The 208,461-nt window shown below is 66.4% G+C and carries 197 protein-coding genes, 4 tRNA genes and 1 pseudogene; 127 read left to right on the forward strand and 75 right to left on the reverse strand.

The annotated features are described in order from the left end of the window. On the forward strand, positions 1-1,761 hold a 1,761-nt coding region (locus Q0D93_RS04180), incomplete at its 5' end, for an SEC-C metal-binding domain-containing protein (protein ID WP_294391696.1). Positions 1,762-2,131: 370 nt separating this feature from the next. Here Q0D93_RS04180 and Q0D93_RS04185 read toward each other — a convergent pair. Next, the gene (locus Q0D93_RS04185; protein ID WP_294391697.1) at positions 2,132-2,410 is read right to left on the reverse strand and encodes an XrtV sorting system accessory protein; all 279 of its coding nucleotides are present in this window, start codon (positions 2,408-2,410) and stop codon (positions 2,132-2,134) included. A 167-nt stretch (positions 2,411-2,577) separates the two neighbouring features. Between Q0D93_RS04185 and Q0D93_RS04190 the strand changes: the two genes are divergently transcribed. Further along, positions 2,578-3,861 carry an amino acid permease gene (locus Q0D93_RS04190; RefSeq protein WP_294391698.1) on the forward strand — a complete coding sequence of 428 codons (1,284 nt, stop codon included), beginning with the start codon at positions 2,578-2,580 and terminating at the stop codon, positions 3,859-3,861. A gap of 41 nt (positions 3,862-3,902) precedes the next feature. Here the strand turns inward: Q0D93_RS04190 and mfd are convergent, their stop codons facing one another. Continuing rightward, on the reverse strand, positions 3,903-7,364 hold the full coding sequence (gene mfd / locus Q0D93_RS04195) for a transcription-repair coupling factor (RefSeq protein WP_294391699.1): 3,462 nt from the start codon (positions 7,362-7,364) through the stop codon (positions 3,903-3,905). A 124-nt stretch (positions 7,365-7,488) separates the two neighbouring features. Continuing rightward, on the reverse strand, positions 7,489-7,755 hold the full coding sequence (locus tag Q0D93_RS04200) for a succinate dehydrogenase assembly factor 2 (protein ID WP_294391700.1): 267 nt from the start codon (positions 7,753-7,755) through the stop codon (positions 7,489-7,491). 76 nt (positions 7,756-7,831) lie between these two features. Here Q0D93_RS04200 and recG point away from each other — a divergent pair, with 76 nt between their 5' ends. Beyond that, positions 7,832-9,895, forward strand: a complete 2,064-nt coding sequence (gene recG / locus Q0D93_RS04205) for an ATP-dependent DNA helicase RecG (RefSeq protein ID WP_294391701.1) — start codon at positions 7,832-7,834, stop codon at positions 9,893-9,895. A gap of 22 nt (positions 9,896-9,917) precedes the next feature. Here recG and Q0D93_RS04210 read toward each other — a convergent pair whose 3' ends face one another. The 3 genes from Q0D93_RS04210 to tyrS are packed head-to-tail and all read right to left on the reverse strand — an operon-like array spanning position 9,918 to position 13,340. Beyond that, complete coding sequence (locus Q0D93_RS04210; protein WP_294391702.1) at positions 9,918-11,195, reverse strand: hypothetical protein; 1,278 nt, start codon at positions 11,193-11,195, stop codon at positions 9,918-9,920. A gap of 28 nt (positions 11,196-11,223) precedes the next feature. Then, on the reverse strand, positions 11,224-12,114 hold the full coding sequence (locus Q0D93_RS04215; RefSeq protein WP_294391703.1) for a bestrophin family protein: 891 nt from the start codon (positions 12,112-12,114) through the stop codon (positions 11,224-11,226). Then, complete coding sequence (tyrS, locus tag Q0D93_RS04220) at positions 12,111-13,340, reverse strand: tyrosine--tRNA ligase (protein WP_294391878.1); 1,230 nt, start codon at positions 13,338-13,340, stop codon at positions 12,111-12,113. Before tyrS ends, Q0D93_RS04215 begins: the two co-directional genes overlap by 4 nt. Positions 13,341-13,439: 99 nt before the next feature. Between tyrS and Q0D93_RS04225 the strand changes: the two genes are divergently transcribed. Both Q0D93_RS04225 and Q0D93_RS04230 read left to right on the forward strand, forming a co-directional pair. Continuing rightward, positions 13,440-14,906 (forward strand): hypothetical protein, encoded by a 1,467-nt coding sequence (locus Q0D93_RS04225; protein ID WP_294391704.1) that lies wholly within the window; start codon positions 13,440-13,442, stop codon positions 14,904-14,906. Further along, positions 14,906-16,009, forward strand: a complete 1,104-nt coding sequence (locus Q0D93_RS04230; RefSeq protein ID WP_294391705.1) for an anhydro-N-acetylmuramic acid kinase — start codon at positions 14,906-14,908, stop codon at positions 16,007-16,009. The genes Q0D93_RS04225 and Q0D93_RS04230 overlap by 1 nt, the downstream gene beginning before the upstream one ends. Positions 16,010-16,122: 113 nt before the next feature. Here the strand turns inward: Q0D93_RS04230 and Q0D93_RS04235 are convergent, their stop codons facing one another. The 4 genes from Q0D93_RS04235 to Q0D93_RS04250 all read right to left on the reverse strand — a co-directional run bounded on the left by Q0D93_RS04235 (position 16,123) and on the right by Q0D93_RS04250 (position 21,371). Beyond that, positions 16,123-16,791 (reverse strand): hypothetical protein, encoded by a 669-nt coding sequence (locus tag Q0D93_RS04235; RefSeq protein WP_294391706.1) that lies wholly within the window; start codon positions 16,789-16,791, stop codon positions 16,123-16,125. Positions 16,792-16,925: 134 nt separating this feature from the next. Further along, entirely contained in the window at positions 16,926-18,962 is a 2,037-nt protein-coding gene (gene rpoD / locus Q0D93_RS04240; protein ID WP_294391707.1) for an RNA polymerase sigma factor RpoD, read from the reverse strand. A gap of 16 nt (positions 18,963-18,978) precedes the next feature. Next, positions 18,979-20,856, reverse strand: a complete 1,878-nt coding sequence (gene dnaG, locus Q0D93_RS04245) for a DNA primase (protein ID WP_294391708.1) — start codon at positions 20,854-20,856, stop codon at positions 18,979-18,981. Positions 20,857-20,915: 59 nt separating this feature from the next. Further along, a complete protein-coding gene (locus Q0D93_RS04250) occupies positions 20,916-21,371 on the reverse strand; it encodes a GatB/YqeY domain-containing protein (protein WP_294391879.1) in 456 nt (151 codons plus the stop codon). 138 nt (positions 21,372-21,509) lie between these two features. Between Q0D93_RS04250 and carA the strand changes: the two genes are divergently transcribed. Then, entirely contained in the window at positions 21,510-22,682 is a 1,173-nt protein-coding gene (carA, locus tag Q0D93_RS04255; protein ID WP_294391709.1) for a glutamine-hydrolyzing carbamoyl-phosphate synthase small subunit, read from the forward strand. Positions 22,683-22,798: 116 nt separating this feature from the next. On the opposite strand, the gene Q0D93_RS04260 is transcribed toward carA, so the two are convergent. Continuing rightward, entirely contained in the window at positions 22,799-23,167 is a 369-nt protein-coding gene (locus tag Q0D93_RS04260) for a DUF559 domain-containing protein (RefSeq protein ID WP_294391710.1), read from the reverse strand. Positions 23,168-23,209: 42 nt separating this feature from the next. On the opposite strand from Q0D93_RS04260, the gene carB reads away from it, so the two are divergent. The 3 genes from carB to Q0D93_RS04275 all read left to right on the forward strand — a co-directional run bounded on the left by carB (position 23,210) and on the right by Q0D93_RS04275 (position 27,747). Then, positions 23,210-26,530, forward strand: coding sequence for a carbamoyl-phosphate synthase large subunit (gene carB / locus Q0D93_RS04265; RefSeq protein ID WP_294391711.1), 3,321 nt, complete (start codon positions 23,210-23,212; stop codon positions 26,528-26,530). Between the two features lie 91 nt (positions 26,531-26,621). Continuing rightward, entirely contained in the window at positions 26,622-27,098 is a 477-nt protein-coding gene (gene greA / locus Q0D93_RS04270) for a transcription elongation factor GreA (protein ID WP_294391712.1), read from the forward strand. A 22-nt stretch (positions 27,099-27,120) separates the two neighbouring features. After that, positions 27,121-27,747 carry a rhomboid family intramembrane serine protease gene (locus Q0D93_RS04275; protein ID WP_294391713.1) on the forward strand — a complete coding sequence of 209 codons (627 nt, stop codon included), beginning with the start codon at positions 27,121-27,123 and terminating at the stop codon, positions 27,745-27,747. A 22-nt stretch (positions 27,748-27,769) separates the two neighbouring features. On the opposite strand, the gene Q0D93_RS04280 is transcribed toward Q0D93_RS04275, so the two are convergent. The 6 genes from Q0D93_RS04280 to Q0D93_RS04305 form a co-directional block, all read right to left on the reverse strand. Next, complete coding sequence (locus Q0D93_RS04280; protein ID WP_294391714.1) at positions 27,770-28,489, reverse strand: RNA methyltransferase; 720 nt, start codon at positions 28,487-28,489, stop codon at positions 27,770-27,772. 45 nt (positions 28,490-28,534) lie between these two features. Continuing rightward, on the reverse strand, positions 28,535-28,993 hold the full coding sequence (gene nrdR / locus Q0D93_RS04285; protein ID WP_294391715.1) for a transcriptional regulator NrdR: 459 nt from the start codon (positions 28,991-28,993) through the stop codon (positions 28,535-28,537). A gap of 7 nt (positions 28,994-29,000) precedes the next feature. After that, a complete protein-coding gene (gene glyA / locus Q0D93_RS04290) occupies positions 29,001-30,308 on the reverse strand; it encodes a serine hydroxymethyltransferase (RefSeq protein WP_294391716.1) in 1,308 nt (435 codons plus the stop codon). A gap of 126 nt (positions 30,309-30,434) precedes the next feature. Continuing rightward, on the reverse strand, positions 30,435-31,649 hold the full coding sequence (hemA, locus tag Q0D93_RS04295; RefSeq protein ID WP_294391717.1) for a 5-aminolevulinate synthase: 1,215 nt from the start codon (positions 31,647-31,649) through the stop codon (positions 30,435-30,437). Between the two features lie 105 nt (positions 31,650-31,754). Then, positions 31,755-32,552, reverse strand: coding sequence for a glutamate racemase (murI, locus tag Q0D93_RS04300; RefSeq protein ID WP_294391718.1), 798 nt, complete (start codon positions 32,550-32,552; stop codon positions 31,755-31,757). Continuing rightward, positions 32,549-34,198, reverse strand: a complete 1,650-nt coding sequence (locus Q0D93_RS04305) for a thiamine pyrophosphate-binding protein (protein WP_294391880.1) — start codon at positions 34,196-34,198, stop codon at positions 32,549-32,551. The genes murI and Q0D93_RS04305 overlap by 4 nt, the downstream gene beginning before the upstream one ends. A 93-nt stretch (positions 34,199-34,291) precedes the next feature. Here Q0D93_RS04305 and Q0D93_RS04310 point away from each other — a divergent pair, with 93 nt between their 5' ends. From Q0D93_RS04310 to Q0D93_RS04325, 4 genes are read left to right on the forward strand one after another with little or no spacing between them, the layout of a single operon-like run. Further along, a complete protein-coding gene (locus Q0D93_RS04310) occupies positions 34,292-35,002 on the forward strand; it encodes a CoA transferase subunit A (RefSeq protein WP_294391719.1) in 711 nt (236 codons plus the stop codon). Then, a complete protein-coding gene (locus tag Q0D93_RS04315; protein ID WP_294391720.1) occupies positions 34,999-35,898 on the forward strand; it encodes an HAD family acid phosphatase in 900 nt (299 codons plus the stop codon). The genes Q0D93_RS04310 and Q0D93_RS04315 overlap by 4 nt, the downstream gene beginning before the upstream one ends. Further along, positions 35,898-36,533, forward strand: a complete 636-nt coding sequence (locus tag Q0D93_RS04320) for a 3-oxoacid CoA-transferase subunit B (protein ID WP_294391721.1) — start codon at positions 35,898-35,900, stop codon at positions 36,531-36,533. Before Q0D93_RS04315 ends, Q0D93_RS04320 begins: the two co-directional genes overlap by 1 nt. A gap of 36 nt (positions 36,534-36,569) precedes the next feature. Continuing rightward, the gene (locus Q0D93_RS04325) at positions 36,570-37,910 is read left to right on the forward strand and encodes a serine hydrolase domain-containing protein (RefSeq protein WP_294391722.1); all 1,341 of its coding nucleotides are present in this window, start codon (positions 36,570-36,572) and stop codon (positions 37,908-37,910) included. Here Q0D93_RS04325 and Q0D93_RS04330 read toward each other — a convergent pair. Both Q0D93_RS04330 and Q0D93_RS04335 read right to left on the reverse strand, forming a co-directional pair. Further along, complete coding sequence (locus Q0D93_RS04330) at positions 37,897-39,231, reverse strand: GGDEF domain-containing protein (protein WP_294391723.1); 1,335 nt, start codon at positions 39,229-39,231, stop codon at positions 37,897-37,899. The genes Q0D93_RS04325 and Q0D93_RS04330 overlap by 14 nt on opposite strands. Before the next feature lie 166 nt (positions 39,232-39,397). Next, on the reverse strand, positions 39,398-39,961 hold the full coding sequence (locus Q0D93_RS04335; protein WP_294391724.1) for a DUF882 domain-containing protein: 564 nt from the start codon (positions 39,959-39,961) through the stop codon (positions 39,398-39,400). A 188-nt stretch (positions 39,962-40,149) separates the two neighbouring features. Between Q0D93_RS04335 and Q0D93_RS04340 the strand changes: the two genes are divergently transcribed. The 21 genes from Q0D93_RS04340 to Q0D93_RS04440 all read left to right on the forward strand — a co-directional run bounded on the left by Q0D93_RS04340 (position 40,150) and on the right by Q0D93_RS04440 (position 61,255). Then, positions 40,150-41,043 carry a L,D-transpeptidase family protein gene (locus Q0D93_RS04340; RefSeq protein WP_294391725.1) on the forward strand — a complete coding sequence of 298 codons (894 nt, stop codon included), beginning with the start codon at positions 40,150-40,152 and terminating at the stop codon, positions 41,041-41,043. Continuing rightward, the gene (locus tag Q0D93_RS04345; RefSeq protein WP_294391726.1) at positions 41,040-41,627 is read left to right on the forward strand and encodes a M23 family metallopeptidase; all 588 of its coding nucleotides are present in this window, start codon (positions 41,040-41,042) and stop codon (positions 41,625-41,627) included. Before Q0D93_RS04340 ends, Q0D93_RS04345 begins: the two co-directional genes overlap by 4 nt. Before the next feature lie 51 nt (positions 41,628-41,678). Next, positions 41,679-42,242 carry an elongation factor P gene (efp, locus tag Q0D93_RS04350; protein ID WP_294391727.1) on the forward strand — a complete coding sequence of 188 codons (564 nt, stop codon included), beginning with the start codon at positions 41,679-41,681 and terminating at the stop codon, positions 42,240-42,242. A gap of 156 nt (positions 42,243-42,398) precedes the next feature. Continuing rightward, the gene (locus tag Q0D93_RS04355; RefSeq protein ID WP_294391728.1) at positions 42,399-43,214 is read left to right on the forward strand and encodes an inositol monophosphatase family protein; all 816 of its coding nucleotides are present in this window, start codon (positions 42,399-42,401) and stop codon (positions 43,212-43,214) included. 135 nt (positions 43,215-43,349) lie between these two features. After that, positions 43,350-45,668 (forward strand): TonB-dependent receptor, encoded by a 2,319-nt coding sequence (locus Q0D93_RS04360; RefSeq protein ID WP_294391729.1) that lies wholly within the window; start codon positions 43,350-43,352, stop codon positions 45,666-45,668. A 204-nt stretch (positions 45,669-45,872) separates the two neighbouring features. Then, positions 45,873-46,250, forward strand: coding sequence for an NADH-quinone oxidoreductase subunit A (ndhC, locus tag Q0D93_RS04365; RefSeq protein ID WP_294391730.1), 378 nt, complete (start codon positions 45,873-45,875; stop codon positions 46,248-46,250). Further along, complete coding sequence (locus tag Q0D93_RS04370; protein ID WP_294391731.1) at positions 46,241-46,792, forward strand: NADH-quinone oxidoreductase subunit B; 552 nt, start codon at positions 46,241-46,243, stop codon at positions 46,790-46,792. Before ndhC ends, Q0D93_RS04370 begins: the two co-directional genes overlap by 10 nt. Continuing rightward, positions 46,792-47,454: an NADH-quinone oxidoreductase subunit C gene (locus tag Q0D93_RS04375; RefSeq protein ID WP_294391732.1), complete on the forward strand. Its 663-nt coding sequence runs from the start codon at positions 46,792-46,794 to the stop codon at positions 47,452-47,454. The genes Q0D93_RS04370 and Q0D93_RS04375 overlap by 1 nt, the downstream gene beginning before the upstream one ends. 74 nt (positions 47,455-47,528) lie before the next feature. After that, complete coding sequence (locus Q0D93_RS04380) at positions 47,529-48,746, forward strand: NADH-quinone oxidoreductase subunit D (protein WP_294391881.1); 1,218 nt, start codon at positions 47,529-47,531, stop codon at positions 48,744-48,746. Continuing rightward, the gene (nuoE, locus tag Q0D93_RS04385) at positions 48,746-49,384 is read left to right on the forward strand and encodes an NADH-quinone oxidoreductase subunit NuoE (protein ID WP_294391733.1); all 639 of its coding nucleotides are present in this window, start codon (positions 48,746-48,748) and stop codon (positions 49,382-49,384) included. Before Q0D93_RS04380 ends, nuoE begins: the two co-directional genes overlap by 1 nt. Continuing rightward, positions 49,384-49,533, forward strand: a complete 150-nt coding sequence (locus Q0D93_RS04390) for a hypothetical protein (RefSeq protein ID WP_294391734.1) — start codon at positions 49,384-49,386, stop codon at positions 49,531-49,533. Before nuoE ends, Q0D93_RS04390 begins: the two co-directional genes overlap by 1 nt. Further along, positions 49,530-50,834 carry an NADH-quinone oxidoreductase subunit NuoF gene (gene nuoF, locus Q0D93_RS04395; RefSeq protein WP_294391735.1) on the forward strand — a complete coding sequence of 435 codons (1,305 nt, stop codon included), beginning with the start codon at positions 49,530-49,532 and terminating at the stop codon, positions 50,832-50,834. Before Q0D93_RS04390 ends, nuoF begins: the two co-directional genes overlap by 4 nt. 5 nt (positions 50,835-50,839) lie before the next feature. After that, a complete protein-coding gene (gene nuoG / locus Q0D93_RS04400; protein WP_294391736.1) occupies positions 50,840-52,843 on the forward strand; it encodes an NADH-quinone oxidoreductase subunit NuoG in 2,004 nt (667 codons plus the stop codon). Then, positions 52,840-53,883, forward strand: coding sequence for an NADH-quinone oxidoreductase subunit NuoH (nuoH, locus tag Q0D93_RS04405; RefSeq protein ID WP_294391737.1), 1,044 nt, complete (start codon positions 52,840-52,842; stop codon positions 53,881-53,883). The genes nuoG and nuoH overlap by 4 nt, the downstream gene beginning before the upstream one ends. A 4-nt stretch (positions 53,884-53,887) precedes the next feature. Next, entirely contained in the window at positions 53,888-54,373 is a 486-nt protein-coding gene (nuoI, locus tag Q0D93_RS04410) for an NADH-quinone oxidoreductase subunit NuoI (protein WP_294391738.1), read from the forward strand. Between the two features lie 36 nt (positions 54,374-54,409). Continuing rightward, on the forward strand, positions 54,410-55,018 hold the full coding sequence (locus tag Q0D93_RS04415; protein ID WP_294391739.1) for an NADH-quinone oxidoreductase subunit J: 609 nt from the start codon (positions 54,410-54,412) through the stop codon (positions 55,016-55,018). Beyond that, positions 55,015-55,320: an NADH-quinone oxidoreductase subunit NuoK gene (gene nuoK, locus Q0D93_RS04420; protein WP_294391740.1), complete on the forward strand. Its 306-nt coding sequence runs from the start codon at positions 55,015-55,017 to the stop codon at positions 55,318-55,320. Before Q0D93_RS04415 ends, nuoK begins: the two co-directional genes overlap by 4 nt. 6 nt (positions 55,321-55,326) lie before the next feature. Then, the gene (gene nuoL, locus Q0D93_RS04425) at positions 55,327-57,462 is read left to right on the forward strand and encodes an NADH-quinone oxidoreductase subunit L (RefSeq protein WP_294391741.1); all 2,136 of its coding nucleotides are present in this window, start codon (positions 55,327-55,329) and stop codon (positions 57,460-57,462) included. 1 nt (position 57,463) lies between these two features. Next, the gene (locus Q0D93_RS04430; protein ID WP_294391742.1) at positions 57,464-59,002 is read left to right on the forward strand and encodes an NADH-quinone oxidoreductase subunit M; all 1,539 of its coding nucleotides are present in this window, start codon (positions 57,464-57,466) and stop codon (positions 59,000-59,002) included. Further along, on the forward strand, positions 59,002-60,438 hold the full coding sequence (gene nuoN / locus Q0D93_RS04435; RefSeq protein WP_294391743.1) for an NADH-quinone oxidoreductase subunit NuoN: 1,437 nt from the start codon (positions 59,002-59,004) through the stop codon (positions 60,436-60,438). Before Q0D93_RS04430 ends, nuoN begins: the two co-directional genes overlap by 1 nt. 118 nt (positions 60,439-60,556) lie before the next feature. Beyond that, positions 60,557-61,255 carry a biotin--[acetyl-CoA-carboxylase] ligase gene (locus Q0D93_RS04440; RefSeq protein ID WP_294391744.1) on the forward strand — a complete coding sequence of 233 codons (699 nt, stop codon included), beginning with the start codon at positions 60,557-60,559 and terminating at the stop codon, positions 61,253-61,255. Positions 61,256-62,095: 840 nt separating this feature from the next. Here Q0D93_RS04440 and trmFO read toward each other — a convergent pair. Further along, complete coding sequence (trmFO, locus tag Q0D93_RS04445) at positions 62,096-63,400, reverse strand: methylenetetrahydrofolate--tRNA-(uracil(54)-C(5))-methyltransferase (FADH(2)-oxidizing) TrmFO (protein WP_294391745.1); 1,305 nt, start codon at positions 63,398-63,400, stop codon at positions 62,096-62,098. A 40-nt stretch (positions 63,401-63,440) separates the two neighbouring features. Here trmFO and Q0D93_RS04450 point away from each other — a divergent pair, with 40 nt between their 5' ends. The 11 genes from Q0D93_RS04450 to Q0D93_RS04500 all read left to right on the forward strand — a co-directional run bounded on the left by Q0D93_RS04450 (position 63,441) and on the right by Q0D93_RS04500 (position 78,747). Further along, a complete protein-coding gene (locus tag Q0D93_RS04450) occupies positions 63,441-63,905 on the forward strand; it encodes a DUF488 domain-containing protein (RefSeq protein ID WP_294391882.1) in 465 nt (154 codons plus the stop codon). 69 nt (positions 63,906-63,974) lie between these two features. Next, positions 63,975-64,484, forward strand: coding sequence for a hypothetical protein (locus tag Q0D93_RS04455; RefSeq protein WP_294391746.1), 510 nt, complete (start codon positions 63,975-63,977; stop codon positions 64,482-64,484). A gap of 111 nt (positions 64,485-64,595) precedes the next feature. After that, the gene (ahcY, locus tag Q0D93_RS04460) at positions 64,596-66,005 is read left to right on the forward strand and encodes an adenosylhomocysteinase (RefSeq protein ID WP_294391747.1); all 1,410 of its coding nucleotides are present in this window, start codon (positions 64,596-64,598) and stop codon (positions 66,003-66,005) included. A 50-nt stretch (positions 66,006-66,055) separates the two neighbouring features. Next, complete coding sequence (locus Q0D93_RS04465; RefSeq protein WP_294391748.1) at positions 66,056-68,431, forward strand: PAS domain-containing sensor histidine kinase; 2,376 nt, start codon at positions 66,056-66,058, stop codon at positions 68,429-68,431. Next, entirely contained in the window at positions 68,428-68,895 is a 468-nt protein-coding gene (gene tsaE / locus Q0D93_RS04470) for a tRNA (adenosine(37)-N6)-threonylcarbamoyltransferase complex ATPase subunit type 1 TsaE (RefSeq protein WP_294391749.1), read from the forward strand. The genes Q0D93_RS04465 and tsaE overlap by 4 nt, the downstream gene beginning before the upstream one ends. Beyond that, complete coding sequence (locus tag Q0D93_RS04475) at positions 68,892-69,839, forward strand: phosphotransferase (protein ID WP_294391883.1); 948 nt, start codon at positions 68,892-68,894, stop codon at positions 69,837-69,839. The genes tsaE and Q0D93_RS04475 overlap by 4 nt, the downstream gene beginning before the upstream one ends. Continuing rightward, positions 69,836-70,549, forward strand: a complete 714-nt coding sequence (locus tag Q0D93_RS04480; RefSeq protein WP_294391750.1) for a nucleotidyltransferase family protein — start codon at positions 69,836-69,838, stop codon at positions 70,547-70,549. The genes Q0D93_RS04475 and Q0D93_RS04480 overlap by 4 nt, the downstream gene beginning before the upstream one ends. A 2-nt stretch (positions 70,550-70,551) precedes the next feature. Continuing rightward, positions 70,552-73,521 (forward strand): double-strand break repair protein AddB, encoded by a 2,970-nt coding sequence (addB, locus tag Q0D93_RS04485; protein WP_294391751.1) that lies wholly within the window; start codon positions 70,552-70,554, stop codon positions 73,519-73,521. Further along, positions 73,518-76,976: a double-strand break repair helicase AddA gene (gene addA, locus Q0D93_RS04490; RefSeq protein WP_294391752.1), complete on the forward strand. Its 3,459-nt coding sequence runs from the start codon at positions 73,518-73,520 to the stop codon at positions 76,974-76,976. The genes addB and addA overlap by 4 nt, the downstream gene beginning before the upstream one ends. A 52-nt stretch (positions 76,977-77,028) precedes the next feature. After that, positions 77,029-77,349, forward strand: coding sequence for a thioredoxin TrxA (gene trxA / locus Q0D93_RS04495; protein ID WP_294391753.1), 321 nt, complete (start codon positions 77,029-77,031; stop codon positions 77,347-77,349). 135 nt (positions 77,350-77,484) lie between these two features. Further along, entirely contained in the window at positions 77,485-78,747 is a 1,263-nt protein-coding gene (locus tag Q0D93_RS04500) for a L,D-transpeptidase family protein (protein ID WP_294391754.1), read from the forward strand. Between the two features lie 60 nt (positions 78,748-78,807). Here Q0D93_RS04500 and Q0D93_RS04505 read toward each other — a convergent pair whose 3' ends face one another. Further along, a complete protein-coding gene (locus Q0D93_RS04505) occupies positions 78,808-79,032 on the reverse strand; it encodes a hypothetical protein (protein WP_294391755.1) in 225 nt (74 codons plus the stop codon). An 85-nt stretch (positions 79,033-79,117) separates the two neighbouring features. Beyond that, positions 79,118-79,795 (reverse strand): lipoyl(octanoyl) transferase LipB, encoded by a 678-nt coding sequence (lipB, locus tag Q0D93_RS04510; RefSeq protein ID WP_294391884.1) that lies wholly within the window; start codon positions 79,793-79,795, stop codon positions 79,118-79,120. 87 nt (positions 79,796-79,882) lie between these two features. On the opposite strand from lipB, the gene Q0D93_RS04515 reads away from it, so the two are divergent. Then, positions 79,883-80,701: a hypothetical protein gene (locus Q0D93_RS04515; protein ID WP_294391756.1), complete on the forward strand. Its 819-nt coding sequence runs from the start codon at positions 79,883-79,885 to the stop codon at positions 80,699-80,701. Here Q0D93_RS04515 and Q0D93_RS04520 read toward each other — a convergent pair. Together Q0D93_RS04520 and hemF are read right to left on the reverse strand one after the other, a co-directional pair. Beyond that, a complete protein-coding gene (locus Q0D93_RS04520; RefSeq protein WP_294391757.1) occupies positions 80,671-81,261 on the reverse strand; it encodes a GNAT family N-acetyltransferase in 591 nt (196 codons plus the stop codon). The two genes, Q0D93_RS04515 and Q0D93_RS04520, sit on opposite strands and share 31 nt — an antisense overlap. Before the next feature lies 1 nt (position 81,262). Continuing rightward, positions 81,263-82,111: an oxygen-dependent coproporphyrinogen oxidase gene (gene hemF / locus Q0D93_RS04525; RefSeq protein WP_294391758.1), complete on the reverse strand. Its 849-nt coding sequence runs from the start codon at positions 82,109-82,111 to the stop codon at positions 81,263-81,265. A gap of 181 nt (positions 82,112-82,292) precedes the next feature. Between hemF and petA the strand changes: the two genes are divergently transcribed. The 5 genes from petA to Q0D93_RS04550 are packed head-to-tail and all read left to right on the forward strand — an operon-like array spanning position 82,293 to position 85,572. Further along, on the forward strand, positions 82,293-82,886 hold the full coding sequence (gene petA, locus Q0D93_RS04530; protein WP_294391759.1) for a ubiquinol-cytochrome c reductase iron-sulfur subunit: 594 nt from the start codon (positions 82,293-82,295) through the stop codon (positions 82,884-82,886). 11 nt (positions 82,887-82,897) lie between these two features. Further along, positions 82,898-84,187, forward strand: a complete 1,290-nt coding sequence (locus Q0D93_RS04535; protein ID WP_294391760.1) for a cytochrome b/b6 — start codon at positions 82,898-82,900, stop codon at positions 84,185-84,187. A gap of 25 nt (positions 84,188-84,212) precedes the next feature. Continuing rightward, positions 84,213-85,055, forward strand: a complete 843-nt coding sequence (locus tag Q0D93_RS04540) for a cytochrome c1 (RefSeq protein WP_294391761.1) — start codon at positions 84,213-84,215, stop codon at positions 85,053-85,055. Positions 85,056-85,103: 48 nt separating this feature from the next. Further along, a complete protein-coding gene (locus tag Q0D93_RS04545; RefSeq protein WP_294391762.1) occupies positions 85,104-85,262 on the forward strand; it encodes a hypothetical protein in 159 nt (52 codons plus the stop codon). A 16-nt stretch (positions 85,263-85,278) separates the two neighbouring features. Further along, a complete protein-coding gene (locus tag Q0D93_RS04550) occupies positions 85,279-85,572 on the forward strand; it encodes a DUF1244 domain-containing protein (RefSeq protein WP_294391763.1) in 294 nt (97 codons plus the stop codon). 22 nt (positions 85,573-85,594) lie between these two features. On the opposite strand, the gene Q0D93_RS04555 is transcribed toward Q0D93_RS04550, so the two are convergent. Next, a complete protein-coding gene (locus Q0D93_RS04555) occupies positions 85,595-85,792 on the reverse strand; it encodes a hypothetical protein (RefSeq protein ID WP_294391764.1) in 198 nt (65 codons plus the stop codon). Positions 85,793-85,951: 159 nt separating this feature from the next. On the opposite strand from Q0D93_RS04555, the gene mutS reads away from it, so the two are divergent. Genes mutS through Q0D93_RS04570 form a run of 3 tightly spaced genes read left to right on the forward strand, consistent with a single transcriptional unit; the run spans position 85,952 to position 91,673 of the window. After that, positions 85,952-88,537 (forward strand): DNA mismatch repair protein MutS, encoded by a 2,586-nt coding sequence (gene mutS, locus Q0D93_RS04560; protein WP_294391885.1) that lies wholly within the window; start codon positions 85,952-85,954, stop codon positions 88,535-88,537. Positions 88,538-88,564: 27 nt separating this feature from the next. After that, a complete protein-coding gene (locus Q0D93_RS04565) occupies positions 88,565-88,855 on the forward strand; it encodes a hypothetical protein (RefSeq protein ID WP_294391765.1) in 291 nt (96 codons plus the stop codon). Between the two features lie 49 nt (positions 88,856-88,904). Continuing rightward, on the forward strand, positions 88,905-91,673 hold the full coding sequence (locus Q0D93_RS04570; protein WP_294391766.1) for a [protein-PII] uridylyltransferase: 2,769 nt from the start codon (positions 88,905-88,907) through the stop codon (positions 91,671-91,673). 16 nt (positions 91,674-91,689) lie between these two features. On the opposite strand, the gene Q0D93_RS04575 is transcribed toward Q0D93_RS04570, so the two are convergent. The 3 genes from Q0D93_RS04575 to Q0D93_RS04585 are packed head-to-tail and all read right to left on the reverse strand — an operon-like array spanning position 91,690 to position 94,174. After that, entirely contained in the window at positions 91,690-92,022 is a 333-nt protein-coding gene (locus Q0D93_RS04575) for a 2Fe-2S iron-sulfur cluster-binding protein (RefSeq protein ID WP_294391767.1), read from the reverse strand. Beyond that, a complete protein-coding gene (locus tag Q0D93_RS04580; protein ID WP_294391886.1) occupies positions 92,019-93,134 on the reverse strand; it encodes a cysteine desulfurase family protein in 1,116 nt (371 codons plus the stop codon). Before Q0D93_RS04580 ends, Q0D93_RS04575 begins: the two co-directional genes overlap by 4 nt. Beyond that, complete coding sequence (locus tag Q0D93_RS04585; protein ID WP_294391768.1) at positions 93,131-94,174, reverse strand: aminotransferase class V-fold PLP-dependent enzyme; 1,044 nt, start codon at positions 94,172-94,174, stop codon at positions 93,131-93,133. The genes Q0D93_RS04580 and Q0D93_RS04585 overlap by 4 nt, the downstream gene beginning before the upstream one ends. Before the next feature lie 104 nt (positions 94,175-94,278). Here Q0D93_RS04585 and Q0D93_RS04590 point away from each other — a divergent pair, with 104 nt between their 5' ends. The 3 genes from Q0D93_RS04590 (at position 94,279) to Q0D93_RS04600 (ending at position 97,571) form a co-directional block, all read left to right on the forward strand. Beyond that, complete coding sequence (locus tag Q0D93_RS04590) at positions 94,279-94,920, forward strand: alpha/beta hydrolase (protein WP_294391769.1); 642 nt, start codon at positions 94,279-94,281, stop codon at positions 94,918-94,920. Between the two features lie 106 nt (positions 94,921-95,026). Continuing rightward, positions 95,027-96,484 carry a pyruvate kinase gene (gene pyk / locus Q0D93_RS04595; RefSeq protein WP_294391770.1) on the forward strand — a complete coding sequence of 486 codons (1,458 nt, stop codon included), beginning with the start codon at positions 95,027-95,029 and terminating at the stop codon, positions 96,482-96,484. Positions 96,485-96,599: 115 nt separating this feature from the next. Further along, complete coding sequence (locus Q0D93_RS04600) at positions 96,600-97,571, forward strand: glycosyltransferase 61 family protein (protein WP_294391771.1); 972 nt, start codon at positions 96,600-96,602, stop codon at positions 97,569-97,571. A 100-nt stretch (positions 97,572-97,671) separates the two neighbouring features. On the opposite strand, the gene ykgO is transcribed toward Q0D93_RS04600, so the two are convergent. Further along, the gene (ykgO, locus tag Q0D93_RS04605; RefSeq protein WP_003046794.1) at positions 97,672-97,797 is read right to left on the reverse strand and encodes a type B 50S ribosomal protein L36; all 126 of its coding nucleotides are present in this window, start codon (positions 97,795-97,797) and stop codon (positions 97,672-97,674) included. A 150-nt stretch (positions 97,798-97,947) separates the two neighbouring features. On the opposite strand from ykgO, the gene Q0D93_RS04610 reads away from it, so the two are divergent. The 4 genes from Q0D93_RS04610 to Q0D93_RS04625 all read left to right on the forward strand — a co-directional run bounded on the left by Q0D93_RS04610 (position 97,948) and on the right by Q0D93_RS04625 (position 102,846). Next, on the forward strand, positions 97,948-98,532 hold the full coding sequence (locus tag Q0D93_RS04610; protein WP_294391772.1) for a DUF4136 domain-containing protein: 585 nt from the start codon (positions 97,948-97,950) through the stop codon (positions 98,530-98,532). Next, positions 98,529-99,653, forward strand: coding sequence for a M14-type cytosolic carboxypeptidase (locus tag Q0D93_RS04615; protein ID WP_294391773.1), 1,125 nt, complete (start codon positions 98,529-98,531; stop codon positions 99,651-99,653). Before Q0D93_RS04610 ends, Q0D93_RS04615 begins: the two co-directional genes overlap by 4 nt. A 19-nt stretch (positions 99,654-99,672) precedes the next feature. Continuing rightward, entirely contained in the window at positions 99,673-101,463 is a 1,791-nt protein-coding gene (locus Q0D93_RS04620; RefSeq protein ID WP_294391774.1) for a DUF885 family protein, read from the forward strand. Between the two features lie 117 nt (positions 101,464-101,580). After that, entirely contained in the window at positions 101,581-102,846 is a 1,266-nt protein-coding gene (locus Q0D93_RS04625) for a hypothetical protein (protein WP_294391775.1), read from the forward strand. Positions 102,847-102,883: 37 nt separating this feature from the next. Here Q0D93_RS04625 and Q0D93_RS04630 read toward each other — a convergent pair whose 3' ends face one another. Next, entirely contained in the window at positions 102,884-103,363 is a 480-nt protein-coding gene (locus Q0D93_RS04630; protein WP_294391776.1) for an Lrp/AsnC family transcriptional regulator, read from the reverse strand. 118 nt (positions 103,364-103,481) lie between these two features. Between Q0D93_RS04630 and Q0D93_RS04635 the strand changes: the two genes are divergently transcribed. Beyond that, positions 103,482-103,557 (forward strand) — tRNA-Ile (locus tag Q0D93_RS04635). A gap of 262 nt (positions 103,558-103,819) precedes the next feature. Here Q0D93_RS04635 and Q0D93_RS04640 read toward each other — a convergent pair. Both Q0D93_RS04640 and Q0D93_RS04645 read right to left on the reverse strand, forming a co-directional pair. Then, positions 103,820-105,256, reverse strand: a complete 1,437-nt coding sequence (locus Q0D93_RS04640; protein WP_294391777.1) for a DEAD/DEAH box helicase — start codon at positions 105,254-105,256, stop codon at positions 103,820-103,822. Between the two features lie 97 nt (positions 105,257-105,353). Then, positions 105,354-105,782 (reverse strand): hypothetical protein, encoded by a 429-nt coding sequence (locus Q0D93_RS04645; RefSeq protein WP_294391778.1) that lies wholly within the window; start codon positions 105,780-105,782, stop codon positions 105,354-105,356. A gap of 98 nt (positions 105,783-105,880) precedes the next feature. Here Q0D93_RS04645 and Q0D93_RS04650 point away from each other — a divergent pair, with 98 nt between their 5' ends. Continuing rightward, on the forward strand, positions 105,881-107,314 hold the full coding sequence (locus Q0D93_RS04650) for an FAD-binding oxidoreductase (RefSeq protein WP_294391779.1): 1,434 nt from the start codon (positions 105,881-105,883) through the stop codon (positions 107,312-107,314). Between the two features lie 78 nt (positions 107,315-107,392). Then, the gene (locus Q0D93_RS04655) at positions 107,393-108,175 is read left to right on the forward strand and encodes a SapC family protein (RefSeq protein WP_294391780.1); all 783 of its coding nucleotides are present in this window, start codon (positions 107,393-107,395) and stop codon (positions 108,173-108,175) included. A 174-nt stretch (positions 108,176-108,349) separates the two neighbouring features. Here Q0D93_RS04655 and Q0D93_RS04660 read toward each other — a convergent pair whose 3' ends face one another. After that, positions 108,350-109,216, reverse strand: a complete 867-nt coding sequence (locus Q0D93_RS04660) for an N-formylglutamate amidohydrolase (protein WP_294391781.1) — start codon at positions 109,214-109,216, stop codon at positions 108,350-108,352. A gap of 143 nt (positions 109,217-109,359) precedes the next feature. Between Q0D93_RS04660 and cpdR the strand changes: the two genes are divergently transcribed. From cpdR to Q0D93_RS04700, 8 genes are all read left to right on the forward strand, one after another. Next, the gene (gene cpdR / locus Q0D93_RS04665) at positions 109,360-109,734 is read left to right on the forward strand and encodes a cell cycle two-component system response regulator CpdR (protein WP_294391782.1); all 375 of its coding nucleotides are present in this window, start codon (positions 109,360-109,362) and stop codon (positions 109,732-109,734) included. 74 nt (positions 109,735-109,808) lie between these two features. Further along, positions 109,809-109,883: transfer RNA gene (locus Q0D93_RS04670), tRNA-Val, on the forward strand. A 269-nt stretch (positions 109,884-110,152) separates the two neighbouring features. Then, positions 110,153-111,652 (forward strand): MmgE/PrpD family protein, encoded by a 1,500-nt coding sequence (locus Q0D93_RS04675; protein WP_294391783.1) that lies wholly within the window; start codon positions 110,153-110,155, stop codon positions 111,650-111,652. A gap of 20 nt (positions 111,653-111,672) precedes the next feature. Next, positions 111,673-112,818: a 2-methylcitrate synthase gene (prpC, locus tag Q0D93_RS04680; protein ID WP_294391784.1), complete on the forward strand. Its 1,146-nt coding sequence runs from the start codon at positions 111,673-111,675 to the stop codon at positions 112,816-112,818. 8 nt (positions 112,819-112,826) lie between these two features. Further along, positions 112,827-113,747, forward strand: coding sequence for a methylisocitrate lyase (gene prpB, locus Q0D93_RS04685; RefSeq protein WP_294391785.1), 921 nt, complete (start codon positions 112,827-112,829; stop codon positions 113,745-113,747). 32 nt (positions 113,748-113,779) lie between these two features. Continuing rightward, entirely contained in the window at positions 113,780-114,439 is a 660-nt protein-coding gene (locus Q0D93_RS04690) for an epoxyqueuosine reductase QueH (RefSeq protein WP_294391786.1), read from the forward strand. 50 nt (positions 114,440-114,489) lie between these two features. Next, positions 114,490-115,086 (forward strand): NADPH-dependent FMN reductase, encoded by a 597-nt coding sequence (locus tag Q0D93_RS04695; protein ID WP_294391787.1) that lies wholly within the window; start codon positions 114,490-114,492, stop codon positions 115,084-115,086. 95 nt (positions 115,087-115,181) lie between these two features. After that, a complete protein-coding gene (locus Q0D93_RS04700) occupies positions 115,182-115,652 on the forward strand; it encodes a DUF4126 domain-containing protein (protein ID WP_294391788.1) in 471 nt (156 codons plus the stop codon). Here Q0D93_RS04700 and cysN read toward each other — a convergent pair. Together cysN and cysD are read right to left on the reverse strand one after the other, a co-directional pair. Next, positions 115,634-117,550: a sulfate adenylyltransferase subunit CysN gene (cysN, locus tag Q0D93_RS04705; RefSeq protein ID WP_294391789.1), complete on the reverse strand. Its 1,917-nt coding sequence runs from the start codon at positions 117,548-117,550 to the stop codon at positions 115,634-115,636. The two genes, Q0D93_RS04700 and cysN, sit on opposite strands and share 19 nt — an antisense overlap. Then, entirely contained in the window at positions 117,550-118,455 is a 906-nt protein-coding gene (cysD, locus tag Q0D93_RS04710; RefSeq protein WP_294391790.1) for a sulfate adenylyltransferase subunit CysD, read from the reverse strand. The genes cysN and cysD overlap by 1 nt, the downstream gene beginning before the upstream one ends. 85 nt (positions 118,456-118,540) lie before the next feature. Between cysD and cysQ the strand changes: the two genes are divergently transcribed. Together cysQ and Q0D93_RS04720 are read left to right on the forward strand one after the other, a co-directional pair. After that, positions 118,541-119,368: a 3'(2'),5'-bisphosphate nucleotidase CysQ gene (gene cysQ, locus Q0D93_RS04715; RefSeq protein WP_294391791.1), complete on the forward strand. Its 828-nt coding sequence runs from the start codon at positions 118,541-118,543 to the stop codon at positions 119,366-119,368. A gap of 142 nt (positions 119,369-119,510) precedes the next feature. Beyond that, entirely contained in the window at positions 119,511-121,676 is a 2,166-nt protein-coding gene (locus Q0D93_RS04720) for a histidine kinase dimerization/phosphoacceptor domain -containing protein (RefSeq protein WP_294391792.1), read from the forward strand. Between the two features lie 125 nt (positions 121,677-121,801). Here the strand turns inward: Q0D93_RS04720 and Q0D93_RS04725 are convergent, their stop codons facing one another. Genes Q0D93_RS04725 through ald form a run of 3 tightly spaced genes read right to left on the reverse strand, consistent with a single transcriptional unit; the run spans position 121,802 to position 123,712 of the window. Then, positions 121,802-122,332: a biliverdin-producing heme oxygenase gene (locus tag Q0D93_RS04725; RefSeq protein WP_294391793.1), complete on the reverse strand. Its 531-nt coding sequence runs from the start codon at positions 122,330-122,332 to the stop codon at positions 121,802-121,804. A gap of 22 nt (positions 122,333-122,354) precedes the next feature. Continuing rightward, positions 122,355-122,567 (reverse strand): DUF3072 domain-containing protein, encoded by a 213-nt coding sequence (locus Q0D93_RS04730; protein WP_294391794.1) that lies wholly within the window; start codon positions 122,565-122,567, stop codon positions 122,355-122,357. 50 nt (positions 122,568-122,617) lie between these two features. Next, positions 122,618-123,712 carry an alanine dehydrogenase gene (gene ald, locus Q0D93_RS04735; protein ID WP_294391795.1) on the reverse strand — a complete coding sequence of 365 codons (1,095 nt, stop codon included), beginning with the start codon at positions 123,710-123,712 and terminating at the stop codon, positions 122,618-122,620. A gap of 130 nt (positions 123,713-123,842) precedes the next feature. On the opposite strand from ald, the gene Q0D93_RS04740 reads away from it, so the two are divergent. The 5 genes from Q0D93_RS04740 to Q0D93_RS04760 all read left to right on the forward strand — a co-directional run bounded on the left by Q0D93_RS04740 (position 123,843) and on the right by Q0D93_RS04760 (position 128,060). Then, positions 123,843-124,313, forward strand: coding sequence for an Lrp/AsnC family transcriptional regulator (locus tag Q0D93_RS04740; protein WP_294391796.1), 471 nt, complete (start codon positions 123,843-123,845; stop codon positions 124,311-124,313). Between the two features lie 162 nt (positions 124,314-124,475). Further along, entirely contained in the window at positions 124,476-126,374 is a 1,899-nt protein-coding gene (locus Q0D93_RS04745; RefSeq protein ID WP_294391797.1) for a potassium transporter Kup, read from the forward strand. 3 nt (positions 126,375-126,377) lie between these two features. Further along, positions 126,378-127,007 carry an NTP transferase domain-containing protein gene (locus Q0D93_RS04750; RefSeq protein ID WP_294391798.1) on the forward strand — a complete coding sequence of 210 codons (630 nt, stop codon included), beginning with the start codon at positions 126,378-126,380 and terminating at the stop codon, positions 127,005-127,007. A gap of 11 nt (positions 127,008-127,018) precedes the next feature. Then, positions 127,019-127,552 (forward strand): PRC-barrel domain-containing protein, encoded by a 534-nt coding sequence (locus tag Q0D93_RS04755; protein ID WP_294391799.1) that lies wholly within the window; start codon positions 127,019-127,021, stop codon positions 127,550-127,552. Beyond that, complete coding sequence (locus Q0D93_RS04760; protein ID WP_294391800.1) at positions 127,542-128,060, forward strand: 2'-5' RNA ligase family protein; 519 nt, start codon at positions 127,542-127,544, stop codon at positions 128,058-128,060. The genes Q0D93_RS04755 and Q0D93_RS04760 overlap by 11 nt, the downstream gene beginning before the upstream one ends. Here Q0D93_RS04760 and Q0D93_RS04765 read toward each other — a convergent pair whose 3' ends face one another. Continuing rightward, on the reverse strand, positions 128,061-128,468 hold the full coding sequence (locus Q0D93_RS04765; protein WP_294391801.1) for a DUF3775 domain-containing protein: 408 nt from the start codon (positions 128,466-128,468) through the stop codon (positions 128,061-128,063). It lies immediately after the preceding gene. A 176-nt stretch (positions 128,469-128,644) separates the two neighbouring features. On the opposite strand from Q0D93_RS04765, the gene Q0D93_RS04770 reads away from it, so the two are divergent. Next, positions 128,645-128,721: transfer RNA gene (locus tag Q0D93_RS04770), tRNA-Met, on the forward strand. A gap of 188 nt (positions 128,722-128,909) precedes the next feature. Here the strand turns inward: Q0D93_RS04770 and Q0D93_RS04775 are convergent. Together Q0D93_RS04775 and Q0D93_RS04780 are read right to left on the reverse strand one after the other, a co-directional pair. Next, on the reverse strand, positions 128,910-131,471 hold the full coding sequence (locus Q0D93_RS04775) for an HWE histidine kinase domain-containing protein (RefSeq protein WP_294391802.1): 2,562 nt from the start codon (positions 131,469-131,471) through the stop codon (positions 128,910-128,912). A gap of 100 nt (positions 131,472-131,571) precedes the next feature. Next, complete coding sequence (locus Q0D93_RS04780; protein WP_294391803.1) at positions 131,572-132,198, reverse strand: hypothetical protein; 627 nt, start codon at positions 132,196-132,198, stop codon at positions 131,572-131,574. 408 nt (positions 132,199-132,606) lie between these two features. On the opposite strand from Q0D93_RS04780, the pseudogene Q0D93_RS04785 reads away from it, so the two are divergent. The 3 genes and pseudogenes from Q0D93_RS04785 (at position 132,607) to Q0D93_RS04795 (ending at position 134,225) form a co-directional block, all read left to right on the forward strand. After that, positions 132,607-132,952: pseudogene (locus Q0D93_RS04785) on the forward strand (low affinity iron permease family protein). 79 nt (positions 132,953-133,031) lie between these two features. Continuing rightward, positions 133,032-134,018: a thioredoxin-disulfide reductase gene (gene trxB / locus Q0D93_RS04790; protein WP_294391804.1), complete on the forward strand. Its 987-nt coding sequence runs from the start codon at positions 133,032-133,034 to the stop codon at positions 134,016-134,018. Between the two features lie 9 nt (positions 134,019-134,027). Continuing rightward, complete coding sequence (locus Q0D93_RS04795; protein WP_294391805.1) at positions 134,028-134,225, forward strand: hypothetical protein; 198 nt, start codon at positions 134,028-134,030, stop codon at positions 134,223-134,225. A gap of 205 nt (positions 134,226-134,430) precedes the next feature. Here Q0D93_RS04795 and Q0D93_RS04800 read toward each other — a convergent pair whose 3' ends face one another. From Q0D93_RS04800 to Q0D93_RS04815, 4 genes are all read right to left on the reverse strand, one after another. Further along, positions 134,431-135,804, reverse strand: a complete 1,374-nt coding sequence (locus Q0D93_RS04800; protein WP_294391806.1) for a class II 3-deoxy-7-phosphoheptulonate synthase — start codon at positions 135,802-135,804, stop codon at positions 134,431-134,433. Between the two features lie 73 nt (positions 135,805-135,877). Then, positions 135,878-137,005 (reverse strand): UDP-N-acetylglucosamine 2-epimerase (non-hydrolyzing), encoded by a 1,128-nt coding sequence (gene wecB, locus Q0D93_RS04805; protein WP_294391807.1) that lies wholly within the window; start codon positions 137,003-137,005, stop codon positions 135,878-135,880. Positions 137,006-137,031: 26 nt separating this feature from the next. Continuing rightward, entirely contained in the window at positions 137,032-138,492 is a 1,461-nt protein-coding gene (cysS, locus tag Q0D93_RS04810; RefSeq protein WP_294391808.1) for a cysteine--tRNA ligase, read from the reverse strand. A 145-nt stretch (positions 138,493-138,637) separates the two neighbouring features. Further along, positions 138,638-138,862, reverse strand: coding sequence for a hypothetical protein (locus Q0D93_RS04815; RefSeq protein ID WP_294391809.1), 225 nt, complete (start codon positions 138,860-138,862; stop codon positions 138,638-138,640). A gap of 244 nt (positions 138,863-139,106) precedes the next feature. Between Q0D93_RS04815 and Q0D93_RS04820 the strand changes: the two genes are divergently transcribed. Next, on the forward strand, positions 139,107-141,389 hold the full coding sequence (locus tag Q0D93_RS04820) for a glycosyltransferase family 4 protein (RefSeq protein WP_294391810.1): 2,283 nt from the start codon (positions 139,107-139,109) through the stop codon (positions 141,387-141,389). A 135-nt stretch (positions 141,390-141,524) separates the two neighbouring features. Continuing rightward, positions 141,525-142,805: a glycoside hydrolase family 130 protein gene (locus Q0D93_RS04825; RefSeq protein WP_294391811.1), complete on the forward strand. Its 1,281-nt coding sequence runs from the start codon at positions 141,525-141,527 to the stop codon at positions 142,803-142,805. Between the two features lie 15 nt (positions 142,806-142,820). On the opposite strand, the gene Q0D93_RS04830 is transcribed toward Q0D93_RS04825, so the two are convergent. Together Q0D93_RS04830 and Q0D93_RS04835 are read right to left on the reverse strand one after the other, a co-directional pair. Continuing rightward, positions 142,821-143,051, reverse strand: coding sequence for a hypothetical protein (locus tag Q0D93_RS04830; protein ID WP_294391812.1), 231 nt, complete (start codon positions 143,049-143,051; stop codon positions 142,821-142,823). A gap of 180 nt (positions 143,052-143,231) precedes the next feature. Continuing rightward, positions 143,232-143,666 (reverse strand): nuclear transport factor 2 family protein, encoded by a 435-nt coding sequence (locus Q0D93_RS04835; RefSeq protein WP_294391813.1) that lies wholly within the window; start codon positions 143,664-143,666, stop codon positions 143,232-143,234. A 173-nt stretch (positions 143,667-143,839) separates the two neighbouring features. Here Q0D93_RS04835 and ettA point away from each other — a divergent pair, with 173 nt between their 5' ends. Further along, positions 143,840-145,519 (forward strand): energy-dependent translational throttle protein EttA, encoded by a 1,680-nt coding sequence (gene ettA, locus Q0D93_RS04840; protein WP_294391814.1) that lies wholly within the window; start codon positions 143,840-143,842, stop codon positions 145,517-145,519. Between the two features lie 84 nt (positions 145,520-145,603). Beyond that, the gene (locus tag Q0D93_RS04845; RefSeq protein WP_294391815.1) at positions 145,604-146,029 is read left to right on the forward strand and encodes a ribose-phosphate pyrophosphokinase; all 426 of its coding nucleotides are present in this window, start codon (positions 145,604-145,606) and stop codon (positions 146,027-146,029) included. Here the strand turns inward: Q0D93_RS04845 and Q0D93_RS04850 are convergent. Both Q0D93_RS04850 and Q0D93_RS04855 read right to left on the reverse strand, forming a co-directional pair. Beyond that, a complete protein-coding gene (locus Q0D93_RS04850; RefSeq protein ID WP_294391816.1) occupies positions 146,026-147,201 on the reverse strand; it encodes an NAD(P)/FAD-dependent oxidoreductase in 1,176 nt (391 codons plus the stop codon). The genes Q0D93_RS04845 and Q0D93_RS04850 overlap by 4 nt on opposite strands. Before the next feature lie 27 nt (positions 147,202-147,228). Then, on the reverse strand, positions 147,229-147,858 hold the full coding sequence (locus Q0D93_RS04855; protein ID WP_294391817.1) for a YitT family protein: 630 nt from the start codon (positions 147,856-147,858) through the stop codon (positions 147,229-147,231). A gap of 91 nt (positions 147,859-147,949) precedes the next feature. Here Q0D93_RS04855 and Q0D93_RS04860 point away from each other — a divergent pair, with 91 nt between their 5' ends. Together Q0D93_RS04860 and Q0D93_RS04865 are read left to right on the forward strand one after the other, a co-directional pair. After that, positions 147,950-148,396: a GFA family protein gene (locus Q0D93_RS04860; protein WP_294391818.1), complete on the forward strand. Its 447-nt coding sequence runs from the start codon at positions 147,950-147,952 to the stop codon at positions 148,394-148,396. Next, complete coding sequence (locus Q0D93_RS04865) at positions 148,377-149,147, forward strand: alpha/beta fold hydrolase (RefSeq protein ID WP_294391819.1); 771 nt, start codon at positions 148,377-148,379, stop codon at positions 149,145-149,147. The genes Q0D93_RS04860 and Q0D93_RS04865 overlap by 20 nt, the downstream gene beginning before the upstream one ends. An 81-nt stretch (positions 149,148-149,228) precedes the next feature. Here Q0D93_RS04865 and Q0D93_RS04870 read toward each other — a convergent pair whose 3' ends face one another. Next, positions 149,229-151,508 (reverse strand): hypothetical protein, encoded by a 2,280-nt coding sequence (locus Q0D93_RS04870; RefSeq protein WP_294391820.1) that lies wholly within the window; start codon positions 151,506-151,508, stop codon positions 149,229-149,231. Positions 151,509-151,607: 99 nt separating this feature from the next. Here Q0D93_RS04870 and Q0D93_RS04875 point away from each other — a divergent pair, with 99 nt between their 5' ends. Continuing rightward, positions 151,608-152,765, forward strand: coding sequence for a hypothetical protein (locus Q0D93_RS04875; protein WP_294391821.1), 1,158 nt, complete (start codon positions 151,608-151,610; stop codon positions 152,763-152,765). A gap of 52 nt (positions 152,766-152,817) precedes the next feature. Here Q0D93_RS04875 and Q0D93_RS04880 read toward each other — a convergent pair whose 3' ends face one another. The 6 genes from Q0D93_RS04880 to Q0D93_RS04905 all read right to left on the reverse strand — a co-directional run bounded on the left by Q0D93_RS04880 (position 152,818) and on the right by Q0D93_RS04905 (position 158,228). Beyond that, on the reverse strand, positions 152,818-153,279 hold the full coding sequence (locus tag Q0D93_RS04880; RefSeq protein ID WP_366510245.1) for a DUF6628 family protein: 462 nt from the start codon (positions 153,277-153,279) through the stop codon (positions 152,818-152,820). A gap of 71 nt (positions 153,280-153,350) precedes the next feature. After that, entirely contained in the window at positions 153,351-154,670 is a 1,320-nt protein-coding gene (locus tag Q0D93_RS04885; RefSeq protein WP_294391822.1) for a folylpolyglutamate synthase/dihydrofolate synthase family protein, read from the reverse strand. Between the two features lie 36 nt (positions 154,671-154,706). Continuing rightward, on the reverse strand, positions 154,707-155,561 hold the full coding sequence (gene accD, locus Q0D93_RS04890; protein ID WP_294391823.1) for an acetyl-CoA carboxylase, carboxyltransferase subunit beta: 855 nt from the start codon (positions 155,559-155,561) through the stop codon (positions 154,707-154,709). Then, entirely contained in the window at positions 155,558-156,370 is an 813-nt protein-coding gene (gene trpA, locus Q0D93_RS04895) for a tryptophan synthase subunit alpha (protein ID WP_294391824.1), read from the reverse strand. The genes accD and trpA overlap by 4 nt, the downstream gene beginning before the upstream one ends. Continuing rightward, positions 156,367-157,599 carry a tryptophan synthase subunit beta gene (trpB, locus tag Q0D93_RS04900; protein WP_294391825.1) on the reverse strand — a complete coding sequence of 411 codons (1,233 nt, stop codon included), beginning with the start codon at positions 157,597-157,599 and terminating at the stop codon, positions 156,367-156,369. The genes trpA and trpB overlap by 4 nt, the downstream gene beginning before the upstream one ends. Next, positions 157,596-158,228 carry a phosphoribosylanthranilate isomerase gene (locus tag Q0D93_RS04905; protein ID WP_294391826.1) on the reverse strand — a complete coding sequence of 211 codons (633 nt, stop codon included), beginning with the start codon at positions 158,226-158,228 and terminating at the stop codon, positions 157,596-157,598. Before Q0D93_RS04905 ends, trpB begins: the two co-directional genes overlap by 4 nt. Before the next feature lie 97 nt (positions 158,229-158,325). Between Q0D93_RS04905 and Q0D93_RS04910 the strand changes: the two genes are divergently transcribed. Genes Q0D93_RS04910 through Q0D93_RS04925 form a run of 4 tightly spaced genes read left to right on the forward strand, consistent with a single transcriptional unit; the run spans position 158,326 to position 161,369 of the window. Continuing rightward, a complete protein-coding gene (locus tag Q0D93_RS04910) occupies positions 158,326-158,847 on the forward strand; it encodes a CvpA family protein (protein ID WP_294391827.1) in 522 nt (173 codons plus the stop codon). 1 nt (position 158,848) lies between these two features. Further along, the gene (locus Q0D93_RS04915) at positions 158,849-159,286 is read left to right on the forward strand and encodes an iron-sulfur cluster assembly scaffold protein (protein WP_294391828.1); all 438 of its coding nucleotides are present in this window, start codon (positions 158,849-158,851) and stop codon (positions 159,284-159,286) included. After that, the gene (locus Q0D93_RS04920) at positions 159,283-161,043 is read left to right on the forward strand and encodes a cation:proton antiporter (RefSeq protein ID WP_294391829.1); all 1,761 of its coding nucleotides are present in this window, start codon (positions 159,283-159,285) and stop codon (positions 161,041-161,043) included. The genes Q0D93_RS04915 and Q0D93_RS04920 overlap by 4 nt, the downstream gene beginning before the upstream one ends. Beyond that, positions 161,040-161,369, forward strand: a complete 330-nt coding sequence (locus Q0D93_RS04925) for a DUF423 domain-containing protein (RefSeq protein ID WP_294391830.1) — start codon at positions 161,040-161,042, stop codon at positions 161,367-161,369. The genes Q0D93_RS04920 and Q0D93_RS04925 overlap by 4 nt, the downstream gene beginning before the upstream one ends. On the opposite strand, the gene aroB is transcribed toward Q0D93_RS04925, so the two are convergent. After that, the gene (gene aroB / locus Q0D93_RS04930) at positions 161,358-162,476 is read right to left on the reverse strand and encodes a 3-dehydroquinate synthase (RefSeq protein WP_294391831.1); all 1,119 of its coding nucleotides are present in this window, start codon (positions 162,474-162,476) and stop codon (positions 161,358-161,360) included. The two genes, Q0D93_RS04925 and aroB, sit on opposite strands and share 12 nt — an antisense overlap. Then, on the reverse strand, positions 162,473-163,015 hold the full coding sequence (locus tag Q0D93_RS04935; RefSeq protein ID WP_294391832.1) for a shikimate kinase: 543 nt from the start codon (positions 163,013-163,015) through the stop codon (positions 162,473-162,475). Before Q0D93_RS04935 ends, aroB begins: the two co-directional genes overlap by 4 nt. A gap of 80 nt (positions 163,016-163,095) precedes the next feature. On the opposite strand from Q0D93_RS04935, the gene Q0D93_RS04940 reads away from it, so the two are divergent. The 4 genes from Q0D93_RS04940 to Q0D93_RS04955 are packed head-to-tail and all read left to right on the forward strand — an operon-like array spanning position 163,096 to position 166,992. After that, entirely contained in the window at positions 163,096-163,230 is a 135-nt protein-coding gene (locus tag Q0D93_RS04940; protein WP_294391833.1) for a hypothetical protein, read from the forward strand. Continuing rightward, positions 163,214-165,070 carry a hypothetical protein gene (locus tag Q0D93_RS04945; protein ID WP_294391834.1) on the forward strand — a complete coding sequence of 619 codons (1,857 nt, stop codon included), beginning with the start codon at positions 163,214-163,216 and terminating at the stop codon, positions 165,068-165,070. The genes Q0D93_RS04940 and Q0D93_RS04945 overlap by 17 nt, the downstream gene beginning before the upstream one ends. Continuing rightward, on the forward strand, positions 165,067-165,990 hold the full coding sequence (locus Q0D93_RS04950) for a tyrosine recombinase (RefSeq protein ID WP_294391835.1): 924 nt from the start codon (positions 165,067-165,069) through the stop codon (positions 165,988-165,990). The genes Q0D93_RS04945 and Q0D93_RS04950 overlap by 4 nt, the downstream gene beginning before the upstream one ends. A gap of 54 nt (positions 165,991-166,044) precedes the next feature. After that, positions 166,045-166,992, forward strand: coding sequence for an acetyl-CoA carboxylase carboxyltransferase subunit alpha (locus tag Q0D93_RS04955; RefSeq protein ID WP_294391836.1), 948 nt, complete (start codon positions 166,045-166,047; stop codon positions 166,990-166,992). 130 nt (positions 166,993-167,122) lie between these two features. Here the strand turns inward: Q0D93_RS04955 and Q0D93_RS04960 are convergent, their stop codons facing one another. Together Q0D93_RS04960 and Q0D93_RS14855 are read right to left on the reverse strand one after the other, a co-directional pair. Next, the gene (locus tag Q0D93_RS04960) at positions 167,123-167,296 is read right to left on the reverse strand and encodes a Flp family type IVb pilin (protein WP_294391837.1); all 174 of its coding nucleotides are present in this window, start codon (positions 167,294-167,296) and stop codon (positions 167,123-167,125) included. 121 nt (positions 167,297-167,417) lie between these two features. Further along, positions 167,418-167,591 carry a Flp family type IVb pilin gene (locus Q0D93_RS14855; protein ID WP_366510247.1) on the reverse strand — a complete coding sequence of 58 codons (174 nt, stop codon included), beginning with the start codon at positions 167,589-167,591 and terminating at the stop codon, positions 167,418-167,420. A 65-nt stretch (positions 167,592-167,656) separates the two neighbouring features. On the opposite strand from Q0D93_RS14855, the gene Q0D93_RS04965 reads away from it, so the two are divergent. Beyond that, positions 167,657-168,064 carry a (deoxy)nucleoside triphosphate pyrophosphohydrolase gene (locus Q0D93_RS04965; protein ID WP_294391838.1) on the forward strand — a complete coding sequence of 136 codons (408 nt, stop codon included), beginning with the start codon at positions 167,657-167,659 and terminating at the stop codon, positions 168,062-168,064. Here Q0D93_RS04965 and Q0D93_RS04970 read toward each other — a convergent pair. Further along, the gene (locus Q0D93_RS04970; RefSeq protein WP_294391839.1) at positions 168,056-168,919 is read right to left on the reverse strand and encodes a methyltransferase domain-containing protein; all 864 of its coding nucleotides are present in this window, start codon (positions 168,917-168,919) and stop codon (positions 168,056-168,058) included. The genes Q0D93_RS04965 and Q0D93_RS04970 overlap by 9 nt on opposite strands. 44 nt (positions 168,920-168,963) lie before the next feature. Between Q0D93_RS04970 and Q0D93_RS04975 the strand changes: the two genes are divergently transcribed. The 8 genes from Q0D93_RS04975 to Q0D93_RS05010 all read left to right on the forward strand — a co-directional run bounded on the left by Q0D93_RS04975 (position 168,964) and on the right by Q0D93_RS05010 (position 175,281). Then, positions 168,964-169,719, forward strand: a complete 756-nt coding sequence (locus Q0D93_RS04975; RefSeq protein ID WP_294391840.1) for a ComF family protein — start codon at positions 168,964-168,966, stop codon at positions 169,717-169,719. A 42-nt stretch (positions 169,720-169,761) separates the two neighbouring features. Further along, on the forward strand, positions 169,762-170,019 hold the full coding sequence (gene grxC / locus Q0D93_RS04980; protein ID WP_294391841.1) for a glutaredoxin 3: 258 nt from the start codon (positions 169,762-169,764) through the stop codon (positions 170,017-170,019). Further along, positions 170,019-170,849: a carbon-nitrogen hydrolase family protein gene (locus Q0D93_RS04985; RefSeq protein WP_294391842.1), complete on the forward strand. Its 831-nt coding sequence runs from the start codon at positions 170,019-170,021 to the stop codon at positions 170,847-170,849. Before grxC ends, Q0D93_RS04985 begins: the two co-directional genes overlap by 1 nt. Continuing rightward, positions 170,846-171,298 (forward strand): DUF1178 family protein, encoded by a 453-nt coding sequence (locus Q0D93_RS04990; protein ID WP_294391843.1) that lies wholly within the window; start codon positions 170,846-170,848, stop codon positions 171,296-171,298. Before Q0D93_RS04985 ends, Q0D93_RS04990 begins: the two co-directional genes overlap by 4 nt. Positions 171,299-171,309: 11 nt before the next feature. Next, positions 171,310-172,182 carry an NAD(P)-dependent oxidoreductase gene (locus tag Q0D93_RS04995; RefSeq protein ID WP_294391844.1) on the forward strand — a complete coding sequence of 291 codons (873 nt, stop codon included), beginning with the start codon at positions 171,310-171,312 and terminating at the stop codon, positions 172,180-172,182. Between the two features lie 41 nt (positions 172,183-172,223). Further along, positions 172,224-172,859, forward strand: coding sequence for an isochorismatase family cysteine hydrolase (locus tag Q0D93_RS05000; RefSeq protein WP_294391845.1), 636 nt, complete (start codon positions 172,224-172,226; stop codon positions 172,857-172,859). Positions 172,860-172,943: 84 nt separating this feature from the next. After that, on the forward strand, positions 172,944-174,290 hold the full coding sequence (gene gorA / locus Q0D93_RS05005; protein ID WP_294391846.1) for a glutathione-disulfide reductase: 1,347 nt from the start codon (positions 172,944-172,946) through the stop codon (positions 174,288-174,290). Positions 174,291-174,351: 61 nt separating this feature from the next. Further along, positions 174,352-175,281: a tyrosine recombinase XerC gene (locus Q0D93_RS05010; protein WP_294391847.1), complete on the forward strand. Its 930-nt coding sequence runs from the start codon at positions 174,352-174,354 to the stop codon at positions 175,279-175,281. Between the two features lie 49 nt (positions 175,282-175,330). On the opposite strand, the gene cysK is transcribed toward Q0D93_RS05010, so the two are convergent. The 4 genes from cysK to Q0D93_RS05030 form a co-directional block, all read right to left on the reverse strand. Beyond that, positions 175,331-176,245, reverse strand: a complete 915-nt coding sequence (gene cysK / locus Q0D93_RS05015) for a cysteine synthase A (RefSeq protein ID WP_294391848.1) — start codon at positions 176,243-176,245, stop codon at positions 175,331-175,333. Beyond that, positions 176,242-177,519: an MFS transporter gene (locus Q0D93_RS05020; RefSeq protein ID WP_294391849.1), complete on the reverse strand. Its 1,278-nt coding sequence runs from the start codon at positions 177,517-177,519 to the stop codon at positions 176,242-176,244. The genes cysK and Q0D93_RS05020 overlap by 4 nt, the downstream gene beginning before the upstream one ends. A 132-nt stretch (positions 177,520-177,651) precedes the next feature. Further along, positions 177,652-178,476: an alpha/beta hydrolase gene (locus Q0D93_RS05025; protein WP_294391850.1), complete on the reverse strand. Its 825-nt coding sequence runs from the start codon at positions 178,474-178,476 to the stop codon at positions 177,652-177,654. A gap of 59 nt (positions 178,477-178,535) precedes the next feature. Next, positions 178,536-179,912: an MFS transporter gene (locus Q0D93_RS05030; RefSeq protein WP_294391851.1), complete on the reverse strand. Its 1,377-nt coding sequence runs from the start codon at positions 179,910-179,912 to the stop codon at positions 178,536-178,538. Between the two features lie 139 nt (positions 179,913-180,051). Here Q0D93_RS05030 and Q0D93_RS05035 point away from each other — a divergent pair, with 139 nt between their 5' ends. Continuing rightward, positions 180,052-181,080 carry an aspartate-semialdehyde dehydrogenase gene (locus Q0D93_RS05035; protein WP_294391852.1) on the forward strand — a complete coding sequence of 343 codons (1,029 nt, stop codon included), beginning with the start codon at positions 180,052-180,054 and terminating at the stop codon, positions 181,078-181,080. Between the two features lie 139 nt (positions 181,081-181,219). Continuing rightward, positions 181,220-181,480, forward strand: coding sequence for a hypothetical protein (locus Q0D93_RS05040; RefSeq protein ID WP_294391888.1), 261 nt, complete (start codon positions 181,220-181,222; stop codon positions 181,478-181,480). 16 nt (positions 181,481-181,496) lie between these two features. On the opposite strand, the gene Q0D93_RS05045 is transcribed toward Q0D93_RS05040, so the two are convergent. Beyond that, the gene (locus Q0D93_RS05045) at positions 181,497-182,873 is read right to left on the reverse strand and encodes a M20/M25/M40 family metallo-hydrolase (protein WP_294391853.1); all 1,377 of its coding nucleotides are present in this window, start codon (positions 182,871-182,873) and stop codon (positions 181,497-181,499) included. A 262-nt stretch (positions 182,874-183,135) separates the two neighbouring features. Between Q0D93_RS05045 and lipA the strand changes: the two genes are divergently transcribed. Continuing rightward, positions 183,136-184,068, forward strand: coding sequence for a lipoyl synthase (gene lipA, locus Q0D93_RS05050; RefSeq protein ID WP_294391854.1), 933 nt, complete (start codon positions 183,136-183,138; stop codon positions 184,066-184,068). Further along, positions 184,055-184,546: a type II toxin-antitoxin system RatA family toxin gene (locus Q0D93_RS05055; RefSeq protein ID WP_294391855.1), complete on the forward strand. Its 492-nt coding sequence runs from the start codon at positions 184,055-184,057 to the stop codon at positions 184,544-184,546. The genes lipA and Q0D93_RS05055 overlap by 14 nt, the downstream gene beginning before the upstream one ends. Here Q0D93_RS05055 and Q0D93_RS05060 read toward each other — a convergent pair. From Q0D93_RS05060 to Q0D93_RS05080, 5 genes are all read right to left on the reverse strand, one after another. Continuing rightward, positions 184,477-184,974, reverse strand: coding sequence for a CinA family protein (locus tag Q0D93_RS05060; protein WP_294391889.1), 498 nt, complete (start codon positions 184,972-184,974; stop codon positions 184,477-184,479). The genes Q0D93_RS05055 and Q0D93_RS05060 overlap by 70 nt on opposite strands. A gap of 28 nt (positions 184,975-185,002) precedes the next feature. Further along, positions 185,003-185,542, reverse strand: a complete 540-nt coding sequence (locus tag Q0D93_RS05065) for a hypothetical protein (protein ID WP_294391856.1) — start codon at positions 185,540-185,542, stop codon at positions 185,003-185,005. After that, positions 185,539-186,696 carry a bifunctional 2-C-methyl-D-erythritol 4-phosphate cytidylyltransferase/2-C-methyl-D-erythritol 2,4-cyclodiphosphate synthase gene (locus Q0D93_RS05070; protein WP_294391857.1) on the reverse strand — a complete coding sequence of 386 codons (1,158 nt, stop codon included), beginning with the start codon at positions 186,694-186,696 and terminating at the stop codon, positions 185,539-185,541. The genes Q0D93_RS05065 and Q0D93_RS05070 overlap by 4 nt, the downstream gene beginning before the upstream one ends. Positions 186,697-186,716: 20 nt before the next feature. After that, complete coding sequence (locus tag Q0D93_RS05075; RefSeq protein WP_294391858.1) at positions 186,717-187,643, reverse strand: hydrogen peroxide-inducible genes activator; 927 nt, start codon at positions 187,641-187,643, stop codon at positions 186,717-186,719. Positions 187,644-187,724: 81 nt separating this feature from the next. Next, a complete protein-coding gene (locus tag Q0D93_RS05080) occupies positions 187,725-189,500 on the reverse strand; it encodes a cation:proton antiporter (RefSeq protein WP_294391859.1) in 1,776 nt (591 codons plus the stop codon). A gap of 125 nt (positions 189,501-189,625) precedes the next feature. Here Q0D93_RS05080 and ybaL point away from each other — a divergent pair, with 125 nt between their 5' ends. After that, the gene (ybaL, locus tag Q0D93_RS05085) at positions 189,626-191,254 is read left to right on the forward strand and encodes a YbaL family putative K(+) efflux transporter (RefSeq protein ID WP_294391860.1); all 1,629 of its coding nucleotides are present in this window, start codon (positions 189,626-189,628) and stop codon (positions 191,252-191,254) included. Positions 191,255-191,358: 104 nt separating this feature from the next. On the opposite strand, the gene Q0D93_RS05090 is transcribed toward ybaL, so the two are convergent. Continuing rightward, positions 191,359-192,579 carry an NADP-dependent isocitrate dehydrogenase gene (locus tag Q0D93_RS05090; RefSeq protein ID WP_294391861.1) on the reverse strand — a complete coding sequence of 407 codons (1,221 nt, stop codon included), beginning with the start codon at positions 192,577-192,579 and terminating at the stop codon, positions 191,359-191,361. Positions 192,580-192,692: 113 nt separating this feature from the next. On the opposite strand from Q0D93_RS05090, the gene Q0D93_RS05095 reads away from it, so the two are divergent. From Q0D93_RS05095 to rpmE, 14 genes are all read left to right on the forward strand, one after another. Then, entirely contained in the window at positions 192,693-193,427 is a 735-nt protein-coding gene (locus tag Q0D93_RS05095; protein WP_294391862.1) for a phosphatidylserine decarboxylase, read from the forward strand. After that, entirely contained in the window at positions 193,424-194,242 is an 819-nt protein-coding gene (locus Q0D93_RS05100) for a phosphatidylcholine/phosphatidylserine synthase (protein WP_294391863.1), read from the forward strand. The genes Q0D93_RS05095 and Q0D93_RS05100 overlap by 4 nt, the downstream gene beginning before the upstream one ends. A 440-nt stretch (positions 194,243-194,682) precedes the next feature. Continuing rightward, complete coding sequence (rpsB, locus tag Q0D93_RS05105; protein ID WP_294391864.1) at positions 194,683-195,435, forward strand: 30S ribosomal protein S2; 753 nt, start codon at positions 194,683-194,685, stop codon at positions 195,433-195,435. Between the two features lie 90 nt (positions 195,436-195,525). Continuing rightward, positions 195,526-196,449: a translation elongation factor Ts gene (gene tsf / locus Q0D93_RS05110; RefSeq protein WP_294391865.1), complete on the forward strand. Its 924-nt coding sequence runs from the start codon at positions 195,526-195,528 to the stop codon at positions 196,447-196,449. 103 nt (positions 196,450-196,552) lie between these two features. Beyond that, on the forward strand, positions 196,553-197,278 hold the full coding sequence (pyrH, locus tag Q0D93_RS05115; protein WP_294391866.1) for a UMP kinase: 726 nt from the start codon (positions 196,553-196,555) through the stop codon (positions 197,276-197,278). 3 nt (positions 197,279-197,281) lie between these two features. After that, positions 197,282-197,839, forward strand: coding sequence for a ribosome recycling factor (frr, locus tag Q0D93_RS05120; protein WP_294391867.1), 558 nt, complete (start codon positions 197,282-197,284; stop codon positions 197,837-197,839). Then, positions 197,836-198,567: a polyprenyl diphosphate synthase gene (uppS, locus tag Q0D93_RS05125; RefSeq protein WP_294391868.1), complete on the forward strand. Its 732-nt coding sequence runs from the start codon at positions 197,836-197,838 to the stop codon at positions 198,565-198,567. The genes frr and uppS overlap by 4 nt, the downstream gene beginning before the upstream one ends. Next, positions 198,554-199,348, forward strand: coding sequence for a phosphatidate cytidylyltransferase (locus Q0D93_RS05130; protein ID WP_294391869.1), 795 nt, complete (start codon positions 198,554-198,556; stop codon positions 199,346-199,348). Before uppS ends, Q0D93_RS05130 begins: the two co-directional genes overlap by 14 nt. 2 nt (positions 199,349-199,350) lie before the next feature. Then, positions 199,351-200,517 (forward strand): 1-deoxy-D-xylulose-5-phosphate reductoisomerase, encoded by a 1,167-nt coding sequence (locus Q0D93_RS05135; RefSeq protein ID WP_294391870.1) that lies wholly within the window; start codon positions 199,351-199,353, stop codon positions 200,515-200,517. After that, the gene (rseP, locus tag Q0D93_RS05140) at positions 200,514-201,644 is read left to right on the forward strand and encodes an RIP metalloprotease RseP (protein WP_294391871.1); all 1,131 of its coding nucleotides are present in this window, start codon (positions 200,514-200,516) and stop codon (positions 201,642-201,644) included. The genes Q0D93_RS05135 and rseP overlap by 4 nt, the downstream gene beginning before the upstream one ends. A gap of 109 nt (positions 201,645-201,753) precedes the next feature. Further along, positions 201,754-204,420: an outer membrane protein assembly factor BamA gene (gene bamA, locus Q0D93_RS05145; protein ID WP_294391890.1), complete on the forward strand. Its 2,667-nt coding sequence runs from the start codon at positions 201,754-201,756 to the stop codon at positions 204,418-204,420. Then, complete coding sequence (locus Q0D93_RS05150) at positions 204,420-205,019, forward strand: OmpH family outer membrane protein (RefSeq protein WP_294391872.1); 600 nt, start codon at positions 204,420-204,422, stop codon at positions 205,017-205,019. Before bamA ends, Q0D93_RS05150 begins: the two co-directional genes overlap by 1 nt. Next, the gene (fabZ, locus tag Q0D93_RS05155) at positions 205,019-205,498 is read left to right on the forward strand and encodes a 3-hydroxyacyl-ACP dehydratase FabZ (RefSeq protein WP_294391873.1); all 480 of its coding nucleotides are present in this window, start codon (positions 205,019-205,021) and stop codon (positions 205,496-205,498) included. The genes Q0D93_RS05150 and fabZ overlap by 1 nt, the downstream gene beginning before the upstream one ends. Before the next feature lie 83 nt (positions 205,499-205,581). Beyond that, the gene (rpmE, locus tag Q0D93_RS05160) at positions 205,582-205,812 is read left to right on the forward strand and encodes a 50S ribosomal protein L31 (protein WP_294391874.1); all 231 of its coding nucleotides are present in this window, start codon (positions 205,582-205,584) and stop codon (positions 205,810-205,812) included. Positions 205,813-205,839: 27 nt separating this feature from the next. On the opposite strand, the gene Q0D93_RS05165 is transcribed toward rpmE, so the two are convergent. Continuing rightward, positions 205,840-206,769, reverse strand: a complete 930-nt coding sequence (locus tag Q0D93_RS05165) for an XdhC family protein (RefSeq protein WP_294391875.1) — start codon at positions 206,767-206,769, stop codon at positions 205,840-205,842. Positions 206,770-206,855: 86 nt separating this feature from the next. Between Q0D93_RS05165 and Q0D93_RS05170 the strand changes: the two genes are divergently transcribed. Then, positions 206,856-207,236: a teicoplanin resistance protein VanZ gene (locus Q0D93_RS05170; protein ID WP_294391876.1), complete on the forward strand. Its 381-nt coding sequence runs from the start codon at positions 206,856-206,858 to the stop codon at positions 207,234-207,236. Here Q0D93_RS05170 and Q0D93_RS05175 read toward each other — a convergent pair. Both Q0D93_RS05175 and Q0D93_RS05180 read right to left on the reverse strand, forming a co-directional pair. Beyond that, the gene (locus Q0D93_RS05175; protein ID WP_294391877.1) at positions 207,172-208,362 is read right to left on the reverse strand and encodes a hypothetical protein; all 1,191 of its coding nucleotides are present in this window, start codon (positions 208,360-208,362) and stop codon (positions 207,172-207,174) included. The two genes, Q0D93_RS05170 and Q0D93_RS05175, sit on opposite strands and share 65 nt — an antisense overlap. Before the next feature lie 14 nt (positions 208,363-208,376). Continuing rightward, a tRNA-Ser gene (locus tag Q0D93_RS05180) sits at positions 208,377-208,460 on the reverse strand. Position 208,461: the final 1 nt, after the last annotated feature.

Raw genomic sequence — 208,461 nt, forward strand, 5'->3', positions numbered from 1 at the left:
CGCATGATGGACGGCCGCCGCTGGTCCGACGGCCTGCACCAGGCTGTGGAGGCCAAGGAAGGCGTGAATATCGAGCCTGAGAACCAGACGCTCGCCTCCATAACCTTCCAGAACTATTTCCGCATGTATCCTAAGCTGTCGGGCATGACCGGCACGGCCTCCACCGAGGCGCACGAATTCTACCAGATCTACAAGATGAACGTGGTCACCATCCCGACCCACGTTCCCGTCCAGCGCAAGGACGATGTGGACGAATTCTACAAGAATATGGGCGACAAGTTCGCGGCCATCACCCGCGCCGTCCGCGATGCGCAGGAGCGTGGCCAGCCGGTGCTGGTCGGCACCGTGTCGATCGAGAAGTCCGAACTCCTGTCCGAATATTTCACGCGCGAAGGGATCGCCCACAGCGTGCTGAACGCGCGCTATCACGAGCAGGAGGCCACGATCGTCGCTCAGGCCGGACGCCTGAACGCGGTCACGATCGCCACCAACATGGCGGGCCGCGGCACGGACATCCAGCTGGGCGGCAATCTGGAACTGCGTCTTGCCGCCGAGCATCCCGAACTCCAGCCGGGTACGCCGGAACATGACGCGGCCGCGGCGCGCATCCGGGCCGAAATCACGGCGGAGAAGGAGCAGGTGCTGGCCAGCGGCGGCCTGTTCGTGCTCGGCACCGAACGGCATGAAAGCCGCCGGATCGACAATCAGCTGCGCGGCCGTTCGGGCCGCCAGGGCGATCCGGGGCTCAGCCGCTTCTACCTCAGCCTGGATGACGACCTGCTGCGCATCTTCGGCCCGCAGACCATGTTCTCCAAGATGGTCAATTCCAACCTGGAGGAAGGCGAGGCGATCGTCAGCCCCTGGATTGCGAAGGCCATCCAGACCGCGCAGCGCAAGGTGGAGGCGCGCAATTACGACATCCGCAAGCAGGTGGTCGAATATGACGACGTCATGAACGACCAGCGCAAGGTGGTGTACGAACAGCGCTCCGACATCATGGACGCGGCCAGCGTGGACGATGTGGTGGCCGACATGCGCTCGGAAACGGTGAATGCGATCATCGCCGATGCCTGCCCGCCGGGTTCCTATCCCGAGCAGTGGGACGTGGAGGGGCTGAAGGCCCGCGCGACCGACATCCTCGGCACGGAACCCCCCGTGGCAGACTGGCTGAGGGAGGAGATGGTCGAGCCCGAACTGCTGGGCGAGCGCCTTTCCGCCATGATCGACGCCAACACGACCGAACGGGTTGCGGAGATCGGCGAGGAAAGCTGGGCCGGGATCGAGAAGAATGTCCTGCTCCAGACCCTGGACCATCACTGGAAGGAGCATCTGGCGACCTTGGATGCGCTGCGTCAGGTCATCCACCTGCGTGCTTATGCGCAGAAGACGCCGATCAACGAATATAAGCAGGAGGCGTTCGCTTTGTTCGAGCGTATGCTGGGTGCGATCCGCGAGGATGTGACCCGCACGCTCGGCAACATCCGCTTCAACTTCCCGGCGCAGCCCGAAATGCCGAGCATGCCGGACATCTTCACCACCACCCACATCGATCCGCTGACCGGCCGCGACGACACGTTCGACCGCGATGCGTCGTCCCTCGGCCTGGTGACGACGCGCTTGCCACCGTTACAGATGCCGCAACCCGATCTGCCGATGCCGGAAGGAGCGACGGGGGACGACTGGGAAAGCCGCATCAGCCGCAATGCGCCGTGCCCCTGCGGATCGGGCCGTAAGTACAAGCACTGCCACGGCCAGCTGTAACGGGCAGATCGGCCGGGAGCGGTGACTGTGCCGCTCCTGATGGCGGGCGGTTGACGGCTCCGCTGACGTCGAAGCCTGTCCGTGCTCCCGCAAAGGCGGGAGCCCAGGAGTTCCGAGCGGCGCCCTTGCGGCCGCTGCGCTCGCGGCCTCCGCGGGAGCACGGCTTAAGCCAGGCTGGTCGATCGCTATAGCCTAGTCAGGCGAGCATAATGGCTCACACCACGCGGTTGACCTACGCCACCATCACCAGATGGCATCGCCACTGCTCGGCTGGCTATTCCTGCGCCAGCCGTCTCCGCCTTGTGTCATCCTGAAAGCACGGAAGCCGCCGCTGCTCTGCAGACGGGGCGGCCTGAACTCGCTTCCTTGGTCAGGTGCGCTTGAACGGCTTCAGCGCGTACCAGACGTACCCGACTGTTGCCGCCAGGATGGCGATGGCCAAAGCGTGGAACAGGTAATCCGGTGCACCATTCTCGCCATGCTTGACAGCTTCGTTGCCGACATAATTGGCGAGCGCGCAGCCCACGGAGGCGGCAAGATATTGCCATATCGAATCCTGCGGCTCGCCCGCGCCGGACGAACGCTGCAAGAACAGCACGATCAGGCCGGCAAAAATTGCAACCGTCACCCAGTCGTACACTGTTTCCACGCGCTTATTCCTCCCTGTTGCGGGCGCGTGCTTGCCATACAAGCGGGCGTTCATCAATCGCCCAACAGGTTCTGCGTTGCCTTCGCCACCTGCTTCGGCAACCTTTGTCGGAATAGGGGGGGCAGCATATGGCCGGAACGACGACAGGAATGGCTGCGGAAGAGGCCATGCGTGACCAGGGGCTGACGCGCGGCGTCGGGTTGTGGAGCTTCACCGGCAGCATCGTCAACGGCGTGGTCGGCGCGGGCATCTTCGGACTGCCGGCGGCGATGGCGGCGGCGGCGGGCGGCCTCGCGCCCCTCGCCTACCTCGCCGTGGCGGTGGTGATGGGCGCGGTCGTGATCTGCTTCGCCGAAGCCGGTAGCCGGGTGCCCACCAGCGGCGGCGCGTATGGCACGGTGGAAGCCGCGTTCGGCAAGGGCGCGGGCTTTCTCACCGGCATGTATATGTGGCTGGCAAGCGTACTGGCCTGCGGTGGCATCGCCGCGGCCTTGTGCGATGCGCTCGCGATCCTGGTCCCGGCACTGTCCGGCATCAGTCCAAGGCTGGCGATCCTGGCCGTGATCTTCGTCCTGATCCCGTGGGTCAACGTGCGCAGCACCGGGCTGGCGGCGGCGGTGATCGCGTGGGGCACGCTGATCAAGCTGGTGCCTCTGGCCGTGTTCGTGCTGGTGGGCGGTGCCGTCCTGCTCGCGGGTCACGATGCTCCGGTCGCGACCGAAGCGGGGCAAGGCGGCCACTTCGCTGAAGCGATGATCCTGGCCCTGTTCGCTTTTTGCGGAATGGAGACGCCGCTCGGTGCCAGCGGAGAAGTGTCCGATCCGGTGCGCACAGTGCCGCGCGCGACCATCCTGGCGATGCTGTTCGTGCTGGTCCTGTATGTGGCGATCCAGATGGTGGCGCAGGGGCTGCTTGGGCCCGCACTCGGCGGTTCGGCGGAACCGTTGGCGGACGGGATGCGGCGGATCAGCCCGGCGCTCGGCCTCGTCCTGCTGGCGGGCGGTATCCTGTCGCGCTTCGTCTGGATCGGCAGCGACATTCTGGGCGCGCCGCGCGTGCTGTTTGCCTTCGCCCGCGATGGAATGCTGCCGGCCGCCCTGGGGCGCACGCATCCGCGCTTTGCGACGCCGCATGTCGCGATCTGGGTCCATTCGCTGATCGCGGTCGTGCTGGCAGCGACCGGCACCTTCACCCGGCTCGCTATCCTATCCACCCTGGCGACCGCGGGCTTGTATTTCCTGGCCTGTGCCGCCGCGCTCGCGCTCCGGCGGCGCGACGTGGCCATCCTCGGCCAGCCCCTGACGTTCCGTGTCCTGCCGGTCGCCGCAGCGTTGGGCATGGTGAGCATGGTGGTGCTGATCGCCATCGCCAAGTGGGCGGAGATTGCCGGCTTCGTGGCCGTGACGATCAGCAGCCTGGCGCTGTACGCGGTCATGCGGCCCCGGCGCTGACGGGCGGCACGGCCCCCGCCGTCAGCCTTGCCGCATCGGGACTAGCCGACGATCTTGGCCAGCCCCTTGGACAATTGCAGCGCGCCGTTCAACTGAGCCGCCGCGTCGGGCCAGTTGCGTTGGATCACCAGCTTGCTGTCCGGCCGCAGCTTGGCCGTGCCCTTCAGCCGATCGACATAGGCCAACAATCCCGGCAGATCGGGGAAATTATCCTCGAAGAAGGTGACCAGCGCGCCCTTCGGCCCAACGTCCAGCTTGGCGACGCAGGCTTTCTTGGCGTTCAGCTTGGTCTCGATCACCTTCAGCAGGTTGGCCGTGGGTTCGGGCAGGGGGCCGAACCGGTCGATCAGTTCGGCCGCGAACCCTTCGATCTGCTGCTTGTCCTCCAGCTCGTTCATGCGGCGGTAGAGGCCCATGCGCAGATCGAGATCGGGGACATATTCGTCCGGGATCATGATCGGCGCGTCGACCGAGATTTGCGGCGAGAATTCGCGATTGCGCGCGGCCTCCGCCAGGCCGCCCGCCTTGGCCTCGATGATCGCATCCTCCAGCATCGACTGGTAAAGTTCGAAGCCCACTTCCTTGATGTGGCCCGATTGCTCGTCGCCCAGCAGGTTGCCCGCGCCGCGGATGTCGAGATCGTGGCTTGCCAGCTGGAAGCCCGCACCAAGCGTGTCGAGGTTCTGCAGAATGTGCAGCCTTTTTTCCGCCGTCTCGGTGATCAGCCGGTTGGGCGGGGTGGTGAGATAGGCATAGGCGCGCGTCTTGGACCGGCCGACGCGTCCCCGGATCTGGTACAATTGCGCCAACCCGAAGCGGTCCGCGCGATGCACGATCATCGTATTGGCGGAGGGGATGTCGAGCCCGCTTTCGATGATGGTGGTGGACACCAGCACCTCGAACTTCTTGTCGTAGAAGGCGCTCATCCGCTCTTCCACCTCGCTCGCAGCCATTTGTCCGTGGGCGACCACGTAGCGGACCTCCGGCACTTCCTTGCGCAGGAACTCCTCGATGTCAGGCAAATCGGCGACGCGCGGCGCCACGAAGAAGCTCTGCCCGCCGCGATAATGTTCGCGCAACAGGGCCTCACGGATGACGACCGGGTCCCACGGCGCCACATAGGTGCGTACCGCCAGACGATCGACCGGCGGCGTCTGGATCACCGACAATTCGCGCAGGCCCGACATCGCCATCTGCAGCGTGCGCGGGATCGGCGTGGCGGTCAGCGTCAGGACGTGCACGTCCGCCTTCAGGCTCTTCAGCCGTTCCTTGTGGGTGACGCCGAAACGCTGTTCCTCGTCGACGATGACCAGCCCCAGCCGCTTGAAGTCGATCCCCTTGGCGAGGATGGCGTGAGTGCCCACCACGATGTCGATCGTGCCGGCGGCCATGCCTTCCTTGGTGCGCTTGACCTCGGCGGTGGTGACCAGGCGGGACAGGCGGCCGACTTCCAGCGGGAAACCCCGCATCCGTTCCACGAAGTTGGTATAATGTTGACGGGCGAGCAGGGTAGTGGGGCAGACCACCGCCACCTGCATTCCCGCCATCGCCGCGACGAACGCCGCGCGCAACGCCACCTCGGTCTTGCCGAATCCGACATCACCCACGACCAGCCGGTCCATCGGCCTTCCGGCGGAGAGGTCGCCCAGCGCATCGTCGATCGCGCGATCCTGGTCGTCCGTCTCCTGGTACGGGAAGCGATCGGCGAAGGCGGCGTAGGCCGTATCGCTCTGCGCCACCTCGGCCGCGCGCAGAGCACGCTGCGCGGCGGTGGCGATCAGCTCACCCGCAATCTCGCGGATGCGCTCCTTCATGGTGGCCTTGCGCCGCTGCCACGCCTCGCCGCCGAGACGATCGAGGCTCGCCCCTTCCTCGCTGCCATAGCGGGTCAGGACTTCCAGATTCTCCACCGGCACGTAGAGTTTGTCGCCGCCGGCATATTCCACCGCGACGCAATCATGCGCCACCTTGCTGACCGGCACCTGGGTCAGCCCGCCATATTTGCCGATGCCGTGGTCGCGATGGACCACCAGGTCACCAGGCGAGAGCGTCGCCAGTTCGTTGAGGAACGCGTCGGTCGACTTGCGCCGCCGCTGCCGCCGCACCAGCCGGTCGCCCAGCATGTCCTGCTCGGTCAACAACGCCACGTCAGGCGTGGTGAAGCCATGGTCGAGCGGCAGCACCGTCAGCGCGGTGGTGCCCGGCCGGAATGCGTTGCCCAGCGCATCCTGCCAGTCGTCGGCCAGCATCGCGCCATCCAGCCCATGGTCGTTGAGCAGCCCCGCCAGCCGCTCGCGCGCGCCCGCCGAATAGCTCGCCAGCACGACCTTGCGCTTCGTCCGGCCGAGTTCGCGGACATGCGCCACCACCGCCTCGTAGACGTTGGCGTTCTGCGTGCGTTCGGGCGTGAAATCGCGCGGGCCGTCCACGCCGAAGTCGATCACACGATCGCTCTCGGGCTCGTGGAATGGTGTGGTCAGGTGGATCGGGCGATCACGCACCGCTTCCTGCCATTCCCGCTCGGTCAGGTAGAGCGCGCTCGGCTCCAGCGGGCGGTAGCTGCCGGGATCCTTGGTCTGGGCGCGCTTGCGATTCTCGTAATAATCGGTGGTGGATTCGAAGCGCGATGCCGCCGCGCCGTCCGCGCCCGAATCGCGAACGATCAGATCATCGTCGGAGAGATGGTCGAACAGGGTCGCCAGCCGCTCTTCCAGCAAGGGCAGCCAATGCTCCATCCCGGCCAGGCGACGCCCCTCGGACAGCGCCTGATACAGCGGGTCGCCGGTGGCGGTGGCGCCGAACTTCTCGCGATAGCGGCTGCGGAATCGCTTGATGCCGTCCGCATCCAGCAGCGCCTCGGACGCGGGCAGCAGGGTGAAGCCGGCCATCGTGGCGGTGGTGCGCTGATCCTCCGGGTTGAACTGACGGACGGTCTCGATCTCGTCCCCGAAGAAGTCGAGCCGCAGCGCCAGGCTCTCGCCGGCGGGAAACAGGTCCACCAGCCCGCCGCGCACCGCATATTCGCCCGCCTCGTGGACGGTGTCGGACCGCATATAGCCGTTGGCGTGCAGCAGCTCCGCCAGCGCATCGCGGTCGATCCGCTCGCCCGGTGCCAGCGTGGCGGACAGCTGGCGGACGCGGAACGGGGTCAAGGTACGCTGGGTGGCGGCGTTGACGGTGGTGATCAGCAGCTGCGGCGTGTCGCGCTTGCGCTGGAGCGCGTGCAATGCGGCCAGCCGTTCGGAGGTGGAGCGCAGGGATGGCGAGGCGCGATCATAGGCCAGCACGTCCCAGGCGGGGAAGGTGATCACCTCCAGCTCGGGCGCGAAGTAGCGGGCATTGTCCGCCAGCGCGCGCATCGCGGTTTCGTCGGGCGCGATGAATACCGCGCGGCCCTTCGCCGCACGCGCCAAATCCGCCATCAGCCATGGCAGGAAGCCCGCGGGCGCACCCGCCAGTGTCAGTTGCTCGCCCGTGTTCAGAATGCGTTGAAGGTCAGCCATTCACTCGATCATCGTCGCCCTGCGGAGGCAGGGACCTGTCGCGTTCACCGCAGCCACGCCGCCGACGCCAGCGGAGACTGACACCGGCGATATGGCCCCTGCCTCCGCAAGGGCGCGGACACCGTCACTTCTCGATCGGCACGTAATCCAGCACGCACAGGCGATCCATCATCGGGCCTGCCCAACGATCCGGCACCGGGATGGTGCCGATCGCCCAGCCCATGATGTCGACATCCTGTTCTTCCAGAAACGCTTCGAACCAGTCGATCTGCCCGTCGTCCCATTCGGGCGAGAAACGGTCGAAGAAGCCGCCCACCATCAGGTCGGCCTCCTTGGTGCCACGATGCCACGCGCGGAAGCGGAGGCGCTTGAGGCGGATGTCGCGGTCCATGTTTCTCCAACGGCAAATGATCGGCCACCGCTTGGCGGCGCCGGGATCGAGGGGCTAAGGCTGGTCTCATCTAGCCATGCGACCCGACATTCTCAATCCGCTGTTCGCCGAGGTTCAGGCGCTGAAAGGCGTCGGCCCGCAACTTGCCAAGCCGCTGGCCCGGCTGGGCCTGGACAAGGCGGTCGACCTGCTGTTCCATCTTCCCACCGGTTGGATCGACCGCAAGGCGGTGACCGCGCTGGACGAGGCCGACGTCGGCCGTGTCGTGACCGTGACGGTGACACCGACAGAATATCGCATGTCAGGTAGCGCACGGGCACCCGGGCGCGTCATCGCCCGCGATGCGGCCGGCAACATGGTGGCGTTGGTCTTCTTCGGCGGCAGTTCCGGTTGGGCGAAGAAGCAATTGCCGCTGAACGAGCCCAAGGCGGTGTCGGGCAAGCTCGACCGCTACGACCAGTGGCTCCAGATCGTGCATCCCGACGTGATGACTGCGGAGGAGGCGCAGGCACTGCCGCCGCGCGAGTCAGTCTACGCCTTGTCGGAAGGGCTGACCGGCAAGCGGCTCGGCGCGCTGGTGGCCCAGGCGCTGGAGCGCGCGCCCGCCTTGCCGGAATGGATCGAGCCGAGCCTGCTCGCCAAACGTCAATGGCCAAGCTGGCGCGAGGCGCTCGGGCGTGTCCACGCCGACCCGGCCGACGCCAAGGCGCGCGAGCGGCTGGCCTATGACGAATTGTTCGCCAACCAGCTGGCGCTGATGCTGGTCCGCCAGTCGTCGCGCAGCCGGCGGGGCGTGCCGCTGCACGGCGACGGGCGGCTCCGCGCCGCGCTGAAATTGCCCTACAGCCCGACCGGCGCCCAATCGCGCGCCATCGCAGAGATCGAAGGCGACATGGCGCAGTCCGCCCCGATGCTGCGGCTGCTGCAGGGCGATGTCGGCGCGGGCAAGACCCTGGTGGCGCTGATGGCGCTGCTGGTCGCGGTGGAGGCGGGATCGCAGGGCGCGTTGCTGGCCCCAACCGAGATATTGGCCCGCCAGCATTTCGAGAACCTCTCACGACTGCTGGCGGGGGTGCCGATCAACCTCGCCATCCTCACCGGCCGCGACAAGGGAAGGGGGCGCGAGGCGACCCTGATGGGGTTGGCCGACGGATCGATCGACATCCTGATCGGCACGCATGCCATCTTTCAGGAGACGGTCGCCTATAAGCGGCTCGGATTGGCGGTGGTGGACGAGCAGCACCGCTTCGGCGTGGCGCAACGCATGCTGCTGACCCAGAAGGCCGAGCAGCCGCCGCATGTGCTGGCGATGACCGCCACGCCGATCCCGCGCACCCTGACGCTCAGCCATTATGGCGAGATGGATTCGTCGCGGCTGGACGAATTGCCGCCCGGCCGCCAGCCGATCGAGACGCGCGTCATCTCCGACGATCGCCTGGTGGAGGTGGTGGAGGGCGTGGCCCGCCACCTCGCCAGCGGCAACCAGGCCTATTGGGTCTGCCCCCTGGTCGAGGAAAGCGAGACCAGCGACCTTGCCGCCGCGGAGGAGCGGGCGGCGGCGCTGAAGGCGCGGCTGGGCGATGCGGTCGGGCTGGTTCATGGCCGGATGAAGGGGCCGGAGAAGGATGCGGTCATGGCCGCCTTCCAGCGCGGCGACCTGAAGCTGCTGGTCGCGACGACGGTGATCGAGGTCGGCGTCGATGTTCCAAACGCGACCCTGATGGTGATCGAACATGCCGATCGCTTCGGCCTGGCCCAGCTACACCAGTTGCGCGGCAGGGTCGGGCGGGGCGAGGGGCGATCGATCTGCCTGCTGCTGCGCACCGCCGGCCAGCTTGGCGAAACCGCGCGCGCCCGCTTGGCACTCTTGCGCGACACCAATGACGGTTTCCGTATTGCGGAAGAGGATCTGCGGCTGCGCGGCGCCGGCGAGATATTGGGCACCCGCCAGTCGGGCGAGGCCGCGTTCAAGCTGGCCACGCCCGAGCATACCGGCGCGCTGATCGACACGGCGACGCAGGATGCCCGCTTGCTGGTGGACCGGGACGGCGGTCTGTCCGGCCAACGCGGCGCGGCCGCCCGCACCGCCCTCTATCTGTTCCAACGCGACGCGGCGGTGTCTCTGATCCGATCTGGGTGAGGCTGCGGTTCTACTGTTCGGATCAGGGCAGCAGGTCGGCCGGCACGGTCGGTTCGGATATGACCCGCTCCATCGCTTTCCACCGCATCGCGGCAGTGGGGCCTGCACGTTCGACATGAGCCCGCACCATGTCCTGGCCCAAGCCATAGTTGATCACGTAGCTGCGATATTTCTCCGTGAAGCTGAGCGACTGCGCCGCCCGCTCCGGGCTGACCAACTGGTATCGCTGGAGCAACGCGAGTGCCTCGGTGCGGTCGATCCTGCCGTCGAGATAGTCGGCGGCGATCGTCATCCGCGCGCCGGCCAGTGCCTTCAGCGCGTCCAGCAAGCGGTCATAGCGGGCCGCCTCCGCCGGGTTCAGGGCGGCCAGCGGGTAGAGCGTCCTAGCCTCGAACCGCGCCTTTTCGGGCCCAGGAAAAGCCAGCTCGATCCCGTAATTGGCCGAACCTTCCGCGATCAGCGATTGCGGGCTGAACAGCGGGTAGACGGTGAACTCGATCCAGCCGCGCCCTTTCGCCAATTTCTGCTCCAGCAGCATGTTGAGCGCGTGGTGTCCGGGATAGCCTTCATGGCAGCCGAGATCGACCGCGCGGTCGATCCGCACCGGCAGGTCCGTGTTGACCTGGATCAGGCTGGTGGCATTGCCCTTGTACCAATTGTAGCCGCTCCACGGCTGCTTGGTCACGAATTGCAGTTCAAACCGCTCGTCTTTGGGCAGGGCGATGTGGGCCAAGGTGCGGGCGCGGCAGCCGGCGATCGCCGCGCGCATCACGGGGTCGAGCCTGTCGGCGGCGACGACGAAGCGGTTCTGATAGGCATCGACCCGCTGCCACAGCGGACCCGGTCCGGGCACCAGCGCCTCGGCCCGCGCCAGCACGGGATCATAGGCCGACAGCGGCTTCAAGGTCGGGCGCACGCTGAACAGGCCCTGCGCCTCGTCCGCGAACGGCAGGCGCGTGCCCGTCATCATCGTAAGGCGGGTGCGGGCTGCCGTGACCTGCCCGATCAGAAAGGTCCGCCGCCGCCGTGAGTCCGCATCCAGGCTAGCGAGGTCGATCGCGGTCAGCGCGGCCGCAAGTGCCTCTGCCTCATGGCTGAGCGCCGCCACGTCGCGCGGGTGCGCCTTGGCCGCCTCCGCCAGTGCCGCCGGCCCGTAATAGGCATCCACATAGCCCGGCTCGCGCTCGCCCGCCTCCAGCGACAGCGTGACGTAGCGCAGCGCGAGATCGTCGAGCGGTGCCGCGACGGAAGGGCTGGCCGACGCGAAGGCAGCGGCAGTGAGCAGAAGGAAGCGGCGCATGACCCCGTTTAGGCCCGGATCGCCGCGCCTACCAGAGGACGCCGCCCACCGGGGGCAGGGGGTCGGGTGACGGATCGCCGATATTCTCCAGGAGGTCGATCTCGATCGTTCGGCACATTGCCGCCAGCGGCAGGTCGTGCACCGTGTTGGCGAACGGATCGACCAGATCGTCCCCGATGCGCAGCGCCGCCACAAACATGATGCCCGCCAGCGTGGACCCGACCGGCGTCGCCCAGCCGAGCGTTTCCACCAGGCCGATCGGCAGCAGAATGCAGAGCAGGCGCGTGAACAGCTCCGGAAGAAAACGATACTGGTTCGGAAGCGGCGTGTTCTTCAGCCGCTCCATCCCGCCCTGCGCATCGGTGATGGCCGACAGGACGCGCTCGAACTCCGCCTGCTGGATGGTGTCTATCCAGCCCGCCTCCTGCGCATCCGCGATACGGCGCGCGCTGCCGTCCAGCAGCCCGTTGGGGCTGTTGGACCGCGACAGGCTAGGCGCCGCCTCGCCCGAGGAGAGGAAGCGGTGGACGTCATGGTCGGGCTTGTGCCCGCGCAGCCGGCAGCGAAGCGCATGGGCATAGGCGATCTGGCGCAGCACCAGCGTCCGGCGCAGGTCGCGCTTCTCCGCCTCGTCCCCGCGCAGCAATGCGGTGCACAGGCGGGCCAGGCTGCGCGAATTGTTGATCAGCGATCCCCACAGGATGCGGCCCTCCCACCATCTTTGGTATGCGGAATTGCTGCGAAACCCCAGGAAAAGCGCCAGGGCCGACCCGAACAGGGTCAGCGGCAGCCCCGGCGCGCGGAACGGCAGGACGTACCAGATGATCGTGACGATCACATCCCACACGAACAGGATGCTCATCGGGCGCCAGATCTCCGTCGCGATCTGGCGGACATTGGGGACGACGTGCAGGATCATCGGCTGAGCAGCCCGTGCTTCTTCTTGCCGAGGCTGATCTTCACCGGATCGTCCTGATCCAGCACGATCTCATAACTGGCGTCGCGGATCGGAAGGTCGTTCAACCGCACCGCCCCTTCGTCGATCTTGCGCTTGGCCTCGCCGTTGGAGCTGACGAAGCCGAGCACGGTCAGGGCCGTGACAAGGCCGATCGTACCCTCGCTCACCCGCACGCGCGGCAGGCCCTCGCCGGCGCCGCCCTGCGCGAACGTCTGTTCGGCGGTGGTCTGCGCGTCCAGGGCGGCCGGTGCGCCGCGACACATGCGCGTCGCTTCGGTCGCCAGCACGATCTTGGCCTGGTTGATCTCGGCCCCTTGCAGCGCCTCCAGCCGGCGGATCTCGTCCAGCGGCAGGTCGGTGAACAGGCGCAGGAAACGGCCCACGTCCTGATCGTGGGTGTTCCGCCAGAATTGCCAGTAATCGTAATGCGGCAACTGGTCCTCGTGCAGCCACACCGCGCCCGCCATCGTCTTGCCCATCTTGCCGCCATCGGCGGTGGTGATGAGCGGGGTGGTCACGCCATAGACCTCCGTCCCGTCCATCCGGCGGGCCAGTTCGATCCCGTTGACGATGTTGCCCCACTGGTCCGACCCACCCATTTGCAGCCGGCAGGCGGCCCGGCGCGACAGCTCCAGGAAGTCATAGGCCTGGAGGATCATGTAGTTGAATTCCAGGAAGCTCAGCGATTGCTCCCTATCCAGGCGCAGCTTCACGCTGTCGAAGCTCAGCATCCGGTTGACGGAGAAATGCTGGCCCACGTCGCGCAGGAACGGGATATATTCCAGCTGATCGAGCCATTCGGCATTGTCGACCATGATCGCGTCGCTCAGCCCGTCGCCGAAAGTCAGGAAGCGTTCAAAGATGCGGCGGATCGCGGCAACGTTTGCTTTGATTCCATCCTCGCCCAAGAGCTTGCGCGCTTCGTCCTTGAAGCTGGGGTCGCCGATCTTGCCGGTGCCGCCGCCCATAACGACGATCGGCTTGTGCCCGCTCTGTTGCAGGCGGCGGAGCAGCATGATCTGCACCAGCGACCCGACGTGGAGGGACGGCGCGGTCGGATCGAAGCCGATATAGCCCGGCACCACCTGCTTCACCGCCAGCGCGTCCAGCGCGGGGGCGTCGGTTACCTGATGGATGTAGCCCCGCTCGTCGAGCAGGCGGAGGAGGTCGGACTGATAGCTGGCCATGTCGGCGGTGCGCCTAGCATGCGATCCGCCGCCCGTCATCCGCGACGCGCCCGCCCGGTCGGGCTTGTGACCCGACGGGTGGGGGCGCATAGCGGCGCCATGTCGCTGGATCTTGATCGCCGGGCATTGCTGCATGCCATGATGCTCGCCGGCCTGTCCGCCGGCATTCCGGCGCTTGCCAGGGCGCAGGGCGGGGCGGGCGAGCCGACGCTGCGCTGGGTCGTGACGACGCGCGACCAGCCGTGGAAGGATGTGGAGGGCGCCATTCTGCGCCAGGCCCAGCCGGGCGAGACCGGCGACGTCACGCTGGACGCGGGAAAGCAGCACCAGATCATGGCCGGCTTCGGCGGCTGCTTCAACGAAATGGGCTGGGATGCGCTGCTGCTGTTGTCGGATGACGGGCGCGAGGAGGTGATGGCCGAGCTGTTCGGTCCGGACGGGGCGCGCTTCACGCTCTGCCGGATGCCGATCGGCGCCAACGATTTCGCGCGCGGATGGTATTCGTATGACGAAACGCCCGACGATCTGGCGTTGCGCACCTTCTCGGTCGCGCGGGACGATACCGGGCTGGTTCCCTTCATCCGCGCCGCGCGCAAGCACCAGCCGGACCTGAAACTCTGGGCCTCGCCGTGGAGCCCGCCCAGTTGGATGAAGCGCAACGGCCATTATGCGATGGCGCACAGCCAGCCCGGCATGCCCGACAACGGCCTGCCGCAGGGCGCGGAGGGCCGGGAAGGGGCGGACTGGTTCATCCAGGAGCCCGAATATCTTGACGCTTATGCCCGCTATTTCGGCAAGTTCGTGGACGCCTACAAGGCGCGTGGCATTCCCATTGGGATGGTCATGCCGCAGAACGAGTTCAACTCGGCCCAGCCTTTCCCCTCCTGCTGCTGGACACCGCGGGGTCTCGCCCGCTTCCTGCCCTATCTCGGCAAGGAGATGGCGGCGCGCGATGTAGACATATTCTTCGGCACGCTGGAGCGGCCCGACCCGCGCCTGCTTGAGGAGGTGCTGGCCGACCCGCAGGCCGGGCCCGCCATCAATGGGGTGGGCGTGCAATGGGCGGGCAAGGGGGCGGTGGACGCGATCCATCGGGCCCATCCCACGCTGCCTATCTACCAGAGCGAGCAGGAGTGCGGCGACGGCCGCAACGACTGGCGCTATGCCCGCTACAGCTGGTCGCTGATGAAGCAGTATCTCCGCAACGGCACGACCGGTTACCAATATTGGAACCTGGCGCTGGAAACGGGAGGAGCGAGCCATTGGGGCTGGCGGCAGAACTCACTGCTGACGGTGGATGCCGCCACCCACAGCGCCACCTGGAACCCGGATTATTGGGTAATGAAACATCTCAGCCACTTCGTCAGTCCCGGCATGGCGCGTATCGAGGCGACCAGCATCACCGGATATGACGACGTGCTGGCCTTTGCGGGTGACGGGCGGGCGGTGGCGATCGCCAACAATCCCCTGGCCGAACCCATGCCGCTGAAGCTGATGCTGGGGCGCCAGATGGTGGAGCTGACCTTGCCGCCGGACTCGTTCAACTCGGTGGAGGTGGCGGCCTGATGCTGGCGGTGGGGTTGATGTCGGGCACGTCGCTCGACGGGATCGATGCGGCTCTGATCGACAGCGATGGCGCGGATCGGGTCCGGGCGGTGGCCTTCCATGGCCTGGACTATGACGACAGGACGCGATCGCGCCTGGCCGAGGCTGCACGCGTGGCGCTCGGCATGGAGCGACCGGGACCGGCGCCCGCGATCGACGACGCCGCACGATTGCTGACCGACCTTCATGCAGACGTGGTCCATGCCCTGCTGGCCAAGGCCGGGGTGGCGGCGGGCGACGTGGCGGTATGCGGGTTCCACGGACAGACCGTGGCGCACCGGCCCGATCGGGGATGGACATGGCAGATCGGCGACGGCCAGCGGCTGGCCGACGCCATCGGGATCGACGTGGTGGCGGACTTCCGCAGTGCCGACGTGGCGGCCGGCGGGCAGGGCGCGCCCCTGCTTCCCGTCTACCACCAGGCGCTGACCGCCGCCCTCCCCAAGCCGGCGGCGGTGCTGAACCTGGGCGGGGTCGGCAATCTCACCTGGATCGGCGCGGATGGCGCCCTGATCGCATTCGACACCGGACCGGCCAACGGCCTGATCGACGACTGGATGGGATTGGTCAGCGGCGCGCGCTTCGATGCGGGCGGCACGCTCGCGGGGCAAGGGCAGGTGGCGCTGGACGTGCTCGACACCATGCTCGACAATCCCTGGTTCGATGCGCCTCCGCCCAAGTCGCTCGACCGGGCGGACTTCACAATCGCGCCTGCCCGTGGCCTGTCGCCGGCGGACGGCGCGGCGACGCTCACCCGCTTCACGGCTGATACGGTGGCGCTGGCGCTCGGCCTGGTGGGGCGACCGCAACGGCTGATCGTCGCCGGCGGCGGGCGGCATAATCCGACGCTGATGCGGATGATCGGGGATACCTGCGGTCTGACGCCGGAGCCGATCGAGACATTGGGCTGGAACGGCGACGCCACGGAGGCGGAGGGCTTCGCCTACATGGCGCTGCGGACGCTGGACGGCCGGGCGATCAGCTTCCCCGGCACCACCGGCGTGGCGGAAGCGATGACCGGCGGCACCCTTTACCGCGCCGCCAAGGACACTGCTCGCCGTTAGGATCCGTTCGGATCAGGCTGCGGCAACGCCCTTGCCGCCGCAGCAGCATAAGCGAGGTTCGACGTCGACCGGATTGGCTTGCATCCGTCGACTCCGGTCGCTGTCGTGCGCGATCAGCCCTGACCGCGCGCGGCGGCCCGCGCCTCCAGCACGTCCCACAGGCCGCGATGCTGCACGAGCAGCTGGCGCGCGCCGAAGCTCAGGGTGCGATCCAGCCGGGGTTGCGGCGTCAGGCTCGCCAGAATCTCGATCGTCTCGCTTTCGTCGGGGAACAGCATGTCGGGCGCCTCGATCCCGATCCGTGCCGCCGCCGTATCCAGCACCGCGCGAATGGCCTCCCAGTCGAACATCAGGGCCACGGTGGCGCCCAGCGCGCAGCCGAACCGATCGGAGGAGGCGATCACCTCCATCGCATGGCGCTGATCCATAATCGCGGCGGCGGTTTCCGCCTCGCCCGGCGTGCTGGGCGCCGGGCCCGCGGAGACGATCAGTTGCGCCAGGAATTGCCGCTCGGCGGCAAAGGCGATGGCGGTCTGCTTGAACCAACGCTCCGCCTCCGGCAGCACGTTGCGCTCGGCGGCGGTCTCGATCAGGCCGGGCTGGGGTCCGTGCAGCATCGCCAGCAGGTGGAGCACGTCGGCCAGGTTGCGGTTGGCCAGCGGATCGGCATTCAGTTCGTAGCTGTGCGTATAGGGGTGGCTTGCGCTACCCTCGGCGGCGGCCAGTGCAACCAGCAACTCCCCGAACTCGATGGGGGCTGTTTGCAATATGGCGACGGACATCTACGCTGCTCCCGAAAATGCCGTGGCGACACAGCTTTCTACTGAGCCAAAGGGCATATCGGGAACGCGTAAAGATCCGGTTACTTTTACGGTTACGCTAGCCCGGCCGCGATGAACCAGCCGGGCTGGATGCCTTACTGATCGAGGAAGCTGCGCATCTTGCGGCTGCGCGACGGGTGCTTCAGCTTGCGCAGTGCCTTGGCCTCGATCTGGCGGATGCGCTCGCGCGTCACGCTGAACTGCTGGCCCACTTCCTCCAGCGTATGGTCGGTGTTCATGCCGATGCCGAAGCGCATGCGCAGCACGCGCTCCTCACGCGGGGTGAGGCTGGCAAGGACGCGGGTGACCGTTTCCTTGAGGTTCGCCTGGATCGCGGCATCTACCGGGATGACCGCATTCTTGTCCTCGATGAAGTCGCCCAGGTGGCTGTCTTCCTCGTCGCCGATCGGCGTTTCGAGGCTGATCGGCTCCTTGGCGATCTTCATCACCTTGCGCACCTTCTCCAACGGCATGGAGAGGCGTTCGGCCAATTCCTCCGGCGTCGGCTCGCGGCCGGTTTCGTGCAGGAACTGGCGACTGGTGCGGACCAGCTTGTTGATCGTCTCGATCATATGGACCGGGATGCGGATGGTGCGCGCCTGGTCCGCGATCGAGCGGGTGATCGCCTGCCGGATCCACCACGTCGCATAGGTCGAGAATTTGTAGCCGCGACGATATTCAAACTTATCGACTGCCTTCATCAGGCCGATATTGCCTTCTTGGATCAGGTCCAGGAACTGCAGGCCGCGATTGGTGTACTTCTTGGCGATCGAGATGACGAGGCGCAGGTTGGCCTCCACCATCTCCTTCTTGGCGATGCGCGCCTCGCGTTCGCCCTTTTGCACCATGTTGACGATGCGCCGGAATTCGGTCAGCGCCATGCCGGTCGCCTGAGCGATCTCGCTCACCTCGGCACGAATGCGCTCGGCCGGGCGGGCTTCCTCCGTCGCGAATGCGGTCCACTTGCGGTCGATCCCGGCGACGGACTGAACCCAGCCCTCCTCGGTTTCATGGCCGACATAGCGATCCAGAAAGTCCTTGCGCGGCACCTTGTGGCGCTCGGCCAAGCGCAGGATCTGCCCGCCCAGCGCGGTCAGGCGGCGGTTGTAGGAATAAAGCTGGTCGACCAGATGCTCGATCTTGGCGCCGTGGAACTTCACGCTTTCCACTTCCGCGGTCAGCTGCTCGCGCAGGTCCTGATACTTGGTTTCTTCCGCAGCCGGGAAGTTGTTGCCCAGGCCCTGCGCCGCGACCCGCTTCGCCTGCAGCTTGGAAAATGCCTGGTAGAGGTCGGTGATGGTGGCGAACTTCTCCAAAGCCTGCGGCTTCAGCTGTTCTTCCATCTGCGCTAGGCTGAGGGTGTTATCCTCTTCCTCGTCGTCCGACGGACGGGGCGCGCGCCGCTCCACCATGGAATCCTCGTCATCCTCGGACGGGGTTTCCTCCGGCTCTTCCTCTTCCTTGAAGGACGGACCGGTCGACTTCTCGCTGATCTCGTCGCCCTCGTCCTCGGCGCCTTCCACCTGCTCGGCGGTCGGGCCCTTGGACACCATGGCGTCGAGATCCAGGATCTCGCGCAGCTGCATCGTGCCTTCGTTCAGCTGGGTCGACCAGTCGATGATGGCGTTGAACGTGATCGGGCTTTCGCACAGCCCCTGGATCATCGTGTCGCGACCCGCCTCGATCCGCTTGGCGATGGCGATCTCGCCCTCGCGCGACAGCAATTCCACCGCACCCATTTCGCGCAGGTACATGCGGACGGGATCGTCGGTGCGATCCACGGTTTCCTTCTTGGGCGTGGCGGTGAAGGTGGCGACCGCCTCGTCGCTGCCGTCCAGCCCCTCGTCGGAGGATTCCTCCTCCTGCGGCGGGCTGTCGCCATCCTCGCCGGCTTCCTCGTTTTCGACGACGTTGACGCCCATCTCGTTGAGGGCGGACATGACGTCCTCGATCTGCTCGGACGACATCTGATCCTGCGGCAGCGCCTCGTTCAGTTCGTCATAGGTGATGTAGCCGCGCTTCTTCGCGCGCGCGATCAGCTTCTTGAGCGATGCCTCGTTGAGGTCGAGCAGTGGTGCATCGCCGCCATCGACCTTTTCGCCAGCATCCGCCGTCATGCCGTTCTTCGCCATGCTACCTCTTATACCCTCAATCTTGCTGGCCCAGGCCGAATGCATGCTCCAGCAGGCGCGCCTGCTGTTCACGAATATCGGCCCGCTCCGATTCGACGCGCCCGTAGCGATCTTCGTTGCCGTTCGCCACCGCGCCCTGCGCCTCTGCGTTCAACATCGCCAGCTGCTCGCCCAGCTCCCGCTCGGCGCACAGCATGTCGATCAATGCCCCCAGCTGTTCCGCGGCCAGCGATCCGTCCGTTCCGATAAACGGGAAACGCAGCCGCTGCTGTAGGTTGAACTGCAAAACTTCAGGCAACAACGCAGTTTCCAATATGGAGGGAATTGCGTCGCTATCAAGAGCCGGGTGGCGCCACGCGGCATCCATCAGCGCCCGCCGCCAGCGATCGAGCTTTTCGTCCGCGATCGGCAGGCCGCCCAGCTGATCCATATGGTCCGCGATCAGCCCCGGCTGACGCGACAAACCATAGAGCAGCCCCTCGACATAGGCGTCGCGCAGGTCACGCGGCTTCTCGGTCGCGCCGGCGCGCAGCACGGCGCTGGCGATGGTGCGCCGCTCGGCCTTGTTCCACCCGAAATCCTCGAAGAACAGGCTGGTCAGCGAGCGGCGATATTCCTCCGCCACAAGCTTGTCGCCGCAACTCGCCGCCAGTTCGTTCAGCGCCTGGCGCAGGCCGGCGCGTGCCTCCGGCCGGTCCATGTCGGCGGCCTCGCGCGCTTCCTGGTAGAGCAGCACGTCCAGCGGCACCGGATCGGCGATCGCGGCCTCGAATGCATCTGCCCCGCCGTCGCGCACCAGATCGTCGGGATCCTTGCCGGCGGGTAGCATGGCGAAGCGCAGGGTCTTGCCGGGACGCAGGATGGGGAGGGCGCGATGGGCGGCGCGCAGGCTCGCCTTGCGCCCGGCCGCGTCGCCGTCGAAGCACAGGACCGGCGCATCCGTGAGGGTCCACAGCCGCGCCATCTGCGCCTCGGTCAGGGCGGTGCCGAGCGGGGCCATCGCCTCGCCGATCCCCGCCTGATCCAGCGCGATCACGTCCATATAGCCTTCGACCACGATTGCCCGTCCGCTCTTGCGCGCGAGCGGGCCGGCGCGGTCGAGGTTGAACAGGGTGCGGCCCTTGTCGAACAAAGGCGTGTCCGGCGAGTTCAGATATTTGGGCTCGCCCTGGTCCAGGATGCGCCCGCCAAAGGCGATGGTCCGCCCGCGCGCGTCGCGGATCGGGATCATCAGGCGGCCCCGGAACCGGTCATAGGCGCGGCCACCATCGTCCGGCTTGATCAGCAGCCCGGCCTCGACCAGTTCCGCTTCCTTGACGGGGTCCAGCGCGGGGGCAAGCCGGTTGCGGCCATCCGGCGCGAAGCCGATGCCGAACGTCTCGCGGGCGTGCGCGCCGATGCCGCGCTTGTCGAGATAGGTGCGCGCCGCCGCGCCCTCGATCCCGTCCAGCTGCTTGCGAAACCAGGCCGCCGCCGCTTCGCTCACGCCGACCAGCCCGCTGGCCCGCTCCGCCCGCGCGCGTGCGGCGGGATCGGGCGCGGGCAGCTCCAACCCGGCCGCCTGGGCCAGATCCTTGACCGCATCCATGAAGGGCAGGCCCTTGGCTTCCGTCAGGAAACGGATCGCGTCGCCATGCGCCCCACAGCCGAAGCAATGGTAGAACGCCTTCTCGTCATTGACGTAGAAGCTGGGCGTCTTCTCATTGTGGAAGGGGCAGCAGCCCTTATACTCGCGACCCGCTTTCTGAAGCTTGACCGACTTGCCGATCAGTCCGGACAGCGATGTGCGGTTACGCAGTTCGTCGATGAATGCGGGCGACAGCAACCCGCCGCCACCACCGGGGCGACGCGGTTGTCCGCTGTCGGTTCGAGATGCCTGAGCGGCAGACGCCATGGCCGGATTTTAACTAGCATCAATCCGGCCCGGCGGGAAGGGAAAAGGACCGGGGCGGTTCAGCAGGCCAGCCGCGCCTTCACCAGCGCGCTGGCCTTGCTCATGTCCATGGCGCCGGCATGGCGTTCCTTCACCGCCGCCATCACGCGCCCCATGTCCTTGACCGATGCGGCGCCGAGTTCGGTTGCGATCGCGTCGATCGCGGCCTTGGCCTCGTCCTCGCTCATCTGCGCGGGGAGGAAGCGTTCGATCACCGCCACTTCGACCTGCTCCGCGTCGGCCAGTTCCGGACGGCCGCCCTTCTGGTAGAGGTCGATCGATTCGCGGCGCTGCTTGATCATCTTTTGCAGCACTTCGGTGACCAGCACGTCGTCGTCGGGCGTGGTGGCGGCGGTGCGCAGTTCGATGTCGCGATTCTTGATCGCCGCCTGGATCAGGCGCGTCGCGTTCACCGTGGGCTTGTCGCCGGCCTTCATCGCGGCGACCTGCGCCGTCTTCACATCGTCTCGGATCATCATATGTCTCGGATTAATCGGAAACCCCGACCTTAGCGGGGCACGGCTCGACTTGGTAGAGTTGACCACCCCGCCGATGCGGTTTAGCGGGCGGCGCTTAGCGACATCGCCACATGCCACAAGGAGTGCCTGCCCATCATGGCCGACGCCACGCCATCACGCGCGCCGGAAGGAGCCACGGGCGTTCTCGTCCTTGGCGATGGTTCGGTTATCTGGGGCCGCGGCTTCGGGGCCGAAGGGGCCGCCGTCGGCGAGGTGTGCTTCAACACCGCCATGACCGGCTATCAGGAGGTCATGACCGATCCGTCCTATGCCGGGCAGATCGTTACCTTCACCTTCCCCCATATCGGCAATGTCGGCGCGAACCCGGAGGATGTGGAGGCGATCAACCCCCACGCCTTGGGCTGCATCGTGCGCGAGGATGTGACCGATCCGTCCAACTTCCGCTCGACCCAGCGGTTCGACGGCTGGTTGCGCAACAATGGCCGCATCGGCCTGGCGGGTGTGGACACGCGCGCGCTGACCCGCGCCATCCGCTTGGGCGGCGCGCCCAACGGCGTGATCGCGCACAATGCCAAGGGCGAGTTCGACCTTGATGCGCTTGTGGCGCAGGCACGCGACTGGCCGGGCCTGGAAGGCATGGATCTCGCCAGGCAGGTGTCCTCGACCCAGAGCTACCGCTGGGACGACGGGCTGTGGACGCTGGGGCAGGGCTATGCGACCCATGCCGCCAATCCCGATGGACCGCATGTCGTCGCGATCGATTTCGGGCTCAAGCGCAACATCCTGCGCAACCTGGTGGCGGCGGGCGCGCGGGTGACGGTGGTGCCGGCAACCGCCACCATTGATGATGTGATGGCGCACACGCCCGACGGCGTGTTCCTCTCCAACGGCCCTGGCGATCCCGCCGCGACCGGCCAATATGCGGTGCCTGTCATCCGCGAATTGCTGGAAATCGGTACGCCGATCTTCGGCATCTGCCTTGGCCACCAATTGCTGGGTCTGGCGGTCGGCGCCAAGACCGCGAAGATGCACCAGGGTCATCGCGGTGCCAACCACCCGGTCAAGCGGTCGGACGACGGCCGGGTCGAGATCACCAGCATGAACCACGGCTTCGCGGTGCTGACCGAAACCCTGCCCGACACGGTCGAGCCGACCCACTTCTCCTTGTTCGACGGCAGCCTCGCCGGCCTGCGCCTCAAGGACAAGCCCGCTTTTTCCGTGCAATACCACCCGGAGGCGAGCCCCGGCCCACAGGACAGCCATTACCTGTTCGAGCAGTTCGTGAACCAGTTGCGGAGCGCCTCGTGAAAGCTCCCTCTCCTCAGCGGGGAGAGGGCTGGGGTGAGGGGGAGCGAGGCGCAGGCGAGCGTGCAATCTCGAAGGCAGGGTGCCCTCACCCAACCCTCTCCCAAATGGGAGAGGGCTCAAGCGCGAGCGTTCAGGATCGCGCCCCTGATCTCCTCCAGAACGCCGTCGATGTTCTCGACTACATCGTTGTTCCAAAAGCGGATTACGACGTAGCCATGTGCCTCGATGATACGGGTGCGTTCCACGTCCGTCACGCTGGCGGAGTGTTGGCCACCATCCAGCTCGATCGCCAGCCGCGCCGAACGGCAGGCGAAGTCGGCGATGTAGAACCCGATCGGAAGCTGGCGCACGAACTTGGCGCCTTCGATCTGCCGATTGCGCAGCCGCTGCCACAGCATCGCTTCGACATTGGTTGCTTCGTTCCGCAGCATGCGCGCGAAAGACGTCAATCGTTTCTCCGTCACCGCCGGATCACCCTCACCCAACCCTCTCCCTCAAGGGAGAGGGCTACAGGTATTCGATAAATCATGCCCAAGCGCACCGACATCTCCTCTATCCTCATCATCGGCGCGGGTCCGATCGTTATCGGTCAGGCTTGCGAGTTCGACTATTCGGGGACGCAGGCCTGCAAGGCGCTGCGCGAGGAGGGCTATCGCATCATCCTCGTCAATTCGAACCCGGCGACGATCATGACCGATCCGGACATGGCCGACGCGACCTATATCGAGCCGATCACGCCCGAGGTGGTCGCCCGCATCATCGAGAAGGAGCGGCCCGACGCCGTCCTGCCGACCATGGGTGGCCAGACCGCGCTCAACACCGCGCTCGCCTTGTTCCGCGACGGTACGCTGGAGAAATACGGCGTCCAGATGATCGGCGCGGATGCGGACGCGATCGACAAGGCGGAGGATCGCCAGCGTTTCCGCGACGCGATGGACAAGATCGGGCTGGAAAGCCCGCGCAGCCGCATCGCCCACACGGTGGAAGAAGCCCTGGATGCGCTGGAGTTCGTGCAGCTCCCCTCCATTATCCGCCCCAGCTTCACCATGGGCGGGCAGGGCGGCGGCATTGCCTACAACCGGCAGGAATTCATCGAGATCGTGACATCGGGCCTTGATCTCTCTCCGACGACCGAGGTGCTGGTCGAGGAAAGCGTCCTCGGCTGGAAGGAATATGAGATGGAGGTCGTGCGGGATCGCAACGACAATTGCATCATCATCTGCTCGATCGAGAATGTCGATCCGATGGGCATCCATACCGGTGACTCCATCACCGTCGCGCCAGCCTTGACGCTGACCGACAAGGAATATCAGATCATGCGCAACGCGAGTATCGCGGTGCTGCGTGAAATCGGCGTGGAAACAGGGGGTTCCAACGTCCAGTTCGCGGTCAATCCGAAGGACGGCCGCCTGGTCGTGATCGAGATGAACCCGCGCGTCAGCCGCTCCTCGGCGCTGGCATCCAAGGCAACCGGCTTTCCGATCGCCAAGGTCGCGGCCAAGCTGGCGGTCGGCTACACGCTGGACGAGATCGACAATGACATCACCGGCGCGACGCCCGCCTCGTTCGAGCCAACGATCGACTATGTCGTCACCAAGATTCCGCGTTTCGCGTTCGAGAAGTTCAAGGGCGCGTCCGACCACCTGACCACTGCCATGAAGTCGGTGGGTGAGGTGATGGCGATCGGCCGCAACATCCACGAAAGCCTGCAAAAGGCGTTGCGTGGCCTCGAAACCGGTCTGTCCGGCCTGAACGTGGTCGATCGCCTGAAGGGCGCGCCGCGCGCCGAGATCGAGGCGGCCTTGGCCGAGCCCACGCCCGACCGGCTGCTGATCGCCGCCCAGGCGCTGCGTGAAGGTTTCCTGGTCGAGGATGTGTGCCGCATCGCCAAGTACGACCCCTGGTTCATCGAGCGGCTGGACGAGATCGTGGCCGCCGAGGAGCAGGTGTGCCGCGACGGCCTGCCCAACGATGCCGCGGGCATGCGCAAGCTGAAGGCGATGGGCTTTTCGGACAAGAAGCTGGGCTGGCTGGCGCTCAACTCCGTGCACTTGGCCGGGATGCGGCGGGCGCAGGCGCGGGGCGGCGGTATCGTCCATGACGCGATCGCCGGCATGACCGGGGGCGTCACCGAAGCGGAAGTGCGCGCGCACCGCCACAAACTGGGCGTGCGTCCCGTTTTCAAGCGGATCGACACCTGCGCGGCCGAGTTCGAGGCCAAGACGCCCTACATGTACTCGACCTACGAGGCCCCGGCCTTCGGCGAACCGGAGAATGAGGCGCAGCCGTCCGACAAGCGCAAGATCGTCATCCTCGGCGGTGGTCCCAACCGGATCGGGCAGGGGATCGAGTTCGATTATTGCTGCTGCCACGCATGCTTCGCGCTGAGCGATGCCGGGTTCGAGACGATCATGGTCAACTGCAACCCGGAAACGGTCAGCACCGACTATGACACGTCCGACCGCCTCTATTTCGAGCCGGTGACGGCCGAGGACGTGCTGGAAATCCTGCATGTCGAGCAGCAGTCGGGCGAGCTGGTCGGCGTGATCGTCCAGTTCGGCGGCCAGACCCCACTCAAACTCGCGCAGGAGTTGGAGCAGGCGGGCATCCCGATCCTCGGCACCTCGCCCGACGCCATCGACCTGGCCGAGGATCGCGAGCGTTTCGCGGACTTGGTGGCGAAGCTCGACCTGAAGCAGCCGGCCAACGGCATCGCCCGCAGCCGGGCGGAGGCGCTCGCGGTGGCGGAGCGGATCGGCTACCCCGTGCTGACCCGCCCGTCATATGTGCTGGGCGGCCGTGCGATGGAGGTGGTCGACAGCCCCGCACAGCTGGAACATTATATCGAGACGGCGGTGCAGGTGTCCGGCGATAGCCCCGTGCTGATCGACCGCTATCTCCGCGATGCGGTGGAAGTGGATGTGGACGCCTTGTCCGACGGCCAGGACGTGGTGGTTGCGGGCGTGATGCAGCATATCGAGGAAGCCGGCGTCCATTCCGGCGACAGCGCCTGCACCTTGCCGCCCTACAGCCTGCCGGCCGAGATCGTGGCCGAAATCGAGCGTCAGACCGACTCGCTCGCCCGCGCGCTCAAGGTCAGGGGGCTGATGAACGTCCAATATGCGGTCAAGGACGGCGAGGTCTATCTGATCGAGGTCAACCCCCGCGCCAGCCGCACCGTGCCGTTCGTCGCCAAGGCGGTGGGGGCACCCGTTGCGAAGATCGCTGCGCGGGTGATGGCGGGCGAGATGCTGGCCGACCTTCCCACGATCCCGCGCAATCCGGACCACATCGCGGTCAAGGAAGCGGTATTTCCTTGGGCGCGCTTCCCTGGAGTTGATCCGGTATTGTCACCGGAAATGAAGTCCACCGGCGAAGTCATGGGAATTGATCGAGATTTCGCCACTGCTTTCGCCAAGTCGCAGCTGGGCGCCTCTACCGTCCTGCCGCAGTCGGGCACCGTGTTCGTCTCGGTCAAGCCGACGGATAAGGCGGTGATCGAGCCGGCGGTGCGACAGCTGATTGACCTGGGCTTCAGCATCGTCGCGACCGATGGCACCGCCGAATATCTGAACGCGCGGGGGCTTGCGGTCGAACGCGTGAACAAGGTGGCGCAAGGTCGCCCGCATATCGTCGATCGGCTGAAGGATGGCGGCGTGCAGCTGGTGCTGAACACGACCGAGGGCTGGCAATCCCTGCAGGATTCCAAATCGATCCGGGCCTCCGCCATGCTGGCGCGCATTCCCTATTTCACCACGGCTGCGGCGGGCGTAGCAGCGGTCCGCGCCATTGCGGCGCTGCGGGAACGGAGCCTTGAAGTACGCTCTCTCCAATCCTATCATGGCTGATTGACGCGCCCACATAGTGCGGAGATGCGGGCATCGCCCTGTACCTGGCGGTGTGTGGGTGATTTGACGGTTGAAAGGGGATAGTTTCGAGATGGCGAGCGAAGACAAGCTGCCGATGTTGGCGGAAGGTTATGCAATGCTCACGGAAGAGCTTGCGCGCCTGAAGGCCGAGCGTCCGCAGATCATCGACGCGATCGAAGAGGCGCGCGCCCACGGCGACCTTTCGGAAAATGCCGAATATCACGCCGCCAAGGAGCGTCAGGGCCAGGTCGAGGCAATGATCGCCGACGCCGAGGACAAGCTCGCCCGGTCGCAGGTGATCGACCCCACGATGCTGTCGGGTGACAAGATCGTGTTCGGCGCCACCGTCCACCTGCTGGACGAAGACGAAAAGCCGGTGAAGTACCAGATCGTCGGCCAGACCGAGGCGAATGCCAAGCAGGGCCGGATCAGCTACAATTCGCCGCTCGGCCGCGCGCTGATCGGGCGCAAGGTGGACGATGAGGTCGAGGTGACGGTTCCTTCGGGCGATCGTTATTACGTCGTTTCCCAGATCGAATTCATCTGACTATCGTCCTGCTCCGCAAGGGATGAAGACGACCTCGCCCAAGATGACGGTCACGCTGGGCGCGTTGACCGTTGTCAGCTATCTCGCCGTCAGCACGCTCCACATGGGCGACCTGGCCGCGATGGTAGGCGGGTTCATCCCCGCGCGGCTGTCCGGCGCCATGGTGACCGGCGCCCTGCCGCTGGTGCTTACGCCGCTCAGCGCGACCCTGCTCCATGCGGGTCTGCTCCACCTCGGCTTCAACCTGCTGATGCTGTTCTATTGCGGGCGTGAGGATGAGGTGGCGCTCGGCCGTGCGGGCGTGCTGTCGCTCTTCATCGGCGGGGCCTATGCCGCCGCGCTGGCGCAATATGTCGTCGGCCCGCATTCCATGACGCCGATGATCGGGGCCAGCGGCGCCATTTCCGCGCTGGTGGGGGCTTATGCCATCCTCTACGGCCAGCGCCTGCCGTCCAGATTCTCACCGGAGGTCGCGCGCTGGCTGCATGTGGCATGGCTGGCGGCGGCGTGGATCGCGGTGCAGCTCCTGCTCGGCATCGCATCCCGCACCGAAGGCGTGGCGATCGCCGCCGCCGCCCATATCGGGGGCTTCATCGCCGGCTTATTGCTCGCCAGGCCGATGCTCCGCTGGCACTACCGCAAGGCTTGAGCGTCTAGGCGCAAGGCCCGGCTCAGCGTGGCCGGGGACGCGCGAGGGTCGACAGGACGCCGCGCAGGGTGCGGACCTCCTGACTGTTCCAGCCCGGCTTGGTCAGCAAGGTGCGCAGCGTGCGCCGCGTAACGGGTGTGCGGTCCGGTGGGTAGAAGTAGCCAGTCGCCTGTAGCATCCCGTCCAGCTGATCGATCATGCCGTCCAGTTCGATCTGGGGGGCGGGCGGATCGATCTCCACGGCCGGGGGCTGTTTCAGCGTCTCGCCCTTGGACCATTCATAGGCGACCAGAATCACGGCCTGTGCGAGGTTGAGGCTGCCGAACTCCGGATTGATCGGCACGGTCAGGATCGTCCGCGCCACCGCCACATCGTCCGTCTCCAGCCCCGACCGCTCCGGCCCGAACAGGAATGCGCTGCCGCCCGTCTCCGCCCGCACGGCGATGGCGGCCTCATCGGGGCGCACCACCGGCTTGGTGACGCCGCGCTTGCGGACCGTGGTGGCATAGACGTGCGCACAATCGGCCACCGCATCCGCCACGCTGTCGAACAGCCGTGCGCGCTCCAGCACGATATCAGCGCCCGACGCGGCCGGGCCGGCGGCGGGATTAGGCCAGCCATCGCGTGGGCTGACCAGACGCAGGTCGGTGAGGCCGAAGTTCAGCATGGCACGCGCCGCCTTGCCGATATTCTCGGCAAGCTGCGGGCGGACCAGAACGATGGCGGGGGGCGGGGCTGTCATGTCTCTCTTATCCGCTGGGTCATGCCCGGAAGGGGGCGTGGGCGCTTACTCGCCCTGTTCCGATACGCTGCCCGCAAAGGCTTCGAAGTCCTTGGCTTCGCGGAAATTCTTATACACGCTGGCGAAGCGGATATAGGCCACGCTGTCGAGCTGCTGCAGCCCGTCCATCACCATTTCGCCCACCCGGGACGCCGGGATCTCGCTATCGCCCAGCGTTTCCAGCTGGCGCTGGATGCCGGATACGAGTTGCTCGATCTGCTCGGGCGCCACCGGCCGCTTGCGCGCGGCTATGGCGACCGACCGTTCCAGCTTGGCGCGATCGAACGACTGCCGGGTGCCGTCATTCTTGACGATCGTCACCTCTCGCAGCTGCGTCCGTTCGAACGTGGAGAAGCGCGCGCCGCAACTCTCGCACTGACGCCGCCGGCGGATGGCGGCGCCATCTTCCGCCGGACGGCTATCCTTGACCTGGCTGTCGGGGTGCGAACAGAAGGGGCAGCGCACGTGGGCGTCAAAGCTCCGGGTAGATGGGGAAACGCGCAGTCAGCGTCTTGACGCGCTCGCGCACATTCTGCTCGACCTGGGCGTCGCCCGCCTCGCCGTTGGTGCGCAGGCCCTCCAGCACGTCCGCGATCATGTCGGCAATCTCGCGGAATTCGGCCACGCCGAAGCCACGGGTGGTGCCCGCCGGCGATCCGACGCGGATGCCGCTGGTCTTGACCGGGGGCAGCGGATCGAACGGGATGCCGTTCTTGTTGCAGGTGATGCCGCACCGCTCCAGCGCCTCGTCCGCGTCGCGGCCGGTAACGCCCAGCGGGGTCAGGTCCACCAGCGCCAGGTGCGTGTCAGTCCCGCCCGAAACGATCGCCGCGCCACGCTGCTTCAGCTGTTCGGCCAGCGCCTTGGCATTGTCGACCACCGCTTTGGCATAGGCCTTGAACGACGGATCGAGCGCCTCACCGAACGCCACCGCCTTGGCGGCGACGACGTGCATCAGCGGGCCGCCCTGCAGGCCGGGGAATACGGCCGAATTGATCTTCTTCGCGATGGCCTCGTCATCGGTCATGATCATGCCGCCACGGGGGCCGCGCAGCGTCTTGTGCGTGGTGGTGGTAACCACATGGGCGTGGCCGAACGGCGAGGGGTGGACACCGCCCGCGACCAGCCCGGCGAAGTGCGCCATGTCGACCATGAACATCGCGCCGACCGCGTCCGCGATCGCGCGGAAGCGGGCGAAGTCGATGTGGCGGGGATAGGCCGATCCGCCCGCGATGATGATGGTCGGCTTATGCTCCTGCGCCATCGCCTCGACCTGGTCATAGTCGATCAGGTGGGTGTCGCGGGTGACGCCATATTGCACCGCGTTGAACCACTTGCCCGACATGGCGGCACGCGCGCCGTGGGTAAGGTGGCCGCCGGCATCCAGGCTGAGCCCCATGATCGTGTTGCCCGGCTTGGTCAGCGCCAGCATGACGGCGCCGTTCGCCTGCGCGCCCGAATGCGGCTGGACGTTGGCGAAGTTGCAGCCGAACAGCTGCCTGGCGCGATCAATCGCGAGCTGCTCGACCTCGTCGGACGGCGCACAGCCCTGATAATAACGCTTGCCGGGATAGCCCTCGGCATATTTGTTGGTGAAGACGGACCCTTGCGCCTCCAGCACCGCCTTGGAGACGATGTTCTCGGACGCGATCAGCTCGATCTGGTCCTTCTCGCGGGTGATTTCATGCCGGACCCCGGCGAACACGGCGGGATCGGCCTGCTCCAGCCCGCGTGAGAAGAAGCCGTCCGGCTGAATGTCGTTCGCGATCTGGCTGCTCATGCGGGGCTCCCTTGAGGATGCGGCAGCCCGGTGGCGCATGGCCATGCCGGGCTTCGGTCGATTCGGATCGCCATCCCTCTAGAGCTGCCGTGCGATTCAGGCCAGCTTGGGCATGGTCCCAAACGGTCAGGCGGCGAGCCGCATCTCCATCCGGTCCCAGATCTCCACCAGCGCATCGACCAGCTCCCGCATCATCTCCTCGCTGTGGCTGGGGCCCGGGGTGAAACGCAGCCGCTCCGTACCGCGCGGGACGGTGGGATAGTTGATCGGCTGCACATAGACGCCATACTCGGCCAGCAGGATGTCGCTGGCGCGCTTGGCCTTGACCGGATCGCCCACCATCAGCGGCACGATGTGCGTGGTGGTGTCCATCACCGGCAGCCCCGCATCCGCCATCATGCCCTTCAGCCGGGCGGCCGCCGCCTGCTGCCCCTCGCGCTCCGCCGAGGAGCCTTTGAGGTGGCGCACGCTGGCGAGCGCACCGGCGACCAGCACCGGCGAGAGCGAGGTCGTGAAGATGAAGCCCGGCGCGTAGGAGCGGATCACGTCGACGATCATCTTGTCCGCCGCGATATAGCCGCCCATCACCCCGAACGCCTTGCCGAGCGTCCCTTCGATGATCGTCAGCCGGCTGGTGGCCGCCTCCCGATCGGAAATGCCGCCGCCGCGCGGACCGTACATGCCGACCGCATGCACCTCGTCCAGGTAGGTGAGGGCATGATATTTGTCCGCCAAGTCGCAGATGGCGTGGATCGGCGCGACGTCGCCGTCCATCGAATAGACGCTCTCGAACGCGATCAGCTTGGGCGCTTCGGGGTCGGCCTCGGCCAGCAATTCCTCCAGATGGTGGAGGTCGTTGTGGCGGAAGATCTTCTTCTCGCACCCCGAATTCCGAATGCCCGCGATCATGGAGGCATGGTTCAGCTCGTCCGAGAAGATGATGCAGCCCGGCAGCACCTTGGCCAGCGTCGACAATGTCGCTTCGTTGGAGACATAGCCGGAGGTGAACAGCAGCGCATTCTCCTTGCCGTGCAGGTCGGCAAGCTCATGTTCCAGGTCGATATGATAATGAGTGTTGCCGCCGATGTTGCGCGTGCCGCCGGAGCCCGCGCCGACATCGTGCAGCGCCTCCTCCATCGCCGCGATCACCTTGGGATGCTGGCCCATCGACAGATAGTCGTTGGAGCACCACACCGTGATCGGCTTCGGCCCGTTATGCCCGGCGAAGCAGCGTGCGTTCGGGAACATGCCCTTGTTGCGCAGGATGTCGATAAAGACCCGATAGCGACCCTCGGCATGCAGCCGGTCGATCGCCTGGGTAAAAATGCGGGAATAATCCAAAGTGCCAGTCCCCGGCAGCGAAGATGTGTCTCTAGCGTCGGACATGCTGATTTTCCAGCAGGAAGGCTTTGTCCGGCGTCAAAGTTCCGATCACACTGGGCGGTTTTACAGGATCTCCACCCGGCCCAGGCCGCGTTGGGCGAGGGCGTCGGCAAAGGCCTGCGACGGCTGGATCGGACCGGTGAAGACGGCGGCGCCGGGTGGTGACGCCGCCGGCCAGGCTTGGCCGTCAGTCAGGTGGACGATGCGACGGGCGATGCCGGCCGCTCCGTCGACGAAGCGCAAGGGGCGGGGTGCCACGGCTGTCAGCCGGTCCGCCACCAGCGGGAAGTGGGTGCAGGCCAACACCACCACGTCCATCCGCTCGCCCCCTTCCTGGTCGAGCAGGCCGGCGAGCGCGTCGGCATAGGCGCTGTCCGGGGTCGACTGCCCACGCAACGTGGCTTCCGCCAGCGTGACCAAGGCCGCCGAACCGTGGCGCAGCACCCGGCAATCGCCAGCGAAGCGCCGCGACAGATCGTCCACATAAGGTTGCCGCACCGTTGCATCGGTGCCGAGTATCCCGATCACGCGGGTCTGCGACTGTTCGGCGGCGGGCTTGATCGCGGGCACCGTGCCGACAACCGGCAGGTCCAACGCCGCGCGCACCCCGGCCAGCGCGATGGTGGAGGCGGTGTTGCACGCAATGGTGATCAGGCGCGGGCGATAGCGTTCCGCCAGCCGCCCGAGCAAGGCGGGCACGCGCGCGCTGATCTCCGCCTCCGATTTGGTGCCATAGGGAAAGCCGGCATTGTCGGCGACATAGACGATCGGAGCGCGGGGCAGGGCTGTCCTGACCTCTGCCAGCACGGACAGGCCGCCGACGCCGGAGTCGAACAGCAGGAGAGGGCGGGCGTCGCTCATCCGCCGCGCAGGCCCGAAATGGTCAGTGCGGGACTGATCCGCTCGATCTCGGTCCTGAGGTGGAGCAGGGCCACGCCTGATTGCTCCAGCGCGCGGGCCAGCGCCGGTGCGAACTGGTCGGTCCGCTCCACCGTCTCGGCCCATCCGCCATGGGCGTGGGCGAGCGCGGCAAAGTCGGGATTGGCGAGGTCGGTGCCGGATACGCGCGCCGGATAGCGCCGCTCCTGATGCATCCGGATCGTGCCGTAGCTGCCATTGTCGATCAGCAGCACCAACAGTCGGGCACCCTGGTGGGCGGCGGTGGCAAGCTCCTGTCCGTTCATCAGGAAGTCGCCGTCGCCCGCCACCGCGACCACCTGCCGCTCCGGGAAACGCAATGCCGCCGCGATCGCCGCCGGCACGCCATAGCCCATCGCGCCGGCCGTCGGCGCCAGTTGAGACGGCTTGGCAGCATAATGCCAGAAGCGATGCGCCCAGGCCGAGAAATTGCCCGCACCGTTGCAGATGATGCTGTCCCCCGGCAGCTGTTCACGCAGGACCGCCCAGCAGAGATTGAGGTCGAGCGCGGCTCCGTTGGGCGCGGGCGTGCTCCAGTCCAGCCACTCGGCATGTGCTTGTGCGCCAGCCTCGAAATGGACCGAATGATCGCTGACGTTGGCAATGGCGGCGGCAAAGGCTCGCGTGTCGGCGCACACCGCCAGATCGGTGCGGTAGACCCGGTCGAGTTCGGTCGCATCGGGGTGGACGTGGACCAGCACCTGCCCGGGATGGTCGGGCGTGATCAGCGTATAGCCATCGGTGGTCGCCTCCCCCAGCCGCGCGCCGACCACCAGCAGCAGGTCGGCATCGCGCACCCGCTGGACCAGCTTGGGGTTGGGGCCATAGCCGAGATTGCCGGCATAGACCGGGCTCTCGTTCGGGATCGCATCCTGGCGACGGAACGCGGCCACTACCGGCAGGCCCGTGCGACGCGCGAAGTCGGCAAAGTCGCGCCCGGTCTCGGCATCCCAATCCGCGCCGCCGACGATCGCCAGCGGCGCCCTGGCCTGGCGCAGCAGGGCATAGACATGGCCTACCGCCTCGGCCGGGCAGGCCTGCGTGACACGGGCGATGGCTGGCCGGTCCTCCGCTTGCGCTTGGCTTTCCAGCATGTCTTCGGGCAGCGCCAGCACCACCGGCCCGGGCCTGCCGCTGATAGCGGTGGCGTAGGCGCGGGCGACATATTCCGGGATGCGCGCCGCATCCTCGATCCGTGCCGCCCACTTCGCAAGCGGTGTGAAGAAGGCCGGCAAATCGACTTCCTGAAAGCCTTCCCGATCGCGGGCGTCGCGCGCCACGTCGCCCACGAACAGGATCATCGGAGTGGAATCCTGCATCGCCACATGCACGCCGATGGAGGCGTTGGTGGCGCCCGGCCCGCGCGTCACGAAGGCAATTCCAGGCCGATGGGTCATCTTGCCGTCCGCTTCGGCCATAAAGGCCGCGCCACCCTCCGCGCGGGTCACCACCAGGTTGATGGAGGGGGTGTCGTACAGCGCATCCAGCACCGGCAGGAAACTTTCGCCCGGTACGGTGAAGATGCGGTCGCAGCCTTGGGTGACAAGAGCATCCACCAGGATGCGGCCGCCGGTCCTTGGGGTCATCATGCGCGCGTCATAGCCGGGCGGGAGGGCAAGCGGCAATGTTGACCCGCTTCGCTCGGACCGCCTACATCCCGGTCCAGCTCCGGTGGAGGTTTCGTGGCGAACAAGATCTATCCCGACGCGGCCGCCGCCCTGGACGGCCTGCTTGCGAACGGCATGACGGTGTGTGCGGGCGGCTTTGGCCTGTGCGGCATCCCCGAACGGCTGATCGACGCGATCGAAGCGTCGGGCGTAGCCGGCCTGACCGTCGTGTCCAACAATGCCGGGATCGACGGCGTGGGTCTGGGCAAGCTGCTGCGCTCCCGCCAGATCGCCAAGATGATCTCCTCCTATGTGGGCGAGAACAAGGAGTTCGAGCGGCAATATCTGGCGGGTGAGCTGGAGGTCGAGTTCTGCCCCCAGGGCACGCTGGCCGAACGCTGCCGCGCGGGCGGGGCGGGGATTCCGGGCTTCTACACCAAAACGGGCGTCGGCACGGTGGTGGCCGACGGCAAGGAGACCCGGGAGTTCGATGGGCAGACCTATGTCCTGGAACGCGGGATCGTTGCCGACCTGTCGATCATCAAGGGGTGGAAGGCGGACGAGGCCGGCAACCTCATTTTCCGCAAGACGGCGCGCAACTTCAACCAGCCGATGGCGACAGCCAGCAGGATGACGGTGGCGGAGGTGGAGGAGATCGTGCCGGTAGGCAGCCTCGATCCCGACGCGATCCATGTGCCCGGCATCTATGTGAAGCGGCTGATCCTGGGCGCGCCCTACGACAAGAAGATCGAGTTTCGTACCACCCGCCCGCGTGAGGCGGCGTGAAGCATTTCCTGCCCACGATCGCGGCCTTGCCGCTGCTGGCCGGCTGCGTGGTCGCGGTGGACAACAGGCCTGCGCCGCCGCCCACCCCGGCATCGTCCGCCCCTGCGGTGCCCAAGACGTTGCAATGGCTGCACGGATCGGGCGAGGCCGCGATCCTGTCGCGTCAGGCCTATCGGCAGATGGTCCGCTTCGTCCTGGCTGCCGACGCTGCCCGCAAGCAGGGCAAGCCGGTCGACGGCGCCGTGCTTGTGACCGGTGCGACACCGGATGCACCCCGCTGGGCGCAATGCGGTGCAAAGCCCGCGGCGATCGTGCTCGACATGGACGAAACCGCCATCCTCAACACCGGCGCCAATTATGACGGGGCGACCCGCCCCGACGCCGGCTTCGACGCCGCACGCTGGGATGCGTGGGAGAAGGGTGGGGCGCCCTATGTCGAGCCCGTTCCCGGCGCGCGCGAGGCGCTGGCCCAGGTGCGCGCGGCCGGCATAACGCCGATCTTCATCTCCAACCGGCTGAGCGCCAATGCCACCGGCGCGATCGACGCGCTCGCCACGGCCGGACTTGGCCCGGCGGTGCATGATCAGACCCTGTTCCTCCGCAACGACGTGGCGCCCGGATCGGGCAAGGACCCGCGGCGTCAGGCGGTGGCGGCGCGCTGGTGCGTGCTGGCGATGATGGGCGATCAGCTCGGCGACTTCAGCGACGCCTTCAACACGCCGACCCTGTCGGTGCAGGGACGCCGTACCCTCGCCCAATCCCCGGCGGTCGCGGCGAAGTGGGGAGCGGGGTGGTTCCTGCTGCCCAATCCGGTATACGGCTCCGGCGTGGCCGGCACCCTGGATGATCTGTTCCCGGCGGACAAACGCTGGTCCGGCCCATCGGAGACGCATTGATGCCCTGGACTCGTGACGACATGGCGGCGCGGGCCGCGCGGGAATTGCGGGACGGCTTCTACGTCAACCTGGGCATCGGCATCCCGACATTGGTGGCCAATCATGTGCCTCCGGGCATCGAGGTAACCTTGCAATCGGAGAACGGGATGCTGGGCATCGGCCCGTTCCCCTATGATGACGCGGTCGATCCCGACCTGATCAACGCCGGCAAGCAGACCATCAGCGAACTGCCGTCCTCCAGCTACTTTTCCTCGTCCGACAGTTTCGCCATGATCCGGGGCGGGCATATCGACCTTACCGTGCTCGGCGCGATGGAGGTGTCGGAGGGCGGCGACATCGCCAACTGGATGATCCCCGGCAAGATGGTGAAGGGCATGGGCGGGGCGATGGACCTGGTCGCCGGGGTCAAGACGATCATCGTCGTGATGGAGCATGTGTCCCGGGCTGGCGAGCCCAAGTTCATCCCCGCCTGCACCCTGCCGCTGACGGGCCAGAACGTGGTGGACATGATCGTGACCGACCTGTGCGTCTTTGGCCGTCCGGACCATGCAAGCCGGTTCCGGCTGCTGGAACTCGCGCCCGGCGTGACGGCGGATGAGGTGCGGGCGAAGACGGGTGCGGCCTACGACGGCTGAACGCTTCGTCGCACGACGAACCGAATACGGCGCTCGTTGACGGGGCGGCTTCGCGTCCGCAAGGCTGAGCGGGACAATGAAAAGACGCCCGTGATCAAGCTGAAGCCGCCTTCCAAAGTCCGTGATCGTCTGTTGTGGCGTGATCCGCTGGTCGTGCGCAGCATCTATGGCCTGCTCGCGCTCGCCTTGCTGGTCGAATTGGTGGTGATCGCCCGCCATTTCTTCGCGGCCCGCCCGGTGCGACAGGGTATCAGCGCGGCGGCCACGGCCGAACGCAAGCTGGGTGCTGGCCCGCTCAACCCCAAATCCTACCGCATCGATTATGCCCGGCTCGACCGGCGGCTGCAGTCCGTGGTCGAGCGCAAGGACATGGTCGGCCTCAGCATCGCCGTGATCGAGGACGGGCAATTGTCCTTCATCAAGGGCTATGGCGTGACCGAGGCGGGCTCCGCCGACAAGGTTACCCCGCAGACCATCTTCCGCTGGGCATCCGTGTCCAAGGGGGTGGCGGCGACGCTGGAGGCGTTGCTGGCGCGGCAGGGCAAGCTGTCGCTGGACGATCCCGTCTCCAAATGGTCGACCACGTTGAAGCTGCCCAAGGACAATCAGAATGTCGCGACCCTGGCCGACGCGCTGTCGCACCGGCTGGGCATCGTCAAGAACGCCTATGACGATCGGCTGGAAAATAACGAGGATCCCGGCCTGATCCGCGGCATGTACGGGCCGCTCTTCCCGATGTGTCCGCCGGGCACCTGCTGGGCCTATCAGAACGTCGCCTTCGACGTGGCGCGCGAGGCGATCGAGAAGGCCACCGGGCTCAGCTACGATCAGGCCACGAGGCACTACATCTTCGGCCCGCTCGGGATGACGAGCGCCAGCACGACGCGCGAGGGGCTGGTCGATGCGCCGAGCTGGGCACGGCCGCATCGTGGACGGACGGAAATTCCGGTGCAGGAGGCTTATTACCGTGTGCCGGCCGCGGGCGGGGTCAACAGCTCCATCGTGGATCTCGGCATCTGGATGCGCGCGCAAATGGGCGGCGCCCCCGGCATCCTGCCCCCGGATCTGTTGTGGGAGGTCCATGCCCCGCGTGTCACCACGTCCCGCCACGGCCTGCCGCCCTATGATCTGGCGCTGAAGGACAGCGCCTATGCGCTCGGCTTTCGTGCCTCCAACTATGAAGGGCACCACATCATCTGGCACCGGGGCGCGGTGACGGGGTCGCGCTCGCTGATGGTGTTCGATCCGGTGTCGCGGTTCGGCGTGGCGATGCTGTGGAATTCCAGCGGGGTGAAGCCTAGCGCGCTGCCGATGGAGCTGCTCGACCAATATTATGGCAGGCCGTTCCGCGACTGGATGGAGGTCAGCCGTCCCTAGCGCGTAAGCCCATATTCTCCTTCACGGCGTCATAGTTCACCACGCAATTGCGGCCTTGCGCCTTGGCTCGGTACAAAGCGCCATCGGCACGGGCGATGGCCACCTCCAACTCCTGTCCGGCGCCCGTGCAGCAAAAGACGCCCAGGCTGGCGGTAACAGGGCCGCAGCCGGGGAAGGGGTGGTCGGCGATCGCCCGACGCAGCGTCTCGGCGGCGGTCATGGCGGCATCCGCCCCTCCCGCGTGGCAGATCACCACGAATTCCTCGCCGCCCCATCGCCCCACAATGTCGTTGGCGCGCGTATTGGCGGTCAGCACATCCGCAACCCCGGTGAGCACGGTATCACCGACGACATGGCCGCAGCGATCGTTGACCTGCTTGAAATGATCCACGTCGAGCAGGATCACCGCCAGTCGCGCTCCGTCCCCGCTCATGGCATTGATGTCGAGATAGGCGTTCATGATGCCGGTACGGTTGAGCAATTGCGTCAGGTAATCGCGCCGTGCCGACTCTTCGGCATGGCGGACGAGGCGCAGCGCCGCCGCCTGGCTTGCGCGCCGCCGGTCGAGGTCGCGTGACAGCTGGACGATGCGGTGGACCAGATAGGCTCCGATCAGCAGCGCCCAGATGCCGACGATCGTGGCGTACCAGGCGCCAATGGTGATGCGCTTGCTGGACAGCGTTATCCGATCCAGTCGCATGCGGTACCGGCCGACCGGCGCGTAGGTTCCGCTCTGCACCTGGATGGCCACCACATTGTCGAATTGGGGCTGGCTGAGTTCGCGCGGCATCTTGAACTTGGCGATCCACCATTCCGCCGGGCGGAGGTCGCTGGGCTGCAGATCGATGACGTTGCGCCCGCGCTGAACCGGCACCTCGGCCATGTTGAACTTGGTGGAATCGACCTGTCCCGGCTTGCTGTAGCGGGGATCGAAGTTGCGCAGGTAGATCCGGACGGTTTCGGCCGGCCCCGCATAATCCAAGACGATCCGCATCGCGCTGAAATGGGTGAGGTCGACGCCGTGGCCCCGGCCCGTGCGATCGATCGCCAGTTCGTAGGAGCAGAAGCGATATTGATAGGCCCGGGTCAGCCGGCACGACCAGCTGGAAGGCTGTTGCCGGTCGATCGAGATTCCGGACGTTCCGCCTTCCACCGCATCGGCGCGCGCATGGGGAACATAGCGCCCGGCCGGATCGGGCATGATCGCCAGCGTCCGGTCCAGCAGGGCGCCCTGAAAAAGGAATGCGACGACGGTAAGGATCAGCAGCCCGAGCAGCAACAGCTCGAACCCCATGATTCCGGCCAGCCGCTTGGCCGACACCCTGAACCGTCTCCGCAAATGCCGCCTGAAATGGTCCGCCATCACCCCCTACCGGAATAGGGAGACAACGACCGAAGCGGCGCTTGGTCCTTCGTCTAGGAAAGAATAATCAACCGATCGTCTGGTATGAAGGGCTACTCACCTTGATGAAACAGCCCGAAGGCGATCACCAGGCGCGGACGCGGCCCGTATCAACATGGACGAAGCCGTCGTGCGGGTAATAACCGACTCCGCCCGCCTTCAGCGACAATGCCGCCAGGTGCAGACGATCCAGGCCTACGCCCGGCATCCGGATGTCCGTCGCCTTGCCCAGCATGTGCTGGCTCTTGGTGGCAACACCGGTATGGGCACCGCCGCGCTCCCGCAGGGCGGCGTTGGTGACGGGTGAGCGGTAGCCCGAAATCAGATCAATCTTGGCCTGTGGTGCAACGCCCAGGCGATCGCGCAGTCTGCTGAGCAGCACCAGCAGTTCGCGATCCATGCTGGTGGACTGGTTGTTGCGCCAGTCGCGCAGGCCGTGGTTCAGTTCGGCCAGACCCTGGCTGTCCCAACCGTTTGCGCCGAAAAAGCGCGCGTCGAACGTCTCGTTGGTGTGGATGTTGCGGAAGGCGAGCCGCTGCTCCGGCGTGGCGCCCATCGCCGCGCTTGCGCCCAGCAGTCCCACACCCGTCATCACGGCACCGCGCAGCAGCCGCCGTCGGCCAATTTCGACATCCATCATCAAACGCATACCCCGCTCTTCGGAAAGAAAGCCGCGTAACGGCGTTCCTCCTCGTGCCCGTTCATGAAGATAGGAGCTTAGCACGCGTGGTTAAACTAAAGGTTTCCGGCGTTTGCCTCGCGATTGCAACGTCTTGTCTCGTAAGTACCGCTTCACCGGCTGCTCCCCCCGCCGCCCCCGACATGCAGGTGTTGCAGGTGCAGGTGGTTCTCGACCGGATCGGCTTCGGTCCCGGCATCATCGACGGCCATCGCGGCGCTTCGCTGACCAAGGCGGTGAAAGGATTTCAGAGCGCCAATGATCTGCGCGTGACCGGTGAACTGGATTCCGCCACGCTGGTGGCGCTGCGCCCTTATGCCTCGACCCCCGGGGTGGTCGGCGTGCCGCTCAGCCGTTGGGCGCTGGCCGGTCCGTTCGTCGGCGCGATGCCCGACAAGCCGGAGGATCAGGCCAAGCTGCCGGTCATGGGCTATGCGGACGTGATGGAGAAGCTGGCTGAGCGTTTTCATACATCCAAGGCGACCTTGATCGCGCTCAATAGTCCTTCGACCCGGCTGCGCGTCGGCGCCGTGATCCGCGTCCCGAATGTGTTGCCGAGCGCCACCAGCTATCCCGACACGTTGAGACCCGATTGGCGCGACACGCTGAAGATGCTCAGCGTCTCCTCGGCGCAGCCCCGGGCGGAGCGGGTCGTGGTCGACAAGTCCGATGGCGTGCTGCGGGTGTTCGGGGAGGGCGACAAGCTGATCGCGCAATTCCCCGCGACGATGGGCAGCGTGCATGATCCGCTGCCGATCGGCAAATGGACCATCCAGGGGACCGCTTATCTGCCCCCGTTCCATTACAATCCCGACCTGTTCTGGGATGCCGACAAGGGCGACACCAAGCAGCAGCTGAAGCCCGGGCCCAACGGACCGGTCGGCGTGGTGTGGATGGACCTCAACAAACCGCATTACGGCATTCACGGCACCTCCCATCCGGAAAGCATCGGCCGGTCGGAAAGCCATGGCTGTATCCGCCTGTCGAACTGGGACGCGGCGCGCCTGTCCCTGATGGTGCGTCCGGGTACGCCGGCGGTGTTCCAGCCGTGACGCGGCTCGGTTGGTGGATGCTGATCGGCTTCGCGGTGGTGATCGGCGGCTTCGTCCTGCTGCTCAGGTCGGGTGGGGTGGGGCTGGGTTCCTCCCGCTCGCCCGACCAGACAGTCACGGCCGAGGCGTCCGCCGCTCAAGGCGGGCTGGTCGTTCCGGTCGCCGGCGTCCAGGTGACCCAATTGACCGACACCTGGGGCCAGTCGCGCGCAGGCGGCGAACGGGCGCATGAGGCGATCGACATCGCTGCCCCGCAAGGAACCCCCGTTCTCGCCGCCGCCGCCGGCACGATCGAAAAGATCTTCGACAGCAAAGATGGCGGCCATACCCTCTACGTCCGGCGCGACGATGTGAACTGGCAGGATTATTACGCCCATCTCGATGCCTATGCGCCGAACCTGCGCGAAGGCATGAAGGTGGCGCAGGGCCAGCCGCTCGGCACCGTTGGCGCGACGGGTGACGCCAGCCCGGATGCGCCACACCTGCATTATGCCGTCAACGCCATGGCCGGTGGTGACACATGGTCGCAGGGGCGGGCGGTCAATCCCTACCCGATCCTTGCCGGGCAGGCGGCGTCCCGCTAAGGGGCGCGCTTGCGCTTTCGGAGCGCAGTTCTTTCTAGGCGCGAGATACTCATGAAGATCAGCGGCGTGGACATTCGTCCCGGCAACATCATCGAATATGAAGGCGGCATCTGGCGCGCCGTGAAGATTCAGCACACCCAGCCCGGCAAGGGCGGCGCCTATATGCAGGTCGAGCTGAAGAACCTGCGCGATGGCCGCAAGAACAATGTCCGCTTTCGTTCGGCCGAGACGGTGGAGCGGGTGCGACTCGACACCAAGGATTTCCAGTTCCTGTTCGCCGATGGCGAGCAGCTGACCTTCATGGACAAGGAAACCTACGAGCAGATCGGTCTGCCGCGCGACCTTCTGGGTGACGCCGCCGCCTTCCTGCAGGATGGCATGGACGTGGTGATGGAGCTCTATGACGAAGAGCCGATCAACGTGCAGCTGCCCGACACGATCGAGGCGACGATCGTCGAGGCCGATGCGGTGGTGAAGGGGCAGACGGCGTCTTCCTCCTACAAGCCGGCAATCCTGGACAATGGCGTGCGCGTGATGGTGCCGCCGCATATCTCCAGCGGTACGCGCATCGTGGTCGATGTCTACAGCCAGGAATATGTCCGCCGCGCGGACTGATCCGGCTTTGTCCCCACCGCATGTCAAGCGGCGGGATCGGGCTCTGGCGGGCATCCGACGCCGGGCCGTCAATACGGGGCGCTGCCGGAGCCATGGTCTCCGGCGGCGCCATACTCACTTTAGAGCCTCTGCCGTGGCGGCGGAGGGGAGCATGACATGGTAGCGCATTCGGGCCTGATCACCGTGATGGAGCGCGCCGCGCGCAAGGCGGGGCCGCGTCTCCGCCGCGACTTTGGCGAGGTGCAGCAGCTTCAGGTCTCGCGCAAGGGGCCGGCGGATTTCGTAAGTCAGGCTGACCAGCAGGCCGAGCAGACGCTGTACGAGGAGTTGAAGAAGGCCCGGCCCGACTGGGGCTTCCTTGGCGAGGAAGGCGGCGCGCGCGAGGGCGACCCGACCAAGCCGCGCTGGATTGTCGATCCGCTGGATGGCACCTCCAACTTCCTGCACGGCATTCCGCACTTCTCCATCTCGATCGCGGTCGAAACGCCGTTGCCCAACGGCAAGGGCGAGATCACCCATGCTTATGTCTACCAGCCGGTGACTGACGAAAGCTTCTGGGCGGAAAAGGGGCGCGGTGCATGGCTGCACGACCGGCGCCTTCGCGTATCGGCGCGGCGCGAGCTGTCCGACGCGCTGATCGCCACCGGCATCCCTTTCCTGGGCCATGGCAATTTTCAGGAATGGACCAAGATCTTCGCCGCGATCGCGCCCGAGGTGGCAGGCGTCCGCCGCTTCGGCTCGGCGGCGCTGGATCTTGCCTGGGTCGCCGCGGGGCGGTTCGATGGTTATTGGGAAAGCGATCTGCGTCCGTGGGACGTGGCGGCCGGCCTGCTGCTGGTCAAGGAAGCTGGCGGTTTCGTTACCGATTATCGCGGCGGTGAGCAGACGATGGAACGCAACGAGTTCCTGGCGGCGAATGACGGTCTGCATTCGAAGCTGCACAAGCTGCTGGCTGGGGCATTGCGCAAGTAAGCTGTCACAAACCAGACATAATCACCTCCTAGATCGCGCGATGCGGCGCTGCAGCAAGCGGGCCGCCTTGTCAGGGAAAGCCGCACGCGAGCGGGGCGCAATGATGCCTCCCGCTGCTGCTTCCGAGGGGGAATTTTGTTGAAAGCTCATGTTGCCAAGTCGGCGCTCGCGCTCAGTGCGTCGCTGGGTGCCCTGCTGTTCGCCACTGCCGCGCACGCGCAGGACGTGTCCGCCACCGCCGCCCCGACCGCCGGGGATGAGGTGCCCGAGATCACCGTCACGGCGCAGCGCCGGACGGAGAGCCTGTCCCGCGTGCCGGTTTCGGTCGCCGTGGTGGGTGGCGCGGATGCGCGGGCCTTCACCGCCGGTGGCGACGATACATTGCTGTCGCTGTCGGGTCGCGTCGCCGGCCTGTATGCGGAAACCACGACCGGCCGCATCTTCCCTCGCTTCTACATTCGCGGTCTGGGCAATATCGACTTCTATCTCGGCGCGTCGCAGCCCGTGTCGATCATCCAGGACGATGTGGTGCTGGAGCATGTCGTGCTGAAGTCGAACCCCGTCTATGACGTGGCGCAGATCGAGGTGCTGCGCGGGCCGCAGGGTTCGCTGTTCGGCCGCAACACCACGGCGGGCATCATCAAGTTCGACACGATCCGCCCCGGCCAGACCTGGGAAGGCCGCGCCCAGGCAACCTACGGCAGCTACAACACCACAACGCTCGACGCGGGCGTCGGCGGCCCGATCGTTCCCGACAAGGTCGCGATCCGCGTGTCCGGCCTCTATCAGCACCGCGACGATTACGTGGACAACACCTTCTCGGGCGTGAGTGCGGACGGCACCCGTACACCGAAAAAGGATGCGATGGGCGGCTTCGACGAGCGCGATGCCCGGATCCAGCTGCTGCTGACCCCGACCGAGCGTCTGTCGATCCTCGCCTCGGGCCACTTCCGCGATTATGACGGCACCTCCACCCTGTTCCTGCGCAGCGCGCTGACCCGGGGCTCCAACAAGAGCGACGCGTCGCGCAAGCAGGTCGCGTATGACGAGGCGGCGAACAATCCGCAGTCCTACAACACTTATGGCGGCTCGCTGAACGTCTCCTATGACTTTGGTGGCGCCACTCTGACCTCGATCACCGCCTATGAGACGACCGACGGCTACAGCCGTGGCGACACGGACGGCGGCGCGGCAGCCAACTTCCCGGTCAACGGCGTGCCCAACGGCTTCGGCCAGAGCCAGGGCCAGATCCGCGACCTGGACCAGTGGACGCAGGAAGTTCGCCTGGCGAGCCCGGACGATCAGCCGATCACCTGGCAGATCGGCGGCTATTATTTCGACAGCCGCGACACGACCGACTTCTACCAGCGGGCTTATTTCCTCGCCACCGCCGCCCGCAACCTGAACAATTGGGTGCGGCTGCGCAACATCAACACCTCTTACGCGGTGTTCGGTCAGGTGGCGTGGAAGGCGACGGATCGGCTGACCATCACCGCCGGCGCGCGCGAGACCAAGGACACCAAAAAGACGCGCCTGCTCAAGACGGCCGATACGGTGGCCGGTGCGGTGACCTATCCGGGCCGCCGCTATGTCCGCCTGTCAGACAGCGAACCGAGTTGGGATCTGAGCGCGCTCTATCAGGTCAATCCGGACCTCAGCCTGTATGCGCGCCTGGCCACCGGCTTCCGCGGACCCACCATTCAGGGCCGGTCGGCGGTGTTCAACTCCGACTTCACCACTGCGAACTCGGAAAAGATCCTGTCGGGCGAGGCGGGCTTCAAGAGCAGCCTGTTCAACAACATGCTGCGCCTGAACGCGAGCGGCTTCTACTGGCGGCTGAAGGACATCCAGCTGAACGGCAACGACGCCGACGGCAACGGCGTGCTGTTCAATGCCGACAAGGCGATCGGCTATGGCGCCGAGGCCGACCTGGAATTCCGCCCGTTCCGCAATCTCAGCCTGACGGCGGGCGCCAGCATCCTCCATACGGAGATCAAGGACGACCGCGTCTACGCGCAGGTCTGTGCCCTGAATGGCCGGGTGGTCTGCACGGTGGAGGATCCGACGATCACCAGGCCGCTGTTCGGCGCGCCGACGATATTCGCTCAGATCGATGGCAATCCCCTGCCGAACGCGCCCAAATATAACTTCAACGTCGCGGCGCGTTACGATGTGCCCATGACCAATGGTGGCAGCCTGTTTGCGGCGACCGACTGGAACGTGCAGGGTTACACCAGCTTCGTTCTGTATAAGACCAGGGAATTCACCGCGAAGGGCAATTTCGAGGGCGGCTTGAAGCTCGGCTACTCGGCACCGGACGGGGCCTATGAACTGGCGGTGTTCGCCCGCAACATCACCAACGAAAAGAACCTCAAGGGCGTGATCGAAAACTATATGGCGGCGGTCTACAACGACCCGCGCGTGATCGGCGTGTCCTTGTCCGGCAAGTTCTGATTACGGCACGCTGATTGAGGGAAGGGGTGCCATGTCTGCGGACGTGGTGCCCTTTTCTTGGGCGCAGCGCCACCGCGGGTAAGTCACGCTAATTGCGATTCATTCTCATGGCCGCACCCGCTTGCTTCGCAGGTGCGGCGCGCTTAGGTAGCGCGGGTGTGCGGGGCGTGTGTCGCGTCCCGGTGACGGAGTGTTTCAGAAACCATGGCGAACGTCGCCGCAGGCTATTTGCCGATTCTGATGTTCCTGGGCGTCGCGGTGGTTCTTTCGACCGCCTTTGTCGTGCTGCCCATGATCGTCTCGCGCCTCACCGGCTCGTCCAATCCTACGCCGGAGAAGCTGGCCGAGTATGAATGCGGTTTCCCCGCATTCGAGGATAGCCGCGCGCAGTTCGACGTCCGTTTTTATCTGATCGCGATCCTGTTCATCGTGTTCGATCTTGAGGCGGCATTCCTGTACCCGTGGGCGGTGGCGCTGGGTGGCATCGGCTTTGCCGGCTGGGCGGCGATGATGGTCTTCCTGGTCGAACTCGCCATTGGTTTTGCTTACGCCTGGAAGAAGGGGGCCCTGGAATGGGAGTGACGCTTCCCGCCGGTCTGGATCCGTTCAAGCCCGAAGGGCAGGCGCCGGATCAGGCTTTCTTCAACGACCTGAATGCGCAGGTGCAGGACAAGGGTTTCCTGGTCACTTCGGCCGAGGATCTGTTCCAGTGGGCGCGGACGGGATCGCTGTGGTGGATGACCTTCGGGCTCGCCTGCTGCGCGGTGGAGATGATCCACGTCAACATGCCGCGTTACGACCTGGAGCGGTTCGGGGTCGCGCCGCGCGCGTCACCGCGCCAGTCGGACGTGATGATCGTGGCGGGTACGCTCTGCAACAAGATGGCGCCGGCTCTGCGTCGGGTATACGATCAGATGTCGAACCCGAAATACGTCATCTCGATGGGGTCGTGCGCCAATGGCGGCGGCTATTACCATTACAGCTATTCCGTGGTTCGGGGTTGTGACCGCATCGTGCCGGTGGACATCTATGTCCCGGGCTGCCCTCCCACGGCGGAGGCGCTGCTTTACGGCGTGATGCAGCTCCAGCGTAAGATCCGCCGCGTGGGGACGATCGAACGCTGATGCCTTCTTTCCCGAAACATAGCTCCAACGAGGGCGTGATCGATCAGGTGCGGGCCGCGCTGGGCGACATGCTGGTCGATGCGAGCGAAGCCAACCATGAAATCCGCCTAGACGTGCGCCGTGAGGCGCTGGTCGAGGCGCTGGTCGCGCTGCGCGATGCGCTGGAATATCAGCAGCTGATGGAGATTGCAGGCGTTGACTATCCGGATCGGCCTGAACGGTTCGAGGTGGTCTATTGCCTGCTGTCGGTCACGCGCAATCATCGGCTGCGGGTCCACGTTGCCACGGACGAGGTGGCGCCGGTCCCGTCGGTGACTTCGATCTGGCCGGTCGCCGGCTGGTTGGAGCGTGAGGTGTTCGACATGTTCGGGGTGTTGTTCGACGGCAATCCCGACCTGCGCCGCATCCTGACCGATTATGGCTTTTCGGGCCATCCGCTGCGCAAGGACTTTCCCTATACCGGCTATGTCGAGGTGCGTTATTCCGAGGAGGAGAAGCGCGTCGTGTATGAGCCGGTGAGCCTGGCCCAGGACGTGCGGATGTTCGACTTCCTCAGCCCGTGGGAAGGTGCGGAATATGTGCTGCCGGGCGACGAGAAGGCCAAGATGGCTGAGGCGCCCGGCGCGCCGACGCCGGCCAAGGCCGATGAGGTGAAGAAGTGAGCCGTCGTACCGTCACCATTGGGGTGGCTGACTCCGATGCGGATTCGCGCACGATCGAGCCGTCGGGCACCACCGTGCCGGCCTCGCAGGGCGTGACCGATGCGCCCGCGTCCGATGACGTGGCGATCGGCAATTACACCATCAATTTCGGCCCGCAGCATCCGGCCGCCCACGGCGTGCTCCGCTTGGTGCTGGAGCTGGACGGCGAGATCATCGAGCGGGTCGATCCCCATGTCGGCCTGCTGCACCGTGGCACGGAAAAGCTTTGCGAATGGCGTCCGTATCTGCAGACGGTGCCTTATTTCGACCGACTGGATTATTGCTCGCCGCTCTGCATGGAGCATAGCTACGTGCTGGCGATCGAGAAGCTGCTGGCTGTCGAGGTGCCGCTGCGCGCGCAATATCTGCGCGTCTTCTTCGCGGAGCTGACCCGCATCTCGAACCACATGCTGAACCTCGGTTCGCACATCATGGACGTGGGTGCGATGACGCCCAATCTGTGGCTGTTCGAGATCCGCGAAGATTGCATGAACTTCTTCGAGCGTGCATCCGGCGCGCGGATGCACTCCAATTACTTCCGCGTTGGAGGCGTCAACCGCGACGTGCCGCTGAAGCTGCTCACCGACATCGGTGACTGGCTGGACGAGCGGATGCCCCGCCTGTTCGAGGATGCGATCAGCCTGGTGGCCGACAATCGCATCTTCAAGCAGCGCAACGTCGACATCGGCATCATGTCCAAGGAGGATTCGCTCAAGTGGGGCTTTTCCGGTCCGATGATACGCGGCGCGGGTATTCCGTGGGACCTGCGCAAGTCGCAGCCCTATGAGGTCTATGACCGCATGGAATTCAACGTGCCCGTGGGCACCCGCGGCGACTGCTACGATCGCTTCATGGTGCGGGTGGAAGAGGTCCGCCAGTCGATGCGGATCATGAAGCAGTGCATTGCCGAGATGCCGGAGGGGCCCGTGATGGCCGCCGACCGCAAGGTTTCTCCGCCGAAGCGCGGCGAGATGAAGCAGTCGATGGAAGCGCTGATCCATCACTTCAAGCTCTTTACCGAAGGCTTCCATGTGCCCGCCGGCGATGTCTACGTCGCGACGGAAAGTCCCAAGGGCGAGTTCGGCGTCTATCTGGTCGCCGACGGCACGAACCGGCCGTACCGGGTGAAGATCCGCCCAACCGGCTTCAGTCACCTCCAGGCGATGGACACGATGATGAAGGGCCATATGCTGGCCGACGTCACCGCCGTCCTGTCCGCCATTGATATCGTGTTTGGCGAGGTTGATCGCTGATGGCTGACGCAGCCCATATTCCAGACGAAGTCGAAACCCGCGCGCGCTGGGGCAATTTCGCCTGGACGGCGGAGAATGCCGACAAGGCGCGGGAGGTCTTCGCGCGCTATCCCAAGGGGCGCGAGCATTCGGCGGTGATGCCGCTGCTCGATCTGGCGCAGCGCCAGGTCGGCACGGAAACCAACACCCAGGGCTGGCTGCCCGTGCCGGTGATCGAATATGTCGCCAAGCAGTGCGGCATGCCGTACATCCGCGCGCTGGAGGTGGTCAGCTTCTACACCATGTACAACATGGCGCCGGTCGGCCGGCACCATGTGCAGGTGTGCGGGACCACCCCCTGCATGCTTCGCGGTTCGGACGACGTGCTGGACGCCTGCTACAAGAAGGGGCTGAAGAAGGGGCAGACCACGGCCGATGGTCTGTTCACCCTGACCGAGGTCGAGTGCCTCGGCGCCTGCGTGAACGCCCCGATGGTGCAGATCAACGACGACAATTACGAGGATCTGACGTTCGAGAGCATGACCGCGATCCTGGACGCTTTGGCGCGCGGCGAGCAGCCCAAGCCCGGTCCGCAGGTCGACCGCTTCCTGGCGTCGCCCGTGGGTGGGCCGACGGTGCTGAAGGAGTTCACCTCCTGATGCCGGCGATGCTTGCGATCCTGCTCGGCATCGTGGTTGCGGTGCTGATGCTCAAGGTGCTGGTCGCCGCCGCGGCGCTGGCGCTGGGCCTCGTCGTAGCGGTGGCCCTTTACTTTGGTGCGGAGAAACTGGTGGGGAAGGGCCGATGATCAGCCCGATCGAGGACAAGGACCGGATCTTCACCAACATCTACGGCTTCCAGGATTGGGGAGTCGAAGGTGCGCTGAAGCGCGGGGACTGGGACAATACCAAGGATCTGATGGGCCGTGGCCAGGATCAGATCATTGAGGACATCAAGGCGTCCGGCCTGCGCGGGCGTGGCGGCGCGGGCTTTCCGACCGGCATGAAGTGGAGCTTCATGCCCAAGGAAAGCAAGCCGGGCCGGCCGAGCTTCCTGCTGATCAACGCCGACGAATCCGAGCCCGGATCGTGCAAGGATCGCGAGATCCTGCGCCATGATCCGCACAAGCTGCTGGAAGGCGCGCTGATCGCCGGGTTCGCCATGCGGGCCCGTGCCGCCTACATCTACATCCGGGGCGAGTTCATCCGCGAGGCGGAGAATCTGTTCGCGGCGGTGGCGCAGGCCTATGACAAGGGCTTCCTCGGCAAGAATGCGGCGGGGTCGGGCTACGACTTCGACGTGTTCGTGCATCGTGGCGCCGGTGCTTATATCTGCGGCGAGGAAACTGCCCAGATCGAGAGCATCGAGGGCAAGAAAGGCCAGCCGCGCCTGAAGCCGCCTTTCCCGGCGGGCGTGGGCCTGTTCGGCTGCCCGACGACGGTGAACAACGTCGAATCGATCGCGGTGGTGCCGACGATCCTGCGGCGCGGTCCCTCCTGGTTCGCCGGCATCGGCCGCGACAAGAATCAGGGCACCAAGCTGTTCCAGATCAGCGGTCACGTGAACACGCCGACCGTGGTCGAGGAAGCGATGGGCATCAGCTTCCGCGAGCTGATCGAGAAGCATGCCGGCGGCATTCGCGGTGGTTGGGACAATCTGCTCGCCGTGATCCCGGGCGGCTCGTCGGTGCCATTGGTGCCGGCCGCGCAGATCATGGACGCGCCCATGGACTTCGACGGTCTGCGCGAACTCGGCTCAGGCCTCGGCACAGCGGCCGTGATCGTCATGGACAAGTCGACCGACATCGTCCGCGCGATCAGCCGGATCAGCTATTTCTACAAGCATGAGAGCTGCGGCCAGTGCACGCCGTGCCGCGAAGGCACCGGCTGGATGTGGCGCGTGATGGAGCGGCTGCGCAGCGGCGAGGCCGAACTGCACGAGATCGACATGCTGCACGAAGTGACCAAGCAGGTCGAGGGCCACACCATCTGCGCATTGGGCGACGCGGCCGCGTGGCCGATCCAGGGCCTGATCCGCCACTTCCGTCCCGAGATCGAGCGCCGCATCACCGAGCGTCGGGCCGAGCCCTTCGCGGTGGCGGCGGAGTAACTGATATGCCGAAACTAACCGTCGACGGGATCGAGGTCGAAGTCCCCGCGGGCGCGACAGTGCTCCAGGCCTGCGAAGCCGCGGGCAAGGAAGTCCCGCGCTTCTGCTACCATGAGCGGCTGTCGATCGCCGGGAATTGCCGCATGTGCCTGGTCGAGGTGAAGCCCGGACCGCCCAAGCCGCAGGCGTCGTGCGCGCTGCCGGCCGCCGACGGCCAGGAGATCCGCACCGACAGCCAGATGGTCAAGAAGGCGCGGGAGGGGGTGATGGAGTTCCTTCTCATCAACCACCCGCTCGATTGCCCGATCTGCGACCAGGGCGGCGAATGCGACCTGCAGGATCAGTCGATCGCTTATGGTCGGGGGCATTCGCGCTTCCACGAGAACAAGCGAGCGGTCACCGAGAAATATATGGGTCCGATCGTCAAGACGATCATGACCCGCTGTATCCAGTGCACCCGCTGCGTGCGCTTTGCCGAGGAAGTGGCGGGCGTGGAGGAAATCGGCGCGCTGTATCGCGGCGAGAATATGCAGATCACCTCCTACCTGGAGCAGGCGGTGACGTCCGAGCTGTCGGGCAACGTGGTCGATCTCTGCCCGGTAGGGGCGCTCACCTCCAAGCCCTACGCCTTCGAGGCGCGGCCCTGGGAGCTGAAGAAGACCTTCACCATCGACGTGATGGATGCGGTTGGCACCAACATCCGCCTCGACAGCCGTGGCCGTCAGGTGCTGCGCGCGCTGCCGCGGGTGAATGAGGACGTGAACGAGGAGTGGGCGTCGGACAAGACGCGCCACGTGGTCGATGGTTTGGTCCGTCGTCGCCTTGACCGTCCTTATGTCCGCAAGGGTGGCAAGTTGCAGCCGGCGACGTGGGGCGAGGCGTTCGACGCGATCGAGGCGGTGAATGCCGGCGCCAGCGTCGCGGCAGTCGCCGGTCCGCTGGTCGATTGCGAGACGATGTATGCGGCCAAGGCGCTGCTGCGGTCGATGGGTTCGGACCTGCTGGAAGGGCGCGACAACGGCCTGACCTATGATGCATCGAACCTGGCGGCGGTCAACTTCAACTCGACCATTGCCGGTATCGAGCAGGCGGATGCGATCCTGCTGGTGGGTGCAAACGTCCGTTGGGAAGCGCCGCTCGTCAATACGCGGATCCGCAAGGCTGTGAAGCGCGGTGCCAAGGTGTGGGCGATCGGGCCAGAGGTCGACCTGACCTACCCGGTCACCTGGCTTGGCAACGACCTGTCCTTGCTCGGCAACCTGCCGGCGGAGCTGACTGACCGCTTCGGCGCGGCGCAGCGTCCAGCAGTGATCGTCGGCGGTGGCGCTTTGAAGGTGGCCCAGGGGGCCACGCTCGGTTTGGTCGACAGCCTTGGTCTGATCAAGGACGGCTGGAACGGCTACAACGTGCTGCACATCTCGGCGGCACGCATGGGCGGGCTGATGCTCGGCTATGCGCAGAAGAATGGCATGGCGGACGTGGCGCAGGCCGCACCCAAGCTTGTCTTCCTGCTGGGAGCCGAGGATGTCGCGCAGGAAACTCTGTCCGGCAGCTTCATGGTCTATGTCGGCCACCATGGCGACAATGGCGCGGCCATGGCGGACGTGATCCTGCCGGCCGCGTCCTATGCCGAGAAGTCGGGCACCTATGTGAACCTGGAGGGCCGGGTGCAGCGTGGCGATCGCGCCGTGTTCGCGCCGGGCGACGCCCGCGAGGATTGGGCGATCTTTCGTGCCTTGTCTGAGGTGCTGGGGCATAAGCTGCCGTTCGACAGCCTCGACCAGCTGCGCGCCATGATGCAGGCGGACGTGCCGGCACTGGGCCGCATCAGCGAGATCGCTTCCTTCGACTGGTCGGTGCCGCAGCTCGATCGCGCCGCCAGCGGTGAGATCGGCTACCCCATCCAGGACTTTTACCTGACCAACGCCATTGCGCGTGCGAGCGATACGATGCAGCGCTGCTCCGCCGAGCTGCTGCATGGCGCATCTTACGCGGAGGCCGCCGAATGACGAACTGGTTTACCGGCTTCCTGCCATATGAAGGGGCGTGGTTTCTCGCCACTTTGATCGACATCCTGGCGATCGCCTTGCCGCTGATGCTGGCGGTGGCGATGATCATCTATGCCGATCGCAAGATCTGGGCGGCGATGGCGTTGCGGCGTGGACCGAACGTAGTCGGGCCGTTCGGCCTGCTGCAATCGTTCGCGGATGGCCTGAAGGTCTTCTTGCAGGAGACGATCATCCCGTCGGCTGCCAATCGCGGCCTGTTCCTGATCGCGCCGATCATCACCTTCACGGTCGCGCTGGCGGCCTGGGCCGTGATTCCGTTCGGGCCACGCGCGGTGCTGGCGGACATCAATGTCGGCTTGCTCTACCTGCTCGCGATCAGCTCCTTGGGCGTTTACGGCGTGATCCTGTCGGGGTGGGCGTCCAACTCCAAATATCCTTTCTATTCGGCAATCCGTGCCGCCGCGCAGATGGTCAGCTACGAAGTGTCGATCGGCTTCGTGCTGATCTCGGTGGTGCTGTGGACCGGCAGCTTCAATCTCAACGACATCGTTGACGGGCAGCGCGGGCATATCCTAGGCTTCATCAATTTCTACGGCCTCAATCCATTGCTCTTTCCGATGGCGGTGGTGTTCCTGATCTCGTCCATGGCCGAGACGCAGCGCGCACCGTTCGACCTGACGGAGGCGGAAAGCGAGATCGTCGCCGGCTACCAGACCGAATATTCGTCCATGAGCTTTGCGCTCTTCTGGTTGGGCGAATATGGCAATGTGCTGCTGATGTCGGCGCTGAACGCCACCTTGTTCTGGGGCGGGTGGCTGCCGCCGCTCGACTGGGCGCCGCTTTATGCGGTTCCGGGCATCATCTGGCTGTTCGCCAAGATCCTGTTCGGCTTCTTCGTCTTCTCCTGGGTGAAGGCGACGGTGCCCCGTTATCGCTACGACCAGCTGATGCGGCTGGGGTGGAAGATCTTTCTTCCGCTGTCGCTCTTCTGGGTGTTCCTCGTGTCCGGGTATCTGATGATCACCCGTTACGGAGTTTGAGGCCGTGGATCTCGGCTATTACGTCAAGTCGTTCACGCTGTGGGAGTTCGTCAAGGCGCACGCCAAGACCTTGTCCTACTTCTTCAAGCCCAAGGCGACGATCAACTATCCGTTCGAAAAGAACCCGCTGTCGCCCCGCTTCCGCGGCGAACATGCCCTGCGCCGCTATCCCAACGGGGAAGAGCGTTGCATCGCGTGCAAGCTGTGCGAGGCGGTGTGCCCGGCGCAGGCGATCACGATCGAGGCCGAACCGCGTGATGACGGCAGCCGCCGCACCACGCGCTACGACATCGACATGACGAAGTGCATCTATTGCGGCTTCTGTCAGGAAGCCTGCCCGGTCGACGCGATCGTCGAGGGACCGAATTTCGAATTTTCGACCGAAACACGGGAGGAGCTCATCTACGACAAGGCAAAACTGCTTGCGAACGGCGACCGTTGGGAGCCGATCCTCGCACAGAACCTTGCCGCCGATGCGCCCTACCGTTAAGCCGCGCCGCAACTCGCCAGGGGCATTCCGACAGCCGTGATCCAGGTTCTCGCCTTTTATCTGTTTGCGATCGTGACGGTGCTCGCGGGCGTGTTGTGCGTGACCGCGCGCAACCCGGTCCATAGCGTGCTCTGGCTCATCCTCGCTTTCTTCAACTCCGCCGGGCTGATGGTGCTGGTCGGTGCCGAATTCATCGCGATGCTGCTCGTCATCGTCTATGTCGGCGCCGTCGCGGTCCTGTTCCTGTTCGTCGTCATGATGCTGGACATCGACTTCGCGCAATTACGCTCGGGGACGATCAAGTATCTGCCGGCGGGCATTGCCCTGGTAGCCCTGCTGGCGATCGAGATCATCGTTGCGACGGGAGCGTGGAGCGTCGGTGGCGTGGAGCTTAACCGCACCGCGCCGACGCCGGACACGGTACCGAATATCCAGGCGCTCGGCATCCTGATCTATACGCGCTACCTTTATATTTTCGAGGCGGCCGGACTGGTGCTGCTGGTGGCGTTGATCGGCGCGATCGTGCTGACCCACCGCAAGCGCGGCGGCGTCCGTACCCAGCGTGTCGCTGACCAGAATCGCCGCCGGCCGCAGGATGCGATCCGCAATACGCAACCGACAGTCGGGCAGGGGGTCGAGCTGTGATCGGACTGACACATTACCTCACCGTCTCGGCCATCCTGTTCGTGACGGGCGTGTTCGGGATCTTCCTGAACCGCAAGAACCTGATCATCATCCTGATGGCGATCGAACTGATCCTGCTCAGCGTGAACATCAACCTGGTGGCCTTTTCGGCCTATCTCCACGATCTCGTGGGCCAGGTGTTCGCGATGTTCGTGCTGACCGTGGCGGCTGGCGAGGCCGCGATCGGACTTGCCATTCTCGTGATCTATTTCCGTGGCCGGGGCACGATCTCGGTCGAAGACGTCAACCGGATGAAGGGCTGACATCGAGTGATTACCGCCCTCGTCTTTCTGCCGCTCCTTGCAGCGGCCATCGCCGGCCTTGGCAATCGCGCCATCGGCAACACGGCTGCCAAGCTGGTCACGACAGGCTGCCTGTTCGTGTCCTGCGCCTTGGCGTGGCCGATCTTCATCGGCTTCCTCAGCGGCACGGAGATCGCCCGCGTGGTGCAGGTGCTGGCCTTCATCAACTCCGGCAATCTGCAGGTCGACTGGGCATTGCGCGTCGATGCGCTGACGGCGGTGATGCTGGTTGTGGTGACCAGCGTCTCCAGCCTCGTCCACCTGTATAGCTGGGGCTATATGGCCGAGGATCCGTCGCAGCCGCGCTTCTTCGCCTATCTGTCGCTCTTCACCTTCGCCATGCTGATGCTGGTAACGGCGGACAGCCTGATCCAGATGTTCTTCGGCTGGGAGGGCGTGGGTCTCGCCTCCTACCTGCTGATCGGCTTCTGGTACGAAAAGCCTTCGGCGCAGAAGGCGGCGATCAAGGCGTTCGTGGTCAACCGCGTCGGCGACTTCGGCTTCAGCCTGGGCATTTTCGGCACTTTCCTGGTGTTCGGGACGGTATCGATCCCGGCGATCCTGGCGGCGGCGCCGTCCATGGCCGGGTCGACGATCGGCTTCCTCGGCGCGCGGGTCGATACGATGACCTTGCTTTGCCTGCTGCTGTTCGTCGGCGCGATGGGCAAGTCGGCGCAATTGGGCCTACACACTTGGCTCCCCGACGCGATGGAGGGCCCGACGCCTGTGTCGGCGCTGATCCACGCCGCGACGATGGTGACCGCGGGCGTGTTCATGGTGTGCCGCCTGTCACCGATGTTCGAGACCAGCCACACCGCGCTTACGGTTGTGACTTACGTCGGTGCAGCCACCGCCTTGTTCGCGGCTACGGTCGGCACGACTCAGACCGACATCAAGCGCGTGATCGCCTATTCGACCTGTTCGCAGCTGGGCTACATGTTCTTCGCGGCGGGGGTGGGCGCCTACGGCGCGGCGATGTTCCACCTGTTCACGCACGCCTTCTTCAAGGCTTTGCTGTTCCTCGGCGCAGGCTCGGTAATCCATGCCATGCATCATGAGCAGGACATGCGCTTCTACGGCGGGCTCAGGAAGCATATCCCGATCACCTTCTGGGCAATGATGGCGGGTACGTTGGCCATTACCGGCGTGGGCGTGATCCAGGTTGCGGTCATTCCCAGCTTCGGCTTTGCGGGCTTCTTCTCCAAGGATGCGATCATCGAGGCTAGCTATGCCAGCGGCACGACCGCGGGCGGGGTGGCCTATGCGGTGGGCGTGATCGCCGCACTGCTCACCAGCTTCTATTCGTGGCGGCTCATATTCCTGACCTTCTTTGGCAAGCCTCGTTGGGCAGCGTCCGAGCATATCCAGCACGCGGTGCATGATGCGCATGGCCACGGTCACGATCATGCCCACGGGCACGATCATGATCACGCGCACGCCATCGCGCATGACGTGGCGCATGTCGGAGATCACCGGGTCGAGGATCCGGCGGGCGAGAAGAGCGAGGAACATCATCATCACGCACCGGTGGAAGGCACGGCCGGCTACCATCCGCACGAGGCCCCGTGGCCCATGCTGGTGCCCCTCGCGGTGCTGACGGTCGGCGCGATCTTCGCCGGCATGGGCTTCCACCACTTCTTCATCGATCCGGAACATGCCGGCGGGTTCTGGCAGGGGAGCCTGGCATTCAACGAGCATCTGATGCACGCGATGCACGGGGTGCCGCTGTGGGTGAAGCTTTCGGCGACGGCCGTGATGATCACGGGCTTCCTGATCGCGCTCTGGGCTTACGTGCTGGATACCAGCATCCCGGCGAAGTTCACTGCCACGTTCCGAGGGCTGTATGCCTTCCTGCTGAACAAGTGGTATTTCGACGAGCTCTACGACCTGCTGTTTGTGCGTCCCTCCTTCGCGCTCGGCCGTTTCCTGTGGAAGCGCGGCGACCAGAAGACGATCGACCGCTTCGGACCGAACGGCGCAGCCTGGGTTGTGCAGCTCGGCAATGTCGCCAGCCGCCGGCTTCAGTCCGGCTACGTCTACACCTATGCGCTGGTGATGCTGCTCGGGCTCGCCGCCGCCGCCACTTGGGCGATCGCGATCTGACATGAACCAGCTTGGCTTTCCCATTCTCTCGCTGCTGATCGCGCTGCCCATGCTGGCCGCGATCATGTGCCTGTTCGCGGACGCAAAGGCCGCACGGTGGATCGCGCTCGCCGCGACGCTGGCCGATTTCGCGCTCGGCATCCTTCTTTGGTCGACCTATCAGGTCGGTGGCCCGCAGTGGCAGTTCGTCGAGAGCGTTCCGCTGTTCGGCCGCTTCTCCTGGGCGCTGGGGATCGACGGCATCGCTCTGATGTTGATCGTGCTTAGCGTGTTCCTGATGCCGATCTGCATCCTCGCCAGCTGGGACGCGATCCAGAAGCGCGTGCCGGAATATATGGCGGCGTTCCTGCTGATGGAAACGCTGATGATCGGCGTGTTCGCGGCACAGGACTTGTTCCTGTTCTACATCATGTTCGAAGCCGGCCTGATTCCGATGTACCTGATTATCGGGATCTGGGGCGGGGCCGACCGGATCTATGCGTCCTACAAGTTCTTCCTCTACACATTGCTCGGATCGGTGCTTATGCTGATCGCGATGCTGTGGATGGCGAACTTCGCCGGAACGACCAGCATCCCCGTGCTGATGCAGACGAACTTCCCGCCGCAGGCGCAGACCTGGCTGTTCCTGGCCTTCTTCGCATCGTTCGCGGTGAAGATGCCGATGTGGCCGGTCCACACCTGGTTGCCGGACGCGCACGTGCAGGCGCCGACGGCAGGGTCGGTGATTTTGGCTGGCGTGCTGCTGAAGATGGGCGGCTATGGCTTCATCCGCTTCTCGCTGCCGATGTTCCCGGAAGCTTCGGCCCAGCTCTTCTGGCTGGTCGCGGGCCTGTCGAGCGTCGCGATCGTCTACACCAGCCTGGTCGCGCTGGTGCAGGAGGACATGAAGAAGCTGATCGCCTATTCGTCGGTCGCACACATGGCATTCGTCACCTTCGGCCTGTTCGCCTTCAACCGGCAGGGCCTGGAGGGCGCTATGCTGGTGATGTTGAGCCATGGTCTGGTCTCCGGCGCATTGTTCCTGTGCGTCGGCGTGGTCTATGACCGGCTGCACACGCGTGAGATCGGGCGCTACGGCGGCGTCGCCAACAACATGCCGCGTTATGCCGTGCTGTTCCTGCTGTTCACCATGGCGTCGGTCGGTCTGCCGGGCACGTCGGGCTTCGTCGGCGAGTTCCTGAGCATGATGGGCATCTACGGCGCGTCGACTTGGGCCGCGTTCATGGCGACGACCGGCATCATTCTGGGCGCGGCTTATATGTTGTACCTGTATCGCCGCGTCGCACAGGGTCTGCTGGACAAGGCCGACGTTGCGGCGATGCCCGATCTCTCCGCGCGCGAGTTGGTGCTGCTGGTGCCGCTGGCGGCGGTGGTGATGTGGATGGGCGTCTATCCGGAGAGTTTCATGGCGCCGATGCGCAAGGATGTGGGTGTGGTGCTGGCGCGGGTCGACCGCTCCTGGCCCGGCGGAGATTCGAAGTTGGTGCGTTCGGCTAACCCGGCGACTGCCGTCGCCGCGGCACATGAGGGGGCGCACTGATGGGCTCGTCCCTTGCTTTGGTACTGCCTGAGCTGATTCTGTCGGTCGGTGCGATGCTGCTGCTGCTGCTGGCCGGCTGGAAGGGCGATGAAAGCGCCCGGTTCGGGAATTGGGCAGCTGTCGGCCTGTTCCTAATGGCCGGACTGAGCCTGCTTGGGCCAGCCGGTAATGGCGGCCAGGCATTTGGCGGCCTGTATGTCGCCGATTCCTTCGCGGCCTTCGCCAAGGTGCTGATCTACATCTCGGCGGCGGTGTCGTTGATCTTGGCGCGCGGCTATTTCGCGCGGATGGGCGGGATGCGGGCCGAATATCCGGTGCTGGTGCTGCTGTCGGCTGCCGGCATGGGCATGATGGTGTCGACCACCGACCTGCTGACCCTCTATGTCGGGCTCGAACTGCAGAGCCTCGCCGCCTATGTGCTCGCCAGCTTCATGCGGCGGGACCAGCGGTCGGCCGAAGCGGGCCTGAAATATTTCATCCTCGGTGCGCTCGCCAGCGGCATCCTGCTCTACGGCGTGGCGTTGCTGTACGGCTTCACCGGTACGACCATGTTCGACGGGATTGCCGGCGCGGTGGCGGCGAACGGGTTGTCGACGGGGCTGCTGTTCGGACTGGTCTTCACGTTGGCCGGCCTGTTCTTCAAGGCGTCGATCGTGCCGTTCCACATGTGGACGCCGGACGTTTATGAAGGCGCGCCGACCCCGGTCACGGCCTTTTTCGCCTCCGCGCCGAAGGTTGCGGCAATGGCGCTGCTGGTCCGCGTCGCGGTCGAGGCGCTCGGTCCGGCGACCGATGCGTGGCGGCAGGTGATGATCTTTTCCGCGCTGGCCTCCACCGTCCTGGGCGGTGTCGCGGCGATCAGTCAGACCAACATCAAGCGGCTTCTGGCATATTCGTCGATCAACAATGTCGGCTTCGCGCTGATGGGGCTGGTGCCGGGTACGCAGGCCGGCGTGTCGGCGGTGCTGACCTACATGACGGTCTATATCGTGATGACGCTGGGATCGTTCCTGTGCGTGCTGCAGATGCGTGACGCGGACGGCGAACCGGTCGAGACGATTGCGGCCTTGTCCGGCCTGTCGCGGACGCGGCCCGGCCTGGCGGCGGCAATGGCGATGTTCATGTTCAGCCTTGCCGGCATCCCGCCGCTGTTCGGGTTCTGGCCAAAGTTCGTGGTGTTCGATGCCTTGGTGCAGATCAACATGTGGCCGCTGGCCGCGATCGGTATCGCGACGTCGGTGATCGGCGCCTATTATTACCTGAAGATCGTGAAGACGATGTACTTCGATGATCCCGCCCCAATGTTCGCGCCGGCCGAGAGCCGGGTCGAAGGCGGGTTGATCGCACTGGCGGCGGTGGCGGTGTCGCCACTCGGCTACTTGGCGATCCCGGCCCTGGGTGCGGCGACGATGGCGGCGGCGAAGGCGTTGTTCTGACGTCCTATCCCATGTTCGGGGACGGCGCTCCCAGAAAACTGACAAGAAGGGGGGCGCAGCTTGGCGGTTGCGTCCCTTTTTATGTGCGCTGTCGGTCCGACGCGGTGGTGCTGAAGGCATGAAAGTCCTGATCCGTACGGTGGCAGAAACCGGATCCACCAATGCCGATCTGCTGGCCGAGGCGGCTGCCGGAGCGGCCGAGGGAACTTGGTTGCGGGCGGAGCGGCAGACGCTGGGGCGTGGTCGAGCGGGGCGGATCTGGAACTCTCCGCCGGGCAATCTCTACGCGAGCACCATCGTCCGTTTGCGCGCGGGCGAACCACCGGCGCCTTCGCTTGCATTGGTGGCGGGCGTCGCGCTGGACGACGTGGCGTCGGCTTATGCAGGATGTATGGCGATCAGTCTCAAGTGGCCGAACGATCTTATGACAGGCTCGGCCAAGATCGCGGGAATCCTGCTGGAACGGGCGGGCGAGGCGGTGGTGATCGGCATGGGGGTCAACCTTGCCGAGGCCCCTGCCGGACTGGATCGGCCAACGGCGAGCATCCACTCACTGTGCGGCAGTGCGCCCGATGCCCATGCCTTTCTGCTCGACTTGGCGGCGGCGTTCAAACGATGGCTCGGTCGTTGGCGCGCGGAAGGGCTGGCCCCCGTCCGCAGTCAGTGGCTGGCCCGCGCCCACCCGCTAGGCACCGCCGTCAGTGTCGGCGGGCGGGAGGGGCTGTTCGAAGGGTTGGACCAGGACGGCGCGCTGTTGATCCGCTATGCGGATGGATCGGGTGAGACGGTCCGTGCTGGGGATGTTTTCCTTTTGTAGAAATGAACGAGATCGGTTGATCGTCAGAGTGAGGTCGGCGGATTACCCTGCCGTCACTTGCATGTGCTGCCGTCATCGCTGGGGACGCGGTGAAGCGGGCGAAGAAGCCGAAGCTGTTGTTCATCGAACGATATGTTGCAGTAGAGCACCGGGCGACGATGGACCTTGGTAATGGTCCGGGAGTGGTCCCGGCGGTCACGGCGTCAGCGTGCTGGCGGTGGTGGCGTGACCTGGAAGAAGCAGACCCTGTTCCTGCATGAGCCGGAGCCGGGGCGGTATTTCCGAACCGGCCTGGCGCAGGAAGATGACGCGCAATCCAAGTTCATGCGCATTGTCTGGCGCGTATGGTCCCGCATGCGATCCAGACGTCCGACCTGTTGTTTGCACCCCAAATCTCTGGCTCAGCCAGCTTGCCGGCGCTTTGCACCGGAAGGCTGTGATCCCGCGTTGCGTATACGGGGGTTGCAGGGAAGATTTTAGGTGAGGTCACCGGATAATGAGGCTCGGGGGGTGGGCGCCATCGCTGGTTCGCTCGAGCAGGGTATCAAACGCCATTCCGGTCTGCGGCGGCGTTGCATATTGCATGGCAAAGCCGGCGAATGTTCGACCAAACGCTGTCAGCTATGCAGGCTAGCTGGCTGTCCTGCCGCACGCTGGCCGTCATTATCGGTTTGCGATCTGACTTGCGGAACTTCCGATCAGGAGGGGCGGTGCGCTTCATATCGTTCAACTGGTATGTCTCGGGCTGGGCGCCATCAGGGCGGCGCGGCAAAGCGATGAACGCGGTTTCAGCGTGCGGCCCCACCAGGAGTTTGGCCAACGCTCCGGCCGACAACGCCGCTAGGCGCACCAGCCGGCCAATGCCTCGCGCGCACGCGCGACCATCATCGCCTTGCGATCAGCCTTGCGGGACTTGCCCGGCAGGGGCGGGAATAGGCCGAAATTGACGTTCATCGGCTGGTAGGTCTCGGCATCGGCGCCGCCGGTGATGTGCCCGAGCAGGGCGCCTAGCGCGGTCTCGGCCGGAGGCGAGGCCAGCGTATCGCCGGAAAGTTCAGCGGCGGCGAAACGCCCTGCCAAGAGGCCGATCGCAGCGCTTTCCACATAGCCCTCGCACCCCGTAATCTGACCGGCGAAGCGGATGTTGGAGCGCGACTTGAGGCGCAGCGTGCCGTCGAGCAGCTTGGGGCTTTGGATGAAGGTGTTGCGGTGGAGGCCGCCCAGCCTGGCGAACTCGGCCTTCTCAAGCCCGGGGATCATGCGCAGCACCCGGACCTGTTCGGCATATTTCAGCTTGGTCTGGAAACCGACTATGTTCCACAACGTGCCCAGCGCATTGTCCTGGCGCAGCTGCACGACGGCATAGGGCCAGCGTCCGGTGCGCGGATCGTCGAGCCCGACGGGCTTCATCGGCCCGTAGCGGAGCGTATCGACGCCGCGTTCCGCCATGACCTCGATCGGCATACAGCCTTCGAAATAAGGCGTGTCCTTTTCCCATTCGCGGAATTCGGTCTTCTCCCCGGCGAGGAGCGCGGCATGGAAGGCGAGGTATTCGTCCTTGGACATCGGGCAGTTGATGTAGTCGTGACCGTCGCCCTTGTTCCAGCGGCTCTGGAACCAGGCCACGTCCATGTCGATCGACTCGCGATGGATGATCGGAGCGATCGCATCGAAGAAGGCGAGGGCATCCTGGCCCGTCTCCGCCTGCACCGCCTCGGCCAGGGAGACGGCGGTCAGCGGGCCGGTCGCGATGATCGCCGGCCCCTCCGGGAGGCGATCGACCCGCTCGCGCACCAGCTCGATCCTGGGATGGGCGCTGATGGCGGCGGTTACCCCTTCGGAAAAGCCGTCGCGATCGACCGCCAGCGCCGATCCGGCGGGCACGCGATGCCTGTCGGCCTGTCCGAGAATGAGGGAGCCGAGCGCCCGCATTTCGGCATGGAGCAGGCCGACCGCATTATGTTCGGCATCGTCCGAGCGGAAGCTGTTGGAGCAGACCAGCTCCGCCATGTGATCGGTGTGGTGCGCGGGTGTATTCTCGACACCGCGCATTTCGGAGAGGCGGACGTCGAAGCCGGCCTGTGCCAGTTGCCACGCGGCTTCGGACCCGGCGAGGCCGCCGCCGACGATATGGATTTGGTGCATGGCGCCTCGTAACCGGGTCGGCCCCGCCTATCTAGCCGTCATGCGCATCTTCACCATTGGATATGAAAAAGCGACGCAGGCGGAACTCGTGGCCGCGCTGAAGGCGGCTGGGGTTGAGCGGCTGATCGATGTTCGCGCGGTGCCGCTGTCGCGCCGTCCGGGATTTTCCAAGAACATCCTGGCGCGCGGACTGGTGGAGGCGGGGATCGACTATGTCCACCTGCGGGCGCTGGGCACGCCGCCGGAAGGACGCGAGGCGGCGCGCAAGGGGCGGCATGACGTGCTGGAGCGGGTGTATGCCGGTCAACTCGATCTGCCCGAGGCGATCGTCCAGGCAGGCCAGATGCTGGAGCTTGCGGCGGAGAAACCGTCCGCCTTGCTGTGCTTCGAACGCGAACCGGGCGGCTGCCATCGCACCTTGCTGCTGCGCGCGGTGGCACCGCAGGCGGACGTGGTCGACCTGTTCCCCGGCGTGCCCGATTTGCGCGACCTCTCCGTGGTTTAGCCTTTCTTCACCAGATCATGTCACACCTTTTGACAGGGCGGCGAGGGTCGGCCCGGAGGGGTGTGGATCATGAAGCGAGTGGTAGCCGCGATGGCGGCGGGGGCGCTGCTTGGGACGTCGGCGGGCGCGTCGTGCTGGCGACAGGAGGAAGCGAGCGCAGCGGGCGTGCGCGAGCTTCAATCGATGCTGATGGTGACGGCGCTGCGCTGTCAGGCGTCGGGGCATGGCATGCTGGCCGACTATAACGGTTTCGTTAGCGCAAACCGAGCTGCGATCGGCCAGGTTAATGACCGGCTCAAGGCGCACTTCATCCACAGCCATGGCCCAGTGGCGGGCCAGCGGGCGTATGACAGCTTCACCACGTCGATGGCGAACGGCTATGGTGCGGGGCCGAGTGGTGCGGAAAGCTGCGGCACGGCGGCCAGTCTGGCACGAGAAGCGGCGATGATGACCAATTCGCTGGAGGGGTTGGCCTTGTTGGTCGAGCGGGAGGGGTTGGTCACCCGATTGCCCGACGGCACGTGCGAAACGCCGGACCAGCCCTTGGCCGGGCCGATCGTGGTGGCGTCAGTGCGCTGAGGCGGCTATATAAAGCTTTCTTTATATTTGATCGGCGGCGCGTGAGCGGCTAGGCGAAGCGCAGGATCGCGACCGTGCGATCGTCCCTTTCTTTGCCCAGGAGACGTGCCCGTGGCCACCGCCGCAGCCGACACTTTCACCGACTATCTGGTCCATGACATCGCGCTCGCCGGGTTCGGTCGCAAGGAGATTGCGATCGCCGAGACGGAGATGCCGGGCCTCATGGCGCTGCGCGACGAATATGGCGCGTCCAAGCCGCTGAAGGGCGCGCGGATCACCGGATCGCTCCACATGACGATTCAGACCGCCGTGCTGATCGAGACGCTGGTGGATCTGGGCGCCGAAGTGCGCTGGGCATCGTGCAACATCTTCTCGACCCAGGATCACGCCGCGGCCGCCATCGCCGCCGCCGGCATCCCGGTGTTCGCGGTAAAGGGCGAGACGCTGGCCGAATATTGGGATTATGTCGGCAAGATCTTCGACTGGGGCGACGAGCCCTGCAACATGATCCTGGACGATGGCGGCGACGCCACCATGTTCGCGCTGATCGGCGCGCGGCTGGAGGCAGGCGGCACGCTGAACGACCCGGAAAATGACGAAGAGGTCGAGTTCCAGCGTGCGCTGAAGGCGTTCATCGCCGCCAAGCCGGGCTACCTGACCGCCACGGTGAAGGCGATCAAGGGCGTGTCGGAGGAAACCACCACCGGCGTCCACCGCCTGTACGAGATTGCGAAGAAGGGCGAGCTGCCGTTCCCGGCGATCAACGTCAACGACAGCGTGACCAAGTCCAAGTTCGACAACCTGTACGGCTGCAAGGAATCGCTGGTCGATGCGATCCGTCGCGCGACCGACGTAATGCTGGCCGGCAAGGTCGCCACGGTCGCCGGCTTCGGTGACGTGGGCAAGGGCTCGGCCCAGTCGCTCCGCAACGGCGGCGCGCGCGTGCTGGTGACCGAAATCGACCCGATCTGCGCGCTGCAGGCGGCGATGGAAGGCTTCGAGGTCGTGACGATGGAGGAAGCCGTGGAGCGTTCCGACATCTTCGTGACGGCGACCGGCAATGCCGACGTCATCACCGCCGAGCATATGGCGAAGATGAAGCCGATGGCGATCGTCTGCAACATCGGCCACTTCGACAGCGAGATCCAGATCGCGGCCTTGTCCAACTACAAGTGGACCGAGATCAAGCCGCAGGTCGACCTGGTCGAATTCCCCGACGGCAAGCAGATCATCGTGCTCGCCAAGGGTCGCCTGGTGAACCTCGGCTGCGCCACCGGCCACCCGTCGTTCGTGATGTCGTCCAGCTTTACCAACCAGGTGCTGGCGCAGATCGAGCTGTTCGCCAAGGCCGAGCAATATGCCAATCAGGTCTATGTCCTGCCGAAGCATTTGGACGAGAAGGTCGCCCGCCTCCACCTCGACAAGCTGGGCGTGAAGCTGACCACGCTGACCGACAAGCAGGCGGCCTATATCGGCGTGACCACGGAAGGGCCGTTCAAGCCCGACCATTATCGTTACTGATCCATACAGAAAGCTGTTCCAACCGATCGGCCCGCTTTAGAAGCGGGCCGATGATCGCGAACCTTCCCACCGGCACTTTGCTGCTCGCCACCATGGGTGGATTATGGCTGGTCCTTGCGGTGGCGGCGACCCTGGTCGGCGTCCGAAAGGCAGCGCGGGCCGAATCGTCGATTGCGGAGGCGCGGGCGGTGGCCGATCTTCTGGCCGGCGCGCCAAGCCTGCCGATGCTGGTTTACCCCGACGACGCGATCGATGCCGATCCTCGCATCGCCAGCTGGCTGGAACTGGATGCGGTTCCCACGCGACTGACCGACTTCGCCAAGGAGCCTCGGCTGGCGGAAGGCGATTATGCCGCCTTGGTCGACGCGATCCGCGCAACCCGGGCGTCCAGCCGTCAGGTGCAGATCACCATAGGTCAGGCGCCTGGCCGCATATTCTCCCTCCGGGTCGAGCCGTACAGCGTCGCGGGCGACGATCGCCGCGTGGTGCTGGTCTGGCTGCTTGACGTCAGTGAGACGCAGCGCGCGATCGGGCGACTGGACCAGCAGGTGGTGCGAATGCGCCGGGCGGTGGACGGCCTGTCGGCGCTGATCGAGGCGGCGCCATTCCCGATGTGGCATCGCGGACCGAACATGGATCTGGCCTTGGTCAACGGCGCTTACGTCCGCGCCGTGGAGGCGGGCGATGCCGAGCAGGTGGTGGCGCAAGGGATCGAGCTGGTCGAAACGGGTGGGGGCCAGACGCCCAGCGCATCGGCGGCGGAGGCGCGCGACCGCCGCCACGTCGTGATCCGCTCCGCACCCGCGATCATCGCCGGGCAACGTCGCATGATGCGCGTCGCCGACGTGCCGATCGGTGAATCGGGCGTGGCAGGCTATGCCATGGACATCCAGGAGCTGGAGGACGCACGCTCCGACCTCGGCCTGTTCGTGCGCGCCCAGCATGACATGTTCGACCGGTTGTCGGCGGGCGTCGCGCAATTTGCGGCGGATCACAGCCTGGTCTTTTACAATCGCCAGTTCGTGCGCCTGTTCGCGCTGGAGCCGGACTGGCTGTCGGACCACCCGGAGTTCGACCGCGTTCTGGAACGGATGCGCGAGGCGCAGCGCGCGCCGGAAAGCCGCGACTTCCCCGGTTGGAAGGCGGAGCGGCGGCAATGGTTCGCTTTGGCCCAGCCGGCGGAAGAAAATTGGCTGTTGCCCGGCGGCACCCATATCCGCGTGGTCGCGCAGCCCTTGCCGGACCGTGGACTGCTGCTGATCTTCGAGGATCGGACCGAGCATCTCCAACTCGCCAGCGCCCGCGACACGCTTGTGCGGGTCCGCACCGCGACGTTCGACAGCCTGTTCGAGGCGATCGGCGTGTTTGCGGCGGACGGGCGGCTCAACCTGTGGAATACCCGCTTCCGCGACGTGTGGGACCTGCCGGAGGAGGAACTGGCGCGCCACCCCCGCGTGGATGCGCTGGTGCAGACGATCGCGCCCAAGCTGCTGGACCCGTCACGCGCCGGCCTGATCCGCGATCTCGTGCGGATCGCGACGGTGGAGCGGCAGCATCGCTCCGGCCGGATCAGCCTGGTCGATGGCAGGCATTTCGAATTTGCGGCGGTTCCGCTGCCGGACGGCAATGCCCTGTTCACCCTGCTGGACGTCACCGCCAGTCGCGGGATCGAGGAGGCGCTACGTGACCGCAACGAAGCGCTGGAAGAGGCGAACCGGCTGAAGAACTCGTTCGTGGCCAGCATGAGCTACGAATTGCGCGTGCCGCTCACCTCCATTGCCGGCTTCGCGGAAATGCTCGGCAGCGGCTATGCCGGCGAACTGAGCGCGACCGCGCGAGATTATGTGGAAGCGATCCTGTCGGGGGTGCAGCGTCTGTCGAGCCTGACCTCGGACGTGCTCGACCTGACGCAGAGCGCGGCCGGCACCCTGCCGATGGCGATGGAGTCGCTGGCCGTATCCGAACTGGTGCGCGGCGCGGTGGATCTGGTGCGGGACAGCGCCCACAATTCCGGGCTGTTGCTGGCGGCCGACATCGCGCCGGAGAGCGGAACCGTGGTGGGCGATCGCAAGCGCCTGATGCAGACGTTCGATCACCTGCTGCGCAATGCCGTGTCCTACACGCCGGCCGGCGGGCGCGTGCTGGTGCGCAGCAAACGGGTGGACGGCGCGGCGGAGATCGTGATCTCCGACAATGGCCAGGGGATCGCGCCCAAGCAGCGCGAGCGATTGTTCGACCGCATGACCCGCAGCACCATCGGCCAGGATCAGGGCAGGAGCGACGAGCCGGGCGGCGGCTTCGGCCTTCCGCTCGCGCGGCAGCTGGTGGAGGCACATGGAGGCACGCTGGAACTGCTGTCGGAGGTGGGGCGCGGCACCAGCGTGATCGTCCGCCTGCCGCTGGACGTGGCGGACGAGGAGGCATGATCGCGTCAGGATCGCTCGACCTGGCCGATGCGGACGCGGCGGGGCAGCTTGGCATGGCGCTCGCCAGCACTTTGCGGGTGGGCGACGTGGTGACGCTGGCGGGACCGCTGGGGGCCGGCAAGACGACCCTGGCGCGCGGCATCCTCGCCGGGCTTGGGCTGGCCGACGAGGCGCCAAGCCCCAGTTTCCCGCTGGTGATCGCTTATGCGCCGCCCGAACTGGCGATTCCGGTGTGGCATGTAGATCTCTATCGGGTCGACGATGCCGAGGAGCTGGACGAGCTTGGGCTGGACGATGCCCGGCTGGAAGCGGCGCTGCTGGTGGAATGGCCGGAGCGGATGGGCGCGCGTGCCTGGCCGGATGCGCTTCGCCTGAGCCTGGAGGAGGAGCCGGCCGGCGGCCGCCGCTTGACTTGGCAGGCATCGGGGTCATGGGAAGGCCGATGGCCGCCCGTCCGATCATGACGCCGTCCGCCGGAGCGGACCTGTTCCTCAACAATGCCGGGTGGGAGGATGCGACCATCCTGCCGCTTGCCGGCGACGCCTCGTTCCGGCGCTATTTCCGGGTGGTCGGGTCGGACGCCAGCGCGGTGCTGATGGACGCGCCGCCGCAGCATCAGGACAGCCGCCCGTTCGTGGCGATCGGCGACCATCTCCGCACGCTGGGCTTCGTCACGCCGTGCATCCTGTCCCAGGACCTGGAGCGCGGCATGATCCTGCTGGAGGACTTTGGCGACGCCCGGATGCGGGAAGTGGTGGAGGCGGATGCCGGCCGCGAGCAGGAGGTGTACGCCGCGGCGATCGACCTGCTGCGCGACCTGCATGGCCATCGCGCGGGCGCGCTGCCGCCCTATGACATGGCCGTGTACCAGCGCGAGGTCGGCCTGTTCCCCGAATGGTATATGCCGGCTGTCGAGTTGGAGCCGGGCGGAGGCTATGCCGAGGCGTGGGCGGAGGCCTTGGCCCCGATCGCGGACGATCAGTCGACCATGGTGCTGCGCGATTACCATGCCGAGAATATCATGTTGCTGACCGACGGTCGCCTCGGCCTGCTCGATTTCCAGGATGCGCTGGCCGGGCACGCCGCCTACGACCTTGTGTCGCTGTTGCAGGATGCGCGGCGGGACGTCTCGCCCGCGCTGGAGGCGGCCATGCTGGCCCGCTACGGCCAAGTGGATGACGCCGCTTACGCGCTGCTCGGCGCGCAGCGGAATACCAAGATCCTGGGGCTGTTCACCCGCCTGTGGAAGCGCGACGGAAAGCCCCGCTATCTGTCCTATCAATCGCGTGTCTGGACCTATCTTGAGCGTGACCTGGCCCATCCGGCACTGGCACCGGTGCGGTGCTGGTTCGACGCCCATGTGCCGGCGGACAAGCGGGGCGCGGCCTGGGCGGACATGCCGGCATGACGATCCGCACCGCGATGGTGCTTGCCGCCGGGCTCGGCAAGCGGATGCGACCGTTGACCGCGACCCGGCCGAAGCCGCTGGTGTCCGTGGCCGGCAAGCCGCTGATCGACCATGCGCTCGATCGCCTGCGCGATGCGGGCGTGGCGCGTGCTGTGGTCAACACGCATTACCTGGCGGATGCGCTGGAGGCGCATCTGAACGGCCGCAAGGGAGGCCCGGAAATCGTCCTGTCGGACGAACGCGCCCAGCTGCTGGAAACCGGCGGTGGGGCGACCAAGGCACTGCCCCTGATCGAGGATGACCGCTTCCTGATCGTCAACAGCGACAATCTGTGGGTCGACGGACCGGTGCGGGCGATCGACCTGCTCGACACGCAGTGGGACAATGCGCGGATGGACGCGCTGCTGCTGCTGGTGCCGATCGCACGCGCCCACTGCCACGGCGGCAAGGGCGATTTCCGCCTCGATCCCAGGGGCCAAGTGCTGCGGCCCGCGCCTGGCAAGATGGCGCCGTTCGTGTTCACCGGGGTGCAATTGGTGTCGCGCCGCCTGTTCGCCGATGCGCCCGAAGGCGCCTTCTCCATGAACATCCTGTGGGATCGCGCGATCGAGGCCCAGCGGGCCTTCGGGGTCGTGCACCAGGGCCTGTGGTTCGACGTCGGCACGCCCCCCGCCATCGCCAAGACCGAGGCGCTGCTGGCGGCGGAATGAGCATGACGGACCGTCACGACGAAAGCGCCTCCATCCTCCGCCCCAACGTCTACGCCATCCCGATCCACTGGCCGTTTGCCGATGCCCTGGCGCAGGGGCTGGTGGCGCGGGCGGGCACGGACCGGCTGGCGCTGGCACGGGGCATCATCCTGTTGCCCAACAACCGCGCGGTCCGCGCCGTCACCGATGCGTTCGTGCGCCGGGCAGGGGGAGGGTTGCTGCTGCCGCGCCTGGTGGCGGTGGGCGACGCATCGCTGGAGGAGCAGCTTGGCGCGGCGTTCGACGTGGCCGCCGGTGATCCCGTGCCGCCGGCGATCGACCCGGTGGCGCGGCAGCTGATCCTTGCGCGGTTGATCGGGGATGCGCAGCCGGGGCTGGACCCGGCGGAGGCGGTCCGCCTTGCCGCCGACCTCGCCCGCTTGCTGGACCAGATGATCGTGGACGAGGTACCGCCCGTCCGCCTGGCCGAAGCGGTGCCGGCGGAACTGGCCGGCCACTGGCAGGCATCCCTCGCCATATTGCAGGTGGTGCTGCACCGCTGGCCGGAGGAGCTGCGACGGCGCAGGCTGATCGACCTGGCCGACCGCCGCAACCGCCTGCTCGGCGCGGTGGAGCGGCGCTGGGCCGAGCGGCCGCCGCGGGGCATGGTGGTGGCGGCCGGCATCACCGCCGCCGCCCCGCCGCTCGCCCGCCTGTTGCGGCGCGTTTCGCGGCTGGCGAGCGGGCTGGTCGTGCTGCCGGACCTGGACCGGGGCATGCCGGAGGAGGAATGGAACGCGCTCGGCGGGAGCGAGCAGGGGCGTCCGATCGAGACGCATCCCCAGTTCGCGCTGCGCCAACTGCTCGACCGGATCGGTGTCGACCGCGCCGAAGTGCGGCCATGGCGGCAGCGCGGGGCGGGCGGCTCCACCGCCGATCGCGGTCGTGCGATCCACAATGCCATGGCGGCGGCGGCCTTTACCGACAAATGGGTGACGCTCGGGCCGCATGCGCGTCGTCTGTCCGGCATCCGCGCCCTGACGGTCGCCAATCCGGCGGCGGAGGCGCAGGCGATCGCGGTCGCCATGCGCGAGGCGCTGGAGACGCCGGGGCGCACCGCCGCCTTGGTGACGCCGGACCGCAACCTGGCCGCGCGCGTATCGGCGCATCTGGCACGGTGGGGGATCGAGGCGGACGACAGCGCGGGCCGCCCGCTCTCCCTCACCCCGCCGGGTACGTTGCTGACCAGCATCGCGGATGCGGCGGCGGAGGGCTTCGCGCCGGTGCCGTTGCTGGCCTTGCTGAAACATCCCCTGGTGTGCAGCGGGGAGGGGCGGGCGGATTGGCTTGCCGGGGTGCGCGCGCTGGACCGCGCCTTGCGGGGCCCGCGCCCCGCGCCGGGGCTCCATGCGATCCGGACCTTTCTGCGCGAAGGGGACGATCGGACCCGGAAGCAGCGAGAGGCCGCCTTGGCCTGGTGGGACCGGGTCGAGCCCGTACTGGCTCCGCTGGAACGCGCGGGATCGGAGCGCATACCCACCCTTGCCGCCATGCTGGACGCGGTGCGTGAGACGGCGACGCGGCTTGCCGGCGATGCGGCGTGGAGCCGCCCCGCCGGCCGCGCGGCCGCCGAACTGGTCGCCAGCCTGGAACAGCATGCGGTGGAGGGGCCGATGGCGGTCGGACCCGGCTCCATGCCCGGTATCCTGCGCGACATGCTCGGCCGGGTGGCGGTCAGGCCGCCGCAGGGCGGGCATCCGCGCCTGTTCATCTGGGGCCTGATCGAGGCGCGCCTGCAGCAAGCCGACCTGATGATCCTGGGCGGGTTGAACGAGGGGGTGTGGCCGGCCTTGCCCGCGCCTGATCCCTGGCTGGCGCCCGCCGTCCGCAAGACCTTGGGCCTGCCCGGCCTGGAACGCCGGATCGGGGCGGAGGCAGAGCAGTTCGCCGCCGCGCTCGGCGCGCCGGAGGTGCTGATCACCCGCGCCCGCCGCGATGCGCGCGCGCCCGCCGTGCCGTCACGCTTCTGGTTGCGGCTGGAGGCGATGACCGGCGGCCTCGCGCCCGCCCGCACGCTGGAACGCTGGGCCGAGATGATCGACCGGCCGGACGCGCCGATCCTGATCGACCGGCCGGCCCCGCGTCCGCCGACAGCCGATCGACCGCGCAGGATCGCCGTGACCAAGCTCGACCGGCTGCGGGCGGACCCCTATGCCTTCTACGCGGACGCCATGCTGAAGCTGCGCGCATGGGACGCGGTGGATGCCGATCCCAGCCCCGCCTGGCGCGGCAGTGCGGTTCATGCCGTGTTCGAGGCGTGGGTGAAGGAGGATGGCTGCGATCCGGCAAGGCTCCGCCCCCGCGCCGAACGGCTGCTGGCGGAGACGTCCGCCCATCCCGTGCTGCGCGCCTTGTGGACCCCGCGCCTGCTGGAGGCGATCGAGTGGATCGCGGAGGAGGTGGCGCGCGGCGCCGCCGCTGGCCGCCGGACTGTGGCGGCGGAGGTCAAGGGCACCATCGACGTGGCGGGGCTGCGGCTGGAGGGCACGGTGGACCGCATCGATCGGCTGACCGATGGCACGCTGGCGATCGTGGACTGGAAGACCGGCAAGCCTCCGTCCAGGCGGGCGGTGGCGGAAGGCTATTCGATGCAATTGGGCCTGCTCGGCCTGATTGCCGAGCGGGGGGGCTTTGGAAAAGACCTCCACGCGCGTCCGACCACGTTCGAATATTGGTCGCTGGCGGCCAAGGACGGTCAGCTCGGTTATGTCACCAGCCCGGTCGGCCTCAGCAAGTCGGGCGAAGGAATCGATCCGGAGGACTTCACCACGCGGGCGGTGCGCGTGCTGACGGAGGCGGTGGACACGTTCCTGCTGGGCGATGCGCCGTTCACCGCCAAGCTGCACCCGGAATATGCCCCTTATGGCGATTATGACCAGTTGATGCGGCTGGACGAATGGTATGGCCGTGCCGCGCCGGGGAAGAATGCATGAGCGGGCGTCTGTCCCTGTTCCAGGTGCTGGAAGGCGCTCAGGCCGAAGCGTCGCATCCCCGGCGTCAGGTGTGGCTGTCGGCGTCGGCGGGCACCGGCAAGACGCACGTCCTGACCGCGCGCGTGCTGCGCCTGCTGCTGAACGGAGCCGAGCCGGAGAGCATCCTGTGCCTGACCTTCACCAAGGCAGGCGCGGCGGAGATGGCGGAACGAATTCAGGGTCGCCTGGCGAGTTGGGTCAGGCTGCCCGACGGCAAGCTCCGCAAGGAATTGTTCGCCTTGTCGGAACCGAATGACGACCAGGCGCTGCGCCGCGCCCGACGATTGTTCGCGCGCGTGCTGGACGCCCCGGGCGGCGGACTGCGCATCCAGACGATCCACGCCTTTGCCCAGACCATGCTGGCGAGCTTCCCCGCCGAGGCGGGCCTGACCCCCGGCTTTCAACCGCTGGAAGGGGCCGCCGAGGCCGCGCTGGCGCGGGCGACGCTCGCGGAATTGCTGGTTGAAGCCGAACGTGGCGGCGACCTTGGCCTGGTGCGCGACATCCAGTCGCTCAGCCGCCGCCTGGGCGAGGACAAGGCCGAACGCTTCCTGCGCGTCTCCGCCCAATCGCATGCGGCGCTGAGCGAACTCGGCTCGCGCGAGGCGATCGAGCCGCGCGTGCGCACCGCGCTGGACGTGCCGCTGGGCGATGTCGAAGAGCATATCCTGGAACAGGTGAGCGACAGGCGGTTCGACACCGCCTGCCTGGGGCGCATCGCCGACGCCAATCGCGCATGGGCTACCTCGCGCGGAAAAGAGCGCGCGGCGATCGTGGAGGCATGGCTTGCGGCGGATGCCTCCGAGCGGGCGGCCACGCTGGAACAACTGCATCGCGTCTGGACTAGGAAGGACGGCGACCCGCTTTCCTTCGCCAAGGGGCAGGCACCGCAGGTGGAACAATATCCCGCCGACTGCGGGGATGCCCATGCCTACGTCGATGCCTTGCTGGGCCTGCGCAAGCGGGCGGCACTTGCGGCCGAACTCGCCGCCGCGCTGCGGGCGGGCCAGGCCTATGCGCTTGCCTATGGCGCCGCCAAGCGCGCGGCCGGGGCGGTCGATTTCGACGACCTCATCCATGCGGCGGTGGCGCTGCTGGAACGGCCGGGCATCGGCGAATGGATCCGTTACAAACTCGATCGCCGCACGGATCACATCCTGGTCGATGAGGGGCAGGATACCAATGTCCCGCAATGGACCATCGTCCGCGCCTTGGCGGAAGAGTTCTTCGTGGAGGAACCCAAGCCCGACGGCGTGTGCCGGACGATCTTCTCCGTGGGCGATTTCAAGCAGGCGATCTTCGGCTTCCAGGGCACCGATCCCGTCGCCTTCGCGGCCGCTCGCCGATATTTCGAGGGGGCGGCGGCGATGGGGGAGCAGCAGGTCCATCGTCTGTCGCTCGATCGTTCGTTCCGCTCCACCCCCCCGATCCTGGCCGTGGTGGACCGCCTGATCGATCAGATCGGGCAGGAGCGGATGGGCCTGCTCGACCCGCCCGAGCCGCATGTCAGTGCCCGCAAGGGGTTGCCGGGCCAGGTTATCCAGTGGAAGCCGGTGTCGCTGGAGGAAGGCGTCAGCAATGACGATGAGGGTGAGGAAGGATGGCTGGACGATGCCGCCCGCGACTTTGCCACCCGGCTGGCGCGACAGGTGCGGACCTGGCTGGACCAACCGCTGTGGCTCGCCGGGCGCAAGCGGCCGCTGCGGCCAGAGGATGTGCTGATCCTGGTGCGCAAGCGGGCGTCGCTGGCGTCGCTGATCGTCGCCCGGCTGCATGCGGAAGGCGTGCCGGTCGCGGGTGTCGACCGGTTGCGGCTGGATGCGCCGCTCGCGGTGCGGGACTTGATGGCGGCGATCCGCTTCGTGCTGCAACCCGAAGACGATCTGAACCTCGCCGCCCTGCTCGTGTCGCCGCTGTTCGGGTGGAGCCAGGAGGAGTTGTATCGCGTCGGCTTCGGCCGCCGTGGCACGCTGTGGCATGCCGTGCTGGACGATCCCGCCAGCGTCGGATCGCTGGACGGGCTGAACCGGCTGCTGGACCGCGCCGATTTAGCGACGCCCTACCGCTTCCTGGAGGACATCCTGTCCGGGCCGCTCGATGGCCGTCGCAGGCTGATGGCACGACTGGGGCATGAGGCGCGCGACCCGATCGAGGAACTGCTCAACGCGGCCCTGTCGTTCGAGCGCGATGCGACGCCGACCCTGCAACGCTTCCTCGACTGGTTCGACCGTGACGAGGTGGAGGTAACGCGCGATCCATCCGCGCCGCTGGATGCGGTGCGGGTGATGACCGTGCATGGCGCCAAGGGCTTGCAGGCGCCGTTGGTCATCCTGGCCGACGCACCCGGCGATCCCGATGCGTCGCGCACCGACGTGATCGAATGGACGATGGAGGAGGACGGAGATCCCTTGCGCATCTTCCGGCCGCGCAAGGCGGAACTGACGGGCACGCTGGGCGATGCGCTCGCCCACGCCGAGCGGTGCGAACGGGAGGAGCATTGGCGGCTTCTCTACGTCGCGGTGACACGCGCGGAGGAGATGCTGGTCATCGGCGGCGCACTGGGCCCGCGTGCCAAGGGGGTGCCGCCGGCGCAAAGCTGGTATGCCGAACTGGATCGCGCGCTGGAGATTTTGGGCGCGGAATGGCGGGACGATGCGGACTGGGGCGCCGTGCGGAGCTATGGCGGTGCCGCCGGGGCAGGGGGAGTGCACGCCGATCCTGCCGCCAAGCTGTTGCGCCGGGCGCTGCCCGCGCCGCCGCCGCTGCCGTCATTCATCGGCCGGCCGGCGCCGCAGGAAAGCCGCCCGCCGCGTCCGCTCGCGCCGTCGTCTCTGGGTGAAGACCTGACCGCTGATCCCCCGCCCGGTCCGGCCATGCTGGCAGCAGCCCGGCGCGGGCGCCTGTTGCACGCCTTGTTCGAGCGGTTGCCGGATCTGCCGCCGGACGAGCGCATGCGGGCGGGCGACCAATGGCTGGAGCAGGCTGGCGGCGTCGCGGATCCGGCCGAGCGCAAGGCGCTGGTGACGGAAGTGTGCGGGATCGTGGCGGCCCCCGCGCATCGGGACTTGTTCGATCCCGCTGGTCTGGCGGAGGCGCCGATCGCCGCCGTGCTGCCCGATGGCACGGTGGTGTCCGGCACCGTCGACCGGCTGGTAGTGGGCGACGACCGGATACTGCTTGCGGATTTCAAGACGGGCGGGCGCGTGCCGGCTTCGGCGGAAGAGGCGCCGGTCCATCATCTCCGCCAGATGGCGGCCTATGTCGCGGCACTGGCGGTGATCTTTCCCGACCGACCGATCGATGCCGCCCTGCTCTACACGTCAGGGCCGACGTTGATCCCGCTGTCGCCGCGCCTGCTCGACAGGCACAAGCCCGGCTATCAGGATGCGGAGCAAAAGCTGGGCCAAAGCGGTTGAGTGGCCTGAAGCGGCTGCTTACATGCCCGTCACGATAACAAGGAGTCCTGCGATGGCGACCAAGAAGATCACCGATTCCTCCTGGGAAAGCGACGTGCTGCAGGCGGACGGCCCCGTGCTCGTCGATTTCTGGGCGGAATGGTGCGGGCCATGCCGCATGATCAGCCCGGCGCTGGAGGAGATTTCGGACGAACTCGCCGGAAAGGTGACGATCGCCAAGATCAACATCGACGAAAATCCCGACGCGCCCGGCCGCTATGGCGTGCGTGGTATCCCGACCATGATCCTGTTCAAGGGCGGTGCGCCCGCCGCGACCAAGGTCGGCGCCGCGCCCAAGAGCCAGCTGAAGGGATGGCTGGAAGGCGAAATCTGAGCCACGCCATCATGGTAAATCCGCAACGGCCGGCGCGCGAGCGACCGGTCGTTGTTCTTTCGATTGACAAGAAGGTAAACAGGGATCGGCCTAACCGCTCATACGTTCTGCTGGCAAGAGTACAGGGAGCGTAAGATGCGTAAAAGCGTGAGCCACATGTCGTTCGGACGTGCGATCCTCGCCGCCGCCTTGGCCTGTGGCGCGGCGCCATGCGTCGTTCCTGCCGCGGTCGCCGCCGTCACGGCATCTACGTCGTTGCTGCCGGACATCCAAACCGCACCCGAGGGACGCTGGAGTCGCCAGGCGGTGAAGCAGCTGATCGGCGTGATCCAGGGCGCGGAACGCGAAGGCTTCAATCCCGCTGACTACAACCTCGCCACGCTGCGCCAGGCGGTGGACGGCGCCAGCGGCGGGACCGGTCCCGCGCTCGACATCCTGGCCGAGGCGGCGGCGCTACGCCTTGCCAATGATTATCATTTCGGCCGGGTGACCGACCGGTCGAGCATGAACTGGATGATCGAACGCTCGCCCTATGAGCGCGCGCAACTGCCCGACCGGCTGCATGCGGCGGCGAATGCCGGATCGCTGCCGAGCTTCTACGCGTCGCTGCTGCCCGACAATCCCCGCTACGCGGCCCTGCGCGATGCGCTGGCCGAGACCGACGACCCTGTCATGCGCGACCGGATCCGGGTAAACATGGAACGCTGGCGCTGGATGCCGCGTGCCATGGGCGACGATCACATCTACGTGAACGTACCCAGCTACAAGCTGGATGTGGTGGAGAGCGGGCTGGTCCGCTCCAGCTACACGGTGGTGGTGGGCGCGAAGGCGACGCCGACGCCGCTGATGATCAGCCCGGCCAACTCCCTGGTGGTTAATCCGTCATGGTATGTGCCGGCCAGCATCGTCAAGAGCGCCAACATCCGCGCGGGGCAGGGTGGTTTCCGCTACAAGGATCTCGGCAACGGCGCGCGCGCGATCGTGCAGGCGCCGGGGCCGCGCAATGCGCTGGGCCGGATCAAGTTCAACCTGGACAACGACCAGGCCATCTACCTGCACGATACGCCCGCCAAGACCGCGTTCAAGCGCGACCAGCGCGCGCTCAGCCATGGCTGCATCCGGGTGAGCAATATCGACCAGCTGGCGTCCGAACTGATGTCGCGTGAGGGCGGCGACGCTGTCGCGCTGGAGCAGGCGCTGGCCGGCGCCGATACGCAGACGCTGAGGCTGCCGCATCAATGGCCGGTCTATCTGGTCTATTTCACGGTCGATCTCGATGCCAACGGTGCGTTGACCAGCTATGGCGACCCCTATCAATATGACAACGTGATCCTGGCCCAGCTGGACGGCCAGCGCGGCGGGGGCGCGGGCACTACCCTGGTGGCGCTGAATCGCTGACAAAAAGAAAGGGGCCGCCCGATACCGGACGGCCCCTTTCCCTAACCGGTGATCAGACGATCACTCCATGTTCATGGAGTTGTCGCCCATCATGCTGTTGTCGGCCATGGTGCCGTTGTCCGCCATCATGTCGGTGGCGGCCATGTCGTTCATCGTGCCCATGTCGTTCATGTCGGTCATCGACACGTTCTCGGTCACGTTGGTGGTCTCGCTCGAGCAGGCGGAGACGGCCAGAGCCGCCGCAACCAGCGCAACGGCGGTGGTCTTCTTCAGAATGTCTCGCATGTCAGACTCCCTATATTTTCGATTTGGACCGGGCCTTCTAGCATCACCCAAATCGCGCGGGACATTACCACATTGCGTCAACGCCTCAAGAGGAGAAGGGCAGACGCACGAGTGAACGCAGGAAGTCGGCAAAGCCCGCGCGAAGCGCCGCGTCCAGTTCGGCAAACCCGGCCGGGCGGTGCAGGGCGGCAAGGCTGGTCACGGAATATTCGGCGATGCCGCACGGCACGATCGTGTTGAAGTGTGTCAGATCGGGCGCGACGTTCAGCGCGAAGCCGTGCAAGGTCACCCACCGTCTGACCCGCACGCCGATCGCACCGATCTTGGCTTCGCGCCCCTCCAGATCATCGACCCAGATGCCGATTCGACCGGGCGCCTTGCGCGCGGCAACGCCCAGTTCGGCCAGAGTGGCGATCAGCCAGTCCTCCAGCGCGGCGACATAGCAGCGGACGTCGCGCCCGCGCGCATCCAGGTCGAGCAGCACATAGCCGACACGCTGGCCCGGCCCATGATAGGTGTAGCGGCCGCCGCGTCCCGCCGTGTGGACCGGGAAGCGGCCGGGCTCCAGCAGCTCTTCGGTGGCGGCGCTGGTGCCGCCGGTGATCACGGGCGGATGTTCCAGCAGCCACACCAATTCCGGTGCGGTGCCGTCCCGGATCGCGGCGGCGCGCGCCTCCATCTCGGCTAGGGCTGCAGGATAATCGGTCAAACCTGGCGACACGCGCCATTCAATCTGTTCCAGCGGTGCAGGCATGACCGTCATCTGGCCGGACGCGAACGGGATCGCAAGCGCGGCGCTCGATTGCCTTTGCCGTGCCGTCCGATGATAAGGCGACAACGGGAGAGTATCTTGGCCGCGTTTTCGATCGAACAGAGTTTCCTTGGCACCCAGCGCATCGTCGCGCGGGAATGGCCGTTGCTGCTGCCGGTGATGCTGGCCTTCATGGTGCTGCCGTCGTTCGCGACCGACCTGCTAGTGCCGGAAGCGTTGCGGACCGGCCTGACCGCCGCGATGGAGGCGGGCAACCCCGCCCCGATCATGCAGGCGGCGCGCTGGCTGTTCCCGCTCAGCATCGTCCTGTTCCTGTGCGGATCGCTGGGTGGGCTGGCGCTGACCGCGTTGGCGGTGGTGCCGCGCATCAGCGTCAAGGAGGCGATCCTGCTGGCTTTCCGTCGCCTGCCGGTGATGATCGGGGTGCTGGTGCTGCTGTTCGCCGGACTGATGGCGGCGGCGTTCGTGGTGACCCTGGTCCTGTTCATGCTGCGGTTGGACATGCGGGTGGTGCAGTCGCTGCTGTTCGGTGCGCTGAGCGGGATGGTGATCGTGGCGGCCGCGCGCCTGTCCGTCCTGAACGGCATCATCCTAACCCGCCGGGTAGGGCCGATGGCGGCGATCAGCGAGAGCTGGCACCTGACGCGCAAGCTGTTCTGGCGCCTGTTCGCCGGCTTCGCCGTCTATGTGGTCGGCGGCATGATCGTGGTGCTGGCGCTGGGCAGCGCGATCGGCGCGGTGGTGCTTCTCGCCGGAAATGGCCTGGGCGCGCCGGATCTTGCTTTTGCCGTGAACGCGTTCGTGTCCCGCCTGCTGGCCGCTCTGGTCGGTGCGGGGCTGCACCTGCTGGGTGCCGTCTATTTCCTTCAGCTCGGCGGATCGAGCAGGGGGATTTGAGGCGCGCAATCGCGCGGCAAGGCACCGAGCAGGCGGGGATCGGCGAAGGTCTCCACCATCCGCGCGAACGGCGTAAAGCCTTGCGCGCGGTAGAAGTTGAGCGCGGACGGGTGGTCCAGCGTGCAGGTATGCACCCATAGCCGCTCCACGTCGCGCCGCCAGCCGAGCATCAGCGCCTGCGCCATCAGCCAGCGGCCTTGCCCCTGGCCGGCGAGTTCCGGGACCAGGCCGAAGAAGGCGATCTCGCACTGGCCTGCCTGATGGAAATCGAGTTCCAGCAGGCCGACCTCGATCCCCGCCGGGTCCAGCACCGCATGGATCTCGACCGCGTCATCATGGATGATGGCGCCGAGGTCCGCGTCCGACAGAAGCAGCCGCGAGAACCACAGCCAAGGCGCGCCGACCCGCCTGAACAAGGTGCGATAGGCGTCCGGGGTGGGCGCTCGCCAGCGTGCCAGCCGCAACGGGGAGGCGGGAAACGGGCGAACGGACGGTCGCGCGCGCATCTCCAGCGACGTGACGATCGCCGCCAACTCGCTGGGGGCAACCGGGGTCAGCATGTCACGACCATGTCGCCACCGGCGGCAGGCTCATCAGGATGGCGTCGACGTCGCCGCCGGTCTTGAGTCCGAACAATGTTCCGCGATCATAGACAAGATTGAACTCCGCATAGCGCCCGCGGAAGGCAAGCATCCTTGCACGGTCGGCGTCGTCCCACGGCTGGCCCATGCGCCGGCGCACGATGTCGGGGAAGATGTGGAGGAATGCCTCACCTACCGCCTGCACGAAGGGGAAGGTGGCGTCGAACCCGCCCTCCAGATGGTCGAAGAAAATTCCGCCGACGCCGCGATGCACCTTGCGATGGGGAATGTAGAAATAATCGTCGGCCCATTGCTTGAAGCGCGGATAATCGCTCACGCCCGGGTGATCCTCGCACGCCGTGCGAAAGGCAGCGTGGAAGTCGCTGGTATCGCCTTGCTGCGGGATGGGAGGATTGAGGTCTGCCCCGCCGCCGAACCATCGCTTGGTGGTCGCAAGGAAGCGGCAGTTCATGTGCACGGCGGGCACGTGCGGATTGGCCATGTGCGCGACCAGGCTGATGCCGGTGGCGAAGAAACGCGGATCGTCGGCGGCGCCGTGGATCGTCCGGGCGAATTCGGGCGCGAAATGCCCGCCGACCGTGGAGACGTTGACGCCGGCCTTCTCGAAAACGCGTCCCTTGATCAGGCCGCGTACCCCGCCGCCGCCGTCCGCGCCGGTGGGATCGGTCCGTTGCCACGGCGTGTAGGTGAAGGCGGCATCGCTCCCCGCTTCCCGCTCGATCGCTTCGAATTCGGCGCAGATGCGGTCGCGCAAGGCCTCAAACCACGTCCGCGCGCGAAGCTGTTCGTCGTCCAATATCATCGGCATCGCCGTGCCGCTCCGGCTGCGGCAAGGCAAGTCCTTGTTATTGCGAACGTATCGCAGAACACTAATCCATGCTTGGCAAAGCATCGAACTGTTGTCTATCAAAGTCCATTCGTGCCGCCATTTGCGTGTGCGGGCGGTGTATGCGTGCCAGAAAACAGGACCAACGCAGAGGTGCCCGCAGATGGTGACGTCCGAACTGGTCGACGATCCCAATCAACGCCCTCCGGTGATTGGGGCTGAGCATGAGGACGGCACAGGTCCGCGCCGTCGTGACTTCCTTAACATTGCGGCAGTCAGTTTCGCCGGGGTGGGGGCCGTGGTGGTCGCCGTGCCGCTGGTCAACCAGATGAACCCCTCGGCCGACGTGCTGGCGCTCGCCTCGACCGAGGTGGACGTGTCCAAGATCCCGGCGGGGTCGGGCATCAAGGTGTCGTGGCGCAAGCAGCCGGTCTTCATCCGCCGCCTGACGCCGAAGGAGGTGGCGGCGGCGAATGCCGTCGACGTGTCCGACCTGCGCGATCCCCAGACCCTGGCCGACCGCACCAAGCCCGGCAAGCAGGACTGGCTGATCACCATGGCGGTGTGCACCCATCTCGGCTGCGTACCGCTGGGGGTGACGCCGGGCGAGAATCGGGGCGATTTCGGCGGCTATTTCTGCCCGTGCCACGGATCCGCCTACGACACTGCGGGACGCATCCGCAAAGGGCCGGCGCCCAAGAACCTGCAGGTGCCGGACTATGCGTTCAAGTCCGACAGCGTCGTCCAGATCGGCTGAGGAGACCGGCAATGAGCTTTCCCTGGGCTGAGAATTACGCGCCGAAGAACCCGCTGATGAAGTGGCTGGATGTGCGTCTGCCGCTGCCGCGCCTGGTCTACAATGCGGTGGGGGCGGGCTATCCGGTGCCGCGCAATCTCAATTACTTCTGGAACTTCGGCGTGCTGTCTGGCCTCGCGCTGACCATCCAGATCGTGACCGGCATCGTGCTGGCGATGCACTATGCCACCAACGCCGGGGTCGCCTTCGGCTCGGTCGAGGCGATCATGCGCGACGTGAATGCCGGCTGGCTGCTGCGCTATGCCCACGCCAACGGCGCCAGCATGTTCCTGGCGGTGGTCTACATCCACATCTTTCGCGGGCTTTACTACGGATCGTACAAGGCCCCGCGCGAGATGGTGTGGCTGATCGGCGTGGTGATATTCCTGCTGATCATGGCGACGGCGTTCATGGGCTATGTGCTGCCATGGGGGCAGATGAGCTTCTGGGGCGCGCAGGTGATCACCGGCTTCTTCTCCGCCATACCCATCGTGGGGGAGCCGATCCACACCCTGCTGCTCGGCGGGTTCGCGCCGGACAATGCCGCGCTCAACCGCTTCTTCTCGCTCCATTACCTGCTGCCGTTCGTCATTGCCGGGTGCATCATCCTGCACATCTGGGCGCTGCACATTCCGGGATCGAACAACCCGACCGGCGTGGACGTGAAGGGGCCGCAGGATACCGTGCCGTTTCATCCTTACTACACGGCCAAGGACGGGTTCGGCGTGGGCGTGTTCCTGACCGTTTTTGCCCTGTTCCTGTTCTTTCAACCCAATCTGCTGGGCCATCCCGACAATTATATCGAGGCCAATCCGCTCTCGACGCCCGCCCATATCGTGCCGGAATGGTATTTCCTGCCCTTCTACGCGATCCTGAAGGCGTTCACCGGCGACTTCCTGGGCATTCCCGCCAAATTGTGGGGGGTGATGGCGATGTTCGGGGCGATCCTGCTGCTGTTCTTCCTGCCGTGGATCGATCGTTCACCGGTGCGTTCGGCCCATTACCGGCCCGTCTACAAATGGTTCTTCTGGGCGCTGGTGCTGGACGTGCTGGTGCTCGGCTATGTCGGGCAGGCGGAGCCGACCGCGACGGTAGTGATCGTCAGCCAATTGTGCGCCGGCTATTATTTCGCGCATTTCCTGATCATCCTGCCGTTCGTGTCCGCGATGGAACGGCCTTTGCCGATGCCGAACTCGATTTCAGAGTCCGTGCTGCATGGCGAGCAGGCCGAGGCGGCACCCGTCGGCTTGCACACGGCCTGACACGGGCAAGGGGGATCATCGCATCATGCTCCGCTACATCGGACCCTTTATCGCTCCGGTCATCGGCATCGGCTTCCTGCTGGCCTTGTTCTGGGGGTTCATCACGACACCGCACGAAGCGGAGGTGGTGTCCGCCGCCCATGTCTATCATCGCGAGCCGAAGGACATCAGCTTCAGCTTTGACGGCCCGCTCGGCCGCTACGACCGGCAGCAGCTCCAGCGCGGGTTCCAGGTCTACAAGGAGGTCTGCTCCGCCTGCCACTCGATGAAATATGTGGCGTTCCGCGACCTGGAAGGGATCGGCTTCTCCAAGCCCGAGGTGAAGGCCATCGCCAAGCAATGGCCGGTGGAGGTTCCGGCGATCAACCCGGATACGGGCGAGCCGACGACCCGCAAGGCGCTGCCGAGCGACTATTTCCCCGCGAGCTATGCCAACGAAACCGCCGCCCGCGCGGCCAACAACAATGCCCTGCCGCCCGATCTGTCGCTGATGGCCAAGGCGCGCGAGGGCGGGGCGCATTACGTCTTCTCGCTGCTGACCGGCTATGAGGCGCAGCCGGCGGAGCTGGTGAAGCGGTTCCCCGACGCGAGGACGCCGGAGGGGCTCCATTACAATCCGTATTTCGCAAACCTCAATATTGCGATGCCGCCGCCGTTGGTGGCGGAGGGGCAGGTGACCTATGCGGACGGGACCGAGCCCACCGTCGCGCAGATGGCGGACGATGTGGCGGCCTTCCTGATGTGGGCGGCCGAGCCGAAGCTGGAAAACCGCCACCGTGCGGGCGTGGGGGTGGTGATCTACCTGCTGATCGCCACGGCGCTGGCCTATGCGGCCTATCGCAACATCTGGCGGGGCAAGAAGCATTGAGCCAGGGGTGATAGTTCCGGATCGCGGTGCCATGAATGCAACCCGGCCGTGCTGGCGATCGTCGTGATCGCGGCGGTCGCGCTGGCAGCCGGCGGAACGTGGCGCTTCGCCCGGCGGGGCGAAAGACGGCATGGCCTGTTGATGGTGGTGGCCGCACTGGTCCTGATCGGCAATGCGCTGATCTGGGCTTGGCCGGTGGCGCGCTGACGCCTAAAATGCCGGCATGCTACCCGATTATGACGACGCCACCGCCGCAGCTGCTTTCCGCCGCCTGGTCGCGCATCTGCAGCACCGCACCGACGCCCAGAATGTCGACCTGATGGGGCTGGCCGGCTTTTGCCGCAATTGCCTGGGCGACTGGCTGGCGGAGGCGTCGCAAGGCACGCTGAGCAAGGAGCAGGGGCGCGAGCATGTCTATGGCATGCCCTATGCCGACTGGAAGGCGCAGCACCAGCAGCCGGCGACGCCCGAGCAGCTCGCCCGTATGGACGAAAGCCTGAAGCGCAATCCGCGCTGAGTTCAGACGCAAGCCGCTGCGTTTAGACGATGTCGCGGCCAGTGGTGAATTGCGGGATGATGGTTGAAGGACCGTAAGCGCCGAGTCGCCCGGCCACCAGCTGGCGAACGGCATCCTCACGCGTCGGCTTGGGATCGTCATGGCGCGCGATCCAGTGATCGATCGCCTCGATCTGCTCGCGTGTGAAGGGGATGGTGAGGGTCAAATCTGCGTCGGTCATGCCGCGGACGCTGCCGCCAGCAGGCTTCGTGGTCAAGCGGGGGCATCGCGCGGGACCGCTCAGGATCGGGCAGCTGGCCGGGAGCGGTTCGCCGAAACCCGCTTCCCCAAGCCGGTCGCGCGCCTGTAAGCGGCTGGCGTGACCGATCAGCCCACCCCGATGATGGCCCAGTATCTCGCGCTCAAGGCGGAGGCGCAGGATTGCCTGCTCTTCTACCGCATGGGCGACTTCTTCGAACTGTTCTTCGAGGATGCGCGGGCCGCGGCCGGGGTTCTGGACATTGCGCTGACCGCGCGCGGTGAACATGGCGGCGTTCCGATCCCGATGTGCGGCGTGCCCGTCCACAGCCATGAGGCGTATCTCGCCCGGCTGATCAAGGCGGGGCACCGCGTCGCCATCGCCGAACAGACGGAAACGCCCGAACAGGCCAAGAAGCGCGGCGGCAGCAAGGCTTTGGTAGGTCGCGCCATCGTCCGCATCGTCACCGCCGGCACGCTGACGGAGGAGGTGCTGCTCGATGCTCGCGCCGCCAATTGGCTGGTGGCGGTGGTCAAAGCGGGGGGCGAGGTGGGCTTCGCCGCGGCCGACATTTCGACCGGGCGGTTTGAACTGGGCGCGGTCGCCGGCGCCAACCTTGATGCGGAACTGGCCCGGCTGGGCCCGGCCGAACTGGTCGCGCCGGAGGGTTTCGACCTGCCGACCATGCTGCCGCTGACGCCCTCAAGCGGGTTCGACAGCGTCGGGGCCGAACGGCGGCTGAAGGCGCTGTTCCATGTGGCGACGCTGGATGGGTGGGGCGCGTTCGAGCGTGTCGAACTCTGCGCTGCCGGGGGATTGCTGACCTATCTGGAGCGGGCGGGGCAAGGCAGCCTGCCGTTTCTGCAACCGCCGACGCGGCGCATGGTCAGCGATCACATGATGATCGACGCGGCGACGCGCGAGAGCCTGGAGATTACGGTCGCGAGCGGCACCGGGCGCAAGGGCAGCCTGCTCGATGCGCTCGATCGGACGGTGACCGGCGCCGGCGCGAGGCTGCTTGGCGGCGATCTCTCCGCCCCGCTGACCGACCTTCACCGGATCGAACAGAGGCTGGACCTGGTCGCGTTCCTGCATGACGGGGGCGATCTGCGGGCGCGGCTGCGTGCGACCTTGCGCAGCCTGCCGGACATTGCCCGCGCGCTCGGGCGACTGGTGGCGGGACGCGGGGCCCCGCGCGACCTGGCGCAATTGCGCGACGGGTTGAACGAGGCGCATCGCCTGCATGGCGTGCTGTCGGCGCTCGCCCCGCGCCCCGCCTTGTTGGATACGTTGCTGCCCGCCTTGCTGGGGCACGGCGCGCTGATCGACCGGTTGCAGCGCGCGCTGGTTGCCTCACCGCCGATCGATACGGCGCAGGGCGGCTATATCGCGGAAGGCTATGACCCCGCGCTGGATGCGCTGCGTAGTCGGGGTGGGGAGGGGCGGCGCGCCATCGCGGCGTTGGAAGCGCGCTATCGCACCCACACCGCCATCGGCCAGTTGAAGATCCGCCACAACAATGTGCTGGGCTACCATGTCGAGGTTCCCGCCAAGTCCGCCGATGCGCTGATGCGGCCCGACAGCGGCTTCACGCACCGGCAGACGCTGGCGGGAGTGGTGCGCTTCAACGCCCCCGAACTGCACGAACATGCAAGCGAGGTCGGGCAGGCGGGCGCCCATGCGCTGGCGGCGGAGGCGGCGCATCTGGAGGAGCTGGTCGGCGACACGCTGGCGCGCGCCGGGGCGATCGCGGCGACGGCGGATGCGCTGGCCCGGCTGGATGTCGCGGCGGGGCTGGCGGAGCGGGCGGCGGAGGGCGGCTGGGCGCGACCGGGCTTGGTCGATCGGGCCTGCATGGAGATCACCGAAGGCCGGCATCCCGTGGTCGAAAGCGCGGTCGCGGCCAGCGGCGGGCGCTTCGTCGCCAATGACTGCAATCTCGGACCGCATGACCGGCTGTGGCTGGTCACCGGCCCCAACATGGGCGGCAAATCGACCTTTCTCCGCCAGAATGCCGCCATCCTGATCCTGGCGCAGGCCGGCAGCTTCGTGCCCGCCGCCTCCGCCACGCTGGGACTGTGCGACCGGCTGTTCAGCCGCGTCGGCGCGTCCGACAACCTTGCGCGCGGGCGATCGACCTTCATGGTGGAGATGGTGGAAACCGCCGCCATCCTGGCGCAGGCGACCGAACGCAGTTTCGTGATCCTGGACGAGGTCGGGCGCGGCACGTCCACCTATGACGGCCTCGCCATCGCCTGGGCGGTGGTGGAGGCGGTGCACGACATCAATCGCTGCCGCTGCCTGTTCGCGACCCATTATCACGAGCTGACCCGATTGGCCGAGCGGCTGGACGCGCTGTCACTCCACCATGTCCGCGCGCGCGAGTGGAAAGGCGATCTGGTGCTGCTGCACGAGGTTGCTTCCGGTCCGGCGGACCGCAGCTACGGCCTGGCGGTGGCGAGATTGGCCGGCCTGTCCGCGCCCGTGATCGCGCGAGCGAGGGACGTGCTCAAACGACTGGAGGCGGGGCGCGCCGCAACCGGCGGTCTGGCGGCCGGTCTCGACGACCTGCCCTTGTTCGCGGCGGCGGCGGACAAGGAGGATGTCCGGCCCGATCCCCTGCGCGATGCGATCGGCGAAGTCGATGCCGATGCACTGAGCCCGCGCGAGGCGCTGGAGCTGGTCTATCGGCTAAAGGCGATCGCCGCGGACGGTTCATCCGACTGACAGCCACCGACACGGTAGGATACCGGAATGCACCGCCCGAGCCATATCCTGAATGCCGCGTCCAACCTGTTGGGCATCGCACTGGTCATCATCGCCGGGCTGAACGTCAGCCAGGTCGCGCGCAGCAGCTTCGCGGACGAGATCGCCTGGATGGCCGCCATCGCCTTCGGGCTGAGTTGTTTCCTGTCCTATCTGGCGCTGCGTTCCGGGGACGAGCTTCGACCCGGCGGAACCGGACCATGGGCGGACCGCATCTTCCTGTTCGGGTTGGTCGCGCTGATCGGCGCCATCATGGTGCTGGCGCTGACGCAATCCTGATCCCGCGCCTGCCATGGACGGCGGGGGGAGCCGGCCTTATCTGACGTGCATGAGCACCCGCTTCGATGCTTTGCCGAGCCGGCGCGCGATCATCAATCGGCGCACCCTGTCCGATGCTTTGACGGATCTGCCGGTAAGCGATTCCGCCGGGCTCCGTGCCGCTGCCACGCCGATCCTGAAAAAGGCGCTGGATGAGGGGCGCGCGGAGATCGCCCGCAGGCTGGCGGAACATCCCAGTCGCGGTGCGGAGACGGCGGCGGCCTATGCCTTCCTGACGGACCAGCTGCTGCGGCTGGCCTTCGACCTGACCGTCCAGCGGCTTTACCCCAACAACCATCCCAGTTCGGGCGAGCGCATCGCCCTGCTGGCGGTCGGAGGATATGGGCGGGGCGAGATGGCGCTCCATTCGGACGTGGACATCGCATTCGTCACGCCGTGGAAGCAGACGGCATGGGTCGAGCAGGTGATTGAGTCGATCCTCTATCTGCTATGGGACCTCGGTCTGAAGGTGGGGCATTCCAGCCGATCGCTGGACGACATGGTGCGCATGGCCAAGAGCGACCTGACGGTCTGCACGGCGATGCTGGAGGCGCGCTACGTGTGGGGAGACGAGGCGCTGTATGACGAGGGCGCGGCCCGCTTCGACCGCGAAGTGATGTCCGGCACGGCGCGGCAATTCATCACCGCCAAGCTGGCCGAGCGCAATGCCCGGCATGAGCGGATGGGCGACAGCCGCTATGTGGTCGAGCCGAACTTGAAGGAAGGCAAGGGCGGCTTGCGCGACCTCCACACGCTCTTCTGGATCGGAAAATATGTCTACAAGGTGCGGACGGTGGCCGAACTGGTCGATACCGGCCTGTTCACCGCGCAGGAGCTGCGCCGGTTCCGCCGCGCGGAAAACTTCTTGTGGGCGGTGCGCTGCCACCTTCACATCCTGGCGCGCCGGGCCGAGGACCGGCTGACCTTCGACGTTCAGGCGGAGATTGCGTCGCGGATGCGCTATGCCGCCGACCGGCCGGGGCGCGCGGCCGTGGAGCGGTTCATGCGCCATTATTTCCTGACCGCGAAGGAAGTGGGCGACCTTACCGGCATATTCCTGGCGCAGCTGGACGAAAGCTTCGCCGCCCGCACCCGCCGACTGGGGCTGCCCAGCCTGCCCCGGCGCAAGCGCAAGCTGGAAGGATTCCTGCTCCAGCGCGAGCGGCTGACGATCCCTGACGAAACGTTCTTTGCGGAGGATCCGGTCCGCCTGATCCAGATGTTCGCGCTGGCCGATCGCTACGAGCTGGAAATCCACCCCCTTGCCATGCGACAGGCGGGGCGCGACGCCCGGCTGATCGACGGCACTGTGCGCGACGACAAGCGCGCCAACGCCATGTTCCTGTCGGTGCTGTCGTCCCCCCGCAATCCCGAAACGGTGCTGCGCTGGATGAACGAGGCGGGCGTGTTCGGCCGCTTCGTGCCCGATTTCGGCCGCGTGGTGGCGCAGATGCAGTTCGATATGTACCACCATTTCACGGTGGACGAGCATACCGTCCGCGCCATCGGCCTGCTTGCGCGCATCGAAAAGGGCGACCTGCTGGGGGATCATCCTCTGGCGTCCAGGATCGTGGGCCATATCGTGTCGCGGCGCGCGCTCTATGTCGCCGTGCTGCTGCACGACATCGCCAAGGGACGCGGCGGCGACCATTCGGAGCTGGGCGCAGAGATTGCCGAGAAGCTATGCCCGCGCCTTGGTCTGTCGGCGGCGGAGACGGAGACGGTGGCGTGGCTGGTCCGCTACCACCTGCTGATGTCCGCGACGGCGTTCAAACGCGACTTGTCCGATTTCAAGACCATCCTCGACTTCGCCGAACTGGTGCAGAGCCCGGAGCGGCTGCGCATGCTTCTGGTGCTGACCATCGTGGACATTCGCGCGGTGGGCCCGGGCGTGTGGAACGGGTGGAAACGGCAGCTGCTGGGCGACCTCTACGATGCGGCGGAGGAGGTGCTGCGGCTCGGCCACAAGCAGCGCGGGCGGAGCGAGCGGATCGACCTCAAGCGCGCCGACCTGGCCGACGAACTCGGCTGGCCCGACGCGCGGTTCGAGGCGCATGTGCGCCGCTTCCCGGACAGCTACTGGGTTGCCGAAAGCCTGGACATATTGGAGCGCAACGCCCGGCAGATCGCCGCGGCGGATGCGGGCAAGCGACCCTTGTCCATCTCTGCCATGGCCGATCCCCAATTGGGGGCGACCCTGGTTACGGTCTATGCCGGCGACCATCCGGGTTTGTTCTACCGAGTGGCAGGCGCGATCCACCTGGCGGGCGGCAACATCATCGACGCGCGCATCCACACTACGCGCGATGGCATGGCGGTCGACAATTTCCTGGTGCAGGACCCGTTCGGGCAGGCGCTGGACGATCCGCACCGGCTGCGCCGCCTGTCGCAGGCGATCGAGGATGCCCTTGCGGCCAGGGGGCAGCTTGCCGCCAAGCTGGGCGCCAAGCCGGCGCCGCGGATGCGCGCCCATGCCTTCACCGTCGTGCCCAACGTGCTGATCGATAACAATGCCTCCAACCGCTACACGGTGGTGGAGGTACATGCCGGGGACCGTCCGGCTTTGCTGCACGCGCTGGCCTATGCAATGTTCGAGGCGAAGGTGACGATACACTCCGCCCACATCGCCACTTATGGCGAGCGCGCGATCGACGTCTTCTACGTCACCGACCTGATTGGGGACAAGATCACCAGTCCGGCGCGCCTGCGTACCTTGGAGCGGCTGCTGCTGGCCGCCGCCGGGGGCGAGCCCGCCGACAAGGCGCGCAAGGCGGCCTAAACGGAGCTGAGCGGCTTCAGCGCCCCTGCATGTCGCGCGCGTCGGCGGGGATGCGGACGGTGAGGGTGCCCCAATCTTCCTCCAGCCAGATCTGGCAGGCAAGCCGGCTGGTGCGGGTGACATGCGCCGCCAGGTCGAGCAGGTCGTCTTCGTCGGCACTTGCGGGCGGCAGCTTGGCAAAGTCTTCGGGCGCGACGATGACGTGACAGGTGGAGCAGGCCATCTGCCCCTCGCATGTTCCTTCCAACGCCTGGCCGTTCGCCTGGGCGATGTCGAGCAGACGTTCGCCGCTGGCCGCCTCCACGTCGCCGATCGTCTCGCCCCCGGCCGACAGGAACCATATCTTCATGCCCACTCCCACTGTCGCGCGGCGGCCTGTTCGATCAGGACGGCGGCGCGATCCACCTCATCCTCCGTCGTGTAGCGGCCGAAACCCAGCCGGATAGAGGCGCGTGCCTGCTGGTCCGACAGACCGATGCCGCTGAGGACATGGCTCGCCCGGCCGGATCCGCTCGCGCAGGCCGAACCGGCGGAGAAGGCGATCTGCCGCAGCTCCGAGATAAGTCGCCCCGCATCCACGCCGTCGCGGCGGAGGTTGAGGTTGCCGGGGTAGCGATGGTCCATGCCGCCATTTACCTGCCAGTCCGGCCCCAGGGCGACGAGAAGCCGGTCGCGCAGCGCGGCAGCGTGGTGAAGGTCAATGTCCATGCGCTCCGTCGCCACGGCGGCAGCGGCACCGAATCCCGCGCACAAGGACGGCGACAACGTGCCCGATCGCAGCCCATATTCCTGCCCCCCGCCATGCAGCAGCGGTTCCGGCTCAACCCCGTCGCGCAGCCACAAAGCGCCGATCCCCTTGGGGCCATGGACCTTGTGCGCGGAAATGGCGACGGCATCGCAATGCTCGATCGGGATGGCGATGCGGCCATAGCCCTGCGCCGCGTCGCAGACCATCCGCGCGCCCGCCGCGCGCGCTCTCTCGCCCAGCGCGGCGATCGGCTGGATCGTCCCGATCTCGTTATTGACCAGCATCGCGGCCACGACCGCCGTGCGTGCGTCGATCGTCCGGCGCGCCGTGTCCAGGTCGACCCGCCCGTCGCGATCGACCGGCAATATGGCGCACTCATACCCCATCTTTTCCAGCCAGCGCGCCGTGTCGAGTACGCAGGCATGTTCGGTCGCGACCGTCACCAGCTTGCGCCGGTCCGGTGGTGCCGCCGCCATCAGGCCCTTCAGCGCCCAATTGATCGCCTCGGTCGCGCCGCTGGTGAAGAACAGGCGCCCACCGTCACCGAACGGAGCCGCCACCTGCATCCGGGCGAGTTCCACCGCCGCCGCCGCCTCGCGACCCATGCGATGGGGGGAGTGGGGGTTCCCGAACCGGTCGTTCAGCCACGGCAACATCGCGTCACGGGCCGCTGGCGCAAGCGGGGTCGTCGCCTGGTAATCGAGATAGATCATGCCGCGCGCCGCCGATCCGCGATGCGGCGCCATGCCTGAAGGAAAAGGTCGACCTCGGCATCGGTCGTTTGGGGAGCCAGGCTGACGCGGATCACCTCGCGCGCGGCGGTCTCGTCCCACCCCATCGCGGTCAGCACCGCGCTCGGCCGCAGGCTGCCCGAGCTGCACGCGCTGCCCGCCGAAACCGAGATGCCGGCCGCATCGAGCTCGATCAGCTGGGCGGCGGCAGCCAGGCCAGGCAGCCGGTAGGAGGCGATTTCCGGCAGGCGCGAGTTCGCATCCGCTACCACCACGCCGCCAAGCTCGCGCGTCGCCGCGTCGATTCTCGCACGCAGCGAAGCGAGGTGGTCGCGCGGTCCGCGTTGCTCCAGCGCCACGGCAAAACCGATCGCGGCAGGAACATTCTCCGTGCCGGGACGATAGCCTTGCTCCTGTCCTCCGATAGCAAGAAGCGACCCTAACTCTTTGATAAGCAAAGCACCTATTCCCGGCGGGCCGCCAAGCTTGTGCGCCGACAGGATCAGCATGTCGGCCGAGGGCAGCGGGATCTTGCCCGCGGTCTGCGCCGCATCGGCCAGCCAGAGGCCTCCGCGCTCCCGGACCGTTACGGCAAGGTCGTCCAGCGGCTGGATCACGCCCGTCTCGCTATTGGCGACCTGCACCGCCACCAGCGCATCGCCGGGGATAGCTTCGGGTTTGACTGTGCCGCTGGCATCGACCGGAATGATGGTGGCGTCCTTGCCCAGGCGCAGGATCGCGTCATGCTCGACGGCGGACACTGCGCGTGTCGCTCGCCGTGCGCGGGTGAGTGCCAGCGCGGCGGCGTCGCTCGCGCCGCCGGTGAAGATCACCGCTCCGTCCCAGTCGAGCGCCGCCTTGATCCGCCGCCGCGCATCCTCCAGCGCCGCCCGCGCCGCGCGCCCCTCCGCATGGGGCGAGGAGGGGTTGGCCCAGCGCCCGAATGCATCGACCATCGCCTCCCGCACTGCCGGCAGGATCGGCGTCGTCGCAGCATGGTCCAGATAGATGCGGTCGGCCATGTGAGCTTTCATGTCTCCATGATTGCGCGATGATGCGCCTTTTCTATATAGGCGCGGCGCGCGCGCGTTCCCAAGCGCATCCCCGTCATTCTGAAGCGAGAGCGATGCCCGACGTCATTTTCCCTGGCCCCGAAGGCCGTCTCGAAGGTCGTTTCCAGCCTGGCCCGCGCCCGCGCGCGCCGGTGGCGATGATCCTCCACCCGCATCCGCAGGCGGGCGGCACCATGAACAACCGTATGGTGCAGGAGCTATACAAGACCTTCGTCCGTCGCGGTTTCGCCACCTTGCGCTTCAATTTCCGCGGTGTCGGCAAGAGCCAGGGCGTGTTCGACAACGGGGTCGGCGAACTGTCCGATGCTGCTTCGGCGCTCGACTGGGTCCAGTCGATCCATCCGGAAGCGCAGACCACCTGGATCGCCGGCGTCAGCTTCGGCGCGTGGATCGGGATGCAGCTGCTGATGCGCCGGCCGGAGATCAAGGGCTTCATCTCCGTCGCCCCGCCCGCCAACCTCTACGACTTCACCTTTCTGGCGCCATGCCCGTCGTCGGGCATCATCATCCAGGGCGAGGCGGACGAGGTGGCGACGCCGGGCGCGACCCAGAAGCTGGTCGACAAGCTGCGCACGCAGAAGCACATCACGATCCACCACGATGTGATCCCGGGGGCCAACCACTTCTTCGAGCATGAAATGCCGCAGCTGATGAAGTCGGTGGACGATTATCTGGATATGCGGCTCAACGGCTGAACGGTCTGGTAACCTGGCCGTTGCATAGGCGGCACGGACCGGCCTATCGACGGCCAAGGATTAACCAAGTCACTTTCGGAATGTGACGGGAAAACAAGAGGTGACCGTGCCGACCCAATTTGCGCCGCGCAGCCGGAAGGTGCGTATCCTCGCGACGCTGGGCCCCGCGTCGAGTTCGTCGGAGATGATCCGCAAGCTCTATCTCGCCGGTGCCGATGCGTTCCGCATCAACATGAGCCACGGCGCCCATGCCGACAAGGTGCCGCTGATCCAGGCGATCCGCGGGTTGGAAGAGGAGCTTGGTCGCCCGGCCACGATCCTGTTCGACCTGCAGGGGCCGAAGCTGCGCGTCGGCAAGTTCGCGGAGGGCAAGGTGCTGCTGGAAACCGGCGCGCACTTCGTCCTCGATCGTGATTCTACCCCCGGCGATGCGACCCGGGTCGAGTTGCCGCACAAGGAGATCTTCGCGGCGCTGGAGGTCGGCGCGCGGCTGTTGCTGGACGACGGCAAGCTGGTGCTGCGCGTGTCGAGCGTGGCGCCCGAGCGGATCGAAACCATTGTCGAGGTGGGCGGTCCGCTGTCCAACTCCAAGGGACTCAACGTGCCCGACGTGGTCGTGCCGATGGCGGCGCTGACCGAAAAGGATCGCGCGGACCTGGCCTTTGCCGTGGAGCAGGGCGCCGACTGGATCGCACTCAGCTTCGTGCAGCGGCCGGAGGATGTGGCGGAGGCTCGCCGTCTGATCGGGGGCAAGGCATCCGTCCTCGCCAAGATCGAGAAGCCGGCGGCGGTCGAGCGGCTGGAGGAAATCCTGGAACTGGCCGACGCCGTGATGGTCGCGCGTGGCGACCTGGGCGTGGAACTGCCGCCGCAACAGGTTCCGTTGGTGCAGAAGCAGATCGTCGCCACGGCCCGCCGGATGGGCCGCCCGGTGGTGGTCGCGACGCAGATGCTGGAATCCATGATCGTCTCGCCGTCGCCGACGCGGGCCGAGGTGTCGGACGTGGCCAATGCCATCTATGATGGCGCCGACGCGATCATGCTGTCGGCGGAGAGTGCCGCCGGCGCATGGCCGGAGGAAGCCGTGTCGATGATGGACCGCATCGCCGTCGCGGTGGAGAACGACCCCGGCTACAAGGCGCGCCTGCACTTCACGGAAACGCTGCCCGATCCGACCACGGCCGACGCTTTGTCGCAGGCCGCCAAGGAGATTGCGGACACGATTTCCGCCAGTTCCATCATCTGCTTCACCGTGTCTGGATCGTCCGCCCGCCGCATCGCGCGCGACCGGCCGGCGGTGCCGCTGATGGTTCTGACGCCGTCGCTCACCACCGCGCGGCGCGTCGGCCTGATGTGGGGCACCCATGCGGTGCACACCAAGGACGTCGACAGCTTCGAGGAAATGGTCGCCAAGGCCAAGCGGATGGCGCTGCGTCACCAGCTCGGCAAGGCCGGCGACCGGGTGGTGATCATGGCCGGCGTGCCGTTCGGAACGCCGGGCTCCACCAACGTGCTGCACGTCCAGCGCCTTACCGGCAAGGAGCTGGAAGGCCACGACGCCTGACGATGGGCAGGTTCCGGTACAGGGTCAGCATGATGCGGATACAGGTCGCATCATGCTGACCCTGCCCGAAATGCCTGTCGCCGCGTGGCACCCGGGGATCCATATATCGCCCCGGGTGACGCCGAGTGACCGGGTCAGCCGGTTTGTGGAGAGTGCGGGGCAGGAATATACCGCCCCTGCCATCACCTTTTCGGATCCGCAGCCGATTGTGGTCGCCGGCGGCCGCTTCGCCGTCCTGTCGCGCGATGGCGGGCTTGATCTCAACTCCATCCACACGCTGGGCGCACATCATTGGCACCAGCTGTTTGCCGGCGTGCAGCGGTCGGTGGTTCATCCTGCTACGGGGATGGCGCCTCTGGTGGCCGGCAATTCCGGCAAGGATGCCTATTTCCATATGCTGTTGGAAACGATGGGCGCGGTGCTGGCCTATCGCGCCCTCGGGCATGGCGACGCACCCGTGATCGTGCCGCCGCTGGATGCGGAATGGAGGCGCGACCTGGCGGCCTTTCTTGCGCCGGACACGACTTGGATCGAGGTGCCCGGAGACGCGCTGGCGAGTTTCGACCGCGCCGTCCTGACCAACATGACGGGGCGATCCTCCGGCTTTGCGCCGCATCCGCATGTTCTCGCACTGTTTGCACAGGCCGCTGCACCACTTCCCCGATCAGGGCGAGGGCGTAGGCTCTATATATCGCGCCGGGATGCCCCGGATCGACGCCCGATGCGCAACGAGGCGGAGCTGATCGCCCTGCTGCAAGCGCGCGGCTTCTACGTGTTGACGCCGGGAGGGCTGTCGCCGGCGGAACAGGCGGCCACGTTCCGCGACGCGGCAGTGATCGTAGGGCCGCATGGGGCCGGGCTCGCCAACCTGCTATATTGTCGTAACGGCAGCCAGGGTCCGAAGATGCTGGAACTTCTGTCCGAAGGCTATCCCGGTCGCTGCTACGTGAAGCTCGCCCAGGCCAAGGGGCTGGCTTATGCGGCGCTGATCAATTCGGAGGTGGAGACCGCCGACCATTTCCATCGCTCGGCGTGGGAATGCGATCTCGACATGGTGCGGGCTATATTGCCGCATCTGGACGCATGAATACCGGACGTTTGCCGGTTATTGTCCGCACATACGAAAACGGCCGCGCTTTCGCACGGCCGCATCGATTCGACGTTGCGTCACCCAACGTCGGGCTTGGTCAGCCCTGGCGGGCCTTGAAGCGACGGTTGGTCTTGTTGATCACATAGGTGCGGCCGCGCCGGCGGATCACGCGATTGTCGCGATGACGGTCCTTCAGCGACTTCAGGGAATTGCGGATCTTCATGGCCGTTACGCCTGCCTTGTGTTCTTGGGTTGTCGAAAGAGGCGTCCGCTTATGCGGTGAACTGTTGAGTGTCAACCATTTCGGTATGCAGCGATCTTGCATATTGGGCGTTTCAGCGGCGTAACGACGCGCACTTTAAAGGAGAACAGCATGCGCTCGACCCTGTCCGTTGCCCTGCTTGGCGCGCTGGCGCTCGCGGGCTGCGCCAGCCAGCCGAAGACCGAAGTGACCCGGTTCCACCTCAATCAACCGATTGCGCGCGGACAGATCACTGTCGAGCCGCTGCTCCCCGCCGATCGTGGCAGCCCCGAATTTCAGGCCTATGCCAACGTTGTCGGCGCCGAACTCGCCCGGCTGGGCTTCACCGAGGCTCCGGGCCTGACCAAGTCGGAACAGGTGGCGGCCGTCGTCGTCGACCGGGCCTTCTTCGATGGTCCTCCGCGTTCGTCCTTCTCGCTCGGCCTCGGCGGCGGCACGTTCGGCCGCCACACCGGGATCGGCGGCGGCGTCAGCGTTCCGGTGGCGGGCAATCGCCCGTCGCAATATGTCAGCACCCGCCTGACGGTGCAGATCAAGCGGCGTTCCGACAGCACCACCATCTGGGAGGGCAGGGCGCAGACCAGCGGCCGCTTCGGGGAGCCCGGCAGCCAGCCGACCGACGCGGTGCAGAAGCTTGCCACCGCCATGTTCCAGGACTTTCCGGGCGTGTCGGGGCGGACTATCACCGTCAAATGACTGCACACATCTCCGCCGCATTCGACAGCGGCAATATCCGTGTCCTTTCGCAGGATGGTGATCGCTTCGATCTGGAGATCATCACCGATCAACGATCGGATTTCTACCAATGGTTCCACTTCCGCCTGACCGGCGCGGCCGGGCGGACGGTGGAACTGCGGATCACCAACGCGGCGGGATCGGCCTATCCGGACGGGTGGCCCGACTATCGCGCACGCTGGTCGGCGGATCGCGAGGATTGGCGTCTGGCGGAGACCAGCTTCGCCGATGGCATACTGACGATCCGCCATGCTTGCGATGTCGACAGCCTGTGGTTCGCCTATTTCGCGCCTTATTCGATGGAGCGGCACCATGATCTGGTCGCCAGCGTCGCGATGCTGCCGGGCGTCGGCTATCGCTCGCTCGGCCAAACGCTCGACGGGCAGGATATCGACTATCTGACGGTGGGCGAGGGCAAGCTGCAGGTATGGCTCTATGCCCGCCAGCACCCCGGCGAATCGATGGCGGAATGGTGGATAGAGGGCGCGATCGGCCGCCTGACCGACCCGTTCGATCCGGTCGCGCGCGTGCTGCGCCGCGAGGCGACCTTTCACATCGTTCCCAACATGAACCCGGACGGGTCACGGCGCGGGCACTTGCGCACCAATGCCGTCGGCGTGAACCTCAATCGCGAGTGGCACGAGCCTACGGCGGAGCGCAGTCCCGAGGTGCTGGCCGTGCGCAATCGAATGGACGAGACGGGGGTGGATTTCGCCATCGACGTCCATGGCGATGAGGCGATCCCCTACGTCTTCCTCGCCGGCTTCGAAGGCATTCCCAGCCTGACCGAGCGGCAGGCGGCGCTGTTCAACCGCTTCCGCGACACGCTGGCGCGGCGCTCGCCCGATTTCCAGAGCAAGCATGGCTATGCCGTGGTGGGCAGCGGCGGGGCCAATCTATCCATGTCCACCAACCAGCTGGCTGAACGCTTCGGCGCGGTGTCGATGACGTTGGAAATGCCGTTCAAGGACAATGACGATCTGCCCGACCCCGAGTTCGGCTGGTCGGCGGAGCGCTCGATGCGCTTGGGCGAGGATTGTCTCGGCGCGCTGCACGAGATGATCGGCGATTTCGCGGCCTGATCCGTTTCCTGGAGGAATGATGCGACACGTCGCCGCCGCGCTGGCGGCTACCTTGTTGGTGGCCGCCCCGACCATTGCCCAGCCCGCCACCGATGGCCATGCGCGGCTGTTCGCGCTCTTTGCCCAGAGCGACGAGGCCAATCTGCGACGCAATCCGCTGGAGGCGCTCGGCCGCGGTGACCTGCGCTACGCCGATCAGGCGGGGGATCCGTTCAGCGACGCTTACTTCGCAGCGGAGCGGGATGCGGCCACGCGCGAGCTGGCGGCATTGCAGGCGATCGATCGGACGCAGCTCGATCTTACCGATCAGCTCGCCTATGACAGCTTCGCGTGGAAGACGCGCGACCAGCTTAAACTGCTGGCTGATCCGGACCTGCTGTTGTCGCTCAAGGTGCGGCCTATCGACCACTTCTTCGGCATCCATCTCTCCTATCCCGATCTGGCTTCGGGCAAGGGCGTGGCGCCTTTCGCGACGCTGGCGGATTACGAGAACAATCTTATCCGCAACGCTGCTTATGCGCGCCTGCTGGACGAGGTGATCGGCCGTTTTCGACAGGGTATGCAGGCAGGCATCCTGCAGCCGCAATTGACCGTCCGCAACATGATCGAGCAGCTTACGGCGCAGATCAACGAAGGCGTGGAAACATCCACCTTCTACGGTCCGGTCCGGCAATTTCCGGAGGGCGTGAAGGAAGCCGACCGCCCGCGGCTGCGCACCGCTTATGCAACGCAGATCCGCGACGTGCTGATCCCGGCGGAGACGCGGCTGCGCGACTTCCTGCAGCGTGAATACCTGCCGGCCGCACGCCCCTCGGTCGGGCTGTCGGCGATGAAGGGCGGCGCCAAGCTCTACGCCTACCTGATCGAGAGCAACACCACCCTGCCGATGAGCGCGGCAGAGGTCCACAAATTGGGCTTGGGGGAGGTCGCGCGCATCCGGAGGGGGTTGGCCGAGCAGCAGCGCATCGTCGGCTTCAAGGGCACGCCGCAGCAATTCTTCGCCTTCCTGCGCACCTCGCCCCGGTTCCAGCCCAAAAGCGCCGCCGAACTGCGCGACGGCTATTTCGCCACCAAGGCCAAGGTGGAAAAACGGCTGGCGGAGCAGTTCTCCACCTTTCCCAAGACCCCGCTCGAAATCCGGCCGGTGCCTGCCTACCAGGAGAAGACGGCGGCGGGCGGCTCCTACAATGCCGGCACCCCCGATGGATCGCGCCCCGGCATCTTCTACTATAACAGCTACGACCTGCCGTCGCGCGTGACGTGGGAGAAGGAAACCCTATTCCTGCATGAGGCGGAGCCGGGCCACCATTTCCAGATCAGCCTGGCGCAGGAAAACGACAAGCTGCCCAACTTCATGCGCTTCGAAGGCAATACCGCCTTTCAGGAGGGCTGGGCGCTCTATGCCGAGAGCCTGTGGAAGGAACTGGGCATGGAGAGCGATCCGTGGCAGCGGATCGGTGGCCTGAACGACGAAATGCTCCGCGCCATGCGTCTGGTGGTGGATACGGGCATCCACGCTTACGGCTGGAGCCGTGAGCGGGCGATCCAGTATATGCTCGACAATTCGCCGGAGACGGAGACGGACGCCACGGCCGAGGTGGAACGCTACATCGCCATTCCAGGCCAGGCGCTCGCCTACAAGGTGGGCCAGATTACCATTTCGCAGGCCAAGACGCGCGCGCAGCAGGCGCTCGGCGCGCGGTTCGACCCGCGTGCCTTTCATGCGCAGGTACTGGACACGGGCGCGCTGCCGATGACCGTGCTCAATGCCAAGATCGATGCCTGGATCGCATCGCAGCGGAGGAACTGACACCAATACAGCGGCGGTTCAGCAGCCGATCGGCAGAGAGGCTGCTTGCCCCGTTTCGGCGACCACATTAGGCACGATGGCGATGCCGCCGGCGTGCCGGCTCAGAGGAGATGGACCATGAAGATTGTTTCGCACCTTGCGCTGGCGCTTGCGCTTGGTGGCCTTGCCGTGGCCACGCCGGCCTCCGCCGCGAAGAAAAAGGATGAGGCAGCGGCGCCGAAGAAGAATTATTCCAAGGAGGCGCTTGCTCCGCTGGCCGCCGCCCAGAAGGCGCTGGACGGCAATGATGCGGCGACGGCCGCCGCGGAACTGGAGAAGGCGCGCGCCGCCGCGACCACCGAAGATGACAAGTATGCGACCGGCTCGCTGATGTACAAGCTGTCGCAGCAGAACAAGGACAATGCCCTGCAGGCGCAGGCTATCGACCTGATGGTGTCCAGCGGCCGCGCCGACCCGGCCGTGCTGCCCCAGCTCTATATCGCGCAGGCGCAGCTTGCGTGGGAGAAGAAGGACTATCCCCGTGTTGAGCAGGCGCTGACCGCGGCCCAGCAGTCCGGCACCGACAATACCGACATCGTGCCGATGCTGGTGATGGCGCAATCCAACCAGGGTCAGCCGCTCAAGGCGCTGCAGACCGTCAACACCGCGATCGACAAGCAGGTCGCCGCGGGCAAGCCGGTCCCGGCCGAATGGTATGAGCGCGGCGTCGACCTCGGCTATCGCGCGAAGGCCAATCCGGCGGACGCACCGGCCATCAATGCCGCGACGCTGGAAGTCACCAAGAAATGGGTGGCCGCTTATCCGACCAAGAAGAACTGGAACAACGCGCTGCGCGTCTATGGCGATCGCGCCAACCTGGATACGGCAGCACAGGTGGACGTATTCCGCCTGCTTCGCCACGCCAACGCGCTGAGCGGTGACGTCGATTATCGGGAATATGCGCTGGACGTCTATATGCGCTTCCCGAACGAGGCGATGTCGGTTCTTCAGGAGGGCAGCTCCAAGGGCGTCGTCAACCTGACCGGCAAGAATGACGCCACCGACGTCATGGCGCAGGTCAAGGCCAAGGTGCCGGGCGACAAGGCCTCGCTGGCCGGCGCCGACAAGTCGGCCCGTGCCGCCGCGACCGGCAAGGGTGCCCTCAGCACCGCCGACGCGCTGGTCGGCTACGGCGAATATGCCAAGGCGGTCGACCTCTACAAGGTTGCCATGAGCAAGGGCGGCGTCGACAACAATGTCGCCAATCTGCACATGGGTTGGGCGCTGGCCCAGTCGGGTGATGCGGCGGGCGCAAAGACGGCGTTCGGCCAGGTTCAGGGCCAGTTGAAGCCGATCGCCGACTTCTGGGTGATCCACCTCGACCATCCCACGACCGAAGCGTGACGTGACGGGCGGGCGGCATCCAGCCGCCCGCCTTCGTTCAGGCGTCGTCGACGGGAACGCCGCATGCCTCCTTGGACGTGCGGATCGTCAGCGACGTCTTGACGCTCGCCACGTTCGGCGCAGGCGTCAGCTTGGATGTCAGGAAGCTTTGAAACGATTGAAGGTCGTGCGCCACGATCTTTAGGATGAAGTCGATCTCGCCGTTTAGCATGTGGCATTCCCGGACCTCGGCAAGGCCGGCGATATGCGCTTCGAACCGCTTGAGATCGTCCTCGGCCTGGCTCTTCAGGCTGACCAGCGCGAACACCATGATCCCGTAGCCCAGCTTCACGGCATCCAGTTCAGCGTGATAGCCACGAATCACGCCGGCTTCCTCCAACGCGCGCATCCGGCGCAGGCAGGGCGGCGCGGTCAGCCCCACGCGGCGGGCCAGTTCGACATTGGTAACGCGACCTTCGCTCTGCAACGTGCCCAGGATCGTACGATCGAGCTCGTCGAGGGTGATATGTGTCGCCATGTGCATCTTTCCCGTTAGCCGTTAGCCAGAGCGGCATAATAAAGTTTCTTGGTTAAGCAACTATGCTCTTCCCCCACGGCTTGCCTGACGGCGTGTTCCTCGTCTATTCAGCCGCCGTGGGCCTGTAGCTCAATGGTTAGAGCTGGCCGCTCATAACGGCTAGGTTGCGGGTTCGAGTCCTGCCGGGCCCACCATGATTATCCCGAAATATCTGCTGCCTGATCGTGCATGGGCGTGCGCGATGCCTGTCAATCCTGGCCGTGCATTGCCGTCCGGTGCACCCCATCACGGCAGTTGCCGACAGATCCCCTTGCGCCAGCATTGCCTCGCGAGGGCGTTCACCAGATCCGAGGGCGGTCACGCCGCCATGGCGCGCGACCACAAGGCGAGAGCCGCCATAGATCCCGATCAGCGCATAAGGGTCGATCAAGCCATCGGCCATAGGCCGACGGTGGATCAGTCCGCGAAGTTGAAGCCTTGGGAGAGGAAGCCCGGCACCGGACCATTCCAATCGTAGCGCGACGACCGGTCTTCAACCACGCGCAAGGGCGGTTCCGCCGAAACCCGTGCCGGTGCCTCGACCGGCGGTTCCTTCGGAGTTCGAGCCGGTGCCTTTGCCGATGGTGCCGCAACGACCTGCTCGACCGCCTCGGCTGCTTCAGCCGTCGCGCCGTCGCGCCGTCGCCTGCGGCTACCCTTGGAGGCGGACGCGTCCTTCTTGTCCTCGGCCGACTTTTGTGCCGGCTTCGGGGCCGGGGCGGAGGCCGTTTCCGACGCGCCATCGCGCGTGATCCGCTCGATCTTCTGACCGGTCAGCTTTTCGATGTTGGCGATCGCCTCGGCATCCTCGCTGGTGACCAGCGTAAAGGCCTTGCCCGTGGCGCCGCCGCGACCGGTGCGACCGATGCGATGCACGTAGTCGTCGGGATGCCAAGGCACGTCGAAGTTGATGACGTGGCTGACGCCCTTGATGTCCAGGCCGCGCGCGGCGACGTCGGACGCGACCAGGATGTTGATGTCGCCGGTCTTGAAGCGTTCGAGTTCGCGCAGCCGCTCCGCCTGTTCCATGTCGCCATGGATCTGGCTGGCGGCAAAACCGTGCTGCGTGAGCGACGTGGTCAGTTCGCGCACCATGGTCTTGCGATTGGAGAAGATGATTGCCGTGCGGAGGTCATCGGCGCGCAGCAGCCCGCGCAATGTCTCGCGCTTGCCCCGGGTGGACGTTTCCACCAGCCGCTGCTCGATGGCGGCGTTGGTGGAGGCGGGACGGGCCACCTCGACCGTCTTCGGGTTGGACAGGAACTTGTCCGCCAATTTCTTGATGGGCGGCGGCATGGTGGCCGAAAAAAGCAGGGTCTGGCGCGTCGCCGGCAGCTTGGAGCAGATTTCCTCGATGTCGGGGATGAACCCCATGTCGAGCATCCGGTCCGCTTCGTCGATCACCAGGGTGGTGCAGCCGGACAGCAGGATCTTGCCACGCTGGAACAGGTCCATCAGCCGGCCCGGCGTCGCGATCAGCACGTCGACGCCCTTTTCCAGCGCCTTCTGCTGGTCGCCCATGGAGACGCCGCCGATCAGCAGCGCCATGGAGAGCTTGTGATACTTGCCGTATTTCTCGAAGTTTTCCGCAACCTGGGCCGCAAGTTCGCGTGTCGGTTCCAGGATCAGGCTGCGCGGCATCATCGCGCGCGCACGGCCATGGGCCAGCACGTCGATCATCGGCAGCACGAAGCTGGCGGTCTTGCCGGTCCCGGTCTGCGCAACCCCGATCAGGTCGCGGTTCATCAGGACTGGCGGGATCGCAGCCGCCTGGATCGGAGTCGGCTCGGAATAGCCGGCATCGGTGATGGCGCGGAGGAGTTCGTCGGAAAGGCCGAGGTCGGCGAAAGTCATGTCTGTCCGGTTCAGGATCTAGGGAGCGCGTAGTTGTGCCCCTGTGAATGCCGATCGCTAGGAACCAAATCAACCAAACTGTCAAGTAAAAGCCGGATCAGTCGTCCATCTTGGGCACGAGTTTACGGAACCGGTCGATCGGGCATTCGCCGCCTGCCCGGTCTCGAACGACGTCGCGATCGCTGCAGATCAACCCGTTCGCCGGTGGAAGAATGTAGAAGCCGCTATAATAATCCAGCCCGGGGCAGGACGAGGCGAGCCGCGCCCGCATCCGTTGCCCGCCGCGCATCACGAAATCGACCCCGCCTTTGTCCAGCACGGCGGCGCCCAGGATGTCGTTCATCGGCACGCAGCGCGGGCCTTTCTTTTCGCGATAGGTCTGCACCACGTGGCGGCGGGCATGCAGGGTCTGCACCCGCACCACCATGCGCGAGCGGAAGCTGAGCTGCGCCATCTCGACCGCGCCGGGCCAGGCGGAATGCGGTGCGGGCGCGGCACCAGCCAGCGCGGCGGCAAGCAGCAGCATCAGGATCGCGGGTCCGTCATCGCTTTCTCCGTTCCGGACCCGCGCTTTAATGCCGCATGAACTGGCGGGCGGCAGGCCGGCCAGGTTATAGGACGGTGATGACCTGTGTTCCCGATGCAACATTCTTGGCGCTGCTCGCACGGCGATTGGGGCCCAAGGGCTTCACCGCCGATCCCCGCGCGCTGGCGCCGTGGCTGACCGACTGGCGCGGGCGCGTGGCGGGGCAGGCATCGGCGCTGCTGTCCCCGGCCACCACGGACGAGGTGGCCGACATCGTCCGGCTTGCGGCGGAGGCGCGGGTCGCGATTGTTCCGCAGGGCGGAAACACGTCGATGGTCGCGGGCGCGGTGCCGCCGGCGGAGGGTGGCGCGCTGCTCCTGTCCCTGCGGCGGATGAATGCGATCCGCTCGGTATCGGCCGACGACAATGTCGCGGTGGTGGAAGCCGGCGTGATCCTTGCGACCTTGCACGAGGCGGCGGAGCAGGTCGGCCGACGTTTCCCGCTGAGCCTGGCGGCCAAGGGATCGGCCACGATCGGCGGGCTGATTTCCACCAATGCGGGGGGAACGCAGGTGCTGCGCTTCGGCGCGATGCGGGCGCTGGTGCTGGGGGTGGAGGCGGTGCTGCCGTCCGGCGACCGGTTCGATGGCCTGTCCGCCCTGCGCAAGGACAATCGCGGCTACGATCTGCGCCAGTTGCTCGTCGGGGCGGAGGGGACGCTGGGGATCGTCACGGCGGCCAGCCTGCGGCTTGTTCCGGCGGTGGGCAGGCGCGCCGTGGCATGGATCGGTCTGGACCGGCCGGCCGATGCGCTCCGCCTGCTGCGGCAGCTGGAGGAGGCGACGGGCGAGGCGATCGAGACCTTTGAACTGCTGCCGCGCGTGGCGCTCGACCTCGTGCTCGCGCATGTGCCGGGCACCCGCGCGCCGTTGGCCGGATCGCATCCCTGGTATGTGCTGCTGGAGGCGACCGCGCCTGCGGCCCTGCCGGACCCGGCCGATAGTCTCTCCGGCGTGCTGGCGGGCGCGATCGAGAGCGGGGCGATCAACGATACCGCCATCGCCGCCAGCGAAGCGCAGGCCGACGCCCTGTGGCGGCTGCGTGAAACCGTGCCCGAGGCGGAGCGGGCGGACGGGCCGGCCGTGAAGCATGACATCTCCGTGCCCGTATCCGCTACGCCCGATTTCCTCGCCACAGCCATCTCCGCGGTGGAGCGGCAATTCGCCGGGACGCGCGTCTTCGCCTTCGGTCATCTCGGGGACGGCAACATCCACTTCAACGTGCGTCCGCCCGAAGGTGCGGATCGCCCCGACTGGATCGCCCGTCATGGCGCCGCGGTGAGTTGCTTGGTGCACGATCTGGTGGGGCGGCAGGGCGGCTCGATCTCCGCCGAGCACGGCATCGGCCAGATCCGCCTTGCCGAGTTCGCGCGCACCGCCGATCCGACGCGCCTGGCCCTGCTGCGCGCCATCAAGGGCGCGCTCGACCCCCACGGCATCATGAATCCGGGCAAGCTGATCCCGGCAGAGTAGGTTGCGAAGCCGGATGCGAGCCAATAGACGGCACGAACCGTCGGCCACCCGGCCATACGCTTGTTTTGGAGAGAAATGATGGCGAGCGCCGCCCAGCCTGCAATGCAGGGTCTGCCCATGCTCTATAATGACCTGGTCCCGCTTTCCAGCGTGGAGCATGCGACGTGGAAGATGCGGCCGCTGAGCGATCTTAACATGATCGCGCAGGTGCATGCCGTGCCGCTGACGGTGGAGGAGTTCCCGCTGGCGCAGCGTTTCTTCCCGATCGTGTTCTCGTCCGGTGCCGAAGCGGTGCCGCTGGCGCTGATGGGCCTGAACGAGGGCGTGAACGTGTTCGTCAAGGACGGCAAGTTCGACGCTGGCTATGTGCCTGCGTTCCTGCGCCGTTATCCGTGGCTGCTGGCTCGGCTCAACCAGGATCAGGACGAGCTGTCCTTGTGCTTCGACCCGTTGAGCGGCCTGGTCGGCGAGTTCGAGGATGGCCTGCCCTTGTTCGAGAACGGACAGCCGGCTCAGGTCGTCACCGACACGCTCCAATTTTGCGAGCAGTTCGAGATTGCGGCGCAGGCGACCACGCAGTTCATCAAGGAGCTGAACGACCTCAACGTCCTGGAGGACGGCGAGTTCAGCATCCAGCATCCATCCATGCCCCAGCCCTATAATTATCGTGGCTTCCGCATGGTCAACAACGACAAGCTGCGCGAGCTGCGCGGCGATCAGCTGCGCAAGATGAACCAGAACGGCATGTTGACGGTGCTGCACGCCCACATGTTCTCGCTCAACCTGATGAACGACATCTTCGGTCGGCAGTGGGATCAGGGCCAGGTGCCGGGCGCGATCGCGGCGAACGGCGCGGCCTGAGTGACGAGCCGACCGGCAAACAAAAATTTCGCGATCCTTGAAACCCTTAGGCCGCTCGCTTATTTATGCAGTGTCCTATCGTGTTCCCCCTTTCGCGGTAGGACTTGAGCGCGCCAAGGCGCGCTCCCTCCCTGAACCTTGGCCACTCTGCACGAAAGTGCAGGGTGGCTTCTTTTATTCGGCGGCTGCGGGGAAGGCGGCCTGTGCCGCCAGGCAGGCTTCGCGCGCCAGATCCGCTATCAGTGCGCGGACCGGCTGCAATCCCATGGACACGTCCCGCAATCCGGCCTCCAGATAGAGGTTGCGATCGATCTCGACCTGCACGGCATGGATGCCGGTCGAGGGGCTGCCATGGCGTGCAAGCACATAGGCGCCCGCATAAGGCGCGTTCAGGGCGGTGGTGTAACCATGCAGCCGCGCGGTGGCGGCCAGACGCGCCGCAAGGCCGGGCGCCGCGGAGCGACCATGCCGGTCGCCGATCACGATCTGCGGCGGGCGCGCTCCGTGGAGCGGCGGCATGGAATGGCAATCGAGCAGCACGGCATGGCCGAACCGGCGCCATGCATCGTCCAGCGCCTGGGCAATGGCCGCGTGATACGGGGTATGCACCGTGTCGATCCGGCGCTGGATGGATGCGGTGGACGGGGGGATGCGCCACAGCTCGCGCCCGCCGATCCTTGTCGGGATCAGACCCAAGCCGGACCGTGCCCGACTGCTGACCGGAAGCTTGCTCAGCGCCGGCCAGCGCAGCAGGGGCTCCAGATCCTCCTCACCGCGATTGAGGTCGATCCAGGCACGGGGCGACCGCGCCACGATCCCCACGGCGCCCTCCGCCACCGCCTGGGTGATCAACAGGTCGGCATGGCGATCCTCCAGCGATTCGAGACGGGACACGGGACCGGCCGCCGCCGCCAGCAGTTCGGGTGGATAGTCCCGTCCGCCATGCGGCACCGCAACCACGATGGCCGTCGTCGGGCTTGGCGGGCCGATCCGTACGAACGGGGCACTCTCTCCGGCCGCTATGTCCAGGGGGTCGGTCATGCGATCATGCTAATCGCGCGTGACGTTTCCGTGAAGCCATCTCACGCCCCACGCGTTGACTGACGCATTGCGGCTAGAATTTGTTAACCATTGCGGCGATAAAGGGCCTGAACAGACTGTCAGCAGGTCCCCGGAGAGCCCAGATGATACGTATCCTACTCGCCGAGGACGACGACTCCATGCGCGAATATCTCGCGCGTGCTCTGGAGCGGACCGGCTACGGTGTGAAGGCCGTTAACAGCGGGATGTCCGCCCTGGTCGAGCTTGAACGTGACTCGTTCGACCTGCTGCTTACCGACATCGTCATGCCGGAGCTGGACGGCATCGAACTGGCGCAACGGGCCGGCACGATGCACCCCTCCATGCGGGTGATGTTCATCACCGGCTTCGCCGCCGTCACGCTGCAGAACGGGGCCATGCCGCCCGAGGCGAAGGTGCTGTCCAAGCCGTTTCACCTGCGCGATCTGGTGATGGAGGTGGACCGCATGTTCGAAATGGGCAGTGCAGCCGATCTTTGAGTGCTTGCGCAATCGAAAAGGCTCCGCTAGGAGCCCCGCCAGACGCTGAGTTTAGAGCCCCTCGGGGCTCCAGTGGGCGTGTAGCTCAGTGGTAGAGCACTGTGTTGACATCGCAGGGGTCGCAAGTTCAATCCTTGCCACGCCCACCAGATAGAAGCCCCGCCAGGTTCATGACTTGGCGGGGCTTTTTCGTATCTGCCTTGCTCCGGCGGCGCCCGGTCCAGCGCGGCGGGCGGGGGTGTTGCGGGCGTTCGGGGTTAGGCCTAGTCCTGGCTCATGGTCGACGTGCCTGCACCGATGATCCGCCAAGCCGGCGATCGGGCGCGTCCGGCATTCGGGCAGCAACCGCCACCATGCGGAAACATCCGGCACGACAAGCCTGCGCCCGGGCCATCCAGCAGAGAGAGGATGACAGCCTGTGAAGCTGCACGACGTTCGAACCTACAAGTCGGCCGAGCCGCTGCTGCGCGAGGAGCAGCTTGCGTGGAAGATGGCGGCGGTCGCCACCGATCCCGTGCCCGTCGAGGCCGATGTGGCGGAGATGATCGGCAACCGCATTATCGACAATGCCGCCGTCGCCGCCGCATCGATCGCGCGCCATCCGATCCGCACGGCGCGGGCGCAGGCGCTGGGGCATCGATCGGATCGCGGCGCACCCATCTTCGGCCTGTCGCGGGACGTGCGGATCAGCCCGGAATGGGCCGCATGGGCCAATGGCACGGCGGTGCGGGAGCTGGACTTCCACGACACCTTCCTGGCCGCCGACTACAGCCATCCAGGCGACAATATCCCCCCGATCCTGGCCGTGGCGCAGGCCGGGGGCTGCGACGGGGCGGCGCTGGTGCGTGGGCTGGCGGCCGGATACGAACTGCAGGTCGATCTGGTGAAGGGCATCTGCCTGCATGAGCACAAGATCGACCATATCGCCCATCTGGGACCGAGCGCGGCGGGCGGGATCGCTGCATTGTTGGGCCTGTCGACCGAGATCACCTATCAGGCGATCCAGCAGGCGCTGCACGTCACCACCACCACCCGCCAGTCGCGCAAGGGCGAGATTTCGACATGGAAGGCCTATGCCCCCGCTTTCGCCGGCAAGATGGCGATCGAGGCGGTCGATCGCGCGATGCGGGGCGAAGGCGCGCCGTCGCCGGCCTATGAGGGCGAGGACGGGTTCATCGCGTGGCTGCTCTCCGGGCCCGACCACGTCTACCATGTGCCGCTGCCTGCGCCGGGGGAGGCGAAGCGCGCGATCCTGGACACCTATACCAAGGAATATTCGGCCGAGTATCAGAGCCAGGCGCTGATCGATCTCGCCTGCCGGTTGCGGGCCAGGATCGGTGACCTCAGCGGGGTGAAGGACGTGCTGATCCGTACTAGCCATCACACGCACAATGTGATCGGCACCGGCGCCAACGATCCGCAAAAGATGGACCCCAATGCCAGTCGCGAGACGCTGGATCATTCCATCATGTATATCTTCGCCGTGGCGCTGGAGGATGGCGGCTGGCACCATGTGAATAGCTATGCGCCGGAGCGCGCCAGGCAGCCCCAAACCGTCGCCTTGTGGCGCAAGATCACCACGGTGGAGGATCCCGTCTGGACCGGGCGTTATCATGCGCCGGGTGCCGACAAGGCATTTGGCGGGCAGGTGATCGTGACCATGGAGGATGGCAGCGTCCTGCAGGACGAACTCGCGATCGCGGATGCCCATCCGCTCGGCGCGAGGCCGTTCGATCGGCCGCGCTACATCGACAAGTTCCGCACGCTGGCGGACGGGATTGTGGAGGAGGCCGAGCAGGATCGCTTTCTCGCCTTGGTGGAGCGGCTGCCGAGCCTGTCGGCGGACGAGGTGCTGGACCTGAACTTTTCGGTTCTGGCGGAACGGCTGGGCGCGGATGCGCCGGCCGGCATCTTCTAACATAAGGGGAGCCGGAGAGGATGACCGAACAGACATTCAAGCCCAAGAAGTCGGTGGCACTGTCGGGGGTGCCGGCGGGCAATACCGCTTTGTGCACCGTTGGCCGCACGGGCAACGACCTGCATTATCGCGGCTATGACATTCTCGACTTTGCCGACGAGGCGGAGTTCGAGGAAATTGCCTATCTGCTGGTGCATGGCGAGCTGCCCACGGCGGCGCAACTCGCGCTCTACAAGGCGAAGCTGCGCAGCCTGCGTGGCCTGCCGCAGGGGGTGAAGGTGGCGTTGGAGGCGATGCCGGCGGCCGCGCACCCGATGGACGTGATGCGCACCGGCGTATCGGCGCTGGGCTGCGTCCTGCCGGAGCCGGCGGACCATAATCTGGCGGATGCCCGCGACATTGCCGATCGGCTGATGGCGTCGCTCGGCTCGATGTTGCTTTACTGGTATCATTTCGCGCATCATGGCCGGCGGATCGAGGTTGAAACGGACGACGATTCGATCGGCGGCCACTTCCTCCACCTGCTGCATGGCCGCCCGCCGTCGGACAGCCATGTACGGGCGATGCACACCTCGCTGATCCTCTATGCCGAGCATGAGTTCAACGCCTCCACCTTCACCGCGCGGGTGATCGCCGGCACGGGATCGGACATGCATTCCTGCATCGCCGGCGCGATCGGGGCGTTGCGCGGGCCGAAGCATGGCGGCGCCAACGAAGGCGCGTTCGACATCCAGAAACGCTATCCCGGCCCCGACGCGGCCGAGGCGGACATTCGCCGCCGGGTGGAAGCCAAGGAGGTGGTGATCGGCTTCGGCCATCCCGTCTATACCGTGGCGGACCCGCGCAACGAGGTGATCAAGCGGGTCGCCCGGCGATTGTCGGAGGAGATCGGGTCGCAGCGCCAATTCGCCGTCGCGGAACGGATCGAGGTGGTGATGGCGGACGCCAAAGCCATGTTCGCGAACCTGGATTGGTATAGCGCCGTGTCCTACCACGTCATGGGCGTGCCCACCGCCATGTTCACGCCCCTGTTCGTGATCGCCCGCACCTCCGGCTGGTCGGCGCACGTGATCGAGCAGCGGGAGGACAACAAGATCATCCGCCCGTCCGCACATTATACCGGCCCCGACGATCTCGCCTGGGTTCCGCTGGCCGCGCGGACATAGGAGGAACCATGCCCTATCTCGTTGCCGATGACCTGCCCGCCACCAGCGCGGGCCGGCGCTTTCGCGAGGCGCTGGCCCGGCCGGGCATCTACCGCCTGCCGGGTGCGCACAACGGCCATGCCGCAATCCAGGCGAGGAGGGCCGGGTTCGACGGCCTCTACCTCTCCGGCGCGGCGATGACCGCCTCCATGGGGCTACCCGACCTCGGCATTATCACGGTAGACGAGGTCGCCTTCTTCATCCGCCAGGTCGTGCGATCGTCCGGCCTGCCGCTGCTGGTGGATGGCGACACCGGCTACGGCGAGGCGCTGAACGTGATGCACATGGTCCGCACCTTCGAGGAGGCGGGGGCAGGGGCCGTCCACCTGGAGGACCAGCTGCTGCCCAAGAAATGCGGGCACCTCAACGACAAGAGGCTTGCCGACGCGCACGACATGGCGGCCAAGGTCGCCGCCGCGGCCAAAGCGAGCCGGGATATCGTGGTGGTCGCCCGCACCGATGCCGCCGCCAGCGAAGGGTTGGAAGGGGCCGTCGCCCGTGCGAAATTGTATATGGCGGCTGGCGCCGACGCGATCTTCCCCGAGGCGCTGAACACGCGGGAAATGTTCACCGCCTTCGCCGAACGGATGCCGGGCGTACCCCTTCTCGCCAACATGACCGAGTTCGGCAGAACGCCCTTCTTCACCGCCGACGAGTTCGCAGCGATGGGCTACAAGATGGTGATCTGGCCCGTATCCTCGCTGCGCGTCGCCAACAAGGCGCAGGAGGAACTCTATGCCGCGATCGCCCGTGACGGCGGCGCCCATGCGATGGTGGACCGCATGCAGACCCGCGCTGAATTGTACGACGTGATCGGGCTCCACGATTACGAGGCGCTCGACGCCTCCATCGTGCGCACGATCGTGCCGGACACGCCCGCACAAGGATGACCCCGCCGGCGGGCGATGGTATAGGGCAGGGCATGAGCGAGTATGAGCGTCCCGTCCTGACCCCGCCCGACGGGCACAAGAAGGTGCTGCTGCACAGCTGCTGCGCACCCTGTTCGGGTGAGGTGATGGAGGCGATGACCGCGAGCGGCATCGATTACACCATCTTCTTCTACAACCCCAACATCCACCCGAAGGAGGAATATGTCCTCCGCAAGGAGGAGAATATCCGCTTCGCCGAGGCGCATGGCGTGCCGTTCGTCGATGCGGATTACGACACGGTGAACTGGTTCAAGCGCGCGCGCGGCATGGAGCATGAGCCCGAACGCGGCGTCCGCTGCACCATGTGCTTCGACATGCGGTTCGAGCGGACGGCGCTCTATGCGCATGAACATGGCTTTCCGATCATCACCTCCTCGCTCGGCATCTCGCGCTGGAAGAACATGACGCAGATCAACGATTGCGGGGAGCGGGCGGCGGCACATTATCCGGAGCTGGCCTACTGGACCTTCAACTGGCGCAAGGGCGGCGGCGGCGCGCGGATGATCGAGATTTCCAAGCGCGAGCATTTCTACCAGCAGGAATATTGCGGCTGCGTTTACTCGTTGCGCGACACCAATGCCCATCGCGTGTCGCAGGGGCGGGAGGAGATCCGCATCGGCGAACTCTATTACGGCGACGAGCCCAAGCCATGAGGGCGAGCGGGGCGGTTGCGCAGGCGCGGCTGCCCCGCTAGGCGAGAGCCATGGCCGACATGTTCCAACCGCTGATCCTTGGCATCGGCGGCACGTCCCGGCCAAATTCCACCAGCGAACTTTCGGTGCGGTGCGCGCTCAAGGCGGCCGAAGCGATGGGCGCACGCACGCGCCTGATCGACGGCGCGCTGATCTCCGGCCTGCCGCTGTATGTGCCGGGGCGAAGCGAGCGGACGGAGGAGGAAAGCCTGTTCGTGGAGGCTGTGCGCGATTGCGACGGGGTGATCGTCGCATCGGCCGGCTACCATGGCAGCATCACCGGCCCGGTCAAGAACGCGCTCGACCTGCTGGAGGATCTGGCGCGCGACGAGCGGCCTTATCTGGACGGGTGCGCCTTCGGGGCCATCGTCACGGCATTCGGCTGGCTGGCGTGCGGCACGACTTTGGTGACCTTGCGCTCGATCGCTCACGCCCTGCGGGCCTGGCCGACGCCTTACGGGGCGGCGTTCGTGCCCGAAGGCAGGATGTTCGAGGATGACGGCACGGCGGTGGATGCCAAGGTCGGCGGGCAGATCGCGCTGGTGGCTCGGCAGGTCGTGGACTTCGCGCGCTGGCGGCAAGCGGGTTTGAGCGTCTTCCAAGGCTAAGCCGGGGTTCCAATCCGGCCGATCTACGCAGCACCCGGGATCCCAAGCCGCGATCGGCGGTTGGAGGCGCATTGTCGCTAAACCGTGGAGGCCCTATGCTACGCTCCATCCTGATCGGCCTGGTCGCCGGACAACGCGCCATGGCGCCGCTCGCCGCCGTCGCGAGTGCCGCGCGGCGGGGTGTGTTGCCGGCCGGTGCGCCGGGTGCCCGGCTGCTCGCCAATCCGCTGGTCGTCTCCGGTGCTATCGCTCTGGCCGGCAGCGAGATGGCGGGCGACAAGCTCCGCTCCGCACCCGATCGCATCATCCTGCCGGGACTGATCGCCCGTAGCGTCACCGCGGCCTTTGCCGGTGCGGCACTCGCACCGATGGAACAGCGCAAGACCGCCGCCGTGCTGGCCGCGGCGACTGCGATTGCAGCCTCCTACGTCGGCTTTCGGCTGCGCGTGCGGGCGATGCGCAGCTTCGGTCAGGACGTGACCGGCTTCGTCGAGGACGCGATCGTCATGGCGAGCGGAACCGCCGTCGCCAATCTGAATCGGCCGGTTCAGCGGTCGAGCAGATAATCTACGATCACGTCGGCTGCCTGCTCGGGCGAGAGCCGGGCGGTGTCGATGTGCAGTTCCGGCCGGTCCGGCGCCTCATATGGCGAATCGATACCGGTAAAGTTGGCGAGCTTGCCCGCGCGCGCCTTGGCATAAAGACCTTTCACGTCGCGCCGCTCGGCTTCGTCCAGGCTGGTATCGATGAAGATCTCGATGAACTCGCCGGCGGGCAGCATCTGCCGCACCATCGTCCGCTCAGCCACGAAGGGGGAGATGAAGGCCGTCACCACGATCAGCCCCGCATCGGCCATCAGCTTGGCCACTTCCCCAACCCGGCGGATATTTTCGACCCGATCCACGTCGGTGAAGCCCAGGTCCCTGTTCAGCCCGTGTCGCACATTGTCGCCATCCAGCAGGAAGGTGTGGCGGTTCATGCGCGCCAGCTTCTTCTCCACCAGGTTGGCGATGGTGGATTTGCCCGCGCCGGACAGGCCGGTGAACCACAACACCGCCGGTTTCTGCCGCATCAGTTCGGCGTGCCGCTCACGCGTAATGTCGGTCGCCTGCCAGTGCACGTTCTGCGCGCGGCGCAACGCAAAGTGGATCATGCCCGCCGCCACGGTGGCGTTGGTGAACTTGTCGATCAGGATGAACCCGCCCAGGTCGCGATTGTCGGCATAGGGTTCGAACACGATATTGCGATCGGTCGAGAGGTTGCACACGCCGATCGCATTCAGCTGCAACGTCTTGGCGGCAAGATGCTCCAACGTGTTGACATTGACCTGATATTTTGGCGCCTGCACATTGGCGGTAACGGTCTGCGTGCCCAGCTTCAGCCAATAAGGACGGCCGGGCAGCATCTCCTCATCCGCCATCCAGACGATCGTCGCCTCGAACTGGTCGGCCGCTTCCGGCGGAGCATCGGCTGTCGCGATCACGTCGCCCCGGCTGCAATCCACCTCGTCGGCAAGGGTCAGGGTGACCGACTGGCCGGCGACCGCTTCGTCCAGGTCGCCGTCCATGGTCACGATGCGGGTTATGGTGGACGTCTTGCCCGACGGCAGGATGCGGACGGGATCACCCCGGCGGATCGTCCCGCTGGAGATCGGTCCGGCAAAACCGCGAAAGTCCAGATTGGGGCGGTTCACCCACTGTACCGGCAGGCGGAACGGCGCATCACGCCCGGCATCGGTGTCGACCGGCACCGTTTCGAGATGTTCGATCAATGTGGGACCGAGATACCAAGGGGTCTGCTCGGAGCGCAGCGAAATATTGGCCCCGGTAAAACCCGAAATCGGCAATGCGGTGAACGCCTCGATCCCGATCGAGCGGGCGAAGGCGGCATAATCCGCCACGATCGCGTCGTACCGGCCCTGATCATAGTCGATCAGGTCCATCTTGTTCACCGCCAGCACCAGGTTCCGGATACCGATCAAATGCGCGAGATAGGTGTGCCGCCGGGTCTGGGTCAGCACGCCCTTGCGCGCATCGACCAGGATCACGGCGAGGTCGGCGGTGGACGCGCCGGTCACCATGTTACGCGTATATTGTTCGTGCCCTGGCGTGTCGGCGACTATGAACTTGCGCTTGTCGGTGGCGAAGAAGCGGTAGGCGACGTCGATGGTTATACCCTGCTCGCGCTCCGCCGCGAGGCCATCGACCAGCAAGGCGAAGTCGATATTCTGCCCCTGCGTTCCGACCCTCTTCGAATCCGCCTCAAGCTGCGCCAGCTGATCCTCGAAGATCATCTTCGAATCGTACAACAACCGCCCGATAAGGGTGGACTTTCCATCATCCACCGACCCGCAGGTGATGAACCGCAACAGGCTCTTGCGCTGATGCCGTTCAAGGTAGGTGTCGATGTCGTCCGCAATGAGGGCGTCGATCCGATAACGATTGTCGGGCAGGGTGTCCGACATCAGAAATAGCCTTCCTGCTTCTTCTTTTCCATGCTCGCCCCGCCCGCGTCGCGATCGATCGCGCGCCCTTGGCGTTCGGACGTGGTGGTAAGCAGCATCTCCTGGATGACGTCGGTCAGCGTGGTGGCTTCGCTCTCCACCGCGCCCGTCAGCGGGTAGCAGCCGAGCGTGCGGAAACGGATCGACCGCTCCACCGGCACCTCCCCCGATCGTAGCGGAAAGCGTTCGTCATCCACCATCAGCAGCATGCCGTCGCGCTCCACCGTCGGACGCGGAGCCGCAAAGTAAAGCGGTACGATCTCAATCCCTTCCAGGTGAATATACTGCCAGATGTCGAGCTCGGTCCAGTTGGAGATCGGGAAGACGCGGATCGTCTCCCCCTTGGCCTTGCGGGCATTGTAGAGGTGCCACAATTCCGGCCGCTGGTTCTTCGGATCCCACCGGTGATTGGCGGAACGAAAGGAAAAGATCCGCTCCTTGGCGCGACTCTTCTCCTCGTCGCGTCGGGCGCCGCCAAAGGCCACGTCGAACCCATGATGGTCCAGTGCCTGCTTCAACCCCTCCGTCTTCCACATGTCGGTGTGGAGCGGCCCGTGGTCGAAGGGATTGATGCCCCGCGCCATCGCATCGGGATTATGGTGGACCAGAAGGTCCATGCCTGCTGCCTCTGCCGCCCGGTCGCGCAGTGCGTACATCGCCCGGAACTTCCAGGTCGTATCCACATGCAGCAGCGGAAAGGGCGGCGCCGCCGGGTAGAAGGCCTTGCGCGCCAGATGCAGCATCACGGCCGAATCCTTGCCGACCGAATAGAGCATCACCGGCTTGTCGGCCTCCGCGACCACTTCGCGCAGGATGTGGATGCTCTCGGCTTCGAGCCGCTGGAGATGGGTGAGGGGGGCCGTCATCAGAACCCGTCTCAAGCATGGGGCCGGCGGTTTGTCCTCCAACAAAATGTTTGTGCCGCAATGCGCCGCGACATAGGCGTCCTCCATGACCGAGGGAGATTTCGCGCGGGATCGTGACCTGCTGCTCGCCAATCTGGCCGCTGCCTGCGTGGAGGCGGGCGAGGCGATCATGGCGGTCTATGCCACCGATTTCGCGGTGGTCTTCAAGGACGATGCCTCTCCCGTGACGGAGGCGGACCAGCGCGCCGAGGCCATCATCCTGAAGGCTCTGGCGTGGCTCCTGCCCGGCATTCCCGTGATCGCGGAGGAGGAGGTGGCCGCCGGCAACATTCCCGCCACCGATGGCCGGTTCCTATTGGTCGACCCGCTGGACGGGACCAAGGAGTTTGTCGGCAAGCGCGGGGACTTCACCGTCAACGTCGCGCTGATCGAGGATCATGCGCCGGCACTGGGCATCGTCTACGCACCGGTCGAGCGCCGGCTGTTCATGGGCGATGTGGCCCGGCAATGCGCATGGTCAGCCGTCGTAAGCGAGGACGGGCGGATCGGGGAGCGCCAGCCCATCGCGGTGCGCATGCGCCCGGCTGGCGGCCTGGCGGCGGTGGCGTCGCGGTCGCACAACTCGCCTGCCACGGAGGCGTATCTCGACCAGTTTGACGTCGCCAGCCGGGTGTCGCGCGGGTCCAGCCTCAAAATCTGCATGGTGGCAGCCGGGGAGGCCGACCTGTATCCCCGGCTTGCGCCGACCTGCGAGTGGGACATCGCCGCGGGCGATGCCGTTTTGCGGGCCGCCGGCGGGCGGCTCGACGGACCCGACGGCCGACCCATGGTCTATGGCAAGCCCGATTTCTTCAATACGGGCTTCGTGGCGGCGGGCGACGTGGACGCACCTCCAATTGCACCGTTTCTGTAAATATGGCCACCATCTTGTTATAAAGATAGCAACATTTTCCCACTAACACATTGGTCGGATCAGTATCGGGTACTTGCAACGTCGCTTGCCCACTTTAAGGTGCTGCACGACGGGGCATGGCACGTGCCCAAGAGAGGATTGCTTGGTCGCACATGTGAGCCCCGTGGGTGTGACGCCCGTCGCCCCGGTTTCTGCCGTAGACGCAACCGCTTGCGACCGTGAGCCGATCCACGTCCCCGGCTCGATCCAGCCGCACGGCCTGCTGCTGCTGGCGGAGCGCGACACCCGACTGGTGATCGCCGGCGCGGGCGAGTTGGAAGCGCGGCTGATGCCGGACTGGCAGGGCAAGGCAATCGCCGATCTGCTGGCGCAGAAGGTCGACATGGCGATCGAGCAGGCGAGCGCAACCGTGGGGGTGACCGTACCCCTGCTGCCGGTGGCGGGCCGTGGCGAGACGTTCGACGCGTCTTTGTTCCTGTCCGGCGACTTGATCCTGGTCGAGTTGGAGCCGAGGCCGGATGTTCCGCAGCCGGCGGCGGCGATGCTCGCCTGGCTGGACGCGGCCGGCGCCAGCTTCGAGCGGGCAGCCAACCTCGCGCAATTGTGCGAACGCGCGGCGGTCGCCTTTCGCGACCTGACCGGCTTCGACCGGGTGCTGGTGTACCGCTTCCTGGACGACGAGGCAGGCAAGGTCATCGCGGAGGATCGCGATCTCGAGATGGGGTCGTTCCTCAACCATCATTTCCCGGGAACGGACATCCCGCGACAGGCGCGCGCGCTGTACGTCCGCAATCGGGTGCGAGTCATCTCGCGGGTGGATTACGATCCCGCGCCGATCCGGCCGGATGTTGCGGGGGTAAGCAGCATCGACCTGTCCGACGCGGCGTTGCGTTCGGTGTCGCCGGTCCATCTGCAATATCTCCGCAACATGGGGGTGGGGGCGTCCGCGTCCATTTCCATCGTCAAGGACGGGTTGTTGTGGGGGCTGATCGCCTGCCACCACCATGCTCCGCGGCAGCTGAGCTACGAAACGCGGGCGGCCTGTCGGGCGCTGGCGGGCGGGCTTAGTCGCCAGATCCGCGCCAAGGAGGAAGCGGAAAGCTATCGTGAGCGGATCCGCTTGCGATCGGCCGAGGAGGCGATCGTCGCACGTCTGGCAAGCCGCGACATGCTGGAAGGCAGCATAAGCGAGAGCGCGATCGAACTGCGAGCCTTGCTGGGCGCGGATGGATTTGCAGTTTGGAGCCCGGACGACGTCGTTACCCAGGGCTGTTGCCCTGACGCGGCGCAATTGCGCGAGCTGACTGCCTGGCTGTCCACCAAGAGCAGCGGAGAGCCATTCTCGACCTTCCGCTTGGGCGAGCTGTTTTCCCCCGCCCAGACCTACCGCGAGGCTGCCAGCGGCGTGGTGGTGATCGCCATCAGCGGCGTCGGGCAGCTGCTGTGGTTCCGGGCGGAACAGCCGGAGGAAGTGAAATGGGCGGGCAACCCGCACAAGGCGGTATCCACGCCCGGCGGTGAGCTGACCCCGCGCGCCAGCTTTGCGGCATGGAACGAGACGGTGCGCGGCCGATCGCGGCGGTGGAGCGTGGCGGAGGTCGAGGCGGCGAGCCATTTGCGCCGCGCCCTGATCGAAGTGCAGCAGGCACAACGCCTGCGCCAGCTCAACCGCCAGCTGAACGAGACGCTGGCGGAAAAGGACGCTCTCTTGACGGAGAAGGAGCATCTGCTGCGCGAGGTGAACCACCGCGTCCAGAACAGCCTGCAACTGGTGCAGGCGTTCCTCTCGCTACAGGCGCAAGCTGCCGGGGACGAGACACTGGCCGAGCATCTGGGCGAGGCGCAGCGGCGGCTGTCCGCAGTGGCGCTGGTCCATCGCCGCCTTTATCAGGCGGACCAGATCGAGTTGGTCGACCTCGGCCGCTATCTGGAAGAGCTGATCGCCGACATGCATACGGCCATGGGCCCGGAATGGGCGCAGGCAATGGTGCTGGATCTGGCGCCGGTTCTGTTGCCGGCTGATCGCGCCGTCCATGTCGGCTTGATCCTGACCGAACTGGTGATCAACGCCAACAAATATGCCTATGGTGGGCAGCCGGGTCCGCTGCAGATCTCGCTCAACGAACATGGCAGCAGCTTCTGCCTGATCGTCGCGGATCAGGGCGGCGGTGGCGGCAACAGCACGCGCGAAGGGTTCGGCACCCGCATGATGAAGGCGATGGTTCAGCGCCTCGGCGGAACGATGGAGCGCGAGGACAATCATCCTGGCCGACGCATGATCGTAACCGCGCCGGTGGAGGATCGCTGAGCGGGATTTATCGCTGTGGGTCGGTCGATGGCGGGGTCGTCGAACAGTGCAAGGGGGCCCGTCCTGTATCGTTCAGGGTCCGCGTTCGGGCACGCGACGATCGTGCATCCCGAACGCCTTGAGGACTATGGCCGGGTAACAGTCTCCAGCCGCGCGGCTTGGGCGTAAAGGTCGAAGACGCTTTCCGCCGTAGCGATCGCGCGCCTCATCCAGGCGGTGGACCCGTCCCAACCGGCGTCCAGATGAGCCAGCACGTTACGCCATCCGCCCGGACGATGTGCGGCCGAAAGATAGGCGCGGGGCAGGGTAGCCGGAATTTGGCGGGACAGCATCACGCCACCCAGCCGCGACCCTTCCACCACATACATGGCCGCCAATGCCGCGGCCTCATCGTCCAGCGCCGGAGCCGGCAGGAGGGGCGGGGGAGCTTCACCGAGCGCGGCAAGGTCCGCGACCAGCTCAAGCGTCCGGGGGGCGAAATCCGGCACAGCATCCGACTGCGCCAAAGCCGTTTCCAACGCCGGCAGAATCCGCGCATGGGCACGGAGAAACGCGGCATAACTCCAAGGGTCGGCAAGGTCGAATTGACCAAAGGCCGCATCGACCTCGTCATGCTTGGCGGACGTAGCGGAGCGGAGCTGAAGATGGGCCGTCATGCTCCGCCCGCGTTGCCGACCTTTACTGGCCGCGTCCAGTCTCCTCCTGCAAGGCGTCGATGCGCTTGGACGCCTCGGCCTTGGTCAGGTCGTCCTCGAACGGCTCGTGCGCTTCCTCGCTCAAGGTCTTGAGGTAGGAGGCCTGCGCGCCGGTCATCGGCTCACCGCCGGTGGTCCAGTCGTCCGGATCCTTTTCGGCGTTGGAGGTAGGATTGCTCTTGGGATTGTCGGTCATCAGGCGAACTCCTTTGCGTGGAAACGCCTGATGTTCCGATCATGTTCCCGTCAGTTGAACGGTAAACCAAGCGCGTCGGCCACCGCCTGGTGGCGGATCTTGCCGCCCGAGACGTTCAGGCCGGCGGCAAGATGCGGGTCGGCGGCCATGGTCGCCTCCGCGCCCAGGCTGGCCAGCCGCAGGGCGAAGGGCAGGGTAGCGTTGTTGAGCGCGAAGGCGGAGGTGCGTGCGACGGCGCCGGGCATGTTGGCGACGCAATAGTGGATGATGCCGTCCACCTCGAACACCGGATCGTCATGCGTGGTGGCATGGCTGGTTTCGAAGCAGCCTCCCTGATCGATCGCGATGTCGACCAGCACCGATCCGCGCTTCATCGTCTTCAGCATGTCGCGGGTGACCAGCTTGGGCGCGGCGGCACCGGGGATCAGCACCGCGCCGATCACCAGATGCGCCTTGGCGACGGCAGCGGCGATCGCCGCCTTGGACGCGTAAGCGGTCTTGATCTGGCTGGAAAAGAACATGTCCAGTTCGGCCAGCCGATCATTGTTGATGTCGTAGATGGTGACGTCGGCGCGCATGCCGACCGCCATCTGCGCCGCATTCACCCCCGCAATGCCACCCCCGAGGATGGCCACACGGGCCGGTGCCACACCGGGCACCCCGCCCAGCAGGACGCCGCGCCCGCCTTGTTCCTTTTCCAGGTAATGCGCGCCGACCTGAACCGACATGCGGCCCGCTACCTCCGACATCGGCTTGAGCAGGGGCAGGCCGCCACGCGGGCTGGTCACGGTTTCATAGGCGATGCAGGTTGCACCGGAGGCCATCAGCCCCTCCCCCTGCGGCTTGTCGGCGGCGAGATGGAGGTAGGTGAACAACAGGTGATGGGGCCTCAGCCGGGCAATCTCCTCCGGCTGGGGTTCCTTGACCTTGACGATCATCTCGGCCCGATCGAACACGGCGTCGGCGGTAGCCAGGATCGTCGCGCCTGCCGCGACATAGTCCGCATCCTGGAAGTCGATGCCCCCGCCGGCACCCGTCTCGACGACGACCTCATGGCCTGCCGCGACCAGCTCCGCGACCGATGGCGGCGTCAGGCCGACGCGATATTCGTGATTCTTGATCTCCTTGGGCACGCCGATCCGCATCGCAGTCTCTCCTTATCTGTGTCGTGATCATATCGTTTTAGGTTGCGAAGATCCGTGCAAAGTAGTGGCTGCGGGTGACCGTTCGGAAACAAAGCCGTTGCCAAATGGCTGCCTCGCAGAGAATCCATGCATGATGGATCGGATTGACCTTGCCCTGCTGCGCGCGCTGGGACGCGACGCGCGACTCCCCGTGTCGCGGATGGCAGAGGAGATCGGGCTGTCCCAGTCGGCCTGCACCCGCCGCATTCAGGCACTGGAGGCGTCCGGCTGGATCGCTGGCTATGCCGCTCGGTTCGGGCTGCGCGCCATCGGCTTTCGCGTGACCGCCCTGGTGGACATCACGCTGTCGACCCAGAGCGAAGAGGAACTCGCCCGCTTCGAGCGTGCCGTTGCCGTAATTCCCGGCGTGGTGGAATGCATGCTGGTGTCGGGCAGTCACGATTACCGGCTGAAGATCGTGTGCCGCGACCTGGACGATTATGAGCGCATCCATCGCGAGCATCTCGGCCGGCTGCCGTGCGTCACCACCATCAACAGCAGCTTCGTGCTGCGCGCCATTCCGACGCGGAGCGAGGCGGAGGCCTTGTTCGGCCCGGCCTGACCGCCCATCTGTGCGCTGTTGCGGCGTCCTAACCTAAGTGCTAGTGGCCCGCCGCTGTCGCCGGATGCGGTCCGGCGCTCCTTGCGCCGAGCAGCCCGGCCGTGTGAAGGTCCCTTCGCATCTATGTCTTCCGGCACCGCCGTCTCACCCAGTCCCGCACCCTTGGATGCCCCGCCGCATGCCACGGGCGATCACGCGCATGGCCCGCACGGGTTATTGCGGCTGTCGCTCGGCGCGATCGGCGTCGTCTATGGCGACATTGGAACCAGTCCACTTTATTCGATGAAGGAAATCTTCATCGGCCACCACCCGCTGGCGGTGGATCCGCTCCACATCCTGGGTGCGCTCAGCCTGATCTTCTGGTCGCTGGTGGTGATCGTCACCGGCAAATATATCCTGCTGATCCTGCGTGCCGACAACAAGGGCGAGGGCGGCAGCCTGGCGCTGCTGGCGCTGATCCAGCGTCGCGCCGGCGGCGGCGGGCGATGGAGCAGCGGGCTGGTGCTGCTGGGCGTGCTCGCCACGGCGCTGTTCTTCGGCGATTGCATGATCACGCCGGCCATTTCCGTCCTGTCGGCGGTGGAGGGCCTGGCTATCGTCCAGAGCGGCTTCGCACCCTTCGTGATCCCGGTCGCAGTCGGCATCCTGATCGGATTGTTCCTGATCCAATCGCGTGGCACCGACCTGCTCGGGCGATTCTTCGGGCCGCTGATGTGCGTCTATTTCCTGACGCTGGCGGTGCTGGGCCTGATGAGCATCGTCGAAAGCCCGCACATTCTGACGGCGCTCAACCCGGTATGGGGCATCCGCTTCTTCGCGCATGATCCGCTCCTGGCGTTTCTGGCGCTGGGTTCGATCGTGCTGGCGCTGACCGGTGCGGAGGCGCTGTATGCCGACATGGGCCATTTCGGCCGCCCGCCGATTCAGGCGGCGTGGCTCTATTTGGTATTTCCGGCGCTGATGCTGAACTATCTGGGGCAGGGCGCGCTGCTGCTGCGCGATCCCGCTTCGGTGGAGAGCCCCTTCTTCCTGATGGCGCCGGAGGCGTGGCGTCTCCCGCTGGTGGGCATCGCCACCATGGCGACCATTATCGCCAGCCAGGCCGTGATCACCGGCCTGTTCTCGGTGGTGCAGCAGGCGGTGCAACTGGGTCTGATGCCGCGCGTCCGGATCGAGCATACCAGCGTCTCGGCCGCCGGGCAGATCTACGTGCCGGTTGCCAATTGGGCGCTGATGGTGATGGTCGTGCTGCTGGTCCTGTTCTTCCGGGAATCGAGCAACCTGGCGGCGGCCTATGGCATTGCGGTGACGGGCACGATGTTCATCACCACCTGCATGATGGGTGTGCTGGTGATCCGGGTCTGGAACTGGCCCAAGTGGCTGGGCGGATTGCTGGTCGCGCTGTTCCTGCTGATCGATTCCGCATATTTTGCGTCCAACCTGACCAAGGTGGTCGATGGCGGCTGGTTCCCGCTGCTGATCGGCTTCCTCGCCTTCACGCTCCTGACCACCTGGGCCAAGGGCCGGGCCTTGATGATCGAGCGGATGCGCGAGGTGGCGATGCCGGTGCAGGTGTTCGTGCGGTCGGCGGTCAATTCCGCCACGCGCGTACCCGGCACCGCCGTGTTCATGACCTCGGCACCCGAAGGCGTTCCCCATGCGCTGCTCCATAACCTCAAACACAACAAGGTGCTGCACGAGCGCGTGATCCTGCTGACGGTGAAGATCGAGGATGTGCCCTACGTTTCCTCGCCCAACCGCCTGCGGGTGGAGGATCTGGACGAAGGCTTCTTCCGCGTCGTTGTGCGTTACGGCTTCATGGAGGATGCGGACGTTCCGGCGGCGCTGGCGCACGTCAAGGATTGCGGCCCGCAATTCCGGATGATGGATACCAGCTTTTTCCTCGCGCGGCAGACATTGATCCCGTCCGCGCGGCCCGGCATGGCGATCTGGCGCGAAAAGCTGTTCGCCTGGATGCTGCGCAATGCGGAAAGTGCGATGGAATTCTTCCGCCTGCCGACCAATCGCGTCGTCGAACTCGGTAGCCAGGTCGAGATCTAGACCGTGCGCGCGGCCATCCTGCTTGCGGGCGGGCGGTCGCGCCGGTTCGGTCGGGCCGACAAGTTGGAAGCGCGGATCTCCGGCAGGTCATTGTTCGACCATGCGCTCGACCGCGCCCTGGCGTCGGTGCGAGGGCGGGTGATCGTGGTCGCGCCCGTTCGCCGGCACAGGCCGCGCAAGCGCGTCCACTGGGTCCATGCGCCCGCCTCGCGCACCGGCATGGGCGGCAGCCTGGGTGCGGCCTTGGCGGCCCTACGGCCCTGTGAGCGCGAGATCCTGATTTTCCTCGCCGACATGCCGTTTGCGACCGTACCGCGTGCCATGCGGCTGACGGCGGGGCTGGACGCAGTGCGGCCACGCGTGGGTGAAGCGTTGGGGCATCCCGTGCTGGTGCGAACGGCGGCGGGACGCGCGGTGCGGCCGTCCGGCGACACGGGGCTGGTCCGGCGGCTCGACCCCGGCCGCATCGGCACGGTCCGTGGCGGGCGCGGCAACCTGCTGGACATAGACACGCGTGCGGCCCTGCGGCGGGCGCGGATGGATCGTGCGGTGTTGCGCGACGTTGCTCCCTCCACGAACAAGAGGAGCGATGCGTGGAGTTTGCAAGCTGGGTCGCACCCGCGGCGACGATGATGGCTGCGGTGATGACCGCCGCCAATCTCGGGCCGAGGGTGACGGGATGGGGGTTCGTGGTGTTCACGATCGGCGCGATCGCCTGGGTCATCGTCGGCATCGCAACAAACCAGCAGAATTTGCTGATCAGCAACGCCTTTCTCCTGCTGGTCGACGTGGTCGGCGTGTGGCGCTGGCTCGGCCGACGTGCCCGCTACGACAGCGGGGCGGAGGCGGCGCGACAGGAAAGCGTGTCTGCGCCCACGGCGGACCTGTTCGCCCTCAGCAAGCTGGAAGGCATGCCGGTCCGCGATGGCGCCGACCGGACGATCGCCAATGTCGTGGAGGCCATGGCCACTTGCGACCGGGGTTCGGTGAGCTACCTGGTCGTGTGCGAAGGCGGGATCGGCGGGGTGGGGGAGCGACTCCACGCGCTGCGCTGGTCGGAGGTGACGGTGTGCGACGGCTATGTCCGCACGCGGATCGACGCGGCCGAACTTGCTACCCGCACCGCGCTTGAACCCGGCAACTGGCCGACGGCCGCGCGATCCGCTCATGCAGCCTGATCCCGCGGCCGCGCCCCTGATCGTCTCGGCCCTGTTCGCGCCGACAGACCTTGCGTGGCTGGACGGATTGCGTCGCGCGCATTTTCCGCCGGAACGCAACCTGCTGGCCGCGCACCTGACCCTGTTCCACGCGCTGCCGCCGTCCGCCGAGGACGAACTCAAATCCCGCCTTGCGGAGGCGAGCCGTGGCCCACGTCCGGACGCTCAGGCGAGCGCGCTCATGAACCTGGGACGTGGTACGGCGATCCGCATCCTGTCTCCCGACCTCGAACGCATTCGGGCGGAGCTGGCCGACGCTTTCGGCCTGCTGCTCACGCCGCAGGATCGCGCGGGATGGCGGCCGCATGTCACGGTGCAGAACAAGGTGTCGCCGGAGGATGCGCGGGCGCTCCAGCGCATGTTGGGCGAGGATTTTCGTCCCCGCCCGATAGTTATCGCCGCCCTTGCCGTCTGGCGTTACCGGGGCGGTCCGTGGGAGCCGGTGTCCCGGCACCCGTTCCGGGGCTGATCAGTCGATCTGGCCCATGCCTTCGCAGCTGAGATCGAAGGCGGCCAGGCCCGCTTCGAGGTAAGCAGCCAGCGTCGGCATATCCAGCAGCTGGTCGGCCGGATCCTCCGCATCCGGATCGGCCGCGGCTTCGATGGCGTCGTCCCACTCGCTAGCGTCGTATGTGCCGCGTCCCACCAAAGCGAGCGCCAGCACCTCCTGCAACTGGTCGTCCCCGAGATCGTCGAGCAGCGCCTCGATCTCCTCTTCGATCGCCTCGTTGGCCTCATCCTCCAGCACCGCGAACTCATCGTCCGAATCGGTGGGGTCCTTTTCCTCGTCAGTCTCGATCGCGGGCACCTGCGCTTCGAGTTCACGAGCGCGGACGATCAAGCGGCAGATCGTTTCCAGCGGCGTCGAAAGATCCATCGGGCCAAACTCCTCCGTAAGCCTCAACAATTCACGTTGGCGCGAACGTGGCGGGTCGCGCCCGGTTCCCACGCCATCTGAACCCGGTGCCGCGCAAAAATAGCGCATGGATGGAGTTGACCGCCTGCCATCCCTTGTTATAGGCCGCGCCTCGTTCCGGTCGGCCGTGACATTGGGGCGGAGTAGCTCAGCTGGTTAGAGCAGCGGAATCATAATCCGCGTGTCGGGGGTTCAAGTCCCTCCTCCGCTACCATGCCTCCCATGCAGACTGGGAGGCACACGATGTGCCGAAAGGTCTGGTAAAGGCTGGGTCCGGTCATATTCGACGGCAGCCGATTTCTTCATCGTGGGTGCGATTCTGCGGCATCCAGAAATGCGGTATGCCGTCATGGTCTGTGGTCCAGCTCCCCCCCCCCCCGGAGCGACGGCCGTCGCGCGGCATCATGCCAGGCCGAGAAGTTCCTCCACCGCACGGGCGATGTTTTCTGTCGTATAGGGCTTCTGCACCACCATCCGCGCTCGATGTTCATCGGGCAGCTTGGCCTGTTCGCCATAGCCTGAGGCGAAGAAGAACGGGACACCCTGGTCCTGGAGTCGGTCCGCGATGCCGAAACTGGTCTGGTCACCCAAATTGATGTCCAGGATCGCGAAATCCGGCGTCAGATCGTCCAGCGTGTCGTGCGCGGCCGCCGGGGTGGAGGCCGTGGCGATGGTAGCGCCGAAGCGGGTCAGTATGTCCTCGGCATCCAGCGCGATGATCAGGCTGTCTTCCACCAGCAGCACCGATCGGTTTGCCAGCAGGTCAGGCTTGATGGGCGCCGGATGATGTGGCCTCGGGTGCGGCAGCTTCACCGCCGGACCCGCAAAGGTCCGTCGTTCGGACACATGCCGCGCCGGAATGCAGAAGCGGGCATGAACCCCGGTAGGATCATAGTGGATCTCCGCCGTGCCGCCGAGATCATACGGCACCGACCGCTCGACGATGGTGGTGCCAAACCCCTTGCGCGTGGGCTTGGCGACGGGTGGCCCGCCGCTTTCCTGCCAGGTGAAGACCAGGCTCTTGTCGCCATTGCGCTGCCACCGGATGTGGACCTCGCCATTGTCGGACAGGCTTCCATATTTGGTGGAGTTGGTCACCAGTTCATGGATGACGAGCGCCATGGTCGAATACGCCTGCGGGTTGAGCAGGACCGGCGGCCCGTCCGAGATGATCGCGCTTTCCTTGTTGGCGGCGAACGCGCCGGCCTCGGCGTCGATCAGTGCCTGGAGCGGGGCAGGACCCCAATGATCGTCGGTGATCTGGTTGTGGGCGCGGGCGAGCGCGTGGATGCGTCCGTCCACGACCTTGACGAAGTCGCGCACGGCATTCTCATCCGGCTGCGACTGGCGGATCAATCCGCGGATCACGCCCAGGATGTTGCGAACCCGATGGTTGAGCTCGGCGATCAGCAATTCCTGGCGGGCATTGGCCTGGTGCCTTTGCGCAGCCGCCTCATCCGCCAGGCGCAGCACCACCTCGATCAACGTGGCGCGCAGCGTTTCGGCCACCCGCAGTTCCGATGGGGTGAACGGGCGGGAGCGGCCCTCCACCAGCTCCTGCCACTCGGCGAAGCTTTCGCGCGGCGTCAGCCGTGGGCCATTGGGGCCGAACTGCACCGGCTTGTGCGGGTCGCCGGCCCAGCGCACTGAATCCCGCATTTCCTTGCGGAACAGCACCACATAGTCGCGGGGCGCGCGGGAGATGGGAATGGCGAGCAGACCGGCCGCCTGGCTGGCGAAGGGTTCCGCCCGATCGACGAGCGAGCCGATATGGTCCGTGGAATAGACCTTTCCCGCCGCTGTCCCGTTCAGGGCGCGAATGATGCGGCGGAAGTCATCGGTCGGCGGGGTGACGCCGGAAAAAGCATAGCTGCCGTTGATCCAGACCCCGACCCCGTCGGCCGGAATGGTGCTGGTGAGGATGTCGGCCAGCCAGTCCGGATCGTTCAGCAGGGTCTCGTCAGACGCCACCGCGCCGAGAAGCTGGTCCGAAATGTCGCGGGCGCGCCGTTCATATTCCACCAGCGCCCGTCGCTCGCGGCTTTCCAGCCGCATGGAGAACATCTGGGCAAACAACTCGCTTACCGAGCGCCGCTCGAACGTGGGCGCACGCGGCGAATAATGGTGGCAGGCGAACAGGCCCCACAATTCGTCGTCCACCACGATGGAGATCGACAGCGATGCTTCCACCCCCATATTCTTGAGATATTCGATGTGGATCGGCGACACCGATCGCAGCACCGACAAAGACAGGTCGAGCGGCCTGCGATGCTCGTCCAGTTCGGGGACGATCCGCACCGGCGTGGCGTTCACGTCGCGGATCACGCGTAGCAGGTTGCGCTTGTAAAGCGCGCGGGCCTGAACGGGGATATCGCTGGCCGGGTAATGCAGGCCCTTGAACGATCCGATGCCGGGCTTGGCCGCCTCGGCAATCACCTCGCCCGCGCCGTCGCGTGCGAATTTGTAGACCATCACGCGATCATAGCCGAGCAGGGCACGCACCTGCCGCGCGCCTTCTCGATAGAAAGCGGTAAGATCGGGCTGACCGTCGAGCCGCGTCATCATCGCGCGAACCGTGCCGGTGGCGTCGCCATTGCTTTGAACGCCGGGCTCCGCCTCGATCACGATCTGGCCGCCGGAAAAGTGGACGGCGATGTCGAACGTGTCGCCGCCCTCCCGCAATTGACACCCGAACACCCGCTCCACCGTGTCCGGCAAACCCAGATAGGCGATACGGTTGCGCAGGTCGTGAACGAGTTGGTGCGGTACGAAGTCGGCCAGCAGGTTGCCGATCATCGATGTCGGTGCGACCCCGAGAAAGGTTGCGACGTTGGCGGATGCGCGCGCCACGATCCAGTCGGTGCTGACGACGACCAGGAAGCCGACCGGCTGGATCGCTCCAAGCAGGTGGATGGGCTCACGGTCGCAATTCGTAAGATCAACCTCGCCACCGGTCTCGCTCACCAAATATCACCTGTCATGAAGATCATGCAGCCGCATACGCGCAACGGGCTCGTCCGCAAAATGTCAAAGAACGGCTGCGACAGGCGCCCGGCCGGCAAGATCAGCTGCACCCCTCGACGTAAGACAGTTCCGGCATGGTGCCCACGTGGATCAGGCCGACCTTGCCGTCATGCCCGATTTCGATCCGCAACGCGGAGCTGCCATTGGCCGCATCGGGCGCGGTGAGATATTTGGCGGGAGCATCCTCATATTTGTGCGGCTCCGCGCGAAAGCCGGCGAACCACTGCCTTGCCTCCGCCTCGCTCGCCCCCGGGCCGATGCCTTCCGCCAGGGTCACGTTCGACCGCTTGCCGACCGTGATGCGCCGGACCTTGCCGTCCGTCACGATAGCATAAGCGCCGGGATAATCCGGCGACGTGACCGTGCGGCAGGCGTCCCCCTCCTGCGCGCCGCGCGCAGCCCAGCTTCCGCCCGGAGGCACCGGCTGGCCGATGCGCAGATCGCCCAGCCCCTCCAACCCGATGATTGTGACGGGGGCGGGGGCAGAGGGCGTCTCGACCGGAGTCGCGTCGGCCGGTACGCCCGACGGCGGGGCAGGTGTAATGCTGGTTTCCGCCATGTTGGTTGTGGAGGATGCGAGGGGGGCATCGTCCGACGCGGACGAGCACGCGCCGAGAGCGAGCAGCATGCCAGCAGCGGAGGCGCACGATGCGATGACGTGTCTCATGCATGCGCCAACGGCAGGTAAGCGGTAGCGGTTCCTGTAGCGCCAAGGTCAGGCATTCGCTGCTTGGTCCCGGTCGTCAGGGAGGCGACCGGGACCAGGACATGGACCTGAGCGGCACAAGCTGGGCTGCGATCGATGCAACCCGGCTGCCGCCTGGAAGAACGTCACCGCTGCGGAGTGGGTCCGCAGAGGCCTGCCGTAACAGCCTTATGCCGGAGCGGTCGTTATGATCCCCTTAACGCCGCAACGTGGCAGCGGCGGTGGCGTGAAGAGTGTTCGGGTTTTCGCGCCCTCGCCCTTGGCACCCGCGCGATCGCTTCCGGGAAGGCGATCGTGACGGTCGAACGTGTCGCGGTGCCCCGCGCTTGCGGATCGGCCACGCTTTTCCCGTATGTCATGCGAGTGGCGATGGACCGTTTCTTCACCGCCGTCGCCAACGGCATCTCCCGTTTCACGGGTGATCCGCTCGCCTTTCTCCTCGCGCTCGTCGCGGTGATCGTAGGGCGTGACGGAGCCGATCTTCCGTTATTCCGATGCGTGGCAGCTGCTCATCAATACCGACACTACCATTGTCACGTTCCTGATGGTGTTCCTGATCCAGAACTCGCAAAATCGGGATCCGGCCGCGATGCAGGCCAAGCTGGACGAGCTGATCCGGGCGGACCTTGAACGGGAATGTCAGGGGGATGCACTCGACACCCCGGGCAAGCCGCCGAGCAACCAGTCGGCCGATCGCCTGATCCGGCGCCGCTGAACGGGCGCTGCCGCGTCGCTCCCGCTTGCTAAGCGGCGGGCCTACACCCTATCTGTTCGTCTGAACGACTGAGGTTGAGATGAGCGCTGTCCATTCTACCCGTATGCTGATCCTGGGTTCCGGCCCCGCCGGGCTGTCCGCCGCAATCTATGGCGCGCGGGCGGGGCTGGCGCCGATCGTGGTGCAGGGAATCCAGCCAGGCGGGCAGCTGACGATTACGACCGACGTGGAGAATTATCCCGGCTTTCGCGACGTGATCCAGGGTCCGTGGCTGATGGAGGAGATGCAGGCCCAGGCCGAGCATGTCGGCGCGCGGATGATGTGGGACACGATCGTCGAGGTCGACCTGTCCGAGCGTCCGTTTCGGTTGAAGGGCGACGGCGGAGCGCTCTACGTCTGCGACACTCTGGTGATCGCAACCGGCGCGCAGGCCAAGTGGCTGGGCATTCCGGGTGAGGCGGAGCTGAGCGGCAAGGGCGTGTCGGCCTGCGCTACCTGCGACGGCTTCTTCTATCGCGGCAAGAAGGTGGCGGTGATCGGCGGCGGCAACACTGCGGTCGAAGAGGCGCTATACATGACCAACCACAGCCACGACGTGACCCTGGTCCACCGCCGCGACACGCTGCGTGCGGAGAAGATCCTGCAGAACCGCCTCTTCGCGCATCATGGCATCACGCCCTTGTGGAACAAGGAGGTGGTGCGCTTCGTCGGCGACCAGCAGACCGGGCTGACCGCCCTGGAGTTGAAGGACACCAAGACGGGCGAGACGTCGTTGTTGGAGGTGGATGGCGGCTTCGTCGCGATCGGCCATCATCCGCAGACGGAGCTGTTCGGCGGTCAGCTGGAGCTGGATGAAGGCTATATCAAGGTGATCCCCGGCACCGCCAAGACCAGCGTCGCCGGCGTGTTCGCCTGCGGCGACGTGATGGACAAGCATTACCGCCAGGCGATCACCGCCGCCGGCACGGGCTGCATGGCGGCACTGGACGCCGAACGCTTCCTGCAGGAGCAGGATTTCCCAGTGGCGGAGGATGCGCTGTCGCTCGAAGCGGTCGCGGCCGAGTAGGGCGGTCCCGTGCGGACGGTATCGGACGACGTTTCCGTCCGGCTCTACCATCTGGATGACGATAGCGGGGCGGCGGCGACACTGATCTACGGCTCGCTGGCGGAGGCGTTGCACACCGCCGCCCTGCAGCCGGAAGAGGTGCAGGCGGGCCTGTTCATCCAGACCAGCAACGACGTGGTCGCCTATCTCGATCTGATCGAGGACTGACGGCGTCGGCCAGACCGGCCTGTATCATCCACGAGCCACGCCGCGCCACCGAGCCGTTGCCCGTCCAAGTCCGTCCTGCTTGCGGGGTTGAATGACTCTCCACCCTGCCTCCCGGAAGCACCGGAATATGCTGTGGTCCGGAGGCGGCTGGACCCACCATCACCTGCCACGATGCGGGTGATGGTGGGCGTCCGGTACATGCGGTTCAGGCCGCAGCCTTCTCGCGCTCCCGCATCTCCTGATTGAGCATCTCGGCCAGGAGGAAGGCCAGTTCGATGCTCTGGCTGGCATTGAGGCGCGGGTCGCAATGGGTGTGATAGCGTGCGGCAAGGCCCTGTTCAGTCACCGCAATCGCGCCGCCGGTGCATTCGGTGACATTCTGCCCGGTCATCTCGGCATGGATGCCGCCGCCATGGGTCCCCTCCGCGCGATGCACCGCGAAGAAGCCGCGTACCTCGGCCAGGATCCGCTCGAACGGCCGCGTCTTGTAGCCGTTGGCGGCCTTGACCACGTTGCCGTGCATCGGGTCGCAGCTCCACACGACCGGCCGGCCCTCCCGCTTCACGGCGCGGACAAGGGTGGGCAGATGCTGCTCGATCTTGTCATGGCCATAGCGTGTGATCAGCGTGACCCGTCCGGCCTCCCGCGCGGGATCGAGCACGTCCAGCAGGCGCAGCAATGCATCCGGCTCAAGGCTGGGGCCGCATTTGATCCCGATCGGATTGCCGACCCCGCGCAGATATTCCACATGCGCCGAACCCAGAAAGCGCGTGCGGTCCCCGATCCACAGCATGTGCGCGCTGGTGTCGTACCAGTCGCCGGTCAGGCTGTCCTGCCGCGTGAGCGCCTGTTCATATTGCAGCAGCAACGCTTCATGGCTGGTGTAGAAGCTGGTGGCGCGCAGCTGCGGCACCGTTTCCGGGCTGACGCCACATGCCGCCATGAACGCCAGCGCCTCGCCGATGTGGTCCGCCAGCTGCTGATATTGTGCCGCCCATGGACTGCGGCCCATGAAGTCCAGCGTCCAGGCGTGAACCTGTTGCAGGTTGGCATAGCCCCCTTGCGCAAAGGCGCGGAGCAGGTTCAGCGTCGCCGCCGACTGGCTGTAGGCGCGGATCATGCGCTGCGGGTCGGGCAGGCGCGATTCGGGCGTGAACGCGATGTCGTTGACGTTGTCGCCACGGTAGCTGGGCAGGCTGACGCCGTTCAGTTCCTCCATCGGGGTCGAACGCGGTTTAGCGAACTGGCCCGCCATGCGGCCGACCTTTACCACCGGCAGCTTGGACCCATAGGTCAGAACCACCGCCATCTGCAGGATGACGCGGAACGTGTCGCGGATATTGTTGGGGTGGAATTCGGCGAAGCTCTCCGCGCAATCCCCGCCCTGGAGCAGGAAGGCCTTGCCCTCCGCCACCTGGGCCAGCTCCTGGCGCAGGGCGCGCGCCTCGCCCGCAAAGACCAGCGGAGGAAAGCGGCCGAGTTCGACCTCGGCGGCATGCAATGCCCCCTGATCGGGATAATCGGGCATCTGCCGCGCTTCATGATCGCGCCAGCTTGCAGGGGTCCAGTTCGTCGCCACGTCGTTCGTCCTTCCGCAACGGTCTTTCGCGGAAGGTGGCGGCTTAGGCAAGATACGTCGTCTTGGGCGCCGCCTACCGGTAATTGGCGTAGGAGGTTGCGCGATCATGCAGCGGGGCGAAGGGCAGGCCCAGCCAGCGGGTGATCGCCTCCACCATGCGGGGCGCGGCATCGCCCTTGCCATAGGGGAAAGCGGGCCGGCACATCGCCGCATGCGCGCCGACATCGTCCAGCAGGCGGATGGTGTTGCGCACGATGCGATCCGGATCCAGCCCGACCAGCCTGGCATTGCCGCTGGCGAAGACCTCCGGCCGCTCCGTTATGTCGCGCAGCACCAGGGTGGGCAGGCCCAACGCCGGCGCTTCTTCCTGCAAGCCGCCGCTGTCGGTGAGGAGAAGGTGGGCAACCTGCATCAACCGCACCAGTTCAGGATAGGGCAGGGGGTCGGTCAAGCGGATGCGGGGATGCCCACCGAGCAGCCGGCGCAACGGCTCACCCACGGCGGGGTTGCCATGTACCGGCAGCAGGATGTCCACGTCCGGACGATCGGCGATGCGGATCAACGCCTGCGCCAGGTCGGCAAGGCACGGAATGGCCTCGCGCCGGTGACAGGTGACCAGGATCAGCTTGCGCGCGCTGTCGTGCAGGGTTGGCGGAGAGCGGTCCCGTAACTCCAGCAGGGCATCGATGGCGGTGTTGCCGGTGACATGCACCTCGCCGCTGACGCCCACCAGATTGCCTGCCGCCGCCTCGCTCGGCGCGAACAGCAGGGCGGACAGATCGTCGATCTCGATCCGGTTACGTTCCTCGGGCCAAGGAATGCGGGGATTGCCGGACCGCAACCCCGCCTCGATGTGGCCGATAGGTATGCCGCACGCGGCGCCCGCAAGCGCCGCGGCCCAGGCGCTGGTCGTATCGCCCTGCACCAGCAGCAGATCGGGCGCGAACGCCTCGATCAACGACGGCACGGCGCGGGCAATTTCCTCCGCAAAGGCGTCGGGGCCTCGGTTGGGCAGGGCAAGATCCCCGTCCGCCGCCACCCCGAAATAGCCGAGGGTGGTGTGAAAGCCGGCGCCATGCTGGCCGGTGGCGACCAGGCGATGATGTATCCCGACATGCCGGCCGAGCAGGCGTGCGACGTGCGCGACCTTTACCGCCTCCGGCCGCGTGCCGGCGATCGTCAGAATGCGTCTTTCCCCCATGACGCCATGCTAGCGAAGTCGCGGACTTAGTCGAGCGCGATCCGCCAGTCCCACCGCAGGGGATCGCCGTCCATTACCTCCACGCCCTGCGCGAAAAGCGAATCACGGATCGCATCGGAACGGGCAAAGTCCCTGGCGGCGCGCGCCTGCTGCCGTTCGTCCAGCGACGCCTCGATCTCGGCCTCGGTCGGGCTCGCCGTCGCAGGGCGCAGTCGCAGTTCCGGCCGAGTGATGCGCAGGAGGTTGAGGCCCAAGGCGGCATCGAACCGCTCCAGGCCTGCGCGGCGATCCTCCGGCGACAGGCTCTTGTCGGCGAGCAGGTCGTCCAGGGCCGTCAGCGCGACCGGCGTGTTGAGGTCGTCGGACAAGCCCGCATCCAGCCGGTCGAGATATAGCCTGATCGCCGCCGGTGCGTCCGCCCCCGAATCGACCGATGCCAGCGGCAGCCGTTCGACCGTGAGCACCAGCCGTTTGAGCCGGGTCAGCGCCGCCAGCACCGCCTCGGTCGAAAATTCCAGCTCGGAACGGTAATGCGCCGACAGGCACAGCAGTCGATAGGCGAGGGGATGCACGCCCGCATCGATCAGCGACTGCAATGTGGTGAACCCGCCGGCCGACTTGGACATCTTGCCCTGCCGATCGACCAGGAAATTGTTGTGCATCCAGAAGCGGGCGCCGGTGAAACCGGGCGTGGCATCGGTGCAGCCGCAATAAGCCTGGTTCTGCGCAATCTCGTTCGGATGGTGGATTTCGCGATGGTCGATGCCACCGGTGTGGATGTCGAACGGCTCCGGCCCGAGATATTTGAGGCTCATCACGGAACATTCCAGATGCCAGCCGGGCGCGCCGCGCCCCCACGGGCTGTCCCATTCCATCTGCCGCTGTTCGCCCTGTGGCGACCGGCGCCAGATGGCGAAGTCGGCGGCATTGCGCTTGCCCGTCACCGGATCGATCCGGCTTTCACCCTCCTCCGACACCGCGCGGGCCAGTCGGCCATAATCCGGCACGGTGGTCACGTCGAAGTAGAGACCGCTGTCGATCTCGTAGCAATGGTCGGGCGCGATCTTCCCGGCGAAGGCGATCATGTCGGCGATGTGGTCCGTCGCCACTGACCATAGGGTCGGGTCGAGCACGTTGAGGTCGGCGAGGTTGCGCTTGAACGCGGCGGTGTAGAAGGCCGCGACCTCCCATATGTCCTTGCCGAGCCCGGCTGCGGCCAGCTCCATCTTGTCCTCGCCAGCGTCCGCGTCGCTGGTAAGGTGGCCTACGTCGGTGATGTTGATGACATGGCGCACGCCGAGGCCCTTGAAGGCTAGTGTGCGGCGCAGCGTATCGGTGAAGACATAGGCCCGCAAATTGCCGAGATGGGCGTAATTGTAGACGGTCGGACCGCAGCTATAGACGCGGGCGACGTCGCCCTGGGCAGGGGCGAAGGGCTCCAGCGATCGGCTGAAGCTGTTGAAGAGGGTGAGGGGGGCGCCGTTCATGGGGCCACGCGTTAGCGCCTTCGACCACGTGCGTCACGTGGGGGTGAACAGCCGTGCTGGTTCGCCCAACAGAAAACGGGCGCCCGAAACCGGACGCCCGCCTCCTTATCCAACCATGCGATCCCGAAGGACCGCGAAAGCCGGCTTACTGAACGTTGTCGGCCGCGTCGTGCGCGTTGTCGGCAGCGTTCTCAAGGGCGTCCGAAGCCACCTCGTTCGAGGTGTTCTCGGCCAGATCCTCAAGGTTCTCGCCAGCGTTATCCAGTGCGTTCTCGGTTGCGTCGGCGGCGTTCTCCGCCGGGGTCTGCGAGCTGCAAGCGGCCAGAGACATCAGGCCGGCAGCGGCGAGAACAAAGACTACCTTCTTCATTCGTGCTGCTCCACGTAATTATTCCGGGCCCGGCCCGAATGCCGTCCCGATGCGCTCCATTAGCGTTCCGGAAAGGCCCGTCAACGCGAATTTCACGTTATGTGAATGCGACGTGACAGCTTCTGTTGCAACGCAGCGTGGCAGGAACCATGTTTACGGCTGCGCATTTACCTGTCCACAGGATGAATGGCTCGGGCGACGCGGAGGGTAGTTTTTCGCGGATCCGGCATGAAGAGGAACATCGATGACCGCAATTCCCGGTGGGTCCAAGATCAAGCGTGTCGGCCTGATCGGCAACAGCCCCCCACGTCTCTGCGGCCTCGCAACCTTCACCCGAGACGTTCACCAGGCGCTGGCCGCCGCGTTTCCCGATATCGCCGTTGACCTCTATGCAATGAACGACCCGGGCAGCAACCACTCCTACGGGCCGGAGGTCGCCTGCACGATCGCGCAGGACGATATTGCGGACTATCGCCGCGCCGCCCAGGCGATCAACGACAGCGGGGCGGACGTCGTCCTCGTCCAGCATGAATATGGCATTTTCGGTGGGTCGGCGGGCGCTCATCTGCTGAAGCTGCTCGACCGGGTCGATGCGCCGGTGGTGGTGACGCTGCATACCGTGCTGGAACAGCCGAACGCGGACCAGCGCACCGTGCTGGACGCGTTGGCGCGGCGGGCGTCGCGCCTGATCGTGATGGCTGAAAAGGGGCGCGAGATCCTGGCGCGGGTCCATGGTCTTGCATGGAGCAAGATTGCGGTGGTCCCGCACGGCGTGCCGGACCGCGCGGCCGTGCCCTCGGCCGAGATGAAGCCGCAGTTCGGGTTCGATGGCCGGCGCGTGCTGCTCACCTTCGGCTTGCTGTCGCCCAACAAGGGCATCGAGACGATGATCCGGGCGATGCCCGCGATCGCCGCCGCCCACCCGGAGGCGCTCTACGTGGTGCTCGGCGCCACCCACCCGCACCTTGTGGCGCGGGAAGGGGAGGCGTATCGCGAAAGCCTGATGGCGCTGGCTGAAGAACTGGGCGTCAGCGGTTCGGTGCGCTTCATCGACGGATTTCTGGAGCAGGAGGATCTGCTCGACTACCTTCAGGCCGCCGACCTCTACGTCACGCCTTATCTGAACGAGACGCAGATCACGTCCGGCACCCTGTCCTATGCGGTCGCGCTCGGCAAGCCGGTGGTGTCCACGCCATATTGGCATGCGGCGGAATTGCTCCGCGACGGCCTTGGTGTGCTGGTGTCGTTCGGGGACAGCCGCTGCTTCGCCGAGGAGATCATCAGCCTGCTCGACGATGATGATCGCGTGCGGCGGATGAGCGATCGTGCTTATGCTGCGGGCCGTACCATGTTGTGGTCGCGTCTGGCGGAAGCCTATGTGTCGATCTGCACCGAAGCGGCACGGGGGCGGGCGATCCGCCTGCCGGTGGCCAATCGGGGGGTGGACCGGCGGAGCGCCGTGATACGCCTGGATTCGATCGAGCGCATGACCGACCGCACCGGCATGATCCAGCACTCGATCTTCGCGGTGCCGGATCGTAACCACGGCTATTGCGTGGACGACAATTGCCGCGCGCTGATGCTGATGCACCGGGTGGAAGGCGAGCAGGCGGCGCGTGCCGACCGGCTGGCGACGATCTACGCCTCGTTCGTGCAGCATGCATGGAATGGCGAGCTTGGCCGCTTTCGCAATTTCATGGGCTTCGACCGTGGCTGGCTGGAGGCCGAGGGGTCGGAGGACAGTTTCGGCCGCTCGGTATGGGCGATCGGTGTGACCGCCGCCGAGGCGCATGCGCAGGACATGCGCCGCTGGGCACTGCACCTGTTCGACCAGGTGGCGCCGCACTCGCTCGAACTGGGCAGCCTGCGGACCTGGGCCTTTGCACTACTGGGTGCCGAAGCGGTGCTGCGCCAGCATCGCGACCATGCGCTGGCGAAGCGGATGGTGCGCGAATTCGGCGAGCGGCTGCTGGCCGAGCTGCGGCGCGAGCGCAAGGACGACTGGACCTGGTTCCAAAGCGTGCTGGCCTATGACAATGCCCGCCTGCCCGAGGCGCTGCTGCGCGCCGGAGACCTGTTGGGCGAGCAGGCGATGATCGACGAGGGGTTGGCGGCCTTGGCCTGGCTCGATGCCAAGCAGACCAACAAGCGCGGCCAGTTCCGTGCGGTCGGCACCGACAGCTTCGGGCAGGAATATCGCGAGCCGCTGCCGTTCGACCAGCAGCCGCTGGAGGCATGGGCGACGGTGGATGCCATGCTGGCGGCGCACGGGCTGACGGGTGAGCAACGCTGGCAGGATGCGGCGTGGCGCGCGCACAACTGGTATCTCGGCGACAATGACCTCGACATGCCGATCGCGACCACCGCCGACGGGGGCTGTTTCGACGGCCTGATGAGCGATCGGGTCAACCTGAACCAGGGCGCCGAATCGATCCTGGCCTTCCAATTCTCCTGCGCGGCCATGGCCAAGCTGGCGAATGTCGGGGTGGTGCCGGGCCAGACCCCGCTCATGGCGGCCGAGGCCTGATCGGCCGCTCCGTTTGTCGCACGCGGACCTTTCGCAAGGCGGCGGCCGTCATTTTGCCCTTTGTGGGTAAAGCGACCGCGCCTAGAGCGGCGTGAGGCCGGACGGCCGACTTTCCGACAGCCCAGGGGTGTGTACTTGCTTGACGTGATCCATTGCCCGCTGCGCCTGCAGGCCGATCCGGCCCGGGTTGTGGTGCGCCCGTTTCACATCCCGATCGACGCCCATCCCGAGCCGGGTCGCCCGGGCCGCGTCCGCCGCATCGCGGAAAGCGTGCTGGTGATGGACGAAGAGATGGCCGAGATCGAGTTGGAGCTGGTGCTGCGCGACTTCGAGGCGCGACATTGGCAGACCAGGTCGGTCTTCATGACCCGCTATCGTCAGATCGAGTCCGCTCTTGGACTGGACGGCGGCGCCATTTCGGAGATCAAGAAGCAGCTGATCGGCGCCTTCTTCTGCCACGAATATAGCTATGCCGCCGCCGCGCTGATGAACCCCAGCGTCGTGCCGCACCCCGACCAGAGCGGCTTGACGGATGGCGCCATGCGTATCGCCATGTCGCTGCGTGCGGTCGGTGAGGGGCATATTTCCTCCGTTGCATTCCGCGAGGGCATTCTCGGCCCCGGCTCCATCGTCGAGCTAATGCCGGAGCCGCCCTTCGCCACGGCCGCCGACAGCGCGGCCGAAGTGGGCAATGGCGCGATCCAGGTGCATCGCCATCCCGACAGCTCGCTGTCCGGCACCGTGCTGTTCCCGATGACATCCGCCCAGTCCAAGGGGCTGGAGGACATGCGGCTGGTGCAGTTCACGCACGACGACGGCAGCGTGGAATGGATCGGCACCTATACGGCCTATAACGGCGCGACCATCCGTTCGGAATTGCTGCGCACCACCAACTTCCGCACCTTCACGCTGGCGCCGATGAGCGGCCCGGCTGCGCGCAACAAGGGGATGGCGCTGTTCCCGCGCAAGGTCGGCGGCCAGTATCTGATGATCGGGCGTCAGGATGGCGAGAACGTTTTCATCATCCGATCGGACGAACTGGATCATTGGGGTGAGGGCGAGCTGCTGCTGACGCCCAAATATCCGTGGGAGATGGTGCAGCTCGGCAATTGCGGCTCCCCGATCGAGCTGGACGAGGGCTGGCTGCTGCTGACCCACGGTGTCGGCGCGATGCGGAAATATTCGGTCGGCGCGATCCTGCTCGACAAGGATGACCCCAGCAAGGTGATCGGCCGGATGCCGCAGCCTTTGTTGTCGCCAGCGGACGAGGATCGCGAAGGCTATGTGCCGAACGTGGTGTATAGCTGCGGCGGCATCCGCCATGGGGACATGATCTTCCTGCCTTATGGCGTGGCGGACAGTTCGGTCGCCTTCGCCTTTGTGACGATCGAAAGCCTGCTCGGCGCGATGCGCTGAGCAGTTCCGTTTGGATCACGCACCCGCCGCCGGCGCGCTCCGGCGCTCGCGCGTGCAGAATGTGGCGATCAGAACGGTGATTCCGGCCGTGACGTAGGCGATCGACGTCAGCTTGGCGCTGAGCAGAAGGCCGACGATCGGAGCCAGCCGGAACAGCAAAGGATCGGCGTCGAACGTCTCACCCGGAGCATGGCAGATGCCCAGAGGATTATCGCGATGGACCGGTGCCGTGTCGTTCCCAGCCATGGTTCGCTCCCTCGTGGCCGGCGCGGCTCGCCCGCGTCGGTACGATCCCTCGCAGGCGTCATGCCGATCGCGATCGAAGGGTGCCAGAGCTAGGAAAGGCGACCCACGAGGTCCGGCTTTGCCGTCGACGTCCGGCAAGATTCGCCGAATGATGGGATCACCATGGCGGAGAGATCACCGTCAGGGCAGGGGCAGAGGCGTGATCTGACTATAGGCCACCTGCCAGCGCCCGTCCCGCCGCACCAACGTGTCCGAATAGCGGTAATGCTGGGCGAGCGGTCGGCCATTCTCCGTCCCCCGCAACCGCGCCTCGCCGCCCACGATCACCACGTCGGCCGACAGGCGCTGGAAGAGGCGGTCCGTCACGACAAGCGGCTCCAGCTTCATTCCCGGAGCGGTGAAGCCGTCGATATAGTCGCGCCGGTCGCCCACGCGCCCGGACGATCGCACGAACAGGAAATCGCGGGCGAGCAGACGGTCCAGGGCGGTGCCGTCCCCTTGTTCCTGCGCGTGGACGAACGCATCGGCGGCGGCGCGCACCTCGGCATTGCCGTCGGGAGCCTGCGCCATCACCGGCGTGGCGAGCAAAAGGAGTGGAGCGATCCTGGCCAACATGCGCGGAGGCATAATCGTGCCGCCGCATGGTGCCAAGCGGGCCGTCCGCCGGTCGCATCCTGCCGCGTTGCGCCCATTGATCGCCGCCCTTATGTTGGCAAGGCGCGAGAGGCGGGCTATCGCCGTCGCAACCGATCCCACCAGATCCAATTCCCTCGGAGACAAGGCAAGCCATGGCCGTGCAGTACAGCTTCGTCATGAAGGGCCTGACGAAGACCTTTCCGGGCGCCAACAAGCCGGTGCTCAACAACATCCACCTGCAGTTCATGCCGGGCACCAAGATCGCCATCATCGGTGTGAACGGCGCGGGCAAATCGACCCTGATGAAGATCATGGCCGGCATCGATACCGAATATTCGGGCGAGGCCTGGGCGGCCGAGGGCATCAAGGTCGGCTATCTGCCGCAGGAGCCGCACCTCGACGCGAACAAGACCGTGATCGAGAATGTGCGCGACGGCGTGCGTCCCGTCGCCGACATGGTGGATCGCTTCAACGCGATTTCCGCCGAAATGGGCGATCCCCAGGAGGATACCGACTTCGACGCACTGCTGGAGGAGATGGGCGCGCTTCAGGAAAAGATCGACGCGGTCGATGGCTGGACGCTCGACAACCAGCTTGAGATCGCGATGCAGGCACTCCGCTGCCCGCCTTCGGAGAGCCCGGTCACCAAGCTGTCGGGTGGTGAGCGCCGCCGCGTCGCCCTGACCAAGCTGCTGCTGGAAAAGCCCGACATTCTGTTGCTGGACGAGCCGACCAACCACTTGGACGCTGAGTCGGTAGCGTGGTTGGAGCGGCATCTGGTCGATTATCCCGGCAACGTCATCCTCGTGACCCACGACCGCTACTTCCTCGACAATGTGGTCGGCTGGGTGCTGGAACTCGATCGCGGTCGCGGGCTGCCTTTCGAGGGTAATTATTCCAAGTGGCTGGAAGGCCGCGCCAAGCGGCTGGAGCAGGAAGAGCGCGAGGAAAAGGGCCGCCAGACGGCGATCGCGCAGGAACTGGAATGGATCCGGCAGAGCCCCAAGGCACGCCAGACCAAGTCCAAGGCGCGCATCCGTGCGTTCGATGAGCTGGTCGAGAAGCAGGCGGATCGTCGCCCCGATTCCGCGCAGATCCTGATCCAGATTCCCGAGCGGCTCGGCAACAAGGTGATCGAGGCCAGAGGCCTGACCAAGGCCTATGGCGACAAGCAATTGTTCAAGGGCCTGGATTTCGTGCTGCCGCCGGGCGGTATCGTCGGCGTGATCGGTCCCAACGGTGCCGGCAAGACCACCCTGTTCCGCCTTATCACCGGTCAGGAAAAGCCGGATACGGGCGAGATCGACGTGGGGCCCACCGTGCGGCTGGGCTATGTCGACCAGAGCCGCGATCATCTCGATGCCAACAAGAATGTCTGGGAAGAGGTTTCTGACGGCCTCGACCGCTTCACCTTCGGCAAGCATGACGTGTCGACCCGTGCCTATGTCGGTGCCTTCAACTTCAAGGGCCCCGACCAGCAGAAGCGTGTCGGCCAGCTTTCGGGCGGTGAGCGCAATCGCGTCCACATGGCCAAGATGCTGAAGGAGGGCGGCAACGTCCTGCTGCTCGACGAACCGACCAACGATCTGGACGTCGAGACGCTGCGCGCGCTGGAAGAGGCGCTGGAGAATTTCGCCGGTTGCGCCGTGGTCATCAGCCACGATCGCTTCTTCCTCGATCGTCTGGCCACCCACATCCTGGCATTCGAGGGCGATGGCCATGTGGAATGGTTCGAGGGTAATTTCGAATCGTATGAGGAAGACAAGCGTCGTCGCCTGGGCGATGCGGCCGACCGGCCTGGTTCGGGCGCGCACAAGCGGCTGACCCGCTGATCCGTGTCACCGGCGACGGCGCAGCCCTGCGCGTCGCCGGTTGACGATCCGGTCGCGTCGCCTACGCTCCCGCGAGGAGGCGTGATGGCGGAGACATTGTCCCAGTGGCTTGAGGCGGAGGGGATCGTCGCCAGCGAAGGGCCGGGCGCGATCGCGGACGTGGGCCGCGTACGGGCCCTGCTGATCGAAGCCGCCCAAGCTGGCGAGGCGATCAGCTATTCGGATCTGCTGGGGAAGCTGGGACACCGCTTCACGCGTCCGAAGATGCGTGCCCTGTGTCGGACCCTGGATGCGGTAGACCAGGCCGCCGCCTTTGCCGGAGAGCCCGAACTGGCGGTGCTGGTGGTGCGGGAAACCGATCGCTTGCCCGGTCAGGGCTGGTGGACCGGATCATCGGAAATGCGGGGCTACAAGGGCGCATGGACCGGCGCGGAGCCGAGCGCCTTCGTTCGCGCGATCCAGCAGCGGGCCTTTACCTACTGGTCGGCCGGCGACGGTAGGTTTGGCTAAAGCGCGTGCGCCGCCGCCCAGCCGCTCGCCCACGCCCACTGGAAATTGTAGCCGCCGAGCCACCCGGTCACGTCCACCGCCTCTCCGATGAAAAAGAGGCCGGGCAGCGACTTTGCGGCCATCGTCTTGGAGGAGAGGGCATCGACCGACACGCCGCCGACGGCAACCTCCGCTTTGGCGTAACCTTCCGTGCCGTTCGGGCGGAACTCCCAACCGGCAAGACGCCGCTCCACCTCACGGAGGCGCGCGTCGCGCTGCTCGTCGAGCGGACCGGGCAGGGCGATGCGGTCCGCCAACGCCTCCGCCAGTCGGCCGGGCAAGAGGCCGGCGAGCAGCGACGCCAGGCTGATGCGCGGCCGGCTTCGCTTCATGTCGATCAGCCAGCCTTCGCAATGGTCGGGTAGGAAGTCGATCGCGATCGGTTGCCCATGCCGCCAGTAGGAGGAAACCTGGAGGATGGCCGGGCCGGAAAGGCCGCGATGGGTGAACAAGGCGGCCTCGCGAAAGCCGGTCCGGCCCGCCCTGGCGAGAACCGGCGCGGACACGCCCGACAGCGACCGGAACAAGGCCTCATCCTGCGAAAGGGTGAGGGGGACAAGCGCTGGCCGCGGCTCCACTACCTTCAGGCCGAACCGGCGGGCAAGGTCATAGGCGAAGCCGGTCGCGCCGATCTTGGGAATGGATGGGCCGCCGGTGGCGACCACCAGCGCCGGGGCCGTCGCGATGCCTTCGCGGTAGCAGACGGTGAACAGCCCGTCGGCATGGGAAAGCTCGCTGATCGGGGCGTTCAGCCGCAGAGTGGCCGCGCCCCTGGCGCATTCGTCCACCAGCATGGCAACGACCTGCCGGGCCGAGCCGTCGCAGAACAGCTGGCCGAGCGTCTTTTCGTGCCAGGCAATGCCATGGCGTTCCACCATCGCGAGGAAGTCGGCCGGGGTGTAGCGATCCAGTGCCGAGCGCGCGAAATGCGGATTGCTGGAAAGGTAGCGATCGGGCGCGGTGTGCAGGTTGGTGAAGTTGCACCGCCCGCCGCCGGAGATCAGGATCTTCTTGCCCGGTTCGTCGGCATGGTCGATCACCAGCACGCGCCGGCCACGCTGGGCCGCGACGCCGGCGCACATCAGCCCGGCGCCGCCCGCCCCCAGGATGATCGCGTCGTAGCGATCGGTCATGCCGCCCTGCCTCATCGCCCGTAACGCTCAATAGCCGGTGTAGCGGCCAGGACGGTGGAAGGTGATCAACACCCCGCTCATCGCCGCCGCGCTCACCGCCGACAGCAGCACCTGGGTCGGTGGCACCGCCAGCAGGGCGACCAACATGATGCAGCAGTCGATGCCGAGCTGTGTCCGGCCCGCATTCCAGCCGCGCTTCTTCTGCAGCCACAATGTCAGCACGCCGGTGCCGCCGACTCCGGCCTGGTGCCGCGCAAGGCTGAGGATGCCCATGCCGATCACCGTTCCGCCGAACAAGGCGGCGAACAGCGGGTCGATAAAGGCGAAGCGGAGCAGGTGCGGCGCGAGCAACGAGAGCAGGGTCACCCCGCTGCTGACGATGATGGTCTTGATCATGAAGCCAGGCCCCATCGCCGCCCGGGCGAACAGGAAAAAGGGCAGGTTGATCAGGGTGAACAGCCAGCCGGGCGCTATCGGAAAGATGTAGGACAGGAGCAAAGCGACGCCTGCCACGCCGCCGGTGACCAACCCGGCCGCGTGCAGGCAGACGATGCCGAGCACGATCAACGCCACGCCCACGATCATGGCATAGACGTCTTCGCCCTTGCTGTGGCGCTGCGGCCCTTGCTGGGTAAACAAGTCGGTATTGGGCGGCACTCGCATTTCTCCTTCGCCGCCAGACATCCCTCGCCCGTTCGCCTTGTCAGCGATATCGCGTCATGCAATCGCCAAAGCGAAAGGTGGTGCCATGGTCAAGATCATGACGGGCGGATGCCAGTGCCGCCGGGTACGCTATTCGGTGCGGATCGACAGCGACGAGGCCTATCTGTGCCATTGCGCCATGTGCCGCCACGCGACCGGCGGCGCCTCCATCGCCTTTGTCAGCGTGGTGCTGGACGGCGTGGCCTGGCAAGGCGAACCCGCATGGTATCGCTCCTCGCCGATCGCGGAGCGGCCTTTCTGTGCGGCCTGTGGCACGCCCTTGGGCTTCCGGTTTGCGGAGAATGCCGAACGGATGGACCTGACCTTGGGTTCGTTCGACGATCCCCACGGCTTCCGGCCCGTGCACAATTATGCAACCGAAAGCATCCTGCCGGCATGGCAGGACACGTCGCATCTTCCGGGGCTCCGCTCGGACGAAAATGCGAGCGTGGTCGACAGATGGATGAAAAGTGTTGGCAAGCTCCCCGAATGACCTCCCGATCCACCATTTCCTGGGCCGGGATGGTGCCCAACTCGCCTATCGGGAAGTGGGCAGCGGCCGTCCGCTGATCCTGATTCACGGTCTGTTTTCCAACGGCTGGGTCAATTGGGTGCGGTATGGAACGGCGCAGCACATTGCGGATGCCGGCTTCCGCGTGATCATGCCGGACCTGCGCGGGCATGGGGCCAGCGCCGCACCGCACGACCCTGCCGCCTATCCGCCCGACATCCTGATGCGGGATGCGGAGGCGTTGGTCGATTACCTGCACCTGACCGATTATGACCTGGGCGGCTATTCGCTGGGCGGGCGCACGGTCGTTCGGATGCTGGCCAATGGCGCTAGCCCCCGTCGCGCGATCGTCGCCGGCATGGGATTGCAGGGGCTGCATGACACCGGGCATCGCGCCGGCTTCTTTCGCGACGTTCTCAACAATGCCGGCACGCATCCGCGCGGATCGGGCGCGTGGCTAGCGGAAGGGTTCCTGAAGACCACCGGTGGCGATCCCGCCGCCATGCTGCCGCTGCTGGACAGCTTCGTGGATACGACAACGGCGGAACTGGCCGGGATCGACATACCCGTGCTGGTGCTCAGCGGGCGGGAGGACCAGGACAATGGCTCGGCCGGCGAACTGGCGCAGGTGCTGCCGCAGGGGCGGCTATCCGAAATACCGGGCAATCACATGACGGCAGTGCTGCGCCCGGAACTGGGGAGCGAGATCGCGGCCTTCCTGCTCCGGGACTGATCGGCCGCTTACTGTCCCGGGCCGGCAGCGGACTTTGCGGGAGAGGACGGGCGGTGGCATGCCCGGCCTCACGCCGGGCCTTTACTTGCGCAGCCGCTCGATCGCCTGGGCCAGCGCCACGTAGAGCTTGCCCGTATCGGAGGAGAGCATGGCCGTCGCCATCGACGTGCCTTCACGCACCGCCATCACCCGGCGGATCAGCGCCTCGAAATCATGGATGTAGCGGTTGATCTGCTCGCGGAACTCGCTTTCCTCATTGTAACGCTGGACGATCGCGTTGCAGTCGGCGCGGTCGATCAGCTTCACCGCGCGCCGGGTGAAGATGCCGCGATCGCCGCGCAGATAGGCCTTCCACTCCTCGTCGCTGACCTCGTTGGAGAAGATCTTGGCGACGTCGATCGCGGTTGAATTGAGCGCCTCGATCAGCAGCCCGGTGGTGCGGGCGAAGCTCTGGTCGTCATGCCCCTCCGTATCCTGGGCGTTGGCATCGATCCGGCCCTGGATGGCGGTGGTCGTCTCGGCAATCGTCAACAATTGCCGCGACAGGCGCTCGGCGGCGGCGCGCGCGGCGTCGATCGCCTGTTCGGAGGCAGCTTCGATCGACGCCATTTCGGTCTTGCCCACTTCCGCGATCGCGGCGGTCAGGCTGCGGGTGGCCGACTCGCCGAGACGCTGCGCCACGCGCGGAATTGCGGACGACAAGGCGTCGCGCGCCTCTTCGGAGGCCTGGGCCGCCGTTTGCCGCACCTGATCCAGCACCTCGACCAGCCGGGTGGAAGCGCCATCGCTGAGGGTCGCCACCTCCGTGCTGGCGCGGCGGAGCATGTCCTCCAGCGATGCGGTATGCTGCTGCAATTGCCGGAGGCGGCTGTCCGCCTCGCCGCCGACCTCGCCCAATGCGGTGCGCTGACGATCGAGCAAGGTATCGGCATCGGACAGGCGCTGGCTGATCTCGCCGGCGCTGCGTGCCAGTTCTTCCGTGCGTTGCCCCGCGGCGGAAATGGTTTGCAGGCTCTGTTCGGCATGCAGCCGGACGCGGGACAAAGCGGTGGGGATGGTGTCGCCCAGGGTCACGCCGGATGCATCAGCCTGGGTCCGCAACTGCGACACGCGGCCAAGCAGGGTTTCGGCGGTGTGGGCGCTGCCGCCCAATGTTCGGCCGACCGCCTCCGCATGTTCGGACAAAGTGACGATCGCCTCCGCCAGATCGGCCGTGTGCTCCGCGCCTTTGTCGCTCAAAGCGGCAAAGCGATCCTCGACCATGCCGATCGCCTGATCCAGCTGGCCGAGCAGCCCGCGTGCGGCAAGCTCCTGTCCGCGCAGCCCGGCGCCGATCCCGTCGACCCGCACCACCAGTTCGTCGATCCGCGCGCTCAAGGCCCGCAGCGCGTCATCGCCAGCACCGCTCAGCGCCGCCCGGCTCTGCTCCACCAGCGCGGTGAGGGCGCGGCTCTGCCCGGCGACGGCGTGGCGGGTTTCCTCCACGCCTTCCGTGACGGCGCCGAGCGCGGCATCCACCGCGCGGCCCATCGTACCCGCTGCCTCCACGATCCGCTGGTCGGCGGCGGCGGCGCTTTCCTCGATCCGGTCGAGCTGGATGGTCAGGCGCGAACTGGCGGCGTTGCTGGCATCCCCAGCCGAGCGGGCGCGGCCCGCCAACTGTTCCAGCAATTGCGCGAGGCTGCGGGCGTGAGCGTCGGCCTCCGCCCCGCTGTTGCGCAGGCCATCGGCCATGGCGCGGGCGATCGCCTCCGCCTGCGGCAGATCGGACAGCAGGACCCCCAGGTCGGCACGCGCGGTGGCCGTGGCATCGTCCAGCGCGGCGGCGGTGCGGACAAACGCCTCGCCCTGCGCACCCAGGTCGGCGGCGGCCCGCGCGACGCGCGTTCCCGCATCCTGGCCGAGCCGCTGCAACTCGCCGGCATGGGCGGCAAGCTCGCCTCGCGCCGCCGCGATATGGCGGTTGAGCCCGCCCAACGTGGCCTGCAACATGCGGGTATCGGCGCGGAGCTGCGCCGCCGCACGGCCATAGGCGCTCGCCTCGATCCCGCCGGTACGCAGCAGCAGGACGGCCAGTGCGGCCAATAAAGTGAGGGGAGCACTCGCCAGCCCGATCCACGCCAGCAGGCGCAATGGCTGACCAGGCGCGTCCGGCGCCGCCAAAGCAAGCGCCCATGTCAGGCCGGCAACCCAGATCAGGGCGAGCAGGCCCAACGCCGCCGCGACCCACAGGCCGCGCCGACCCTCCGGCGCGCCCGCATCGCTGTCGATCAGCTCCTGTGGCGCAAGGTCGGACGGTGCCGCCGTTTCGATCGGCGGCATGTCCACCCAATTCACCTGCACGCGTGCCCCCTGGTTCATGTCCCGTCTCTACCATCTTTGATCGCGCGCGGAAGCCGCGGCTTTGATTTCCTGACGGCGAGCTTTATCGGGACGTGGATGGAGCAAGCGGCCCACGTATTGATCGGCGCCTATGACCCGGCGACCGCGCCGGGAGGCTTGCGAGGGCTGCTGCCGCTCGCCGGTACGCCCTTGATCGAGCATCAGGCGCGGCGGGCCGTCGCCGCCGGGGCGCAGCGGGTGCTGCTGCTGGTCGACGTTATTCCACCGGAATTGCTGGAGGTGCTGGAGCGGCTGCGTGCCGACGGGATCGGCACCGCCCTGGTCGAGGGGATCGACCGCGTTGCCGAGGCGCTGATGCCCGCCGATCGCCTGCTGCTGCTGAGCGACGCCTGCCTGCCGGACGAGGCGCTGCTGCGCGAAACGCTGGCGCAGCCGGCCTGCACCGTCGCGATCCTGGCCGATGTGCCCGAACATGCCATGTTCGAGCGGATCGACGCGGACACGCGCTGGGCCGGATTGGCGCTGGTCAATGGCGCGCATGTGGCGGAAACGGCTGCCATGCTGGGCAGTTGGGATCCCATCTCCACATTGCTCCGGCGCGCGGTGCAGCAGGATGCCGGACGGTTGGTGGCGGCGCACCCTCCGATCCTCGCCACCGATCCCTCGTCGCTGGCGGATGCGGAGCGGCAGATGGTCGCCGCCACCCGCAGCCTGCCTGGCGACTGGATCGGCCGCGCGCTGTTCCTGCCGCTGGAGGAGATCTTCGTACCGCTCCTGCTGGCGCGCCGGGTGGAGGCGCGGCCGCTCGCCTTGGCCGCCATGGCCATGGCGCTGGGTGGCGCGGGCATTGCCTGGGCAGGCTGGCGCTGGGCGGCCCTGCTGCTGTTGCTGCTGGCCGGTCCGATGGCGGCCATCACCAGGCGGTTGGCGCGCGTGCGCGATCGGCGTGGGCCCGTGCTGGACGCCGTGGCGGTGGTCCGGCCGGTGGCGGCCACCGTGGCGATCGCCGGGCTGGCCTATATGTTGTGGAGCATCGACCGCCAGTGGGGCTGGTGGGTGATAGCGGCGCTGGTTCCCGCCGCCATGCTGTTGCGATTGCCCGGACGATCACGCCCTTGGCTGGCGAGCGGCGACGGACTGATCTGGACGCTGCTGCCCTTCGCCCTGGCGGGTCAGTGGGGGTGGGGTCTCGCCGCCTCTGCCGCGTATAGCCTGGCTTCGTTCCTGTTCGTGCAAGGCGACGTGCTGCGCCGCATCGCCGCGGACGAAGCATAAGGCAGGCGCCGGAGGCTCCGGCGCCTGGTGGGAACATGGTGCAAGCCGGGTCTCAGAAGGCTTCGTTCTGGCTGCACGTCCGGCAATCTGACAGCGGCATACCGCAATCGGTGAACGCGGCATCCACCGCCTGCGCACTGCCGAGTACGCCCAGGCAGGTGCGGACGTGCAGTAACCGCGTCAGCGCCCGATGCGCGCCGTCGGCATCGCTGGACGCGCTGGCCATGACATCAAGCAGTAGGGCTTCGTCGTCCGTCATGCGCGGGCAGCAGCAGGGCGCCACCGTCAGCTTCCTGGTCGAAACACGCGACAATTCCGCCATCAACGCCCGCAGCAGCACCAGCGGGCGGCGATAGGACAGGCCGAATCCGGTGAACAAGGCATGGGCGGCATGGGCATCGTTGATCCCGCCGGCCGCCATCCGGCGAATGCCGAACAGCAGCAGGCGGCGATACGGGCTGGCAGGCGCGGCATGGGGGAGAATGACGGTGGAGGCAGGATGGTCGTGCGTCACGGGCAGCGCTCCTTCGATCTGAGCGCAACCTTCCATCTTCGCTATTGCAAGTCAATCGCAATTAAGTCGGATCAGTCCGGCGGCGTGCCGTTCGCCTCCAGAACCGTGCCGGCCAGATAGAGCGATCCGCCGATCAGCACCGTTGCCGATGCGTGCGCGACCGCGATCCGGCGAAGCGCCTGGACGGGATCGTCCGCCGAGTCGGCTCCCATCCCAAAGGCGGTCGCGGCCGAGGCGATGGCGACCGCACCGTGATGGGCATGTCCCTGCACCGGCACGGCCCAGATGTGCGCGTCCATGCCGGCGAAAGGCTCCAGGAACCCCGACAGATCCTTGTTGGCGAGCATCCCCAGCACGATGTGAAACGGCCGGTCCGAAGCGTTACGGTCCCGAAAGAAGCCGGCAATCGCGCGACCGGCCGCAGGATTGTGGCCGCCGTCGAGCCACAATGCGCTTCCTGCCAGCAGCATCTCCGGCAGGGGACCGGTGGCGAGCTGTTGCAAGCGCGCAGGCCATTCCGCCGAGTCTATGGCAGTGCGCAAGGCGGCATCCGGCACCGCCAGACGCTGCTGATGACGGAGCATGGCGACCGCGAGCGCGGCGTTGCCGGCCTGGTGCGCACCGGGCAGGCGGGGCAGCGGCAGTTCGATGGCGTGTGTCGGATCGCGATAGTGGAGCCGTTCGCCACGAACCTCCACGTCCCAAGCCTCGCCCCGGGTCAGCCGCACGGCGCCACGTTCGCGTGCGACGCGGTCGATCGCTTCGGCTTCTGCATCCGGATAGTGGAGAGTGAGAAGGGGGCAGCCGGCCTTTGCGATGCCGGCTTTCTCCGCAGCGATCTGTTCGATCCGATCGCCCAGGAATTGCTGATGGTCGAGGCCGAGCTGGGCGATGCCGCAGACTATCGGTGTTTCGATCACGTTGGTCGCATCAAGCCGGCCGCCCAGCCCGACCTCGATGATGCAGGCGTCCGCGGGAACGCGCGAGAAAGCCAGAAAGGCAGCGGCGGTCGTTACCTCGAAGAAGCTGGGGGACACGCCGTCCGCGATCGACAATACCTCCTCCAGCAAGGCGGCGAGCAGGGCGTCGTCGATCAGGCGTCCCGCCAACCGAATCCGCTCGTTGAAGCGGACCAGGTGCGGACTGGTATAGACATGGACCTTGTGGCCCGCCGCCTCCAGCGCGGCACGCAGGAAGGCGCAGGTCGATCCCTTCCCGTTGGTGCCAGCCACATGGAAGACGGGCGGCAGGGCACGATGCGGATTGCCGAGCCGCGCCAGCAAGGTGGCGGTGCGTTCGAGCCCGAGCACGTCCGCGCCGGGCGACAGCATCGCCAGCCGATCCAGTTGCGCCTGCACCGCCGGATCAGCGGAGATCGCAAAGTCAGCCATGTCGCCCCCTCCGCGTCGGGAAAGGAGCCGCCGTCGTCACGCCGCCTGCTTGCCGGGGCAGAGATAGGCGATCAATCGCGCGAGTTCGGCGCGCAATTTGTGCCGGTGGACCACCATGTCGAGCATGCCGTGGTCCAACAGATATTCAGCGCGCTGGAACCCTTCCGGCAGCTTTTCACGGATCGTGCTTTCGATCACCCGCTGACCCGCAAATCCGATCAGGGCGCCCGGCTCGGCAATCTGGACGTCGCCCAGCATGGCGTAGCTGGCGGTGACGCCGCCGGTGGTGGGATCGGTCATCACCACGATATAGGGCAGGCCCGCTTCGTGCAGCTGCTGGATCGCCACGGTCGTCCTGGGCATCTGCATCAGGGACAGGATACCCTCCTGCATCCGTGCGCCGCCAGCCGCGGTGAAGATGATATAGGGGCAACGTTCCGCGATGGCAGCCTCCACGCCAGCGACAAAGGCGGCACCCACGGCCAGCCCCATCGATCCGCCGAGAAAGCCGAAATCCTGCACGCCGAGGATGGCCTTGAAACCCTCCACCGTACCGCTGGCGTTGATCAGGGCATCCGCTTCCCCCGTCTTGGTCCGGGCGGCCTTGATCCGGTCCGCATATCTCTTCGAGTCGCGGAACTTGAGGGGGTCTTCACGGACCTGCGGCGTTGCGATCAGGGTATAGATGCCGCCGTCGAACAAGGCGTCGAACCGTGCATTCGGCCCAATCCGCCCGTGATTCTGGCATTTCGGGCAAACTGACTGATTTTCCTCATATTCCCGCGTGAACAACATGGTCCCGCAGCTCGGGCATTTGTGCCACAGCGCGTCCGGCGTCTCACGCTTGGGCATGAAGGGGAGCGCATTGCGCATCCGGTCGATCCAGCTCATACTGCCATCTCCTTGCGCGCGGCGTGAACCGCTGCGCTTAAATCCTTGATCAGCTTCAGAACTCCCGGTGCGGGGTCCTGGCCGTTGGCTGCCGCCTCGGCGATAACGTCGACGATTGCGGAGCCCACCACCACGCCATCAGCGACGCGCGCGACCGATGCCGCCTGATCGGGCGTGCGAACCCCGAACCCGACCGCGACCGGCAATTCGGTACGGGCCTTGAGCGCGGCGACGGCGGTAGCGATGCTGCCGCTCGCCGCCTGCTGCGTGCCGGTGATGCCGGCAACCGAGACGTAGTACAGAAAGCCGCGCGCCCCTTGGAGCACGTTGGGCAGGCGCGCCGCGTCGGTGGTCGGGGTTGCGAGGCGGATCGGAGCGATGCCCACGGCCCGTAGTGCATCACCCAGTGCCGCGTCCTGTTCGGCCGGTATGTCGACGCAGATCACGCCATCCACCTGCGCCCCGACGCACGCCTCGGCAAACCATTCGGCGCCACGACGCAGCATCGGATTGGCGTATCCCATCAACACCAATGGCACATCCGGGTGGCGGGCGCGAAAGCCGCTGGCGATGGAGAAGATATCCGCCGTGCGCGTGCCTGCCGCCAGCGAGCGGAGGTTGGCGCGCTGGATCGCCGGCCCGTCGGCCATCGGATCGGTGAACGGCATGCCGAGTTCGATCACGTCGGCACCACCCGCCACCAAAGCATCGAGAATGGCCGGCGTGGCGGCAGGACTGGGGTCGCCAGCCGTCACGAACGTGACCAGCGCCGGACGATCCTTGGCGAAGGCGTCGGCCAGCCGGTTCACCAGGCCACTCCTAACGCGTCAGCCACGGCGGGGATGTCCTTGTCGCCACGACCGGAGAGGTTGAGCAGGATGATCTGATCCTCGCGGTAGTCCTTCGCCTTGCGGACAATGGCTGCCAAGGCGTGCGAACATTCCAGCGCGGGGATGATACCCTCGATGCGGGTGCAAAGCTGGAAGGCGTCGATCGCCTCCTTGTCGGTCGCCGCCTCATACTGGACGCGGCCGATGTCGTGCAGCCAGCTATGCTCCGGTCCAATGCCTGGGTAGTCGAGCCCGGCGGAGATGGAGTGCGCCTCCGCAATCTGTCCGTCTTCATCCTGCAACAGGTAGGTGCGGTTGCCGTGCAGCACGCCCGGCGCGCCGCCGTTGAGGCTGGCGGCGTGCTGGCTGGTGTCCAGCCCATGTCCCGCAGCCTCGACGCCGAGCATCCTGACGTCGGCATCGTCCAGGAACGGGTGGAACAGGCCGATCGCGTTGGAACCACCGCCAACCGCCGCGACCAGCAGATCGGGCAAACGGCCTTCCGCCTGCAAAATCTGCTGCTTGGCCTCGGTTCCTATCACCGACTGGAAGTCGCGGACCAGTTCGGGATAGGGATGGGGCCCCGCCACCGTGCCGATCAGGTAGAATGTGTCCTCAACATTCGCGACCCAGTCGCGCAACGCCTCGTTCAGCGCATCCTTGAGCGTCTGGGCGCCCGCCGTCACCGGCACCACCTCCGCCCCGAGCAGCTTCATGCGGAAGACGTTGGCCTGCTGTCGCTCCACATCCTTCGCGCCCATGTAGATGACGCAGGGCAGGCCGAAGCGCGCGCACACCGTGGCCGTCGCCACCCCGTGCGAGCCCGCGCCGGTTTCCGCGATGATCCGCTTCCGCCCCATCCGCCGGGCCAGCAGGATCTGGCCGATGCAATTGTTGATCTTGTGCGCGCCGGTATGGTTCAGCTCTTCGCGCTTGAAGTAGATCTTGGGCCCCATGCCGGGCGGGGCGGACGCACGCAGCGCCTCGGTCAGCCGCTCGGCATAGTAAAGCGGGCTGGGACGACCGACATAATGCGTCATCAGCCCGTCAAGCTCGGCTTGAAAGGCCGGGTCCGCCCGGGCCGCGCGATATTCGCGCTCCAGATCCAGGATCAGCGGCATCAGGGTTTCGGCGACATAGCGTCCGCCGAAGGTGCCGAAATGGCCGGAGGCATCGGGTTGCTGCCGAAGCGAATTGGGAAGAGTCATAGCTGCGCCGCCGATTGGAGGAAGGTCGCGATCTTGTCCATATCCTTGACGCCGGGCGCGCTTTCCACGCCCGATGACACGTCAACCATGCGGGCGCCGGTGCGCCCGACCGCTTGGGCGATATTGCCGTCGTCCAGCCCGCCGGACAAGGCCCAGGGCAGCGGATGATCGAACCCGTCCAGCAAGGCCCAGTCGAAGCGCAGGCCCATGCCTCCGGGCAGGGAGCCGACCGGTGTCTTGGCATCGTACACGATCCGGTCCGCCACCCCGCGATAAAGCCGTGCCTGCTCCAGGTCGGCGCGCGTCCGCACCGGCACCGCCTTCCACAATTCCAGTCCCGGGCTGCGTAGCGCCGCCAGTCGTTCGGGCGGTTCGTTGCCGTGCAACTGCAAGGCATGAACGCCGGTGGCCGTGACCCGCCGGATGAGGGCTTCGTCGGGATCGACCAGCACGGCGGCGGCCCGGACGTGGCCGGGCAGGCGGCGGACCAGCGCGGTTGCGGCATCGGCTTCGACGTTGCGCGGGCTGTTGGGGAAGAACACGAAACCCAGCCATGCCGCACCACCGCCAACCGCCGCGTCGACGGTTTCGGGCGTGGACAGGCCGCAAATTTTGGTGAGAACGGGCATGTGCTTGCAGGTGGGCAAGTCATGCCATCTTAGCAAGCCGTTATGCTCCGCCATCACCCACTGTGATTGTAGGCAATGATCTGTCATAGCGGCGGCCATGCTCACCGCATTGGATGTGATCGTACTCGTGCTGATCGGCGGCGGCGCGATCCTTGGGCTCGTGCGCGGATTCGTGACCGAGATCCTGTCGCTGTTCGCCTGGGTCGCCGCCATCTTCGCGCTTAAGCTTCTGCACACGCCCGTCGCCAAGTGGCTGACGGCATGGGTCGGCAGCGCGTCCGGGGCGGCGGTGCTGGCCTTCGTGCTGGTATTCGGCGTGGTGTTCTTCGCCGGCAAGCTGATCGCCGGGCAACTCGGCCAGCGTACGCGCCAGTCGGTATTGGGGTCGTTCGACCGCGTGCTCGGGCTCGGCTTCGGCGCGCTCAAGGGATTGCTGATCGCAACCGTGCTGTTCCTGGCGGTCAACCTCGGCTGCGACCTGGTGTTCGGTGCCCGGACCGCGCGCCCGGAATGGCTGCGCACGGCGCGGAGCTACCCGCTGCTGAATGCCAGTGGGCGGGCGATGGTGGACTGGGTCAATCGCCGCCGTGGCGCGCCCGCCGCCGGGACCGGGAGCTGACATGTCGGCAGCCCTCTACAATAAAGAGATCCTGCGCCTCGCCACCAGCATCCCCCACCAGTTGCGCCTGGAACAGCCGCACGGCACGTCCGAACGGCGTTCGCCCATCTGCGGCAGCCGGGTGACGATCGATGTGGCGCTGGATGAGGGCGGCAGGCTGGTCGCCTTGGGGCAGGAGGTTCGCGCCTGTGCGCTGGGGCAGGCGTCCGCCGCCCTGATGGGCGTCCACGCCGTCGGCCGGACGCCTGAGGAACTGGCGGAGGCCCGCGACGCGCTCACCGCCTTCCTCGCCGGCGAACGCGACGATCCCGGCGCATGGCCCGGTTTGGCCCTGTTCGAGCCTGCCCGTCCGCACAGCGCCCGCCACGCCTCGATCCGCCTGGCATTCGAGGCGGTGGCGGAGGCGGCGGCGCGCGCCGCGGAACGGCCGCGCGGATGAACCACACCGTCCTGGTGGAGGGCGTGGTGATGCTGGGCTTCGCGCTCGGCTTCGTGGTGGTGTTCCGGAAACTGGGACTGGGCGCGACGCTCGGCTACCTTGTCGCCGGCGCGCTGATCGGGCCGCAGGTGCTGGGGCTGGTCGGTGGCGCGGAGACGAAGCTGGGCATTGCCGACCTTGGCATCACCCTGCTGCTGTTCCTGGTCGGGCTGGAACTCAATCTCACCCGATTGTGGCGGCTCCGGCGCGACATCTTCGGGTTCGGGCTGGTGCAGGTGGTGCTGTGCGGCGCCGCTTTGTCGGGCATCATCTACGCCTTCACCGGGTTCAGCGCGGCGGCGTCCGTCGCGCTGGGCGCACCGCTGGCTTTGTCCTCCACAGCGCAGGTGCTGCCGATGCTGCGCTCCGCCGGGCGCATGAACACGCCGTTCGGGGAGCGGGCTTTCTCCATCCTGCTGTTCCAGGACCTCTCGATCGTGCCGCTGATCACGGTGATCGCGGCGATGAGCCGGGTTCCGCCGGAGCCGGGAACGCCGCCGGGCTGGCTGCTCGGCATCTATACTGTGGCGGCGATCATCGGGCTGGTGCTGGCCGGCCGCTACGTCTTCAATCCCCTGTTCAGGCTGATCGGCGGCCTGGGCGAGCGCGAACTGTTCGTGGCGGCCGGCTTGTTCACCGTTATGGCGGCGGCGACTGTCATGGAGGAATTGCATCTCTCCACCGCGCTGGGCGCGTTCATTGCCGGCGTGATGCTGGCCGACTCGCCCTACCGACACGAGCTTGAGGCCGATGTGGAGCCGTTCCGCGCGGTGCTGCTCGGCCTGTTCTTCCTGGCGGTGGGGATGCAGCTGGATCTGCACGCCATCATGGCACGGCCCGTGTTCGTGCTCGGCCTGGCGGCGGCCGTAGTGATGGTGAAGACGCTGCTGATCTTCGGGATGGCGCTTGCTTTCGGGATGGAACGGCGAGCGGCGTTCAGCCTCGGCCTGCTGTTGAGCCAGGGCGGCGAGTTCGGCTTCGTGCTGTTCGCCCAGGCGACGGCGGCGCAGCTGGTCGTGCCGCAGGCCGCCAGCCTGCTGGGTGCGGTGGTGACATTGTCCATGGCGACCACGCCATTCCTGATGATGCTGTCGCGCCGCCTAAACCGGAAGACGGAGGTGTTGGCGCGGGACGATCTGGACGGCCCGGAACATGCCGGTCAGGCCAGTGCCATCGTGGTCGGCTATGGCCGGTTCGGGCAGACCATCGCGCAGATGCTGCTCGGCGCGGGCATTTCCGTGACCATCATCGACAATGACGCGGAAATGATCGACATCGCCGCCCGCTGCGACCTCAAGGTCTATTATGGCGATGGCACGCGCCTGGAGCTGCTGGAGCAGGCGGGCGCAGGCGAGGCGCGCGTGATCGTCTTCGCCATGGACAAGGACCAGCTCAGCCGCGAGGAATTGCAGGTCGCGCTCAAGACGTTCCGCCAGGCGGCGATCTTCGTCCGCGCTTATGATCGCCGCTCCATGATCAGCTACAACGGTCTCGATACCGCCATGGTGATGCGCGAGGTGTTCGAGAGCGCCGTCGTGATGGGGCGGCGCACGCTGGCGACGATGGGCGTGCATGACGACATGATCGCCCGGATCGAACGCGCCTATCGCGCGCGCGACAAGGAGCGGCTGCGGGTGCAGGCCGAGAAAGGCGTGTTCTCGGAAGAAGCGCGCAGCCTGTTCCAACCGTCGCGCCTGCTGGCGGAGGATCATGAATGAAGCGGTCGGCCCTGGTGACCTGTGCGGCCTTGTCCGGCGCGGTGGCGGTGATGGCGGGGGCGTTCGGGGCGCATGGTGCGTCGGGCAAGGCCGCCGAGTGGCTGCGGACCGGGGCCGTTTACCAGATGGTCCACACCGTCGCGGCGCTGGTCGCGCTGCAGCTTGGCGGCAGGCTGGCCGCCACCTTGCTGGTCGCCGGCGCGGCCGTGTTCGCGCTCACCCTCTATGCGATGGCACTGGGCGCGCCGACCTGGCTGGGGGCTGTCACGCCGATCGGCGGCATCGGCATGATCGCCGGGTGGATCGTGTTGGCGCTACGACGCTAGCGCATCCATACGCTGCCGCTCTGCATCCAGGAACCGTTCCACCTCGACCAGATCGACGTCCTTCGCCAGGAACGTCTTGCCGATGCCGCGCGCCAACAGGAAGGGCAGGCGGCCGCTGTCCATCTTCTTGTCGTGCATCATGTGGTCGACCAGGGTCGCACCGCTCGCATCGACCTGCGCCGCCGCCAGCGTGGTCGGCAGTCCCGCCGCGGCGAGATGCCGACCGACGCGCTCCGCATCCGCGATCGGGCACAAGCCAATATGTGCGGAGAAACGGAAGGCCAGCGTCATGCCGCAGGCGACGCCCTCGCCATGCAGCAACGTGTCGGAAAAGCCTGTCTCCGCCTCCAGCGCGTGGCCGAAGGTGTGGCCGAGGTTGAGCAATGCCCGCGTGCCGCTAGTCTCGCGCTCGTCGGCCGCGACCACGCGAGCCTTGGCAGCCACGCTGTGGACGATGGCGTGGGTGCGCGCCCCGGCATCCCCCGCCAGCAAGGTGGAGCCATGCGCCTCGCACCAGTCGAAGAAGTCGGGATCGTCGATCAGGCCGTATTTCACGACCTCCGCATAGCCGGCGCGCACCTGGCGCACGGGCAACGTGTCGAGCGTGGTCGGATCGATCAGCACCAGATCGGGCTGGTGGAAAGCCCCGACCAGGTTCTTGCCCGCGCGGCTGTTGATGGCGGTCTTGCCCCCCACCGAACTGTCGACCTGCGCCAGCAGCGATGTCGGCACCTGGACGAAGCCGCAGCCCCGTTTCAGGATAGAGGCGGCGAAACCGACAAGGTCGCCGATCACGCCGCCGCCCAGCGCCACGATCCGGTCCTTGCGCTCGACCCCGAGCGCCAGCAGCCGATCGGTCAGCTGCTCCAGCATCGCCCAGCTCTTGGTGCTTTCGCCCGGCGGCAGCAGTATCGGCTCCACCGCTACGTCACCCAGGCCGACGGCGAGCCGCGCCATCTGGCAGGCGGCCACCTGCTCGTCCGCCACCACGATCAGGCGACCGTTGCGGGCAAACGACGCGAGATGGCCGTGCGCGCGGTCCAGCAATCCCGCTTCGATCAGGATCGGGTAGGAGCGGTCGCCCAGGCCGACGGTGACGCGGGTCATGCCTGCAGCGCCTGAAGGATCGAATCGACGGTGGCGTCGTGGGGCAGGGGCCGGCTGACGATATGGATCGGCGCCAGCGCATAGATCGGGTTCCGCACGGCGGCGAGTTTCGTCAGCATGTCCTTCGGATTTCCTCCCTTCAACAACGGGCGCGTGCCCGCGCGACGGCAGACCCGCTCGGCCAGCACGTCAATGTCGGCGTCCAGCCACACCGCCGTGGCGCGATCGAGGATCAATGCCCGCGTCGCTTCGTTCATGAAGGCGCCGCCGCCGGTGGCGATCACCTTGGGCCGTCCGTCGATCAGGCGCGCGATGACGCGGCGCTCCCCGTCGCGGAACTGCGCCTCGCCATAACGCTCGAACATTTCCGCCACGGTGAGCCCCGCCGCATGTTCGATCTCATGGTCGGAATCGACGAATGGCAAGCGGATCCGCTGCGCCAGGCGTCGCCCGATGGTGGACTTGCCCACGCCCATCAGGCCGATCAGCACGATCGGGCGGCCGAACGTCATCGGCCTGGACGGGGCGGGCTGAAACATAGGCAGGGGCTATACACAGGCACCCCCGCTCGGGCAAAAGCCCGGCGACAAGCGACCTCTATCGATCACAAGGACCAGCAGTGCCGCGCCCGATCCTCATCCTCCTGATTGCCGCCGTCGTCCTGATCGGCCTCCTGTTCGTGCTTGCCTCCTTCGATCGGGAGCAGCCGGTGAGCCGGATGGAGCTGCCGGTGACGAATGCCGTCGCGCGTTAAGATCCTCCTCGGCGGCCTGCTGGCGGGCACGGCGGCGCTCGTCGTCGCATTGCCGGCGCTGGGACAGCAGGGCCCCGAATCGCTGCTGCCGCCCGGCTTCGGGTCGCCTCCACCCGCAGCACCGCCGCAGCGCGGGGCACCTGCGCCTACACCCGCTCCTGCATCGGGATCGGGCGGAGAGCCGCGAGCGGACGCCACTGCTGACACGGCCGCACCCGTCGTGCCGCCCACGCCGGGTGCCGATGAAGGCGTCGCCGTGTCGGCCGAGCCGCTGCTGCCGACCGACCTTGCCCGGCTGGTTGCGGCCGAGGTCGAACCGCCGGAGGAATTGCCCCCGGCGGCGCGCCGCTCGCTGGACGCGGTCGGGGGAGCGCCGACCTACGGGACGGACGCATTCGGCGACGCGGACGGACGCTATCTCGCCACGCTGATGCGCCGCCTGCAGGCTCCGATTGCATCGCGGTGGGCGGAAATCACGCTGCGCCGCGTCCTCCTGTCCGCCACGCCGGCGCCGGGCGGCGTCGGGCCCGCCGACTGGGTGGCCGATCGCGCCGCGTTGCTGCTCCGCCTGGGTGAGGCGGATGCGGCACGGATGCTGGTGCAGGGCGTGGACGTCGACAATTACAGCCCGCGCCTGCGTCGTGTGGCCATCGAAAGCGCGCTCGCCAACGCCGATCCGGCTGGCCTGTGCCCGCTGAGCGACGGCCCCGAGCAGGTGAGCGGCCAGCCGGTCTGGCCGATGATCCGAGCGATGTGCGCGACCCTGTCGGGCGACGATGCGACCGCCAACGCCACGATCGGCCGGGCTCAGCCCAACGATCCGATCGATCATGCGCTGGCGGAAAAGGTGATCGCGGCCGGCGGTGGCGGGCGGCGGCAGGTCGGCATCGACTGGGTGGCAGTGGATACGCTGACCGACTGGCGCTTCGGTCTGGCGAGCGCGCTGGGCGTCATGATCCCGCAATCCCTGCTGTCCGCCGCGCCGGTCTGGTTCCAGGCGTGGCTGGCACGCGCGCCGATGCTGTCGCCGTCCGATCGCGTCACCCCGGCGCGGATCGCTGCAACGCTTGGCCCCGTATCCAGCGCCAATCTGGTCGATCTCTACGGCCAGGTCATGGATGACAATGGTGACGTCGAGGCCAACAGCCCGTTCGCGCGCTTACGGGCGGCCTATCGGGGCGACGATGACGATGCGCGTCTCGCCGCCATGCACGGGCTGTGGGACGCGTCCGGGAACGATGACGGCAGTGAGCGTGACCGCTACGCCGCCTCCATCCTGACGGCCCGCGCCGCGACCGGGATCACGCCGGATGCCGGCCAGGAGGATGATGTGGCGGCGCTGGTCGCCTCCATGCTCTCCGCCGGTCTGGACCGTCAGGCGGAACGCTGGGCCTCCGTGGCGGACGCGGCCGGGGGATCGCAGGGCGATCGTGCCTGGGCCCTGCTCGCGGTGGGGGCGACGCGGCCGGTAGTGACGATCTCGGCCGATCGGGTGCGGCGCTTTGCCGACAAAGCGGGGCAGGGTGGGGCGCAGCGCAGCGCACTGCTGATCGCCGCGCTGGCCGGTCTTGGCCGCCTGCCCGACGGCGAGGCGCAGCAGCTGGCGGCGGACACCGGCTTCACCCTAGGCGCGCCAAGTGCCTATGCAGATGCGCTGCGCCGGGCTGTGCGGGGGGGCGGCCGCGGGACGATCGCGTTGCTGGTCGCTGTCGGCATGCAATCCCCGCGCTGGGGTGGCGTGCCGCCGGCGGACTTCTACCAGATGATCGCCGCGCTCCATGCGGTGGGTATGAACGGGGAGGCACGCATGATCGCGGCGGAGGCGATCGCCCGCGCATGACCGGGACGTCGGTAGGCGACCTTGCGCTGATCGACCGCTTTCTGGAGATGATGGCGGCGGAGGCTGGCGCGGCCCGCAACACGCTCGACGCCTATGAGCGCGACCTGCGCGACGCGTCGTCCATCCTCCAAGGGCGTCTCGCCTCCGCCGACCCGCCATCGTTGCAGCTGCTCGCCGAGGCATGGGCCTCGCTTGCGCGGAGCAGCCTGGCACGGAAATCATCCGCCCTGCGCCGCTTCTTCGGCTTCCTAGTGGAGGAGGGGCTGCGCGGCGACGATCCGTCCGATGCCCTGCCGCGTCCGGGCGCCGCACGGACATTGCCCAGGATCCTCGGCCGTGAGGACGTGGACCGGCTGTTCGCCGCCCTGGCCGATCGGCTTGCGGCAGATCCCTCGCCCGCTGATCTTCGCCTCGCCGCGCTGGTGGAATTGCTTTATGGATCGGGGCTGCGCGCAACCGAATTGGTATCCTTGCCGCGCAACTTGATCCGCCGTGACCAGCCCTTCATCATCCTCAAGGGCAAGGGCGGGCGTGAACGGCTGGTGCCCCTTTCGGAGCGGGCACAGGCCGCCGCCGCCGCTTATGCCGCGACGCTGCCGAAGGATGGCGTGTACCTGTTTCCGTCGGGCAAGACGCATCTCAGCCGGGTGCGCCTGTTCCAGCTTGTCCGGGCGCTTGCGGCGGAGGCGGGCATCAGCCCCGAACGCGTCAGCCCGCACGTCCTGCGCCATGCCTTTGCGACCCATCTGCTGGAGGGTGGGGCGGATCTGCGTGCGCTCCAGACCATGCTCGGCCATGCCGACATCGCGACGACCCAGATCTATACCCATGTCGACAGCCGCCGCCTGGTCGAGCTGGTCAACGAGAAGCACCCGCTAGCCGACGCTCACCGGTCAGCATCCCGAATCACCGACGCATGACGCTTCGCGGTCCGCATCGTTGACGGGCTGCCCCCCAAAAAGTACCGCGCCGCCATGGCTGCATATCTCGAATTCGAAAAACCTATTGCCGAGCTTGAGGCGCGCATCGTCGAGTTGCGCGACACGGCGGATGCGAACGACGGGACGCTCGACATCGAGGCGGAGGTCGCAAAGCTCCAGGTCAAGTCGGAACGGCTGCTGCGCGATACCTATGCCAAGCTGACGCCGTGGCAGAAGACACAGGTCGCGCGCCATCCCGAACGCCCGCACTTCAAGCATTATGTCGCGGGCTTCGTGGACGATTTCATGCCGCTGGCCGGCGACCGCGCCTTTTCGGACGATCAGGCGATCATGGGCGGGCTGGGTCGCATCCATGGCCGTCGCGTGATGGTGATCGGGCATGAGAAAGGCGACGATATTGCCAGCCGCATCCGCCACAATTTCGGCTCGGCCAAACCTGAAGGCTATCGCAAGGCGATCCGCCTGATGCGGCTGGCGGAGCGATTCGGCATTCCGGTGGTAACCTTGGTGGACACGGCCGGCGCCTTTCCCGGCGTGCAGGCGGAGGAGCGTGGCCAGGCCGAGGCGATTGCGCGCTCGACCGAACAATGCCTGCAACTGACCGTGCCGATCGTCGCGGCGATCGTGGGCGAGGGCGGATCGGGCGGCGCGGTCGCGCTGGCCGCGGCCAATCGCGTGCTGATGTTCGAGAATGCCGTCTATTCGGTGATTTCGCCCGAAGGCGCGTCATCGATTCTCTGGCGCACGGCCGACAAGGCCGCCGATGCCGCCGATGCGATGAAGATCACCGCGACCGACCTGAAGAAACTGGGCGTGATCGACCGCATCGTCGCGGAGCCGGTCGGCGGCGCACAGCGTGATCCGGCGGCTGCGATCGCCGCGCTCGGGTCGGCGCTGGCGGAAGAGCTGGAGGCGCTTGCGGACGAACGGCCCAAGGCCCTGCTGGCACAGCGCCGCGCCAGGTTCCTGGCGATCGGGTGAGAGGTCACCCGGCGCATAATCCATCTATGTTGGTCGGAGGACATAGAAAAAGGCCGGCGAGCTAGGAGCTCGGCCGGCCTTTCTTGCGAAGCTAGATCCCATCCGGATCGTAGCCGGTGCCACCCACCACTTACGGGGTCGGGTTCTTCATCTGGTTGGAAACGTTCTGGAACGTGTTGGAGACCTTGGTGCCAATGGTGCTCATTGCGCTCACGGCTGCCACGGCGATCAGAGCGGCAATCAGGCCGTACTCGATTGCGGTTGCACCCTTATTGTTCTTCAGGAAGTTACGAAGGTACTGCATGTTACAAACTCCTATTGAACTAGACGATCCGCTTGGAGCGATCTGCACCGGCCCCGCCGTTTGGGTCAGTGATGGAAATCTAGCGGAAGTAGGTTTCCGAACGTTTAACGTTGCGCGAGATTTAGCCCGAAAGGGATGGAATTCTTCCCGCGAGGCCTGACCACATGCTGCCGAACTGCGTGTTGATGGTCACCAGCACACCTAGGCCAGCAATTGCAAGGAGAGCAACCAGCAGACCATATTCGATCGCTGTTGCGCCCCTACAATCATCAATAAGCCGCCATAATGTTTTCATGTCTGTGCCGCCTGAACTCGCTGCCCCATGTTCAGCTAGCAGGCCCTGGTTAATAAAGGCTTCCCATGACGCCCCTGCTATTTGTCGCCGCTGTTGCCCTGATCGATGCCGATGGCCGCGTGCTGGTGCAGCAGCGGCCGGAGGGGAAGCCTGCCGCTGACCTGTGGGAGTTTCCGGGCGGCAAGATCGAGGCTGGAGAGACGCCGGAGGCCGCCTTGGCTCGCGAATTGAAGGAGGAGCTTGGCATCGATGTCCAGGCGGCATGTCTCGCGCCCGCCACCTTCGCCAGCGAGCCGTCCGACCATAGCGATCGTCACCTGCTGCTGTTGCTCTACGTCTGCCGCAAGTGGCAGGGTCTGCCGCAACCGATGGAGGGCGGGGCCTTGCGCTGGGTGCGGGTGCCGGAACTGCACGGGCTGGCGATGCCGAAGCCCGACCGTCCTTTGATCGGGCTGCTCGAAGCCTTACTCTGACCGGCCCTTCAAGGCCGCCATGAGCGAGGTATTGCCCGATCCCCGTCGCGCCGGCTGCGGCTGATTGGGGCCGGGGGCCCAGCCGGTCATGAAGATCAGCTCGAACCGCTCGCGCACGCGGCCGTCCTCGTCCGCCTGCGCCGCAAAGGCCTGATGAATCGCCGCCAGCCTGGTCCGGTTGATCTGCGGACCGCGCTGCCCGGCGAGCAGGTTGGTGCCCGCCATTCCGCGCAGGTCGGCCATCAGGCGCAGGGCGTCGCCATAGCCCACGTCCAGCGATTCGCTGTCCGCCACCGTCAGGACGAAGCCCGTGCGCGTCAGCAGGTCACCCGCCGCGCGTACGTCGATCAGCGGATGGATACGCTGCGGCACGGCATCGCCGGCGGCGGTGTCTCCCGCCAGCAAGGCGCGCTTCAGCTTGGCGAGGCTGCCCGCGCCGACGAACGCCGCCAGGAACAGCCCGTCCGGCCGCAAGGCCCGCCGGCACTGGATCAGCGCGCCGGGCAGGTCGTTGACGGTGTCCAGCACGCCTGCCGAGACGATCAGGTCGAAGCTGGCGGGCGGGAAGGGCAGACGATCCTCATCCGCCAACACCCCGCCGATCGCCTCCACGAAGCGATCACCGCTGTCCGTCGCGGTGACGGTCATGCCCCGTTCCTGCAAGGCGCGCGTCACGCTGCCGTCCGCGCAGCCGAGGTCCAGTGCATCCCTGAACGGGCGCGTCACCAAGTCCAGCCGATCGAGCAGCCCTTCCACCATCGCTTCGCGCAGAAAGGCGTGGTCGGCAAAGGACGGCGCGGCACGGTTACGGCGGAGGCGGCGCAGGCCGCGGTTGAAGATTTCGGGAACGTCCACGATGGCGCGCTTGTGCCCGCAGCCGCGCCGGGGGACAAGCCATCATGGCGTTGTCCGTCCTCCTCCGGCCCCTGCGATCGCTGTCCCGCGCCATGCTCGACTTCGCGCTGCCGCCGCGCTGTTCCGGATGCGGGGTCATCGTGGGCGTCGACCACAGCTTCTGCCTCGCCTGCTGGCAGGAACTGGACTTTCTCGGCGGACCGGCATGTGCGACCTGCGCCGAGCCGCTGGAACTGGCCCTCTACGACGACAGCGTCTGCGGCGCGTGCCTGGCCGATCCTCCGCCCTTCGATCGGATGCGGGCGGCGGTCGCTTATGGTCCGATCGCGCGGGCGCTGGCGCTGAAGCTCAAATATGGTCGCCGCCCCGGCATCGCCCGCACCATGGCGGGACCGATGCGGCGCGCGGCCGGCCCTGTGCTGGACGGCGCCTTGGTCGTGCCCGTGCCGCTGCACCGGCGGCGTCTCTGGTGGCGCGGCTACAACCAGGCGGCGCTGATCGCACGGGCGCTTGTGCCTCGTCCGCAACTGGCCGTCGACCTGCTGACCCGCACCCGCGCCACCCGGCCGTTGCGCGACATGGGACGCAAGGCCCGCGCACGTACCGTATCCGGCGCATTCGCGGTCAGCCCGACATGGCGCGATCGGGTAAAGGGCAGTCGGATCGTGCTGGTGGACGATGTCTACACCACCGGCGCCACCGTCAGCGCCTGCGCACGCGTGCTGCGCAAGGCGGGTGCTGCCGATGTGACGATACTCTGTTGGGCGCGCGTGGTGCGGGATGCCGACGACGCGCGTTGAAGGGCCTTGTGACGCATCACAGTTCGGCACAAAGGATTGAAAATGCCCAAGGTTGAAATCTATACCAAAATGCTCTGCCCCTATTGCACCCGCGCCAAGCGGCTGTTGACCGACAAGGGGGTTCAGTTCGAGGAGTTCGACATCTCCATGGGCGGGCCGAAGCGCGCCGAGATGCTGTCGCGCGCCAACGGCCGCACCACCGTGCCGCAGATCTTCATCGGTGACACCCATGTCGGCGGGTCAGACGACCTCGCCGCCTTGGAGCGGGCCGGCAAGCTCGACCCGTTGCTCGCCGCCTGATGCGCGCCGCGCTGTTTCAGGCGAATACGGGCACGGACCCGCTGCTGGGTGCGCGTGCGCTGGTGGAAGCGGTGGAGCGCGCCGCGGGCGACGGGGCCGACATGCTGTTCACGCCTGAAATTAGCGGCCTGCTCGACCGCGATCGTACGCGCGCCGCCGCGGCGATCGTGGCGGAGGCGGATGACGTGGCACTGGCCGCGACGCGTGAGGCGGCGGCCAGGCACGGCATCTGGGTCCACATCGGCTCGCTGGCTCTACGGTCGGATCGGGATGGCGCGCCGTTCGTCAATCGCGGCTTCGTGATCGACGATGCCGGGGCGATCCGGGCGCGCTACGACAAGATGCACCTGTTCGATGTGGACCTGCCGGACGGCGGAAGCTGGCGCGAGTCGACGGCTTATCATGCTGGCGAGACGGCGAGGGCGGTGGACACGCCGTGGGGACGGCTCGGCCTATCCATCTGCTACGACATGCGTTTCCCGGATCTGTATCGTGGCCTGAGCGATGCCGGGGCGACCATCCTGTCGGTGCCGGCCGCCTTCACCGTGCCGACCGGGCGCGCCCACTGGCACGTCCTGCTGCGCGCCCGCGCGATCGAGGCCGGCGCCTTCGTGATCGCGGCCGCGCAGACCGGTCGCCATGCCGATGGGCGTGAGACCTACGGCCATTCCCTGGTGGTCGATCCCTGGGGCGAAGTGCTGCTCGATATGGGCGACGCGCCCGGTTTCGCGACCTGCGAGATCGATCCGGCCCGCGTTGAGGAGGTCCGTGCAAGGATCCCCGCACTGCGGCACCGCCGCCCGGTCGGCCCGGTCGAGGTGGCGGGATGATCGTGTTCGATCTGGCCTGCGTCCAGGGCCATGTGTTCGAAGCCTGGTTCGGCTCGAGCGAAGATTATGAGGATCAGCGCCGACGCCGCCTGCTCGCCTGCCCGATCTGCGGCACCGAGCGGGTGGAAAAGGCGGTGATGGCACCGAATGTTGCGCCCAAGGGCAACCAGCGGCGCGAAACCCTGCCGATGCGCAGCAACACGCCCGCGCCCGCCGAGATCAGGGCGATGCTTGCCGCCCTGGCGAAGGCACAGGCCAAGGTGCTGGAGGGATCGGAGGATGTCGGTCGCCGCTTCACTCAGGAGGCGCGCGCGATGCACGAGGGCGAAGCCGATCGCCGCCCGATCCACGGCCAGGCGACGCATGCGGAAGCCAAGGCGCTGGCGGCGGACGGCGTCCCCGTCATGCCCCTGCCGCTGCCGATCGTGAAACCCGAACAGGCGCATTGAGGGAGACAGGCATGCGGATCGGATTCGTCGGCCTCGGCCGGATGGGGGAGGGGATTGCCCGCAACCTCCTCAAGGCAGGGCACGACGTGCTGGTATGGAATCGCAGCGCCGACAAGGCCGACACGCTGGTGGCGGACGGAGCGACCCGCGCGGCGACGCCGGCCGAGGCAGCGCGAGCCGAGGTGATCCACACCATGCTGGCCGACGACCACGCCGTGGCGGCCGTGACGTTCGGGCCGGACGGCATCCTTTCCGCCGATCCGGGCATCATCCATGTCTCGCACAGCACGATCAGCGTAAAGCTGGCCGAGGGCCTGACCCAGGCGCATCGCGACCATGGCGGCGGCTTCGTCTCCGCACCGGTATTCGGCCGGCCCGCAGCGGCGGCGGACGCCAAGTTGTTCATCGTGGCCGGCGGCGGGGCGGAGGCTCTTGCCAAGGTCCGTCCGCTGCTGGACGCCATCGGCCAGCGCACGTTCGAGATCGGCGCCGAACCTTCCCAGGCCAATCTGGTCAAGCTGTCCGGCAACTTCATGATCATGTCGGTGATCGAGTCGCTGGCCGAGGCCATGGCGCTGGCGCAGCGTGGCGGCGTGGACAAGGCGACCTTGCTGGAGGTGTTGACCGGAACCCTGTTCGGCGCGCCGATCTACAACACCTATGGCGGGCTGCTGATCGGCGGGGAGTTCCGCCCGGCAGGCTTCGTCGCGCCCTTGGGCTTGAAGGACATGAACCTGGTGGCTGAAGCGGCGGGCACGTCCGGCGTGCCGATGCCGCTCCTCTCGCTGGTGCGCGACCGCCTGACCGCCACCATCCAGCGCGAGGGTGCGGATATCGACTGGTCGGGCATTGCCAAGGTGGTGTGGGCCGACGCAGGTCTTTGATTCCGCGGGGAACCTGCGTCTCCCCAAGCGTTTGGACCGTCATGGCGAAGCAATCTCCCGGGCGGAAATCCGCCACTGCGCCGTTCCGCGACGCACCGCGGGGCGGCACCGCGCTGCTGATTCTGGACATGATCACGGAGCTGGATTTCGGCGGGGCGGCGGACATGCGTCAGCAGACGCTGGATGCGGCCGACGCCATCCTCCGCCTGCGGGACGAGGCGGACGACGCCGACATGCCCGTCATCTACGTCAACGATAATTTCGGCGAATGGCATTCCGAACAGTCGCGCCTGCTGGAACGCGCACTGTCGAGCAAGGACGCGCGCGAGATGGTGGCAAAGCTGATGCCGCGCGAGGATGATTATTTCATCATCAAGCCGCAATTTTCCGGCTTCTACGCCACCAACCTGCCGGTGCTGCTGCCCAAATTGGGCGTGGACAGCCTGATCATCACCGGCATCGCCGCCGACATCTGCGTCCTGTTCACCGCCGCCGACGCGCACATGCGCGACTATCGCCTGTGGATACCGCAGGATGCGGTGGCGGCGGAGACGGTCGAACGGCGCGACTGGGCGCTCCAGATCATGAAGCAAAGCATGAAGGCGGAGGTGCAGGCCACGTCGAAGCTGCCGCTGTCGGAATGGGCCACGCCCGTTCCGGCCGAGCAGGACGCCTGATCCCGTCCGCCAATCATTCCGGTTTGCCGCGCCTGAGCCGCGGCCCTACATCCCTTGCATCCATCAACGCGGGCCTTCTCACTCATGGCTGATTACGATTACGACCTGTTTGTCATCGGCGCCGGATCGGGCGGGGTGCGCGCCTCGCGCGTCGCCGCCGCGCATGGCGCGAAGGTGGCGGTGGCGGAGGAGTATCGCGTCGGCGGCACCTGCGTCATTCGCGGCTGCGTGCCCAAGAAGCTGCTGGTCTATGGCGCGCATTTCGCGGAGGATCTGGCGGACGCCCGCCGTTTCGGCTGGAACGTGCCCGATTGCGCGTTCGACTGGCCGACTTTGCGCGACAATGTGCTGGCGGAAGTGAGCCGGATCGAAGGCATCTACAGCCAGACGTTGGGCAATCACGGGGTGGAGATCGTCCGCGAACGCGCCGCCGTGTCCGGCCCGAACGAGGTGACGCTCGCCAGCGGGCGGACCGTCACGGCGGGCGTGATCCTGATCGCGGTCGGTGCAACGCCGATGCGGCCGACCTTTCCCGGCAGCGAGCATGGCGTCACTTCCAACGAAGTGTTCCTGCTGGATAGTTTGCCCAAGCGGGTGGTGATCGCCGGCGGCGGCTATATCGCCAACGAATTTGCCGGCATCTTCCATGAACTCGGCGCCGCCGTGACGCTGGTCAACCGCTCCGACACGATCCTGCGCGGCTATGACGAGCAGATCCGCGACCGGTTGCTGCAAATCTCCATCGCCAAGGGCATCCAGTTCCGGTTCAACCTGACGTTCGAGAAGGTGGAGCGGCAGGAGGACGGATCGTTGCTGGTCCACCTGACCGGGTGCGATCCGATCCCGGCCGACCTGTTGCTGTTCGCCACCGGCCGCAAGCCGCTGACCGAAGGCCTTGGGCTGGAGACGGCCGGAGTGGTCCTCGACGGCAATGGCGCAATCAAGGTGGATGCCGACAATCGCTCGTCCGTGGACAGCATCTATGCCGTGGGCGACGTGACCAACCGTATCCAGCTGACGCCTGTCGCCATCCGCGAGGGACAGGCCTTTGCCGACACCGTGTTCGGCAACAAGCCGCATCGGGTGGACTATGATTGCGTGCCCTCGGCCGTGTTCAGCCATCCGCCGATGGCCGGCGTCGGCCTGACCGAGGCGCAGGGCAAGGAGAAATATGGCAGCGTCAAGGTCTATACGTCCGACTTCCGCGCCATGAAGAACGTCCTGGCCGGTCGGAACGAGCGGGCCTTGTACAAGATGGTGGTCCATCCCGAGACCGATGTGGTGCTGGGCATCCATATGATCGGCCCGGAATCCGCCGAGATCCTCCAGGCGGCCGCAGTGGCGGTGAAGGCTGGGCTGACCAAGCAGGCGTTCGACGACACGGTCGCGCTCCACCCCAGCATGGCCGAGGAGCTTGTGCTGTTGCGGTGATCGCGACACACGTGATGCGGCCCGGCTTTCATGAGCCGGGCCCGGCGTTTATGCTGTGCCCATGACCCCGCCGCTGACCCTCGACAATCATCCGGCGTTCGGGCTGTCCGCCGCATGGGAGGTGCATCTGCGGCATGATCGCCGCCGCTCAGAACATACGATCCGCGCTTATGCCGCAACCGCCCGGCGCCTGATCGCCTTCCTGGGCCGGCACAAGGGCGGCAGCATCGCGGCGGCCGACCTGGCTGCGCTGGATGCGGCGGACCTGCGTGCCTACCTCGCGGCACGGCGGCAGGAGGGATTGGGCAACGCCTCCGCAGCGCGTGAACTGTCCGCCATGCGCGCCTTCCTGGCCTTTGCGGCGAAGGATCAGGACAAGCCAGCGCCTCCCCGCCTGCGCGGCCCCCACGTCAAGAAGGGCGTGCCACGGCCGGTCAGTCCGGCGGACGCCCTCGCCATTGCCGAGGATGCGGAGGAGGAGGCTTCCGGCGAACCGTGGATAGGCCTGCGCGATCGGGCGGTGCTGCTCCTGCTCTATGGTGCGGGATTGCGCATCGGGGAGGCGATGGCGCTGACCGGCGCGGCGCTGCCGCTGGGCGACACGCTGGTGGTTACCGGCAAGCGCGCCAAGACCCGCATGGTGCCCTTGCTCGCCCCGGTGCGGGAGGCGATCCAGCTGTATCTCGACGCTTGCCCATGGGCCGTGTCGCGCGATCTGCCGATCTTCCGGGGCGCCAAGGGGGGGGGGCTTTCGCCTGACATCATCCGCCGGGCGGTGCGGGGCGCGCGGGCGCGGCTCGGCCTCAACGATCGCGCGACGCCCCATGCGCTGCGCCACAGCTTCGCCACGCACCTGCTCGGTCGCGGAGCCGACCTGCGCGCGCTGCAGGAACTGCTCGGCCATGCCAGCCTTAGTTCGACGCAGGTTTATACCGGCGTGGATGCCGCCCATCTGCTGGACGTCTACCGCAACGCGCATCCCCGCGCGTGACGCTCAGGGCTTCGTGCGCGGCCCCGAAAAGGCACCGCGCACCACGGGATCATTCCGGCAGGAAGTCGGGCACCGACAGGTAACGCTCGCCCGTGTCGTAGTTGAAGCCCAACACGCGCGCGCCCGGTTGCTCCCGCAACTTCTGAGCGATCGCCGCGAGCGTCGCGCCGGAGGAGATGCCAACCAGCAGCCCTTCTTCGCTGGCGGAGCGGCGGGCATATTCCTTGGCATCGTTCGGATCGACCTGGATCACGCCGTCGAGCGCCCCGGTGTGGAGGTTACGCGGGATGAAGCCGGCGCCGATGCCCTGGATCGGGTGCGGCCCTGGCTGCCCGCCGGAAATAACCGGCGACAAGGTTGGCTCGACCGCAAACACCTTCAGGTTCGGCCATGCCTGCTTCAGTGTTTCGCCCACGCCGGTGATATGCCCGCCCGTGCCGACCCCGGTGATCAGCATGTCGATCGGCGTATCGGCGAAATCCGCCAGGATCTCCCGCGCGGTGGTGTTGACGTGGACGTTGATGTTGGCCGGATTCTCGAACTGCTGCGGCATCCACGCGCCGGGCGTCTCGGCCACGATCTCCAGCGCACGCTCGATCGCGCCCTTCATGCCCTTTTCGCGCGGGGTCAGGTCGAACTTCGCCCCATAAGCCAGCATCAGCCGCCGCCGCTCCAGGCTCATGCTCTCCGGCATCACCAGCGTCAGCTTGTAGCCCTTTACCGCCGCCACCATCGCCAGCCCGACGCCGGTATTGCCCGACGTCGGCTCGACGATGGTGCCGCCCGGCTGCAACTCGCCGGAGGCCTCCGCCGCCTCGATCATGGCGAGCGCGATCCGGTCCTTGATCGATCCGGCGGGGTTGGCCCGTTCGGACTTCACCCACACTTCCACGTCCGCGAACAGGCGCGACAGCCGGATGTGCGGCGTGCTGCCGATGGTTTCCAGAACCGAGTTGACCTTCATTTTGCCATCTCCTCGCCAGGCATATTCTCAAGCGTCGTCGGTGGATCGAACGTTCGCGCGCGAACCAGTTCGGGGAACAATCGGGACCACAGGATGGTCACGCCGATCGCGCCCAAACCACCCAGAACCACGGCGGGCACCGCGCCGATCAGCGCCGCCAGGAACCCGCTCTCCGCCTCGCCAAGTTCGTTCGAGCCGGAGATGAACAGGGTGGACACCGCGCCCACCCGGCCGCGCATGTCGTTCGGGGTCCAGATCTGGATCAAGGATTGGCGCACATAGACCGACATCATGTCGCATGCGCCCAGCACCGCCAGACAGGCGAGCGACAGCGTCAGGTGGCGCGACAGGCCGAACACCACCGTACAGGCCCCGAACAAAGCCACCGCCACCAGCATCTTCACGCCGACATCGCGTTTCAGCGGCCGGAACGCGAACCACAGCGCCATTGCGGCGGAGCCCAGGGCAGGGGCGGCCCGAAGATGGCCCAGTCCCTCGGCCCCCACGTGCAGGATGTCGCGGGCGTAGATGGGCAGCATCGCCGTCGCACCACCCAGCAGCACCGCGAACAGATCGAGGCTGATCGCGCCCAGCACCAGTCGGTTCCGGCGGACATAGCTGAGCCCGTCGATCATCTGCCGCCAGGGATTGGCCTTGCGGTCCAGCTCCGTCTTGGGGATCGGACCGATGAACATCAGCGATCCGCTGGCGACCAGGAACAGGATCGTGGAAACCGTGTATGGCATCCAGTGCGCGCCGGCATAGAGGTAGCCGCCCAGCGCCGGCCCGGCGATGGCGCCCGTCTGCCACGCGACCGAGGACGCCGCGATCGCGGTCGGCAGCACGGCGGCGGGCACCAGATTAGGGGCAAGCGCCCCGATTGCGGGGTTGGCAAAGGCGCGGCACACCCCCAGCAGGGCCGCCACCACATAGATCGCCGCCAGGCTGGTCGTGTTGTGGAACGCCAGCAGCGCCAGCCAGGCGGCGCACAGCGCCTCGACCAGCAGGACGATCCGCCCGATCCAGCGCCGATCGACTCGGTCCGCGGTCCATCCGGTGATCAGGGTCAACGCCGCGAGGGGCAGGAATTGCGCGACGCCGATCATGCCGAGGTGAAAGGCCGCTTCCCTGGGCGCGAGTGTGCGGCGGGCAATGTCGTAGACCTGCCAGCCGATCACCACCACCATGGCATTCTGCGCCAGGGTGGTGGCGAAGCGCGCGCACCAATAGAAGCGATAGTCGCGGAACGAAAAGGGGGAGGGCGTCGTCGCCATGCTCCGACTATTGGCGGCTCATGGCGGTAGCCGCAACCATATCGTTGCTATGGTGTGGCAAAGGAGAGAGCCGGTCGCCGTTCGGGCGAAAGCGGGCGCTCCGGTTTATCGCACCGAAGCGCCCGCCGATGATCAGGATTGGGCGAGCGCGAGCAGGTCGGCGGTCAGCCGGTCCCTGGCCGTCACGTTCAGGCCATGTGGCTCGCCATGATATTCGATCAGCTCGGCATGGGCGATGCCGGCCGCCGCCTGGCGCGCCGAGGGTTCGATCGGAACCGTCTTGTCGCTGGTGCCGTGGATGATCATGGTCGGCACGGTGAAGGCGGGCAGGTCCGGGCGGAAATCGGTCCGGCCGAATGCATCCACGCAGTCCAGCATGCCCTTGATCCCGGCCATCGCCGCCATCCGCTCGAATGCGTGCAGCACCTGCTGGCTGACCGGACTGGTGATATAGCCCACGCCATAGAATTGCTCCGCGAACTGGGCGAAAAAGCCGAACCGGTCCTTGCGGATCTGCGCCTTGATCTGGTCCTCGAACACGCTTTCGTCGACCCCGTGGGGGTTGCTGTCGTCCTTCAGCAGATAGGCCACCACGGAGGAGACCAGCCCGGCCTTCACCACGCCTTTGCCGCCGTGGCGCGACATGTAGCGGGCGACCTCGCCACCGCCCATGGAGAAGCCGACCAGGGTCGCGTCGGTGACGCCGGTCTGCTCGATCACCTGCGCCAAATCGTCGGACAGCGTGTCATAGTCATAGCCGTCCCATGGCTGGCCCGACCGTCCGAAGCCGCGCCTGTCATAGGCGATCACGCGATGCCCTGCCTCGGCGAGCGCAAGCGCATGGTCGTCCCAGCTGTCAGCATTGAGCGGCCAGCCGTGGAGCAGGATCACCGGGCGGCCCGATCCCCAATCCTTGACGTAGATGTCGACGTTGTCGCGCGTCTTGATGAACGGCATGTCACCCTCCTCGATAATCCCGGCCCCAACGCGTTGGGAACGAAAAGGGGCTCATCCGCTCATGCGCCGTGGAATTCCGCGCGCGCGCCCGCTTCGGCGGCATGGGCCTCGCCGCGTCGCGGATTGCGGATCGACGGGCGCAGGCGCGCAAGGCTGCACCCCGCCGCCGCCACGGTCAGTACGGCCGCGATCGCCGCCGGGACGGCCGACGATCCGAAGTTCATGGCCAGCAACGCCGCCACCAGGGTCGCGCCCACCGTCTGCCCGGTCAGGCGTGTGGTGGAGATCAGGCCGCCAGCCGAGGCGGCCCTTTCGCGCGGCGCCGACCCCACGATCAGCCGCGCGTTGGGCGACAGATACAGGCCGAAGCCGGCTCCGGTCAGCGCCATCCGCCACGCCACATCGAAATAGGACGGATCGGCGGGCAGGAACGCGAGCAGCAGCAGGCCTGCCGTGGCGATGCCCATGCCGATCCCGCCCAGCAATCCCGCTGGATACCGATCCGACAGCGCGCCCGCGGTCGGCGCCACGATCATGGTCGTCAGCGGCCAGGGGGCGATCACCGCGCCCACCTCGCCCGGCGTCAGGCCAAAGCCGTGTTGCAGGCGGAAGGGCAGGCTCAGCAGCAGCGTCATGGACGCCACGAACGCAAGGAACGCGCCGGCCGTGGACAAGGCCAGCACCGGGCGGGCGAGCAGGTCCACCGGCAGGATCGGCGCAGCCTCCCGCCGCTCGTGCAGGACGAGGCCGATCGTGAAACCGATCCCGATCACGACGATCGCGCCGCTGACGACCGGGGAACTGCCATGCACCATCGCCTCCAGCCCCGCGATCAGCAGCCCGAACGTCGCCATGTTCAGCATCGCGCCGGCCAGATTGTAGCGGCCCGGCCGCGCGGGCACATCCGGCAGCGCCGACCGCCCGAGCCACAGGGACAGCAGCGCGAAGGGCGCTCCGACGGCGAACACCCACGGCCATGGCGCGATCCCCAGGATCAACCCGCCCGCGGTCGGCGCCATCGCGCCCGCGATCGATACCACCACGCTGTTGACCCCCAGGCCGCGCCCCAGCTGTTCGGGAGGATAGATGTGCCGGATCAGCGCCGACATCACCGACAGGGCCGCCGCAGCACCGATGGATTGCAGCACCCGCACCACCAGCAGGAAGGGCAGGCTGTTGGCGAAAAAGCAGAGGATCGTGGCAAGCGTGAACACGGCCTGTCCGGCCTGATAGAGCCGCTTCAACCCGATCAGGTCGCCCAGCGCCGACAAGGGCAGCAGCAGCATCACCAGGGTCAGCTGATACACTGTCACCACCAGCACCGCCGACGACGAATCCACCCCCAGGTCGCGGGCGATGGTCGGCAGGGCGACGGTGGCGATCGCGCCGTCGATCACGGTCAGCAACGTGCCCAGGCTGATCGCGGCGATCGCCACGTAACGCTGGCGTGGCGGCAGTCCGGGGGGCGGACCCGCGCTGTTCCCGGCCGTCGCTATGTTGTCGCCAAGTTCGTCTTGCTGGACTCGGACGGCGACATCCGTAAACGGCAACGGCGCATCATTGGAGTTTTCTGGCATGGGTTACCGTGTGGTCGTCGCGGGCGCGACCGGGAATGTCGGTCGTGAAATGCTCAACATCCTGGCGGAGCGGGAGTTTCCGGCGGATGAAATTGCGGCACTGGCGTCGTCGCGTTCCACCGGCGACGTGATCGACTTCGGTGAAAGCGGCAAGACGCTGACCGTCAAGAATATCGAGCATTTCGACTGGAGCGGCTGGGACTTCGCCCTGTTCGCGATCGGATCGGAAGCGACCAAGAAATATGCACCGATCGCCGCCGCCGCAGGCTGCACGGTGATCGACAATTCGTCGCTGTATCGGATGGACCCGGATGTTCCCCTGATCGTGCCGGAGGTGAACCCCGAGGCGATCGACGGCTATCGCGCGCGCAACATCATCGCCAACCCGAACTGCTCCACCGCGCAGATGGTGGTTGCGCTGAAGCCGCTGCACGACGTGGCCCGGATCAAGCGGGTGGTGGTCGCGACCTACCAGTCCGTGTCGGGCGCGGGCAAGGACGGGATGGACGAGCTGTTCGAGCAGAGCCGCAACATCTTCGTCGGCGATCCGGCCGAGCCGAAGAAGTTCACCAAGCAGATCGCCTTCAACGTCATCCCGCACATCGACAGCTTCCTGGACGACGGTTCGACCAAGGAAGAATGGAAGATGGTGGTCGAAACCAAGAAGATCCTGGATCCCAGGATCAAGGTGACCGCCACCTGCGTCCGCGTTCCCGTGTTCGTCGGCCACTCCGAAGCCATCAACATCGAGTTCGAGGACGAAATCTCCGCCAGGCAGGCGCAGGACATCCTGCGCGAAGCTCCGGGCGTGATGCTGGTCGATAAGCGCGAGGATGGCGGCTATGTCACGCCGGTCGAATGCGTCGGCGAATATGCCACCTATATCAGCCGGGTGCGCGAGGATTCGACCATCGACAACGGCCTCAACCTATGGTGCGTCAGCGACAATCTGCGCAAGGGCGCGGCGCTGAACGCGGTGCAGATTGCGGAACTGCTCGGCCGTCGTCACCTCAAGAAGGCCGACTGAACCTGCGGGGAAGGGGCGTCGCCTGGCGCCCCGTCATCACGGATGCCGCCTGTGCTTCATGCCAGGCGGCGGTCGCACCCGACCTTACGCAACCGCTTGCGAAATGATCCGTTGCCCTCTTCGACCAGGGAGACGGATGATGGACATTTCCAAGGGCAATGTGGTGGAACGGGTCGCCCGCGTGCTGGCAGGCCAACGGTTGAGCGCCAATGCCAAGGGCGACAACAGCCACGCCGGGGCGGAAGTGGACGCGGCTTGGCCGGAGCATGTGGACGATGCAGTGGCGGTGCTGAAGACCTTGCGCGAACCTGACGCGCGCATGGCGGCCGCCGGCGACCCGGTGGTGTGGGAACGGATGATCCGGGCCGCCATGCCCGACGATCAGGTCGCGACCGCCTGATCGTCGGCCGTGCCCGTCACTCGCCCGTGGCGGTGGCGGGCGGCGGCGTCAGTTCCACGGGATCGTTGGCCAGCACCGCGAGCGCGGCCGTCCATGCCGCCACATTCTGGCGCAGCTGGGCCGGATCGACCTTGTCCAGCGTGTCGTCGGCGGTGTGGTGCAGGTCGAAATAGCGCAACCCGTCCTGCCGCAGGTCCATGACGGCGGTGCCGGTCGCCGCCGTGGGCTCCACATCGGTGCCGCCATGCGCTGCGCCGTGCGATCGGGTGATGCCCAACGGCGCCAGCACCTCGCTCAGCCTTTCCACCATTGGATTGCCCTGCGCACCCGTATTCACCGCCAGGCTCCACACCCGATCCGCGCCGAAGTCCGATTCGGCCACGACCATGTGCTTCTCCGCCCCATGCGCCTTGGCGTAGGCATCGCCGCCGAAGCCGCCGACCTCCTCCGCGCCGAACCAGACGATGCGGATCGTGCGGCGGGGCTGGCCCGCATCCATGATCCTTTTGGCGGCGGCGGTGGTGATCGCAACGCCGGTGGCATCGTCGATCGCGCCCGTTCCCAGATCCCAGCTGTCGAGATGGCCGCCGATCAGGATGATGCCGGCTTTCGGATCGCTGCCCGGCACTTCCGCAACGACATTGCCGGATTGCGCACGGCCGGTCAGGCGGGTCGCGACCTCCAGGTGCAGCTTTACCGGCTTGCCGCGCGCCAGGATGCGGTCGAGCTGCTCGGCATCCACCGTGGACAGCGCCGCCGCCGGGATCGACCGGGTGCCTTCGGGAAAGCGGGTCACGCCGGTATGCGGCACGCGATGATGGTCGGTGCCGATCGACCGGATCAGGATCGCCGCCGCGCCCTTCTGGGCGGCCATGCCGGGTGCCACCGTGCGGATCGGGCTCAACGCGCCGTAGCTGCCGCCGTCCTGCTGCGCCGCCATGTGGTGCGTGACGTAGACGATCTTGCCTGCGATCGCGGCGGCCGGCGCCGCCTTCAGCGCCGCCAGCCCGTCGAACGCGACGACGTCGGCATCGATGCCCGCCTTGGGCGTCGATCCGCTATAGCCCAGCGCCGCGATGGCGAGCGTCTGCGGGAAGGGGCTCAGCACCGTCGCACTGGCCGCGCCGCGATCCCAGCGTGGCATGGTGAACGGCTCGATCCGGACGTTGGCAAAGCCCAGCGCCTTCAGCCTGGCCACCGCCCACTCGCGCGAGCGTGCCTCGCTCTCGGTCGCGGCAAGGCGCTGGCCGACTTCGGTGGTCAGGCCTTCGGTGATGCTCCACGCCAGGGTGTCGGTCTGCGCCGCCGCATCGCGCAGGGCTGCGGGATCATGCGCCGCAACGGCCGGGAACAGAGGTAAAGCGGCAAAGGACAGCAACAGGCGGCGCAGCATTGGCGAGGAACCTCCAGCGGATCAGAACGCCAATCTTTGTGCCACCCTCACCCGCCCACGACAATCCGCCGCCGAAACAATCAGCGATAATCGGCAGGATGGCGGTGTTGGCTGGCCAGCATGGCCAAAGCGACAATGACCAGAACGGCGTGAGCGACATCGCTTCAGCCATGCGCTTCGCACACCCGCCTGCTCGTGACGCTTCAATCGATGCGATCGGCCGGGGCTGGCGATCAACGCTCGCAGTCGCTATTTGCATCCCATGAACGAGCCGTTGCCGATCCGCCCCGAACGTGTCCGCAAGCCCGACTGGATCCGCGTCAAGGCGCCCACCTCGGCCGGATTCGCGGCGACCCGCGCCCTGATGCGCGCCAAGAGCCTGACCACGGTGTGCGAAGAGGCGGCGTGCCCGAATATCGGCGAATGCTGGTCCAAGAAGCATGCCACCGTGATGATCCTGGGCGACACCTGCACCCGGGCTTGCGCCTTCTGCAACGTCAAGACGGGCATGCCGCGCGCGGTTGATCCGATGGAGCCGCAGAATGTGGCGGACGCGGCGGCGCAGATGGGGCTGGAGCATATCGTCGTCACGTCAGTCGATCGCGACGATCTGCCCGATGGCGGCGCCAGGCAGTTCGTGAAGGTGATCGAGGCGATCCGCCGCGCCAATCCGACCACCACCATCGAGATCCTGACGCCCGATTTCCGCAACAAGCACGAAGCGGCGGTGGAGGCGATCGTCGCCGCGCGGCCGGACGTCTACAATCACAATCTGGAAACCGTACCCAGGCTGTATCCCACCATTCGCCCCGGCGCGCGTTATTACGCGTCGCTGCGCCTGCTGGAGCAGGTGAAGAAGCTCGACCCGTCGATCTTCACCAAGTCCGGCATCATGGTAGGACTAGGCGAGGAGCGGCTGGAGGTTCATCAGGTGATGGACGACATGCGATCGGCCAACATCGATTTCCTGACCATGGGCCAATATCTTCAGCCCACGCCCAAACATGCCAAGGTGCAGGATTTCGTCACCCCGCAGACGTTCGCGGCTTATGGCGCGATCGCGCGGGCCAAGGGCTTCCTGCTGGTGGCGGCCACGCCGCTCACCCGTTCCAGCTACCATGCGGGCGAGGATTTCGCGAAGATGAAGGCGGCGCGCGACGCGCAGCTCGGGCGCGCGGCCGTTGCCCAGGCATAAGGAAACCCGCCGGCTACCCTATACGCCGGAACAGATGTTCGACCTGGTGGCCGATGTCGGCCGCTATGGTGAGTTCCTACCGTGGGTCACGGCGGTGCGCGTGCGCGAGGATAGCGATACGCTGATGGTGGCCGACGTGCTGGTCGGGTTCAAGGCCCTTCGCGAGAAGTTCACCTCCCGCGTTACCAAGGACCGGCCGAATCACATCCATGTCGATTATATCGAAGGGCCGCTGGCGCACCTCCACAACGACTGGACGTTCCGGCCGGACGGGGAAGGTGGGACGATGGTCGACTTCTGCGTCGACTTCGCTTTTCGCAGCCGTATCTTTGAAGCGATTGCCGGGCAGGTGTTCGACCGCGCGCTTCGCAAGATGATCGGCGCGTTCGAGGATCGTGCCGCCAAACTTTACGGTGCGGGATCCACGCCGGCGCCCTCCGGCGGCATCAGCAGTTCCAGCGCGCACAACGCCGCCTGAAGACGGACGCCGCCGCGGCCGAGGTCGCCGAAGTTGCGCAGGTCGGTGACGGCATGTTCGGGATCGTCGCCGGTCTTGGCGCAGGCGAACACGACCGTGCCGACCGGCTTCTTCTCCGTTCCGCCGCTTGGGCCGGCAATGCCGGTGATCGCCACCGCCACGTCGCTGCCCGACTTGGTCAGGGCACCGCGCGCCATTGCCCAGGCGGTGGCCAGGCTGACCGCGCCGAACGTGTCGATCACGTCGCGCGCCACGCCCAGCACCTTGATCTTGGCTTCGTTGGAATAGGTCACGAACCCGGCGTCGAACACGTCGGACGAACCCGGTATCTCCGTCAGCGCGGCGCTGACCAGCCCACCCGTGCAGCTTTCGGCCACGGCCATCCTTCGGCCGACGGCGCGGTTCGCCTCCACCACCTTGTGCGCCATGGCGACCAGTTGCGGTGGCAGCAGCGGATCAGTCACGGGGCGCGGCTCCGCCGGTGCGACAGACGTGCAACATGCCTGCAATCCCCTTGTCCTTCCGGTCCGCCACGGTGACCGCCAGCACGGCCAGCCGGCCGATCGCCCGGCCGCTCAGCTGCGCCACGTCGGTGATCGCGCGATCCGCCACGCCGCAATCCTCATGGTCGATCTGCTTGGCGAGCATCCCGCCCAGCATCGGTTCGGCCAGGGTCCGCACCATGTCGGAGTTCATCTCCGCCGGCATCGGCTGGCCCAGGAACTGCGTGAACAGGCCGGCGATGGCCTTCCGCGCCACTGGCCACGCCGCCGTCGAATCTCCGCGATATCGCTCCGCCAGCCGCGTCGCATTGGCGATCAGATAGGCCGACGGCGGCAGTTCCGCCGTGCAGCGGTTGGCGAGTTGCTCGACCATGGTCGGCAAAGCGAAAGTCACCAGCGCCGCCGCCTGGTCCTGGGGCACGCAGGCGGGGGTCTGAGCCGCCGCCATTCCGGGCACGGCGGCGAGCATCAGGGCAATAGCGACGTGTTTCAAGCCGCCACCTCCAGCAGACGCACCGTCGCGACCGCCTGTGCCGCAATCCCCTCGCGCCGGCCGGTAAAGCCCAGCCGTTCGGTGGTGGTGGCTTTCACGCTGACCTGTGCCTCCTTGAGTTCCAGCAACGCCGCCACCCGGGCGCGGATAGCATCGCGATGGGGGCCGACCTTGGGCTCCTCGCAGATAATCGTTATGTCCACATGATCGATCCGTCCCCCCGCAACAATCACCCGCTCGCGCGCATAGGTGAGGAAGCGGTGGGAGGGCGCACCACGCCATTGCGGGTCGCTTGGCGGGAAATGCGTGCCGATGTCGCCATCTCCGATCGTGCCGAGCAAGGCGTCGGTGAGCGCATGCAGCGCCACATCAGCGTCCGAATGGCCGGACAGGCCCCGGCTATGAGAAATGCGGATGCCTCCCAGCCAGAAATGGTCGCCTTCTTCAAAGGCGTGGACGTCGAAGCCCAAGCCGGTGCGCGACACCATGGAGGCGCCAAGCCGCTGTTCGGCGGCGGTGAAATCGGATGCGTGCGTCATCTTCTCCAGCACGGCGGCGCCCTCCACGGTCACGACCCGCAGTCCGGCCGCCCGCGCGATCTGGGCATCGTCCGTCGCCTCCCGCGCCGGATCCCAGCCGGCATGCGCCGCCCGGATCGCGTCGAGGTGAAAGGCTTGCGGCGTCTGCACCCGCACCAGCCCGTCACGGGGCACCACGTCGCCCAACGCGTCACCGGCCTGCGCCAGCGTGTCCACCACCGGCAAGGCAGGCACCGCGCCCGGCACCTCCGCCAGCGCGGCCAGCAGCCGGTCGATCACCCCATGGGGCACGAAGGGTCGCGCGGCATCGTGGATCAGTACGCCTGTTCCGGTAATGGCCGCCAGGCCGTTCGCCACCGATTCACGCCGGCTTGCGCCACCCACGATCGGCGGCGGCAGGCTCCGGCCGCCGATCGCCTCGGCATATTCCGCCTGCTGACCGGCCCCGATCACCACCTGCACCGCGTCGATCTCAGGATGACTGGCGAGTGCGTCGACGGCATGCGCCAGCACGGATTTGCCGGCCATCACGCGATATTGCTTGAACAGGCCGGCGCCGGCGCGGGTGCCTTCGCCGGCGGCGACGATCAGGGCGATGGTGCGGGAGGTGGGCATGGGGGCGGCGCCGTAGCGGTTCAAGCCGCGCCTGTCATGCGCCGTTCGCCATGCGCCGTTCGCAGCGCCTCCGCCAGCATCTGGAACTCCTTGTCGCGGGGCGATCCGTTGCGCCACACCAGCGCGATCCGCCGCGACGGATGGTCCGCCCGCAGCGGCCTGGCGACCACGTCGGTATGGTCGAGGATGCCGGCATCCACCGCCATCTGCGGCAGCATGGTGACGCCCAGGCCGTTGTCGACCATCTGCACCAACGTGTGCAGCGACGTGCCCATCATCGCCGCCTCTGCCCGCAATTCGGGACGGTTGCACGCGGCCAGCGCATGGTCCTTCAGGCAATGCCCATCCTCCAGCAGCAGCAGCTCGCTCTCCTGGATGGCGTCGGCCGGGACCGTTTCGGGCATCAGCGCCGCCTGCGCCTTGGGAAAGGCCAGCAGCAGGCGATCGTCGAACAAATCGGCATGTTCGATGTCGCCGCAGGAGAAGGGCAAGGCCAGCAGCACGCAATCCACATGTCCGCGATGCAACGATTCGCACGCCGCGCCTGACGTCTCCTCGCGCAGATACAATTTCAGTTCGGGATAGCTTTCGCGGATCTTGCCCAGCACGCGCGGCAGCAGGAACGGCGCGATGGTAGGAATCACACCCATCCGCAATTCACCCGACAGCGGCTTGCCCGCCGCCCGCGCCAGGTTGGCGAGTTCCTCCGCCTCCCGCAGGACACGTTCGCCCTTGCCGGCAATCTTCAGGCCGAGCGGGGTGAAGCGCACCACCCGGCGGGTGCGCTCTACCAGGATCACGCCCAGCAGCGATTCGAGTTCACGCAGTCCGGCGGAAAGAGTGGACTGGGTCACGAAGCAGCTGTCGGCCGCCCGGCCGAAATGGCCCATGTCGCGCAACGCGACCAGATATTGGAGCTGTTTCAGCGTCGGTAGGTAGACCGCCATTCATCGTCCTTCTCGATCAACACAGGCAGACTAATCGTTTCGCGTTAGTCTCGCCATCCCGCCTTAATCTCTGTGCCGCGTCTACAGATCCCCGCCAAGACGCCGCCGCCGCAGCCGGGGCTCGCGCGTGATCGCCGCCATTTCCATGATCTTGGCCCGCAACTCGGCGCGCTTCTCGTGGATGGAGGCGATCACCGGACCCACCGCCAGGCCAAGGTCCACCAGCACCACTTCCGACAATTGCAGGGAGGATTCGAGCGTTTCCGGCACCGCGTCGGTCGCGCCGGCGCGATACAGTTCGGCCGCATGGTTGGGATCGCGGGCGCGCGCCACGATGGTCAGAGCGGGGAATTGCGCGCGGATCAGTCGGGTCATGCGCACCACCTGCACCGGATCGTCCATGGTCAGGATCACGGCGGTGGCGCGCGCCAGATCCAGCTTGTCGATCATGCCCGGCCGCACGACATCCCCGAACGTCACGCTGTAGCCGCGCTTGCGGGCGCGGATGACCGTGTCGGCATCTGCATCCACCGCCAGATAGGGCAGGGCATGGGCCTGCAGCATCTGCGCCACCAGCCGGCCGACCCGACCAAAGCCGATGATGTAGGCGCGGTTGCCATCGGCCGGCAGCAGGTCTTCGATCGAGCCCGCCGGCCTTTTCTCCACCCGCCGCGCAATGTCGCGTCCGACGCTCGCCAGCAAAGGCGTGATGGTCAGGCCGAGTGCCGTGACGATCTGCCAGAAGCCGGCCGTGGAGGGTGAAATCAGCTGCGCCTGTGCCGCCGCCGCCAGCACGATCAGGGTCGTTTCCGATGGGCTCGCCATCAGGATGCCGGTCTCCGTCGCCACCCCGCGCCGCGCCCCGCTGAAGCGCAGGATCGCGGCGGTGATCGATGCCTTCACCGCCACCACGCCGACGACGGCGGTGGTCAGCGCCAGCCAGTCCGCGAACACCTCGCGCAGGTCCACGCCCATGCCGACTGTGATCAGGAACACGCCCAGCGCCAGCCCCTTGAACGGCGCGGTGATCAGCTCGACCTCCGCATGATAGTCCGTTTCCGCGATCAGGATGCCCGCCAGCAGCGCGCCGACGATCGGCGACAGGCCCGCCGCCGCCGTGGCGATGGAGGCAAGGATCACCACCAGCAGGCTGGCGGCCAGGAACAGTTCCGGGCTCTTAGTCCGCGCCGCCTGCGCGAACAGGCGCGGCAGCAGCAGACGGCCCAGCACCAGCATCGCGCCGATCGTCACCACCCCCAGCGCCAGCGTCCGCGCCAGCCCGTTCCACCCCGCCTGCTCTCCATAAGGGGCCAGCGCGCCGAGGATGAAGATGATCGGCACCAGCGCCAGATCCTCGAACAGTAGCATGGAGAAAGCGCGCCGCCCGACCGGGCTTTCGGTGCCGGCCATCGGCAGCACCAAAGCGGTCGAGGACAAGGCCAGCGCCGCCCCCAGGCCCAATGACCCCGCCCAACTGAGGTCCAGCAGCAGCCGGAACGCCAGGCCGAGCACGACCGCCGATAGGATCAGCTCCGACGCGCCCAGCCCGAACACCATGTTGCGCATCGCCCACAGCCGCCGGAACGACAGTTCCAGCCCGATGGAGAACAGCAGCAGGACGATGCCGAACTCCGCAAACGGCTCGATCGAGGCGGCGTCGGTGATGGTGAAATGGTAGAGCCACGGCGCCCGGTGGACGAGGCTGCCGAGCCCCGCCGGCCCGACCAGCAGCCCCACCACGATGAAGCCGATCACCGGATTGACGCGGAATCGCGCAAATGCCGGGATCACCAGCCCCGCCGCACCCAACACTACAAGCGTGTCGGAGAAAGCGGTGGAGTGAACGGGAAGGGCCATATCTTCCTTCATTCCGGTTCCGCCGCGAAATGTCACCCCTTTGCCAACAAAGTCTTCCGTCGGCGGCATCCATCCGGGCCGCATCTGGTTGATCCCGTGGAGTTGAGCCAGGTTCGAGGAGGCAGATGCCGCATCATACGCCGTTGATCGGCACCGTCGTCGTCGGCATCGTGCTGGCATTCCTGTTCGGCGCGGCCGCCGCCCGCCTGCGCCTGCCGCCGCTGGCCGGCTATCTGGTCGCCGGCGTCGCGGTCGGCCCGTTCACCCCGGGCTATGTCGCCGACCAGGGGCTTGCCAACGAACTGGCCGAACTCGGCGTGATCCTGCTCATGTTCGGGGTAGGGCTGCATTTCTCGATCAAGGATCTGCTCACGGTTCGCCGCATCGCCATACCGGGGGCGATCGTGCAGATCGGCGTGGCGACCCTGCTCGGCATGGGGCTGGCCGCGTGGCTCGGATGGTCGCTGTCGGCGGGCTTCGTGTTCGGCCTTGCCTTGTCGGTCGCCAGCACGGTGGTGCTGTTGCGCGCGCTGCAGGAATTGCGGCTGATCGACACGGATCGCGGCCGCATCGCGGTCGGCTGGCTGATCGTGGAGGATCTGGTGATGGTGCTCGCCCTCGTGCTGCTGCCGGCCATTGCCGGGGCGGCCGGCGGCAGCGGCCTGGCGCTCACGCTTGCCATCACCATCGGCAAGGTCGCGGCGTTTGTTGCGGTGATGCTGATCGTCGGCCGTCGCGTGATCCCGTGGATCCTCCACCTGATCGCGCATAGCGGCTCGCGCGAGCTGTTTAGACTGTCGGTGTTGGCGATCGCGCTTGGGGTGGCATTCGGCGCGGCGATGCTGTTCGGCGTGTCGTTCGCGCTCGGCGCCTTCTTCGCGGGCATGATCCTGGCCGAAAGCCCGCTCAGTCAGCGCGCTGCCGAAGAGACACTGCCACTGCGGGACGCGTTCGCGGTTCTGTTCTTCGTGTCGGTGGGCATGTTGTTCAACCCGCACGTGGTGATGCAGGCACCATTGGCGCTGCTCGGCACCGTCGCAATCATCATCCTCGGCAAGTCGGTTGCCGCCTTTCTCATCGTCCGCATCTTCGGACGTGATCGCAAGACCGCACTGACCATCTCCGCCAGCCTCGCCCAGATTGGAGAGTTTTCCTTCATTCTCGCGACCTTGGGGGTAGGTCTTAAGCTCCTGCCTGATCAGGGACGCGACCTCATCCTGGCCGGCGCCATCCTGTCGATCCTGATCAATCCCTTGCTGTTCCGCCTCATCGACCGGATCGGCGCGGTGGTAGCGGACGGTGGAGACGGTCACGCCATCGGCGTGCGGCCCAGCGCGCCCATGCAGGGTCATGTGGTGATCGTTGGCTATGGCCGGGTCGGATCGCTCCTCGGCAAGGCGTTGATCGAAGCCAGGGAGCGGCTGGTGGTGATCGAGACGCAGCCCGATCGCGGCACGCTGCCCGACCCCGACGACAGGACGGAGATCGTGATCGGCAATGCCGCCCGCCGCGACACGCTGGATCGCGCCCGCATCGCTGACGCGCGCCTGCTGTTCGTCGCCATCCCGCAGGCGTTCGAGGCGGGGCAGATCGTCGAACAGGCCCGCGCCCGCAACCCGGGTCTCCGCATCGTCGCCCGCGCCCATGCCGACGAGGAGGTCACCCATCTCGAACGGCGCGGCAGCGATGCCGTCATCATGGGCGAGCGCGAAGTGGCCCGCCGCATGACCGAGGAGGCGCTGACCGGCATCTAACCCACTGCGTCCGAACGAAAGCGGCCCTTGCAAGCATCGGACATGCCGTCACCTGCAAGGGCCGCGCGGACCGGCTCACGCCGGCCCTGAGTTGAAGGCTTCTATCAGCCCCAGTTGGCCATCTTCTTCTCAAGGTTGAGACGAACCGCTTCGAAGAACTGCTCGGTCGTCATCCACGCCTGGTCCGGGCCGATCAGGATGGCGAGGTCCTTGGTCATCGCGCCGCTCTCGACCGTCTCGATGCAGACCTTTTCCAGCTCTTCGGCGAAGCGGGTCACGTCCGGCGTGCCGTCGAACCGGCCACGGAACTTGAGGCCGCCGGTCCAGGCGAAGATCGACGCGATCGGGTTGGTCGACGTCGCCTTGCCCTGCTGGTGCTGGCGATAGTGGCGGGTCACGGTGCCGTGCGCCGCCTCCGCCTCGATCGTCTTGCCGTCCGGGGTCATCAGCACCGACGTCATCAGGCCGAGCGAGCCGAAGCCCTGCGCCACCTGGTCCGACTGCACGTCGCCGTCATAATTCTTGCAGGCCCACACGAACTCGCCATGCCACTTGAGCGCGGAGGCGACCATGTCGTCGATCAGGCGATGCTGATATTCGATGCCGGCGGCCTGGAACTGGTCCTTGAATTCGCTGGCGAACACCTCTTCGAAGATGTCCTTGAAGCGGCCGTCATAGGCCTTCAGGATCGTGTTCTTGGTCGACAGGTAGACCGGCCAGCCACGGCCCAGGCCATAGTTCATGCTGGCGCGGGCGAAGTCGCGGATCGACTCGTCCAGATTGTACATGCCCATCGCGACGCCGGCCGCGGGGAAGTCGAACACCTCCTCCTCGATCACCCGGCCATCGTCGCCCTGCCACTTCATGGTCAGCTTGCCCTTGCCGGGCACCTTGAAGTCGGTCGCCTTGTACTGGTCGCCGAATGCATGGCGGCCGACCACGATCGGCTTGGTCCAGCCGGGGATCAGGCGCGGGACATTGGAAATCACGATCGGCTCGCGGAAGACCACGCCGCCCAGGATGTTGCGGATCGTGCCGTTGGGCGACTTCCACATCTTCTTGAGGCCGAATTCCTCGACGCGCGCCTCGTCCGGCGTGATGGTGGCGCACTTTACGCCCACGCCATATTTCTGGATCGCCTTGGCGCTGTCGACCGTGATCCTGTCCTCGGTCTCGTCGCGCTTCTCGATGCCGAGATCATAATAATCGAGGTCGATGTCGAGATAGGGCTGGATCAGCCGCTCACGGATCCAGGCCCAGATGATCCGCGTCATCTCGTCGCCGTCGATCTCCACGACCGGAGTCTTGACCTTGATCTTCGCCATGCGCGCATGCCCTCATCGTTGGAGTTTGCCGGTCTCCTACGGCGGCCCTTTTCAGGTGGCAACCATCGCGGGCAAGATTGTCAGCCCGGATCGCTGCCCCTAGAACGCAGCGCATGAGCTCCCTGGAAAACCGGCCCGAAACGACCCCCAGCGCCAAGTGGCGGTGGCCCTCCGTCCATCCCGAAGGGCGCAAGTTCGCCCTGATCGCGGCGGGCATCACCTTGCTCCTGTTCCTGCTGGGCGTGGCCCCGCTCGGATGGATCATGGTGGGTATCACCATCTGGGTCGCCGCCTTTTTCCGCGATCCGATCCGCAGCGTGCCGATCGGGCAGGGGCTGGTGGTTGCCCCCGCCGACGGGCTGGTCACCATGATCCAGGAGGTCATGCCCCCGCGCGAGCTGACCGGGGAAGGGGCCTTGGCCGCCACGCCGTGCCTGCGCGTGTCGATCTTCATGAGCGTGTTCGACGTCCACATCAATCGCGCGCCGATCGCGGGCACCATCACCCGGGTGGTCTACATCGCCGGCAAGTTCCTCAATGCCAGCCTCGACAAGGCGAGCGAGGATAATGAGCGGCAGCATTTCCTGGTCGTCGGCCATGACGGCACCCAGATCGGCTTCACCCAGATTGCCGGCCTGGTGGCGCGGCGCATCGTGCCGTTCGTCAAGACCGGCGACATGGTCGGCGTCGGCCAGCGTGTCGGCCTGATCCGCTTCGGCAGCCGGGTCGACGTCTATCTGCCGGCTGGCACCGCGGCCAAGGTCACGCTCGGCCAACGTTCCATTGCCGGCGAGACGATCCTCGCCCGCATCGGGGACGGGGAGCGTGTGACCGGGGTGGCCCAATGACCACGCCCGGCAATCAGACGCCCGGCGCGAAGCCGTCCCGCATCGCCCGCGGCATTCCGCTGCGGACGGTGATGCCCAATGCCGTCACGGCGCTGGCGCTCTGTTTCGGCCTGACCGGCGTGCGCTTCGCCATTTCGGGCGAATGGGACAAAGCGGTCGGCGCGATCATGGTCGCCGGCATTCTCGATGGTCTCGACGGACGGGTCGCCCGGCTGCTGCGCGCCGAAAGCCGGTTCGGGGCGGAACTGGATTCGCTGTCCGACGTGATCGCGTTCGGTGTGTCACCCGCCGTGATCCTGTATCTCTGGTCGCTGTCGTTCGTACCCAAATATGGCTGGGTGATCGCGCTCGCCCATGCCGTCTGCTGCGCGCTTCGCCTGGCGCGCTTCAATGCCCAGATCGATACGGAGACGCACCCGCGGAAGTCGGCTGGCTTCCTCACCGGCGTGCCAGCGCCTGCCGGGGCGGGCATGGCCTTGCTGCCGCTGATCGCGTGGCTGGCCCTGGGCGAGGCGGGATTGCCGCACATCCAGGCCGTGTTCCAGCGCACCTATCTCGTCGCGCCATGGACGATCCTGGTGGCGCTGCTGATGATTTCGGACCTTGCCACCTATGGCTGGAGTTCGTTCCGGCTGCGACGCGAGATGCGGTTGCCGGCCCTGCTGTTCATCGGCCTTGGCGGCGCGGCGTTGCTGACTGCGCCATGGGCCACGCTGGCCGTGCTGATCCTGCTCTATGCCGCCGCGATCCCGCTGGCCGTGCGTGGTTATGCCCGGGTCAAGCGACGGCGCGCAGCGGAGCGGATTGCGGCCTGATCCGCACCACCCGGATCTGACGTGCGAACATGACCGGCCGTAGACGCGGGGCAAGCGCCGTGGGCCGGGAACGGGGGATAACGCCAAGAGCGCGCATCATGAGGGCCCAGTCTTGCGAAAGGCTGGAGGCGATGACGCCTGCGCCCGTGGCAAGGAGGAAAAGCGAGGCGATCGTCGCAACCATTTGAAGCATCGAACAAACTCCGGGAAGGTTCCGGTGTCCAACAGGGACGAGGCCGAAACCGGTTCTGAAGGTGCTTGTTCCATATGTTCCTGTTTCGTTCTTTTGTCAAGGCCTGTGGTCTAGGCTTGTCTTCGTCGACAATCCTGCTAGAGGCGCGCTCATTCCGCATGCAGGGCATCATACCGGTGCCGCGTGGATCCTCACCGATCCGCCGGTCGCCGCCCTGCAGAGGTTCAACCGGGTTAGGAGAATCACCATGGCGGCACCGACCGTTTCCATGCAGGCGTTGCTCGATGCGGGCGCGCATTTCGGTCACCAGACGCACCGCTGGAATCCGAAGATGAAGCCTTACATCTTCGGTGAGCGCAACGGCATCCACATCATCGATCTGTCGCAGACCGTGCCGATGATGGCGCGCGCGCTCGACTTCGTCAGCCAGACCGTGTCCAGCGGCGGCAAGGTGCTGTTCGTCGGCACCAAGCGCCAGGCGCAGGAGCCGATCGCGGAGGCCGCGCGTCAGGCCGGCCAGCATTTCGTCAACCATCGCTGGCTGGGCGGCATGCTCACCAACTGGAAGACGATCTCGGGCTCGATCAAGCGTTACAAGGCGCTGGAAGAGCAGCTCTCGGGCGACACGCACGGCCTCACCAAGAAGGAAGTGCTGCAGCTGACGCGTGAGCGCGACAAGCTTGAGCAGTCGCTCGGCGGCATCAAGGACATGGGCGGCATTCCCGACGTCATGTTCGTGATCGACGCCAACAAGGAAGAGCTGGCGATCAAGGAAGCCAACACGCTGGGCATCCCGGTGGTGGCGATCCTCGATTCGAACGTCTCGCCCGACGGCATCGCTTTCCCGGTTCCGGCCAATGACGACGCCAGCCGCGCGATTCGGCTGTATTGCGACGCGATCGCCGAAGCCGCGACGCGCGGCAACGTCGCCAACCGCCGTCAGGGTGGCGAGGATCTCGGCGCGGCCGATGCTCCGCCCGTCGAAGAGGCGCTGGCGTAACACAGATGAAGCGCGGGCGGGGCATGACCTCGCCCGTCGATTTTCCGGGCTCCCCCGCGGGGGAGCCCTTGCCTTTGAAAGGATGAAGCTATGGCGGAGATCACCGCTGCTGCCGTGAAGGACCTGCGCGAACGCTCGGGCGCCGGCATGATGGACTGCAAGAAGGCGCTGACCGAAACCAACGGCGACACCGAAGCGGCTGTCGACTGGCTGCGCACCAAGGGCCTCGCCACCGCCGCCAAGAAGAGCGGCCGCACCGCTGCCGAGGGTCTGGTGGGCGTCGCCGTGTCCGGCAAGACGGGTGCCTCGGTCGAGGTCAACAGCGAGACCGACTTCGTCGCCAAGAACGAGCAGTTCCAGGATTTCGTCCGCACCGTGTCGCAGCTGGCGCTGGAAACCGGCGACAGCATCGACGCGCTGGGCGCAGCGGCCTATCCGGGCGGCGGCACCGTGCAGGAAAAGCTGACTAGCAACGTCGCCACCATCGGCGAGAACCAGCAGCTGCGCCGCGCCAAGGTCGTGTCGGTGAACGAGGGCGCGGTCGTGTCCTACGTCCACAATGCGGCGGGCACCGGCATCGGCAAGATCGGCGTGCTCGTGGCGCTTGAGGGTTCGGCTCCGGTCGCGACCATCGAGGCGCTCGGCAAGCAGCTGGCAATGCACATCGCCGCCGCCAACCCGCTGGCGCTGCACGAGGAAGGTCTGGACGACGCCCTGGTCGAGCGCGAGCGCGCGATCGCGGCCGAGAAGGCCGCCGAATCCGGCAAGCCGCAGAACATCATCGAAAAGATGGTCGAGGGCGCCGTCGCCAAGTTCCGCAAGGAAAATGCGCTGACCTCGCAGCTGTTCGTGATGGACAACAAGACCAAGATCGCCGACGTCATCGCGCAGGCAGCGAAGGATGCGGGCGGCACGATCGCGCTGACCGATTATGTCCGCTTCCAGCTGGGCGAGGGCATCGAGAAGGAACAGAGCGACTTCGCGGCCGAGGTCGCGGCGGCGGCCGGCATCTAAGCCGGCCCCGTCCTCCCGCAAACGGGAGGGGAGTTCTTGTTTGCGACGGCGCGCACCTCTAAGGTGCGCGCCGTTTCCTTATCAGATCGGACGAACGACGCGCATGACGCAGCAGCCCTTCAAACGCATTCTCCTCAAACTGTCGGGTGAGGTGCTGATGGGGGGAGAGGGGTTGGCCATCGATCCCGCCATGACCGCGCGTGTCGCCCAGGAGATCGCCGAAGCGCGCGAGGCCGGGTTCGAGCTGTGCATCGTGGTCGGCGGCGGCAACATCTTTCGCGGTCTGTCGGCTGCGGCCAAGGGGATCGAGCGCGCGACGGCCGATTATATGGGCATGCTGGCGACCGTGATGAACGCGCTGGCGGTGCAGAACGCGCTGGAGCAGATCGGCGTCGATACCCGTGTCCAGTCCGCTATTCCGATGTCCTCGGTGTGCGAGCCGTTCGTGCGTCGCCGCGCCCTTCGCCACCTGGAAAAGGGGCGGGTGGTGATTTTTGCCGCCGGCGTGGGCAGCCCGTTCTTCACCACCGATACCGGCGCCGCGCTGCGGGCGGCCGAGATGAAGTGCGATGCCCTGTTCAAGGGCACGTCGGTGGACGGCGTGTATGATGCCGATCCCAAGAAGGTAGCCACCGCGCAACGCTACGAAACCGTCACCTTCGATCGCGTCCTGTCCGACAATCTGCGCGTGATGGACGCGAGTGCTGTGGCCTTGTGCCGCGACAATGCTATTCCGATCGTCGTGTTCAACATCCGTGAGCAGGGCAACCTTGCCCATGTGCTTGCGGGGAGCGGGACGGCCACGGTCGTCAGCAATCAGGGAGATTAAGCCATGGCCGCCTATGACAAGGCCGACCTTGAGCGTCGGATGAACGGCGCGGTAGAGGCGCTGAAGCATGATCTGACCGGTCTGCGCACCGGGCGTGCATCGACCAGCCTGCTCGATCCGGTCACGGTAGAGGTTTATGGCAGCCATATGCCGCTCAATCAGGTTGCAACCGTCACCACGCCGGAATCGCGGATGCTGGCGGTGCAGGTGTGGGACAAGTCCAGCGTCGGCCCGGTCGACAAGGCGATCCGCTCGGCGGGGCTCGGCCTCAACCCGATCGTGGACGGTCAGAACCTCCGCATCCCGATCCCGGACCTGACCGAGGAGCGGCGCAAGGAATTGGCGAAGCTTGCCGGGCAATATGCTGAAAAGGCGCGCATCGCGGTCCGCAACGTGCGCCGCGACGGCATGGACGCGCTCAAGACCGACGAGAAGAAGGGCGAGATCAGCGAGGACGATCGCAAGCGCCGCGAGGGCGAGGTACAGAAGCTGACGGACGGCACCATTGCCGACGTCGATGCGGCCGCGTCGGCCAAGGAAAAGGAAATCCTCGGCAAGTGAGCTCCGCGTCGGCATCGCCGATCCAGGATGGCGGGGGCGGCGGCGCTGTCCCGCGCCACGTCGCCATCATCATGGACGGCAACGGCCGCTGGGCATCCCGGCGGCTGATGCCGCGCATTGCCGGCCATCGTGCCGGCATGGAGGCGGTGCGGCGCACGATCCAGTCGGCCGGCACGCTGGGGATCGAGGCGCTGACCCTGTTCGCTTTTTCCTCTGAAAATTGGCGCAGGCCAGCGGAAGAGGTGCGCGATCTGATGGGCCTGTTGCGCTTCTACCTGAAGCGCGAGATCAAGGAACTCGACCGCAACAATGTCCGGCTGCACCTGATCGGGGATTGGCGCCGATTCGATGCCGATCTGGTCCGCGATCTGGAACAGGCGGTGGCGCGGCTGTCGGGCAATGGCGGGCTGCAACTCACCATTGCGCTCAACTATGGCGGGCAGGACGAAATCGTCCGTGCGGCACAGGCGATCGTCGCGGACGGGCTTGCGGCGGCGGAGGTGGATGCCGCCGCGATCGAGCAACGGCTGGACACGCGCGGATTGCCGCCGCTCGACCTGCTGATCCGCACGTCGGGGGAAGCGCGGCTGTCCAATTTCCTGCTGTGGCAGGCCGCTTATGCCGAGTTGCTGTTCACGGATGTGTTATGGCCGGATTTCGATGCGGCCGATCTGGAGAAGGCGGTGATCGCCTTTGGACAGCGTGAGCGGCGTTATGGCGGACGCTGATCACGCGGCGCCGAAGCGGCCCACCGACCTGAAACGTCGCAGCCTTGTCGGCCTGGCGCTGGCGGCGGGTGCGATCCTGCTGCTGTGGCTCGGCGGCGTGGCTTTGTGGGCGTTGCTGACCGTTGGCGCCTTGGTGTCGCTGGCGGAATGGGCCGGATTGGTCCATGCCCGCCGCGCCCGGCTGGGCATCGCCATGCTGATCCTGATCGTGGGCATGGCCTATGCGCTGCCGCTGATGTGGGGCACCGACCGGGCGACACTGGCGTTGCTGCTGATCGCGGCATTGGTGCTGGCCTTGTTCCCGCGCTTCGGGAGCATGTCGGTCGGGCTCGGCTATATCGGCACGGCGGCTATCTCCATCCTGTTCCTGCGCGAGCAGCCGAATGGGTTCGCGCTGGCCTTGTGGACGCTGGCGATCGTGTGGGCGACGGACATCGGCGCCTACTTTGCCGGTCACCGCATCGGTGGCGCCAAGCTCGCGCCCCGGATCAGTCCGAACAAAACCTGGGCCGGGCTGATCGGCGGCATGGTGGCGGCCGGGATCGTCGGCTTCGGCATTGCCAGCGTCGGCCGGCTTCCCCTTGGCGCATATTGGCTGGGCGCGCCGCTGGCGGTGGCGGCGCAGCTGGGCGACCTGTTCGAAAGCGGGCTCAAGCGGCGGGCGGGCCTCAAGGATTCCGGCACGATCCTGCCGGGGCATGGCGGACTGCTCGACCGCGTGGATGGCGTGTTGCCGGTCGCGATCCTGGTCGCGGCCCTGGTCGCCAACGGCAGCTTCTGACCATGGCGACACGTCGAACCGTCAGCATTCTCGGCGCGACCGGTTCGGTCGGCACCTCCACGTTGGACCTGATCGAGCGCGAGCCGGAGCGGTTCGAGGTGGTGGCGCTCACCGCGCACAGGGATGTAGAGGGGCTTGCCCGAGCCGCAATCCGCACCAACGCGCGGGTTGCCGTGATCGGTGAGGCGGAGCGGTATCGGGCGCTGTGCGATGCGCTGTCCGGCACCGGCATCGCTGCCATGGCGGGCGAGGGCGCCATCGTGGAGGCCGCCGAAACGGGCGCGGAATGGACCATGGCGGCGATCGTCGGCACCGCCGGCATGGCCCCGACCATGGCCGCTTTGCGTCAGGGGCGCACGGTGGCGCTGGCCAACAAGGAGGCCTTGGTCTCCGCCGGCGCGTTGATGATCCAGGCGGCGGCTGACAGCGGCGCGACGCTGTTGCCAGTAGATTCTGAACATAATGCGGTATTTCAATGCTATCCGCACGGCTGCGCGGATATGGTGCGAAGGATCGTCCTGACCGCCAGCGGTGGTCCGTTCCGTACGTGGACCCGCGACCAGATGCGGGATGTGACGCCCGTGCAGGCGGTGCGGCATCCCAATTGGTCGATGGGCGCCAAGATTTCGGTCGATTCCGCCACGCTGATGAACAAGGGTCTCGAACTGATCGAGGCGCATCACCTGTTTCCGGTCGGGCATGAGCGGCTGGGCGTGCTGGTCCATCCGCAATCGGTGGTGCACGCCTTGGTCGAGATGATCGACGGATCGGTGCTGGCGCAACTCGGCTCGCCCGACATGCGGACGCCCATCGCCCATTCCCTGGCCTGGCCCGAGCGGATGGCGACGCCCTGTACGCCCTTAGATCTGGCGCGCGCCGGACGGCTGGACTTCGAGGAACCGGACTTCGCGCGCTTCCCGGCGCTCGGCCTGGCGATGGCCGCCCTTGCGGCGGGCGGGGCGCGGCCGGCGATCCTCAACGCCGCCAACGAGGTCGCGGTGGCGGCGTTCCTGGGTGGACGGATCGGCTTCCTCGATATTGCCACCGCAGTGGAGCAGGTGCTGGCGGCTTATGACGCGGCGCCACCCACCACGATCGACGAGGTGCTGGTGGTGGACGGGGAGGCGCGCCGCCAGGCCGAACGCGTGACGGAGTTGCAGGCGGCATGAGCATCACCGGCATCCTGCTGACGGTGGTCGGCTTCATCGCCGTGATCGGCCCGCTGGTGTTCGTCCATGAACTCGGCCACTATCTGGCCGGCCGCATGTTCGGAGTGCAGGCCGAGGCTTTTTCGATCGGCATGGGCCGCGAGCTGCTCGGCTGGACCGACCGGCGCGGCACGCGCTGGAAGGTCGCCGCACTGCCGATCGGTGGCTACGTCAAGTTCAAGGGCGACATGGGCCCCGCCAGCGAGCCCGATCCCGCCTGGCTCGCCTTGCCGGAGAGCGAGAAGGCCAAGACCTTGCAGGGTCGGCCGGTATGGCAACGCTTCATCGTAGTCGCGGCGGGTCCGTTCACCAACTTCCTGGTCGCGATCCTGATCTTTACGACATTCTTCGGCGTCTATGGCGTGCCGCATACGCCGTCGGTGATCGCGCAGGTGCTGCCGGCATCGTCAGCGGCGGCGGCGGGGATGCAGCCGGGCGATCGCATCCTGTCGATCGGCGGGCGCGACCTGACCCGGTTTGAGGATCTGCGCGAATATGTGTTCCTGCGCCCGCACCAGAAGGTGGTGGCTCAGGTGGAGCGGTCGGGCCGCGAACTCGCGCTGCCTCTGACGATCAAGGCGGTCGCCACCACCGACGCCCAGGGCAATCGCCTGGAATATGGACAACTAGGCATCGCACCGTCGGGGCAGGTGATCGTCCGGATGGGGCCGGTGCAGACGGTCGGCGCCGCCATGGAGGCAACATGGCACACCGTACGTACCATGGTCGACGTGATCGGTCAGATCGTCGGTGGACAGCGGTCGGCGCAGGAACTGGGCGGGCCGCTGCGCATTGCCCAATTTTCCGGCGACCGGGTGTCGATGGGGCTGTTGCCGTTTATCGATTTCGTGGCGCTCATTTCGATTAATCTGGGCTTCATCAACCTGCTGCCAATCCCTTTGCTAGATGGCGGTCACCTTTTCTTCTATCTGGTCGAGGGCGTTCGCCGCCGACCATTGCCCGCCAAGGTTCAGGAATGGGCGTTTCGCTCCGGCCTGGCGCTTTTGCTCGGTTTCATGATGTTCGTGACGTTCAACGATCTGGGGTCGTTCGGTGTGTGGCAGGCGCTTGCCGGCTTGATCGGCTGATCGGGATCGGGCAGGGCGCTGCAACCGGATTGACCCGGTTTCCCAATATGTATGTGGTTGAAGGGCGGGTTGCGTGAAGGAAGGACTTACCGGCGGACGACGCGCCTCCATGCGGATCGGCTCCGCACTGCTGATCGGCAGCGCGCTGGGGGGAGTGCCGGCTCTTGCCCAAAACCAGGCACCCGCAGGGACGGCCGGCCCGGTCGCCGCACCTCCAACAACGGCTGTTCCGGAGCCCGGTTCCGGCACGATCCGCACCATCAGCGTTTCGGGCAACCAGCGGCTGGAGGCGGAAACTGTCCGCTCCTACATCAAGCTGCGGGCGGGTGAGGGCTATACGCGCGAGTCGCTCGACCAGGCGCTGAAGGATCTTTACGCCTCCGAACTGTTCGCCGACGTTCAGATTGCGGGCGCGGATACGGGCGACATCGTCATCCAGGTGCGCGAAAATCCGGTGATCAACCGGATCGTGCTGGAGGGCAACAAGCGGATCAAGGAAGACAAGATCCGCCCCGAGATCAAGCTGGCCCCGCGCCAGATCTTTACCCGCACCAAGGCGCGGGCCGACGTCGCCCGCATCATCGAGCTGTATCGCCGCCAGGGCCGCTATGCCGCGACGATCGAGCCCAAGATGGTCCAACTCGACCAGAACCGCGTCGACGTGGTGTTCGAGATCCACGAAGGGCCCAAGAGCCGGGTGCGGCGCATCAACATCATCGGCAACAAGGCGTTCAAGGCCAGCCGGCTGCGCGGCGAAATGGCGACCAAGACCGCCAGTCTGACCCACCTCTTCTCCGGCGGCACCAGCTACGATCCCGATCGCCTGGCCTATGACCAGCAGAAGATGCGGCAATTCTACCTGACCGAGGGCTATGCCGACTTCCATGTCGTGTCGGCGGTGGCGGAGCTGACGCCGGACAAGCGCGACTTCATCATCACCTACGTCGTCGATGAAGGGCAGCGGTACAAGTTCGGGGACGTGAAGGTCGAGAGCGACATTCGCGACCTGAAGGCCGATACGCTGGAGCATCTCGTCCGCATCAAGAAGGGCGATTGGTACAACGCCAAGATCACCGAGGATACGGTGGACGGCCTGACCGAGGCGGCGGGCCTGCTGGGCTATGCCTTTGCCGACGTTCGCCCCAATTTCGAACGCGACAAGGAAGCGCTCACCATGAGCGTGACCTTCCACCTGGCGAACGCGCCACGGGTCTATGTCGAGCGGGTGGACATCAACGGCAACACGATCACGCGCGACAAGGTGATCCGCCGCGAGTTTCGGTTGGCGGAGGGCGATGCCTTTAACGGTTTCCGGGTGAAGCGATCGCGCGACCGCATCCAGAGCCTGGGCTTCTTCCAGGACAAGCTGGAGATCGAGCAGAAGCAGGGTTCGGCACCCGATCAGGTCGTGCTGGAGACCAATGTCGAGGAAAAGGCGACCGGCCAGCTACAGCTGTCGGCAGGCTATTCCAGCCTCGAAAAGTTCATCGTCAGCGCGCAGATTTCGCAAAACAATCTGATGGGCAAGGGCCAGGAGGTCCGCGCCGGCGTCGATTACTCGATCTATTCCAAGTCGATCACGCTCGGCTTCACCGAACCCTATCTGTTCGACAAGAATATCGCGGTGGGCGTGGACGTGTTCCGTCGCGACTTCAACTCGTTCAACTATATCAACAACGATCGCAACACGACCTACGACCAGACGACCACCGGCTTCCAGATCCGCGCCGGCGTGCCGTTGACCGAGTTCTGGTCGCTGGCGCTGCGGTACGGGCTGAGCGCGGACCAAGTCTCGCTCAACAGGAACACCTTCTATTCGCCCTATCTGCCGGACGGCACGCTCGACCCCACGGGCACCTTGCGCTGCGATCCGCTGATCGCCGGGCGGTATCTGTGCGACTCGATCGGCGACCGCATCACGTCCTCGATCGGCTACAGCCTGGTGTTCGACAATCTGAATGATCGTGTCCGTCCCACGGGCGGACGGCGCGTCGTGCTGAGCCAGGATTTCGCCGGTCTCGGCGGCAGCGTTCGCTACATCCGCACGCGGGGCGAGGGGCACCAATATTGGCGCTTCCTGGGCTTCACCATGTCGGCCAATGCCGAGGGCGGGTACATCCACTCACTGAACAAGTCGCGTGGCGAAGGCGTGGACAAGGTCCGGTTGGTGGACCGCTTCTATTTGGGCCAGCCCGATTTCGCCGGTTTCGACATTCGCGGCATCGGCCCGCGCGTGCTGCGTTATCAATATGATGCAACCGGTAACTTGGTCACCGATCGCAGGAATGTTAGTGACGACGCGCTGGGCGGCCGGGCTTACTATTTCGGCAAGTTCGAGGTGCAGATCCCGCTCGGCAATGCCGCCCGGGAACTGGGTATCCGGCCGTCGCTGTTCGCCAATGTCGGCTCTGTGTTCGGTCTGACCAAGCCGATCTTGACGAATATTCCCAGGGAGGGTCAACTCCGCGAGACCTTGAATGTCGATGGCCAGCGCGTGTGCGTCGATGCAAATGTATCGGACAGCAACGTGCTGCCGTCTCAGGTCGTGTCGCCGAACACGACCTGCGGCACGGGTCTGCGTCCACAAGGCAACATCATCCCAGGCTTCCAGGAACGCTTTCTGGGCGATACATGGAAGCCGCGTGTGTCGGTCGGCCTCGGCGTGAACTGGAATTCGCCGTTCGGTCCTTTCCGTATCGATATCGCCAAGGCGCTGATCACGCGCGAAGGCGACGATCCCAAGCTCTTCACCTTCAACGTAGGGACTCAATTCTGATGCGTACCATCCTGAAGCTTTCGGCGGCCGCCGTGCTGCTGGCCGCGACTCCCGCCTTCGCCGAAGGTGTGCTGGTGATCGACGTTTCGCGCGTCCTGGGTGAATCCGCTGCCGGCAAGAGCGGCACGGCGCAGCTCAAGGCGAAGTATGATGCCCAGATCGCGCAGCGCAACCAGACGTTCAACACTGCCGCCCAAAGCTATCAGACGCAGGTCAACTCCGCCCGCGCCGCCGCCAAGCCCGGCACCCAGCCGCCGGCCGCGACGATCACGGCCGTGAACCAGGCCGGCGAGCGTGCGCAGCAGGCGCAGGAGCAGCTGCAGCAGCTCGCACAGGAAGTGCAGAATTCGGAGAGCTTCGTGCGTTCGCAGATCGTGGAGCGCATGGGCCCGATCGCGGAGCAGGTTCGTGCCGAGCGCAAGGCCGACGCAGTGGTGCCTAAGGGTTCCGTGTTCGCGGCCGATCCGTCCAAGGACGTGACGGCGGTGGTGATCCAGCGTCTCGACGCGGCGTTCCCGACGCCCAGCATCACGCCGCCGCAGCAGGCCGCAGCCGCTCCAGCCGCGGCACCGACGCAGCAGCCGACCCAGGGCCGCTGATGACCGGCGAGGGTGCTGCCGCCGACATTGGCCCGCTCGACATCGGGCGGGTCATGACGGCGCTGCCCCATCGCTATCCGATGTTGCTGGTCGACCGGGTCGAGGAACTCGTGCCCGACCAGCGCATCGCGGCGATCAAGGCGGTTTCGTTCAACGAAAGCTTCTTCCAGGGGCATTTCCCCGGTCGCCCGATCATGCCGGGCGTGCTGATCGTGGAAGCGCTGGCCCAGGCGGCCGGCGTGCTTGCGGTGGAAAGCCTTGGCCTGGCGGGTTCGGGCAAGCTCGTCTATTTCATGGCGATCGACGAGGCGAAGTTCCGTGCGCCGGTGGAACCGGGCGTGTTGCTGCGGCTGGAGGTCGAGTTCGTGCAGAAACGAGCGACCGTGTGCAAGTTTGCCGGCAAGGCGCTGATCGACGGCAAGGTCGTTGCGCAGGCCAACTTCACCGCGATGATCGCCGATCCGCCCAAGGCAGGTTGAGCCTTTCCTTTTCGGCGTCGTGACGTTATGCGCGCCGCTTCCTCCGGCTGGTCGGAAACCAGCCATTTTCCAGGAATGACATCATGAAGAAGAACATCCACCCCGATTACCACACCATCAAGGTGCAGATGACCGACGGCACCGTGTTCGAGACGCGCTCCACCTGGGGCGCCGAGGGCGAGACGCTGCTGCTCGACATCGATCCGCTGGCGCACCCTGCCTGGACCGGTGGCCGCGCCCAGCTGCTCGACCAGGGTGGTCAGGTTGCCCGCTTCAACAAGCGCTTCGGCGGTCTGTCGCTCAGCCGCAAGTAAGCGGAAAGGTTCTTCCGGCGCTGCGGGTCAGCGCCGGAAGGCCGCAATCATGCCCGCCGCGATCGATAGCGCGATCTCGGCCGGGCCCTGCGCGTTGATCGACAGCCCCGCCGGCGCATCGATCCGCGCAATCTGCTCCGCAGAGATCCCCGCGGCAGTCAGCCGCTCGACCCGCTTGGCATGGCTGCGACGCGATCCCAACGCCGCGATATAACAGGTCGGCGCCCGAAGCGCGGCGATCAGCGCGGGATCATCGATCTTCGGATCATGGCTCAGCGTCACCACCGCCGTCGCCGCATCCGGTCGGCGCTCCGCCACCGCTTCATCCGGCCAGCGATCGTCCAACTCGACACCGGGAAACCGCTCGTTGGTCAGGAACCGGCCGCGTGGATCGATCAAGGTCGGCGCGACGTCCAGCCCACGCGCGAACCCGGCCAGGGCCTGGGCGATCTGCACTGCGCCCACGATCAGCAGCCGCCGGGGCGGGGCGTAGCGGTTGACGAACCAGTTCTCGCCGGGCTCGCTCGCCTCGATCGTCTGCCCTGCCGCGAGATCGGTCGCGAGACTCAGCGCCTCGCCCCGCGTACGGGCGTCCCCGATGCGGCCGAACAGGGCAGGGGAGAAGCCGCCGTCGGTGACCGGCTGCACCAGAATCTCGATATGCCCGCCGCAGGGGAGGCCGACCTCCCACGCACTTTCGTCCGCGACGCCGAACTCCAGCCGGCGATGGCGGCCGTCGCGGATCGTCTCGGCGGCGGCATGCAGCACCTCGCCCTCGACGCAGCCGCCGGAGACGGAGCCTTCGAACCGACCATCCTGATGCACCAGCATGTGGCTGCCGCGCGGTCGCGGGGCGGAGCCCCAGGTCGCGGTCACGGTCGCCAGCGCCAGGGGAGCATCGCTCCAGTCGCGGGCGGTGGCGATCAGCCGATCGAGCTCGGCGGCGGGCTTCGTCATCTGCACCACCTTTGCTTGGCAGAGGTGTCGCCACATCGCAATCGCGCGCACTTTACGGATCGGCCGGCGACGGGCATGCAGGCGCCATGTCGCCCCGCCTTCGCCGCCTGTTCGTCGCCGCCTGCTGGCTCGCCGTGGCTGCCGCCTATATCGCCGCGATCCTGCCGCAGCAGGAGGCGCCGCACCTCGGCGGGTCGGACAAGACCGATCACATGGCGGCATTCTTCACCGTGTCGCTGCTGGCGCGCTTCGCCTATCCGCATGTCCGGACGTGGCGGCTGTTCGTGCCGATCGCGCTGTTCGGCGGCTTTATCGAATTGAGCCAGATGATCCCGGCCATCCATCGCGATGCCGAATGGGCCGATTGGGCGGCGGACATGATCGCGTCGGCGGCGGCGCTGCTTATCGCCTGGCCGCTGGCGCGCCGGATCGGCCGCCCAGCAGGCGAAGCAGGCGGCTCCATCTGAGCTGCCACCCGCGCTTGCGGATGGTGAATCGGTAGGAAGAGTTGCGGGGATCGAGCGCGGCGGCGCGGCGCAGGTCGGCAATCTCGCCCTCCATGTCGCCCATCAGCGACTGGAGCTTCGCCGCCCAGGCATGGCATCCGGCGCGATGCGGCGCCTCCTCCTGAAGGACACGCGCCACCCGCAACGCGCCCGCCATGTCGCCCGCGGCCAGCAAGGCGCGCGAAAGTCCCCAGTGATAGTCGGCCACGGGTTCCAGTGCGATGGCATGTTCGTGCTGCGCAATCGCCTCGGCATGATGGCCGGCGGTGCTGAGCAGGCGGGCGTGGACGTCGCGAAAGGAAGGGCCGGTGGGCGCCTGCTCCACCGCCTTGCCGGCGAGCGCGATGGCCGTGCCGATCCGGTGCGCGGGCTGGCGCAGCGCCAATTCGGTCAGGAAATTGGGCGAGGACCTACGGCGGCGATGCGCCGCGTGCAGGAACCGGGCGCGATCGAAGGTGCCGTCCAACACGGTCATGACCAGCGGATGGAGCAGACGGATGTCGGACAGGAACGGCCCGCAGGGATGGCCGGCATGGGGCAGGGGCACGCTCTCGATCGGCGCCTCCGCCGGAATCGCATCCACCTGCAGCCGGTCGAAGTGGAGCCGGGGATCGAAGGCGACGACCATGCTCGGCACCGGCCGGATCACATCCTCGATCGCGGGCAGGAAGCGGATGCGGCGCTGTTCCTGGCCCCAGCGTGTCTCGAACGGGACCTTGCGGGGATCGACCGAATATTGCGGTGACAGCGCCAGCACCGCATGCGCGCCGATCGCATGCCCGAAGCGGAGCGCGGCATAGCCGCCCATGCTGGACCCATAAGCCAGCAGCCGCTCGGTCCCGGCGCACCGGTCGCGGATCAGGTCGAGAACCTCAGCTATCTCAGCATATTGGAACCAGTTGTTGCCATGGCTGAGGACATGCACCGCGGTGATGCCCTGTTCCTGAAAGTAGCTCTCGCCAAAGCCCGGACGATCCGTGCCCAGCTGGCTGTGATAGGGATCGAACGTGACCACCTGCCACCGCCCGTCCCCCGCCGCCACACGCCGTACATGGAGGCGGTCGGAGCGAAAGAGTGGTTCGATCAAGTGCCTGCTTTCGTTGGCGGACAGGGTGGGATTCGAACCCACGGTGGGCGTAAACCCACGGCGGTTTTCAAGACCGCTGCCTTAAACCACTCGGCCACC

The organism is uncultured Sphingomonas sp. (assembly GCF_934560975.1).
Classification (GTDB): domain Bacteria; phylum Pseudomonadota; class Alphaproteobacteria; order Sphingomonadales; family Sphingomonadaceae; genus Sphingomonas_I.

What these genes read in the sequence shown, in the direction of transcription:
- Q0D93_RS04190 (WP_294391698.1), top strand. Translation starts at nt 2,578, where the DNA reads ATGCGTGACCAGGGGCTGACGCGCGGCGTCGGGTTGTGGAGCTTCACC.
- mfd (WP_294391699.1), bottom strand. Translation starts at nt 7,364, where the DNA reads ATGGCTGACCTTCAACGCATTCTGAACACGGGCGAGCAACTGACACTG.
- Q0D93_RS04200 (WP_294391700.1), bottom strand. Translation starts at nt 7,755, where the DNA reads ATGGACCGCGACATCCGCCTCAAGCGCCTCCGCTTCCGCGCGTGGCAT.
- recG (WP_294391701.1), top strand. Translation starts at nt 7,832, where the DNA reads ATGCGACCCGACATTCTCAATCCGCTGTTCGCCGAGGTTCAGGCGCTG.
- Q0D93_RS04210 (WP_294391702.1), bottom strand. Translation starts at nt 11,195, where the DNA reads ATGCGCCGCTTCCTTCTGCTCACTGCCGCTGCCTTCGCGTCGGCCAGC.
- Q0D93_RS04215 (WP_294391703.1), bottom strand. Translation starts at nt 12,114, where the DNA reads ATGATCCTGCACGTCGTCCCCAATGTCCGCCAGATCGCGACGGAGATC.
- tyrS (WP_294391878.1), bottom strand. Translation starts at nt 13,340, where the DNA reads ATGGCCAGCTATCAGTCCGACCTCCTCCGCCTGCTCGACGAGCGGGGC.
- Q0D93_RS04225 (WP_294391704.1), top strand. Translation starts at nt 13,440, where the DNA reads ATGTCGCTGGATCTTGATCGCCGGGCATTGCTGCATGCCATGATGCTC.
- Q0D93_RS04230 (WP_294391705.1), top strand. Translation starts at nt 14,906, where the DNA reads ATGCTGGCGGTGGGGTTGATGTCGGGCACGTCGCTCGACGGGATCGAT.
- Q0D93_RS04235 (WP_294391706.1), bottom strand. Translation starts at nt 16,791, where the DNA reads ATGTCCGTCGCCATATTGCAAACAGCCCCCATCGAGTTCGGGGAGTTG.
- rpoD (WP_294391707.1), bottom strand. Translation starts at nt 18,962, where the DNA reads ATGGCGAAGAACGGCATGACGGCGGATGCTGGCGAAAAGGTCGATGGC.
- dnaG (WP_294391708.1), bottom strand. Translation starts at nt 20,856, where the DNA reads ATGGCGTCTGCCGCTCAGGCATCTCGAACCGACAGCGGACAACCGCGT.
- Q0D93_RS04250 (WP_294391879.1), bottom strand. Translation starts at nt 21,371, where the DNA reads ATGATCCGAGACGATGTGAAGACGGCGCAGGTCGCCGCGATGAAGGCC.
- carA (WP_294391709.1), top strand. Translation starts at nt 21,510, where the DNA reads ATGGCCGACGCCACGCCATCACGCGCGCCGGAAGGAGCCACGGGCGTT.
- carB (WP_294391711.1), top strand. Translation starts at nt 23,210, where the DNA reads ATGCCCAAGCGCACCGACATCTCCTCTATCCTCATCATCGGCGCGGGT.
- greA (WP_294391712.1), top strand. Translation starts at nt 26,622, where the DNA reads ATGGCGAGCGAAGACAAGCTGCCGATGTTGGCGGAAGGTTATGCAATG.
- Q0D93_RS04275 (WP_294391713.1), top strand. Translation starts at nt 27,121, where the DNA reads ATGAAGACGACCTCGCCCAAGATGACGGTCACGCTGGGCGCGTTGACC.
- Q0D93_RS04280 (WP_294391714.1), bottom strand. Translation starts at nt 28,489, where the DNA reads ATGACAGCCCCGCCCCCCGCCATCGTTCTGGTCCGCCCGCAGCTTGCC.
- glyA (WP_294391716.1), bottom strand. Translation starts at nt 30,308, where the DNA reads ATGAGCAGCCAGATCGCGAACGACATTCAGCCGGACGGCTTCTTCTCA.
- murI (WP_294391718.1), bottom strand. Translation starts at nt 32,552, where the DNA reads ATGAGCGACGCCCGCCCTCTCCTGCTGTTCGACTCCGGCGTCGGCGGC.
- Q0D93_RS04305 (WP_294391880.1), bottom strand. Translation starts at nt 34,198, where the DNA reads ATGATGACCCCAAGGACCGGCGGCCGCATCCTGGTGGATGCTCTTGTC.
- Q0D93_RS04320 (WP_294391721.1), top strand. Translation starts at nt 35,898, where the DNA reads ATGCCCTGGACTCGTGACGACATGGCGGCGCGGGCCGCGCGGGAATTG.
- Q0D93_RS04335 (WP_294391724.1), bottom strand. Translation starts at nt 39,961, where the DNA reads ATGCGTTTGATGATGGATGTCGAAATTGGCCGACGGCGGCTGCTGCGC.
- efp (WP_294391727.1), top strand. Translation starts at nt 41,679, where the DNA reads ATGAAGATCAGCGGCGTGGACATTCGTCCCGGCAACATCATCGAATAT.
- Q0D93_RS04355 (WP_294391728.1), top strand. Translation starts at nt 42,399, where the DNA reads ATGGTAGCGCATTCGGGCCTGATCACCGTGATGGAGCGCGCCGCGCGC.
- ndhC (WP_294391730.1), top strand. Translation starts at nt 45,873, where the DNA reads ATGGCGAACGTCGCCGCAGGCTATTTGCCGATTCTGATGTTCCTGGGC.
- Q0D93_RS04370 (WP_294391731.1), top strand. Translation starts at nt 46,241, where the DNA reads ATGGGAGTGACGCTTCCCGCCGGTCTGGATCCGTTCAAGCCCGAAGGG.
- Q0D93_RS04375 (WP_294391732.1), top strand. Translation starts at nt 46,792, where the DNA reads ATGCCTTCTTTCCCGAAACATAGCTCCAACGAGGGCGTGATCGATCAG.
- nuoE (WP_294391733.1), top strand. Translation starts at nt 48,746, where the DNA reads ATGGCTGACGCAGCCCATATTCCAGACGAAGTCGAAACCCGCGCGCGC.
- Q0D93_RS04390 (WP_294391734.1), top strand. Translation starts at nt 49,384, where the DNA reads ATGCCGGCGATGCTTGCGATCCTGCTCGGCATCGTGGTTGCGGTGCTG.
- nuoF (WP_294391735.1), top strand. Translation starts at nt 49,530, where the DNA reads ATGATCAGCCCGATCGAGGACAAGGACCGGATCTTCACCAACATCTAC.
- nuoG (WP_294391736.1), top strand. Translation starts at nt 50,840, where the DNA reads ATGCCGAAACTAACCGTCGACGGGATCGAGGTCGAAGTCCCCGCGGGC.
- nuoH (WP_294391737.1), top strand. Translation starts at nt 52,840, where the DNA reads ATGACGAACTGGTTTACCGGCTTCCTGCCATATGAAGGGGCGTGGTTT.
- Q0D93_RS04430 (WP_294391742.1), top strand. Translation starts at nt 57,464, where the DNA reads ATGAACCAGCTTGGCTTTCCCATTCTCTCGCTGCTGATCGCGCTGCCC.
- nuoN (WP_294391743.1), top strand. Translation starts at nt 59,002, where the DNA reads ATGGGCTCGTCCCTTGCTTTGGTACTGCCTGAGCTGATTCTGTCGGTC.
- Q0D93_RS04440 (WP_294391744.1), top strand. Translation starts at nt 60,557, where the DNA reads ATGAAAGTCCTGATCCGTACGGTGGCAGAAACCGGATCCACCAATGCC.
- trmFO (WP_294391745.1), bottom strand. Translation starts at nt 63,400, where the DNA reads ATGCACCAAATCCATATCGTCGGCGGCGGCCTCGCCGGGTCCGAAGCC.
- Q0D93_RS04450 (WP_294391882.1), top strand. Translation starts at nt 63,441, where the DNA reads ATGCGCATCTTCACCATTGGATATGAAAAAGCGACGCAGGCGGAACTC.
- Q0D93_RS04455 (WP_294391746.1), top strand. Translation starts at nt 63,975, where the DNA reads ATGAAGCGAGTGGTAGCCGCGATGGCGGCGGGGGCGCTGCTTGGGACG.
- Q0D93_RS04465 (WP_294391748.1), top strand. Translation starts at nt 66,056, where the DNA reads ATGATCGCGAACCTTCCCACCGGCACTTTGCTGCTCGCCACCATGGGT.
- tsaE (WP_294391749.1), top strand. Translation starts at nt 68,428, where the DNA reads ATGATCGCGTCAGGATCGCTCGACCTGGCCGATGCGGACGCGGCGGGG.
- Q0D93_RS04475 (WP_294391883.1), top strand. Translation starts at nt 68,892, where the DNA reads ATGACGCCGTCCGCCGGAGCGGACCTGTTCCTCAACAATGCCGGGTGG.
- Q0D93_RS04480 (WP_294391750.1), top strand. Translation starts at nt 69,836, where the DNA reads ATGACGATCCGCACCGCGATGGTGCTTGCCGCCGGGCTCGGCAAGCGG.
- addB (WP_294391751.1), top strand. Translation starts at nt 70,552, where the DNA reads ATGACGGACCGTCACGACGAAAGCGCCTCCATCCTCCGCCCCAACGTC.
- addA (WP_294391752.1), top strand. Translation starts at nt 73,518, where the DNA reads ATGAGCGGGCGTCTGTCCCTGTTCCAGGTGCTGGAAGGCGCTCAGGCC.
- trxA (WP_294391753.1), top strand. Translation starts at nt 77,029, where the DNA reads ATGGCGACCAAGAAGATCACCGATTCCTCCTGGGAAAGCGACGTGCTG.
- Q0D93_RS04500 (WP_294391754.1), top strand. Translation starts at nt 77,485, where the DNA reads ATGCGTAAAAGCGTGAGCCACATGTCGTTCGGACGTGCGATCCTCGCC.
- Q0D93_RS04505 (WP_294391755.1), bottom strand. Translation starts at nt 79,032, where the DNA reads ATGCGAGACATTCTGAAGAAGACCACCGCCGTTGCGCTGGTTGCGGCG.
- lipB (WP_294391884.1), bottom strand. Translation starts at nt 79,795, where the DNA reads ATGACGGTCATGCCTGCACCGCTGGAACAGATTGAATGGCGCGTGTCG.
- Q0D93_RS04520 (WP_294391757.1), bottom strand. Translation starts at nt 81,261, where the DNA reads ATGCTGACCCCGGTTGCCCCCAGCGAGTTGGCGGCGATCGTCACGTCG.
- hemF (WP_294391758.1), bottom strand. Translation starts at nt 82,111, where the DNA reads ATGCCGATGATATTGGACGACGAACAGCTTCGCGCGCGGACGTGGTTT.
- petA (WP_294391759.1), top strand. Translation starts at nt 82,293, where the DNA reads ATGGTGACGTCCGAACTGGTCGACGATCCCAATCAACGCCCTCCGGTG.
- Q0D93_RS04535 (WP_294391760.1), top strand. Translation starts at nt 82,898, where the DNA reads ATGAGCTTTCCCTGGGCTGAGAATTACGCGCCGAAGAACCCGCTGATG.
- Q0D93_RS04540 (WP_294391761.1), top strand. Translation starts at nt 84,213, where the DNA reads ATGCTCCGCTACATCGGACCCTTTATCGCTCCGGTCATCGGCATCGGC.
- Q0D93_RS04550 (WP_294391763.1), top strand. Translation starts at nt 85,279, where the DNA reads ATGCTACCCGATTATGACGACGCCACCGCCGCAGCTGCTTTCCGCCGC.
- Q0D93_RS04555 (WP_294391764.1), bottom strand. Translation starts at nt 85,792, where the DNA reads ATGACCGACGCAGATTTGACCCTCACCATCCCCTTCACACGCGAGCAG.
- mutS (WP_294391885.1), top strand. Translation starts at nt 85,952, where the DNA reads ATGATGGCCCAGTATCTCGCGCTCAAGGCGGAGGCGCAGGATTGCCTG.
- Q0D93_RS04565 (WP_294391765.1), top strand. Translation starts at nt 88,565, where the DNA reads ATGCACCGCCCGAGCCATATCCTGAATGCCGCGTCCAACCTGTTGGGC.
- Q0D93_RS04570 (WP_294391766.1), top strand. Translation starts at nt 88,905, where the DNA reads ATGAGCACCCGCTTCGATGCTTTGCCGAGCCGGCGCGCGATCATCAAT.
- Q0D93_RS04575 (WP_294391767.1), bottom strand. Translation starts at nt 92,022, where the DNA reads ATGAAGATATGGTTCCTGTCGGCCGGGGGCGAGACGATCGGCGACGTG.
- Q0D93_RS04580 (WP_294391886.1), bottom strand. Translation starts at nt 93,134, where the DNA reads ATGATCTATCTCGATTACCAGGCGACGACCCCGCTTGCGCCAGCGGCC.
- Q0D93_RS04585 (WP_294391768.1), bottom strand. Translation starts at nt 94,174, where the DNA reads ATGGCCGACCGCATCTATCTGGACCATGCTGCGACGACGCCGATCCTG.
- Q0D93_RS04590 (WP_294391769.1), top strand. Translation starts at nt 94,279, where the DNA reads ATGCCCGACGTCATTTTCCCTGGCCCCGAAGGCCGTCTCGAAGGTCGT.
- ykgO (WP_003046794.1), bottom strand. Translation starts at nt 97,797, where the DNA reads ATGAAGATCCGCAATTCCCTGAAGTCGCTGAAGGACCGTCATCGCGAC.
- Q0D93_RS04610 (WP_294391772.1), top strand. Translation starts at nt 97,948, where the DNA reads ATGCGCTCGACCCTGTCCGTTGCCCTGCTTGGCGCGCTGGCGCTCGCG.
- Q0D93_RS04615 (WP_294391773.1), top strand. Translation starts at nt 98,529, where the DNA reads ATGACTGCACACATCTCCGCCGCATTCGACAGCGGCAATATCCGTGTC.
- Q0D93_RS04620 (WP_294391774.1), top strand. Translation starts at nt 99,673, where the DNA reads ATGCGACACGTCGCCGCCGCGCTGGCGGCTACCTTGTTGGTGGCCGCC.
- Q0D93_RS04625 (WP_294391775.1), top strand. Translation starts at nt 101,581, where the DNA reads ATGAAGATTGTTTCGCACCTTGCGCTGGCGCTTGCGCTTGGTGGCCTT.
- Q0D93_RS04630 (WP_294391776.1), bottom strand. Translation starts at nt 103,363, where the DNA reads ATGGCGACACATATCACCCTCGACGAGCTCGATCGTACGATCCTGGGC.
- Q0D93_RS04640 (WP_294391777.1), bottom strand. Translation starts at nt 105,256, where the DNA reads ATGACTTTCGCCGACCTCGGCCTTTCCGACGAACTCCTCCGCGCCATC.
- Q0D93_RS04645 (WP_294391778.1), bottom strand. Translation starts at nt 105,782, where the DNA reads ATGCTGCTGCTTGCCGCCGCGCTGGCTGGTGCCGCGCCCGCACCGCAT.
- Q0D93_RS04650 (WP_294391779.1), top strand. Translation starts at nt 105,881, where the DNA reads ATGACCTGTGTTCCCGATGCAACATTCTTGGCGCTGCTCGCACGGCGA.
- Q0D93_RS04655 (WP_294391780.1), top strand. Translation starts at nt 107,393, where the DNA reads ATGGCGAGCGCCGCCCAGCCTGCAATGCAGGGTCTGCCCATGCTCTAT.
- Q0D93_RS04660 (WP_294391781.1), bottom strand. Translation starts at nt 109,216, where the DNA reads ATGACCGACCCCCTGGACATAGCGGCCGGAGAGAGTGCCCCGTTCGTA.
- cpdR (WP_294391782.1), top strand. Translation starts at nt 109,360, where the DNA reads ATGATACGTATCCTACTCGCCGAGGACGACGACTCCATGCGCGAATAT.
- prpC (WP_294391784.1), top strand. Translation starts at nt 111,673, where the DNA reads ATGACCGAACAGACATTCAAGCCCAAGAAGTCGGTGGCACTGTCGGGG.
- prpB (WP_294391785.1), top strand. Translation starts at nt 112,827, where the DNA reads ATGCCCTATCTCGTTGCCGATGACCTGCCCGCCACCAGCGCGGGCCGG.
- Q0D93_RS04690 (WP_294391786.1), top strand. Translation starts at nt 113,780, where the DNA reads ATGAGCGAGTATGAGCGTCCCGTCCTGACCCCGCCCGACGGGCACAAG.
- Q0D93_RS04695 (WP_294391787.1), top strand. Translation starts at nt 114,490, where the DNA reads ATGGCCGACATGTTCCAACCGCTGATCCTTGGCATCGGCGGCACGTCC.
- Q0D93_RS04700 (WP_294391788.1), top strand. Translation starts at nt 115,182, where the DNA reads ATGCTACGCTCCATCCTGATCGGCCTGGTCGCCGGACAACGCGCCATG.
- cysN (WP_294391789.1), bottom strand. Translation starts at nt 117,550, where the DNA reads ATGTCGGACACCCTGCCCGACAATCGTTATCGGATCGACGCCCTCATT.
- cysD (WP_294391790.1), bottom strand. Translation starts at nt 118,455, where the DNA reads ATGACGGCCCCCCTCACCCATCTCCAGCGGCTCGAAGCCGAGAGCATC.
- cysQ (WP_294391791.1), top strand. Translation starts at nt 118,541, where the DNA reads ATGACCGAGGGAGATTTCGCGCGGGATCGTGACCTGCTGCTCGCCAAT.
- Q0D93_RS04725 (WP_294391793.1), bottom strand. Translation starts at nt 122,332, where the DNA reads ATGACGGCCCATCTTCAGCTCCGCTCCGCTACGTCCGCCAAGCATGAC.
- Q0D93_RS04730 (WP_294391794.1), bottom strand. Translation starts at nt 122,567, where the DNA reads ATGACCGACAATCCCAAGAGCAATCCTACCTCCAACGCCGAAAAGGAT.
- ald (WP_294391795.1), bottom strand. Translation starts at nt 123,712, where the DNA reads ATGCGGATCGGCGTGCCCAAGGAGATCAAGAATCACGAATATCGCGTC.
- Q0D93_RS04740 (WP_294391796.1), top strand. Translation starts at nt 123,843, where the DNA reads ATGATGGATCGGATTGACCTTGCCCTGCTGCGCGCGCTGGGACGCGAC.
- Q0D93_RS04755 (WP_294391799.1), top strand. Translation starts at nt 127,019, where the DNA reads ATGACCGCCGCCAATCTCGGGCCGAGGGTGACGGGATGGGGGTTCGTG.
- Q0D93_RS04760 (WP_294391800.1), top strand. Translation starts at nt 127,542, where the DNA reads ATGCAGCCTGATCCCGCGGCCGCGCCCCTGATCGTCTCGGCCCTGTTC.
- Q0D93_RS04765 (WP_294391801.1), bottom strand. Translation starts at nt 128,468, where the DNA reads ATGGATCTTTCGACGCCGCTGGAAACGATCTGCCGCTTGATCGTCCGC.
- Q0D93_RS04780 (WP_294391803.1), bottom strand. Translation starts at nt 132,198, where the DNA reads ATGAGACACGTCATCGCATCGTGCGCCTCCGCTGCTGGCATGCTGCTC.
- trxB (WP_294391804.1), top strand. Translation starts at nt 133,032, where the DNA reads ATGAGCGCTGTCCATTCTACCCGTATGCTGATCCTGGGTTCCGGCCCC.
- wecB (WP_294391807.1), bottom strand. Translation starts at nt 137,005, where the DNA reads ATGGGGGAAAGACGCATTCTGACGATCGCCGGCACGCGGCCGGAGGCG.
- cysS (WP_294391808.1), bottom strand. Translation starts at nt 138,492, where the DNA reads ATGAACGGCGCCCCCCTCACCCTCTTCAACAGCTTCAGCCGATCGCTG.
- Q0D93_RS04815 (WP_294391809.1), bottom strand. Translation starts at nt 138,862, where the DNA reads ATGAAGAAGGTAGTCTTTGTTCTCGCCGCTGCCGGCCTGATGTCTCTG.
- Q0D93_RS04820 (WP_294391810.1), top strand. Translation starts at nt 139,107, where the DNA reads ATGACCGCAATTCCCGGTGGGTCCAAGATCAAGCGTGTCGGCCTGATC.
- Q0D93_RS04830 (WP_294391812.1), bottom strand. Translation starts at nt 143,051, where the DNA reads ATGGCTGGGAACGACACGGCACCGGTCCATCGCGATAATCCTCTGGGC.
- Q0D93_RS04835 (WP_294391813.1), bottom strand. Translation starts at nt 143,666, where the DNA reads ATGTTGGCCAGGATCGCTCCACTCCTTTTGCTCGCCACGCCGGTGATG.
- ettA (WP_294391814.1), top strand. Translation starts at nt 143,840, where the DNA reads ATGGCCGTGCAGTACAGCTTCGTCATGAAGGGCCTGACGAAGACCTTT.
- Q0D93_RS04845 (WP_294391815.1), top strand. Translation starts at nt 145,604, where the DNA reads ATGGCGGAGACATTGTCCCAGTGGCTTGAGGCGGAGGGGATCGTCGCC.
- Q0D93_RS04850 (WP_294391816.1), bottom strand. Translation starts at nt 147,201, where the DNA reads ATGACCGATCGCTACGACGCGATCATCCTGGGGGCGGGCGGCGCCGGG.
- Q0D93_RS04860 (WP_294391818.1), top strand. Translation starts at nt 147,950, where the DNA reads ATGGTCAAGATCATGACGGGCGGATGCCAGTGCCGCCGGGTACGCTAT.
- Q0D93_RS04870 (WP_294391820.1), bottom strand. Translation starts at nt 151,508, where the DNA reads ATGAACCAGGGGGCACGCGTGCAGGTGAATTGGGTGGACATGCCGCCG.
- Q0D93_RS04885 (WP_294391822.1), bottom strand. Translation starts at nt 154,670, where the DNA reads ATGGCTGACTTTGCGATCTCCGCTGATCCGGCGGTGCAGGCGCAACTG.
- accD (WP_294391823.1), bottom strand. Translation starts at nt 155,561, where the DNA reads ATGAGCTGGATCGACCGGATGCGCAATGCGCTCCCCTTCATGCCCAAG.
- trpB (WP_294391825.1), bottom strand. Translation starts at nt 157,599, where the DNA reads ATGACTCTTCCCAATTCGCTTCGGCAGCAACCCGATGCCTCCGGCCAT.
- Q0D93_RS04905 (WP_294391826.1), bottom strand. Translation starts at nt 158,228, where the DNA reads ATGCCCGTTCTCACCAAAATTTGCGGCCTGTCCACGCCCGAAACCGTC.
- Q0D93_RS04910 (WP_294391827.1), top strand. Translation starts at nt 158,326, where the DNA reads ATGCTCACCGCATTGGATGTGATCGTACTCGTGCTGATCGGCGGCGGC.
- Q0D93_RS04915 (WP_294391828.1), top strand. Translation starts at nt 158,849, where the DNA reads ATGTCGGCAGCCCTCTACAATAAAGAGATCCTGCGCCTCGCCACCAGC.
- Q0D93_RS04920 (WP_294391829.1), top strand. Translation starts at nt 159,283, where the DNA reads ATGAACCACACCGTCCTGGTGGAGGGCGTGGTGATGCTGGGCTTCGCG.
- Q0D93_RS04925 (WP_294391830.1), top strand. Translation starts at nt 161,040, where the DNA reads ATGAAGCGGTCGGCCCTGGTGACCTGTGCGGCCTTGTCCGGCGCGGTG.
- aroB (WP_294391831.1), bottom strand. Translation starts at nt 162,476, where the DNA reads ATGACCCGCGTCACCGTCGGCCTGGGCGACCGCTCCTACCCGATCCTG.
- Q0D93_RS04935 (WP_294391832.1), bottom strand. Translation starts at nt 163,015, where the DNA reads ATGTTTCAGCCCGCCCCGTCCAGGCCGATGACGTTCGGCCGCCCGATC.
- Q0D93_RS04945 (WP_294391834.1), top strand. Translation starts at nt 163,214, where the DNA reads ATGCCGTCGCGCGTTAAGATCCTCCTCGGCGGCCTGCTGGCGGGCACG.
- Q0D93_RS04950 (WP_294391835.1), top strand. Translation starts at nt 165,067, where the DNA reads ATGACCGGGACGTCGGTAGGCGACCTTGCGCTGATCGACCGCTTTCTG.
- Q0D93_RS04955 (WP_294391836.1), top strand. Translation starts at nt 166,045, where the DNA reads ATGGCTGCATATCTCGAATTCGAAAAACCTATTGCCGAGCTTGAGGCG.
- Q0D93_RS04960 (WP_294391837.1), bottom strand. Translation starts at nt 167,296, where the DNA reads ATGCAGTACCTTCGTAACTTCCTGAAGAACAATAAGGGTGCAACCGCA.
- Q0D93_RS14855 (WP_366510247.1), bottom strand. Translation starts at nt 167,591, where the DNA reads ATGAAAACATTATGGCGGCTTATTGATGATTGTAGGGGCGCAACAGCG.
- Q0D93_RS04965 (WP_294391838.1), top strand. Translation starts at nt 167,657, where the DNA reads ATGACGCCCCTGCTATTTGTCGCCGCTGTTGCCCTGATCGATGCCGAT.
- Q0D93_RS04975 (WP_294391840.1), top strand. Translation starts at nt 168,964, where the DNA reads ATGGCGTTGTCCGTCCTCCTCCGGCCCCTGCGATCGCTGTCCCGCGCC.
- grxC (WP_294391841.1), top strand. Translation starts at nt 169,762, where the DNA reads ATGCCCAAGGTTGAAATCTATACCAAAATGCTCTGCCCCTATTGCACC.
- Q0D93_RS04985 (WP_294391842.1), top strand. Translation starts at nt 170,019, where the DNA reads ATGCGCGCCGCGCTGTTTCAGGCGAATACGGGCACGGACCCGCTGCTG.
- Q0D93_RS04990 (WP_294391843.1), top strand. Translation starts at nt 170,846, where the DNA reads ATGATCGTGTTCGATCTGGCCTGCGTCCAGGGCCATGTGTTCGAAGCC.
- Q0D93_RS04995 (WP_294391844.1), top strand. Translation starts at nt 171,310, where the DNA reads ATGCGGATCGGATTCGTCGGCCTCGGCCGGATGGGGGAGGGGATTGCC.
- Q0D93_RS05000 (WP_294391845.1), top strand. Translation starts at nt 172,224, where the DNA reads ATGGCGAAGCAATCTCCCGGGCGGAAATCCGCCACTGCGCCGTTCCGC.
- gorA (WP_294391846.1), top strand. Translation starts at nt 172,944, where the DNA reads ATGGCTGATTACGATTACGACCTGTTTGTCATCGGCGCCGGATCGGGC.
- Q0D93_RS05010 (WP_294391847.1), top strand. Translation starts at nt 174,352, where the DNA reads ATGACCCCGCCGCTGACCCTCGACAATCATCCGGCGTTCGGGCTGTCC.
- cysK (WP_294391848.1), bottom strand. Translation starts at nt 176,245, where the DNA reads ATGAAGGTCAACTCGGTTCTGGAAACCATCGGCAGCACGCCGCACATC.
- Q0D93_RS05020 (WP_294391849.1), bottom strand. Translation starts at nt 177,519, where the DNA reads ATGGCGACGACGCCCTCCCCCTTTTCGTTCCGCGACTATCGCTTCTAT.
- Q0D93_RS05025 (WP_294391850.1), bottom strand. Translation starts at nt 178,476, where the DNA reads ATGCCGTTCATCAAGACGCGCGACAACGTCGACATCTACGTCAAGGAT.
- Q0D93_RS05035 (WP_294391852.1), top strand. Translation starts at nt 180,052, where the DNA reads ATGGGTTACCGTGTGGTCGTCGCGGGCGCGACCGGGAATGTCGGTCGT.
- Q0D93_RS05040 (WP_294391888.1), top strand. Translation starts at nt 181,220, where the DNA reads ATGGACATTTCCAAGGGCAATGTGGTGGAACGGGTCGCCCGCGTGCTG.
- Q0D93_RS05045 (WP_294391853.1), bottom strand. Translation starts at nt 182,873, where the DNA reads ATGCTGCGCCGCCTGTTGCTGTCCTTTGCCGCTTTACCTCTGTTCCCG.
- lipA (WP_294391854.1), top strand. Translation starts at nt 183,136, where the DNA reads ATGAACGAGCCGTTGCCGATCCGCCCCGAACGTGTCCGCAAGCCCGAC.
- Q0D93_RS05060 (WP_294391889.1), bottom strand. Translation starts at nt 184,974, where the DNA reads ATGGCGCACAAGGTGGTGGAGGCGAACCGCGCCGTCGGCCGAAGGATG.
- Q0D93_RS05070 (WP_294391857.1), bottom strand. Translation starts at nt 186,696, where the DNA reads ATGCCCACCTCCCGCACCATCGCCCTGATCGTCGCCGCCGGCGAAGGC.
- Q0D93_RS05075 (WP_294391858.1), bottom strand. Translation starts at nt 187,643, where the DNA reads ATGGCGGTCTACCTACCGACGCTGAAACAGCTCCAATATCTGGTCGCG.
- Q0D93_RS05080 (WP_294391859.1), bottom strand. Translation starts at nt 189,500, where the DNA reads ATGGCCCTTCCCGTTCACTCCACCGCTTTCTCCGACACGCTTGTAGTG.
- ybaL (WP_294391860.1), top strand. Translation starts at nt 189,626, where the DNA reads ATGCCGCATCATACGCCGTTGATCGGCACCGTCGTCGTCGGCATCGTG.
- Q0D93_RS05090 (WP_294391861.1), bottom strand. Translation starts at nt 192,579, where the DNA reads ATGGCGAAGATCAAGGTCAAGACTCCGGTCGTGGAGATCGACGGCGAC.
- Q0D93_RS05095 (WP_294391862.1), top strand. Translation starts at nt 192,693, where the DNA reads ATGAGCTCCCTGGAAAACCGGCCCGAAACGACCCCCAGCGCCAAGTGG.
- Q0D93_RS05100 (WP_294391863.1), top strand. Translation starts at nt 193,424, where the DNA reads ATGACCACGCCCGGCAATCAGACGCCCGGCGCGAAGCCGTCCCGCATC.
- rpsB (WP_294391864.1), top strand. Translation starts at nt 194,683, where the DNA reads ATGGCGGCACCGACCGTTTCCATGCAGGCGTTGCTCGATGCGGGCGCG.
- tsf (WP_294391865.1), top strand. Translation starts at nt 195,526, where the DNA reads ATGGCGGAGATCACCGCTGCTGCCGTGAAGGACCTGCGCGAACGCTCG.
- pyrH (WP_294391866.1), top strand. Translation starts at nt 196,553, where the DNA reads ATGACGCAGCAGCCCTTCAAACGCATTCTCCTCAAACTGTCGGGTGAG.
- frr (WP_294391867.1), top strand. Translation starts at nt 197,282, where the DNA reads ATGGCCGCCTATGACAAGGCCGACCTTGAGCGTCGGATGAACGGCGCG.
- Q0D93_RS05130 (WP_294391869.1), top strand. Translation starts at nt 198,554, where the DNA reads ATGGCGGACGCTGATCACGCGGCGCCGAAGCGGCCCACCGACCTGAAA.
- Q0D93_RS05135 (WP_294391870.1), top strand. Translation starts at nt 199,351, where the DNA reads ATGGCGACACGTCGAACCGTCAGCATTCTCGGCGCGACCGGTTCGGTC.
- rseP (WP_294391871.1), top strand. Translation starts at nt 200,514, where the DNA reads ATGAGCATCACCGGCATCCTGCTGACGGTGGTCGGCTTCATCGCCGTG.
- bamA (WP_294391890.1), top strand. Translation starts at nt 201,754, where the DNA reads ATGCGGATCGGCTCCGCACTGCTGATCGGCAGCGCGCTGGGGGGAGTG.
- Q0D93_RS05150 (WP_294391872.1), top strand. Translation starts at nt 204,420, where the DNA reads ATGCGTACCATCCTGAAGCTTTCGGCGGCCGCCGTGCTGCTGGCCGCG.
- fabZ (WP_294391873.1), top strand. Translation starts at nt 205,019, where the DNA reads ATGACCGGCGAGGGTGCTGCCGCCGACATTGGCCCGCTCGACATCGGG.
- rpmE (WP_294391874.1), top strand. Translation starts at nt 205,582, where the DNA reads ATGAAGAAGAACATCCACCCCGATTACCACACCATCAAGGTGCAGATG.
- Q0D93_RS05165 (WP_294391875.1), bottom strand. Translation starts at nt 206,769, where the DNA reads ATGACGAAGCCCGCCGCCGAGCTCGATCGGCTGATCGCCACCGCCCGC.
- Q0D93_RS05170 (WP_294391876.1), top strand. Translation starts at nt 206,856, where the DNA reads ATGTCGCCCCGCCTTCGCCGCCTGTTCGTCGCCGCCTGCTGGCTCGCC.